General features: G+C 64.8%; 197 protein-coding genes, 6 tRNA genes and 24 pseudogenes (1 of these 227 cut by a window edge). 143 read left to right on the forward strand and 84 right to left on the reverse strand.

Features of this window, described 5'->3' with window-relative positions; translation table 11 throughout:
- Together ALC15_RS04980 and ALC15_RS04985 are read left to right on the forward strand one after the other, a co-directional pair.
- The coding region (locus ALC15_RS04980; RefSeq protein WP_162240472.1) for an ADP-dependent NAD(P)H-hydrate dehydratase at positions 1-700 on the forward strand (700 nt) is incomplete at its 5' end.
- Positions 675-1190, forward strand: coding sequence for a GNAT family N-acetyltransferase (locus tag ALC15_RS04985; RefSeq protein ID WP_063781789.1), 516 nt, complete (start codon positions 675-677; stop codon positions 1188-1190). The genes ALC15_RS04980 and ALC15_RS04985, both read left to right, overlap by 26 nt.
- A 6-nt stretch (positions 1191-1196) precedes the next feature.
- Here the strand turns inward: ALC15_RS04985 and ALC15_RS04990 are convergent, their stop codons facing one another.
- On the reverse strand, positions 1197-2024 hold the full coding sequence (locus ALC15_RS04990) for an oxidoreductase (protein WP_050626336.1): 828 nt from the start codon (positions 2022-2024) through the stop codon (positions 1197-1199).
- Between the two features lie 113 nt (positions 2025-2137).
- On the opposite strand from ALC15_RS04990, the gene ALC15_RS04995 reads away from it, so the two are divergent.
- Positions 2138-3103: a LysR family transcriptional regulator gene (locus ALC15_RS04995; RefSeq protein WP_050626337.1), complete on the forward strand. Its 966-nt coding sequence runs from the start codon at positions 2138-2140 to the stop codon at positions 3101-3103.
- A gap of 42 nt (positions 3104-3145) precedes the next feature.
- Here ALC15_RS04995 and ALC15_RS05000 read toward each other — a convergent pair whose 3' ends face one another.
- Complete coding sequence (locus ALC15_RS05000) at positions 3146-3487, reverse strand: hypothetical protein (RefSeq protein WP_050626338.1); 342 nt, start codon at positions 3485-3487, stop codon at positions 3146-3148.
- A 279-nt stretch (positions 3488-3766) separates the two neighbouring features.
- Here ALC15_RS05000 and ALC15_RS05005 point away from each other — a divergent pair, with 279 nt between their 5' ends.
- Positions 3767-4549: a tetratricopeptide repeat protein gene (locus tag ALC15_RS05005; protein ID WP_050626339.1), complete on the forward strand. Its 783-nt coding sequence runs from the start codon at positions 3767-3769 to the stop codon at positions 4547-4549.
- 27 nt (positions 4550-4576) lie between these two features.
- On the opposite strand, the gene ALC15_RS05010 is transcribed toward ALC15_RS05005, so the two are convergent.
- From ALC15_RS05010 to ALC15_RS05025, 4 genes are all read right to left on the reverse strand, one after another.
- Entirely contained in the window at positions 4577-5287 is a 711-nt protein-coding gene (locus tag ALC15_RS05010; RefSeq protein WP_050626340.1) for a hypothetical protein, read from the reverse strand.
- 121 nt (positions 5288-5408) lie between these two features.
- Positions 5409-6299 (reverse strand): hypothetical protein, encoded by an 891-nt coding sequence (locus ALC15_RS05015; RefSeq protein ID WP_347336270.1) that lies wholly within the window; start codon positions 6297-6299, stop codon positions 5409-5411.
- A gap of 84 nt (positions 6300-6383) precedes the next feature.
- Positions 6384-7469, reverse strand: a complete 1086-nt coding sequence (locus ALC15_RS05020; RefSeq protein ID WP_050626341.1) for an enolase C-terminal domain-like protein — start codon at positions 7467-7469, stop codon at positions 6384-6386.
- A 41-nt stretch (positions 7470-7510) separates the two neighbouring features.
- Positions 7511-8845: a multicopper oxidase family protein gene (locus tag ALC15_RS05025; RefSeq protein ID WP_094193679.1), complete on the reverse strand. Its 1335-nt coding sequence runs from the start codon at positions 8843-8845 to the stop codon at positions 7511-7513.
- Positions 8846-8980: 135 nt separating this feature from the next.
- Between ALC15_RS05025 and ALC15_RS05030 the strand changes: the two genes are divergently transcribed.
- The 5 genes and pseudogenes from ALC15_RS05030 (at position 8981) to lon (ending at position 15936) form a co-directional block, all read left to right on the forward strand.
- Positions 8981-9065, forward strand: a tRNA-Leu gene (locus ALC15_RS05030).
- Between the two features lie 165 nt (positions 9066-9230).
- Positions 9231-10589 carry a trigger factor gene (gene tig / locus ALC15_RS05035; protein ID WP_050626342.1) on the forward strand — a complete coding sequence of 453 codons (1359 nt, stop codon included), beginning with the start codon at positions 9231-9233 and terminating at the stop codon, positions 10587-10589.
- A gap of 244 nt (positions 10590-10833) precedes the next feature.
- The gene (locus tag ALC15_RS05040; protein WP_021079148.1) at positions 10834-11469 is read left to right on the forward strand and encodes an ATP-dependent Clp protease proteolytic subunit; all 636 of its coding nucleotides are present in this window, start codon (positions 10834-10836) and stop codon (positions 11467-11469) included.
- Between the two features lie 442 nt (positions 11470-11911).
- A pseudogene (gene clpX / locus ALC15_RS05045) lies at positions 11912-13185 on the forward strand (ATP-dependent Clp protease ATP-binding subunit ClpX).
- Between the two features lie 321 nt (positions 13186-13506).
- Complete coding sequence (gene lon / locus ALC15_RS05050) at positions 13507-15936, forward strand: endopeptidase La (protein ID WP_021079149.1); 2430 nt, start codon at positions 13507-13509, stop codon at positions 15934-15936.
- Positions 15937-16015: 79 nt separating this feature from the next.
- Here lon and ALC15_RS05055 read toward each other — a convergent pair.
- Positions 16016-17225 (reverse strand): annotated as a pseudogene (locus ALC15_RS05055) (MFS transporter).
- Position 17226: 1 nt separating this feature from the next.
- Positions 17227-17895 (reverse strand): GntR family transcriptional regulator, encoded by a 669-nt coding sequence (locus ALC15_RS05060; protein WP_050626343.1) that lies wholly within the window; start codon positions 17893-17895, stop codon positions 17227-17229.
- A gap of 204 nt (positions 17896-18099) precedes the next feature.
- Here ALC15_RS05060 and ALC15_RS05065 point away from each other — a divergent pair, with 204 nt between their 5' ends.
- Together ALC15_RS05065 and ALC15_RS05070 are read left to right on the forward strand one after the other, a co-directional pair.
- Positions 18100-18516 (forward strand): GFA family protein, encoded by a 417-nt coding sequence (locus ALC15_RS05065; protein WP_050626344.1) that lies wholly within the window; start codon positions 18100-18102, stop codon positions 18514-18516.
- 63 nt (positions 18517-18579) lie between these two features.
- A tRNA-Val gene (locus ALC15_RS05070) sits at positions 18580-18654 on the forward strand.
- 18 nt (positions 18655-18672) lie between these two features.
- Here ALC15_RS05070 and ALC15_RS05075 read toward each other — a convergent pair.
- Entirely contained in the window at positions 18673-18921 is a 249-nt protein-coding gene (locus ALC15_RS05075) for a hypothetical protein (protein ID WP_050626345.1), read from the reverse strand.
- Between the two features lie 208 nt (positions 18922-19129).
- Between ALC15_RS05075 and ALC15_RS05080 the strand changes: the two genes are divergently transcribed.
- The 3 genes and pseudogenes from ALC15_RS05080 to ALC15_RS05090 form a co-directional block, all read left to right on the forward strand.
- Positions 19130-19414 (forward strand): hypothetical protein, encoded by a 285-nt coding sequence (locus ALC15_RS05080; RefSeq protein ID WP_050626346.1) that lies wholly within the window; start codon positions 19130-19132, stop codon positions 19412-19414.
- Between the two features lie 22 nt (positions 19415-19436).
- Positions 19437-19742: a YciI family protein gene (locus ALC15_RS05085; RefSeq protein WP_050626347.1), complete on the forward strand. Its 306-nt coding sequence runs from the start codon at positions 19437-19439 to the stop codon at positions 19740-19742.
- Positions 19743-19832: 90 nt separating this feature from the next.
- Positions 19833-20680, forward strand: a pseudogene (locus ALC15_RS05090) (class I SAM-dependent methyltransferase); the annotation flags it as partial.
- 122 nt (positions 20681-20802) lie between these two features.
- On the opposite strand, the gene pepT reads toward ALC15_RS05090, so the two are convergent.
- Both pepT and ALC15_RS05100 read right to left on the reverse strand, forming a co-directional pair.
- Positions 20803-22059, reverse strand: coding sequence for a peptidase T (gene pepT / locus ALC15_RS05095; protein WP_050626348.1), 1257 nt, complete (start codon positions 22057-22059; stop codon positions 20803-20805).
- Between the two features lie 268 nt (positions 22060-22327).
- Entirely contained in the window at positions 22328-22651 is a 324-nt protein-coding gene (locus tag ALC15_RS05100; RefSeq protein WP_283806241.1) for an HU family DNA-binding protein, read from the reverse strand.
- Between the two features lie 308 nt (positions 22652-22959).
- Here ALC15_RS05100 and ALC15_RS05105 point away from each other — a divergent pair.
- Positions 22960-23036, forward strand: a tRNA-Asp gene (locus tag ALC15_RS05105).
- A gap of 139 nt (positions 23037-23175) precedes the next feature.
- Here the strand turns inward: ALC15_RS05105 and ALC15_RS05110 are convergent.
- Positions 23176-23361 (reverse strand): hypothetical protein, encoded by a 186-nt coding sequence (locus tag ALC15_RS05110; protein ID WP_095734888.1) that lies wholly within the window; start codon positions 23359-23361, stop codon positions 23176-23178.
- Between the two features lie 416 nt (positions 23362-23777).
- Between ALC15_RS05110 and ALC15_RS05115 the strand changes: the two genes are divergently transcribed.
- Complete coding sequence (locus ALC15_RS05115; protein ID WP_050626351.1) at positions 23778-24668, forward strand: class I SAM-dependent methyltransferase; 891 nt, start codon at positions 23778-23780, stop codon at positions 24666-24668.
- A 62-nt stretch (positions 24669-24730) separates the two neighbouring features.
- On the opposite strand, the gene ALC15_RS05120 is transcribed toward ALC15_RS05115, so the two are convergent.
- The 5 genes from ALC15_RS05120 to ALC15_RS05140 form a co-directional block, all read right to left on the reverse strand.
- The gene (locus ALC15_RS05120; RefSeq protein ID WP_128089434.1) at positions 24731-26029 is read right to left on the reverse strand and encodes a hypothetical protein; all 1299 of its coding nucleotides are present in this window, start codon (positions 26027-26029) and stop codon (positions 24731-24733) included.
- A 170-nt stretch (positions 26030-26199) separates the two neighbouring features.
- On the reverse strand, positions 26200-26367 hold the full coding sequence (locus ALC15_RS05125) for a hypothetical protein (RefSeq protein WP_244485931.1): 168 nt from the start codon (positions 26365-26367) through the stop codon (positions 26200-26202).
- Between the two features lie 37 nt (positions 26368-26404).
- Positions 26405-26605, reverse strand: coding sequence for a hypothetical protein (locus ALC15_RS05130; protein ID WP_050626354.1), 201 nt, complete (start codon positions 26603-26605; stop codon positions 26405-26407).
- 98 nt (positions 26606-26703) lie between these two features.
- The gene (locus ALC15_RS05135; RefSeq protein WP_050626355.1) at positions 26704-27348 is read right to left on the reverse strand and encodes a haloacid dehalogenase-like hydrolase; all 645 of its coding nucleotides are present in this window, start codon (positions 27346-27348) and stop codon (positions 26704-26706) included.
- A gap of 188 nt (positions 27349-27536) precedes the next feature.
- The gene (locus ALC15_RS05140; RefSeq protein WP_016847743.1) at positions 27537-27740 is read right to left on the reverse strand and encodes a hypothetical protein; all 204 of its coding nucleotides are present in this window, start codon (positions 27738-27740) and stop codon (positions 27537-27539) included.
- 256 nt (positions 27741-27996) lie between these two features.
- Between ALC15_RS05140 and ALC15_RS05145 the strand changes: the two genes are divergently transcribed.
- Together ALC15_RS05145 and ALC15_RS05150 are read left to right on the forward strand one after the other, a co-directional pair.
- Positions 27997-28953 carry a TRAP transporter substrate-binding protein gene (locus ALC15_RS05145; protein WP_094193700.1) on the forward strand — a complete coding sequence of 319 codons (957 nt, stop codon included), beginning with the start codon at positions 27997-27999 and terminating at the stop codon, positions 28951-28953.
- Between the two features lie 228 nt (positions 28954-29181).
- The gene (locus ALC15_RS05150) at positions 29182-30090 is read left to right on the forward strand and encodes an alpha/beta fold hydrolase (RefSeq protein WP_244485932.1); all 909 of its coding nucleotides are present in this window, start codon (positions 29182-29184) and stop codon (positions 30088-30090) included.
- A gap of 88 nt (positions 30091-30178) precedes the next feature.
- On the opposite strand, the gene ALC15_RS05155 is transcribed toward ALC15_RS05150, so the two are convergent.
- Genes ALC15_RS05155 through ALC15_RS05170 form a run of 4 tightly spaced genes read right to left on the reverse strand, consistent with a single transcriptional unit; the run spans position 30179 to position 33486 of the window.
- On the reverse strand, positions 30179-31471 hold the full coding sequence (locus ALC15_RS05155; RefSeq protein ID WP_050626357.1) for a spinster family MFS transporter: 1293 nt from the start codon (positions 31469-31471) through the stop codon (positions 30179-30181).
- A 36-nt stretch (positions 31472-31507) separates the two neighbouring features.
- Entirely contained in the window at positions 31508-31828 is a 321-nt protein-coding gene (locus ALC15_RS05160; RefSeq protein WP_050626358.1) for a type 2 periplasmic-binding domain-containing protein, read from the reverse strand.
- A 32-nt stretch (positions 31829-31860) separates the two neighbouring features.
- Positions 31861-32253, reverse strand: coding sequence for a type 2 periplasmic-binding domain-containing protein (locus ALC15_RS05165; RefSeq protein WP_128089435.1), 393 nt, complete (start codon positions 32251-32253; stop codon positions 31861-31863).
- Positions 32254-32295: 42 nt separating this feature from the next.
- Positions 32296-33486 carry an aromatic ring-hydroxylating dioxygenase subunit alpha gene (locus ALC15_RS05170; RefSeq protein WP_050626360.1) on the reverse strand — a complete coding sequence of 397 codons (1191 nt, stop codon included), beginning with the start codon at positions 33484-33486 and terminating at the stop codon, positions 32296-32298.
- Between the two features lie 131 nt (positions 33487-33617).
- Between ALC15_RS05170 and ALC15_RS05175 the strand changes: the two genes are divergently transcribed.
- From ALC15_RS05175 to ALC15_RS05270, 20 genes and pseudogenes are all read left to right on the forward strand, one after another.
- Entirely contained in the window at positions 33618-34133 is a 516-nt protein-coding gene (locus tag ALC15_RS05175; RefSeq protein ID WP_050626361.1) for a MarR family winged helix-turn-helix transcriptional regulator, read from the forward strand.
- A gap of 214 nt (positions 34134-34347) precedes the next feature.
- Entirely contained in the window at positions 34348-34713 is a 366-nt protein-coding gene (locus ALC15_RS05180) for an NADH-quinone oxidoreductase subunit A (protein WP_018271860.1), read from the forward strand.
- Positions 34704-35294, forward strand: coding sequence for a NuoB/complex I 20 kDa subunit family protein (locus tag ALC15_RS05185; protein ID WP_050423879.1), 591 nt, complete (start codon positions 34704-34706; stop codon positions 35292-35294). The genes ALC15_RS05180 and ALC15_RS05185 overlap by 10 nt, the downstream gene beginning before the upstream one ends.
- Before the next feature lie 10 nt (positions 35295-35304).
- Positions 35305-35921 (forward strand): annotated as a pseudogene (locus tag ALC15_RS05190) (NADH-quinone oxidoreductase subunit C).
- A complete protein-coding gene (locus ALC15_RS05195) occupies positions 35918-37114 on the forward strand; it encodes an NADH-quinone oxidoreductase subunit D (protein WP_050626362.1) in 1197 nt (398 codons plus the stop codon). Before ALC15_RS05190 ends, ALC15_RS05195 begins: the two are co-directional and overlap by 4 nt.
- A 43-nt stretch (positions 37115-37157) precedes the next feature.
- Complete coding sequence (gene nuoE, locus ALC15_RS05200; protein WP_016847752.1) at positions 37158-37769, forward strand: NADH-quinone oxidoreductase subunit NuoE; 612 nt, start codon at positions 37158-37160, stop codon at positions 37767-37769.
- 47 nt (positions 37770-37816) lie between these two features.
- Positions 37817-37981 (forward strand): hypothetical protein, encoded by a 165-nt coding sequence (locus ALC15_RS44705; protein ID WP_094193681.1) that lies wholly within the window; start codon positions 37817-37819, stop codon positions 37979-37981.
- Between the two features lie 19 nt (positions 37982-38000).
- Positions 38001-39323 (forward strand): annotated as a pseudogene (gene nuoF, locus ALC15_RS05210) (NADH-quinone oxidoreductase subunit NuoF).
- Positions 39324-39332: 9 nt separating this feature from the next.
- The gene (gene nuoG, locus ALC15_RS05215) at positions 39333-41408 is read left to right on the forward strand and encodes an NADH-quinone oxidoreductase subunit NuoG (RefSeq protein WP_050626364.1); all 2076 of its coding nucleotides are present in this window, start codon (positions 39333-39335) and stop codon (positions 41406-41408) included.
- Positions 41409-41418: 10 nt separating this feature from the next.
- Positions 41419-42489, forward strand: a complete 1071-nt coding sequence (nuoH, locus tag ALC15_RS05220; RefSeq protein WP_050423875.1) for an NADH-quinone oxidoreductase subunit NuoH — start codon at positions 41419-41421, stop codon at positions 42487-42489.
- 7 nt (positions 42490-42496) lie between these two features.
- Entirely contained in the window at positions 42497-42991 is a 495-nt protein-coding gene (gene nuoI / locus ALC15_RS05225) for an NADH-quinone oxidoreductase subunit NuoI (protein WP_018271854.1), read from the forward strand.
- Positions 42992-43000: 9 nt separating this feature from the next.
- Positions 43001-43639 carry an NADH-quinone oxidoreductase subunit J gene (locus tag ALC15_RS05230; protein ID WP_021079176.1) on the forward strand — a complete coding sequence of 213 codons (639 nt, stop codon included), beginning with the start codon at positions 43001-43003 and terminating at the stop codon, positions 43637-43639.
- Complete coding sequence (gene nuoK, locus ALC15_RS05235) at positions 43636-43944, forward strand: NADH-quinone oxidoreductase subunit NuoK (RefSeq protein ID WP_016841823.1); 309 nt, start codon at positions 43636-43638, stop codon at positions 43942-43944. The genes ALC15_RS05230 and nuoK overlap by 4 nt, the downstream gene beginning before the upstream one ends.
- Positions 43945-43952: 8 nt before the next feature.
- Positions 43953-46039, forward strand: a pseudogene (gene nuoL, locus ALC15_RS05240) (NADH-quinone oxidoreductase subunit L).
- Positions 46040-47554 carry an NADH-quinone oxidoreductase subunit M gene (locus ALC15_RS05245; protein ID WP_050626365.1) on the forward strand — a complete coding sequence of 505 codons (1515 nt, stop codon included), beginning with the start codon at positions 46040-46042 and terminating at the stop codon, positions 47552-47554.
- A gap of 11 nt (positions 47555-47565) precedes the next feature.
- Entirely contained in the window at positions 47566-49002 is a 1437-nt protein-coding gene (nuoN, locus tag ALC15_RS05250) for an NADH-quinone oxidoreductase subunit NuoN (RefSeq protein ID WP_050626366.1), read from the forward strand.
- A gap of 60 nt (positions 49003-49062) precedes the next feature.
- Entirely contained in the window at positions 49063-49869 is an 807-nt protein-coding gene (locus ALC15_RS05255; protein WP_050626367.1) for a biotin--[acetyl-CoA-carboxylase] ligase, read from the forward strand.
- Complete coding sequence (locus tag ALC15_RS05260; protein ID WP_050626368.1) at positions 49869-51539, forward strand: ribonuclease J; 1671 nt, start codon at positions 49869-49871, stop codon at positions 51537-51539. The genes ALC15_RS05255 and ALC15_RS05260 overlap by 1 nt, the downstream gene beginning before the upstream one ends.
- 41 nt (positions 51540-51580) lie before the next feature.
- Positions 51581-51985 carry a methylmalonyl-CoA epimerase gene (mce, locus tag ALC15_RS05265; RefSeq protein WP_016841811.1) on the forward strand — a complete coding sequence of 135 codons (405 nt, stop codon included), beginning with the start codon at positions 51581-51583 and terminating at the stop codon, positions 51983-51985.
- Positions 51986-51991: 6 nt separating this feature from the next.
- Positions 51992-52276 carry a DUF1467 family protein gene (locus ALC15_RS05270; RefSeq protein WP_050626369.1) on the forward strand — a complete coding sequence of 95 codons (285 nt, stop codon included), beginning with the start codon at positions 51992-51994 and terminating at the stop codon, positions 52274-52276.
- 150 nt (positions 52277-52426) lie between these two features.
- Here ALC15_RS05270 and ALC15_RS05275 read toward each other — a convergent pair whose 3' ends face one another.
- Positions 52427-52666 (reverse strand): PilZ domain-containing protein, encoded by a 240-nt coding sequence (locus tag ALC15_RS05275; RefSeq protein ID WP_050626525.1) that lies wholly within the window; start codon positions 52664-52666, stop codon positions 52427-52429.
- Positions 52667-53331: 665 nt separating this feature from the next.
- Between ALC15_RS05275 and mtnK the strand changes: the two genes are divergently transcribed.
- On the forward strand, positions 53332-54639 hold the full coding sequence (mtnK, locus tag ALC15_RS05280) for an S-methyl-5-thioribose kinase (RefSeq protein WP_050626370.1): 1308 nt from the start codon (positions 53332-53334) through the stop codon (positions 54637-54639).
- 41 nt (positions 54640-54680) lie between these two features.
- On the opposite strand, the gene ALC15_RS45405 is transcribed toward mtnK, so the two are convergent.
- From ALC15_RS45405 to ALC15_RS05300, 5 genes are all read right to left on the reverse strand, one after another.
- Positions 54681-55151: a hypothetical protein gene (locus ALC15_RS45405; RefSeq protein WP_244485933.1), complete on the reverse strand. Its 471-nt coding sequence runs from the start codon at positions 55149-55151 to the stop codon at positions 54681-54683.
- 132 nt (positions 55152-55283) lie between these two features.
- Positions 55284-56318 carry an ABC transporter permease gene (locus ALC15_RS05285; RefSeq protein WP_050626526.1) on the reverse strand — a complete coding sequence of 345 codons (1035 nt, stop codon included), beginning with the start codon at positions 56316-56318 and terminating at the stop codon, positions 55284-55286.
- 12 nt (positions 56319-56330) lie between these two features.
- A complete protein-coding gene (locus tag ALC15_RS05290; RefSeq protein ID WP_050626371.1) occupies positions 56331-57833 on the reverse strand; it encodes a sugar ABC transporter ATP-binding protein in 1503 nt (500 codons plus the stop codon).
- Positions 57834-57842: 9 nt separating this feature from the next.
- On the reverse strand, positions 57843-58880 hold the full coding sequence (locus ALC15_RS05295; RefSeq protein ID WP_050626372.1) for a sugar ABC transporter substrate-binding protein: 1038 nt from the start codon (positions 58878-58880) through the stop codon (positions 57843-57845).
- 89 nt (positions 58881-58969) lie between these two features.
- Positions 58970-59395 carry a globin gene (locus tag ALC15_RS05300; RefSeq protein ID WP_050626373.1) on the reverse strand — a complete coding sequence of 142 codons (426 nt, stop codon included), beginning with the start codon at positions 59393-59395 and terminating at the stop codon, positions 58970-58972.
- A gap of 457 nt (positions 59396-59852) precedes the next feature.
- Between ALC15_RS05300 and ALC15_RS05305 the strand changes: the two genes are divergently transcribed.
- The 8 genes and pseudogenes from ALC15_RS05305 (at position 59853) to ALC15_RS05340 (ending at position 69041) form a co-directional block, all read left to right on the forward strand.
- Positions 59853-60224: a DUF2946 family protein gene (locus ALC15_RS05305; RefSeq protein WP_050626527.1), complete on the forward strand. Its 372-nt coding sequence runs from the start codon at positions 59853-59855 to the stop codon at positions 60222-60224.
- Positions 60225-60543: 319 nt separating this feature from the next.
- Positions 60544-62793 (forward strand): TonB-dependent receptor, encoded by a 2250-nt coding sequence (locus tag ALC15_RS05310; protein ID WP_244485934.1) that lies wholly within the window; start codon positions 60544-60546, stop codon positions 62791-62793.
- Between the two features lie 38 nt (positions 62794-62831).
- Entirely contained in the window at positions 62832-63353 is a 522-nt protein-coding gene (locus tag ALC15_RS05315; protein WP_050626375.1) for a copper chaperone PCu(A)C, read from the forward strand.
- A gap of 7 nt (positions 63354-63360) precedes the next feature.
- Positions 63361-63891, forward strand: a complete 531-nt coding sequence (locus ALC15_RS05320; RefSeq protein WP_050626376.1) for a YcnI family copper-binding membrane protein — start codon at positions 63361-63363, stop codon at positions 63889-63891.
- Positions 63892-63894: 3 nt separating this feature from the next.
- Positions 63895-65496, forward strand: a complete 1602-nt coding sequence (locus ALC15_RS05325; RefSeq protein WP_347336272.1) for a copper resistance CopC/CopD family protein — start codon at positions 63895-63897, stop codon at positions 65494-65496.
- Between the two features lie 166 nt (positions 65497-65662).
- Positions 65663-66981: pseudogene (proS, locus tag ALC15_RS05330) on the forward strand (proline--tRNA ligase).
- Between the two features lie 71 nt (positions 66982-67052).
- Complete coding sequence (locus ALC15_RS05335) at positions 67053-68333, forward strand: lipoprotein-releasing ABC transporter permease subunit (RefSeq protein WP_021079195.1); 1281 nt, start codon at positions 67053-67055, stop codon at positions 68331-68333.
- Between the two features lie 9 nt (positions 68334-68342).
- Positions 68343-69041, forward strand: a complete 699-nt coding sequence (locus tag ALC15_RS05340) for an ABC transporter ATP-binding protein (protein ID WP_050423854.1) — start codon at positions 68343-68345, stop codon at positions 69039-69041.
- A 108-nt stretch (positions 69042-69149) separates the two neighbouring features.
- Here the strand turns inward: ALC15_RS05340 and ALC15_RS05345 are convergent, their stop codons facing one another.
- Both ALC15_RS05345 and ALC15_RS05350 read right to left on the reverse strand, forming a co-directional pair.
- Positions 69150-69431 (reverse strand): DUF3551 domain-containing protein, encoded by a 282-nt coding sequence (locus ALC15_RS05345; RefSeq protein WP_050626377.1) that lies wholly within the window; start codon positions 69429-69431, stop codon positions 69150-69152.
- A gap of 109 nt (positions 69432-69540) precedes the next feature.
- Positions 69541-69843 (reverse strand): DUF3551 domain-containing protein, encoded by a 303-nt coding sequence (locus ALC15_RS05350; RefSeq protein ID WP_244485935.1) that lies wholly within the window; start codon positions 69841-69843, stop codon positions 69541-69543.
- Positions 69844-70136: 293 nt separating this feature from the next.
- On the opposite strand from ALC15_RS05350, the pseudogene ALC15_RS05355 reads away from it, so the two are divergent.
- The 15 genes and pseudogenes from ALC15_RS05355 to fabZ all read left to right on the forward strand — a co-directional run bounded on the left by ALC15_RS05355 (position 70137) and on the right by fabZ (position 88271).
- Positions 70137-70869: pseudogene (locus ALC15_RS05355) on the forward strand (outer membrane protein).
- 314 nt (positions 70870-71183) lie between these two features.
- Positions 71184-71565 (forward strand): annotated as a pseudogene (locus ALC15_RS41470) (hypothetical protein); the annotation flags it as partial.
- A gap of 479 nt (positions 71566-72044) precedes the next feature.
- Positions 72045-75569, forward strand: a complete 3525-nt coding sequence (gene dnaE / locus ALC15_RS05365; protein WP_050626380.1) for a DNA polymerase III subunit alpha — start codon at positions 72045-72047, stop codon at positions 75567-75569.
- A 126-nt stretch (positions 75570-75695) separates the two neighbouring features.
- Complete coding sequence (locus ALC15_RS05370; RefSeq protein ID WP_244485936.1) at positions 75696-76202, forward strand: DUF2846 domain-containing protein; 507 nt, start codon at positions 75696-75698, stop codon at positions 76200-76202.
- A gap of 256 nt (positions 76203-76458) precedes the next feature.
- Positions 76459-77451, forward strand: coding sequence for a 30S ribosomal protein S2 (locus ALC15_RS05375; RefSeq protein WP_021079203.1), 993 nt, complete (start codon positions 76459-76461; stop codon positions 77449-77451).
- Between the two features lie 127 nt (positions 77452-77578).
- The gene (gene tsf / locus ALC15_RS05380) at positions 77579-78502 is read left to right on the forward strand and encodes a translation elongation factor Ts (protein ID WP_050626382.1); all 924 of its coding nucleotides are present in this window, start codon (positions 77579-77581) and stop codon (positions 78500-78502) included.
- 70 nt (positions 78503-78572) lie between these two features.
- Complete coding sequence (pyrH, locus tag ALC15_RS05385; RefSeq protein WP_021079205.1) at positions 78573-79289, forward strand: UMP kinase; 717 nt, start codon at positions 78573-78575, stop codon at positions 79287-79289.
- Positions 79290-79362: 73 nt separating this feature from the next.
- The gene (gene frr, locus ALC15_RS05390) at positions 79363-79926 is read left to right on the forward strand and encodes a ribosome recycling factor (protein ID WP_024583513.1); all 564 of its coding nucleotides are present in this window, start codon (positions 79363-79365) and stop codon (positions 79924-79926) included.
- 19 nt (positions 79927-79945) lie between these two features.
- Positions 79946-80704 carry an isoprenyl transferase gene (locus tag ALC15_RS05395; RefSeq protein ID WP_050626383.1) on the forward strand — a complete coding sequence of 253 codons (759 nt, stop codon included), beginning with the start codon at positions 79946-79948 and terminating at the stop codon, positions 80702-80704.
- Positions 80701-81573 carry a phosphatidate cytidylyltransferase gene (locus ALC15_RS05400; protein WP_050626384.1) on the forward strand — a complete coding sequence of 291 codons (873 nt, stop codon included), beginning with the start codon at positions 80701-80703 and terminating at the stop codon, positions 81571-81573. The genes ALC15_RS05395 and ALC15_RS05400 overlap by 4 nt, the downstream gene beginning before the upstream one ends.
- A gap of 4 nt (positions 81574-81577) precedes the next feature.
- On the forward strand, positions 81578-82804 hold the full coding sequence (gene dxr / locus ALC15_RS05405) for a 1-deoxy-D-xylulose-5-phosphate reductoisomerase (protein ID WP_050626385.1): 1227 nt from the start codon (positions 81578-81580) through the stop codon (positions 82802-82804).
- Positions 82805-82849: 45 nt separating this feature from the next.
- Positions 82850-84001, forward strand: coding sequence for an RIP metalloprotease RseP (rseP, locus tag ALC15_RS05410; RefSeq protein WP_050626386.1), 1152 nt, complete (start codon positions 82850-82852; stop codon positions 83999-84001).
- A 176-nt stretch (positions 84002-84177) separates the two neighbouring features.
- Positions 84178-86719: pseudogene (gene bamA / locus ALC15_RS05415) on the forward strand (outer membrane protein assembly factor BamA).
- Positions 86720-86751: 32 nt separating this feature from the next.
- Positions 86752-87813, forward strand: a complete 1062-nt coding sequence (gene lpxD, locus ALC15_RS05420) for a UDP-3-O-(3-hydroxymyristoyl)glucosamine N-acyltransferase (protein WP_050626387.1) — start codon at positions 86752-86754, stop codon at positions 87811-87813.
- Complete coding sequence (fabZ, locus tag ALC15_RS05425) at positions 87813-88271, forward strand: 3-hydroxyacyl-ACP dehydratase FabZ (protein WP_050626388.1); 459 nt, start codon at positions 87813-87815, stop codon at positions 88269-88271. The genes lpxD and fabZ overlap by 1 nt, the downstream gene beginning before the upstream one ends.
- A 17-nt stretch (positions 88272-88288) precedes the next feature.
- Here fabZ and ALC15_RS05430 read toward each other — a convergent pair whose 3' ends face one another.
- Entirely contained in the window at positions 88289-88612 is a 324-nt protein-coding gene (locus ALC15_RS05430) for a KTSC domain-containing protein (protein ID WP_050626389.1), read from the reverse strand.
- Positions 88613-88750: 138 nt separating this feature from the next.
- Here ALC15_RS05430 and lpxA point away from each other — a divergent pair, with 138 nt between their 5' ends.
- The 5 genes from lpxA to ALC15_RS05455 all read left to right on the forward strand — a co-directional run bounded on the left by lpxA (position 88751) and on the right by ALC15_RS05455 (position 92710).
- Positions 88751-89545 carry an acyl-ACP--UDP-N-acetylglucosamine O-acyltransferase gene (gene lpxA / locus ALC15_RS05435; protein ID WP_050626390.1) on the forward strand — a complete coding sequence of 265 codons (795 nt, stop codon included), beginning with the start codon at positions 88751-88753 and terminating at the stop codon, positions 89543-89545.
- Between the two features lie 19 nt (positions 89546-89564).
- Positions 89565-90422: an LpxI family protein gene (locus ALC15_RS05440; RefSeq protein ID WP_050626529.1), complete on the forward strand. Its 858-nt coding sequence runs from the start codon at positions 89565-89567 to the stop codon at positions 90420-90422.
- Positions 90422-91600, forward strand: a complete 1179-nt coding sequence (gene lpxB / locus ALC15_RS05445) for a lipid-A-disaccharide synthase (RefSeq protein WP_050626391.1) — start codon at positions 90422-90424, stop codon at positions 91598-91600. The genes ALC15_RS05440 and lpxB overlap by 1 nt, the downstream gene beginning before the upstream one ends.
- A 112-nt stretch (positions 91601-91712) precedes the next feature.
- Positions 91713-92369: an SRPBCC family protein gene (locus ALC15_RS05450; RefSeq protein WP_050626392.1), complete on the forward strand. Its 657-nt coding sequence runs from the start codon at positions 91713-91715 to the stop codon at positions 92367-92369.
- 5 nt (positions 92370-92374) lie between these two features.
- A complete protein-coding gene (locus ALC15_RS05455; RefSeq protein ID WP_050626393.1) occupies positions 92375-92710 on the forward strand; it encodes an ArsR/SmtB family transcription factor in 336 nt (111 codons plus the stop codon).
- 33 nt (positions 92711-92743) lie between these two features.
- Here ALC15_RS05455 and gltA read toward each other — a convergent pair whose 3' ends face one another.
- Positions 92744-94045: a citrate synthase gene (gene gltA, locus ALC15_RS05460; protein ID WP_050626394.1), complete on the reverse strand. Its 1302-nt coding sequence runs from the start codon at positions 94043-94045 to the stop codon at positions 92744-92746.
- A gap of 160 nt (positions 94046-94205) precedes the next feature.
- The gene (gltX, locus tag ALC15_RS05465; RefSeq protein ID WP_050626530.1) at positions 94206-95627 is read right to left on the reverse strand and encodes a glutamate--tRNA ligase; all 1422 of its coding nucleotides are present in this window, start codon (positions 95625-95627) and stop codon (positions 94206-94208) included.
- A 178-nt stretch (positions 95628-95805) separates the two neighbouring features.
- Here gltX and ALC15_RS05470 point away from each other — a divergent pair, with 178 nt between their 5' ends.
- The 3 genes and pseudogenes from ALC15_RS05470 (at position 95806) to ALC15_RS05480 (ending at position 100313) form a co-directional block, all read left to right on the forward strand.
- On the forward strand, positions 95806-97491 hold the full coding sequence (locus tag ALC15_RS05470) for a glutamine--tRNA ligase/YqeY domain fusion protein (RefSeq protein ID WP_050626395.1): 1686 nt from the start codon (positions 95806-95808) through the stop codon (positions 97489-97491).
- Positions 97492-97517: 26 nt separating this feature from the next.
- Complete coding sequence (locus ALC15_RS05475; protein WP_050626396.1) at positions 97518-97904, forward strand: YybH family protein; 387 nt, start codon at positions 97518-97520, stop codon at positions 97902-97904.
- A gap of 124 nt (positions 97905-98028) precedes the next feature.
- A pseudogene (locus ALC15_RS05480) lies at positions 98029-100313 on the forward strand (ComEC/Rec2 family competence protein).
- Here ALC15_RS05480 and ALC15_RS05485 read toward each other — a convergent pair.
- The 7 genes and pseudogenes from ALC15_RS05485 to ALC15_RS05515 all read right to left on the reverse strand — a co-directional run bounded on the left by ALC15_RS05485 (position 100310) and on the right by ALC15_RS05515 (position 107277).
- Positions 100310-100537: a hypothetical protein gene (locus tag ALC15_RS05485; RefSeq protein ID WP_094193703.1), complete on the reverse strand. Its 228-nt coding sequence runs from the start codon at positions 100535-100537 to the stop codon at positions 100310-100312. The pseudogene ALC15_RS05480 and the gene ALC15_RS05485 overlap by 4 nt on opposite strands.
- Before the next feature lie 161 nt (positions 100538-100698).
- Complete coding sequence (locus tag ALC15_RS05490; RefSeq protein WP_050626398.1) at positions 100699-101127, reverse strand: hypothetical protein; 429 nt, start codon at positions 101125-101127, stop codon at positions 100699-100701.
- A gap of 254 nt (positions 101128-101381) precedes the next feature.
- Complete coding sequence (lexA, locus tag ALC15_RS05495; protein WP_050626399.1) at positions 101382-102086, reverse strand: transcriptional repressor LexA; 705 nt, start codon at positions 102084-102086, stop codon at positions 101382-101384.
- 242 nt (positions 102087-102328) lie between these two features.
- Positions 102329-103539 (reverse strand): annotated as a pseudogene (locus ALC15_RS05500) (molybdopterin molybdotransferase MoeA).
- Positions 103540-103577: 38 nt separating this feature from the next.
- Positions 103578-104216, reverse strand: coding sequence for an HAD family hydrolase (locus ALC15_RS05505; RefSeq protein WP_050626400.1), 639 nt, complete (start codon positions 104214-104216; stop codon positions 103578-103580).
- A 983-nt stretch (positions 104217-105199) separates the two neighbouring features.
- Complete coding sequence (locus ALC15_RS05510) at positions 105200-105862, reverse strand: response regulator (protein WP_050626401.1); 663 nt, start codon at positions 105860-105862, stop codon at positions 105200-105202.
- The gene (locus ALC15_RS05515) at positions 105859-107277 is read right to left on the reverse strand and encodes a sensor histidine kinase (RefSeq protein ID WP_050626402.1); all 1419 of its coding nucleotides are present in this window, start codon (positions 107275-107277) and stop codon (positions 105859-105861) included. Before ALC15_RS05515 ends, ALC15_RS05510 begins: the two co-directional genes overlap by 4 nt.
- Positions 107278-107503: 226 nt before the next feature.
- On the opposite strand from ALC15_RS05515, the gene ALC15_RS05520 reads away from it, so the two are divergent.
- On the forward strand, positions 107504-108436 hold the full coding sequence (locus ALC15_RS05520) for a DUF3280 domain-containing protein (RefSeq protein ID WP_050626403.1): 933 nt from the start codon (positions 107504-107506) through the stop codon (positions 108434-108436).
- 135 nt (positions 108437-108571) lie between these two features.
- The gene (locus ALC15_RS05525; protein WP_050626531.1) at positions 108572-109483 is read left to right on the forward strand and encodes an amino acid ABC transporter substrate-binding protein; all 912 of its coding nucleotides are present in this window, start codon (positions 108572-108574) and stop codon (positions 109481-109483) included.
- 36 nt (positions 109484-109519) lie between these two features.
- On the opposite strand, the gene ALC15_RS05530 is transcribed toward ALC15_RS05525, so the two are convergent.
- Positions 109520-110776 carry a hypothetical protein gene (locus ALC15_RS05530; RefSeq protein WP_050626404.1) on the reverse strand — a complete coding sequence of 419 codons (1257 nt, stop codon included), beginning with the start codon at positions 110774-110776 and terminating at the stop codon, positions 109520-109522.
- Positions 110777-111109: 333 nt separating this feature from the next.
- Between ALC15_RS05530 and ALC15_RS45905 the strand changes: the two genes are divergently transcribed.
- The 3 genes from ALC15_RS45905 to ALC15_RS44025 all read left to right on the forward strand — a co-directional run bounded on the left by ALC15_RS45905 (position 111110) and on the right by ALC15_RS44025 (position 112695).
- The gene (locus ALC15_RS45905) at positions 111110-111625 is read left to right on the forward strand and encodes a type 2 periplasmic-binding domain-containing protein (protein WP_244485937.1); all 516 of its coding nucleotides are present in this window, start codon (positions 111110-111112) and stop codon (positions 111623-111625) included.
- Positions 111538-112125 (forward strand): type 2 periplasmic-binding domain-containing protein, encoded by a 588-nt coding sequence (locus tag ALC15_RS45910; protein ID WP_244485938.1) that lies wholly within the window; start codon positions 111538-111540, stop codon positions 112123-112125. The genes ALC15_RS45905 and ALC15_RS45910 overlap by 88 nt, the downstream gene beginning before the upstream one ends.
- A gap of 420 nt (positions 112126-112545) precedes the next feature.
- Positions 112546-112695 carry a hypothetical protein gene (locus ALC15_RS44025; RefSeq protein WP_157860863.1) on the forward strand — a complete coding sequence of 50 codons (150 nt, stop codon included), beginning with the start codon at positions 112546-112548 and terminating at the stop codon, positions 112693-112695.
- A gap of 83 nt (positions 112696-112778) precedes the next feature.
- Here the strand turns inward: ALC15_RS44025 and ALC15_RS05540 are convergent, their stop codons facing one another.
- Positions 112779-113876: a rhomboid family intramembrane serine protease gene (locus tag ALC15_RS05540; RefSeq protein ID WP_050626405.1), complete on the reverse strand. Its 1098-nt coding sequence runs from the start codon at positions 113874-113876 to the stop codon at positions 112779-112781.
- Between the two features lie 173 nt (positions 113877-114049).
- Here ALC15_RS05540 and ALC15_RS05545 point away from each other — a divergent pair, with 173 nt between their 5' ends.
- From ALC15_RS05545 to ALC15_RS05550, 3 genes are all read left to right on the forward strand, one after another.
- Positions 114050-114973, forward strand: coding sequence for an oxidoreductase (locus ALC15_RS05545; RefSeq protein WP_244485939.1), 924 nt, complete (start codon positions 114050-114052; stop codon positions 114971-114973).
- 50 nt (positions 114974-115023) lie between these two features.
- The gene (locus tag ALC15_RS45915) at positions 115024-115242 is read left to right on the forward strand and encodes a hypothetical protein (RefSeq protein WP_244485940.1); all 219 of its coding nucleotides are present in this window, start codon (positions 115024-115026) and stop codon (positions 115240-115242) included.
- Between the two features lie 180 nt (positions 115243-115422).
- Positions 115423-116775, forward strand: coding sequence for a S41 family peptidase (locus ALC15_RS05550; RefSeq protein ID WP_050626406.1), 1353 nt, complete (start codon positions 115423-115425; stop codon positions 116773-116775).
- A 41-nt stretch (positions 116776-116816) separates the two neighbouring features.
- On the opposite strand, the gene ALC15_RS05555 is transcribed toward ALC15_RS05550, so the two are convergent.
- Together ALC15_RS05555 and ALC15_RS05560 are read right to left on the reverse strand one after the other, a co-directional pair.
- Positions 116817-119549: a bifunctional diguanylate cyclase/phosphodiesterase gene (locus tag ALC15_RS05555; RefSeq protein WP_050626407.1), complete on the reverse strand. Its 2733-nt coding sequence runs from the start codon at positions 119547-119549 to the stop codon at positions 116817-116819.
- Between the two features lie 168 nt (positions 119550-119717).
- On the reverse strand, positions 119718-120539 hold the full coding sequence (locus ALC15_RS05560) for an N-acyl homoserine lactonase family protein (RefSeq protein WP_050626408.1): 822 nt from the start codon (positions 120537-120539) through the stop codon (positions 119718-119720).
- 95 nt (positions 120540-120634) lie between these two features.
- On the opposite strand from ALC15_RS05560, the gene ALC15_RS05565 reads away from it, so the two are divergent.
- Positions 120635-121528, forward strand: a complete 894-nt coding sequence (locus tag ALC15_RS05565) for a LysR family transcriptional regulator (protein WP_050626409.1) — start codon at positions 120635-120637, stop codon at positions 121526-121528.
- A gap of 66 nt (positions 121529-121594) precedes the next feature.
- On the opposite strand, the gene moaC is transcribed toward ALC15_RS05565, so the two are convergent.
- The 4 genes and pseudogenes from moaC to ALC15_RS05585 form a co-directional block, all read right to left on the reverse strand.
- Positions 121595-122119, reverse strand: coding sequence for a cyclic pyranopterin monophosphate synthase MoaC (gene moaC / locus ALC15_RS05570; RefSeq protein ID WP_050626410.1), 525 nt, complete (start codon positions 122117-122119; stop codon positions 121595-121597).
- A gap of 4 nt (positions 122120-122123) precedes the next feature.
- Positions 122124-122945 (reverse strand): indole-3-glycerol phosphate synthase TrpC, encoded by an 822-nt coding sequence (gene trpC / locus ALC15_RS05575; RefSeq protein ID WP_050626411.1) that lies wholly within the window; start codon positions 122943-122945, stop codon positions 122124-122126.
- Positions 122946-122956: 11 nt separating this feature from the next.
- Positions 122957-123969: pseudogene (gene trpD, locus ALC15_RS05580) on the reverse strand (anthranilate phosphoribosyltransferase).
- Positions 123970-124035: 66 nt separating this feature from the next.
- Positions 124036-125937, reverse strand: coding sequence for a peptidylprolyl isomerase (locus tag ALC15_RS05585; protein WP_050626412.1), 1902 nt, complete (start codon positions 125935-125937; stop codon positions 124036-124038).
- Between the two features lie 240 nt (positions 125938-126177).
- Here ALC15_RS05585 and tpiA point away from each other — a divergent pair, with 240 nt between their 5' ends.
- Positions 126178-126930, forward strand: coding sequence for a triose-phosphate isomerase (tpiA, locus tag ALC15_RS05590; RefSeq protein ID WP_050626413.1), 753 nt, complete (start codon positions 126178-126180; stop codon positions 126928-126930).
- Between the two features lie 114 nt (positions 126931-127044).
- On the opposite strand, the pseudogene ALC15_RS05595 reads toward tpiA, so the two are convergent.
- Both ALC15_RS05595 and ALC15_RS05600 read right to left on the reverse strand, forming a co-directional pair.
- Positions 127045-127577 (reverse strand): annotated as a pseudogene (locus tag ALC15_RS05595) (GNAT family N-acetyltransferase).
- A 3-nt stretch (positions 127578-127580) separates the two neighbouring features.
- Entirely contained in the window at positions 127581-128147 is a 567-nt protein-coding gene (locus tag ALC15_RS05600) for a helix-turn-helix domain-containing protein (protein ID WP_050626532.1), read from the reverse strand.
- A gap of 203 nt (positions 128148-128350) precedes the next feature.
- Here ALC15_RS05600 and secG point away from each other — a divergent pair, with 203 nt between their 5' ends.
- Both secG and pyrG read left to right on the forward strand, forming a co-directional pair.
- A complete protein-coding gene (gene secG, locus ALC15_RS05605; RefSeq protein ID WP_050626414.1) occupies positions 128351-128740 on the forward strand; it encodes a preprotein translocase subunit SecG in 390 nt (129 codons plus the stop codon).
- A gap of 167 nt (positions 128741-128907) precedes the next feature.
- Entirely contained in the window at positions 128908-130539 is a 1632-nt protein-coding gene (pyrG, locus tag ALC15_RS05610; protein WP_050626415.1) for a CTP synthase, read from the forward strand.
- 18 nt (positions 130540-130557) lie between these two features.
- On the opposite strand, the gene ALC15_RS05615 is transcribed toward pyrG, so the two are convergent.
- The 3 genes and pseudogenes from ALC15_RS05615 to ALC15_RS05625 all read right to left on the reverse strand — a co-directional run bounded on the left by ALC15_RS05615 (position 130558) and on the right by ALC15_RS05625 (position 133388).
- A complete protein-coding gene (locus tag ALC15_RS05615) occupies positions 130558-131223 on the reverse strand; it encodes a class I SAM-dependent methyltransferase (RefSeq protein WP_050626416.1) in 666 nt (221 codons plus the stop codon).
- Between the two features lie 115 nt (positions 131224-131338).
- A complete protein-coding gene (locus ALC15_RS05620) occupies positions 131339-132718 on the reverse strand; it encodes a sensor histidine kinase (RefSeq protein WP_050626417.1) in 1380 nt (459 codons plus the stop codon).
- Positions 132715-133388, reverse strand: a pseudogene (locus ALC15_RS05625) (response regulator transcription factor). The gene ALC15_RS05620 and the pseudogene ALC15_RS05625 overlap by 4 nt, the downstream one beginning before the upstream one ends.
- 171 nt (positions 133389-133559) lie before the next feature.
- Between ALC15_RS05625 and ALC15_RS05630 the strand changes: the two are divergent.
- Complete coding sequence (locus ALC15_RS05630) at positions 133560-133886, forward strand: NIPSNAP family protein (protein ID WP_050626418.1); 327 nt, start codon at positions 133560-133562, stop codon at positions 133884-133886.
- Positions 133887-134167: 281 nt separating this feature from the next.
- Here ALC15_RS05630 and ALC15_RS05635 read toward each other — a convergent pair whose 3' ends face one another.
- Entirely contained in the window at positions 134168-134506 is a 339-nt protein-coding gene (locus ALC15_RS05635) for a PAAR domain-containing protein (protein ID WP_050626419.1), read from the reverse strand.
- 169 nt (positions 134507-134675) lie between these two features.
- Here ALC15_RS05635 and kdsA point away from each other — a divergent pair, with 169 nt between their 5' ends.
- Both kdsA and ALC15_RS05645 read left to right on the forward strand, forming a co-directional pair.
- A complete protein-coding gene (gene kdsA, locus ALC15_RS05640) occupies positions 134676-135533 on the forward strand; it encodes a 3-deoxy-8-phosphooctulonate synthase (RefSeq protein ID WP_050626420.1) in 858 nt (285 codons plus the stop codon).
- 15 nt (positions 135534-135548) lie between these two features.
- Positions 135549-136757 (forward strand): MFS transporter, encoded by a 1209-nt coding sequence (locus tag ALC15_RS05645; protein ID WP_050626421.1) that lies wholly within the window; start codon positions 135549-135551, stop codon positions 136755-136757.
- A gap of 9 nt (positions 136758-136766) precedes the next feature.
- On the opposite strand, the gene queF is transcribed toward ALC15_RS05645, so the two are convergent.
- Positions 136767-137243: a preQ(1) synthase gene (gene queF, locus ALC15_RS05650; protein ID WP_050626422.1), complete on the reverse strand. Its 477-nt coding sequence runs from the start codon at positions 137241-137243 to the stop codon at positions 136767-136769.
- A gap of 123 nt (positions 137244-137366) precedes the next feature.
- Between queF and eno the strand changes: the two genes are divergently transcribed.
- Both eno and ALC15_RS05660 read left to right on the forward strand, forming a co-directional pair.
- On the forward strand, positions 137367-138650 hold the full coding sequence (eno, locus tag ALC15_RS05655; RefSeq protein WP_050626423.1) for a phosphopyruvate hydratase: 1284 nt from the start codon (positions 137367-137369) through the stop codon (positions 138648-138650).
- A gap of 48 nt (positions 138651-138698) precedes the next feature.
- The gene (locus ALC15_RS05660; protein ID WP_050626424.1) at positions 138699-139838 is read left to right on the forward strand and encodes a zinc-binding dehydrogenase; all 1140 of its coding nucleotides are present in this window, start codon (positions 138699-138701) and stop codon (positions 139836-139838) included.
- 110 nt (positions 139839-139948) lie between these two features.
- Here ALC15_RS05660 and ALC15_RS05665 read toward each other — a convergent pair whose 3' ends face one another.
- Positions 139949-141064, reverse strand: a complete 1116-nt coding sequence (locus ALC15_RS05665; RefSeq protein ID WP_050626425.1) for a D-alanine--D-alanine ligase family protein — start codon at positions 141062-141064, stop codon at positions 139949-139951.
- A gap of 243 nt (positions 141065-141307) precedes the next feature.
- On the opposite strand from ALC15_RS05665, the gene ALC15_RS05670 reads away from it, so the two are divergent.
- The 12 genes and pseudogenes from ALC15_RS05670 to ALC15_RS05720 all read left to right on the forward strand — a co-directional run bounded on the left by ALC15_RS05670 (position 141308) and on the right by ALC15_RS05720 (position 151372).
- The gene (locus ALC15_RS05670; protein ID WP_050626426.1) at positions 141308-141859 is read left to right on the forward strand and encodes an NADPH-dependent FMN reductase; all 552 of its coding nucleotides are present in this window, start codon (positions 141308-141310) and stop codon (positions 141857-141859) included.
- A gap of 89 nt (positions 141860-141948) precedes the next feature.
- A complete protein-coding gene (locus ALC15_RS05675) occupies positions 141949-142266 on the forward strand; it encodes an FtsB family cell division protein (protein ID WP_021079258.1) in 318 nt (105 codons plus the stop codon).
- A 159-nt stretch (positions 142267-142425) separates the two neighbouring features.
- Positions 142426-143445: a pyruvate dehydrogenase (acetyl-transferring) E1 component subunit alpha gene (gene pdhA, locus ALC15_RS05680; protein WP_050626427.1), complete on the forward strand. Its 1020-nt coding sequence runs from the start codon at positions 142426-142428 to the stop codon at positions 143443-143445.
- A 45-nt stretch (positions 143446-143490) separates the two neighbouring features.
- The gene (locus ALC15_RS05685) at positions 143491-144891 is read left to right on the forward strand and encodes a pyruvate dehydrogenase complex E1 component subunit beta (RefSeq protein WP_050626428.1); all 1401 of its coding nucleotides are present in this window, start codon (positions 143491-143493) and stop codon (positions 144889-144891) included.
- 5 nt (positions 144892-144896) lie between these two features.
- Complete coding sequence (locus tag ALC15_RS05690; protein WP_021079261.1) at positions 144897-145202, forward strand: DUF5076 domain-containing protein; 306 nt, start codon at positions 144897-144899, stop codon at positions 145200-145202.
- A gap of 2 nt (positions 145203-145204) precedes the next feature.
- Positions 145205-146574, forward strand: a pseudogene (locus tag ALC15_RS05695) (pyruvate dehydrogenase complex dihydrolipoamide acetyltransferase).
- A 12-nt stretch (positions 146575-146586) separates the two neighbouring features.
- On the forward strand, positions 146587-146763 hold the full coding sequence (locus tag ALC15_RS44715) for a hypothetical protein (RefSeq protein WP_167350128.1): 177 nt from the start codon (positions 146587-146589) through the stop codon (positions 146761-146763).
- A complete protein-coding gene (locus ALC15_RS05700) occupies positions 146764-147006 on the forward strand; it encodes a hypothetical protein (RefSeq protein WP_050626429.1) in 243 nt (80 codons plus the stop codon).
- A gap of 17 nt (positions 147007-147023) precedes the next feature.
- On the forward strand, positions 147024-148445 hold the full coding sequence (gene lpdA / locus ALC15_RS05705; RefSeq protein ID WP_050626430.1) for a dihydrolipoyl dehydrogenase: 1422 nt from the start codon (positions 147024-147026) through the stop codon (positions 148443-148445).
- Between the two features lie 221 nt (positions 148446-148666).
- Entirely contained in the window at positions 148667-149908 is a 1242-nt protein-coding gene (locus tag ALC15_RS05710; RefSeq protein WP_050626431.1) for a threonine synthase, read from the forward strand.
- Between the two features lie 78 nt (positions 149909-149986).
- A pseudogene (locus ALC15_RS05715) lies at positions 149987-150954 on the forward strand (tripartite tricarboxylate transporter substrate binding protein BugD).
- A 22-nt stretch (positions 150955-150976) separates the two neighbouring features.
- A complete protein-coding gene (locus tag ALC15_RS05720) occupies positions 150977-151372 on the forward strand; it encodes a hypothetical protein (protein WP_050626432.1) in 396 nt (131 codons plus the stop codon).
- Positions 151373-151433: 61 nt separating this feature from the next.
- On the opposite strand, the gene ALC15_RS05725 is transcribed toward ALC15_RS05720, so the two are convergent.
- Entirely contained in the window at positions 151434-153656 is a 2223-nt protein-coding gene (locus tag ALC15_RS05725) for a lytic transglycosylase domain-containing protein (RefSeq protein ID WP_050626433.1), read from the reverse strand.
- A gap of 292 nt (positions 153657-153948) precedes the next feature.
- Here ALC15_RS05725 and ALC15_RS05730 point away from each other — a divergent pair, with 292 nt between their 5' ends.
- Positions 153949-154797, forward strand: a complete 849-nt coding sequence (locus ALC15_RS05730; RefSeq protein WP_050626434.1) for an SMP-30/gluconolactonase/LRE family protein — start codon at positions 153949-153951, stop codon at positions 154795-154797.
- Between the two features lie 78 nt (positions 154798-154875).
- Positions 154876-155013: a hypothetical protein gene (locus ALC15_RS44030; RefSeq protein WP_157860864.1), complete on the forward strand. Its 138-nt coding sequence runs from the start codon at positions 154876-154878 to the stop codon at positions 155011-155013.
- Between the two features lie 21 nt (positions 155014-155034).
- Here the strand turns inward: ALC15_RS44030 and ALC15_RS05740 are convergent, their stop codons facing one another.
- The 3 genes from ALC15_RS05740 to ALC15_RS05750 are packed head-to-tail and all read right to left on the reverse strand — an operon-like array spanning position 155035 to position 157963.
- Positions 155035-156393 carry a TRAP transporter large permease gene (locus tag ALC15_RS05740; protein WP_050626436.1) on the reverse strand — a complete coding sequence of 453 codons (1359 nt, stop codon included), beginning with the start codon at positions 156391-156393 and terminating at the stop codon, positions 155035-155037.
- Complete coding sequence (locus ALC15_RS05745; protein ID WP_050626437.1) at positions 156390-156944, reverse strand: TRAP transporter small permease; 555 nt, start codon at positions 156942-156944, stop codon at positions 156390-156392. Before ALC15_RS05745 ends, ALC15_RS05740 begins: the two co-directional genes overlap by 4 nt.
- Positions 156941-157963: a TRAP transporter substrate-binding protein gene (locus ALC15_RS05750; RefSeq protein ID WP_050626438.1), complete on the reverse strand. Its 1023-nt coding sequence runs from the start codon at positions 157961-157963 to the stop codon at positions 156941-156943. The genes ALC15_RS05745 and ALC15_RS05750 overlap by 4 nt, the downstream gene beginning before the upstream one ends.
- A gap of 321 nt (positions 157964-158284) precedes the next feature.
- Here ALC15_RS05750 and ALC15_RS05755 point away from each other — a divergent pair, with 321 nt between their 5' ends.
- Entirely contained in the window at positions 158285-158518 is a 234-nt protein-coding gene (locus tag ALC15_RS05755) for a pentapeptide MXKDX repeat protein (protein ID WP_050626439.1), read from the forward strand.
- 56 nt (positions 158519-158574) lie between these two features.
- Here the strand turns inward: ALC15_RS05755 and ALC15_RS45920 are convergent.
- Together ALC15_RS45920 and ALC15_RS05760 are read right to left on the reverse strand one after the other, a co-directional pair.
- Positions 158575-158930 (reverse strand): annotated as a pseudogene (locus tag ALC15_RS45920) (DUF6481 family protein).
- Between the two features lie 223 nt (positions 158931-159153).
- Complete coding sequence (locus ALC15_RS05760) at positions 159154-159396, reverse strand: hypothetical protein (RefSeq protein ID WP_050626533.1); 243 nt, start codon at positions 159394-159396, stop codon at positions 159154-159156.
- A gap of 187 nt (positions 159397-159583) precedes the next feature.
- Here ALC15_RS05760 and ALC15_RS44720 point away from each other — a divergent pair, with 187 nt between their 5' ends.
- Positions 159584-159760, forward strand: a complete 177-nt coding sequence (locus ALC15_RS44720; protein ID WP_167350129.1) for a hypothetical protein — start codon at positions 159584-159586, stop codon at positions 159758-159760.
- A gap of 501 nt (positions 159761-160261) precedes the next feature.
- On the opposite strand, the gene ALC15_RS05770 is transcribed toward ALC15_RS44720, so the two are convergent.
- Complete coding sequence (locus tag ALC15_RS05770; protein ID WP_021079279.1) at positions 160262-160438, reverse strand: hypothetical protein; 177 nt, start codon at positions 160436-160438, stop codon at positions 160262-160264.
- 196 nt (positions 160439-160634) lie between these two features.
- On the opposite strand from ALC15_RS05770, the gene ALC15_RS05775 reads away from it, so the two are divergent.
- The 3 genes from ALC15_RS05775 to ALC15_RS05785 all read left to right on the forward strand — a co-directional run bounded on the left by ALC15_RS05775 (position 160635) and on the right by ALC15_RS05785 (position 162557).
- A complete protein-coding gene (locus ALC15_RS05775) occupies positions 160635-160850 on the forward strand; it encodes a hypothetical protein (protein WP_050626442.1) in 216 nt (71 codons plus the stop codon).
- Between the two features lie 145 nt (positions 160851-160995).
- Positions 160996-161910, forward strand: coding sequence for a 2-dehydro-3-deoxygalactonokinase (locus ALC15_RS05780; protein ID WP_050626534.1), 915 nt, complete (start codon positions 160996-160998; stop codon positions 161908-161910).
- Between the two features lie 11 nt (positions 161911-161921).
- Complete coding sequence (locus ALC15_RS05785; protein WP_050626443.1) at positions 161922-162557, forward strand: 2-dehydro-3-deoxy-6-phosphogalactonate aldolase; 636 nt, start codon at positions 161922-161924, stop codon at positions 162555-162557.
- A gap of 14 nt (positions 162558-162571) precedes the next feature.
- Here ALC15_RS05785 and ALC15_RS05790 read toward each other — a convergent pair whose 3' ends face one another.
- Positions 162572-162877, reverse strand: coding sequence for a hypothetical protein (locus ALC15_RS05790; protein WP_050626444.1), 306 nt, complete (start codon positions 162875-162877; stop codon positions 162572-162574).
- Positions 162878-163133: 256 nt separating this feature from the next.
- Here ALC15_RS05790 and ALC15_RS05795 point away from each other — a divergent pair, with 256 nt between their 5' ends.
- Positions 163134-163547, forward strand: coding sequence for an SRPBCC family protein (locus tag ALC15_RS05795; RefSeq protein ID WP_050626445.1), 414 nt, complete (start codon positions 163134-163136; stop codon positions 163545-163547).
- Between the two features lie 1102 nt (positions 163548-164649).
- Here the strand turns inward: ALC15_RS05795 and ALC15_RS05810 are convergent.
- The 4 genes from ALC15_RS05810 to ALC15_RS05820 all read right to left on the reverse strand — a co-directional run bounded on the left by ALC15_RS05810 (position 164650) and on the right by ALC15_RS05820 (position 167480).
- A complete protein-coding gene (locus ALC15_RS05810) occupies positions 164650-165117 on the reverse strand; it encodes a DUF992 domain-containing protein (RefSeq protein WP_244485941.1) in 468 nt (155 codons plus the stop codon).
- 336 nt (positions 165118-165453) lie between these two features.
- Entirely contained in the window at positions 165454-165588 is a 135-nt protein-coding gene (locus ALC15_RS47110; protein ID WP_283806238.1) for a hypothetical protein, read from the reverse strand.
- A 272-nt stretch (positions 165589-165860) separates the two neighbouring features.
- Positions 165861-167162 (reverse strand): glycosyltransferase family 87 protein, encoded by a 1302-nt coding sequence (locus ALC15_RS05815; RefSeq protein WP_244485942.1) that lies wholly within the window; start codon positions 167160-167162, stop codon positions 165861-165863.
- 241 nt (positions 167163-167403) lie between these two features.
- Positions 167404-167480: transfer RNA gene (locus ALC15_RS05820), tRNA-Arg, on the reverse strand.
- 287 nt (positions 167481-167767) lie between these two features.
- Between ALC15_RS05820 and ALC15_RS05825 the strand changes: the two genes are divergently transcribed.
- The 7 genes from ALC15_RS05825 (at position 167768) to ALC15_RS05855 (ending at position 180926) form a co-directional block, all read left to right on the forward strand.
- Positions 167768-172975 (forward strand): alpha-2-macroglobulin family protein, encoded by a 5208-nt coding sequence (locus tag ALC15_RS05825; RefSeq protein WP_050626450.1) that lies wholly within the window; start codon positions 167768-167770, stop codon positions 172973-172975.
- Complete coding sequence (pbpC, locus tag ALC15_RS05830) at positions 172972-175086, forward strand: penicillin-binding protein 1C (RefSeq protein WP_050626451.1); 2115 nt, start codon at positions 172972-172974, stop codon at positions 175084-175086. The genes ALC15_RS05825 and pbpC overlap by 4 nt, the downstream gene beginning before the upstream one ends.
- Before the next feature lie 82 nt (positions 175087-175168).
- A complete protein-coding gene (locus ALC15_RS05835) occupies positions 175169-176914 on the forward strand; it encodes an ArnT family glycosyltransferase (RefSeq protein WP_050626452.1) in 1746 nt (581 codons plus the stop codon).
- A gap of 1 nt (position 176915) precedes the next feature.
- The gene (locus ALC15_RS05840) at positions 176916-177761 is read left to right on the forward strand and encodes a phosphatase PAP2 family protein (protein ID WP_050626453.1); all 846 of its coding nucleotides are present in this window, start codon (positions 176916-176918) and stop codon (positions 177759-177761) included.
- Positions 177762-177830: 69 nt separating this feature from the next.
- On the forward strand, positions 177831-178592 hold the full coding sequence (locus ALC15_RS05845) for a glycosyltransferase family 2 protein (protein WP_050626454.1): 762 nt from the start codon (positions 177831-177833) through the stop codon (positions 178590-178592).
- Positions 178592-178930, forward strand: coding sequence for a lipid-A-disaccharide synthase N-terminal domain-containing protein (locus ALC15_RS05850; RefSeq protein WP_050626455.1), 339 nt, complete (start codon positions 178592-178594; stop codon positions 178928-178930). The genes ALC15_RS05845 and ALC15_RS05850 overlap by 1 nt, the downstream gene beginning before the upstream one ends.
- A gap of 262 nt (positions 178931-179192) precedes the next feature.
- Positions 179193-180926 (forward strand): M23 family metallopeptidase, encoded by a 1734-nt coding sequence (locus ALC15_RS05855; protein ID WP_050626456.1) that lies wholly within the window; start codon positions 179193-179195, stop codon positions 180924-180926.
- An 18-nt stretch (positions 180927-180944) separates the two neighbouring features.
- Here the strand turns inward: ALC15_RS05855 and ALC15_RS05860 are convergent.
- Positions 180945-182626: pseudogene (locus ALC15_RS05860) on the reverse strand (Na/Pi cotransporter family protein).
- 336 nt (positions 182627-182962) lie between these two features.
- Here ALC15_RS05860 and ALC15_RS43095 point away from each other — a divergent pair.
- Both ALC15_RS43095 and ALC15_RS05870 read left to right on the forward strand, forming a co-directional pair.
- Positions 182963-183208 (forward strand): PilZ domain-containing protein, encoded by a 246-nt coding sequence (locus tag ALC15_RS43095; RefSeq protein WP_021079298.1) that lies wholly within the window; start codon positions 182963-182965, stop codon positions 183206-183208.
- Positions 183209-183348: 140 nt separating this feature from the next.
- The gene (locus ALC15_RS05870; protein ID WP_050626457.1) at positions 183349-184173 is read left to right on the forward strand and encodes a tetratricopeptide repeat protein; all 825 of its coding nucleotides are present in this window, start codon (positions 183349-183351) and stop codon (positions 184171-184173) included.
- 24 nt (positions 184174-184197) lie between these two features.
- Here ALC15_RS05870 and ALC15_RS05875 read toward each other — a convergent pair whose 3' ends face one another.
- The 5 genes and pseudogenes from ALC15_RS05875 to metC all read right to left on the reverse strand — a co-directional run bounded on the left by ALC15_RS05875 (position 184198) and on the right by metC (position 190005).
- Positions 184198-185466 carry a CpaE/TadZ family protein gene (locus tag ALC15_RS05875; protein WP_050626458.1) on the reverse strand — a complete coding sequence of 423 codons (1269 nt, stop codon included), beginning with the start codon at positions 185464-185466 and terminating at the stop codon, positions 184198-184200.
- Positions 185463-186200, reverse strand: coding sequence for a CpaD family pilus assembly protein (locus tag ALC15_RS05880; protein WP_050626535.1), 738 nt, complete (start codon positions 186198-186200; stop codon positions 185463-185465). Before ALC15_RS05880 ends, ALC15_RS05875 begins: the two co-directional genes overlap by 4 nt.
- A gap of 33 nt (positions 186201-186233) precedes the next feature.
- Positions 186234-187672 (reverse strand): annotated as a pseudogene (locus ALC15_RS05885) (type II and III secretion system protein family protein).
- A 40-nt stretch (positions 187673-187712) separates the two neighbouring features.
- Complete coding sequence (cpaB, locus tag ALC15_RS05890; protein WP_050626459.1) at positions 187713-188519, reverse strand: Flp pilus assembly protein CpaB; 807 nt, start codon at positions 188517-188519, stop codon at positions 187713-187715.
- Positions 188520-188808: 289 nt separating this feature from the next.
- On the reverse strand, positions 188809-190005 hold the full coding sequence (gene metC, locus ALC15_RS05895) for a cystathionine beta-lyase (protein WP_050626460.1): 1197 nt from the start codon (positions 190003-190005) through the stop codon (positions 188809-188811).
- Positions 190006-190333: 328 nt separating this feature from the next.
- Between metC and ALC15_RS05900 the strand changes: the two are divergent.
- The 4 genes and pseudogenes from ALC15_RS05900 (at position 190334) to ALC15_RS05915 (ending at position 194849) form a co-directional block, all read left to right on the forward strand.
- Positions 190334-191349 (forward strand): annotated as a pseudogene (locus tag ALC15_RS05900) (amino acid ABC transporter substrate-binding protein).
- Positions 191350-191374: 25 nt separating this feature from the next.
- On the forward strand, positions 191375-192580 hold the full coding sequence (locus tag ALC15_RS05905; RefSeq protein WP_050626461.1) for an amino acid ABC transporter permease: 1206 nt from the start codon (positions 191375-191377) through the stop codon (positions 192578-192580).
- Positions 192577-194097: an amino acid ABC transporter permease gene (locus tag ALC15_RS05910; RefSeq protein WP_050626462.1), complete on the forward strand. Its 1521-nt coding sequence runs from the start codon at positions 192577-192579 to the stop codon at positions 194095-194097. Before ALC15_RS05905 ends, ALC15_RS05910 begins: the two co-directional genes overlap by 4 nt.
- 11 nt (positions 194098-194108) lie before the next feature.
- Complete coding sequence (locus ALC15_RS05915; RefSeq protein WP_050626463.1) at positions 194109-194849, forward strand: amino acid ABC transporter ATP-binding protein; 741 nt, start codon at positions 194109-194111, stop codon at positions 194847-194849.
- 49 nt (positions 194850-194898) lie between these two features.
- On the opposite strand, the gene ALC15_RS05920 is transcribed toward ALC15_RS05915, so the two are convergent.
- The 4 genes from ALC15_RS05920 to ALC15_RS05935 form a co-directional block, all read right to left on the reverse strand.
- Positions 194899-195933 (reverse strand): cysteine synthase A, encoded by a 1035-nt coding sequence (locus ALC15_RS05920; protein WP_050626464.1) that lies wholly within the window; start codon positions 195931-195933, stop codon positions 194899-194901.
- Between the two features lie 233 nt (positions 195934-196166).
- The gene (locus ALC15_RS05925; protein WP_244485944.1) at positions 196167-197405 is read right to left on the reverse strand and encodes an SAM-dependent methyltransferase; all 1239 of its coding nucleotides are present in this window, start codon (positions 197403-197405) and stop codon (positions 196167-196169) included.
- On the reverse strand, positions 197395-198198 hold the full coding sequence (locus ALC15_RS05930; protein ID WP_050626465.1) for a DUF1365 domain-containing protein: 804 nt from the start codon (positions 198196-198198) through the stop codon (positions 197395-197397). Before ALC15_RS05930 ends, ALC15_RS05925 begins: the two co-directional genes overlap by 11 nt.
- Positions 198195-199547 carry an NAD(P)/FAD-dependent oxidoreductase gene (locus ALC15_RS05935; RefSeq protein WP_050626466.1) on the reverse strand — a complete coding sequence of 451 codons (1353 nt, stop codon included), beginning with the start codon at positions 199545-199547 and terminating at the stop codon, positions 198195-198197. The genes ALC15_RS05930 and ALC15_RS05935 overlap by 4 nt, the downstream gene beginning before the upstream one ends.
- 238 nt (positions 199548-199785) lie before the next feature.
- Here ALC15_RS05935 and ALC15_RS05940 point away from each other — a divergent pair, with 238 nt between their 5' ends.
- Genes ALC15_RS05940 through ALC15_RS47515 form a run of 4 tightly spaced genes read left to right on the forward strand, consistent with a single transcriptional unit; the run spans position 199786 to position 201858 of the window.
- A complete protein-coding gene (locus tag ALC15_RS05940) occupies positions 199786-200373 on the forward strand; it encodes a sigma-70 family RNA polymerase sigma factor (RefSeq protein WP_050626537.1) in 588 nt (195 codons plus the stop codon).
- Positions 200370-201020 (forward strand): ChrR family anti-sigma-E factor, encoded by a 651-nt coding sequence (locus tag ALC15_RS05945; protein ID WP_050626467.1) that lies wholly within the window; start codon positions 200370-200372, stop codon positions 201018-201020. Before ALC15_RS05940 ends, ALC15_RS05945 begins: the two co-directional genes overlap by 4 nt.
- A complete protein-coding gene (locus ALC15_RS47510; RefSeq protein ID WP_347336273.1) occupies positions 201017-201484 on the forward strand; it encodes a DUF1295 domain-containing protein in 468 nt (155 codons plus the stop codon). The genes ALC15_RS05945 and ALC15_RS47510 overlap by 4 nt, the downstream gene beginning before the upstream one ends.
- Positions 201415-201858 carry a DUF1295 domain-containing protein gene (locus ALC15_RS47515; RefSeq protein WP_347336274.1) on the forward strand — a complete coding sequence of 148 codons (444 nt, stop codon included), beginning with the start codon at positions 201415-201417 and terminating at the stop codon, positions 201856-201858. The genes ALC15_RS47510 and ALC15_RS47515 overlap by 70 nt, the downstream gene beginning before the upstream one ends.
- On the opposite strand, the gene ALC15_RS05955 is transcribed toward ALC15_RS47515, so the two are convergent.
- Positions 201847-202248 (reverse strand): DUF2177 family protein, encoded by a 402-nt coding sequence (locus ALC15_RS05955; protein ID WP_050626468.1) that lies wholly within the window; start codon positions 202246-202248, stop codon positions 201847-201849. The two genes, ALC15_RS47515 and ALC15_RS05955, sit on opposite strands and share 12 nt — an antisense overlap.
- A gap of 439 nt (positions 202249-202687) precedes the next feature.
- Here ALC15_RS05955 and ALC15_RS05960 point away from each other — a divergent pair, with 439 nt between their 5' ends.
- The 6 genes from ALC15_RS05960 to ALC15_RS05985 all read left to right on the forward strand — a co-directional run bounded on the left by ALC15_RS05960 (position 202688) and on the right by ALC15_RS05985 (position 212748).
- Complete coding sequence (locus ALC15_RS05960) at positions 202688-204157, forward strand: efflux transporter outer membrane subunit (RefSeq protein WP_050626469.1); 1470 nt, start codon at positions 202688-202690, stop codon at positions 204155-204157.
- Entirely contained in the window at positions 204147-205580 is a 1434-nt protein-coding gene (locus ALC15_RS05965) for an efflux RND transporter periplasmic adaptor subunit (RefSeq protein ID WP_050626470.1), read from the forward strand. The genes ALC15_RS05960 and ALC15_RS05965 overlap by 11 nt, the downstream gene beginning before the upstream one ends.
- A 48-nt stretch (positions 205581-205628) precedes the next feature.
- Positions 205629-208757 (forward strand): efflux RND transporter permease subunit, encoded by a 3129-nt coding sequence (locus tag ALC15_RS05970; protein ID WP_050626471.1) that lies wholly within the window; start codon positions 205629-205631, stop codon positions 208755-208757.
- Positions 208754-211858: an efflux RND transporter permease subunit gene (locus ALC15_RS05975; protein WP_050626472.1), complete on the forward strand. Its 3105-nt coding sequence runs from the start codon at positions 208754-208756 to the stop codon at positions 211856-211858. The genes ALC15_RS05970 and ALC15_RS05975 overlap by 4 nt, the downstream gene beginning before the upstream one ends.
- Positions 211859-211893: 35 nt before the next feature.
- Positions 211894-212619, forward strand: a complete 726-nt coding sequence (locus ALC15_RS05980) for a tRNA-uridine aminocarboxypropyltransferase (RefSeq protein ID WP_050626473.1) — start codon at positions 211894-211896, stop codon at positions 212617-212619.
- A 55-nt stretch (positions 212620-212674) separates the two neighbouring features.
- Positions 212675-212748 (forward strand) — tRNA-Cys (locus ALC15_RS05985).
- A gap of 43 nt (positions 212749-212791) precedes the next feature.
- Here the strand turns inward: ALC15_RS05985 and ALC15_RS05990 are convergent.
- Both ALC15_RS05990 and ALC15_RS05995 read right to left on the reverse strand, forming a co-directional pair.
- A complete protein-coding gene (locus tag ALC15_RS05990) occupies positions 212792-212974 on the reverse strand; it encodes a hypothetical protein (protein WP_024584196.1) in 183 nt (60 codons plus the stop codon).
- Positions 212975-213316: 342 nt separating this feature from the next.
- Positions 213317-213937 (reverse strand): TetR/AcrR family transcriptional regulator, encoded by a 621-nt coding sequence (locus ALC15_RS05995; protein ID WP_244485945.1) that lies wholly within the window; start codon positions 213935-213937, stop codon positions 213317-213319.
- A gap of 121 nt (positions 213938-214058) precedes the next feature.
- Here ALC15_RS05995 and ALC15_RS06000 point away from each other — a divergent pair, with 121 nt between their 5' ends.
- The 7 genes from ALC15_RS06000 (at position 214059) to ALC15_RS06030 (ending at position 221665) form a co-directional block, all read left to right on the forward strand.
- Positions 214059-214544: an anthrone oxygenase family protein gene (locus ALC15_RS06000; protein ID WP_050626475.1), complete on the forward strand. Its 486-nt coding sequence runs from the start codon at positions 214059-214061 to the stop codon at positions 214542-214544.
- Between the two features lie 269 nt (positions 214545-214813).
- Positions 214814-214888, forward strand: a tRNA-Asn gene (locus tag ALC15_RS06005).
- A 135-nt stretch (positions 214889-215023) separates the two neighbouring features.
- A complete protein-coding gene (locus tag ALC15_RS06010) occupies positions 215024-215203 on the forward strand; it encodes a hypothetical protein (RefSeq protein WP_050404540.1) in 180 nt (59 codons plus the stop codon).
- A gap of 121 nt (positions 215204-215324) precedes the next feature.
- Complete coding sequence (locus tag ALC15_RS06015; RefSeq protein ID WP_050626476.1) at positions 215325-215990, forward strand: protein-L-isoaspartate O-methyltransferase family protein; 666 nt, start codon at positions 215325-215327, stop codon at positions 215988-215990.
- 214 nt (positions 215991-216204) lie between these two features.
- The gene (locus tag ALC15_RS06020; RefSeq protein ID WP_050626477.1) at positions 216205-217587 is read left to right on the forward strand and encodes a TolC family outer membrane protein; all 1383 of its coding nucleotides are present in this window, start codon (positions 216205-216207) and stop codon (positions 217585-217587) included.
- 336 nt (positions 217588-217923) lie between these two features.
- Complete coding sequence (locus ALC15_RS06025; RefSeq protein WP_050626538.1) at positions 217924-218664, forward strand: PopZ family protein; 741 nt, start codon at positions 217924-217926, stop codon at positions 218662-218664.
- 133 nt (positions 218665-218797) lie between these two features.
- Entirely contained in the window at positions 218798-221665 is a 2868-nt protein-coding gene (locus tag ALC15_RS06030) for a valine--tRNA ligase (RefSeq protein ID WP_050626478.1), read from the forward strand.
- Between the two features lie 18 nt (positions 221666-221683).
- Here the strand turns inward: ALC15_RS06030 and ALC15_RS06035 are convergent, their stop codons facing one another.
- Entirely contained in the window at positions 221684-222289 is a 606-nt protein-coding gene (locus ALC15_RS06035; protein WP_050626479.1) for a DNA-3-methyladenine glycosylase, read from the reverse strand.
- A 132-nt stretch (positions 222290-222421) separates the two neighbouring features.
- Here ALC15_RS06035 and lipA point away from each other — a divergent pair, with 132 nt between their 5' ends.
- The 3 genes from lipA (at position 222422) to ALC15_RS06050 (ending at position 224464) form a co-directional block, all read left to right on the forward strand.
- A complete protein-coding gene (gene lipA, locus ALC15_RS06040; protein WP_050626480.1) occupies positions 222422-223381 on the forward strand; it encodes a lipoyl synthase in 960 nt (319 codons plus the stop codon).
- Positions 223382-223460: 79 nt separating this feature from the next.
- Positions 223461-224000, forward strand: a complete 540-nt coding sequence (locus ALC15_RS06045) for a P-loop NTPase family protein (protein ID WP_050626481.1) — start codon at positions 223461-223463, stop codon at positions 223998-224000.
- On the forward strand, positions 224000-224464 hold the full coding sequence (locus ALC15_RS06050) for a type II toxin-antitoxin system RatA family toxin (protein WP_050626482.1): 465 nt from the start codon (positions 224000-224002) through the stop codon (positions 224462-224464). Before ALC15_RS06045 ends, ALC15_RS06050 begins: the two co-directional genes overlap by 1 nt.
- A gap of 146 nt (positions 224465-224610) precedes the next feature.
- Here the strand turns inward: ALC15_RS06050 and ALC15_RS06055 are convergent, their stop codons facing one another.
- The 3 genes and pseudogenes from ALC15_RS06055 to ALC15_RS06060 form a co-directional block, all read right to left on the reverse strand.
- Positions 224611-225012, reverse strand: coding sequence for a BA14K family protein (locus tag ALC15_RS06055; RefSeq protein WP_050626483.1), 402 nt, complete (start codon positions 225010-225012; stop codon positions 224611-224613).
- Positions 225013-225184: 172 nt separating this feature from the next.
- Positions 225185-225785, reverse strand: a pseudogene (locus tag ALC15_RS41480) (CinA family protein).
- Between the two features lies 1 nt (position 225786).
- A pseudogene (locus ALC15_RS06060) lies at positions 225787-226982 on the reverse strand (bifunctional 2-C-methyl-D-erythritol 4-phosphate cytidylyltransferase/2-C-methyl-D-erythritol 2,4-cyclodiphosphate synthase).
- Positions 226983-227270: 288 nt separating this feature from the next.
- On the opposite strand from ALC15_RS06060, the gene dusB reads away from it, so the two are divergent.
- The 3 genes and pseudogenes from dusB to ntrC form a co-directional block, all read left to right on the forward strand.
- Positions 227271-228272 carry a tRNA dihydrouridine synthase DusB gene (gene dusB, locus ALC15_RS06065; protein ID WP_200914645.1) on the forward strand — a complete coding sequence of 334 codons (1002 nt, stop codon included), beginning with the start codon at positions 227271-227273 and terminating at the stop codon, positions 228270-228272.
- Positions 228269-229443, forward strand: a pseudogene (locus tag ALC15_RS06070) (two-component system sensor histidine kinase NtrB). The gene dusB and the pseudogene ALC15_RS06070 overlap by 4 nt, the downstream one beginning before the upstream one ends.
- Positions 229444-229452: 9 nt before the next feature.
- Positions 229453-229516, forward strand: partial view of a nitrogen regulation protein NR(I) gene (gene ntrC / locus ALC15_RS06075; protein WP_021079341.1) — the 5' end (the start) only. The gene runs 1379 nt beyond the window's last position; 64 of the gene's 1443 nt are visible here — the first part of the coding sequence; its start codon is at positions 229453-229455; its stop codon lies beyond the right edge, outside the window.

A 229516-nucleotide genomic window follows, 5' to 3' on the forward strand; every position in this document is an offset into this window, starting at 1 on the left:
GACGCTGGCCTCGCCGCGCGATGCGCTTGCGGTCAACGCTGCGGCGCTGACCGCGGTGATGGTGCGCGCGGTCGATAACCCGATCCAGTTCGCCGAACTGCTCGGCGACAAGCGCCTCAACGCCTGTGTAATCGGTCCCGGTGCCGGGGTCAGCGCGCGCACCCGCGACTTCGTTCACACCGCACTCTCGGCGCAGCGGCACCTCGTGCTCGACGCCGATGCGCTGACCAGTTTTGCCGGTTCGCCGGACCGGCTGTTCGAGGCGATCAAGGCCTCCGACGGTCTCGGGGTGGTGCTGACCCCTCATGAGGGCGAGTTTCCGCGGCTGTTCAGCGATATCTCCAACAAGCATCCGGGCCGCTCCAAGCTCGAACGCGTGCGCGCGGCGGCCGAGCGCTCCGGCGCGGTGGTGCTGCTGAAGGGCGCCGACACCGTGATCGCATCTCCGGATGGCCGCGCCACCATCGCCGCCAACGCGCCGCCGTGGCTTGCCACCGCCGGCGCCGGCGATGTGCTCGCAGGCATCATCGCGGGCTTCCTCGCGCAGGGCGTCGCGGCTTTCGAGGCGGCCAGCATTGGTGTGTGGCTGCACGGCGAAGGGGCCAGCGAGGCAGGGCCCGGCCTGATCGCCGAGGACCTGACCGAGGTGCTGCCGGCCGTGTTCCGCCGCCTCTATGACGAGTTCGGCATTGAATACTAGGCGGCTCGCGCTTGCCGACATGGACGCCGCGGCGCGCGTGCATCGCGCGGCGTTCGATCACGCGCTGCCCTGGCTCGCCGGCCTGCATACGCCCGACGAAGACCGCTGGTTCTATCGCGAGCGGATGTTTTCGGTCTGCACACTGTGGGGCGCGTTCGACGGCGAGGCCATGAGCGGCGTCATCGCGTTCCACGACGACTTGATCGAGCAACTCTACGTGCTGCCGGCCGCGCAGGGGTGCGGCATCGGCAGCGCGCTGCTCGATATCGCGAAGCAGGGCGCCGACCGGCTGCAACTCTGGACCTTCCAGCGCAACGCACGGACGCGAAGCTTCTATGAGGCCCGCGGCTTTGTCGCGGTGGAGCAGACCGATGGCAGCCGCAACGAGGAGAAGGAGCCGGACGTGCGCTATCTCTGGACGCAAGTGCCCGCGCGCGAGTGTCGAGACGCGGCGGTCCGTCCTGCAATGACGGACCGCCGCGGCGACTGATGCTGCTCAGGCAACGTCGGTGGAGAGCGAAACGTCCTTCCACGCAGCGAATTCAGCCTGCAGCAGTTTCATCTTGTCCTCGACGAGCCGAACGGCATCGCTGCCGAGCAGCAGGTGCGCCGGCGGATCGGCCGACAGTGCGAGTTTCAGCATGGCCTGCGCGGCCTTCTGGGGATCGCCAACCTGCCGGCCACTCATTTCCATGCGGCGTTTGCGGATCGGGTCGATGAGAACGTCATAGTCGGGGATCGATCGTTCTGCCCGTACCATCGATCGTCCGGCCCAGTCGGTGCGGAAGCTGCCGGGTTCGACCGCCGTGACCTTGATGCCGAGGTCATTGACTTCCTTGCCGAGCGTTTCGGAGATTCCTTCCAGTGCGAACTTGCTGCCGTGATAGTAGCTGAGACCGGGCATCGTGATGAACCCGCCCATCGACGTCACGTTGAGGATATGCCCGGCGCGGCGCTTGCGCATGAAGGGCAGCACCGCCTGGATCATCGCCACCGCACCGAAGACGTTGACCTCGAACTGGCGTCGCAGGTCGTCGATCGATGATTCCTCCAGAATGCCCTCGTGACCATAGCCGGCATTGTTCACCAGAACGTCGATCGCGCCGATCCTGCGCTCGACCTCGGCGACGGCGGGCGCGATCGCCTCGAAGTTGGTGACATCAAGAAGTACCGCGTGCACGCCTTCGCCGAGTGCTTCGAACTTCTGCTTGTCGTTCTCGTTGCGCACGGTGCCGACGACGGCATGGCCGTCACCCAATGCAGCCTCGGCCAACGCGCGGCCGAAGCCGGATGAAACGCCCGTGATCAGGAAAGTCTTTGCCATAGGGGATGTCCTTTAGATCAGGTTGCCGATCCAGATTGCGGGCTCGATATAGCCGACTTGATTAGTGCAATAATCGGCATAAAGTGGCATGACCTGATGCAGGTAATCGTACAATGCAGCATGCTGGTCTTTTCGAGCTGAACGCGGTCGTCGCGATCTCGACACATCGCAGCTTTCGCGCCGCCGCGACCGAGCTCGGCATTTCGCCATCGGCGCTCAGTCATGCGATCGCCGGGCTGGAGAAGAAGCTGGGCGTGCGTCTCATCAACCGGACGACGCGCAGCGTCGCGCTGTCGGAGGCGGGCGAGCGCTTTCTCGCGAGGGTCAGTCCCGCGCTGCGCGAGATTGCCGGCGCGATGGAGGACGTGAACGAGTTCCGCGACACTCCAGCAGGCACGCTGCGCATCAATCTGAAGGAGCGCGCCGCACACCAGATCCTACGCCCCGTCGTCGTAAAGTTTCTGCGGCTCTATCCCGACATGAACGTCGAATTGACGCTGGAGGGCCGGCCCATCGATATCGTCGCGGAGGGCTTCGATGCCGGCATCCGGCTGGCCGAAGCCGTGCCGCAGGACATGGTCGCGATTCCCTGCGGCCCGGACACGCGTTTCATCGTCGTTGGCGCGCCCGGCTATTTCGCGCGCGCGTCGGTGCCGCGGTCTCCGCTTGATCTGCTCACCCATGAATGCATTCGCAGGCGGATGCCCAGCGGCAAGATCTATCACTGGGAGTTCGAAAAGCGCGGCGGCGAGCAGATGGCGGTGGATGTCCCGGGCAGACTGACCCTCGACGGCGACACCTTGATGGTCGAAGCCGCTCTCGAAGGGCTGGGACTGGCGTTCGTCAGTGATTTCTGGGTCGCCGGACATCTCGCGGCCGGAACGTTGCGGGCCGTGCTGGACGACTGGACGCCGCCATTCCCCGGCCTGCGTCTCTACTATCCGCGGCATCGGCACATGACGGCCGGGCTGCGGGCTTTCGTCGACATGATACGAGCAGAGACCAAGTCGGCCGCTAAAGGGGGCAGGGCCCTCCCACCCCCAGGCAAGCGATCGGGCGGTCATCGCAAGCGCGCTTGAGCTGCAGGGTGCTGCGGGCGATCGGTGACAACGCCGGCCGATTCACTCCGCGGCTGAAATCAGCGTGGTTTGGTTCACGCGCGTCTCGCCCTTCAGATTGTCGACGGTGACGTGCGTGTCGTACCAGGTCAGCCGCGGCCGGACCCCGAACCGCTCGGTGAGCTCCGCGACCTTGGCCTCGGTGAACCAAGCCTCGGCCTCTTGCCGGCTCTCCCACAAGTAGACGCCGCCGGTGCCGGCTTCTCCGTTGAGGTAGTCTTTGCGGATCAGCCCCTTTGTCGCGAGGTTTCGATAGATGGGGGCCGTGCTCATGCCGCCATTGATGGCCTGTTCCTCAGTCCGTTTCGGAAGGTCGAATTGAACGACGACGATGCACTGTGCCATCCCGGTTCTCCGATTTGAGTTCATATGGTGTCAGGCTTGCACGGCGGCTTGCCGATCAGGTCGCACGATACAGGATATTTCCAGCGCCGTCGCTTCGAGCGGCGTGGCCTCACTTCGGGGACGGCTTTGCGGGTCCCGGTCTCGTTTCACGAGACTTTTGATGGACAGGCGAAGAGGCGCGGGCTAAGTCGGCGGAGCATTCTCTCTCTCATTTTCCAGAAACCTCCCGTGACTGGCAGGCAGAACAATTTCCTCGCGCAAGCACTGCAGCAAGGCGCAATGGCGCTTCGAACCCAGCAGTTTGCGCAGGCCGAGCAGATCGCGGCCGGCATCCTGAAGTCAAACCGCGCGGACCGGAATGCAACGCTTCTCCTTGCGCATGCCCTGATGGGGCAGCGGCGGGGAGACGAGGCGATCGCGCCACTCGAACGGGTTGTGCGCCGCAGCGACGATGGCGAGGCCGAGACCCTGCTCGGTGCGTTGCTGTGCGGCGCGGGGCGCGTCCCGGACGGCATCGCGCAGCTTCGGCGCGCGGCGGCACGCCGCCCGGCATATCTGCCATCGTTTCAGGAACTCGCCGGGCAGCTCGCCAAGGCCGGTCAACACGACGAGGCGATCAGCACGATTGAGGCCGGCCTTGCGCTGCGGCCCGACAGCGTCGATCTGAAGCTCGACCTCGCGCGCCTGTTGCATGATGCCAATGAGATCGCGCGGGCTGCGAGCCTCCTGACCGCCGCGCGCGATGCCGCGCCGGGACGCCCCGATGTTCTCAACCGGCTCGGGCGGGTCCTGATCCTTCATGGTGATTATGCCGAAGCTGCGGATGCCTTCCGTCGCGTGCTCGCGCAGTACCCCGACGACCGCTCGACCCGCGCCTACCTCGCCACATCGCTTTTCGAGCTGGGTGAGTGCGAGGCCGCCGAGGCGACGCTCCGCTCCGTCATTCGCGGCCAGCCCCAACTGTTGGGACGCGCGGCATTCGTGATGGCCGCAGGCTCGCGCGGCCGCTTCTTCTTCTCGCAGAGCGACGCTGCGAAATTCCTCGGCGGTGAATCGGCTTGAGCGCGTCCAACCCGATCCCGTAGCGCTTCAAACCCTGAAGTTTCGCCGATAAAGATTGGGCTGCCGCCTGAGCTCGGTGCGAAATTCGCCGACGCGTTTGGCTTCTTCCGCTGTGAAGGACGAGGCCTGTGCAGTCCAGTCGTCGCGCTTGACCGGAATGCATTGTGCAATCGGCGTCCCCTTGGGGAGGATGCCTCTGAAATCCCTGTTGTGCCAGTACGCCGGAAAGTGCACCCAGTTGTCGCGATAGAGGTCGGAATTGACCAAGCCGCTAAGCGTCGTGAATGGCAGGTCGAAGCGGTTGACGGGATGCGTGAAGTAAACGGAATAGCCTTCGGGAGCTTCGACAGTCCACAAATTGTGGAATTTGAGAAAGAAGCGGCCCTGTTCGAACAGCGGCGTGCCGCTGACCTGACCCGGATCGTGGAAGCCGATCGGCGAACGGGGAAATTCGGGCGTGCCTCCCGGCGGCAGGTCGTGGTCCCAGGTGATTTCGCCGTCCTCGATCTTGAGGTCGCAAACCAGCGGCAGCAGGAATCCGCAGGTCATCGCGTCGACGAATGGCGGGCAGCGCTTGATGGTGTCTTCGTCGTGCAGGTTGATCGAAGAGAAGGCGGTCGCCGGCATTGCTTTGAGCCAGTCGGGAACGCCCTGCGCAGCTGGAATGGGCTGCGGGATCAGTCCCTCAAGTTCCGTCGGGCAACGGAATTTCAGCGTCAGCTTGTTGTTGGTGGACATTGAGCGCGCTCCGATGTCTTGATGGCCTACATCACTGCGCCGCAAAGGTGAAGCTTGCGATTGACGGTTTGCAGCCGGCACGCGCCGTCCGATTCACAATTGCCGCAGCGGGTCGGCTGCATCAGTTGCGCACGAAATAAAGTGGCGTTCTCAGCGTCAGCTGATAGGACGGCTTCGGCACCCACATGATCTGAGCCGTGACCCCGAACAGACGATTGTCGTTGTCGTCCATCCGATCGAGATCGAGCCGGACGACGGGCTCGGTGAAGGACGGAACCGGCGTGAAGTTCAGGAGCTGCGCGCCGCCGAAATGCTGCACTCCGACGCGGCCGGTGAATTTCCAGTTGCTGGGCCACTGATAATAGCCGCCGACATAACCGATGATATTGGGGTGAATCCGGGCGAGCGCGGTCGCCACTTCGACGCGGGTGTCCTGGATGCCGGCCAACACCCCGTACGTTTCGTCTTTGTCGAAGGCGTAGCCGAGCTCGAAAATGTTGTTGAATGTCGTCGTCCCGGTCGGCCCGTTCGGGATCGACTGGGTGATTGTGGATTGCCAGGTGATGGTCGGAATTGAACCGCCATTCTGGCTATAGACATCTGCCTGGAATCCGACGTTCCAACTGGTGATATCGAAGGATGACCAACCCTGTGTCTGGGCGTAGGTCGTCGTGCCGGAAACCCCGGCGTAGAGCGAGACCTTGTCGGTGACATCCACGGTCATCGGAAGATCGACGGCGACGGATTGCCGGGAGGGCAGCGATACGCTCGTCGGAAGCGTGGTGTTGTTCGCGAGCGCCAGCGATTGCAGCGCGGTGGAGAGAGCCGAGTTGCCGAAGCCGATCGGTAAAGCGCCGGCCGGCACCGTAGCGTAGCTGGTTCGCAAGTCGAGATAGATATTCGGCGTCGCGCCTATCGCTTTCGCGGCGCCGCTGTCATCGTCACCATCCTTGCCGAACGCTGGTCCGGTGAAGCATGCGCCGATCAGGCAGGCCAGGACGAGCTTCGGCAACACCAGGGCTCGTAGAACGAGATGGTCGAAACGCGAGGGGAGACTAGCAGGACCTTCGGGCTCTACGTCCATTTCGTCCTCGCGCTAGCTCACGAGATACTTCGCCACCGCCGGCTCGTTCCATTCGATGCCGAGCCCGGGACCGCGTGCGGTTACCGCGCCGTCGACGATCTCGGCGGGCGTTGCCAGGATCGCGCCGGCGAAGTCGAGGAATTCGAGCCAGTGCGCGGTCGGCGTCACCGCGAGCAGGTGCGCGCTGACTTCCGCGAACAGATGGCTCGACATCGGGATCGATGCCGCGTCGGCTTGCCCTGCGACCTGCATCCAGCCGGTGACGCCGCCGACCTTCATCACGTCGGGCATGATGAAGTCGGATGCGCCGGCTGCGATCGCCTCGGCGAAGCCGCGCGGAAACCACCAGTTCTCGCCGGCCTGGATCGGCGTCGGCGAGGTCTCTCGGACTTTTGCGTGGCCGGACAGGCTCTCCTGCGGCACCGGCTCCTCGATCCAGTGCAGGTCGTAGGGCGCGAGGCGCGCGATGCGACGGGTTGCTTCGGCCGGATCGAGCGACTGGTTGAAGTCGAGCATCAGCGCAATGTCGGGGCCGAGCAGGGCGCGCACACCTTTCACAACGCGTTCGTCATTGGCGGCATCACCGTCGCCACCCTTGATCTTGATGCCGCGAAAACCCTGGTCGAGCGAACGGCGCAGCGCGCGCTCGTCTGCGACAGGATCGACCGCGCCATAGCTGTCATAGGCCTTGATCGGCCTCGCCGAGCCACCGAGCAGTTCGACGAGTGGCCGGCCGGCAAGCTGGCCGAGCACATCCCAATAGGCCATGTCGAGACCTGAGACGGCCATGCCGACCAGGCCCTGCCAGCCGAGCAGCCGAAACTTGGCATCCATCGCCTTCATCAGGTCGAACGGCGCCACTGGCCTGCCGGCCAGTTCGCGACCGATCTCCTCGATCAGATAACAAAGCGGGTGAAGTGTGAGCTTGCTGTAGGCGAAGATGTAGGTACGGCCGGTAACGCCTTGATCGGTCTCGACATCGATCAGGACCAGCGGACCGGAATCGATCACGCCGAAGGCGGTCCTCACAGGACGCTTGAGGGGCACCACGACACCTCGCGCCTTAACTCCGCGGATCGCTGCAACTGTCTGGCTCATGGATGTCCCCTGCGCGTTTCCCCAGATGCTTCCTCTTCTTATTATTGGACATTGTACCATCGGACGAGCCGCGGCGCCGCCCAATCGGCCGCAACCTGTTCGATCAGATAGCGGCCGGGATATTCGGCGAGGAAGGCGATGCGCTGCGTCTCGCCCGGTTCGACCGCCAACGTGTCGAGCCAGAACGGCTTCCAGCCGTCGTCAAGCTTGTCCAGCAGGCGGAAATGATGGCCGTGCAGATGAAAGACGTTGGTGATCGTGCCGCGATTGGTCAGGGCCAGCACGACCGGACGGCCTGACTTGGCCTGAAAGGCGGGGGTGGCTGACGGCTTGAAATCCGCCGGCCGGAACCATTCGGTCGGCATGCCCAGTGCCAACTCGAATCTGGCGGCGCTTCTGAGATCGAGTTGGGCCGGCAGGTCGTTGCCCGGGAGCGGTGGAGCGGGAGGGAACGGCGCGGCCCGGATCGGCGCGTCGTCCGAGACGATAAGCTTGCCGGCTGGGCGGGCCTGCTTGCCGTCGTGCAGCAGGATCGGGAAGCTCGTTCCGGCCGGACCAGCGATATCGACAAAGACATCGGTTCGACTTCCGGGTGCCAGCACCAGCGCACCGTTGCGGGCCGGGAACGGTTCGGCCGGCTGGCCGTCGATCGCCATCACCCTGACGTCGAGGTTCTCCAGCTTGACCGCCAGCACGCTGCGTGGGCTGCCATTGATGAAGCGGAGTCTGAGCCGGGCATTGGCCGGAGCCGAGACCTCGTATGAGGTCTTGCTGTTAACCGTATGAATTGGCGTCGAATCTTTCGAAACTGTTCCGGGCGGAATCGCGGTTCCGTCGGGTTGCAGGCGCCACTCCTCGATCAGCAGGGTCTCGTCACGATCCACCGCGACGGGCGAGGTGCCGGTCACGATCAACGGACGCGGGCGCGTCGGCATGGTCGTGCCATCGCCGAGCAGCGGCTCGCACAGGAAGGTACCAGCATGCCGGAGCGGGAGCTGGAAGCTATCCTTGGCCCCTGTGGCAAGCGGTGCCCGGGAGGCCAACGGCTCCGCGGCCGGGACACCGTCGAGCCCGCGGCAATCGAGCACGGCCGCGACCGGCAGCTCGTTGCCAAACGTCACGTCGAGTACCTCGCCGCGCCTGAAACGGAGGTCGCCGCCGCCCAGCGACCAGACGGGCGTGTCCGGCCCGTCAGGGCGAAGCACGATGCGATCGATCCTGGCCTGCAGCGCGACTGCCGTCCGGCCCTGCGCCGAGCTGGTGCCCGGCCAGGCCGGGCAAAGCGCCGCGGCGCCGAGCGCGGCCATCAGGTCGCGTCGGCTGAGCCAAGATTCGGGACTTGCTACGGGGCTTGCCATCCGACCGATGCGGACCATTTTCAAGTGTACCTGTCCAGTCGCGATCGGTCGCAGGACGGGCTCTCCAGCGGCCATTTTTTTGCTGCGAACCGGTGGGCGCATGTTATAAGCCCGGCCGCCCGCGGCATCGCGGCCGGACTGGATGCTTTTCGCGCGGGCGTGGCGGAACTGGTAGACGCGCTGGATTTAGGTTCCAGTGACGAAAGTCGTGGGGGTTCGAGTCCCTCCGCCCGCACCAAGCGCTTACAGCGTTTGCATGACGAATTCTTGGAGAACCTTGGCCCCGCAGGGGACGAGGGTTCGCCGAACCCACAGACGTCAAGGCCGCAAGGCTCAGCGTCGATTTGATTGAACACTGCCACGGCCGCTCGGGCCGCGGCAAAAGCGGAAGAAGATTGATACCATGCAGGTCACCGAGACCCTCAACGAGGGACTGAAGCACGAATTCAAGATCAGCGTTCCGGCATCCGATCTCGATGCCAAGGCGGGCGCCAAGCTGGTCGACCTCAAGGACAAGGTCCGTCTCAACGGCTTCCGTCCCGGCAAGGTGCCGGTCGCGCATCTGAAGAAGATCTACGGCCGCTCGGTCATGGCCGAGACCATCGACCAGACCATCAGCGACACCAACCGGCAGCTGTTCGAAGATCGCGGCTTCCGCCTCGCCGGTGAGCCGAAGATTACGATGCCGACCGAGAAGGACCAGGTCGAGGAATTGCTGTCGGGCAAGACCGACCTGACCTACACGGTCGCGATCGAGGTCGTGCCGCCGATCCAGCTCGCCGATTTCAAGTCGTTCTCGGTCGAGAAGCCGGTGGTCGAGGTCTCCGACGCCGACGTCGACGATGCCATCAAGCGGATCGCCGAAGGCAGCCGCCCGTACAGCGCCAAGACCGAAGGTGCGGCGGAGAAGGGCGACCGCGTCACCATCAGCTTCAAGGGCACCATCAACGGTGAAGCCTTCGAGGGCGGCACGGGCGAGGGTATCCAGGTCGTGATCGGCGCCGGCCAGTTCATCCCGGGCTTCGAGGAGCAGCTGATCGGCATCGGCACGGGCGAGACCCGCACGCTGAAGGTTGGTTTCCCGAAGAACTACCTCAACGACAAGCTCGCCGGCCAGCCGGCCGAGTTCGAGACCACCGCGACGCTGATCGAGGCGCCTGGTGAGGCCACGATCGACGACGAGTTCGCCAAGACGCTCGGCCTCGAGTCGCTCGACAAGCTGAAGGAAGCCGCGCGCGAGCGCCTGACCGCCGAATTCGCCGGCGCGACCCGCCAGAAGGTCAAGCGCGCGCTGCTCGACCGTCTCGACGAGAGCCACAAATTCGAGGCGCCGCCGTCGCTTGTCGCCGAAGAGTTCAACCTGATGTGGAACTCGATCAAGGCCGAGATGGACTCGACCGGCAAGACCTTCGCCGACGAGAACACCACCGAGGATGCGGCCAAGGAAGAGTACCAGAAGATCGCCGACCGCCGCGTCCGCCTCGGCCTCGTGCTGTCGGAGATCGGCGAGAAGAACAAGATCACCGTGACCGACGACGAGGTCTCGCGCGCCGTGATCGAGCGCGCGCGCCAGATGCCGGGCCGCGAGAAGGAAGTCTGGGATTACTACCGCAGCAACGCCCAGGCGCTGGCCCAGCTCCGCGCCCCGATCTACGAGGACAAGGTCGTCGACTTCGTGCTGGAGCTCGCCAATGTGACCGAGAAGAAGGTCACCAAGGATGAGCTGTTCAAGGATGAAGACGCCGAGAAAACTGCCGCCTAATTCCGGCACCTCGCGTTAATGATGAACCGCGAAAGCGCGCCTGGCGAGGATCCCTCGCTAGGCGTGCCGCCGCGAATCGGCTTGAACGTCTGCGACCTGCCCAGTTGGCTAGTGGCGGCCTTGTCGGCCGGAAATTGGCCCATATCTGGTTTAAGCCTTGAGCCGGCCAGCTTTGAGCCAGTAGTCTTGAGCGAAGCTAGTTCTGGGCAGAGTTCTGCATCACCCCTAACCCCTGGGTTCTTTCATGCGCGATCCCGTTGAAACCTACATGAATCTCGTGCCGATGGTCGTCGAGCAGACCAATCGCGGCGAACGCGCCTACGACATTTTCTCGCGCCTTTTGAAAGAGCGCATCATCTTCGTCACCGGTCCGGTGGAAGACGGCATGTCGACCTTGATCGTTGCGCAGCTGCTGTTCCTCGAGGCCGAGAATCCGAAGAAGGAAATCTCGATGTACATCAACTCGCCGGGTGGCGTGGTGACGTCGGGCCTTGCGATTTACGACACGATGCAGTTCATCCGCCCGCCGGTGTCGACGCTGTGCACGGGCCAGGCGGCCTCGATGGGCTCGCTGCTGCTGGCGGCTGGCGAGAAGGACATGCGCTTCACGCTGCCGAACTCCCGCATCATGGTGCACCAGCCCTCCGGCGGCTTCCAGGGCCAGGCCACCGACATCATGCTGCACGCGCAGGAGATCCTGAATCTCAAGAAGCGCCTCAACGAGATCTACGTGAAGCACACCGGCCAGACCTACAAGGCGATCGAGGACGCGCTCGAGCGCGACAAGTTCCTGACCGCCGAAGACGCCAAGGCGTTCGGCCTCGTCGACAAGGTCATCGACAAGCGTCCGGAAGATCCGTCGGCCGCCAAAGCCGCCTGATCTGGACAAGCTCCCGGGGCGCCGGTGTGATCTCCACATTGGCGCCTCACATAATCGGCAAAAGCAGGACGGGCGGAGTACCCCGCAAGTGCCTGTGCGCGGGCGAAAGGTTCCGCTTTCGTGCTCATTGGCCGGCGTGGTAATCCCGCAACGTTCCGTGGATTTCGACGCGTATTCCGCGTGCGATCGTTGAAAATCACGGTATTGTCACGGTCTTGAGCCGGCCATCCGATTAGCGAATTCTTGATAGTCGGGTGCCAGCATGGTTGGCTGTAATGCATCGGCTATGATCGCGGAGATTCGAATAAACCGTGATTCGTACGGTCAGTATTGCGTAGGGTCTTTTTTGGTACGGAATTTGCTCTATCTACCCAAGACGCCGGTTATGTGCCGGATTGGGTCGATCTGGCAAACGAGATCGAACGGCGGACGGAGATAATGAATGAGTAAGGTCGGCACGAGCGACGCCAAGAACACGCTATACTGCTCGTTCTGCGGCAAGAGCCAGCATGAAGTTCGCAAGCTGATTGCCGGACCGACTGTCTTCATTTGCGACGAGTGTGTCGAACTCTGCATGGACATCATTCGCGAGGAGAACAAGTCCTCGCTGGTGAAGTCGCGCGACGGCATCCCGACGCCGAAGGAAATCTGCAAGGTCCTGGACGACTACGTGATCGGCCAGAGCCATGCCAAGAAGGTGCTGTCGGTCGCCGTCCACAACCACTACAAGCGGCTCAACCATCAGACCAAGCACAACGACGTCGAACTGGCGAAGTCGAACATCCTGCTGATCGGTCCGACCGGTTCGGGCAAGACGCTGCTCGCGCAGACGTTGGCCCGCATCCTCGACGTGCCGTTCACCATGCTGATGCGACGACGCTGACCGAAGCCGGCTATGTCGGCGAGGACGTCGAGAACATCATCCTGAAGCTGCTGCAGGCGGCCGACTACAACGTCGAGCGCGCGCAGCGCGGCATCGTGTATATCGACGAAATCGACAAGATCAGCCGCAAGTCGGACAATCCCTCGATCACCCGCGACGTGTCGGGTGAGGGCGTCCAGCAGGCGCTGCTGAAGATCATGGAAGGCACGGTGGCCTCGGTCCCGCCGCAGGGCGGCCGCAAGCATCCGCAGCAGGAGTTCCTGCAGGTGGATACCACCAACATCCTGTTCATCTGCGGCGGTGCGTTCTCGGGCCTCGAGAAGATCATCTCCGCGCGCGGCCGTTCGACCTCGATCGGCTTCGCGGCGCAGGTGCTCGCGCCGGAGGATCGCCGTACCGGCGAGATCTTCCGTCACGTCGAGCCGGAAGATCTGCTGAAGTACGGCCTGATCCCGGAATTCGTCGGCCGTCTGCCCGTCGTGGCGACGCTGGAGGACCTCGACGAGACCTCGCTGAAGAAGATCCTGACCGATCCGAAGAACGCGCTGGTGAAGCAGTACCAGCGGCTGTTCGAGATGGAGAACATCGAGTTGACCTTCGCCGACGAGGCGCTTGGCGCGGTCGCCCGCAAGGCGATCGAGCGCAAGACCGGTGCGCGCGGCCTGCGGTCGATCCTGGAGAGCATCCTGCTCGAGACCATGTTCGACCTCCCGGGCCTGGAAGGCGTCGAGGAAGTCGTGATCTCGCGCGAGGTCGTCGAGGGCACGGCGCGTCCGCTCTACATCTACGCGGATCGTTCCGACCGCGCCGTCGAGAGCAGCGCGAGCGCCTAACCGCACGCGTCTCGAACCGCTAAAATTGCACGGCTGCCGGGCGATCCGGCGGCCGTTGCGGCGCAACAGCAGCGCCGTTGTGGCATCGCAGTAAATGCCTGTTTAGCCTGAATTTCCGGGCACTTCTCAGACTTGACACCCCCCCGCCTGATAGCCACCTAATGCTATCGGTGACGGATCTCATGTGTTGAGATTCGTCGCTTTTCGATGCGGAATAAGCGGCTGCCGACGGCAATCTCGTTCCGGATCACCAAGGCACCTTGTGGCGGTTGCGCAAGCAGGCGGACTGCGTCCAAGGGGGCAAAACAAAAGGATAAGGCCATGACGACCTCAAAACCCCGGCCAACGATCGTCCACGGCGAAAGCCATTCCTATCCGGTGCTGCCGCTTCGCGACATCGTCGTCTTCCCGCACATGATCGTGCCTCTCTTCGTCGGCCGCGAGAAATCGATCCGCGCGCTCGAAGAGGTGATGAAGAACGACGCGTTGATCATGCTCGCGACGCAGAAGAACGCGTCCGATGATGATCCGGCGCCCGATTCAATTTACGAGACCGGTACGCTCGCCAGCGTCCTGCAGCTGCTGAAGCTGCCCGACGGCACCGTGAAGGTGCTGGTCGAGGGCCTCGAGCGCGCGCGCGTCGAGAAGTATTCCGACCGCAGCGAATACTACGAAGCGACAGCGGTCGCACTCGCCGACACGGACGCCAACTCGGTCGAGGCCGAGGCGCTGGCGCGGTCGGTCGTGTCCGACTTCGAAAGCTATGTGAAGCTGAACAAGAAGATCTCCGCCGAAGTCGTCGGCGTGGTCCAGGCGATCACCGATTTCGCCAAGCTCGGCGACACGGTTGCCTCACATCTCGCGGTCAAGATTGCCGATCGACAAGCGATCCTGGAGACGTTGTCCGTCACCCAGCGCCTGGAGAAGGTGCTGGGCCTGATGGAGAGCGAGATCTCGGTGTTGCAGGTCGAGAAGCGCATCCGCTCGCGCGTCAAGCGCCAGATGGAGAAGACCCAGCGCGAGTATTACCTGAACGAGCAGATGAAGGCGATCCAGAAGGAGCTCGGCGACGACGAAGGTCGCGACGAACTGGCCGATCTGGAGGAGAAGATCTCCAAGACCAAGCTCTCCAAGGAAGCGCGCGAGAAGGCGCAGCACGAGCTGAAGAAGCTGCGCCAGATGTCGCCGATGTCTGCGGAAGCGACCGTCGTGCGCAACTACCTGGATTGGCTGCTGTCGATTCCGTGGGGCAAGAAGTCCAAGGTCAAGAAGGACCTCGAGGCCGCGCAGGCGGTGCTGGACTCCGACCACTACGGGCTCGAGAAGGTCAAGGACCGTATCGTCGAGTATCTCGCGGTGCAGTCGCGCGCCAACAAGCTGACCGGACCGATCCTGTGCCTCGTCGGGCCTCCCGGCGTCGGCAAGACTTCGCTCGGCAAGTCGATCGCGAAGGCGACCGGCCGCGAGTTCGTGCGCGTGTCGCTCGGCGGCGTGCGTGACGAGGCCGAGATCCGCGGTCACCGCCGCACCTATATCGGCTCGATGCCCGGCAAGATCATCCAGTCGATGCGGAAGGCGAAGACCTCGAATCCGCTGTTCCTGCTGGACGAGATCGACAAGATGGGCGCCGATTTCCGCGGCGATCCGTCGTCGGCGCTGCTTGAGGTCCTGGACCCCGAGCAGAACTCGACCTTCAACGACCACTACCTGGAAGTCGATTACGACCTGTCCAACGTGATGTTTATCACGACCGCGAATACGCTGAATATTCCCGGCCCGCTGATGGACCGCATGGAGATCATCCGGATCGCCGGTTACACGGAGAACGAGAAGGTCGAGATCGCGCGCAAGCATCTGATCCCGAGCGCGCTCTCCAAGCACGGTCTGGACTCCAAGGAATGGTCGATCGACGACGCGGCCCTGCTGCTGATGATCCGCCGCTACACCCGCGAAGCGGGCGTGCGTAACCTGGAGCGTGAGCTCTCCACACTCGCCCGCAAGGCGGTGAAGGAGCTGATGATCTCCAAGAAGAAATCGGTGAAGGTCACCGAGGCGAACATCGAAGAGTTCCTCGGCGTGCCGAAGTATCGCTTCGGCGAGATCGACGACGAGGATCAGGTCGGTATCGTCACGGGTCTGGCCTGGACCGATGTCGGCGGCGAGCTGCTCACCATTGAAGGCGTCATGATGCCCGGCAAGGGCAAGATGACCGTCACCGGCAATCTGCGCGACGTGATGAAGGAATCGATCTCGGCGGCGGCGTCCTACGTCCGCTCGCGCGCGATCACCTACGGCATCGAACCGCCGATGTTCGACCGCCGCGACATCCACGTTCACGTGCCGGAGGGCGCAACCCCGAAGGACGGTCCGTCCGCCGGTGTTGCGATGGCCACCGCGATCATCTCGGTCATGACCGGCATTCCGGTCCGCCACGATGTCGCGATGACCGGCGAGATCACGCTGCGCGGTCGCGTGCTGCCGATCGGCGGTCTGAAGGAGAAGCTGCTGGCTGCCGCGCGCGGCGGCATCAAGACGGTGCTGATCCCGGAGGACAACGCCAAGGATCTCACGGAGATTTCCGATGCGATCAAGGGCGGCATGGAGATCATCCCGGTGTCGCGGCTGGATGAGGTGATCGCCAAGGCGTTGGTTCGTGTGCCGGCGCCGATCGTCTGGGAAGAGGAGGCCAGCAAGGTCGACGTCAAGCCCGACGCTTCGGACGAAGCATCCGGCGGCCTGACGGCGCACTGAAGCGAGCTACGATTGAAATAGAAAACGGCGCCCTCGGGCGCCGTTTTTGTTTTGTCGTCACGAGGAGGCGGGCAGGCGACTACTCCTTTTTCTCGACGATGAAATTGCCGAGCGCTCCGAGCGCCATCAGCACGCTGGTACCGAGGAACACGGCGCGCATGCCGATATGGCCGCCGATGAAGCCGCCGGCGAGCGGGCCGATCACCTGGCCGGCATATTGCGCCGAGATCGAGTAGCCGAGCATGCTGCCGGTGACCGCATCGGGCGCGTTGTGCCGGATCACGCTGGCGATGCACGGCAGCAGGCCGCCGAGCGCGAGACCCATCAGGAAGCGCAGCAGGATCAGCTGCCAGCCGCTGACCACGAAGGCCTGCGGGATCAGCAGCACCGCCGAGGCGGCAAGACAGATGATGATGATCCGCCAATGGCCGACACGATCGGCGAGCTTGCGAGATGCGATGATGACAACAGGCTGCCGAAGGCGCCGCCGACATCACGAGGCCGGCCACGAACGTCACCTGCGGCGCCTCGACCAGTTGCGCGACATAGACCGTGATGATCGGCTCGATCGACATGTTGGCGATCATCAGCAGCAGGCCGGTGCCCCACATTGCGATGACCGGCCGCTTGTCCGGAACGAGCGACCAGCCGCCACACGCCTTGCTCCCTTTCGCCGCCTTCGGGCGCGCCTCCTCGCGGATCAGGAAGGTGGTGCCGAGGAAGGTGATGAAGATGACGCCGCCGATCAGGAAGAAGGTCTTGCGAATGCCGATCAGGCCCGGCAGCACGCCGCCGATCAACGGGCCGACCAGGCTGCCGGCCATGATCCCGGCGGACAGCACGCCGATCGCCCAGCCGGACCGCGCCTTCGGCGTCTGCGCTGCGACCAGCACCGTCGAGCCCGAGGCGTAACCGCCGAGCAGGCCGGTCAACAGTCGCAAGCCGACCAGCTCGTAGACATTGTGCGCCATGCCGATTAGCGACATCGCGATCGCCATCCCGAGGCTCGCGCGGATCAGCATCAGCTTGCGGCCATAGCGATCCGCCAGCCGTCCCCACAACGGCGCCGTCAGTGCCGCGCTGAAGAAGGTTGCGCCATAGGCGATGCCCGACCATTGCACGATCGCGGCGTGATCGGTCACGCCGAGCTGCTCGACATAAAGCGGCAGGAACGGCAGCAGCAGCGTCATGCCGACGATGGTCGTGAAGGAGCCGAGCACGCAGACGATCAGGTTGCGTCTCCAGGGCCCCGCATCGAGGGCTGCTTCGCGATCGATTTCCATGTTCATGTCAGCGCAGACCGATCACGGCGAAGCCACGCGCCCGCAGGCCGCGGCGGTCCTCGTTCAGCGAGTGCAGCAAACGGTCGCGGGTCTCCGTGATGTGGGCGGCGGCCTCGCGCGCGGCAGAATCCGGATCGTTGGCCTTGATGAAGCCGAGGATGCGCCGATGCTCGCGCCAGGCCTGCTCGCGCGACGGTTCGGTCCACACTTCGAGCCAGCGCGCCCGCGACAGCCGGGTCATGGCGCCGGCGATCGCCTTGACGATGAACGGATTGCCGGAAAGGCGCGCGATCTCGACATGGAAATCGGTGCCGACGCGATGCCATTCCTCGCGCGGCGCGCCCGATTGGCAGGCATCCAGCATCTCTTCGACGCCGGCGATATCGGCCGCGCTTGCGCGCGCGCAGGCGAGGCGGACCGCGGTCGTCTCCAGCGGGATCCTGAACTCCGCGAGCGCTTCCAACTCACCGAGGTCGATCGGCGCGACGATCCAGTTGCGACCATCGCGCCGCACCAGCTCTTCGCCTTCGAGCCGCACCAACGCAGCGCGGATCGGGGTGCGCGATCCCTCGAACCGGCTCTCGAGCCAGCGCTCGGTCAGCCGCTCGCCGGGGCCGAGATCCAGAGAGAGGATCATCTCCCGGAGTTGGTCGTGGATCTGAAGCATCTGCGACATGGGCTGTCCGCCGGTGTGGGAATAGTTTGGTTGGCGTATCCCGAATTGGTATCCCAAACAATCCCATTTTGGGATACCAGGATTGTGCCCGTGGCGTGGTCCGATCTGGGGGGCCAAGCCGAGCGGGAAAGCCCCTCCGACGATCGCGAGGGAACGACAGCGCCGGAACTGCCTTGTTGCACGACGCTGAGTTGGAAAACGCCGATGCGGATCGATGGACAATGCCATTGCGGGGCCGTGACCTTCCAGGCCGAGATCGATCCCGAACGGGTGTCGATCTGCCATTGCACCGATTGCCAGGCGCTGACCGGCTCGCCCTATCGCGTCACGGTGATTTGCGCCGCCGAGCAGGTCGGACTGACGCAAGGCGCGCCGAAAGTGTACGGCAAACGCGGCGATAACGGCCGGATCCGCTTCCAGCATTTTTGCGGCGATTGCGGCTCCCCGCTGTTCACCAGCGGCGAGGATGGAGGTCCCGATGATTGGGGCATCCGCTGGGGCAGCATTCGCCAGCGCGGCGAATTGACCCCGCGACGCCAGGTCTGGTGCCGTTCCGCTGCCTCCTGGATCAATGACCTCCAGGGATTGCCCGCGCGGCCCGAGGATTGGAGCTCAAGCTGACGGATTGAGGCTTTGCGGCCTTGCACCTCGGGGCCGGGCGAGGCTAAAGAGGCGCGCAGGTCAGGGCGGTTAGCTCAGCGGTAGAGCACTGGTTTTACACACCATTGGTCGGGAGTTCGATCCTCTCACCGCCCACCAGCCTTCGCGACTTACGGGTTACGGTTGAAGCATCCTGATTGTCGAGATCGGCCACTTGCCGATGTGCCCCGTGATCGAGATGCGCAACCCGTGCGACTCGTCCAGAAACACGCCTTCGACGGTCCCCGCAGTTCCGTCGGTGAGAACAGCGGCCCTTCCGACCAGTTCGGCTTCCGCTTGCACGTGCTCGCGCAGGATGATGGTGGCGCGATGTTTCACGAGCTGCAAAGCGGCCTCTGGTTGAAGAGCCCTACGTAGCAAGGCCATTGCGCGGCCCTCTGTGAGCGCGTGGAGAGGGCGCGATCCCGACCGTGGGGTAGCATGTGGGGTGGCCGGGACCGCGCTTGCTCCGCGCTGGCCTGTGCAATGTCGTTCGGTGGCCGATGGCGCGAAAGGTGCCGAAAGTCACGTGTGCGGGTTTGATGCCGGCCTTGCTGCGATGCTATTCTCTTCGCCTAACCCGGGAACTTGATGCATGCGCAAAATCGCCGCGATTTTACTCCTCACCATGATTGGCGGACCCGCACTGGCGCAGTCGGACCATGTTCAGCGCTATCGCGAAGAGGTCGAGAAATCGCCGGCCGATGCGGCCAATGAGGCGCGGCAGCAGCGCGCCTATCAGCGCGCGCTGAGCGGTGTGCCGGACCAGAAGCCGACTGACCCCTGGGGTATTGCGCGCCCCAATGACGGCCAGGGCGCTGCCAAGGCAAATGCCGCCAAGACAAAGCCGGCCAAGCCCACGAGCGCAGCCGCCAAATAGTCAACGAACGCGGACCAGGTCGATGAAATACTACGTCTGCAAATTGACCGGACCGCGCCCGACCTTCCCGCAAGACATGACGCCGCAGGAAGCCGCCATCATGCAGGCGCACGTCGCCTATTGCGGCGAATTGCTGCAGGCCGGCAAGGCGCTGATCTTCGGGCCGGTCGCCGATCCCGCCGGCGTCTGGGGATTGGGCGTGCTGCAGCTATCCGACGACGCCGATCCGCAGGAGATCGTCGCCAACGATCCCGTCACCAAGGCCAATGCCGGATTCACCTATCAGGTCATGCCGATGTTGCGCGCAGCGACGCGCGAGACTTGCTAAGGCATGATGGGGAAAAGTGCGAAGCGGTTTTCCGACAAAGATCATGCCCAAACATGAGACACGAGACGTCTTCCCAACGAGGTTGATCGCATGAACGCAGGCCATCCGCAGAACGCCGATCAGATTGCATATTGGAACGGGCCGGGTGGTCAGCGTTGGGCCTCGAGACAGGCCGCGCAGGACATCGTGCTGCAGCCGGTGCTCGACCTGCTGATCGATCGCGCCGCGCCGAAGGCTGGCGAACGCGTCGTCGATGTCGGCTGCGGCAGCGGCGCATCGAGCTTTGCGCTGGCGGCAAAGGTCGCGGCCGCGGGCCGCGTGCTTGGCGTCGACGTTTCGGAGCCGATGCTGACGCGGGCGCGGCAGAGCGCGCCGCAGGGATTGCCGGTCGAATTCACGCTTGCCGACGCCACCGTTTATCCGTTCGCGCCTAAGAGCTTTGATCTGTTGGCTCGCGCTTCGGCGTGATGTTCTTTGCCGATCCCGCGACATCCTTTGCCAATCTGCACAAGGCGATGAAGCCGACCGGCCGTCTTGCCTTTGCCTGCTGGCAGGAGCCGCGTGAAAATCCGTTCTTCATGGCGCCGTTGCAGGCGGTCTACAAGCACGTGCCGAAACTGCCGCAGCTTGGCCCCGAGGATCCCGGCCCGTTTTCATTTGCCTCCGAAGCCCGGGTGAAGCGGATTCTCGGCGAAGCCGGTTTCTCCGCCATCGCCATGGAGCCGTGCAAGGTCGAGCTCGATGTCGCAACCGGCCGCGGCGTCGACGCGGCGATCCAGGGAGCGCTCGAGATCGGGCCGGCGAGTCGCGCGCTGGAAGGCCACCCGGATGAGGTGCGCTCCGCCGCGATCGCATCGATACGCGAGGCACTGACGCCGTTCGTCAAGGGCGATTCCGTGCCGCTGCCGGGCGCGATCTGGATCGTGACGGCGCGGGCGAGGAGAACGAGTTGGTTGTGCCGTCATTGCGAGGAGCGTAGTGACGAAGCAATCCATCTATCCGCGTTGAGATATGGATTGCTTCGCTTCGCTCGCAATGACGGGGAGAGAGAGCGACGAGCCTACGCTCGCTCTTCCCAGATCATCGCCAGATGCACGATGGTCTGCACCGCCTTTTCCATGTCCTGCCGGCTGACCCATTCGAGCCGTGAGTGGAACGCGTGCTCGCCGGCGAAGATGTTCGGGCAGGGCAATCCCATGAAGGACAGCCGCGAACCGTCGGTGCCGCCGCGGATCGAGGTCTTCACCGGCGTCAGTCCCGCGCGCTCGATCGCCTCGATCGCGTAGGCGACGATCTGCGGGTGGCGGTCGATCACCTCTTTCATGTTGCGGTACTGCTGCTTGACCTCCATGCGGTAGGTCGACCGCGGATACCCCTTCATGACATCCTTGGCGATCGTATCGAGCAGCGCTTCCTTCTGCTTCAGGCCGGCTTCGGTGAAGTCGCGCACGATGAAGTCGATCCGCGCATGCTCCAGCGCGCCCGAGATCGCGACCGGATGCAGGAAGCCTTCCTTGCCTTCGGTGGTCTCGGGCGAGCAGGTGTCCTTCGGCAGCCGATCGACGATCGCGGCCGCGATCTTGATCGCGTGCTCCATCTTGCCCTTGGCGAAGCCGGGATGGGTTGCGACCCCTTCGATTATGATACTGGCGCCGTCGGCGGAGAAGGTCTCGTCCTCGATATGGCCCGCGGTCTCGCCGTCCATGGTGTAGCCGAAATCGGCCCCGAGTTTCTTGATGTCGACCTTGTCGACGCCGCGGCCGATCTCCTCGTCCGGCGTGAACAGGATCTTGATGGTGCCGTGCTTCACCTGCGGATTGGTGATCAGGAAATGCGCGGCATCCATGATCTCGGCGAGGCCGGCCTTGTTGTCGGCGCCGAGCAGGGTGGTGCCGTCGGTCGTGATGATGTCGTTACCGATCTGGTCGGCGAGCGCTTCATGCTCGGCGGCGCGGATCACCTGCGTGGAGTCGGCGGGCAGCACGATATCGCCGCCGCGATAGTTCTTGACGACCTGCGGCTTGACGTTCTTGCCGGTGCAATCGGGTGAGGTGTCCATGTGCGAGCAGAAGCAGATCACGGGCACCGTCTTGTCGGTGTTGGCGGGGATCGTCGCATAGACGTAGCCATGCGGATCGAGATGCGCGTCGGCGATGCCCATCGCCTGCAGCTCGGTAACCAGCAGGCGGCCGAGATTCTTCTGCTTCTCGGTGGACGGGCAGGTCGGCGAATCCGGGTCGGACTGGGTGTCGATCACGACATAGCGCAGGAAGCGTTCGGTGACGGTGTGCTTGAAGTCGAGAACCGGTGCCAGCATGGAGACCGCGCAAGGTAGGGACGGGGACAACGCGCCTTGGCGAAGTTGGTTCGCGCAAGCAAACCGCATCGAGGCGAGCCAGTAGACAACTCTATAACAGAAAAGCGCCACTCCGGGGCCGCGTCGCGGGCCGGAATGGCGCTTTGTCTTAACGGGGAGAGAGAGCCCTATAGCGTTTTCAAGCGAAGCGGGTACCGGTTCGCGTGAAGAAAACGCGCAAAACAAGAATCTAGAGCCTCATTCCGATTCAATCGGAATGGATCAGGCTCTAGACGGCTTCCTTCAGCTCCTTGGCGGCGCGGAAGGCGACCTTCTTGCTCGCCTTGATTTGGATCTGCTCGCCGGTCGCCGGGTTGCGGCCCATGCGGGCGGCGCGCTTGCGGACCTGGAGGATGCCGAGGCCGACGATGCGAATCCGCTCGCCCTTCTTGAGGTGCTTGGTGATGCGGGTGACCATGTCGGTCAGGATCGCCTCGGCCTGCTTCTTGGACAGCTCCTGCTCTTCGGCGATGGCCGCCGCCAGGTGCTTCAGCGTGATCGTCGCCGGGGTCGCTGCTTTCTTCGCCATGTGTGGCCCTCCTCGTTGCTGAATGGCTCGATTGCTGCATTTCAAGCGAATGGCGCGCCGTTCGCGTCGGGAAAATGCGTCCGGAAAACTCCTGAAACCGCCGGTTCTGGGAACGGGCAGCGCCGGGCCCGGCCACAGGAAACCCAGACGTATCAGGCCTTATTTGATTCGGAGCCTTGCTGACACCACCGTTTCCCTTGAAAATAGCCGACAACTCGCGTCCACAGCGCAAAAACGGCCGTACCGCGCTGGGATCCGCAACGCGCTTGACTATCGGGATGCGGGCCTTTATGCCCTCGGTCCTGCGCGGATCAATCCGACGATCGGCATCCGCGGGAGTAGCTCAGTTGGTTAGAGCGCCGCCCTGTCACGGCGGAGGCCGCGGGTTCGAGTCCCGTCTCTCGCGCCAGTCTTATCAAACACTTAGCCCCATGTTCCAGATTTGAGACGTGCCACGCTACGCGCGTTATGACGCGTTGGACGCCACCCTGTCCGGGCTTGTCGGCACGCATCTTCGAGATCCGAGAACCGCGCCGAGCTTACATCTTTCAGACGATCTCAATCGCCGGTTCGCCCCCGGCGATCGCATGATCGTCGTTCACGCGCGCAATCCGGCATTCCGCCACGCCTGACACGATCAGCCAGGTTTCCGGCTGTGCTCCTTCTCCGATGACGACCGTTGCGTCCTGATCAGGGAGTGCCTGGAGTGCTTGGATGAGCTCGCGGACTTTCATCGACACGGTTCCTGGAGGCCGCACGGCTGGAGCGCCCTCACGCGAGCATCAGACAGGCGAACGCGGTAGTGACTATCGCCACCCGGGGTGCTGGAGAAATGGAAGCAGCGCAGGTCGCGGTTCACATGTACAGCGTAACGCGCCAGCCTGACGTCAACCTTACTTTGCTCGGCTGAAGTCGAGCCGATGCCGTCGCTGCTGTATCCGGGCGGGATCAACTACTTAAAGTTGTTGTGGTTACGAACCACACTTGACGAAAGCGGTCGCAAGGCTTGCAGCAAGAGCCGCGCGTTCGCGGTTCCACCGCGTTCCGGAACTCACGCATGTGATGCGTCTTAAAGGTGCCGAAGAAATCATCGACAGTTTCGCAAATGCTGGCGCGGCAAGGACCGTCAAACAGAATAGGAGACCTGCGGATGGATTGGAGCCTGTGGCTGAACGAATACTACAAAGACGAGCTGGCGAGGACGGAGGCCGCATGCGGAAGGGGAGAGTCTGCGTACGAAGCGTTCAAGTGGATCGACGATCCCTATCTTTGGAGCGTGCTGCTCTGGAAGGAGTATGATGGCTTCGACGCCATCAAGGCGACGATTCCCGATCCGCCCGATGCAGGCACTCAGAAGAGCTGGAGCGGTCGTTCCGGGATGGAGCTCGGCGCCGCGGTGATCGAAACCTATCGGCTGATGCACGACAAACTCAGGCTGCATCTGGACAAGCCGTTCGAAGAGTGTTCGGTGCTGGATTACGGTTGCGGCTGGGGCAGCGTGCTCAGATATTTCATGAAGGACGTGCCGCTGCGCAATTTGCATGGGTGCGATCCCCACAAGGGCATCATCCAGGTCGCGCAACGCTCCAACCCTCGCGCCGATATCGTGGTGTCGGACAGTCTGCCGAAGCGTCTTCCATTCAACCAGAAATTCGATGTCGCCTACGCACTGTCGATCTGGACGCATCTCTCCGCGGTCGCGAGCGACGTATGCCTCGACGCGGTCCATGCCGCGCTGGAGGATCGCGGTCTCTTCCTTCTGACGGTGCGACCGCCGGCATATGCATTCTATGAGCCGATCTCGAAATTGCCCGGGTGGGATCAGCAAAAGATCACCGAAACGGTGCGGCGAGACGGCTTCTACTTCTATCCCCTAAGCTATCCGGTCGATGGCGAGATGACATACGGTGAGACCATCATCACCAAGCAGTACATCGAGGAGCACTGGACCGACCGGTTCGATATCGTCGACGTCGGCATGAACGGGATCTCGCCCTATCAGAGCATTATCGTTCTGCGAAAGAAGGTAAGGCCACATTGATCGGGTCGCCCGCGTGTCGGCACTGTGCCTTGCGCGCCCGCCATGTCGCCGGGCGTGCAAGATCAGGACACCGCGAGGCCGACGACGCCGACCTGCCGCGCGGCGTGCTCGGGATTGCGGGATAATTCCGCGCGCTGTTCCGGCGTCAGCCACCACAGCAGGAACAGCAGCGCGATCCCGTTCGAGACCAGGCCCGTGGTCAGCGGCACGTTCATGATGGCCTGAACGGCGATGCCGGATGACACCGCGATGAAGCGCGGCGACAAATGCCGCGAGACCGTCGACCCGACCGACAGGATCAAGCCACACACCAGCGCCGAAACCGGGGCCAGCGCGAGACCGACCGACGCGATGCCTTCGGTCGCGAGGAAGGACGCGTTGAAATTGCCGTCGCGATAGATCGCTCCGAGCGTCGGGCCGAGTTCGCCATACGGGCAGGCGGTCACCTGTCGCAGGATCGTTATCTGGCAGAACCGGGTCAGCTCGCGGTGCGCAAAGAAGTCGGCGTATTGATCGAGCGCCAGTGACGGGATCGCGAGGAAGCGCAGGTTGATGGCGCTGAACACGACATAGTCCTTGTCGGCGGCCAGAACGGCGAACGCCGTCAGCCCGATGGACGCCGGCAGCACGAATGCGAGCACCGTGGCCAGCCGCGGATTGAAGTGGCCGTAGAGCCAGAACAGGAATGGCAGCCAGATCGGCAACAACAGGACGGTCTTGTTGTTGACGACCGGATAGAAGCACAGCGCGAACAGCAACATGCACGCCGCCTGCAACCATTGCCGGCGCGATGCGAAATGCGCAAATAGATAAGGCAGCACCGCTCCGATCATGATCCCGGTGAGGTAATTCAACAGGGCCGGGCGGGCGATGGCGTTGCGGGCAGCGCCATAGGGATTGCCGAGGTTGACGCCGTAGGAGATGTCGAAGATCAGCACGGCGACGGACGCCGCCAGCAGCAGCAGCGCAACGCGCTTGATCGTGGCCTCCGACAGGCGGGGCCGCCAGACCGGCATGTTCTGGAACATCAGCGGGAACATCGCGGCGGCCAGCGCGGCGATCATGGCCCAACGGGCGATCGCGTGCGGATAGTCGAACGCGCTGAAGAAGCTGAGCCAGACGAAGCCGAACACGGCTGACAGCAGCGAGAAGCTCACCAGATAACCGAAGCTGAACCGTCCCGCGGCGAATGCCGGGATGAAGATGGCCATGATGGCGGTGCCGAGGATGGCCTCGGCGGTGATGCCGGATCGCCAGACGTGCATCGCCGGGAACGCGTGCCCGCAGGCGATCAGCGACGCGGTGCTGACGGCGAAGAACCCGAGGATCGTGCCCCCGACAACCAGGTCATCGCGCGTCATTGCATCGGCCCGTTCGAATTGAGAGCTGTGCAGCAACTAGCCAGCCGGCTTCGATCGAATCAAGTCAGGCAACGTTGAGCGACGTTGCGGTCTGTATAATAATGTTTCTGTTGTGCGATCGGTCACCGCGGCGCCGCATTGAACGCGCAATCGGCAAGAGGTTGCCCTGATCAGGCAAAGAATGCGGCAACCGCGTTCAGGTCGGATTGTCCCGGCGCATCGCCGCGCAAATTCGCGTCGATGATGCGGCGGCAGGCGTCAACCGTGTTTGTATCGCCCAATTCGTTGGCGGCTTCGAGGATCGACCAGACCGTATCCAGGGGAATGTCGTTCTGCATGGTCGCGCTCGGATCTGACAGCATCGGCGGAGCCGGGTTAGAATTCGAACAGGTCGCGGCCCCGCCGCGCCAGGGTGTGCAGGTCCGCCACCGTGCCGCGCACGGCGTTGCAACGGCGGCATTCGATGATGGTGTCGCCGGAGGCGTGCGCCGGATCGGCGACCTTGATCGCCAGGCTGCCGCAATTGGTACAGATGATCTTGAAGCCGGTGGAAATTACTTGCTGCTGCAAATTCATTGTGGGCCCGCGCCTCTGTTGACACTCACCTTACGGAACAATTTTTAAGACGGGGGTCGTGGAGCGGATCGCAATCGAATGACCGCGTTAGGATGCGGTTAAGATTTCGCGGCGGCCGCGCGATCTGGCAGATGCAACGTCGGCTTGCCGAGCGCCGCGACGGCGGCGCGCAAGGCTTCGCGCGCATTGACGGTGATGATTCCGGCAGCGTGCGCCCAGACCAAAAGGTCGGATGTGCAGTCGCCGGCATAGATGAAGCCCCCCGGAAACCTCTTCACCAGCAGGCCCGCCTTGTTGGCGCCCTTGAGGTTGTGCTTGCCGTCCGAGGCGAGCACGTCGTCGAGCCAGGGCAGAAGCGATGCAAGCTGGTTCGCGAGCAGCGCGTCGGCCGCGGTCGCCAGCACGACGCGGCGGCCGGCGGCCTTTTCGCGCTCGGCCAATGCGACGATGTCCTGGTGCAGTTCGAGCCGGCTCCAGTCGATGCGCTGGCGCAGTGCGAGCTGGCGTTTCAACGCCGCGCGTCCGCGCGTCAGCCAAATGGCGCATGCGAGAACGATCAGCGGATTGCGGCGCAGGATCGAGAAGAAGCTGAGATGGAGCAGGTCGCCCCTGATCAGCGTGCCGTCGAGGTCGAGCACCAAGGGCAGTGACGTCGGCAGCCCGAGCAGGGTGGACATCCCGCCGGCGCGGGGAGTGTCCTGCGGCTCTGCAAGTAGGTCGCCCGCGAGGCGAGGCTCAGTCATTCGCGACGCTCTGCCGGCTTGCGACCTTGCACGCATCGATCTCGCGCGCTGGTCTCGTTGGTCCTGCAACCGCCGTAGCCGAACCCGGCGGCAAAGGCCATCCCGTCCTGGCCGGCGCTCGATACGATCAGGCCCAACAAAAAGGCCGCCCGAAGGCGGCCGTTTTGTCTGCCGAAGCTTGATAAATGCTAGCGGACCGTCGAGGTCCCCGAGGACGTGATCGCGACCGGCTTGCCGGCCTTGATGACTTGGGTGGTCTGGGCGGTCTGGGTGAAATCCGCGTTGTTCCGCGCCGAGATGCCGAGAGCCGCAATCCCGATGGCCGCAACGAGGGCAACCACCACGATCTTGAGGTGGGTCGCGCGATCAGCTGAATGGATCGAGTGGTTCATGGTCGCCTCCGGGCGTCTATGCGCCGTCTATGGCAGCTACTGGTAAGCCCGATCTGTTTCCGGATCGTTTCGTGAGTTCCTTGAAATGGTTTCGTGCCACGGCCGGATTGGTTTCACCGTGCCTTGCGTCACAAAGGCGGAGGGCCGAAACTCACCCCAGGCGCGGGATGCGCCCGGGAGAAAAACAATAATGAAAACAACGAATATGACCCGCCGCCGGGTGCTGGGCGCCGGCTCTGCGGCAATGGCCGCCACGATGTTTGGTAAGCCGGTTCTTGCCGCGGCCGAGTTCGACTTCAAGCTCGGCGTCAACACTCCGGAAACCCACCCGCTAACAATCCGTCTGGCCGAGGCGGCCAGAGCTGCCGGCGCGCAGTCGGGCGGCCGGCTCAACATCACGGTGTTTGCCAACAGCCAACTCGGCGGCGATCCGGAGATGCTGTCGCAGGTCCGCGCCGGCGGTATCGAGCTATTGGCCGCACCCAGCATGACGCTGTCGACGCTGGTGCCGCTGTCCGGTCTGCCCAGCATCGGTTTCGCCTTCCAGTCCTATGACCAGGTCTGGGCGGCGATGGACGGCGGCGTCGGCGACCTCGTCCGCGAGGCGATCGCCAAAACCGGCGTGGTGCCGCTGAAGAAGGTCTGGGACAACGGCTTTCGCCAGATCACCTCGTCGTCGAGCCGTCAGCTCAACAGCGTCGACGATCTCAAGGGCTTCAAGATCCGCGTGCCGGTGACGGCATTGCTGACCTCGCTGTTCTCGGGGCTCGGCGCACTGCCGTCGAGCATCTCCTACAGCGAGCTCTATTCGGCGCTGCAGACCCACATCGTCGAAGGGCAGGAGAATCCGCTGGCGCAGGTCTCGACCGGAAAGCTCTACGAGGTACAGAAATACTGTGCGCTTTCGAACCATTGCTGGAGCGGCTACTGGATCCTCGGCAACGGCCGCGCGATGGCGGGCCTGCCGCCCGATCTGCTCGAGATCATCAACACCGCGTTCGACGCGGCGGCGTTGAAGGAGCGGTCGGACCTTGTCGAGATGGACCGCTCGTTGCAGGCCGAGCTGACCGAGAAGGGCATGACCTTCAACAAGCCCGATCCCGTGCAGTTCAGGGCTGCGCTGGTCAAAGCCGGCTTCTACACCCAGTGGCAGAAGACCTACGGCGCGGACGCCTGGGCGGCGCTGGAGAAATACACCGGCAAGCTGACGTAACGGCACAAAGGCGCGAGCAGCAACGCAGCGGCCGATCGCGCGCAATGCGATGCGCGATCGGCATGCTTGCGCAAGTATCCCGGCAAGCTCTCACACCAACGTGGTGCGGTATCAGTGGTGAGGCCCGCACGATTACCTGAGGCGTAATCGCGCGCGCGACGTCTCCTTGCGATGATCGATGTATCGGCAGCGACGCTGTTGCCGATCGATCCGCAAGGGAGATGTGAGATGAATCGTCGAACCGTCCTCGAAGCCACATTGATCGGCAGCGCGTTGGCCGCGGCTCCGCCCGCCGACGCACAGACTGTCCCGCCGCGGCCGGCTGCGCGCTCGCCGCGCGTGACCGCGAAGGACGGCACGTCGCTGTTCGTCCAGGATTGGGGCACGGGCAAGCCGGTGCTGCTGCTGGCCGCCTGGACGTTCAACTCCAGCGTCTGGGGCAGCCAGATCGTGGCCTTGAACGCCAGGGGTTATCGCTGTGTCGCGCCGGACCGGCGCGGCCATGGTCGCTCCGATATGCCGATGACGGGATACGATCTCGACACGCTGACCGATGACGTCGCTGCCGTGGTCGAGCAGCACGATCTGCGTGATGTCACGATCGTCGCGCATTCGATGGGATCGATCGAGGCGGTGAACTATCTGGCGCGGCACGGCGCCGAGCGCATCGCGCGGCTGGTGCTGGTGGCGCCGACCACGCCCTTCATTGTCCAGACCGAGGACAATCCGGACGCGGTGCCGAGATCGATGGTCGATGCGCAAAATGCGGCGATTGCGCAGGACTTTTCGAAATGGATGGGCGAGAACGAGGCACCGTTCTTCATGCCCGACACGCCTGAGGTCACCAGGGCCTGGATCAGGGAGATGATGCTGAGCGTGCCGCTGCCGGTGGCGCTGGCCTGCCGCAAGACCATCTCCTTTGCCGATCTGCGCGCCGCGGCGAAAGGGATCGATCGCCCGACGCTGATCGTACATGGCGACAAGGATGCCAGCGCGCCGCTTCAGCTCACCGGCGCGAAGACTGCGGGGCTGATCAAGGGAAGCAAGCTCGCCGTCTACGAAGGCGCGCCGCACGCGCTGCCGCTGACGCACAGCGCGCGCCTGATGTCCGACCTGCTGGCCTTCATGGCTGGCTAGATCATGATGCGATGCGCATCATGATCTCTTCTCTTCGTTCGAGCATGATCTCTCCGGAAAACCGGTTCCCACTTTTCCGGATTATGCTCTAGCTCGCCCGCGCGATATCCGACCGGATCCATCGCGCCGCCCAGACGAACAGCAGCGCGCCGAGCGTCGTCGTCACCGCCGCAGACAGCAGCGAGTAGCGAACCGCATCGACGCCGTAGCTGCCCTTCAGCGCGTCGTTGATCATGCCGACGGCGAGGGGGCCGACACCTTGGCCGAAACAGGTGGCGGTGAGCAGCACGAGCGCGGAAGCCAGCGCACGCATGCTGGGTTTTGCCACCGTCTGAGCGATCGCGAAGATCGGGCCGAGATGGAAGCCGACCATGAACGAGGTCAGCGCCAAGGTTGCGACCATCAGCGTGAAGCTTTGCGTCAGCATGCACAGCGCGAACACCGGGCCGGCGAGGCCGGACATGATCGCAGGCGCCCACAGCTTCCAGCGATCGTCGCGGCGGCCGATCCGCGCCACAACTAAGCCGCCGATCAGCGTACCCGCCATGCCGGCAAGACCCTTGAAGGTGCCGGCATAGGTGCCGATCTCGGCGCTGCTGAGATGATGGATGCGCGCCAGGAACGGCGGGATCCACACAGCTGTGGCGTAGTTGGTGTAGGTCGTGAGACAAAAGCCGATCAGCACGATGACGAAGCTCGGCTGTGAAATCAGAAAGTCCAACGTCGGCCCGATCGGCTCGGCCTTGAAGGTCTCGGCCATCGCACCGCGCTTCGGCTCGGAGATGGTCAGCCACAGCACGGCGGCGAGCGCGATGCCGGGCAGGCCGGCGGTGAAGAAGGCCATCCGCCAGCCGTAGTGCTGGTTGACATAGCCGCCGATGAAATAGCCGAGGAAGACGCCGAGATAGGTGCCGATGGCATAGATGCCGAGCGCGCGCGGCCGCTCGTTCTTGTCAAAGAGATCGGCGATCATCGATTGCGAGGCCGGTGTGCCCGCAGACTCGCCGATGCCGACACCGACCCGCGCCAGTGCCAGCGTCGTGACGCTGGAGGCCATACCGCAGAAATAGGTCATCGCGCTCCAGAACGCGAAGGCGAGAGCCACTATGTTGCGGCGATTGAGGCGGTCGGCCATCCGCGCGATGGGAATGCCGAGCAGCGAGTAGAACAGCACGAAGCCGAACCCGGCGAGCAGGCCCATCGTGGTATCGCTGAGCAAGAATTCCTTCTTGATCGGCTCGATCAGCACATTGAAGATCGTGCGGTCGAGGAAGTTGAGGGCGTAGATGATCGTGAGCAGGCCGAGCACGTAGTAGCGGCGGGTCGATGGTCTAGCCGTGGTGCTGGCCTGCTCCGGCGCTCCCCGTGCGAGATCGACCATGGCTCCCTCTCCCATTATTGTCTCGTTGAGGCGAGATCAGTTTGCCGCTCGAACGCCGCTCTTCGGTCCCGCCCGATCGATGGCTTGCTGGATCACACCGGCCCGTTTCGCCTCGTCAAGGATTTCAATGAGCCTGGCCATCGCAGCGGGGGAGCGTCCCTTGGGCAGCGCAGCCGCGGCGCGCACGGTGTTGAAGGCGCCCGGGACGATCGTCCCACCAGGATAGCCGGCAGAGATCGATGCGATCAGGCCGGCGTCGGCACCAAACACGTCGGCCTTTCCGGCGCGCAGCAACTCGATGGCATCCGACGGGAAATTTGCGGTGAGAGGAATGCGCACCAGTTCGGCCGACTTCAAGGTGCGGCTCAGGAAGCGGTCGGAAGGGCTGTTCAGGATCGTACCAACTTGGCCCCTGCGCGGTCGACCTGATCGGACGACGCAAAGGCTTTCCCGGGCGCCGCGAAATACTGCAGGTCGATCAGCCAGAGGTCGCCGGTGACATCGGCCTTGTCGGCCGGCGCCAGCACACGCGGCCCGAGAGCGATGTCCCAGTCGGCCTTGGCGAAGCTTTGTTCATAGGCTTGCGGATTGGGATAGACCACGGGCTCGAACGATGCGCCGAGTCTTGCGGCGATGTACTTGCCGATGGGCTGTCCGATACCGCCCAACACCGGGATTCCGATAACCGCACAGCGCAATCGCCCGCCCGGTGAGAGTTCAGCGTCCACCGGTGGCTGTTGTGCGAATGCGATCGTCGCGAACTGAATCGCGAACAATGCCACCGCTAACGACTGCCAATGTTTCCGTCTCATGGCTCCTCCGCTTCATCCCTCGCGGATGTAATTCCCGGCTTCGAATTCGACCGGCCCGGCATCGGCGTCGAACGATACGCCGATCGGGTCGCGGCCGGCGGCCATGGCCTCGAGCTGGTCAGAGAGCATCCGGCGCACCATCAGGACGCCGCGGTCGCTCTGGCCGAAATGCTCCTCCGAATGAACAGTGACCGGACCCTGGCCGACCTGCGCCTCGTAGTCGCCGGGGAATTTCTGGTGCTCTTGCTCCGTCATGTCCCACCAGAACTTGCCGTTGAACTTAGAGCGCATCCGGCCGATGTCGCCTGCGTTCTTGACCCGGCCGGCGACATAGATGCGGAACGAGGTGTCGTCGATCGGCAAGGTCCAGCCGATCGATTCGACACGGGCGAATTGCGCAACGCGTGGATTGGGTACGACGCGGAGCGAGGGGAGGGCGGCCTCGGTGACGCGGTAGAACACCTTGCCATCGTCCTGCCGGCGGATCGAGCGCACCGCGACGCCGCGCGGCGACATCTCGAACTTCACCTCGGGCATCGAGGCCATCATGTTGGTGAATTGCGGCCCCGAGAATGAACCGTGCAGCACCGGCACGTGATAGGGGTCGGCGACGTTCTCGAAATGCTGCAGCCAGTTGCAGGGGATCACGGCCGGGCCGCCACCGCCGATCGAGGAATCGTCGGCCTCGACGAATTCGCCGTCGTCCATCTTCTCCAGGCACTCGTAGCGCGACAGCGCCGGCTTCTTATCGGCCGGGCCCATATAGGCGAAGATCAGGCCGTAGCGCTCCTGCACCGGGTACCAGGGCTGGCGCACCTTGTCCTTGAACAGGCCACCCTCGGGCTCGCAGGGCTGTTCGAGGCAGCGGCCCTCGGTGTCGAACTTCCAGCCGTGATAGCAGCAGCGGATGCCGTCTTCCTCGACCTTGCCGTAATAGAGTGTGGTGCCGCGATGGCAGCAGCGCGCGTGCAGCAGGCCGACCCGGCCATGCTTGTCGCGAAAGAGGATCAGGTCCTCGCCGAGCGCGCGGACTTTTCTGGGGATATCGGTGGCATCGCCGGTGAGGCCGACCGGATGCCAGTAGCGGCGCAACAGCTCGCCCATCGGCGTGCCACGCACCACCGAGGTGAGCTCGGTCCGGGTGGTGGAGGGCTTCATCGCGTAGGCCGTGCCGAGGTCGCGGTCCCGCTGGGTGATGGTCATCTGTGTCTCCTCCCGCCGCCGGTCTGACGCCCGCGGCCGCTCATCGTTGATGAAGTCAATGATAGATCGATGACATTGTCAACGATCAGGTCTAACTTGGCAGCGACCGGCTTTGTTGGCAGAGGTTGGCGATGACCGAGAAGCTCAGGACTGAGAGGAACTTGCCGCCGGAGGCGATCACCGACGCGGAGCTCGCGCCGGTCACCGCGATGATGTCGTCTCGGTTGATGGTGCTGGCGAACCTGCTCAGGCGCGGTGCGATGCTGCGCTACAAGCGGCTGACCGGCCTGTCCTCGGTCGAGTTCGGCCTGGTGGTCTCGCTCGGACGCCGGCCGCCGATGAGTGTGGTGCGGCTGGCGGAGGCCGTCGGCATGGACAAGGGGCAGATCAGCCGCGCGCTCGCCGTGCTCGTGTCGCGCAAGCTGGTGTCCAAGGCGGCCAATCCGCGCGACAACCGGGAGACCCTGATCTCCCTGACCAAGGCGGGTCTTGCCGCCCATGACGCCATCGTGGCCGGGGCGCAGGAGCGAAACCGGCGCCTGCTGGAACAGCTTGATCCACAGGAACTTGCATTGCTGCTCGGACACATCGACCGGCTGACCGCCACGGCTGCCGAGATGCTCGCTGCCGAACGGGAGCTGGGCTGATATGGCGAGCGCGCAGGGCACCGCAGCGCCGCCGCGGCGTTGCCCGTTGAGGCAAGCGCACCCGCCTGATGCGGCCAATAGCCCGCGGGATCGACGGTAAAAGCGTCAAAATAGCTTGTCTTGCGCCCCCTGTTGCGCTGCGCTAAAGCCTCAAGAACAATTCCAATCAACGAATCTGCGGTGCGTCCGAAACCGCAGCAAGAAGGCCTCGCCGATGACCGGCATCCTGCAGAATTATCTCCCACTTGTGGTCTTTATCGGAGTTGCGAGCCTGATCGGCCTCGCGCTCCTGATCGCGCCGTTCCTGGTCGCGTTCCAATCGCCGGACCCGGAAAAGCTGTCCGCCTATGAATGCGGATTCAACGCTTTTGACGATGCCCGCATGAAGTTCGACGTCCGCTTCTATCTGGTGGCGATCCTTTTCATCATCTTCGATCTCGAAGTGGCGTTCCTGTTCCCGTGGGCCGTGGCGTTCGGAAAACTCGGCGCGACCGGCTTCTGGTCGATGATGGTTTTCCTGGCCGTGCTGACGGTCGGGTTCGCTTACGAATGGAAGAAAGGCGCGCTCGAATGGGATTGAGCCCCACCGCCGCATCCTCGCAGCCGGCCATTGCGCAGGCGCCGAAGGGCATCCTCGATCCGTCGACCGGCAAGCCGGTTGGCGCCAATGATCCTTTTTTCCTCGAGGTCAATCACGAACTGTCCGACAAGGGCTTCTTCGTCGCCGCGGCCGATGACCTGATCACCTGGGCGCGTACCGGTTCGTTGATGTGGATGACCTTCGGTCTCGCCTGCTGCGCGGTCGAGATGATGCAGGTTTCGATGCCGCGCTACGACGTCGAGCGCTTCGGCTTCGCGCCGCGTGCCTCGCCGCGGCAGTCTGACGTGATGATCGTCGCCGGCACGCTGACCAACAAGATGGCGCCGGCGCTGCGCAAGGTCTACGACCAGATGCCGGAGCCGCGCTACGTCATCTCGATGGGCTCGTGCGCCAATGGCGGCGGCTACTACCACTACTCCTACTCGGTGGTGCGTGGCTGCGACCGCATCGTGCCGATCGACATCTACGTGCCGGGCTGCCCGCCCACGGCAGAGGCGCTGCTCTACGGCGTGCTGCTGCTGCAGAAGAAGATCCGCCGTATCGGCACCATCGAACGCTAAGGTTTTAGGCATGGACGACGGCAAGCTCGACGCCCTTGGGCAGACGATCGTGAGCGCGCTTCCGGGCGCCGTCACGGCGCACTCGGTCGCGTTCAATCAACTCACTATCGACGTCGAGATTGGCAGAATCGTGGACGTCGTGACGTTTTGCGTGACGACGCCGGCTGCCGCTTCGTCAACATCACCGACGTCACCGCGGTCGATCATCCGAGCCGCGAGAAGCGCTTCGATGTCGTCTACCATCTGCTGTCACCGACGCTGAACACACGCATTCGTGTGCGCGGTCAGGCCGACGAGACCACGCAGGTGCCGTCGATCATCGGCGTGTTCCCGGGCGCCGACTGGTTCGAGCGCGAGACCTACGACCTCTACGGCGTGATTTTCACCGGTCATCCGGACATGCGCCGCCTGCTGACGGATTACGGCTTCGACGGCCATCCGCTGCGCAAGGATTTCCCGCTCACCGGTTTCGTCGAGGTTCGCTACGACGACCAGGAGAAGCGGGTGCTGTACGAGCCGGTCCGGCTCAACCAGGAATTCCGCAAGTTCGATTTCCTATCGCCCTGGGAGGGCGCCGACTATCCGCTTCCCGGTGACGAGAAGGCCAAGGCGGAGCCGAAGCCATGAACGAGCAACCGCAAAATCTTCGTAACTTCACCATTAATTTCGGTCCGCAGCATCCGGCGGCGCACGGCGTGCTCCGTCTCGTGCTGGAACTCGACGGCGAAGTCGTCGAGCGCGTCGATCCGCATATCGGCCTGCTTCACCGCGGCACCGAGAAGCTGATCGAGCACAAGACCTATCTGCAGGCGATTCCGTATTTCGACCGGCTCGACTACGTCGCGCCGATGAACCAGGAGCACGCGTTCTGCCTCGCCGCGGAAAAGCTGCTCGGCATCACGGTGCCGCGCCGCGGCCAGTTGATCCGCGTGCTGTATTGCGAGATCGGCCGCATCCTCTCTCATTTGCTCAACGTCACCACGCAGGCGATGGACGTCGGCGCGCTGACCCCGCCGCTGTGGGGCTTCGAAGAGCGCGAGAAGCTGATGGTGTTCTACGAGCGCGCCTCGGGCTCGCGCATGCACGCGGCGTTCTTCCGCGTCGGCGGCGTGCACCAGGACCTGCCGCCGAAGCTGATCGACGACATCGACGCATGGTGCGATCCGTTCCTCAAGGTGGTCGACGACCTCGATCGGCTGCTGACCGGCAACCGTATCTTCAAGCAGCGCAACGTCGACATCGGCATCGTGCCGCTCAAGGAGGCCTGGGAGTGGGGATTCTCGGGTGTGATGGTGCGCGGCTCGGGCGCGGCCTGGGATCTGCGCAAGTCGCAGCCCTATGAGTGCTACGCCGAGATGGATTTCGACATTCCGATCGGCAAGAACGGCGACTGCTACGACCGCTACCTGATCCGCATGGAAGAGATGCGCCAGTCGGTGCGCATCATGAAGCAATGCGTGCAGAAGCTGAAGGCGCCGGACGGGCAGGGCCCGGTCGTGGTCGAGGACAACAAGATCGCGCCGCCGCGCCGCGGCGAGATGAAGCGCTCGATGGAAGCGTTGATCCATCACTTCAAGCTCTACACCGAAGGCGTCCACGTGCCGGCCGGCGAGGTCTACGCCGCGGTCGAGGCGCCGAAGGGCGAGTTTGGCGTCTATCTCGTCGCCGACGGCACCAACAAGCCCTACAAGTGCAAGATCCGCGCGCCGGGCTTCGCCCATCTGCAGGCGATGGATCACATCTGCAAGGGCCATCTCCTGGCCGACGTTTCCGCCATCCTTGGCTCGCTGGACATCGTGTTCGGCGAAGTCGACCGGTGATGATGTCCGCATCCGCACCGCGCGCTAATTGAGAGTTTGATCGATGTCCGTCCGCCGCCTTGCCCCGAAGGAATTGCAGCCCGCGAGCTTCACGTTCACGGACGAGAATCTTGCCTGGGCCAAGAAGCAGATCGAGAAGTACCCGCCGGGCCGCCAGGCTTCGGCCGCGATCGCGATCCTGTGGCGCGTGCAGGAGCAGCATGACGGCTGGGTGTCGGAAGCGGCGATCCGCGCCGTCGCCGACCTGCTCGAGATGCCGCATATCCGGATGCTGGAGATCGCGACCTTCTACACCATGTTCCAGCTCTCGCCGGTCGGCAAGAAGGCGCATGTCCAGGTCTGCGGCACGACGCCGTGCCGGCTGCGCGGCGCCGCCGACCTGATCGAGGTCTGCCAGCATCGCATCCATCACGATCCCTTCCAGCTGTCGAAGGACGGCAACTTCTCCTGGGAAGAGGTCGAGTGCCTCGGGGCCTGCGTGAACGCGCCGATGGTGCTGATCTGGAAGGACACCTATGAGGACCTGACCAAGGAAAGCTTCGGCAAGGTGCTCGACGGCTTTGCCGCCGGCAATCCGCCGAAGCCGGGCCCGCAGATCGACCGTCAGTTCTCGGCGCCCGCAGGCGGGCCGACGACGCTGAAGGAAACCACCTGATGGGGGGCTCTCAGGTGCAGGCAGTGGGGATGGGGAGGGCGGCTTCGATGATGGCTTGGCGCAAGATCGCGCTACACACCGCCGTCGCGGCCGGCTTCATGTTCCTGCTGCAACGTTACGGCCTCAGCGCCACGCTGGAATCCAGCCTGCTGTGGGCCATCGTGTTCGGCGGCTGCGCCGCCGGGCTCGCTTACTCCCAAGCCAATCGGTGATGTTCGGAAAGTTTTGAGCATGCTCGACGACAAGGACCGCATCTTCAAGAACCTCTACGGTCTCCATGATTGGGGCCTCGAGGGCGCGCGCCGCCGAGGCGCCTGGGATGGCACCAAGGGGATTATCGACAAGGGCCGCGACTGGATCATCAACGAGATGAAGGCGTCGGGCCTGCGCGGCCGCGGCGGTGCGGGCTTCCGACCGGCATGAAGTGGTCCTTCATGCCGAAGGAGTCCAAGGACGGTCGTCCGAGCTATCTCGTCGTCAACGCCGACGAGTCCGAGCCCGGCACCTGCAAGGACCGCGAGATCATGCGGCACGATCCGCACCTCCTGGTCGAGGGCTGTCTGCTCGCGAGCTTCGCGATGGGCGCGCATGCCTGTTACGTTTATATCCGCGGCGAGTTCATCCGCGAGCGCGAGCGGCTGCAGGCGGCGATCGACCAGGCCTATGAGGCCAAGCTGGTCGGCAAGGACAACATCAACGGCTGGCCGTTCGACATCTACGTCGCGCACGGCGCCGGCGCCTATATCTGCGGCGAGGAAACCGCGCTGCTGGAGAGCCTCGAGGGCAAGAAGGGCCAGCCGCGGCTGAAGCCGCCGTTCCCGGCCAATGTCGGTCTCTATGGCTGCCCGACCACCGTCAACAATGTCGAGTCGATCGCGGTCGCACCCGACATCCTGCGCCGCGGCGCCGCCTGGTTCGCCGGTATCGGCGGCCGAACAATGTCGGCACCAAGCTGTTCTGCATCTCCGGTCACGTCGAGCGGCCCTGCAACGTCGAAGAGGCGATGGGCATCCCGTTCCGTGAGCTGATCGAGAAGCACTGCGGCGGCATCCGCGGCGGCTGGGACAATCTGAGGCCGTGATCCCCGGCGGCTCGTCGGTGCGCATGGTGCCGGCCGAGCAGATCATCGACACGCCGATGGATTTCGACAGCTTGAGCAAGCTGCGCTCGGGCCTCGGCACCGCGGCCGTCATCGTGATGGACAAGTCGACCGACCTGATCCGGGCGATCGCGCGCATCTCCTATTTCTACAAGCACGAGAGCTGCGGCCAGTGCACGCCGTGCCGCGAGGGCACGGGGTGGATGTGGCGCGTGCTGACCCGCATGGCCGACGGCCGCGCCCACAAGCGCGAGATCGACATGCTGCTCGAGGTCACCAAGCAGGTCGAGGGTCACACGATCTGCGCGCTCGGCGACGCTGCGGCGTGGCCGATCCAGGGTCTGATTGCGCATTTCCGTCACGAGATCGAAGAGCGCATCGATCAGTATTCGCACAAGGCCGATCTCGACGATCAGGGCGTTCGTGATCCCGTCCACATGGTCGCGGCGGAGTAGAGAAGAGACATGAGCAAGATCATCGTCGATGGCAAAGAGATCGATGTGCCGCCGGAGTACACGCTGTTGCAGGCGTGCGAGGCGGCCGGCGCCGAGATTCCGCGCTTCTGCTATCACGAGCGGCTGTCGATCGCCGGGAATTGCCGGATGTGCCTGGTCGAGGTGAAAGGCGGCCCGAAGCCGGTCGCAAGCTGCGCCTGGGCCGTGCGCGACTGCCGTCCGGGCCCGAAGGGCGAGCCGCCGGAGATCTCGACCCGTTCGCCGATGGTCAAGAAGGCGCGCGAAGGCGTGATGGAGTTCCTGCTGATCAACCATCCGCTGGACTGCCCGATCTGCGATCAGGGCGGCGAGTGCGATCTGCAGGACCAGGCGATGGGCTACGGCGTCGACACCAGCCGCTTCGCCGAGAACAAGCGCGCGGTCGAGGACAAGTATCTCGGCGCGCTGGTCAAGACCTCGATGAACCGCTGCATCCAGTGCACGCGCTGTGTCCGCTTCTCCGCCGAAGTCTGCGGCGCCCCGGAAATGGGCGCGACCGGTCGCGGCGAGGACATGGAGATCACCACCTATCTGGAGCATGCGCTGAGCTCGGAGCTGCAGGGCAATCTCGTCGATATCTGCCCGGTCGGCGCGCTGACCTCGAAGCCCTATGCATTCGCGGCGCGGCCCTGGGAGCTCGGCAAGACGCAGTCGGTCGACGTCATGGACGGCGTCGGCTCGGCCATCCGCGTCGACACCCGCGGCCGCGAGGTGATGCGCATCCTGCCGCGTATCAACGAGGCCGTGAACGAGGAGTGGATCTCCGACAAGACCCGCCACGTCGTCGACGGCCTGCGCACGCAGCGCCTCGACCGGCCCTATGTGCGTGAGAACGGCCAGCTCAGGCCTGCGACCTGGCAGGAAGCCTTTGCCACCATCGCCGCCAAGGCCGGCCGCACCGACGGCAAGCGGATCGGCGCCATCGCGGGCGATCTCGCCGCGGTCGATGAAATGTATGCGCTGAAGGAGCTATTGGCGAAGTTCGGCTCGGTCAATCTGGCGGTGCAGGGCGGCGACGCGTTCGACGCCAAGGCCGGCCGCGGCTCCTACATTTTCAACCCGACCATCGCCGGCATCGACCAGGCCGACGCGATCCTGATCATCGGCTCGCATCCGCGCAAGGAAGCCGCGGTGCTGAATGCGCGGATCCGCAAGCGCTGGCGCACCGGCGGCCTCAAGGTCGGCATGATCGGCGCCAAGTCCGATTTCACCTACGACCATGAATACCTCGGCGCGGGCACCGACACGCTGGCCGATCTTGCGGCCGGCAAGCACTCGTTTGCCGACGTGCTCAAGAACGCGCAGCACCCGATCATCCTGGTCGGCCCTGGCGCTTACACCAGGCATGACGGCGCAGCGGTGCTGGCGCAAGCCGCCAAGCTCGCGGTCGATGTCGGCGCGCTGAAGGACGGCTGGAACGGCTTTGCCGTGTTGCAGGACACCGCCTCGCGTGCCGGTGCGCTCGACATCGGCTTCTCGCCTGCGGCCGGCGGCCTGACCACCGCGCAGATGACGACCTTCGGCACGCTCGACGTGCTGTTCCTGCTCGGCGCCGACGAGATCAAGGCGCCGGACGGCACCTTCGTGGTCTATATCGGCACCCATGGCGATCAGGGCGCGCACCGCGCCGACGTCATCCTGCCGGGCGCCGCCTATACCGAGAAGTCCGGCATCTACGTCAACACCGAGGGGCGGGCGCAGATCGCGAACCGTGCCGCGTTCCCGCCGGGTGAGGCCCGCGAGGACTGGGCGATCATCCGCGCGCTGTCCGACGTGCTCGGCAAGAGGCTGCCGTTCGACTCGCTGCAGGCGTTGCGCCAGGCGATGTTCAAGACCTCGCCGCATTTGATGCGGCTCGACCAGATCGAGGCCGGCAAGGCTGATGACGTCAAGGCGTTGGCCGGCAAGGGCGGCAGCGTCGACAAGGCGGCCTTCAAGCCGACCGTCGAGGACTTCTATCTGACCAACCCGATCGCGCGGGCCTCTGCCGTGATGGCGGAATGCTCGCGGCTGGCGTCGGGCCGAATGCTGACGGCAGCGGAGTGAGCGTGACCTGATGGCTGAATTCTTCGCAAGCTCGTTCTGGACCGGCTTCCTCTGGCCGCTGATCATCATGGTCGCGGAGAGCCTGTTGCTGCTGGTCGTGCTGCTGATCGCGATCGCCTACATCCTGCTTGCCGACCGCAAGATCTGGGCGGCGGTGCAGATCCGCCGCGGCCCCAACGTGGTCGGCCCGTTCGGATTGCTGCAATCCTTCGCCGACCTGCTGAAATTCGTGTTGAAGGAGCCGGTGATTCCGTCCGGCTCCAACAAGGGCGTGTTCCTGCTCGCACCGCTGGTGTCGTGCATCCTGGCGCTGGCCGCCTGGGCCGTGATCCCGTTCGATCTCGGCTGGGTGATTTCCGACATCAATGTCGGCATTCTCTACATCTTCGCGATCTCGTCGCTGTCGATCTACGGCATCATCATGGCCGGCTGGTCGTCGAACTCGAAGTACCCGTTCCTCGCCGCGCTGCGCTCGGCGGCGCAGATGGTGTCCTATGAAGTCTCGATCGGCTTCGTGATCATCACCGTGCTGCTCTGCGTCGGTTCACTGAATCTCTCGGCGGTGGTCGAAGCGCAGAACACCCGCGGTCTGGCGCACCTGATCGGCCTGCCGCAGCTCACCATCCTGAACTGGTATGTGTGGCCGCTGTTCCCGATGTTCGTGGTGTTCTACGTCTCGGCGCTCGCCGAAACCAACCGCCCGCCGTTCGACCTGGTCGAAGCCGAATCCGAGCTGGTTGCCGGCTTCATGACCGAGTACGGCTCGACGCCGTATCTGCTGTTCATGCTCGGCGAGTACGTCGCGATCACCACGATGTGCGCGCTGGCGTCGATCCTGTTCCTGGGCGGCTGGCTGCCGCCGGTCAACCTGCCGCCGTTCACCTGGATCCCGGGCATCGTCTGGTTCGCCCTGAAGGTGTTCTTCATGTTCTTCATGTTCGCGATGGCGAAGGCGATCGTGCCGCGCTACCGCTACGATCAACTGATGCGGCTCGGCTGGAAGGTGTTCCTGCCGCTGTCGCTGGCGATGGTGGTGATCGTGGCCGGCGTGCTGCAGTTCGCCGGCATCGCGCCGAAGTGAGGCCGTCATGAGTGTCAATGTCAACGCAACAGCCCGCTCGCTCCTGCTCTCGGAATTCGTCTCGGCGTTCTTCCTGGCGATGCGCTATTTCTTCCAGCCGAAGCCGACGCTGAACTATCCGTTCGAGAAGGGGCCGATCTCGCCGCGCTTCCGCGGCGAGCACGCGCTGCGCCGCTATCCGAATGGTGAAGAGCGCTGCATCGCCTGCAAGCTGTGCGAGGCGATCTGCCCGGCGCAGGCGATCACGATCGAGGCCGGTCCGCGCCGCAACGACGGCACCCGCCGCACGGTGCGCTACGACATCGACATGGTGAAGTGCATCTATTGCGGCCTGTGCCAGGAGGCATGCCCGGTCGACGCCATCGTCGAGGGACCGAATTTCGAATTCGCGACCGAGACCCGCGAGGAACTCTACTATGACAAGGCGAAGCTGCTCGCCAATGGCGACCGCTGGGAGCGCGAGATCGCGAAGTCGATCGCGCTCGACGCGCCGTACCGGTGAGGTGAGGGCATGATCCTTCCGGCGCTGTTCTTCTATCTGTTTGCCGCGGTCTGCGTGGCCTCGGCGGTCATGGTGATTGTCTCGCGCAATCCCGTGCACTCCGTGCTGTTCTTGATCCTGGCCTTCGTTAACGCGGCCGGGCTTTTCATCCTGATGGGCGCCGAGTTCCTCGGGATGATGCTGATCGTGGTCTATGTCGGCGCGGTCGCGGTGCTGTTCCTGTTCGTGATCATGATGCTCGACGTCGATTTCGTCGAGCTGCGCGAAGGCTTCATCCAGTATCTGCCGATCGGCATCGTGATCGGCGGCATCTTCCTGTTCGAGCTGCTGCTCGTGGTCGGCGCCTGGGTAATCAACCCGCAGGTGACCAAGACGATCACGGCCGCGATCCCGACCAATGTCAGCAACACCGAGGCGCTCGGCCTCGTGCTCTATACGAAGTACATCCATTACTTCCAGCTCGCCGGCATGGTGCTGCTGGTCGCGATGATCGGCGCCATCGTGCTGACGCTGCGCCACAAGGCCAACGTCAAGCGGCAGAACATCAACGTTCAGAACGCGCGCACGCCCGAGATGGCGATGGCGATGCGCAAGGTGGCGTCGGGGCAGGGCCTGCAGGATGCCGATGCGGCGGAGTGGGTGAAATGACGATCGGGCTCGGGCATTACCTCGCGGTCGCCGCGATCCTGTTCACGCTCGGGATCCTCGGCATCTTTCTCAACCGCAAGAACATCATCGTCATCCTGATGTCGATCGAGCTGATCCTGCTCTCGGTCAACATCAATCTGGTGGCGTTCTCGACCTTCCTCGGCGACATCGTCGGCCAGGTGTTCGCGCTCTTGGTGCTGACGGTGGCGGCGGCCGAGGCCGCGATCGGTCTCGCCGTGCTGGTGGTGTATTTCCGAAACCGCGGTTCGATCGCGGTTGAAGACGTCAATCTGATGAAGGGCTAGGCGCAGTCATGGTTCAGGCAATTGTCTTCCTGCCTCTGCTGGGCGCCATCCTCGCAGGCATTATCGCTCTGACCGGCGCGCACGCGCGCTGCCCGAGCGGCGACACCGTCGATCACCACGACGACGCGCATGGCGATGCCCATGCTTCCGACGCTCATGCGTCGGCGGCGCACGACGATCACGGCCATGACGATCATGGCCACGACGACCATCACGTCTCCGAGCCGCCGGCGGCGGGGTCCCGGTTGGCCGAGCTGATCACGACGGGCTTGCTGTTCGTCTCGGCGGCGCTGTCCTGGTTCACGCTGGTCGATGTCGGCTTCATGCACCATGCGCTCGCGTCGTGCTGCTGCCCTGGATCACCTCGGGCGACCTCCAAGTGGCCTGGACGCTTCGCGTCGACACCCTGACCGCCGTGATGCTGGTCGTGGTCAACACCGTGTCCGCGCTCGTCCACCTCTACTCCATCGGCTATATGGACGAGGACCCGAACCGGCCGCGCTTCTTCGGCTATCTCTCGCTGTTCACCTTCGCGATGCTGATGCTGGTGACCTCCGACAATCTCGTGCAGCTGTTCTTTGGCTGGGAGGGCGTCGGTCTCGCGAGCTACCTGCTGATCGGCTTCTGGTACCAGAAGCCATCGGCCAACGCGGCCGCGATCAAGGCCTTCGTGGTCAACCGCGTCGGCGACTTCGGCTTCGCGCTCGGCATCTTCTCGATCTATGCGCTGGTCGGCTCGACCGATTTCGAGACCATCTTCCATGCCGCGCCGGGATTGACCGGCAAGACCATCGACTTCTTCGGATGGCACCCTGACGCGCTCACCTTGACCTGCCTGTTCCTGTTCATGGGCGCGATGGGCAAGTCGGCGCAGTTCCTGCTGCACACCTGGTTGCCGGACGCGATGGAAGGCCCGACCCCGGTGTCGGCGCTGATCCACGCCGCGACCATGGTCACCGCCGGCGTCTTCATGGTGGCGCGGCTGTCGCCGCTGTTCGAGCTGTCGCCGACCGCGCAGGCGGTCGTGATGTTCTTCGGTGCGACCACGGCGTTCTTCGCCGCCACGATCGGCCTCGTGCAGAACGACATCAAGCGGATCGTCGCATACTCGACGTGTTCGCAGCTCGGCTACATGTTCGTGGCGATGGGAGCAGGGGCCTATTCGGTCGGCATGTTTCATCTGTTCACGCACGCCTTCTTCAAGGCGCTGCTGTTCCTGGGCTCCGGCTCGGTGATCTACGCGATGCACCACGAGCAGGACATCCGCAACATGGGTGGTCTGTGGCGCAAGATTCCGTACACCTTCGCGGTGATGTGCATCGGCACCTTGGCGTTGACCGGCTTCCCGCTGTTCGCCGGTTATTTCTCCAAGGACGCGATCATCGAATCGGCCTATGCCGCGCACAATCCGTTCGCGACCTACGCCTATCTCTTGACGATCGTGGCCGCCGGCCTGACCTCGTTCTACTCCTGGCGTCTGATCTTCAAGACGTTCTTCGGCGAGCCGCACGACCAGAAGCACTACGAGGCGGCGCATGAGAGCCCGGTCTGGATGCTGGTGCCGATCGGCGTGCTTGCCGCCGGCTCGATCCTGGCCGGCCTGCCGTTCAAGGAAGTGTTCGCCAGCCCGCATGGCGTCGAGGAGTTCTTCCGCGAGTCCATTAAGATGAACCCGCACATCCTCGAGGACATGGAGCACATGCCGAGCTGGCTCGCGCCGCTGCCCACCGTGATGATGGCGCTCGGCCTGTTCGTCTCGTATCTGTTCTACATCCGCAGGCCGTATCTGCCGGTCGAGCTCGCGAACCAGCAGCCGATGCTGTACCAGTTCCTGCTCAACAAATGGTACTTCGACGAGCTGTACGACTGGATCTTCGTGCGTCCGGCGAAGTGGCTTGGCTACACGCTGTGGAAGAAGGGCGACGGCTTCATCATCGACGGCTTCGGTCCCGATGGCGTCTCGGCCCGCGTACTCGACATCACCCGCAATGTCGTGAAATTGCAGACCGGCTACCTCTATCACTACGCCTTCGCGATGCTGATCGGAGCCGCCGGATTGATCACCTGGTTCATGTTCGGCTTGGGAGGCCAGTAAATGACAACCTGGCCCATCCTTTCGGTCACGACCTTCCTGCCGGCGGTCGGCGCGATCCTGGTCTATCTCCTGGCGCGGGGCGGCGACGAGAGCGCCAACCGCACGGCGCGCTGGATCGCGCTGTGGACCACGCTGATCACCTTCGCGGTGTCGCTGATCCTGGTCGCGCGCTTCGACCCGGCCTCGACCGATTTCCAGTTCGTCGAGAAGGCGTCCTGGCTCGCCACCGGCATCACCTACCACATGGGCGTCGACGGCATCTCGCTGCCACTGATCATCCTGACCACCGCGATCATGCCGCTCTGCATCATCGCGAGCTGGAAGTCGGTGACGCAGCGCGTCGGCGAATACATGATGGCGTTCCTGATCCTGGAAACGCTGATGGTCGGCACCTTCTCGGCGCTCGACCTCGTGCTGTTCTATCTGTTCTTCGAGGGCGGCCTGATCCCGATGTTCCTGATCATCGGCGTCTGGGGCGGCCCGCGCCGGGTCTACGCGTCGTTCAAGTTCTTCCTCTACACGTTCCTCGGCTCGGTCCTGATGCTGCTCGCCATCATGGCGCTGTACTGGAACGCCGGCACCACCGACATCCCGACCCTGATGCACACCGCGGTGCCGCGGTCGATGCAGACCTGGGCGTGGCTCGCCTTCTTCGCCTCGTTCGCGGTGAAGATGCCGATGTGGCCGGTACACACCTGGCTGCCTGACGCGCACGTCGAGGCACCGACGGCCGGCTCGGTGATCCTGGCCGCGATCCTCCTGAAGATGGGTGGCTACGGCTTCCTGCGCTTCTCGCTGCCGATGTTCCCGTTGGCCAGCCACGACTTCGCGCCGTTCGTGTTCACGCTGTCTGTCATCGCCATCATCTACACCTCGCTGGTGGCGATGATGCAGGAGGACATGAAGAAGCTGATCGCGTACTCCTCGGTCGCGCATATGGGCTTCGTCACCATGGGCATCTTCGCGGTGACCACCCAGGGCGTCGCCGGCGGCATGTTCCAGATGGTCTCGCACGGCATCGTCTCCGGCGCGCTGTTCCTCTGCGTCGGCGTCGTCTACGACCGCATGCACACCCGCGAGATCGCGGCCTATGGCGGGCTCGTCAACCGGATGCCGCTCTATGCGATGACCTTCATGGTCTTCACCATGGCCAATGTCGGTCTGCCGGGCACGAGCGGCTTCGTCGGCGAGTTCATGACGCTGCTCGGCACCTTCAAGATCTCGCTGCCGACGGCATTCTTCGCCACCACGGGCGTGATCCTGTCGGCCTGTTACGCGCTCTGGCTCTACCGCAAGGTGGTGTTCGGCGCGTTGGTCAAGCCGTCGCTGATGTCGATCAAGGATCTCACCTTCCGCGAATGCGTGACGCTGTTCCCGCTGATCGCGCTGACTATCCTGTTCGGCGTCTATCCGAAGCCGGTGCTCGATATGTCGGCCGCCTCGGTGCAGCAACTCGTCAACAATTACCAAACCGCCGTGACTGCCGTGAAGGCAGCCGCGCTGGTTACGCAGTAAGGCCGTAGCCCATGAGCTTTTCCAGTGCAGGTTATCAGTTGCAGCCGGTGCTGCCGGAGCTGGTGCTCGCGGTCGGCGCCATGGTGCTGTTGATGATCGGAGCCTATCGCGGGCAGGGGACGACGCGCCTCGTCACCACGCTCGCGGTGCTGCTGCTGGTCGTGACCGGCGCGCTGGAGCTCTGGCTGCCGGCCGGCAAGCTCGTGACCTTCGGCGGCAGCTTCATCGTCGACGACTTCGCCCGCTTCCTGAAGGTCCTCGCTCTGATCGCGTCGGCGGCTACGCTGATCCTGTCGACCGAATACCTCTCCCAGCCGTCGAGCCGCACCTTCGAGTTCTCGATCCTGGTGCTGCTGTCGACGCTCGGCATGATGGTGCTGATCTCGGCCGGCGACCTGATCGCGCTCTATCTCGGCCTCGAGCTGATGAGCCTTGCGCTCTATGTCGTCGCCGCCAGCCAGCGCGACAACGCCAAGTCGAGCGAGGCGGGCCTGAAGTATTTCGTGCTCGGCGCGCTGTCGTCGGGGATGCTGCTGTACGGCGCCTCACTGATCTACGGCTTCACCGGCACGGTTTCGTTCGCCGGCATCGCGGCGGCCGCCACAACCGGCAGCATCGGCATCGTGTTCGGCCTGGTGTTCCTGCTCGCGGGCCTCTGCTTCAAGGTCTCGGCGGTGCCGTTCCACATGTGGACGCCCGACGTCTATGAGGGCGCGCCGACCCCGGTGACGGCGTTCTTCGCGTCCGCGCCGAAGGTCGCGGCGCTCGCGGTGTTTACCCGGGCGACGCTGACCGCGTTCCCCGGCATCGTCAGCCAGTGGCAGCAGATCCTGGTATTCGTGGCGATCGCCTCGATGGCGCTGGGCTCGTTCGCCGCAATCGGCCAGACCAACATCAAGCGCCTGATGGCCTATTCATCGATCGGCCATATGGGCTTTGCGCTGGTCGGACTTGCCTCCGGCACGGTCGAGGGCGCGCAGGGCGTGCTGATCTACATCGCGATCTATGTCGCGATGACGCTCGGCTCCTTCAGCATCATCCTGGCGATGAAGCGCAACGGCCAGGCGCTGGAGCAGATCAGCGATTTCGCCGGCCTGTCCCGCACCAACCCGCTGATCGCCTTCATCTTCGCGATGCTGCTGTTCTCGTTGGCCGGCGTTCCGCCGCTCGCCGGTTTCTTCGGCAAGTGGTACGTGTTCGTCGCCGCGATCAAGGCTAACCTGTTCACGCTGGCGGTGATCGGCGTGCTGACCAGCGTGGTGGGCGCGTTCTACTATCTGTCGATCGTCAAGGTGATGTATTTCGACCAGCCGCTCGGCAAGCTCGACCCGGTCCGTGTCGAGCTGCGCACCGTGCTGGCGGTCGCAGGCATCTTCAACATCTTCTTCTTCGCCTATCCGGGCCCGCTGGTCAGCGTGGCCACTGCGGCGGCGAAGTCGCTGTTCTGATGCGTATGGTTCCGAAACGGGATGCTGGCTTTCGGAACGGATCATGCGCATAACTCCGATATGACCTTCAAGCTCGGACCCCGGGCCATTGCGGCGGGCACCAAACTCGCCGCCTTCGATCAGATCGGCTCGACCAATGCCGAGGCGATGCTGCGCGCCCGCGACGGCGAGCAGGGGCCGATGTGGTTCGTGACGACCGAGCAGACCGCGGGCCGCGGGCGGCGCCAGCGGGTCTGGATCGCGCCACGCGGCAACCTTGCCAGCAGCATTCTCGAATCGATGGACGTGCCGCCGGCCGTTGCTGCGACGCTCGGTTTTGTCGCCGGGCTGTCGGAGGCGGCCGCCCTGGAGCAGGTCAGCGTCGAGGCGGCGCTTCGTCTCGGTTCTGACCGGCCGAGATATGCGTTGAAGTGGCCCAACGACGTGCTCGCAGGCGGTGCGAAGCTGGTCGGCATCAATATGGAAGCCGAAGCCGTCGGTAACCGCCTCGTGGTCGTTGTCGGCATCGGCACCAATGTCGTCGCGGCACCCGAGGGCACGCCGACACCCGCGGTGTCGCTGGCCGATCTCGGGGTCCAGATCAGTGCTGAGGAGCTGTTCATGGCGTTGTCCGATGCCTGGGTCGAGTTCCGCGGCATCTGGGACGACGGCCGCGGCTTTGCCGAAATCCGCCGGCGCTGGCTCGAGCGCGCGGCCGGGCTCGGCGGTGAGGTCGCGGTCAATACCGGCTCGGCCACCATCGAGGGCATTTTTGAGACCATCGACGAGACCGGCTGTCTGATCGTGGCCACGGCCGAGGGCAAGCGCGTTCCGGTCGCCGCCGGCGAGGTCTATTTCGGCACCGCGGCCTCGGTGAGGGCGAACTGATGGCGCGACCCGACGAGCTCACCTTTGCACCACTCGGCGGCGTCGGCGAGATCGGCATGAACTTGTCGATCTACGGCCTCGGCAACCGCCACCAGCGCTCGTTCCTCGCGGTCGATCTCGGCGTCTCCTTCGGCGACGAGGAGCATCTGCCGGGCATCGACCTGATCATGCCGGACGTCCGCTTCCTGGAGAAGGAGCGCAACAACCTGATGGGCCTCGTGCTGACGCACGCCCATGAGGATCATTTCGGCGCGATCATCGATCTCTGGCCGAAGCTCGGCTGCAAGATCTACGCAACCCAGTTCAGCGCGGCGCTGTTCGAGGCCAAATGCGCCGCCGAGCGCAACCCGCCGAAAATCCCGGTCACGGTAATTCCGTCGGGCGGGCGGGTCGACATCGGCCCGTTCAATGTCGAATTCATCCCGGTCGCACATTCGATTCCGGAATCGCACGCGCTGGCGATCAAGACCGATGTCGGCACCGTGCTGCACACCGGCGACTGGAAGATCGATCCGACCCCGATCATCGGCCAACCGACCGACGAGCGGCGGCTGCGCGAGCTCGGCGACGAAGGCGTGCTGGCGCTGGTCGGCGATTCCACCAACGCGGTGCGCGACGGGCGCTCGCCCTCGGAGACCGAGGTTGCGGCCACGATCAAGAAGCTGGTCAAGGCGGCCAAGGGCCGGGTTGCGGTCACGACCTTCGCCTCCAACGTCGCCCGGGTGAGGGCGGTGGCGGATGCTGCGAACGCCGCCGATCGCGAGGTCGTGGTGGTCGGTCGCGCCATGGAGCGCGTGGTGCAGGTCGCGCGTGAATGCGGCTATCTCGACGCCTCGCACAAGTTCCGCGGCACCGACTATTACGGCCATTTCCCGCCCGACAAGGTGCTGGCGCTGTGCACCGGCAGCCAGGGCGAACCCCGCGCCGCGCTGGCCCGGATCGCCAACAACGACCATCCCCAGGTGACGTTGAACAAGGGCGACACCGTGATCTTCTCCTCGCGCACCATTCCCGGCAACGAGAAGGCGGTCGGCGGCATCATCAACGGGCTGGTGACGCAGGGCGTCGAAATCATCACCGACCGCGAGCACCTCGTGCACGTCTCCGGCCATCCGCGTCGCGACGAGCTGCGCGACATGATCTCCTGGGTGCGGCCGCAGCTCCTGATCCCGGTGCATGGCGAGGCGCTGCATCTTGCCGAGCACGCCAAGCTGGCGCGCGCGGCCGGCGTGCCGAAAGTCTTGACCTGCCGCAATGGCGACTTGATCAAACTCGGGCCCGGCGAGCCCGGCATCATCGGCGAAGTGCCGGCGGGCCGGCTCTACAAGGATGGCACCATCCTGGAGGATTCCAAGTCACGAGCCGTGGTCGAGCGGCGGCGGATGGGCTTCGCCGGCTGCGCCTTCGTCGCCATCGCGATGACCCAGCAGGGCGAAATGGCCGACGATCCCGAGGTTGATCTGGTCGGCATGCCGGAGAACAATGCCGCCGGCGAATTGCTCGACGACATCGTGTTCGACGTGGTGGTCTCGACGATCGAGGGCCTGCCGAAGCCAAGGCGCCGCGATCCCGATGCGCTGGGAGAATCGGTGCGCCGGGCGGTGCGGGCCGCGCTGAGCGAGCAGTGGGGCAAGAAGCCGATCTGCATCGTGCACGTTCTGACGGTTTGACAAGCGGCTTCGAACCGCGCGCTTGGACAAGGGAGAAAGAGATGCTGGGACGGCTCAATCACGTCGCGATCGCGGTCAAGGACGCCAAGCAGGCCGCGAAGATCTACGGCACCGCCTTCAACGCCGAGATTTCCGATGCCGTGCCGCTGCCGGAGCATGGTGTCATCACCGTGTTCGTGACGCTACCGAACACCAAGATCGAATTCATCGAGCCGCTCGGCGAGGCCTCGCCGATCGCGAAGTTCGTGGAACGCAATGCCGACGGCGGCATCCACCACGTCTGTTACGACGTGCCCGATATCATCGCGGCGCGCGACCGCATGATCGCCGAGGGCGCCCGGGTGCTCGGCGACGGCCAGCCGAAGATCGGCGCGCACGGCAAGCCGGTGCTGTTCTTCCACCCCAAGGACTTTTCCGGCGCTTTGGTCGAGATCGAACAGGCCTGAGGCCACATGGCGTACCAGATCTCCACCAGCCTTGCGGTCTACTTCGTGCTGTGGTGGCTCGTGCTGTTCCTGACGCTGCCGTTCGGCATACGCAGCCAGCACGAGGATGGCGTCGGCGCGCCCGGCACCGACCCCGGCGCGCCGATCCTGGCGCGGATGGGCCGCAAGCTGTTGTTGACCACGCTGATCTCGGCGGTGATTTTCGCGATCGCGATGTGGGCGTATTATTCCGGCTATCTCTCGGTCGAGCGGCTGTCGCGTCTGATGGGGATGCCCGAGTTTCACAACTGACGCAGTAATGTCGCTTGCATGAGCCACCGGGTCGCGCGCCCGATGACCGGATCCGCAACACGCGGGAACACTTTCTCGAGGTATCGCCTGGCCCACCCGGGCTATGCCCCTGGGGCGGAGCCGGAACGAAACCTGCGACGGTCCTGAGGACTATGTGAACCTGACCCCGATGCGGCGCTCCCTGCGCCAGGCGACCCGGCATGGACGGTTGGTGTGATCGCCGGGAAGCACAAGGTTGAAGGTTTCGGGGATTCCGACCGGGCTGGTGACTTCGAGCGCGGCGCCGGTCTCAGAGATGTTCCGGATCACGCAGTCGATGGCGCCGCCGTTGAATTCGATGGTGCCGGGCTTGAGCACGCGATGGCGGAGCGCCCCGCGGCTGTTTTGCATGACCAGGTCTGGTTTAGCCGCCACTGCTTGGCCGCCCGCCTGCTTCTGCAGTCCTTCCGCATGGCGTGTCGCCACAGCGATCTGCTCGTCGGTCAGGGTCGGCCTCAGCCGGCCCCAGGCAAGCTTGAAGCGGACCTGACCATCCTTGAAATCGATCGCAGGACCTCTGTCGCCGTTCGTGGGCGGCCGGCCATAGACGTTGCAGCCCCACCACCATTGCCGGCTGTCCTGCTGCCGCATGATCCTGCCGACCGGGAGGCCGCGCCAGATCACTTCATAGTCGTCGTCCTGCTGGACGCCATCGACCATGGTGGGACGCAGCGAAATGGTCTCAGTGTCGTCGGTCATCGTGCGACTTGCTTGCGGTCGATGCCTGTGCCGCGGTTCGACAAGTTTCGACGCCCGCAGGTTACATCCGGCGTGACGGGACGCAAATCCCGTCCCGCACGGACATTCCGCCACGGGATACGACTGGAAACATTGACATGAACTTTCAGGAATGAGGGGGACTGTTTGGGTTGAAATGGAACATCGCAGGCTATGCGCTGGCCGCCGGCATCATTTGCTGTAACTATGATCCTTCCAGGTGGAAGCCGGCACCGGCGTGATCCCGGAACGGGAGCAAGGATCAACCTCGCCCCGAGGCAATCGAAGGAGGGGCCACCATGAACCTGCAGGCGCAACCGGGCTCTTCCGGGGCCAGTCAGTATCGAATCCTGCGCGAGGCCGACCTGCGGGGCTATCTCGCTGGGCTTCCGGCCATCGTGACCCAGCTCGGCGGTGCGCCGGCCGACTGGTCGATCAGCGAGGTCGGTGACGGCAATCTCAACCTCGTCTTCATCGTCAAGGGCACGGGCGGGGGCCTCGCCGTCAAGCAGGCGCTACCCTATGTGCGGCTGGTCGGCGAGAGCTGGCCGCTGCCGCTGTCGCGGGCGCACTACGAACATCTGGCGCTGGTGCATCAGGCGCGGCTGGCGCCAAGCCTCGTGCCGGCGGTGCTGCATCACGACGCGCCGCTCGCGCTCACCGCGATGGAGCTGCTCGAGCCGCACATCATCATGCGCAAGGGCCTGATCGGAGCGACGCGCTACCCGCGCTTCGTCGAGGATATCTCGACCTTTCTGGCGCAGACGCTGTTCTTCTCGTCCGATCTGGCACTGTCGGCGGCAGACAAGAAGGAAGGGATCGCGGCATTTGCGGGCAACCATGCGCTCTGCAAGATCACCGAGGACCTGATCTTCACCGATCCGTACCGCATCGCTGAGCAGAACCGCTGGACCGCGCCGTATCTCGAAGCGACCGCGGCGGCGTTCCGCCAGGATCTCGACCTCCACGTCGCGATCTCCAGGCTGAAGCTGAAGTTCATGGCAAGCCCGGAGGCACTGCTCCATGGCGACCTGCACACCGGCTCGATCATGGTCACCGAAGGTGAGACGAAGGTGATCGATCCCGAGTTCGCGTTCTATGGCCCGATGGGGTTCGACATCGGCGCCGTCATCGGCAATCTGCTGATGGCCTACCTGGCCTCAGCCGGCCATGAGCGCTCGCCGGGCGAGCGCGCATCGTTCGAAGCCTGGCTGCTGGAAACCATCGAGGGCGTCTGGACGGAATTTTCCCGCAAGTTTCTCGCGCTGTGGCGCAGCGAGGCGAAGGGCGACGGCTATCCGGTGTCGCTGTTCGCGGGTGAGGCGGGCGCCGCGCGGCTGGAGGCGGAACGGCAGGCCTACATGGCGCGGCTGTTCCACGACACCGTCGGCTTCGCCGCGGCCAAGACCATACGCCGTATCCTCGGCCTCGCGCATAACATCGATTTCGAATGGATCGCCGACGAGAAGCAGCGCGCGATCTGCGAGGCGCGGGCCCTCAAGCTCGCCCGCAACATGATGCTGGAGACAGCATCCTTTACGACGATCGGCAGCGTCACTTACGCCGCGCGCGAGCTGCGCCACTGGCAGCCGGATTTTGCCAGATGAACCGGAAGTAGCGATAGTCGTGTAACCCGCAGCGGCATCGACTAACTTTCGGCCGGACGCACGAAACAGAGAATGCCGGCCTCAGGCGTGAAGCAAACCACGGCGCGGTTCGTCGGGTTGTCGGTTCTGTTGATGATCCTGTTCGGTGGGACTCGTAGCCAGAATGGCGACGACAGCTTCCAGCGGCTATCGATCAGTACCTCGTAGCCGTCCCGATCCTGCCGGAACTCAACCGTTCGGCAGTCTGCAATCGAGCAGCACGACGCACCGGTGTCCGGTTGCTTCAGGCCCTCAAACCATGGGGCAAGCGCGGGATTCGGGTTGTCGGGCGGCGCTGCTGTTGCGGCCTGACTGAGGGCAACTCCGACTGCAACGGCGATTGTCCTGCCGAACCTCCCGTATATCTGCCGATGTGCCGCTGATGCTGACAAAGGGTAACCCTCCGCTGCCCCCCAGATTAGCGTCGGCTCGGCGGGCTTGTTCGGAAATCTTCGACGCAATTGCTGCAGCATCCCTCAGCTGTCAGGTGATGACACCGACTAGTGTCGCGAGCACGCCACATATTCCGTGGTCGTCCCGGCCTTCGCCGGGACGACGCCGTGATTGGGGCCGCGCGCGAGCAAGTTGCCAGAATACTAACGTACCTAGTCCGCCGCTTGCTCCCGCAGCCGCTGCGCGTAGACATTGATGATCAGCGCCGCGAGCAGGATCAGGCCGCGGATCAGGATCTTAAGGAAGCTGTCGATATTAACGTGGTCGAGGCCGTTGTTGAGCACGCCGAGCACGAACAGGCCGACGATCGTGTTGCCGATGCCGCCGCGGCCGCCGAACAGGCTGGTGCCACCGACCACCACGGCCGCGATCGAGTCCAGCAGATAGGTGTCGAACTCGTTCTGCTGCGCGCTGCCGAAATGGGCGACGCCGAGCATGCCGCCGATCCCCGAGCAAACCGCCGAGATCACCATCACGCTGCCGAGGATGAGCTTGACATTGAGACCGGCAAATTCGGCGGCCTCGCGGTTGCCGCCGACCATGTAGACATAGCGGCCGAACCGCGTGTAGGTCAGCACCAGATGGCCGCCGAGCAGCATCACCGCCGCGACGATCACGATCCAGGGGATGCCGCCGATCGAGCCTGAGCCGAGCGTCGTGATCAGGTCCGGCACCTTGTAGGCGATCTGTCCGCGCACCAAAAGCGCCGAGACGCCGGCCGCGATCTGCATCATGGCGAGCGTCATGATGAAGGAGGGGATGCCGATCAAGGTCAGCCCCAGCGCGTTGACCAGGCCGAGCAGCGCGCACAGCGCCAGCGCCAGCAGGATCGCGACGATCCCCGGCATCGGGACGTTGGCGATGTTGACGTAGGATTCCTGCAGCGTGAAGTACGCCACCGCGATGCCGGTGACGTTGGCGATGCTGGCGATCGACAGGTCGATCTCCGCGCACAGGATCACGAAGGTGAGGCCGACCGCGATGATCCCGGTGACCGACACCTGGGTCAGGATGTTGCCGACATTATCGATGGTCGCAAACGACGGGCTCGCGATCGCGAAGAAGGCGCTGAGGAAGATCAACGTCAGGAACGGCGCGATGTTGCGCATCTGCGAGCGCAGGAAGGAAGCCAGCCCGCGCGGCCGCTTGTGATCCGCAGGTGCCGTCGCGCTGTCACTGCTTGCCATCATTCCACTCCATCAGGCCGCTTCCAGCAGCCGATCCTTGCTCACGGCCTCGCCGGCGAATTCGCGCACCACCGCGCCGCGCTTCAGCACCAGGATCCGGTCGGCCAGCGACAGCACCGTCTCCGGCTCGGTCGACAGCACGATGATAGCGAGTCCCTTGGCGCGGAGATCGCGTACGATATTGATCACGTCATTCTTGGCGCCGACATCCATGCCGCGGGTCGGCTCGCACAGCACCAGCAGGCGCGGCGGGTAGGTCAGCCATTTCGCCAGCGCCACCTTTTGCTGGTTGCCGCCGGAGAGCATGCCGAGATCGAGGCCGACCATTGGCGGCCTGATCTGCAATTGCTCGACTTGGCGCTGGGCGATGGCGCGCTCGCGCACCGGCTTGAGCAGCAGCGCCGAGATCCGGTCCAGGATGCTGATCGAGATGTTCTTATAGACCGGCTCCTGATGGAACAGCATCGCGCGCCGGCTCTCCGGCACCAATGCGACGCCGGCCCGCCGCGCTGCCGCGGTGCTGCGGAAGGTTTTCGCGGCGCCGTCGACCGCAAGCGTACCGCCGTCCGGCTTGAGCTTGCCGAACAGGATGCGGGAGAGCTCCAACTGCCCGCAGCCCATGAAGCCATAGATGCCGAGCACTTCGCCGGCGCGGGCCTCGAACGAGACGTCCTGGAGGGTGCGGCCGAGCGAAAGCTGGTCCACCTTCAGGACGGCCGAGCCGGCGCCTGCTTGGGGGAGCATGAGGTCATCGGTGTAGCTGTGCTCCAGCGCCTCGCCGCCGCGGCCGATCATGGCCTCGATCAGCGCGCCCTTGGTGGTGTCGGCGGATGCGGTCTCGGCGATCTTGCGGCCGTTGCGGAACACGGTCACCACGTCGGAGACCCGCAGGATGTCCTCGATGAAATGCGAAATGAAGACGATGCTGGTGCCTTCGTTGCGGAGCTTGTGCAGCGTCGCGAAAAGGCGTTCGACCTCGGGTGGGGAGAGCGCGGAGGTCGGCTCATCCAGGATGATGATGCGCGCGCCGGAGAACAGCACGCGGGCGATCTCGATCAGCTGCTGCAACCCGATCGGCAGGTCGCCGAGCCGCGTCATCGGATCGACGTCGATGCCGAAGCGGGCGAGTTGCTCGCCGGCCTCGCGCGCCATCCGTCGCCACTGCACGAAGCCGAGGCGGTTGGTCGGCTGGTTGCCGAGGAAGACGTTCTCGGCGACGGTGAGATCCGGGGCGACGCTGAGCTCCTGATGCACCATGCCGATGCCGGCGGCATGCGCGTCGCGGGTGGAGCGGAACCGGGTCTCCTTGCCATCGAGCATGAAGCGGCCGGAGAACTCCGGGTGCACGCCGGCGATGATCTTCATCAGCGTGCTTTTGCCGGCGCCGTTCTCGCCGACGAGACCGTGGATCTCGCCGGCGTGCAGCGCGAAGTCGACCCCACGAAGGGCTTCGACACCGCCGAAGGCCTTCGTGATCTGGTTCAACTCGAGGATCGGGGAGCGTCCCTGCGACATGAGGCCCGCTCAGATCAGGAAGTGATCCTCCATCCATTGCATGCCGGCGGCGTTGGCCTTGGTCACGACGGGACCGTCGGTCACGACGTTCTTCGGAATGCCCTGGCCGCTCTTCTCGCCGCCGACCACGGCGGCGACGCCTGCCACGATCGCACCACCATGAATGCGGCAGGACGGATTGCGCACGGTCGCGAACATGCGGCCCTCGCTGACCGCCTGGATCGCCGGCGGCATGGCGTCGACGCCGCCGATCAGGATGTTGGTGCGGTTGCGCGCCTTCATGATGTTGTAGGCCGCGAGCGCCATGTCGTCGTTATGGAAGAACGCCGCGTCGATCTGCGAATACTTCGTCAGATAGGTTTCCCAGAGCCGGGCGGTCTTGGAGACGTCCCAGTCGGCGGGCTGGGTATCCAGCACTTCGATGTTCGGGAACTGCTTCACGACCGAGTTGAAGCCCTTGGCACGGCCCTGCGCGCCGGTGTGGCCGAGCGCGCCCTGGGTCATGATGACCTTGCCCTTGCCGCCGATCGCGTTGCACAGCGCCTGCGTCACCGATGCGCCCATGAATTCGTTATCGGGCGCGAGGAACGAATGGACGTTGATCTGATCGAGCGGAGCAATCAGCGTGTCCATGTCGATCACGGGGGTCCCGGCGTCGATCATCTTCTGCACCGGCTGGGTCAGCGTGCCGATGCCGAACGCTTGGATCGCGACGAAGTCCCATTTCTGCGAGGCCATGTTGTCGATCGCGGCGCGCTGCTTGACGGCGTCGAGCTGGCCGTCGAACCAGGTGACCTCGACGTTGAACAACTTGCCCCAGAACTCGGCGGCCTGCTTGCCCTGGGCGCACCACGTCGCCTGCAGGCCGGCATTGGAGAACGCGGCCTTCAGCGGCTTTTCCGATCGTCCCATTTCAGCTGCGAGCGCGGACGTGGTCACGCCCATTCCGCCGAACAGGCCGGCCGCCGCTCCACCTGCCGCCGCCATCTGCAGAAGGTCGCGCCGCGTCGTCGACGCCTTGTCCATCCCCTTGTCGGTGCCTGGCATTATTTGCTCCCTCTTTCATTTTTCTGACCGTCGGCGTCAGTTGCACGCGCCGCGGATAAAGGGAGTGTGTCACAATCGGAACGGAGACGCTACGCCCCGTCGTCCACGAGATGTTTCTGCTGCAGCACGATGGCCTCGATGTCGCGGAGCAGCTTGTGCCACGCAACATCGATCTCTTGCGACCATTGCTCGCCGAGAATGTCACGCAGGCAGTCGGCAATCACCGCGAAGAATACAACGAACAGATCGCGTGGCGTCCCGTAGGCGTCGTGCGAGCACACCTCCGATTCGATCAGGCGAAAATGCCCGCGACGTTCGCCTGCGAAATCGAGGATGGCTTCGATCGTCAACGCCAGCATCGAGCCTTTCACCGGCTCGCTGCCTTCAGCGCGAAACATCGCCTGCGCCTCGGGATGCTCGCGAAACAAGCGTCGATACACATGCGGCGTCAGATCGTCGCAAACCGCAGCGGCAAGTTCGAAACTATGTTCGATCGGATTCGATGATGAGGTCATTGCTCGATGCGATCATCACATAAAAAAGAGCAGGGCGCCAAGCCCTGCTCCAAAAATTGTGTCGACCCTATTTGCCCCAAAAATTCGATTTGATCTTGATTGATGGGGTGACGCTGCTTGTGCGCGTCGGGCTCCTCCCGAGACTTGGACCACCAGGACACACCTTGCGGCTGACCTGCGCGGGAATTGGTAGACTATCTTTCCAGCCTTGTCATCATTTTCGGCAACGATTGTTCAAATTTCGAGCAGTTTGCGAAATGATTGGGATGGCGCCACGGCCGGTTATGACATTCGTGTGAAAACCCGTGACGGGGTAAGGAGATACGACCGCTTGTGAGGCGGCCGCGACATTAACGTCACGTCCGGCAAATTCCGTGAGCTGGAAGAAGCGAGGCATTTCGGCGATCTCGACTTTCGACGCCCTTGGTGGTTAGTTCCGTTCCGGATGGGTTTTGCGATGCGCCGGCGGCTGAAGAATTTTCTGCCAATAGTCCTGGTTGCCCTGTTGGTGCAGATTTTTGCACCGATCGGGGCCTGCTGGGCGACAAGCCTTGCCGCGTCGGATCCGCTCGCGGCGGCGACCATCTGCCACGGCGATGTCGGCTCAGGCGGCGGGCAGGGTGACCAGACCGGTCATGACGCCCATGATGGCTGCTGCTCGGCCTGCAGCGTGCTGCAGACCGGTGCACCGGTTGATCACCCGCAGGTTGCGGCTAGCGCCGTCGAACGGATGCCGAGCCGGATCGCTTGGCTTGATTTCGCCTCAGACCTTGATCGTTCGCCGGCCGGCTTCACGGCACAAGCCCGCGCTCCGCCGCTGTTTTCCTGACGACGTTCTCGCTGCCGGTCGCGCGTGTCGCGCCGGCGAGTGCCCTTGAGCAAGCCGGCCAGAGAGCCGGTGTCAGGATTCATCCATGTTTCGGTTTCATGCCATCGGTGGCGTGAGCGTCGCTGCCATTCAGGCCGCGTTGCTGGCGTCTGCTGACATGGCTCATGCACAAAACGGCGAACCGGGGATATTGCCACCCGTCACCGTCGAGGCGCCGCCCCCGGCCAGGCCGGCTGCGCGCAAGCCGGCCAATCGCCCTGCCGTCGCCGTCCGGCATCGGACTGCGCCGGCGGCTGCGGCCGCAGTGAACCGACCGGTCGTGGCCAGCACCGCCGGGGCGGGCGCCAATGCCTCGCTCGGGACGCCGCCCGCCGTGGCCCGATTCCAGCTGCCGCAGAGGTCGTTCAGCATCACCTCCGGGCAGATCGACGAGACCGTCAACCTCAAGGACCCCGAGGACGCGGTCAAATACATGCCGAGCCTGTTCGTGCGGAAGCGCAACGACGGCGACAACATGGCGGTGCTGGCGACCAGGAGCTGGGGCGTCAATTCGAGCGCGCGCTCGCTGATCTATTACGACGACCTGTTGGTGTCGGCGCTGATCGGCAACAACAACACCAGCGCCTCGCCGAAGTGGAACCTGATCTCGCCGGAGGCGATCGGCCGGATCGACTATCTGAACGGCCCGTTCGCGGCGGCCTATCCCGGCAACTCGATCGGCGGCGTGTTGCTGATCTCGTCGAAAATGCCCGACAGGCCGTTTGCGGTGGCCAAGGAGACGGTCTCGGTGATGCCGTGGAGCCAGTACGGCACCAAGGACACTTATGTCACCAGTCAGACCAGCGCGGCCGCGGGCAATCGCGACGGCAAGCTGTCGTGGCTGGTGAGCGCCAACTATCTCGACAGCTTTCAGCAGCCGCTGACCTACACGACGAGCGCGACGATCCCGGCGGGAACAGCCGGCGCGTTTCCGGCGCTCAACAAGCAGGGCGTGCCGGCCAATGTCATCGGCACCGGCGTCCTGGCGCATTCGCAACAGACGTCGGCCAACCTGCGCCTTGCCTACGATGTGTCTCCGCTGGTGCAGGCGACCTATTCGCTCGGCATCTGGAACAACCATCAGGTCTCCGATCCCCAGACCTATCTGCGATCCATCGCGACGGGCGCGCCGACCTTCGCCAACAATTCGGGCTTCGCCACCGGCAAGTACGTCTGGGACCAGACGCATCTGAGCAACGCGGTCGCGCTGAAGAGCGACACCAAGGGCGTCTACGACTTCGATCTGTCGGCCTCGAGCTACAACTACCTGCAGGACACCCAGCTCAATCCGTTCACCGTCGCGCCAACAGGCGTCGGCTTCTCGCCGAACGGCAAGATCACGAGGATGGACGGCACCAACTGGCAGAATGCGGATGCCAAGGGAATCTGGCGGCCGTTCGGCTATGACGGGCCGCATGAGATCAGCTTCGGCATTCACGGCGATCGCTACCGGCTGGAAAATCCGGTCTACGCCTCGTCGATCTGGAGCGCGACATCGTCGACCGGCACCGGCGCGCTCTATTCGACGGGCGTCGGCGAAACCCGGACCGGTGCGCTGTGGCTGCAGGATGCCTGGAAGATCAACCCGAGCCTGAAGCTGACGCTGGGCGGGCGGCTGGAGAGCTGGCAGGCGCTCGACGGGTTCAACCTCAACACCACGACGAATGCCGCCGGCGGGATCACGTCGACCGCGGCGGTCAACCAGCCCGGGCTGAGCTCGACCAACTTCTCTCCGAAGGCTTCGCTTTCGTTCGACCCGAACAAGGATTGGAACATCACGGCGAATTTCGGCGAGGCCTATCGCTATCCGACGGTGACCGAGCTCTATCAGAACATCACGATCGGCGGCGTAGCGACTTTCGCCAATCCGTTCCTCAAGCCGGAGCAGGACTTCACCGGCGAATTGAACATCGAGCGCAAGTGGACCGACGGGCGGGTCCGCCTGACGCTGTTTTCCGAGCGAGCCAACAATGCGATCATCTCGCAGACCAATCTCGTGACCAATCCGGTCTCGGGGGCGCAGACGCCGACCACCGTCGTCAGCAATGTCGACGCAATCCGGATGCAGGGCGTCGAGCTGTCGGCCGAAAAGGACAACGTCTTCGTGACCGGCCTGCAACTGTTCGGCAGCGTCACCTATGTCGATTCCAAGATCCTCGCCGACGCGAGCTGGGCCGGCGTCAATCCGCTGACCAACCTGCCGACCACCGTGGTGGGCAAGCGCGTTCCCTATGTGCCGGATTGGCGCGCCAAGATCGGCATGACCTACCGGCCGAACGAAAGCTGGGCCTACACCGTTGCAGCGCGCTACAGCGGCAAGCAGTATTCGACCCTCGACAACACCGACATCGTCTCCCACGTCTATGGCGCGTTCGACAATTTCTTCGTCGTCGACATGAAGATCCATTACAACGCGACGGCAAACTTCGCGTTCGATTTCGGCATCGATAACATCTTCAACGAGCAGTACTTCCTGTTCCATCCCTTCCCGGGCAGGACGTTCATCCTGGCCGGCAAATACACCTTCTGAGCTGGCGGGCCGTCGGCAACAACACAAGGAGATTCAACATGAGAAAAACACTGGCTGGGCTTGCTGCAATCTTCGCATTCACCCTGATCGCGCCTGCCGCGGCCGAGGACGTCAAGGCCGGCGACCTCGTGATCACGCAGGCGTGGACGCGCGCGACGCCGAACGGTGCCAAGATCGGCGGCGGCTATCTCACGATCGAGAACAAGGGGACGACGCCTGACCGGCTGATCTCCGGCTCGGGCGACGTCGCGGGCAAGCTCGAAGTGCACGAGATGTCGATGGACAATGGCGTGATGAAGATGCGTGCGCTCGACAAGGGACTGACCATCGAGCCCGGCAAGACGGTGAAGCTCGCACCCGGCGGATATCACCTGATGATGTTCGACCTGAAGCACCCGTTGAAGCAGGGCGACAAGGTTCCGGTCACGCTCGAATTCGAGAAGGCCGGCAAGGTCTCGGTCTCGCTTGACGTGCAGGCCGTCGGTGCCCAGGCGCCGACCGCCGGCGATCACTCCGGCCATGGCGACCATTCCGGTCACATGGACATGAAGAAGATGTGAGGGCGTCATGCGATCACACACGCTCCTCATTGCAACGGTGGCGCTGCTCGCAGCGTCGCCGGCGATCGCGCATATCACGCTTGAAGGAAAGCAGGCGCCGGTCGGCTCGTACTATAAGGCGGTATTCGCCGTGCCGCACGGCTGCGCAGGATCGGCGACGATCAAGATCCGCGTGCAGATTCCGGAAGGCGTGATCGGGGTGAAGCCGATGCCGAAGCCCGGTTGGACGCTCGATACGGTCACCGGCAAATACGCCGCCGAATACGACTATCACGGCGCAAAACTTTCCGAGGGCGTCAAGGAAGTTGCCTGGAGCGGTGGTAAGCTCGCCGACAAGAACTACGACGAGTTCGTGATGCAGACGTTTCTCACCGATACGCTGAAGCCGAACACCGTGCTCTACTTCCCGGTCGTGCAGGAATGCGAGCAGGGTGTCAGTCGCTGGATCGACATCCCGGCAGAGGGGCAGGGCGGCGGCGGGCACGACCATGGCAGCAAGACGCCGGCGCCCGGCGTCAAGCTGCTGCCGAAGCCGTAAGCCGTGCGGCTGCTCGCAGGGCATGTTGTCGCGAGCCTCGCTGCGCAGCTCCCGGCGCTGTTCTTGGCGCTTTTCCTGGCGCTGTGTCTTGCGACCACGGCCCATGCCCATGCCGTCCTGATCGGCGCCGAGCCGGCGGACGGCAGTGTGGTGACGGAAGCACCAAAGACGGTGGTGCTCCGCTTCAACGAAGCGGTGGCGCCGACGGCGGTCAGCCTGCTCGACGCTACGGGCAAGCCGCGCGATGTCGCGATCCGCGCTGTCGATGAATCGGTGGTGGTGACGCTGCCGGCCGGCCTGCCGCAGGGCACGCAGGTGGTCAGCTATCGCGTGGTGTCGCAGGACGGCCACCCGGTCGCGGGCTCGCTCTTGTTCTCGATCGGCGTCGTCACCGGCTCGGCGGCGCCGTCTGGCGACGGCCTGCTCCATGCGCTGATCTGGCTGGCGCGGCTCGCGCTCTATCTCGGGCTGTTTGCCGGCGTCGGCGGCGTGTTCTTTGCCGCCTGGATCGGGCACGGCCCGGCCGGCGAACGGCTGATCATGTGGTCGCTGAGGATCGGCCTCGTTGGCGCGATCGCCTCACTCGGCTTGCAGGGCGTCGACCTGCTGAACCTGCCGATCACGGGCCTCCTGACATGGGCGGCGTGGGCCAGCGCCGCCGGCACCAGCCTGTTTCCGGCCCTGCTGCTCGCGATCGCCGCAATGCTGATCGCGGCGATTGCCTGGCGAAGCCCTTCGTTCGGCGCGGCCTTTATCCGCACCGCGGTCGCAATGATCTGCGTCGGGCTGTCGTTTGCGGTCAGTGGCCATGCCGCCACCGCGTCTCCGCAATGGCTGACGCGAACCGCGCTGTTCATCCATGGCGTCGGCCTGGCATTCTGGATGGGCGCACTCGCGCCGCTGGCGGTGCTTGCCTGGCAGCGCAAGGACTCGCTGCTGCGGGTGCTCCGGCGCTTTTCCATGCTGGCGGTGCCGGTCGTCGCGTTGATCGCGCTGTCGGGCCTCGCGCTTGCCGTCATCCAGCTCGAAAGTCTTGGCGCGTTGATCGACACTGAGTACGGCAACGTGCTGGTCGCAAAGCTGGTGCTTGTCGCGGTCCTGCTGGGGCTCGCTGCGCTGAATCGGTTGGTGTTCACGCCGGCGATCGAGCGGGAGTTTCATCGGACACGGCCGCTGCAACGCTCGATCGCGCTCGAGTTCGTGCTCATGATCGCCATTCTCGGCCTCGTCGCGCTGTGGCGCTTCACGCCGCCGCCCCGCGTGCTGGCAATGTCGGACGATGTTCCGCTCGCCGTCCACATCCACACCGATGCAGCGATGTTCCAGGTGCTGATCGCGCCGGGCAAGATCGGGCAGAACGATTTCGTGCTGCAGTTGATGAATGGCGACGCCAGCCCGTTTGCGGCCAAGGAGGCGACGCTGACGCTGAGTTTGCCGGATCGCGGCATCGAGCCGTTGGAACGCAGCGCCGCACTCGGCCCAGACGGCTATTGGCACGTGAAGAAGGTGCCGTTGCCGGTCCCGGGCCGCTGGCACATGCAGATCGACGCCCTGGTGACCGATTTCAAGAAAGTGACGCTGGAAGACGATTTCGAGGTCAGGTAAACGCTCGATCCGTGCGCCGGACACCTCGGCGGGACGCAATTCGCTGCAAGGGCCGAAATTCGCCTGATTTGAAGGGTTCTTGACCTGAAGCGGCCTTGTGTTTTCACATCCGATCCGGTTTCACTGCAGCTCTCTTCCGAAGCATCACTGATTCCCGAGTAACGCCATGCGATTGTCGCGGTTTTTCCTGCCCATCCTCAAAGAAAACCCGAAAGAGGCGGAGATCGTCTCGCACCGGCTGATGCTGCGCGCGGGCATGATGCGGCAGGAGGCCGCCGGCATCTATGCCTGGCTGCCGCTCGGCTTCCGGGTGCTGAAGAAGATCGAGCAGATCGTTCGCGAGGAGCAGGACCGCGCCGGTGCGCTCGAACTGCTGATGCCGACGCTGCAGCTTGCCGATCTGTGGCGTGAGAGCGGCCGCTACGACGCCTATGGCCCGGAGATGCTGCGCATCCTCGATCGCCACAAGCGCGAGCTGCTGTACGGACCGACCAACGAGGAAATGATCACGGAGATCTTCCGCTCCTACGTCAAGTCCTACAAGAGCCTGCCGCTCAACCTCTATCACATCCAGTGGAAGTTCCGCGACGAGCAGCGTCCGCGCTTCGGCGTGATGCGCGGCCGCGAATTCCTGATGAAGGACGCCTATTCGTTCGACCTCGACGAGGCCGGCGCACGGCGCTCCTACAACAAGATGTTCGTGGCTTACTTGCGCACCTTTGCACGGATGGGCCTGAAGGCGATCCCGATGCGGGCCGAGACCGGCCCGATCGGCGGCGACCTCAGCCACGAGTTCATCGTGCTGGCGGAGACCGGCGAGTCCGGCGTCTTCATCAACCGCGATGTGCTGGACCTGCCGGTGCCCGGTGAGGACGTCGATTATGACGGCGATCTCACGCCGATCATCAAGCAGTGGACCTCGGTCTATGCCGCGACCGAAGACGTTCACGAGGCTGCGCGCTTCGAACAGGAAGTGCCCGAGGCAAAGCGGCTCAACACCCGCGGCATCGAGGTCGGCCAGATCTTCTATTTCGGCACCAAATATTCCGACACCATGAAGGCGATGGTGGCCGGTCCCGATGGCGTCGACGTGCCGATCCATGGCGGCTCTTACGGTGTCGGCGTGTCGCGTCTGGTCGGCGCGATCATCGAGGCCTGCCACGACGACGCCGGTATCAAATGGCCCGAGGCGGTCGCGCCGTTCCGCGCCGCGATCCTCAACCTCAAGCAGGGCGATGCCGCGGTCGATGGCGCCTGCGAGCAGCTCTATCGCGAACTCGCGGCAAAGGGCGTCGACGTGCTCTACGACGACACCGATCAGCGCGCCGGTGCCAAGTTCGCCGCGGCGATCTGATCGGCATCCCCTGGCAGATTCTCGTCGGGCCGAAGGGGCTTGCGGAGGGCAAGGTCGAGGTGAAGCGCCGCAGCGACGGTTCACGCGAGAACTTGAGCCCGGCCGACGTGGTCGCGAAGCTCGCGGGTTAAAGTTTATTCACGCCGCGTGTTCGGCGGGGTAATCCGGCCACATTTGGCCCGAATCATGGGATTATCGAGAGATGGATGAGACCATGAGCGAGCCAGTCCGTACCCCGCCTTTTGCGCCATTCGAATGGCTGCTGTCCGGACGCTATCTGCGCGCGCGCCGCAAGGAAGGGTTCATTTCGGTCATTGCCGGCTTTTCGTTCCTCGGCATCATGCTCGGCGTTGCCACGCTGATCGTGGTGATGGCCGTCATGAACGGCTTCCGCAAGGAATTGCTCGACAAGATCCTTGGCCTCAACGGCCACCTTCTGGTGCAGCCGCTGGAATCGCCGCTGACCGACTGGAAAGACGTCGCCGACCGTATCAGCCAGGTTCAGGGCATCCGGCTGGCCGCGCCGGTCGTGGATGGGCAGGGGCTCGGATCGTCGCCGTTCAACGCCGCCGGCGTCTTCATCCGCGGCATCCGCGCCGACGATCTCAACAACCTCACCTCGATCGCCAAGAACATCAAGCAGGGCACGCTCGAGGGTTTTGACGAGGGGCAGGGGGTCGCGATCGGCCGCCGGCTCGCCGACCAGCTCTCGCTGCATGCCGGCGACATGATCACGCTGGTCTCGCCGAAGGGCGCGGTGACGCCGATGGGCACCACGCCGCGCATCAAGCCGTACAAGATCACCGCGGTATTCGAGATCGGCATGTCGGAATACGACTCGACCTTCGTGTTCATGCCGCTCGCCGAAGCGCAGGCCTATTTCAACCGCAACAACGACGTGTCCTCGATCGAGGTGTTCACCACCAATCCGGACAAGATCGACACCTACCGCAAGCTGGTGACGGAGGCGGCCGGTCGGCCGGTCTTCCTGGTCGACTGGCGGCAGCGCAATTCGACGTTCTTCAACGCGCTGCAGGTCGAACGCAACGTGATGTTCCTGATCTTGACCATGATCGTGCTGGTCGCGGCGCTCAACATCGTCTCCGGATTGATCATGCTGGTGAAGGACAAGGGCCAGGACATCGCGATCCTGCGCACCATGGGCGCCTCGCAAGGCTCGATCATGCGGATATTCCTGATCACCGGCGCCTCGATCGGCGTGGTCGGCACGCTGACCGGCTTTGCGGTCGGCATGCTGATCTGCCTGAACATCGAATCGATCAGGCAGTTCCTTTCATGGCTCACCAACACCGAGCTGTTCTCGCCCGAACTGTACTTCCTCTCAAAGCTTCCGGCTGAGGTCGATTTCGGCGAGACGCTCGCCGTCGTGATCATGGCGTTGACGCTATCTTTCCTTGCGACGCTCTACCCGTCGTGGCGCGCCGCGCGCCTCGACCCGGTCGAAGCGCTCCGGTACGAATAAGGAGCCCACATGGCGGAGGGGGCGGAAGACGTACCGGTCGTCTATCTTCATGATATCAAGCGGGAATACAGGCAGGGCGAGGCGACGCTGACGGTTCTGAACGGCGCCAAGCTGGCGCTGTGGCCTGGTCAGTCGGTGGCGCTGGTGGCGCCGTCGGGATCCGGCAAGTCGACGCTGCTGCACATTGCGGGCCTGCTCGAGAGCCCCGATGACGGCGAGGTCTATGTCGCGGGTACGCCGACCTCGCAGATGTCCGACGTCGACCGCACGCAGATTCGCCGCTCCGATATCGGCTTCGTCTATCAGTCGCACCGGCTGCTGCCGGAGTTCTCGGCGCTCGAGAACGTGATGCTGCCGCAGATGATTCGTGGCCTGAAGCGCTCCGAAACCGTGAAGCGGGCGACCGAGATCCTCGCTTATCTCGGGCTTGGCGACCGCATCACGCATCGTCCGGCCGAGCTCTCGGGCGGCGAACAGCAGCGCGTGGCGATCGCGCGCGCGGTCGCCAACGCACCGCGGGTGCTGTTTGCGGACGAGCCGACCGGGAATCTGGATCCGGCAACCGCCGATCACGTCTTCAACGCGCTGATGCAATTGGTGAAGGCGACCCGGGTCGCGATGCTGATCGCGACCCACAACATGGAGCTCGCCGCGCGGATGGATCGCCGGGTCTCGCTGTCGAACGGACAGGTCGTCGAGCTCGAATAAGCCGTCTTCACGTGAGGTGGCTAGCGACTTGCGTGAAGAATTCGCGTCAAGGCAATGAATTCAAAGATTTTTTCGTCCCGTTTAATCGAGGCGGGAAGGCTCTCGTCCTCAATATCCGGAGCGCCGCGCGCGGCCAGGTTCGCGCGGGCGGCTGCCGCTCGGCGGCCCGGCATAATAGGGGTTGTTGATGCACATCGCGGCAAGGCCGGACGCCGATGCCTGGCACTGCGCCAGCGAGGTGTAGCCGCAGTCGGTATCCTCACCGCCCCATCGGTAGTTGGTTTTGCAGACCGGCGAGGTCGTGTCGTACTTCTGGGCGTTAGCTGGTGCGCTGGCGACGGTACCCAAAGCCAAAAGTGCCGGGAATAGCGCCGGAATCAGGCTGCGCATCGGAATCTCCAATCAATCAGGCGTCAGCGACGCTCACCGCGCACATGCACGAATAGGCACCGGCATTGTTGATGCATCAACTCACATTGCCGCGCTGATCTCGGCCGCATCAGCGGTCAGTGAAGAACAGATCGAAGAAATTGCCCTCGCGACGATCGCGTGGCGGGATGTGCAGATAGGAGCGCGGGTCGCTGTCGCCGGCATAATAGGGATTCGCGATACAGTTCTGCCCGATGCCCGAGGCCGTGGCCAGGCACGCTTCATAGGACGGGTAGGAGCAGTTGCTCAGGCCGGGATAGCGGTCGCCTTGGATACAGAACGGGTAGCGCACACCGACCGCATGCGCAGGCGCGGTGCCGAGGGTTGCGAATGCGACCACAGACGCCGCAGCAGCCAGAATCATCGTCCGCATGTGCATTTCCTTCGCTGCGCAGATTCGATTTCGGCGACGATCCAAATCGGACAAGCCGGTTCCGGTCAACACGATCTTGCGCGCTGCTGCGCATGCAGATTTGAATTGTGAAATTTCTGCGGCGGCTATGTGGCAAAAGTTCCAAGAAGTGCCTGTAATATAGTATTAACTTCAAATTTGAGCGAAGTCGTTTGACCCTGCCTGTTGCAGCGAAGTTACAGCAATTCCGTCGTGGGCTGCTATGACGGTGTCTCGCGGCCTTGGGGGCCTGTAGAAAAGTTGGAACGGGAAAAATGAAGAAGATTTTGCTTGTCACCGCCAGCATGATTGCGCTCAGCGCGACGGCTGCTTCCGCGGCTGACCTCGCGGCTCGCCCTTACACCAAGGCTCCGCCGCCCATGGTTGCCGCTGTTTATGATTGGACCGGCTTCTACATCGGTATCAACGGTGGTTGGGGCCAGAGCCACGACAACCGTTCGGTCGATGGTGTCGGCGGCGTCGGCAGCTACGATGCCAACGGCGGCACCGTCGGTGGCCAGATCGGCTACCGCTGGCAGACCGGCGGCTGGGTCTGGGGTCTGGAAGCTCAGGGCAACTGGGCTGACTTCTCCGGCAGCACCGGCAACCTGCTCGTCCCGGGCGGCACCGTTCGCTCGAAGACGGACGCGTTCGGCCTGTTCACCGGTCAGATCGCTACGCCTGGAACAACGTCCTGCTGTACGCCAAGGGCGGTGCTGCGGTCACCGATCGCAACTACGAGTTCCTGGCACCGGGCGGCGCCCTGGCGTCCTCGACCGGCTACGACACCCGTTGGAGCCCGACGGTCGGCGTTGGCCTCGAATTCGCCTTCTCGCAGGCTGGTCGCTCGGCGTGGAATACAACCACATCTTCGAAGACACCCACGGCGCGACCTTCGTCACCCCGGCTGGTGTTGCCGTTGCTGGCTTCCACACCGGTGGCGACACCGACATGGTCCTCGGCCGTCTGAACTACAAGTTCGGTGGCCCGATCATCGCCAAGTACTGATACTGATCGCTCGCTTGATCCAAGCGGCATCGAAAACCCCGGGCTTCGGCCCGGGGTTTTTTGTTGGCTGGGTGGAATCGCCAGGATAACCGCAGGCTGTGCGGATGAGTGACCTCACCGGAAGTGCATCTGCGCCAACCCGACGCGGCAGATTGGGACAAACGAAAAAAGCCTCACCCGCTGCTTCCAACGGATGAGGCTCCCAAGCAAAGGCATGCTTTTCGCTGAGTTGAGAACTCAGCGCGTTGCGACGCTTAACTGCGCTGACTTACACGGACCTGACGCGGGGAGCTTTTTGTTTCTGAATTTGTCGGAGACAAGCGAACGCCTTCTCAAAGAAGGTCGAGAACCACGCCGCAGCGATTGCGCTGCACACGATGTACTACAATTTCATGCGCATCCATCAGACGCTCAAGGTTACGCCCGCGATGGCCGCTGGCGTGACTGACAAACTGTGGGAGATGGAAGACCTGGTTGTGATGCTTGAGCAATGGGACTGGCGAACTTCACTCCCGAGTACCAGTTCGTTGTCCGTCAATATGCCATCCGGCAAGGGACACTCCGTCAGTGTCTTGTGGCGCGGCGGCGAAGTGGACAGCATCTCTGGCTTCGACAGCGAGCATGACGCGCTGGAGTGGATCAAAGAGATTCACAGGGTGGTTGCTGGAAAATAAGAACAGAATGGCCGCCAACTGAGGCGGGTTCTAAGAGAACCCGTGGAGTGGGTGACAGCTCCCGCCATGATTAACCAAGCGAATCGTTTCGGGGGCCGTCTTCAAACTGACCCAGTGCACCTTGCTTGACTCCGGGAACAAAAAAGGAACAATGTTCTGCATACGTTCCAGTTCAGGGAGAGCGGCCATGTTGAAGATTTTCGTACAGGAAGCTGCAGCGCTGGCATCGATCACGCTGTTCGTCGGGATGATCGCGGTTTGGGCCCAGCTGATCACCCAGTTCTAAAGATGTGCCCGCAGGGTCAGGGACATAGCTCGCCCCTGGTCACCCCGCTCATGCCCGCCTGGGGAAAAGCGGGAGGAGCTGCCACCACGCCGCGTTCGGCGTGGACTTGGCAGGGGGAAGGCTCCACGATGGGGACTGCGAGTCGGGTCTGACGCTTCCGAGTTCCGGCCCTGGCGCTCGCTCCATCCCTGTCGCAAGAGATTCCCCGAGCAGCCATGCCGAATGCCGGATTCGTTCATCTTCACGTTCATTCCGCCTATTCGCTGCTGAAGGGCTCGATCAAGATCGCCAAGCTCGGCGAACTCGCGAAGGCCGACCGCCAGCCGGCGCTGGCGCTCACCGATACCGACAACATGTTCGGGGCGCTGGAATTCTCCGACAAGATGGCCGGCTACGGCATCCAGCCGATCGTCGGCTGTGAGGTTGCGGTGGATTTCGGCGACGTCGATCCGAACACGCGGAGCATCCTGGCAACGACGGGTCCTACGCGAATCGTGCTGCTGGCGGCACGCGATCGCGGCTACCAGAACCTGATGCGGTTGAACTCGCGGGCGTTCCTTGAAACCCCCGTCAACCAGACCCCGCACGTCAAGTTCGACTGGCTCACCGACAACGCAGAAGACCTGATCGCGCTGACCGGCGGCCCCGACGGGCCGATCGCGCTGGCGCTGCGTGCCGAGCAGGCGGCGCTCGCGACCACCCGCTGCGAGCGCCTGGCCAGCCTGTTCGGCGACCGCCTCTACATCGAATTGCAACGCCACGGCATCGACAAGGAGCGTCGCACCGAGGGTGGCCTGATCGATCTCGCCTATGCGAAGGGCCTGCCGCTGGTCGCGACCAACGAGCCGTATTTCGCCAGCAGTGACGACTACGAATCGCATGACGCGCTGCTGTGCATCGCCGGCGGCCATCTGATCGCCGAGACCAACCGCGAGCAATTGACCCCGGATCACCGCTTCAAGACCCGCGCCGAAATGGCGGTGCTGTTCGCCGATATTCCGGAGGCGCTGGCCTCGACGGTGGAGATCGCCGAGCGCTGCTCGTTCCGGCCGAAGACCCGCAAGCCGATCCTGCCGTTCTTCACCGTCGGTGGTGCGGCGAGCGCCGATGCCGCCGCCGACGAAGCCGCCGAGCTGAAGCGGCAGGCCGAGGAGGGGCTCGCCAACCGCCTGCGGGTGCACGGTCTCTCGCCGGGCATGACGGAGGAGGACTACAGCAAGCGATTGGCGTTCGAGCTCGACGTCATCACCCGCATGAAATACGCGGGCTACTTCCTGATCGTGTCCGACTTCATCAAATGGGCGAAGGCGCAGGGCATTCCGGTCGGACCGGGCCGCGGCTCCGGCGCGGGCTCGCTGGTCGCCTGGGTGCTGACCATCACCGACCTCGATCCGATGCGCTTCGCGCTGCTGTTCGAGCGCTTCCTCAATCCGGAACGCGTCTCGATGCCGGACTTCGACATCGACTTCTGCCAGGACCGCCGCGGCGAGGTGATCCAGTACGTCCAGGAGCGCTACGGCCGCGACCAGGTGGCGCAGATCATCACCTTCGGTACGTTGCAGGCGCGCGGCGTGCTGCGCGACGTCGGGCGCGTGCTGCAGATGCCGTACGGGCAGGTCGACAAGCTGACCAAGCTGGTGCCGCAGAATCCCGCAGCTCCCGTGACGCTGGCGCAGGCGATCGAGGGCGAGCCCAAGCTGCAGGCGTTCCGCGACGAGGATCCGGTGGTGGCGCGCGCCTTCGACATCGCGCAGCGCCTCGAAGGTCTGACGCGTCACGCCTCGACCCACGCCGCGGGTATCGTGATCGGCGACCGGCCGCTGAGCGAGCTGGTGCCGATGTATCGCGATCCGAAATCCGACATGCCGGTCACCCAGTTCAACATGAAATGGGTCGAGCCGGCGGGCCTTGTGAAGTTCGACTTCCTCGGCCTGAAGACGCTGACGGTGCTCGACGTCGCGGTCAAGCTGCTGAAGCAGCGCGACGTCCATGTCGACCTCGCGACGCTGCCGATCGACGATGCGGCGAGCTACCAGATGCTGGCGCGGGGCGATGTGGTCGGCGTGTTCCAGGTGGAAAGCCAGGGCATGCGGCGCGCGCTGATCGACATGCGGCCGGACCGTTTCGAGGACATCATCGCGCTGGTGGCGCTGTATCGCCCGGGCCCGATGGCGAACATCCCGACCTATTGCGCGCGCAAGCACGGCGACGAGGAATCGGAATATCTGCATCCGATCCTGGAGCCGATCCTGAAGGAGACCTTCGGCGTCATCATCTACCAGGAACAGGTGATGCAGATCGCGCAGCAGATGGCCGGCTATTCGCTAGGTCAGGCCGACCTGCTGCGCCGCGCGATGGGCAAGAAGATCCGCGCCGAGATGGACAAGCAGCGCGACATCTTCGTCGCCGGCGCGATGAAGAACGGCGTGGGCAAGGGCCAGGCCGAGACGATCTTCGAGCTGCTCGCCAAATTCGCCGACTACGGCTTCAACAAGAGCCACGCGGCGGCCTATGCGCTGGTGTCGTACCACACCGCCTACATGAAGGCGCATTACGCGGTCGAGTTCATTGCGGCGTCGATGACGCTCGAACTCAACAACACCGACAAGCTCTCGGAATTTCGTTCCGAGGCGCAGCGGCTCGGCATCAAGGTCGAGGCGCCCAACATCAACCGCTCTGGTGCGACCTTCGAGGTCAGCGGCAACACGATCTATTACGCACTCGCCGCGCTGAAGGGCGTCGGCATCCAGGCCGTCGAGCAGATCATCGAGGAGCGCAACAAGAAGGGCGCCTTCACCTCGCTCGCCGATTTCGCGGCGCGGGTCAGCCCGCGCGCGGTCAACAAGAGGATCATCGAAAGCCTCGCGGCGGCCGGTGCCTTCGACACGCTCGACCCGAACCGGGCTCGCGTCTTTGCCGGCGCCGATTCAATCCTCGCCGCCTGCCAGCGCAGCCACGAGGCGGCCACGTCGGGCCAGAACGATATGTTCGGCAGCGCGCCGGACGCGCCCAGCATCATGCTGCCGCAGGTCGAGCCGTGGCTGCCGGCGGACCGGCTGCGGCGCGAATATGATGCGATCGGCTTCTTCCTGTCCGGTCATCCGCTCGACGACTACGCGACCGCGCTGAAGCGGCTGCGCGTGCAGTCCTGGGCGGAATTCTCGCGTGCGGTGAAGACCGGCGCCACCGCGGGCAAGGTCGCGGCAACCGTGGTGTCGCGCATGGAGCGGCGCACCAAGACCGGCAACAAGATGGGTATCATGGGCCTGTCGGATCCGACCGGCCATTTCGAGGCGGTGCTGTTCTCCGAGGGCCTCGCGCAGTACCGCGATGTGCTGGAGCCGGGCGCGGCTGTGCTGCTGCAACTCGGCGCCGAGCTGCAGGGCGAGGACGTGCGGGCGCGGGTGCTGCACGCCGAGCCGCTGGACCATGCCGCGGCCAAGACGCAAAAGGGCCTGCGCATCTTCGTGCGTGACACCAAGCCGTTGGAGTCGATCGCGCGCCGGCTCAACATGCCGGAGGCCGCGCCGGGTAGCGCTGCAAAGCCGACGCCGGCGGTCAAGCCCGCGCCGGCAGCTGCGCCGCCGGCGGGTGCAGCCGACGGTGACGTCTCGCTGGTGATGATGCTGGACCTCGAAACCGAGGTGGAGATGAAGCTGCCCGGCCGCTACAAGGTTTCGCCGCAGATTGCCGGCGCGATCAAGGCCGTCGCCGGCGTCGTCGACGTGCAGACGCTGTAGCGGCGATCTGCAGCCGTGGAAAGCGGCCAGCGCGATCCGGCGCGGCCTTGCAACCACACCGTGTTTTTCCTTATGGTCGCCCCGCTGGGAATCGTTGGGGGCGGGATGATTGGGCGTGGAGCGGCCGTGCTGGCCGGTGCTTTGTTGTTGTCGGGCTGCGTGAGTGATGGCGTTGGGGCCGATTATGCGGCGGTCTCGCAGAGGTTCGGGCCGCCGAAGCCGGGGCATTCCCGCATCGTCGTTCTGCAGGAGAAGCGCAAGGGACTGAGCATGGCGATTTGCGCCTGCGACGTGAAGCTCGACGGCGAGCCGATCGGCAAGGTGATCGTCGGCAGCTATGCGTTCGCCGACCGGCCCGCTGGCCGGCATCAGCTGATCGCAAGCGAGCTGATGTTTCCGGGCGATACCACGCACAGCTTCGCGACCGAGGCCGGCCGCACCTACTTCTTCCTGATCCGGTCGAGCGAACGGCACGATTCGGTGGCCGGGGTGTCCATGGTGGGGGGATTGGTCGGTGGGTTTGTCGCATCCGCCGCGACCGCGAACGCCGCGAATCCGGGGCCGGCCGATTTTTTCGCATTGGACGAGGCGGCCGCGCGCACGACGCTGGCCGACCTACAGTTGGTCCAGTAGGCGATCCCGCGGCGGTCGCAGGCGAGGGAATACCGGTCAGATCGGGGTATTCTGGGCCAAAATGGGCCAATTGCGCGCTCGGAGCGGCCAAAGCGGCGGCGAAAAGGGCCGTATTTCCTTGCTTCTGGCGCAAATCAGGCTATATAGCGCGCCATCTCACACGGAAACATGGCTCAAAAGGCCGTCCGGTGGCAGCCGGGCCATAAGGCTCGTCTGCTCACACGTTTCCGGAGGAACCAACCGGAGAATTATCACTATGTCGCTACCCGATTTTTCTATGCGTCAGTTGCTTGAAGCTGGTGTTCACTTTGGCCACCAGGCCCACCGCTGGAATCCGAAGATGCAGGATTACATCTTCGGCGCCCGCAACAACATCCACATCATCGACCTCGCGCAGACCGTGCCGATGCTGCACCGTGCCCTGCAGGCGGTCAGCGATACCGTCGCCAAGGGCGGCCGCATCCTGTTCGTCGGCACCAAGCGCTCGGCGCAGGACGGCGTTGCCGATGCGGCCAAGCGTTCGGCCCAGTACTTCGTCAACTCGCGCTGGCTCGGCGGCACGCTGACCAACTGGAAGACGATCTCGGCCTCGATCAAGCGCCTGCGCCATCTCGACGACGTGCTGTCGTCGGGCGAAGCCAACTCCTACACCAAGAAGGAGCGGCTGACGCTGCAGCGCGAGCGCGACAAGCTCGACCGTTCGCTCGGCGGCATCAAGGACATGGGCGGTCTTCCCGACATGATCTTCGTGATCGACACCAACAAGGAAGACATCGCGATCCAGGAAGCCCAGCGGCTCAACATCCCGGTCGCCGCGATCGTCGACACCAATTCGGACCCGAAGGGCATCACCTATGTGGTGCCGGGCAATGACGACGCCGGCCGCGCGATCTCGCTGTATTGCGATCTCGTGGCGCGCGCCGCCATCGACGGCATCTCGCGCGCCCAGGGCGATTCCGGAATCGACATCGGTGCGTCGGCCGCTCCGATCCAGGAAGACCTTCCGGCGGCGGCGCCGTCCGGCTTCCAGGGCCTCGCTGGTCCGCGCGGCACCGCCGACAACCTCAAGAAGCTCACCGGCGTGTCCGGTGCGATCGAGAAGAAGCTCAACGACCTCGGCATCTTCCACTACTGGCAGCTCGCCGAGCTCGATCACGACACCGCGCACAAGATCGGCGAAGAAGTCGGTCTGCCGAGCCGTGCCGACGCCTGGGTTGCCCAGGCCAAGACGCTCGCCGAAGCGGAATAACAGTTACGCGGCGTGGCCGGGGTCTGCCCGGCCGCCGCTTCTATTCCACGAACAACGATTTTCCTGTCGCTGACAGCGGCGCCATCGGGCGCCGCGGTTTCTGTACAGGCAAGAAGGACATGGAACGATGGCAACGATCTCTGCAGCGATGGTCAAGGAACTCCGCGAGTCGACCGGCGCGGGCATGATGGATTGCAAGGCGGCGCTGACCGAGACCGACGGCGACATGACGGCGGCGCAGGATTGGCTGCGCAAGAAGGGCCTCTCCAAGGCCGCGAAGAAGGCCGGCCGCGTCGCAGCCGAGGGCCTGATCGGCGCGCTGACCGCCGGCACCAAGGGCGTGCTGGTCGAGGTCAATTCGGAGACCGACTTCGTCGCGCGCAATGAGCAGTTCCAGGGCCTGGTCAAGATGATCGCCCAGGTCGCGCTGAAGCACGGCTCCGACGTCGAGGCCATCAAGGCCGCCAAGGTTGGCGAGTTCACCGTGGAGCGGGCGATCTCGGACGCGATCGCGACCATCGGCGAGAACATGTCGCTGCGCCGCGCGGCTTCGCTCGAGGTGAGCAAGGGCGTGGTGTCGAGCTATGTCCACAACGCCGTCATCGAGGGCGCCGGCAAGATCGGCGTGATCGTGGCGCTGGAGTCCACGGGCAAGACCGACGAGCTCGCGGTGCTCGGCCGTCAGCTCGCCATGCATGTCGCTGCGGCCAAGCCGCTGGCGCTCGATCCGGCCGGGCTCGATCCGGAGACCGTCAAGCGCGAGAAGGACGTACTGGCCGACAAGTACCGCCAGCAGGGCAAGCCGGAGAACGTCATCGAGAAGATCGTCGATTCCGGCCTGAAGACCTACTACAAGGAGGTCTGCCTGCTCGATCAGGCCTTCATCCACGACAGCGGCAAGTCGGTTGCCCAGGCGGTGAAGGAAGCTGAGGGTAAGGTCGGCGGGCCGATCAAAATCGCTGGCTTTGTGAACTATGCTCTCGGTGAGGGAATCGAGAAGCAGGAAAGCGACTTCGCCGCCGAAGTCGCGGCCGCCAGCGGCAAGAAGTAACCGCTGACACCAGGCGTCCGGCGCTTTGCGCCGGAGGCCGGCCTGCGCGGGATAAGAAAGCGATCGCATCATGGCTGAGCCGATCTATCGTCGCGTGGTGATCAAGCTGTCCGGCGAATATCTGGCCGGCTCCCACGGGTTCGGTATCGACCAACCGACGGTCGATCGCGTCGCCGACGACCTGATCGCGGCCCGCAAGCTCGGCATCGAGGTCGCCGTCGTGATCGGCGGCGGCAACATCGTCCGCGGCGTCGAGGTGTCCTCGCGCGGCGTGTCGCGGCCGACCGGCGACACCATGGGCATGCTTGCGACCATGATGAACTGCCTCGCCCTGGAGGCGGCGATCGAGCGCAAGGGGACTCCGGCGCGCACCTTGTCGGCCTTCGTGATGCCGGAGATTTCCGAGCTGTTCACCCGTAGTGCGACGCACAAATATCTCGCCGAGGGACGCATCGTCCTGCTCGGCGGTGGAACCGGCAATCCGTTCTTCACCACCGATACCACCGCCGTGCTGCGCGCGGCCGAGATCGGCGCGCAAGCGGTGCTGAAAGCCACCAATGTCGACGGCGTCTACAACGCCGATCCGAAGAAGGACCCAAAAGCCAAGCGGTTCGACCGCCTGACCCATTCGCAGGCGATCGAGGGCGGCTACAAGGTCATGGACGCGACTGCTTTCGCGCTTGCCCGCGAGACGTCGCTGCCTATCATCGTGTTCTCGATCGCGGAGCCCGGTTCGATCGGTGCGATTCTGCGCGGGTCCGGACACGGCACGGTCGTCGCCGGCTGATTGCCACGCCTCCGGGTCCAGATTTTGGACCCGAGGGCGTCGACAGCCGGTTTCTAGTGAAAGGGAGAACGTCATGGCCGCACCAGGTTTTGACATCAACGACGTGAAGCGCCGCATGCAGGGCGCCACACAATCGCTCAAGCACGAGCTCGGCGGTCTGCGTACCGGCCGCGCTGCGGCCTCCATGCTGGAGCCGGTCCAGGTCGAGGCTTACGGCTCGCATATGCCGCTCAACCAGGTTGCGACCATCAGCGTGCCCGAGCCGCGCCTGCTCTCGGTGCAGGTCTGGGACAAGACGATGGTGAAGGCGGTCGAAAAGGCGATCGTCGATTCCAACCTCGGCCTGTCGCCGGCGACCGAAGGTCAGGTGTTGCGGCTGCGGATTCCGGAACTCAACGAGGAGCGCCGCAAGGAGCTCGTCAAGGTCGCGCACAAATACGCCGAAGCAGCCAAGGTCGCCGTGCGCCATGTGCGCCGCGACGGCCTCGACGTGATCAAGAAGCTCGAGAAGAATCACGAGATCTCCGAGGACGATCAGGAGCGCCTGTCGAACGAGGTGCAGAAGGCGACGGACGGCATGATCGTCGAAATCGACCAGCTGCTTGCCGCCAAGGAAAAGGAAATCCTGACGGTCTGAGACGGTACAGGAACAGCCGATGTCGAACGCCGCCGCCCCAGCAACTGACGGACCGGATCGCTCCGGCAGTCCGTTGCATGTGGCGATCATCATGGACGGCAACGGGCGCTGGGCCGCATCGCGCGGCCTGCCGCGCGTCGAGGGCCATCGCCGCGGCGTCGAGGCGCTGCGCCGCGTGGTGCGTGCGGCCCATGAGCTCGGCATCGTCTATCTCACGATCTTCTCGTTCAGCTCGGAAAACTGGTCGCGGCCGGCCAGCGAGATCGGTGATCTGTTCGGCCTGCTGCGCCGCTTCATCCGCAACGACCTGGCGACGCTGCATCGCGACGGGGTGCGGGTGCGCGTGATCGGCGAGCGCGACGGGCTCGATCCCGAAATCTGCGCGCTGCTCAACGAGGCCGAGGAGCTGACGAGGAACAACAACAAGCTCAACCTCGTTGTCGCATTCAACTACGGCTCGCGCGCGGAGATCGCCGCCGCGGCACGGCGCCTTGCGCGCGAGGTCGCCGACGGCAAGCGCGACGCCGACTCGATCGATGCCGACACGCTCGGGCAATATCTCGATGCGCCCGATATTCCGGACCCTGATCTGATCATCCGCACCAGCGGCGAGCAGCGTCTGTCGAACTTCCTGATGTGGCAGGCCGCCTATAGCGAGCTCGTGTTCGTGCCGATCCACTGGCCGGATTTTGACAAGGCGGCGCTCGAAGGCGCGATTGCGGAATATGGCAAGCGCGAGCGCCGGTTCGGCGGCCTCGCTGCGAAAACCGGCTCGTGACCGAGGGTGAAGCCGCGTCGGCGGCAGCAAGCGAGCAGCCGTCCACGGCAGCAAACGAGCAGGGGTCGCGCAACCTCGTGATGCGCGTGGTTGCGGCGCTGGTGCTGGCGCCGGTTGCGATCGCACTGGCCTATCTCGGCGGCGTCGCCTGGTCGCTGCTGGTGACGCTGGCGGCGATCGGATTGTTTGCGGAATGGCTTCTCGTCACCGGGTTCGGACGCGAGCTCCGCGTCGTGATGCCGGGCGCCGTCGCGCTGCTGCTTATCGGACTTTGCCTGATGGCCGGCCGCATCGATGCGGCCCTGGACATGCTCGCGGTCGGTGTGGTCGCCGTCGCGCTGACCTCGGGCGCGCGGCGCAGCTGGGCCATTGCGGGTTTGCTTTACGCAGCAGCGGCCGAGATCGCCTCGGTCGTGCTGCGGCTCGATCCGGTGAAGGGTTTCGCCGCGCTGATGTTCGTGTTGCTGGTGGTGTGGGTCACCGATATCGGCGGCTATTTCGCCGGCCGCAGCATCGGCGGGCCGAAGCTCTGGGTGCGGGTCAGCCCGAAGAAGACGTGGGCCGGCGCGGCCGGCGGCTTCGTTGCGAGCCTGCTGGTTGCGGCCTGCTTTGCCGCCTTCGAGATCGGCACGGCCGGGTCGCTGCTGATCCTCGGAGCCGTGTTGTCGGTGGTCTCGCAACTCGGCGATCTCTTCGAATCCGCGGTGAAGCGGCGGTTCGGGGTGAAGGATTCGAGCCACATCATCCCCGGCCATGGCGGCCTTCTGGACCGCCTGGACGGATTTGTCGCGGCCGTCATTGTGGCGGCGATTTTCGGCTTTCTCCGTGGTGGCGCCGATGGCGTCGGACGCGGTCTTATGGTTTGGTGATGAGATGAGCGCAGTTCCGTTGCGTAACAACAAGGCCGCGGCGGCATCGGCCGCACGGACCGTGACCGTCCTCGGTGCCACCGGCTCGATCGGCGACAGCACGATGGATCTGCTGCGTGGCGCGCGCGACCGTTACCAGGTCGAGGCGTTGACCGCGAACAGCAATGTCGAGGGTCTGGCCAAGCTCGCCAAGGAATTCGGTGCGCGGTTCGCCGCCATCGCCGATCCGGCGAAGCTTTCCGAGCTCAAGGCCGCGTTGGCTGGAACCCGGACCGAATGCGGGGCCGGGGAGAGCGCCATCATCGAGGCTGCTGCGCGGCCCGCGGATTGGGTGATGGCGGCGGTCAGCGGCGCTGCCGGGCTGAAGCCAGCGCTTGCCGCGGTCGATCGCGGCGCAACCGTCGCACTCGCCAACAAGGAATGCCTGGTCTGCGCCGGCGACATCTTCATGGAGCGGGCCAAGAAGGCCGGCGCCTGCATCCTGCCGGCGGACTCCGAGCACAATGCGCTGTTCCAGGCACTGGCTTCCGGTAACCGCGAGGAACTGACGCGGGTAATCATCACCGCATCCGGCGGGCCGTTCCGCACCTGGGCTCCTGCCGACATCGAGCAGGCGACGCTGGAACAGGCGCTGAAGCATCCGAACTGGAGCATGGGGCAGAAGATCACGATCGATTCCGCCTCGATGATGAACAAGGGCCTCGAGGTGATCGAGGCGTCGTATTTGTTCGCCCTGGCGCCTGACGAGATCGACGTGTTGGTGCACCCGCAGTCGATCATCCACGGCATGGTCGAATTCTCGGATCGCTCGGTGGTGGCCCAGCTCGGCACGCCCGACATGCGGATCCCGATCGCGCATTGCCTCGGCTGGCCTGACCGTGTCGTCGGCCCGTCAGCCAAGCTGGATCTCGCCAAGATCGGACAGCTCACGTTCGAGGCGCCGGATTTCGAGCGCTTCCCGGGACTGCGGCTGGCCTACGAGGCGCTGCGGATGGGGCGCGGCGCGACGACGGTCTACAATGCCGCGAACGAGATTGCGGTCGCCGCGTTTATCGCTGGCAAGATCAAGTTCGGTGCCATCGCCAGGCTGGTCGAGGCGACGATGAATGATTGGATCAGGTCGGGGAATCAGCCACCACTGCACTCGGCGGATGATGCGATTTCCGTTGACCATATCGCGCGAAATAAAGCTGCCGCCCTATTGCCTCAAATTGCCTTAAAGGCAACCTAGAGGGTTGGGGACGGAGCCTAATCGCTCTTGTCGAGGGGATTTCGGATGCCCGAGTATTTTCTTCATAGTATCAATGCGTTGAGCCATGGGCTGCTCGGCTACATCGTTCCGTTTCTCTTCGTCCTGACCATCGTCGTTTTCTTCCACGAGCTCGGCCATTTCCTGGTCGCGCGCTGGGCCGGCGTGAAGGTGCTGACCTTCTCGCTGGGCTTTGGGCCGGAGCTTGCCGGGTTCAACGACCGGCACGGCACGCGCTGGAAGATCTCGGCGATTCCGCTCGGCGGCTACGTCAAGTTCTTCGGTGACGACAGCGAGGCATCGACGCCGTCGACGGAGACGCTCAACGCCATGACGGCGGAAGAGCGCGAGGGCAGCTTCCACCATAAGTCCGTCGGCAAGCGCACTGCCATCGTCGCGGCCGGACCGGTCGCAAACTTCATTCTTGGCGCCCTGATTTTCGCGGGCATGGCGCTCTACTACGGCAAGCCGAGCACGATTGCCCGTGTTGACGGCCTGGTCGCCGAGAGCGTTGCCGCGAATGCTGGCTTCAAGGTCGGCGACGTCGTCGTGGATATCGACGGCAGCGCCATTCAGAGCTTCGCGGACATGCAGCGGATCGTAGCATCGAGCGCCGGTTCAGAGCTTGGATTCAAGGTGAAGCGGGATGGCGCGGTCGTCTCGCTCAAGGCGACGCCAGCGCTGAAGGAGGTCAAGGATCCCTTCGGCAATGCACACAAGATCGGCGTGCTCGGGATCGAGCACAAGGCTCAGGTCGGCGAAGCATCCAGCACGCCCGTCGGCGTCTTTGAGGCCATGAAGATCGGCGTCGAGCAGGTCTGGTACATTATCGCCAGCACGTTCAAGTTCCTGGGGTCGCTGTTCGTCGGAACCGGCAATCCGGCCGAGGTGAGCGGAGTCATTGGAATCGCGAAGCTTTCAGGTCAGGCCGCGAGCGCCGGGTTCCAGTTCGTGGTCAATCTTTGCGCCATCCTGTCGGTCTCGATCGGTCTGCTGAACCTGTTTCCGATCCCGCTTCTGGATGGCGGACACCTGCTTTTCTACAGCGCGGAGGCGCTCCGTGGACGGCCGCTTTCGGAGCGGACGCAGGAGGTGGGTTTCCGAATCGGTCTGGGTTTGGTTCTGATGTTGATGGTGTTTGCGACCTATAACGACATCCTCAGGATCGCTGGGTCCTGAAACGGGGCTTTTCTGTGACGTTGCCAATGGGCAACGTCTTGGAACGAAAATGGAAATGTTCAGCTCTAGTAAGTTTGCCCCCTTGGCAAATTTGGCTACAAGCTGAGCGGCAGGTTGGGAATCTGTCGGGTCGTTGGGGAACGATCTGGCAAAGCTAAGATAAGGGCGCGTTGCGCATGATGTTTGGAATGCGAGTGAGGGGGGGGCTGTTCGCCGCCTTGGTCATGTTCGCCGCGCCGGTGGCGGCCACTCTGTCGGCCGTAGCTGTGTCTGCGCCTGCGTATGCGCAGACGGTTGATTCGATCACGGTGGAGGGGAACCGCCGCGTCGAGCTCGAAACCATCCGCTCCTATTTCCATCCCGGGCCGGGCGGTCGGCTGGGTCAGGCCCAGATCGACGACGGTCTGAAGGCGCTGATCGAGACCGGCCTGTTTCAGGATGTCCATATCGATCAGCGGGGCGGGCGCCTCGTCGTGGTCGTGGTCGAGAACCCGGTGATTGGCCGCGTTGCCTTCGAAGCAACAAGAAGGTCAAGGACGAGCAGCTCACCGCCGAAGTCCAGTCCAAGCCGCGCGGCACCTTCTCGCGTCCATGGTGCAGTCGGATGCCCTGCGCATTGCCGAAATCTACCGTCGCTCCGGCCGCTACGACGTGCGGGTCAATCCGCAGATCATCGAGCAGCCGAACAACCGCGTCGACCTGATCTTCGAGGTCAATGAAGGCGTGAAGACCGGTGTGCGGTCGATCGAGTTCATCGGCAACAATGCCTATTCGGCGTCCCGCCTGCGCGACGTCATCAAGACCCGCGAATCGAACCTGCTGAGCTTCCTCGGCGGCAACGACGTCTACGACCCCGACCGGGTCGAGGCCGACCGTGACCTGCTGCGCCGCTTCTACCTCAAGAACGGCTATGCCGACGTCCAGGTCGTGGCCGCGCTGACCGAATACGATCCCGACAAGAAGGGCTTCCTGGTCACCTTCAAGATCGAGGAGGGCCAGCAGTACCGCGTCGCATCCGTCAACTTCACCTCGTCGATCAGCACGCTCGATCCGAACGCGCTGCGCTCCTATTCGCGCGTCAATGTCGGCTCGCTCTACAACGCCGAGGCGCTGGAGAAGTCGGTTGAGGAAATGCAGATCGAGGCGTCCCGCCGCGGCTACGCGTTCGCGGTGGTCCGGCCGCGCGGCGATCGCAATTTCGACAATCACACGGTGTCGATCACCTTCGCGATCGATGAAGGTCCGCGCACCTATATCGAGCGCATCAACATCCGCGGCAACAGCCGCACCCGCGACTACGTGATCCGCCGCGAGTTCGATATCTCGGAAGGCGACGCCTACAACCGTGCGCTGGTCGACCGTGCCGAGCGCCGGCTGAAGAACCTCGACTTCTTCAAGACCGTGAAGATCACCACCGAGCCCGGATCCTCCAGCGATCGCGTCATCCTGATCGTCGATCTCGAGGAGAAGTCGACCGGCGACTTCTCGGTGTCGGGCGGCTACTCGACCACCGACGGCGCGCTGGCCGAAGTCAGCGTCTCCGAGCGAAACCTGCTCGGCCGCGGCCTGTTCGCGAAGGCCTCGGTGACCTACGGCCAGTACGCCCGCGGCTACTCGCTGTCGTTCGTGGAGCCCTATCTGCTCGACTACCGCGTCGCGCTCGGCCTCGATTTCTACCAGCGCCAGCAGCTGTCCAACAGCTACATCGCCTACGGCACCAAGACGCTGGGCTTCAGCCCGCGGCTCGGCTTCAGCCTTCGGGAAGATCTGTCGTTGCAGTTGCGCTACTCGGTCTATCAGCAGGAAATCACCCTGCCGTCGACGCTGAACAACTGTAACAACAATCCGTTCCTCTCTGACGGTGTAACGCCCAATCCGGCGTTCAATCCGAGCCCGGCCTACGCGAACCTGAACGGGATCAGCCTTGTTTCGACCAATGGTCTCGGCTGCTTCTCCGATGGCGAAGCCTCGTTGCCGGTCCGCAAGGAGCTGGCGGGTGGCAAGACGCTGACGTCGGCGCTGGGCTACACGCTCAACTACAACACGCTCGACAACAACAAGAACCCGACCGATGGTCTGATCGTCGACTTCAAGCAGGACTTCGCCGGCGTCGGTGGCGACGTCAGCTACATCAAGTCCGCGATCGATGCGAAGTACTACACCCCGCTGGTCTCCGACATCGTCGGCGTGATCCACGCGCAGGGCGGCATTCTGAACAAGCTCGGCAGCGACGAACTCCGTATGCTGGATCACTTCCAGATGGGCCCGAACCTGGTCCGCGGCTTCGCGCCGAACGGTATCGGTCCGCGTGACATCAACCCGTACGGCACCATGGACGCCATCGGCGGCACCAAGTACTGGGGCGTGTCGGCGGAACTGCAGATGCCGTTCTGGTTCCTGCCGAAGGAAGTCGGGCTCAAGGGCGCGGTCTATGCCGACGCCGGCGGGCTGTACGATTACAAGGGCCCGACCTCGTGGGCGGCGACGGGCGAAGTCAACCAGCCCGGCTGTATCAAGCCGACCAACAACCCGCCGTCTCCGGGCACCTGCCTTGGTCTGAGCTATGACGACAGCAAAGTGGTCCGTACGTCGGTCGGTGTTGGCCTGATCTGGCAGTCGCCGTTTGGTCCGCTGCGCTTCGACTACGCGATCCCGCTGACCAAGGGTGCGTATGACCGCGTGCAAGAATTCCGGTTTGGTGGCGGTACGACTTTCTAACCCCGCCACTCGACCGGACTGCGACGGATGGAATGGCGCGGCCGAATTTCTTCAAGAGTCCTCCTTCGTCATCGCTGGCTGAGATTGCCGCGCTGACGAAGGCGCAACTGGTCGACCCCGAAAGGGGAGCGCATCAGATCAGGGGGCTGGCCTCGCTCGACGAGGCCGGTCCGATGCATCTCGCGTTCTTCGACAATCTCAAATACGCCGACCAGCTTGCAGCGACCAAGGCCGGTGCCTGCCTGGTCAGCCCGCGCTTCGAGGCGCAGGTGCCGAAGGGCACCGCCGTGCTGCGTGCCGCGAAGCCGTTCCAGGTGTTCGTCGAGCTTGCCCGCGAATGGCACGCCGATGCGCTGCGGCCGCAATCCTGGTTCGATACCGAGGGCATCGCCCCGTCGGCGATCATCGATCCCACCGCGCGCCTCGAGGACGGTGTCATCGTCGATCCGCTGGTCGTGATCGGGCCGCGGGTCGAGATCGGCTCGGGCACCATCATCGGTGCCGGCGCGGTGATCGGCGCTGACGTCAAGATCGGCCGCGACTGCAATGTCGGGGCCAAGACCACCATTCAGTTCGCCCTGATCGGCAACAACGTGCTGATCCATCCCGGCTGCAACATCGGCCAGGACGGCTACGGCTTCATCTTCTTCGGCCCGGCAGGGCACGTGAAGGTGCCGCAGACCGGCCGCGTGGTGATCCAGAACAATGTCGAGGTCGGCGCCGCCTCGACCATCGACCGCGGTTCCCTGCGCGACACCGTGATCGGCGAGGGCACCAAAATCGACAATCAGGTCCAGATCGGCCACAATGTCACCATCGGCCGGCACTGCCTGCTCGCGGCCCAGATCGGGCTCGCCGGCAGTCTGACGATCGGCGACAATGTCGCGCTCGGCGCCAAGGTGGGCATCAACAACCACCTCAAGATCGGCGACGGCGCCCAGGTGACGGCGATGAGTGCGGTCAAGGATGACATCCCGGCCAACGGCCGCTGGGGCGGGCATTTCGCCAAGCCGACCAAGCAGTGGTTCAGGGAAATTATCGCAGTGGAGCGCCTGGTGCGCGACAACGAGGCCAAAGGCAAGGAACAGGAGTGATGGAGGAGGCACCGGTCAAATTCGAGCTGGTGGATATCAACGATATCCTGAAGACGCTCCCGCATCGCTTTCCGATGTTGCTGATCGACCGCGTGATCAAGATCCGCACCGACTACAGCGGCATCGGCATCAAGAACGTCACCTTCAACGAGCCGCCGTTCCAGGGGCATTTCCCGGAGCGGCCGGTGTATCCCGGCGTCATGATGATCGAGGCAATGGCCCAGACCGCCGGCGTGATCGGCATCAAGTCGGTCGAGGGCACCGAGAAGCCGCGCGCGGTGTATTTCCTCACCATCGACAAGTGCAAGTTCAGGAAGCCGGTGATGCCGGGCGACACCATCGAGTACCACATGCGCTCGCTCGGCCGCCGCAAGACGATGTGGTGGTTTCACGGTGACGCCATGGTCAACGGTCAGGTGGTCGCCGAGGCCGATGTCGGCGCGATGCTGACGGACTAAGCTTCAAGTCGCCGCCGTCACGACGTCCTGCAGGCATACCGGCCGTCCGCGCCGGCGATCCGCAGGACGCGGTTGAGGAAGACGCCCATCGATGGTGCGATCATCAGCGCGTCGTAGGTTTCAGCAGGCACGCCGCAATAGTGCTGGTACTTGCCCCTGACGGCGACCAGCACTGTCCGCTCGCCGGCGCTGTAGCAGACCCGCTGGACGATCGTGCTGCGATTGATGTCGCGGCAGTCGAAGCGCGAGAGATCGACGGTCGTGCTGTTGCCGAGGTCGACGGTCTCCGGGCCGATCGGCGCAGACAACAGGCTGAGGATCAGCGCGGCGGCCCGGACCATGGCTCGATTGCGACCTTCTCGTTTGCAACAGGCCGTCATGATACGTCACTGGACAGGGCGGTCAAAGTCGCGCTAACGACCGCCCAAATCGACACCATAGCGCCTTGGCGCCATTAACGAATTCCGGATCGAAACTTCATGAGCATGATCGACCCCACTGCGCGGATTGCGGATGGCGCTGTGATCGGGGCCGGCACCGAGATCGGTCCGTACTGCATCATCGGTCCCAATGTCGTGCTCGGTGAGAACTGCAAGCTGATCGCGCATGTCACCGTGAGTGGGCACACGAAGATTGGCGCCGGCTGCGTCATCTCGCCGTTTGCCGCGCTCGGCGGGCCGCCGCAGGATCTCAGCTATCGCGGCGAGCCGACCCGTCTCGAAGTCGGCGAAGCCTGCACGATCCGCGAGGGCGTGACGATGAACGTCGGCACGATCAAGGGCGGCGGGCTCACCCGCGTCGGCGATCGCGGCTTCTTCATGAACAACAGCCATGTCGGCCATGACTGCATGGTCGGCAACGGTGTGATCTTCGCGACGTCGGCGACGCTCGGCGGCCACTGCGAAATCGGCGATTTCGTCTATATCGGCGGCCTCTCGGCGGTGCACCAGTTCACCCGCGTCGGCTCGCAGGTGATGATCGGCGGCGTCTGCGGCGTGCGCGGCGACATCATCCCGTTCGGACTCGCCAACGGCCAGTACGCGGTTCTCGAAGGCCTCAACATCATCGGCATGCGGCGACGCCAGTTCACCAAGGCGCGGCTTGCGACCGTGCGCGCGTTCTATCAGAAGCTGTTCCACGGCCCCGGCATCTTCGCCGAGCGGCTGGCGTCGGTGCAGCCGCTGGCGAGCGAGGATCCCGCGATCGCGGAGATCCTCACCTTCATCGAGGGCGGCAAGCTGCGGCCGCTCTGTCTTCCCGCCGACACCAATTGAGCAGGGGATGGCCGCCAGCATGACGTCAGCGGCTCCCTCGCTTTCCTCGCCGGTCGGCGTGATCGCCGGCGGCGGTGCCATGCCGTTCGCGGTCGCCGATCAGCTCGTCGCGCGCGGCATCACGCCAGTGCTGTTCGCGCTGCGCGGCGCCTGCGACCCGGCGCGCTTGCAGAAGTTTCGCCACCGCTGGATCTCGGTCGGCCAGCTCGGGCGGGCGACCCGGTTGTTTCGCGATGAAGGCTGCCGCGACCTGATCTTCATCGGCACCCTGGTGCGTCCGGCGCTGTCGGAGATCCGGCTCGACTGGGGCACGCTGCGCCTGCTTGGCCACGTCGTGCGCGCGTTTCGCGGCGGCGACGATCATCTGCTGTCGAGTGTCGGCCGCATCCTCGAGCAGCAGGGCTTTCGCATGGTCGGGATCAAGGATGTCGCGCCGGATCTCCTGATGCCGGAGGGCGCCGTGACGCGCGCGACGCCGGACAGCGCAGCGCTCGCCGATATCGCGCGCGGCCGCGGCGTGCTCGATGCGCTCGGACCGTTCGACATCGGCCAGGCGGCCGTGGTGATCGACGGCCACGTGGTTGCGGTGGAGGACATCGAGGGCACCGACGGGCTGCTCGCGCGCGTGGCGCGGCTGCGCGCCGAGGGACGGATCCGCGCCAAGGCCGGCCGCGGCGTGCTGGTGAAGGCGCCGAAGAGCAAGCAGGATCTGCGTTTCGATCTGCCGACCATCGGTCCGCGAACGGTCGAGGGCGCGGCGGCGGCGGGGATCGCCGGGATTGCCGTGATCGCCGGCAATACGCTCGCCGCCGAGCCGCAGGCCCTGATCGAGGCCGCCGACGCCAAAGGGTTGTTCGTCATCGGGTTGGCGGGCTGATGCAGGCGCGCAATCCCAGCACCGGCCGCAGGATCTTCCTTATCGCGACCGAGGAGTCCGGTGACCGCCTCGGCGCGGCGCTGATGCAGGTGCTGCGCCAGCGCCTCGGCGATACCGTGCAATTTGCCGGCGTCGGCGGCCGGCAGATGACGAGTGAGGGTATCGCGCCGCTGTTTCCGATCGAGGAGCTCTCGATCATGGGCTTTGCCGCCGTCGTCAAGCAATTGCCGAAGATCCTGCAATTGATCCGCCGCACCGCCGATGCAGTGCTTGCCGATGCACCGGACATGCTGGTCATCATCGACAGCCCCGACTTCACCCATCGCGTCGCCCGCCGGGTCCGTGCACGCAATCCGGACATTCCGATCGTCGATTACGTGTCGCCGTCGGTCTGGGCCTGGCGGCCGGGCAGGGCGCGCGCGATGCGAAGCTATGTCGATCACGTGTTGGCGCTGCTGCCGTTCGAGCCCGAGGAGTATCGCAAGCTGCAGGGACCGCCATGCAGCTATGTCGGCCATCCCCTGACCGAGCAACTCGCCTCGCTGCGGCCGAACGAGGAGGAGCAGAAGCGGCGCGACGCGCAGCCGCCGGTCCTGCTGGTTCTGCCCGGAAGCCGGCGCAGCGAGATCAGGCATCACCTGGCGCTGTTCGGCGCCGCGCTCGGCCAGCTCAGCCAGCAAATCCAGTTCGAGCTCGTGCTTCCCACCATGCCGCATCTCGAGGCGATGGTGCGCGAAGGCGTCGCCTCGTGGCCGGTGGCGCCGCGGCTCGCGATCGGCGAGGCCGAGAAGCGCGCCGCATTCCGCGTCGCCCGCGCCGCGCTCGCGAAGTCGGGCACGGTGACGCTGGAGCTCGCGCTATCTGGGATTCCGATGGTGACGGCCTATCGCGTCGGCGCCGCCGAGGCGTTCATCCTGCGTCGCGCAATCCGGGTGTCGTCGGTGATCCTCGCCAATCTCGTGATCGGCAGCGATATCATCCCCGAGTTCCTGCAGGAGAACTGCACGCCGGACAAGCTCGCGCATGCGCTGGTCGACGTGATCAAGGATTCGCCCGAGCGCCTGCGGCAGCTCGTCGCGTTCGCGACGATGGACGGGAAGATGTCGACCGGCGACCAGCCGCCGAGCGTCCGCGCCGCCGACATCGTGCTGGCGGAACTGGGCCGGCGTTCCAGCTAGCAATCGATCAAGTCTTGGTTCGGCGGCGACATCCGGCCGCAACGGTTCCGCTTGCCTCGGATATTTAGACTACGCTAATATTAGTTTAGTCTAATATTTATGCGGAGCCCCCATGAAGATCGATCCTGTCGCCTATGTCGGAGCCGTGGTTCGCGAAGTCGCCGTCCGGGAGCGCGATGGCAAGCCGGCGCGGGCGGTGATTGCCACGCGCAGCTACGATACCGACATCGCCGATCTCTGGGACGCACTGACCAATCCCGAGCGCATTCCGCGCTGGTTTCTGCCGATCTCGGGCGATCTGAAGCTCGGTGGCCGCTATCAGTTCCAGGGCCAGGCCGGCGGCGAAATCACGACGTGTGAGCCGCCGTGCCGGCTTGCCGTGACCTGGGAGGCCATGGGCACCGTCAGCTGGGTCACCGTCACCCTGGCTGACGATAGCGCCGGCGGCACGCGCCTGGAACTCGAACATCTCTCGCTGATCGAGGGCGACTTCTGGGATCGCTACGGACCGGGTGCGGTCGGCGTCGGCTGGGACCTCGCCTTGATCGGGCTCGCGCTCTACATCGCCGCGGGTCCCGGTGCGCAGTTCGATCGTGCCGCCGCGGAGGCGTGGCCCGGCTCCGAGGACGGCAGGGAGTTCATCCGCCGCAGCAGCGCCGACTGGTGCAGGGCCTCGATCAAGGCGGGCACGGACGAGGCCGCCGCGCGCCGGGCCGAGGCCAACACGGCGGCGTTCTATTGCGGCGAGCCCGAGCCGGGTGGAGGCTAGCAACCGTGCACGCCTTCGACGTCCTCGGCGATCCCGTCCGCCGGCGCATCCTGGAGCTGCTGGCGACCGGCGAGCACAGTTCGGGCGACGTCGTCGCCGTCGTGCAGCGTGAATTCGGCATCACCCAGTCGGCGGTCTCGCAGCAGCTGCGGATCCTGCGCGATGCCGGTTTCGCATCGGTGCGCGCCGACGGGACCCGCCGCATCTATGCCGTGGAGCCGCGGCGGCTGCGCGAGGTCGACGACTGGCTCGACCGCTTCAGGGCGTTCTGGCTGCCGCGCCTCGATGCACTCGCGACCGAAGTCGCGCGCGGCAAACGAAAACGGCGCCATCGGGAATGATGGCGCCGTCTCGGACAGTCTTTAGGACGAAGCTTACTTGCGCTTGTCGATCGTCACATAGTCGCGGCGCGCCACGCCGGTGTAGAGCTGGCGCGGACGGCCGATCTTCTGCTGCGGATCCTCGATCATCTCGCTCCACTGGCTGATCCAGCCGACGGTGCGTGCGACCGCGAACAGCACGGTGAACATCGAGGTCGGGAAGCCCATCGCCTTCAGCGTGATGCCCGAATAGAAGTCGACGTTCGGGTAGAGCTTGCGGTCGATGAAGTAGGGATCGCTGAGCGCGATCTTCTCGAGCTCGAGCGCAACCTTCAGCATCGGGTCATCGCCATGCCCAGTCTCGGCCAGCACCGCGTGACACATCTTCTGCATGATCTTGGCGCGCGGATCATAGTTCTTGTAGACGCGATGACCGAAGCCCATCAGGCGGACTTCGCTGTTCTTGTCCTTCACCTTGGCGATGAATTCGGGAATCTTGTCGACTGTTCCGATCGACGACAGCATGGCGAGCGCCGCTTCGTTGGCGCCGCCGTGGGCCGGGCCCCACAGGCAGGCGATGCCGGCCGCGATGCAGGCGAACGGGTTGGCGCCGGAGGAGCCGGCGATACGGACCGTCGAGGTCGACGCATTCTGCTCGTGATCGGCATGCAGGATGAAGATCTTGTCGAGCGCGTCGGCGAGCACCGGATTGATCTTGTAGTCCTCGCATGGCACCGCGAAGCACATCTGCAGGAAGTTCTCGGCGAAGGAGAGCGAGTTCTTCGGATACACGAAGGGCTGGCCGATGGTGTATTTGTAGGCCATCGCCGCCAGCGTCGGCACTTTCGCGATCATCCGCATGGAGGCGATCATGCGCTGCTTCGGATCGTTGATGTCGGTGGAGTCGTGGTAGAACGCGGCGAGCGCGCCGACGGCCGCCACCATGATCGCCATCGGATGCGCGTCGCGGCGGAAGCCCTGGAAGAAGCGGGCCATCTGCTCATGCACCATCGTGTGATGGATCACGCGGTGGTCGAAGTCCTTCTTCTGAGCCGGGGTCGGAAGCTCCCCGTAGAGCAGCAGGTAGCAGGTCTCGAGGAAGTCGCCATGCTCGGCGAGTTGCTCGATCGGGTAGCCGCGGTATTCGAGGATACCGGCGTCGCCGTCGATGTAGGTGATCTTCGACTGGCAGCTGCCGGTCGAGGTGAAGCCGGGGTCGTAGGTGAACACCCCGGCCTGGCCGTAGAGCTTGCCGATGTCGATGACATCAGGCCCAACCGTGCCGCTCAGGATCGGGAAATCGTAGTTCTTGTTGCCAATGGTGAGTGTGGCTGTCTTGCTGGATTTTGCGTCCATCGTGATATCCCCGATGAATTCGTTGCGAAAACCGACCTTGCCCAGTCGCTAAATTGCGGCCCATGGCGGGGCGGAACGGCTTGTGGAGAAAGCGTCCGGGGATGGGTAGCTCATTGCAATGTGCGCTGCAAGATGGACCCTGGAGGGGGTCCATGCAGGATCACACCGCCTGATCGGCGAGGCGGGCCAGACACTCCTGGCGTCCCAGGACAGCCAGCACGTCGAAGATGCCCGGCGACGTCGTGCGTCCGGTCAGTGCCACCCGCAGCGGCTGGGCCACGGCGCCGAGCTTCAGATTGTTCTGCTCGGCGAAATTCCGCATCGCGGTTTCCGTGGTCTCCGCCGTCCAGTCGTTCACCGCTTCCAGCGCGGTGCGAAGGCGGCCGATCAATGCGCGCGTTTCCGGCGTCAGTAGCGCTACGGCTTTCGGATCGAGCTCAAGCGGCCGATCGGCGAAAATGAAGTAGGCGCCCGCGATCAGTTCGAGCAGTGTCTTGGCGCGCTCCTTCAGGCTCGGCATCGCCCGCAGCAATTGCGCGCGGGTGGTGTCGTTGAGCTTGGCCTTCAGCGCGGCGCCATCGGGAACATAGTCCAGCACGCTCTCGAACTGGGTCACGAGGGATTGATCGTCGCTCTGCCGGATATAGTGACCGTTGAGGTTCTCCAGCTTGGCGAAATCGAACCGCGCCGCCGAGCGGCCGATACCCGGGAGATCGAACGCGTCGATCATCTCTTGGGTCGAGAAGATCTCCTGGTCGCCATGGCTCCAGCCGAGCCGGACCAGGTAGTTGCGCAGCGCAGCCGGCAGATAGCCGAGCGCGCGATAGGCATCGACGCCGAGCGCGCCATGACGCTTCGACAGTTTCGAGCCGTCGGGACCATGGATCAGCGGAATGTGGGACATGCTCGGCAGCTCCCACTCCAGCGCGTCGTAGATCTGCTTCTGGCGCGCCGCGTTGATCAAATGGTCGTCGCCGCGGATGATATGGGTGACGCCCATGTCGTGGTCGTCGACCACGACCGCGAGCATGTAGGTCGGGGTGCCGTCGCCGCGCAGCAGGACGAGGTCGTCGAGGTTTTCGTTCTGCCAGACCACGCGGCCCTGGACCTGGTCCTCGATCACGGTCTCGCCGGTCTGCGGCGCTTTCAGGCGGATGGTCGGCTTGACGTCCGAGGGTGCAGTGGCCGGATCGCGGTCGCGCCACATGCCGTCATAGAGGCGGGTGCGGCCCTCGGCACGCGCCTTCTCGCGCATCGCGGTCAGCTCCTCGGGCGTGGCGTAGCAGTAGTACGCCCGGCCGGCGGCGAGCAGGCCCTCGGCGACCTCGCGATGGCGGGCGGCGCGGCTGAACTGGTAGATGACGTCGCCGTCCCAATCGAGCTCCAGCCATTTCAGGCCGTCCAGGATGGCGTCGATCGCCTCCTTGGTGGAGCGTTCACGGTCGGTGTCCTCGATCCGAAGCAGCATCTTGCCGCCGAGCTTCCTGGCATAGAGCCAGTTGAACAGCGCGGTGCGGGCGCCTCCGATATGGAGGAAGCCGGTCGGTGAGGGGGCGAAGCGGGTAACGACGGGATTGGTCATGATCAAGCGAGGCGTATGCTGGAACGGGCGGTGGTGTATAGCAGGAACCGGACATAACTAAAGCCTCGGTTGACCTTTTGCCCGCCTAACCAGACCTGAAACCTGGCCCGAAACCAGGCTTGGCCAGACGGCACGAATTTGGCAGAAGGTTGGGCTTGATCCTCCAGGGAACCCTTTGATGACGACTGACACGACGGCAGAGGCAGGGCGCGACTTCATCCGCGACATCGTCCGGGCCGATCTCACCTCCCACAAGCACAACCGGATCGTGACCCGCTTCCCGCCGGAGCCGAACGGCTACCTGCATATCGGTCACGCCAAGTCGATCGCGCTGAATTTCGGCATCGCGCAGGAGTTCGGCGGCCAGTGCAATTTGCGCTTCGACGACACCAATCCGACCAAGGAGGAGCAGGAGTACATCGACTCGATCCAGGCCGACGTCCATTGGCTCGGCTACGATTGGGGCAAGAATCTCTTCTACGCGTCCGACTATTTCGAGCGCCTGTACGATTGGGCCGAGGGCCTGATCAAGGCGGGCTATGCCTATGTCGACGACCAGTCGCAGGAGGAGATCCGGACGTCACGCGGCACGCTGACCGAGCCCGGCAAGAACTCGCCGTTCCGCGATCGTTCGGTCGAGGAGAATCTCGACCTGTTCCGCCGCATGAAGGCCGGCGAGTTTCCGAACGGCGCCCGCGTGCTGCGCGCCAAGATCGACATGGCGGCCGGCAACATCAATTTGCGCGACCCCGTGCTGTACCGCATCCTGCACGCTCACCATCCGCGCACCGGCGACAAGTGGTCGATCTATCCGAGCTACGACTACGCGCACGGCCAGTCGGACGCGATCGAGGGCATCACCCATTCGATCTGCACGCTGGAGTTCGAGGATCACCGCCCGCTCTATGAGTGGCTGCTCGACAAGCTGCCGGTGCCGTCGAAGCCGCGCCAGTACGAAATGGCGCGGCTGAACCTGACCTACACGCTGCTGTCCAAGCGCGTGCTGACGCAGCTCGTCCGTGATGGGCATGTCTCGGGCTGGGACGATCCGCGCATGCCGACCGTCGCCGGCCTGAAGCGGCGCGGGGTGCCGCCGGCCGCGGTTCGCGAGTTCATCAAGCGCATCGGCGTCGCCAAGGCCAACAGCGTGGTCGATGTCGGCATGCTGGAATTCTGCATCCGTGAGGAGCTGAATCGCACATCGCTGCGCCGCATGGCGGTGCTGCGGCCGCTCAAGGTCGTGATCGAGAATTATCCGGAAGGCCAGGTCGAGGAGATCGAGGCGATCAACCACCCCGACAATCCGGAGGCCGGCACCCGCAAAATCGCTTTCGGCCGCGAGCTCTACATCGAGCGCGACGACTTCATGGAGAACCCGCCGAAGAAATTCTTCCGCCTCTCGCCCGGCAACGAGGTGCGGCTGCGCTATGCCTATTTCATCAAGTGCACGGGCGTGATCAAGAACGACGCCGGCGAGATCACGGAGCTGCGCGCGACCTACGATCCCCTGACCAAGGGCGGCAACGCGCCCGACGGCCGCAAGGTGAAGGCGACGATGCACTGGCTGCCCGCAGCGCAGTCGAAGCCGGCAGAGATCCGGATCTACAATCAGCTGTTCGCCAACCCGAGCCCGAACGCCGCCGATTTTGCCGCCGACCTCAACCCGCAGTCGCTGGAAGTGCTCAGCGATGCGCGGGTCGAGCCTGCAATCGCCGAGAGCAATTCGCCCGATCCGATGCAGTTCGAACGGCAGGGGTATTTCGTCCGCGATGCGGATTCGACGTCCGACAAGCTGGTGTTCAACCGCACTATCGGTCTGCGCGACACCTTCGCCAAGGAAGTCGGCGGCAAAGGCCAGAGCTGAGACGGACGCCAGGAGGGAGGCGATCGATGCCTGAGGAAGCCGACGATATCGTCTCCGCGATCATTGCAAAATGGTCGGCGGGTTTCAGCAGGCTCGATGCCGATGCGCTCTCCTCGCTCTACTCGAAGAGCGCGTTCTTCTTCGGCTCGAACCCGACGCTGTATCGCGGCCGCGACGGCGTCAAAGCTTACGCCGAAGGCCTGCCGCGCTGGCACGCGCCGCGCGTTCAGTTCAGTGAAATCAGGACCGCGCGGGTGAATGCCGATCTCGTCAACATGGCGGGCATTGCGTCCTTTTTTCTCGACGGCGATGCGCCCGCGCTCGTCGTCAAGATCACCTGGGTGATCGCGCGCGAGGACGGCGACTGGAAGATTGCCTGTCACCACGTTTCGTCGCTGACGCCGCTGATCTAGGCGCTCGCCGGCGTCTGGTGACCCCCGGAGGTCACAGCCTTCGGTTGCGTGTTTCGGTTCCGTTCCGCTAGTCGGGTGGCTGCGGCATCCGCTAGCCTGCTTTCCGGCAGGGATCGCAAGCGGAATGGCGGAGCAGGGTACGACGCCGGGCGGCAAACGCGGCTACGCGGGGACGTGGCCGCCGCGTGCCGCCGTTCCTGCCGGCGGCTTTCTCCCGGTGCGCGCCGGCCTCTGGCGGCCTTTCGTCGAGACACTGCAGGAATGGGTTCGCGCGGAGGCGGGCGCCGGTCGGCTGTTGCCGTGGGTGCCGGTGGCGTTCGGCATCGGCATCGCATTCTATTTCGCGGCCGAGCACGAGCCGGTGCTGTCGGTTGCGGCGGCAGCCGCCATCGTGCTCTGCCTGCTGGCACTGCTGCTGCGGCGGCACAGAGTATTTCCCGCCATCGTGATGCTGGCTGCGGTTGCCGCGGGCTTTGCGACCGCGACCTGGAAGACGGCGCGGATCGCCCATGGCGTGCTGGCGCGCCCGATGTTCTCGGTGGCGCTGACCGGCTTCGTCGAGACGCGCGACATCAGAGAGAAGACCGATCGCTTCGTATTGCGGGTGGTCTCGATGGAGAGCCCGCGTGACAATACGAAGCTCGAGCGCGTGCGGCTCTCGGTGAAGAAGGGCACCGCGCCAGAAGTCGGCAGCTTCGTCGAACTAAAGGCGCGGCTTATGCCTCCGCTCGGTCCGCAACGTCCGGGCTCCTACGATTTCGGCCGCGACCTGTATTTCCAGGGCATCGGCGCCTCCGGCTTCGTGATGGGCGCGGTCAAGACCAGGGAGCCGCCGGCGGCCGGCGGCCTCGCGCTACGCTACGCCGCCCTCATGCAGGGCCTGCGCGATGCCATCGACGCCCGCATCCGGACCACGCTTGACGGCGATCAGCGCGCGATCGCAACGGCGCTGCTCACCGGCCGGCGCGATGCGATCACGACGCCGGTCAACGATGCGATGTTCATCTCGGGGCTCGGCCATGTGCTGTCGATCTCCGGCTACCACATGGCCGTGGTGGCGGGCGTGGTGTTCTTCACGATCCGCGCGCTGCTGGCGCTGTTTCCGGCACTGACTGCCGGGTATCCGATCAAGAAATGGGCGGCAGCAGCCGCACTGGTTGCCGCGGCGTTCTATCTCCTGCTGTCGGGCGCCGAGGTCGCGACGCAGCGATCGTTCTTCATGACGGCCGTGGTGCTGATCGCGGTGATGGTCGACCGCCGCGCTGTCACCTTCCGCACGCTGGCGGTGGCGGCGCTGATCGTGCTCGCGATTGCGCCGGAAGCGCTGGTACATCCGAGCTTCCAGATGTCGTTTGCCGCAACGCTCGGGCTGGTGGCGATGGTGCAGATCGGGCTGCCGAACCTGCTGGCGTCGCCCGATCATTCGGTGACCGCGCGCCTTGCGCTGTGGGGCGGACGGGAGCTCATGGTGCTGATGCTGGCTTCGCTGGTCGCTGGGCTCGCGACGACGCCCTACGCCGCGTTCCATTTCCATCGCGTGACGCCCTATGGGCTGCTCGCGAACCTTGCGGCGATGCCGGTGGTGTCGGCCGTGGTGATGCCGGCGGGCCTGCTCGGATTGCTTGCGATGCCGTTCGGCTTCGACGGCGTGTTCTGGGCGATCATGGGGTTCGGCATCGACTGGATGATCCTGGTGACGCAATGGGTCGCAGCGCTGCCCGGCGCGGTCGGCCGGATGGCGGCGTTCGGCGTCGGGCCGATGATCCTGGCGAGCGCCGGTCTGATCCTGCTCGGCTTGTTGCGTTCGCCGCTGCGCTGGTCGGGGGCCGCGCTACTGGTGATCGCCTCGGTCTGGGCGGTGCGGGTGCCGCAGCCGGACGTCTGGTCTCGGCCGATGGCCGCAATGTTGCCGTGCGCGGCGGCGACGGGCAACTGCATCTGATGCACAGCGCCAAGGACGCCTTCCTCGTGAAGGAATGGCTGGCTGCGGATGCCGATGCGCGGGCGCCGAGCGATGCCTCGCTCGGCGAGGGCGTCTCCTGCGATCCGAGCGGCTGCGTGACGCAAGGGCCCGGCGGCGCCTTCGTCGCGCTGGCGACCCGGCCGGAGGCCCTGGCCGACGATTGCGAGCGCGCGGCGCTGATCGTGACCGCGCGGCCGGCACCGCGGGGCTGCGCTGCCTCCGTGATCGACGCCGAACGGCTGCGGCGTCACGGCGCCCTGATGCTGCGGCGGATCCGGGACGGCTACGCCATCGATGCAGTCAAGCCGGGCGGGGTCGACCGGCCATGGTCGCCGGCAGTTCCCGGCGACGGCGAGGCCGAAACCACGCTGCGCCCGCCCGCCACAGCGCCACGGCCCGCCGTCGACGCGACGCCGTCCGAGGCAGATCTGCAAGGCGAGGATTAGCCGGGATCGAGCGAGGTGCCGGAGGGCAGCTCGAACAGGCCGAGATGGTATTCGTCGGAGTCGGGGCCGCCGTCGGGCTTCTTGACGAGGGTGAACACCGCCTCGGGAAACCGCTCCCAGACCCTCAGGTCGTCAGCCGTGACCGTCAGCCAGCCGAACCGGAACATGTAGCGGCCCGGTTCCGTGACGCGTCCAGCCTTTTGCCATGTGACCTTATCGACCACTGCGCCGGTTTCCGTGAGTGCACGTCCTCCGTGCACGATCATGCGGCAAGCCGCCCGCCGACGCAAATCTCCTTGTGCGCCCCGGAACCCGGCGTCCGGGGTCGCTCGAAATCGCTTAGGTCATCCGCCGCCGGATGGTTCATTCCGCGGCGACGATGCGTTCAACCCAAAAACAGCGACGCGAATGCGGAGGGCCGCCGCTCCACAACCTTCGGCTTCTGCTCGACCTGCGGATGCAGCGCCGGCAGTTGCAGCACGCTGACGCGCTGCCCCTCGACGAGCTGGGTCACCAGCACATGGCTGCCGTCGGGGAATTCGACCGCGTCGTGATGGCGATCGGGAACGTCGGGCTCGACTTCGTTGAACACGCCGACGCGGAAGTTCATCGTCTTGGTCCAGATCCAGCGGCTGTCGTAGCGAACGTTCTCGGCGAAAGCGAGCTCGGTGCCCGCCAGCATGCAAACCGCGACGGTCGGATCGTTCTCCGAAGCAAAGCCGCGGGTCGACGTGCCGCGGAAGGTCGTCGTGATCAGCGTCTCTCCGACAATGGCGGGGCGCGATGCCACGGCGTGCAGACTATAGTCACACATCGGATGGCTCCTCATTTCGAGGTAGCGACCCGTGCCTCTCCTTGAGGCATAGGGCCTCTACCAGAGTGGACGATAGCGAACGAGTCTCTGCTCGTTTCTGGGCGATTGTACGACTGGTCCGCGAACGCTCCGATCACAAACACGCGACGCTGCGCGAGAGGTATCGGAGCGCATCGGGCAGGCCGCACGTTACGCTATCCTTCAAGGAACGATCCGATGTGTTGCTCGTTCCTCGCCGCCGCAAGTATTTGCACTCAGTACTTGCGGTAGAGGCCGATCAGCTTGCCCTGGATGCGAACCCGGTTCGGCGGCAGGATGCGCACTTCATAGGCAGTGTTGGCCGGCTCCAGCGCGATCGACGCGCCGCGGCGGCGGAAGCGCTTTAGAGTGGCTTCCTCCTCGTCGATCAGCGCCACCACGATGTCGCCGGTGTTGGCGACGTCGTTGCGCTGGATCAGCGCCATGTCGCCGTCGAGGATGCCGGCGTCGACCATCGAGTCGCCGCGCACTTCCAGCGCATAGTGCTCGCCGGCGCCGAGCATGTCGGGCGGCACGCTGATGGTGTGGCTACGGGTCTGCAGCGCCTCGATCGGCGTACCGGCGGCGATCCGGCCCATCACGGGGACGGCGACCGGACGGTTGCCGTCGTCCTCGGCGACCGGGGGCGTGCTGGTGCGCTTGCCGAGGGTGCCTTCGATGACGCTTGGCGTGAAGCCGCGGCGACCGTTACCGCCGCCGGCGGAGAGCTCGGGCAGCTTGATGACTTCGATGGCGCGGGCGCGGTTGGGCAGGCGGCGGATGAAGCCGCGCTCCTCCAGGGCGGTGATCAGGCGGTGGATACCGGACTTCGAGCGCAGGTCGAGTGCGTCCTTCATTTCATCGAAGGACGGCGGCACGCCGGCCTCTTTCAGACGTTCATTGATGAAACGCAGAAGTTCGTACTGTTTGCGCGTGAGCATCTCGAGTATTCCCCCGGTTGATAGCGTCGTTCGATTCCGAGACTCTTCAGTGGGGCCTGCAGGCCGGGCCTGACCTCAGGAGCATGCTGCTTGTTGCAAGCGCTCCCCGGCGGCTTCCCGTTTGTAGACACCAGTACTCGAAACAAATCATGAACGGACACTATATGTTCGATATGTGTTCCGCAACCACTTAATTTCAGGTGAACGTATCAAGCAACGCACCATGAGCGGGCCGCGCAGGCTCACTCCGGCAGCGTCAGGATCTCGCATTCGCTGCCTTTGGGCGCAGCGGGCGCAAACGGCGGACGCACGAGAAGTGCCCGTGCCGCAGCGAGATTCCCGAGCAGCGACGAGTCCTGCTGCATCACGGGCGTTGCGATCAGCGCGCCGTCTTCGCGCTCTTCGAGACGCGCGCGCAGATAGTCCTCGCGCTGGTCGTTGGCGGCGAGGTCGCGGCCGAGCAGGGCGCTCGCGCGGACATGATGAATCACTTTTCGGCCGCTCAGCGCCCGAATCAACGGCACCAGAAACAGGAAGGCGCAGACGTAGGAGGACACCGGATTGCCGGGCAGGCCGATCACCCGCATCGCTCCCAACCGGCCGTGCATCATCGGCTTGCCGGGCCGCATCGCGATCCGCCAGAACGCCATCTTGACGCCCTCGGCCTCCAGCGACTGCTTGACCAGATCATGGTCGCCGACCGAGGCGCCGCCTGTCGTGATCAGGATGTCGGCACCGCTCTCGCGCGCCCGGCGGATGCCGGCCGTGGTCGCCTCCACGGTGTCGGCGGCAACCCCGAGATCGACGGTCTCGGCGCCTTCCGCCCGCGCCAGCGCCCGCAGCGCGTAGCCGTTGGAATAGACGATCTGGCCGGGACCGGGCCTTGAGCCGGGCATCACCAGCTCGTCGCCGGTCGCCAGCACCGCGACCTTCGGCCGGCGGCGCACCGCGAGCTCCGGATAGTTCATGGCCGCGGCGAGCGACAGGGCACGATCCGACAGCCGGCTGCCGGCGGTGAGCAGCACGTCGCCCTCGCGGAAGTCGACGCCCGCGGCGCGGATGTGCCGTCCGGCGGCAGCCGCCTCGGTTATCGCAATGTGGTCGCCGTCGACCCTGGTGTCCTCCTGGATGATGACGGCGTCGGCGCGTCGGGGATCACGCCGCCGGTGAAGATCCGCACCGCCTCGCCGGTCCCGACCGTCCGCTCGAACGGCCGGCCGGCGGCGACTTCGCCGATCACCTTGAGCCGGGCCTTCAGATCGGCCGCGTCGGCGGCCCGCACCGCATAGCCGTCCATCGCCGACATCGGCTGCGGCGGCTGGGAGCGGAGTGCTGCGAGGTCACCCGCCAGTGTGCGATGGTAGGCGGCATCGAGCGCGACCATCTCCTGCGGCAGCGGCTCGGCGCCGGCGAGAACGGCGGACAGGGCATCGGCAACCGGCATCAGGGCCACGCTCAGAGCTCCTCAATTCCAGGGTTCGATCCCAGGGTTCATTCCAAGGATTCAATTCCAAGTGCAGTCAACGCCCTTGCCACGTCATCCGTCGATGTCACGTGGATGGCATGGAGGCCGCGCGCCCGCGCACCCTCGATATTTGCAGCCAGGTCGTCGAAGAACAGGATCCGCGACGCCGGCACGCCGATGGCTTTTACCACATGATCGTAAGCCTCGGCGTCGGGTTTGCGAAAGCCGATCGTCGGGGACAGGAACACCTTGCGGAAATGGCCGAGCAGCTCGGCATGGGCGATCGAGAAATGCGCGATGTGGGCCGGATTGGTGTTGGAGAACGCGTAGAGCGGCATCCGCTTCGCGGCGGCCGCGAGCAGCGGCGCGATGCCCGGCATCTCGCCGGCGAAGATCGAATTCCAGCCCTCGAGGAATTGCGCGTCGCTGAGGCCGATGCCGAGCGACTGGCGCAGATTTTCGAAGAACGCCGCGTCGTCGATCCGGCCGATCTCGTGATGCTTGAAGCTGTCGTCGACGACGAAGCGGCTGGCGAGGTCGGCCGGCGCGCAGCCGGCATGCTGCGCCCAGTGCGCCATCACCTTGTCGAGGTCGATGTCGAGCACGACGCGGCCGATATCGAACAGCAGCACGTCCACGGAATCGGGGGAGAGTTGCGAGGTCATTGCATGAAACCGTGTACGAGAATTACGGGCAGGCGGCAATGTCCCCGATTTGTGCGGCAGGCATGCGACGCGGTTAGGCGCGCTGTCGTCCCTGCGCCGCGCACGGTGTCACCACCCGCTAAAGCGGTTGATCCAGCATATCAGAGGCGGGTGTGCTTGAGCCGAGGTGTAGTCAGGGACAAGATTGTTTCCACGCGTCGTCCCTGCGAAAGCAGGGACCCATACTCCCGCGGCCGACGTTGTCGGAGCAGAATCGTCTTCCGACATCCCGCAACACTCATCATTCGTGGTTATGGGTCCCTGCTTTCGCAAGGACGACGCCGGATATGTTGCGACATCGAGATAGATATCCACATTCTCCGCAATAGATGAATTTCTGATAAATCGAAATATTTTGCTGCGGGGGGCTTGCGCCGTCAGGCAACTCAGTGGCGGGCGTTACCAGCTTTCGGCGCACGCGAGTGTAGACCTCTCAAATCCTGGATAGCGCCAGACCGAGATAAGCGATGAGTGCGCCGGTGCTGAGAATGATGACGACGAGCGCCTGCTCAGAACGTGCCTGCAAGGTTTTCCGGGTCACGGCGACGACGCTCCTTCCTCGAAAATCATTCTGTCCAACTCACATCGATGAGGGTCCGTTCCGGTTCCTGCCCGGGAACTTCGATGAAACTGGCCGCCAGTTCAGTCCGGAAACGAGCAACGCCGCCCGCATTGAAATGCGGCGGGCGGCGTTGGTTCTAGCCCCAGGAGGAATGGCAAAATCCTGACCTGTACGGATACGGACGAAAGCGGACCAGGGTTCACGGTTTTGGCCCCGTACGACTCCGGTCATCCGAAGGAGCGGGGCTATGCGCTGCGAAAGGGTCTAGGATGATGTGACTGAGTTGCTCTGGCCCCGGCGACCCCCTCGCTGGGGTCCTTTCTTTGGAGCGCCGATCTCGATGAGCGCCGGACTGCATCGCCAAGTGGCGCCCGATGCGGTCTCATTGTTCGCGCAGATCGAGTTGCGTCAGGATGCCCTGCCGCAGCGCGAGGCGGACCAGTTCGATGTCCGTGCCAACGCCGAGCTTGTCCTTGATCAGGGAGTGCAGGTTCGCCACCGTCTTGGGGCTGAGATGAAGTGCCTCGGCGATTTCGTCGGTGGTCTTTTCCGCGAGCAGCATGCGTAGCACTTCGAATTCCCGCGCGGTCAGGAGGTCGGCGGCGGCACGTTCGCCGGCGAGGCGGCTGAGCGCAAGCTCGTGGTCTATGTCCGGACTGATCGCGATCTTGCCCGACAGCGCATCCATCACGGCATGCACCAGCGCCTCCGGCGGGCTGGTCTTGGTGACGTAGCCGCTCGCGCCGGCGCGGATCGCCTGCACCGCAAAGGCCGCGTTCTGGTGCATGGTGAACACCAGGATCTTTGCGCGCTTGTCCCGCTGCTTGAGGCGGCGGATGGCCTCGATGCCGCCGATGCCGGGCATCGACAGGTCCATGATCACGAGGTCGGGCCCAGTCTCCTTGTAGAGGCGGTAGGCCTCGACGCCGTCGGAAGCCTCGGCGACGACACGGAGGCCCGGCTGCTTCTGCAGCATCGCCCGGTAGCCCTCCCGAACCACGGCGTGGTCGTCGACCAGCATGATGGTTCGCGCCGCGTTGCTCATGCCGCGCGTTCCACCGCCGCTGCCGCTGCGCCGGCAGCGAGGGGAACGACAACGCGGAGCGATGCGCCATGGGGCTGCGCGGCCTCGAAGCTCAGCCGCCCGCCCAGCGCCGCGACCCGCTCGCGCATGCCGAGCAGGCCCATGCCGGACTTGGCCTGCAGATCGGCTTGGGGATCGCCGGGCCGGCCATCATCGTCGATAGCGAGCGCGATTTCGCCGTCGCTGCCGGAAGCCGCCTCGCGCATCTCGAGCCGCAGCACCACGCGCGTGGCGCCGGCGTGCTTGGCAGCATTGGTGAGCGCCTCCTGCACGATGCGGTAGAGATTGGCGCTGATGGAAGCGGGAAGGCGCGCGAACGATCCCGATAGGGCGATCTCGAACCGTGGCTGCCCGCGGCTGCGGCCGTTCCAGCCGGCGATCAGGCCCTCCAGGCTAGCGGCGAGACCGAGTTCGTCGACATCGGGCGGGCGTAATCTGAACAGGGCGCCGCGCAACGTCTCCATCATGCCGGCTGCGGTCCGCGCGATGCCGTCGCATTCGGCGAGCAGAGGCGGGCAATCCTGGATCGCGGTCAGGCGCGCGGAAGCGGCAAGCGCGCGGATCGCAGCCAGCGACTGCCCGAACTCGTCATGCAGTTCGCGCGCGAGATGCCGGCGCTCGTCGTCCTGCACCAGGATCAGCTTTTGCGTCAGCGCGTTGCGGTCGGACAGCGCAGCGGCGAGGCGTTCGGCGAGCTGGTTGAAGACGTCGCCGATCGCCGACAATTCGGCGAGATCGAACGGCGGCAGGCGCGCGGCGAGGTCGCCTGCGGCGATCCGCGCCAGCCCGTTGCGGATCAAAAGCGTCGGACGCAGCGCACGCGCCAGCGCCGCATAAACGAGCGCGCAGAGCAGCGGCAGCGCGATCATGAGCACCGCCATCTGCCGGCCGGCATCGTGCCAGGCCTCGGCGGTCAGCACGGCCGGATCGACCCAGACCACGGCCTCGCCGATCGTATGGCCGCGCGCAACCACCGGGCGCACGGCCTCCCGGCCGGGATCGAACAGACGGCGATAGAGAGCCGCGAAGGCAAGCGGCGGCGCGGCCGTATCGGTTTGCGCGCCGCCGCAGAAGCGCTGGCTGATCTCGCCGCCCTTGCTGCGAAATGCGAGGCACAGGCCGGGCGCCATGACCGAGGCGGCCACGCTGTCGAGATCGGGGAATTCGGCGTGCGGATTGTTCAGCCACTGGATCTTGTTCTGCTGCAGCTCCAGCGTCCTTGCGGCGACCTCGGCAACGGCCGCGATCCTGGCGCGCACTGCGCGGTCGGAGTCGAACAGGAAGTAGCCGGAGATCACGGCAAAGCAGAGTGTGGCAACAGCGGCCACACGCAAGGTCAGCCGCAGCTTCAGATCGCTTCCGGACCAATTCCGCATCGGCGTATCCTCGCAGTCGCAGGCGGCCTTCGTCGCCCGTTGCGGGGCAGGGCCGTGATGCGCATTAAACGGCAGAATGAACGTGTCGAGAAGCGCCGCGGTGGGTGCGGACCGCGGTCGTGAAATTTTCCCGGCACCGGCCGGGAGACGCTCCGCTGCGGTGCCGAGGCGGTTGCCCTAGATCTGCGGTCGACCAGCCCGCACCAGCACCCGAAAGGCCCAGTTCATGCGCCAGTCCCGCCTTGTTTTGCACGCCCTCGCGTTGATCGGCCTCCTGGTCGGACCTTGTCCGGTTCGCGCCGAAGCCGCCGCGCAGGCATCCCCGCTCGGCGTCAGCATCGACGACTTCAGCTATGTCGACACCTCGGGCGAGGTGGTCGATCAGACCGCCGCGCATCAGAAGCGGCTCGATGCATTCATGACCGCGCTGCGCGCCGATGTGGCCGCGGAGCCGCGCTATCGACTGGTCTCGTCGGCGGCGCCGGCAGGCGAGGCGCAGATCAAGGTGGTCGGCGGCGTGCAGAAGATGAGTACGCTGATCCAATGGGCCAAGGTCGCGGTCATCGATGTCGGCGCGAGCCGTGTCCTGTACGAAAAGCTCTACACGTTTCGCGGCGACAATGACGAGGCGTGGGACCACGCGCGGATGTTCGTGTCGCGCGAGGTGCGCGCTGCCCTCGCGGCCGCGCTACCCCCGGCGCAGGCAACGGCCGCGGCGCCGCTCGGGCTTGCGGTATTCGCGTTCGAGCTCGAGGATAACTCCGCGGCGTCAGCGGCCGGTCTTGCCGACTCCGATTCCGCTTATCTCGCCGACGTAACGAAGGGCGTGCGTGACCGGCTCGCGCAGTCGGGCCGCTATCGCCTGGTCGACACCGCCGGCGTGACGGCCGAGCCCGTCAAGGCGCGCGCACTGCGCGACTGCAACGGCTGCGAGGCCGCGATTGCGAAGGAACTCGGTGCCGATCAATCGCTGATCGGCGTGATCAGGCGGGTCAGCCGGACCGAATACACGGTCGGCTTCCAGGTGCGCGACGCCCGCAGCGGCACGGTCGTCTCCCGTGGCGACAGCGGCCTGCGGATGGGCGCCGATTATTCCTGGACCCGCGGCGCGGTCCATCTGGTCGGCGATCGCCTGCTCGAGGGCGGGGCGCAGCGCTAGCCCTGCCGGCGACAGCATTCGGCGAACGGCCGGCGGACTATAGCAAAGCGCGATAGCTGTTAGACACGGCGTCGTCTATCGCAGGGCCTGTGCGTGGGTTATCAACGCCGCCTGATCACCGCACAGGAGCCGCCGATGCGTTTGCCCGCCGTCCTCTTCGCTCTCACGCTCGCCGCGAGCCCCGTGGCGGCCGAGGAGTTGTCGGGCACGCTGCTGAAGATCAAGGAGACCAGGAAGGTCACGCTCGGCTTTCAGGAGGCGTCCGTTCCCTTCAGCTATCTCGACGACAGCCAGCGCCCGATCGGCTTTGCGCTCGATATCTGCATCAGGATCGTCGATGCCGTGAAGAAGGACCTCGGCATGCCCGACATCGCGGTCGACTACCTTCCCGTCACCTCGTCGAACCGTATCCCGCTGATGGTCAACGGCACGATCGACCTGCACTGCTCGGCGACCACCAACAGCGCGGATCGCCAGAAGCAGGTGACCTTCACCAACACGCACTTCCTGAGCGCAACGCGCTTTGCTGCCAAGAAATCGGCCGGCATCAATTCGATCGATGACCTCAAGGGCAAGTCGGTCACCGCCGTTGCCGGCTCGGTGAACCTCACGCAGTTGATCAAGGTCAATACCGACCGCAAGCTCGGCATCAACGTGCTCCCGGCCAAGGACCAGGCCGAGGCGTTCCTGATGCTGGAGACCGATCGCGCCCAAGCCTATGCGCTCGATGACGTCCAGCTGGCGGTCGCGATTGCGCGGTCGAAGGAGCCCGCGCTCTACATGATCAGCGATGAGGCCTTCTCGAAGGCGGAGCCGTTTGGCATCATGCTGCGCCGGGAAGACGCGCCGTTCAAGGCGCTCGCCGACCGCGCCACCGCGGAGCTCTACAAGAGCCCCGAGATCGAGGTGATGTACAAGAAGTGGCTGGAGCAGCCGACCCCGCCAAAGGGCATCAACTACAACGTCCCGATGTCGCCGGCGCTGCGGATTGCGTTCAAGAATCCGAGCTCGAGCTACGATCCTGATGTGTATGAAGTTGGAAAGTAGCCACGTAGGGCGCGGCGAAGGCTTCGACCGTAGCAGTCACGGGTTGCCGAGTAGATCAAGTCTAGCAAGGAAGACAAGGTAGGCGAGCGCAACAATGGACAGCGCCACGGCGATCTGATTGGTCCAATCGATGAAGGTCGCTTCGAACCTCGATTGGGGAACGGGCATCCGGATCACATACGTCTTTTGAGCTAGATCCGGGAGGAGGTCATGAGCCTCGGCAGCATCGTTCCTGTGTCTCCAGTAGGTGATGCGTTCCGCCAGAAATCTCTTTCCGGCAGGCGTCCACCTTGCCAGTGTCCCGGTGACTGGCTCCATCAGCCCGTACTGCGTCAGAGCAAGAGCTGCCTGTTCGTTGGCGGACATCGCCAAAGTGTCCACGGTATCCGCGTCCGTCGACACGCCTTGGCCGCCAGCTGGTAAGCAATGGCGCGTCATCTCGACGAGAGCGCCCAGACAGGTCGCTTCTCCGGGGGGGACGTCGTCGGACATCAGCTCGTCCACATCGTCCTGATAGGGCGCATATTCGGCGGCCATCCGCTCTACCGAATCGACGAGGAGCCTCCTTCGGTCGGTCACGAAGCTCAACGCGTCAAGCCCGGGCCGTTCCGCAATAACTGTGTCTCGCCATTCGTCAAACGTAAGAGCGGCCGGATCGTCACGCCGCGCGTGCCACAATCGCTCCGACAGCTCCTTGTTCTCAGGCTTCATCATCTCAAACTGATAGAGCCGGTTGGCTTCGGCGACGACGGCGCGCCAAGCATTGAAGAAGTAGTCGATGTCTTCCGGCACCGGGAATCTGGCTGCAACCTGATTCCGCAATTCGAGACTCATGCGGGAGTCTGAGAAGCCGAGCTTGTCGTAGACGTCGCGCATGTTGGTCCAGAACTGCGGCTGCTTCTCCTGAAGATGGACGATCAGCTGGGCGATCTGTTCAGCGGACCAATCGACCGACCCGTTGGACCGTACACCACCGAGCTGTGGTGCGACCTCTCGAACGTAGGCCCAGTAATCGTGGAACCGCCGAGACCGGTTCTCCGGTTGCCACATCGAAAAATGCAGCGCGCGCTCGCTGGCAAAACGGAACGCGACCGCGCCGTCGCGGTAGTCTCTTCGCTGAAGTCCCGGCAACAGCTCTTCAAGGTGCGAGATGATGTGGTCGTGCATGGAGTTGGAGATAAAGCCGCGCTCGCTTTCGGACTGAACATAGGCGCGCCATTCCGCCGGGTGACGTTCCTGATAGCTCGAAATAGCTTGAGCGAGTGTCAGATCGGACCAGTCGGTAGTTGCCATTGCCGCGAACCCGTTTCGTAGCGTCCGGACTTAGCTTGTGGCTGCCGAACATCCTGCCAAGGAATTGCCTAAAATTGCATACGCTCGTCACGGAAGCGCGCATGAGCGAAGCGACGTGCTGGTGCCGGCTGTGGCGAGCCAGGAATTCGTCCCGGATAGCTTTCGCTCATCCGGGCGACGTTTGCGTCGTCGGAAATTGATCACCGCGCCAAGCCTTCGATCTTTGGAACGGCATTTCGCGCGTAGGCCCAAAAACGAAATAGCGTCTCATATACATCGGCGGCTTTTCTCCTAAGCTTGCAGCGTTGTGATTGCTGATCAGGAGCTGCGCCGTTGACCGCGCCATTGTCCCTCTCTCGACGTTCTGCGCTCGGTGTGCTCGCCGGGAGCCTGGTCGCTGGCGGCGCCCGCGCCCAAACAGCGGCAGGCGCGGGCGCCGATCTCGGTGGCGTCACGCTGCGCATCGCGTATTACAAGGGCGGCTGGCGGCCGCTGCTGCAGGCCGCCGGCGAGGACAAGACGCCGTACCGGATCGAATGGAAGGAGCTCAACAATGGTGTGCTCCACATCGAGGCGCTGAACGGCGATGCGCTCGACATCGGGTCGGGCAGCGAGATTCCGGCGATGTTCGCCGCGCGCCAGAATGCCAAGGTGCGCTTCATCGCCGTCACCCATGAGGATCTCAACATCCAGGTCACCGTGCGGCGAAGGATGCGCCGATCCGTTCGATCGCCGATCTCAAGGGAAAGCGCGTCGGCTATGTGCGCGCGACGACGGCGCATTACTTTCTTGCCAAGCAACTCGAGGAAGCAGGTCTTGGGTTTGGCGATATCGAGGCCATCAACCTGACGCCGTCGGACGGTTACACGGCGTTCGCCTCCGGCAAGCTCGATGCCTGGGCGATCTATGGCTACAATGGGCAACTCGCCATCGCCAGGCAGGGCGCGCGCCTGCTCAAGACCGGCGTCGGCTATCTCTCGGGCAATTTCCCGATCTACGCCAATCCCAGGGCGGTCGACGAGCCGCTGCGCCATGCGGCGGTGAGCGACCTGTTGCTGCGGATCCAGCGCGCCTATGCGTTCGCCAACAAGAATTTTCCGGTCTATGCCGAGGCGCAGGTGGCCGAAACTCATCTGCCATTGCAGGACATTCTCGACCAGTTCGCCCGTCGCAGCGACGACTTCTCGCTCGCCGGCGTGACGCCTGACGTGCCGGAGACACACCAGAAGGTCGCCGACACCTTCCTCAAGCTCGGTGTGCTCGATCAGCGCACCGAGGTCGGAAAATTCTGGGACACGAGTTTCAACGATGCGATCGTCGCGGGCGCGGCCAGCCTCGCGCGGATCTGACGTAGGTCATGCGCGCGTAGCCCATTTGGGCTAGGGACCGGCGCCCACATTGATGCGCGGTTCCCGCACGATCGGTGCACAACTCCGTCCATCATGTTCCCAAATGCGTGGAACTCGAACATTTACGGCCCCAGCATGACGACTGGGGCCGCAGGAGGTGTTGTGTGCCTCTGGGGCAATGATTCAGAGCACGGCCACTGAACGGCACACAGCGGCGAAGGTTCCAGCCGGCCACGGCGGTGCCGTGCTGCCATGCGGACCGGAAAGGTTGCATGCGGCGCCTCGCGCCGTATCATGATGACGTCGATTGACCCGAATGGCATGCGGGCTTGGTAGACGATCCCGGCACCGGTCTCTCGGCGCCACATTCTGCTTGCAGCTGATTTCCCAGGCTGTGCCGATTGCTGTTCGGAGCTGACATTGAATCACGACACATTGGCCAAGCTCACTGTCACCATCATTGTCCTGGTCGCGCTGCTGATGTGGCGCATCGGCGACCAGAAGAAGGCGATTGCCTGCGGAACGAGTTGCCCGACGGACGTGTCGGCGAACCGGAAACCCGCGCAGTAGGATCGGAGCGGCGCGAATCAGCGACGCTTTCAGGCCCGCGCGGCATCCGGCGGCGGCCGGTTCGGGCAGCGCGGTCGCGCCATTCAGAGCCCGTGACGGCGGTTGCGCTCGGCGCGCAGCGAGCTGCCGACGAAGCCGACGTCCTCGATCCCGCGGTGGATTTCCTTTGAGCAGAGTAGCAACGTCAGCGCGGCGGCGCCGATGGCGACCAGTGCGGTGACCAGCACGGGATTGCCGCAGAATGCGTCGAGCAGGTTGTCGAGCGGCGCGGGACCGCCTGGTCGGCGCGCAACGCAGACCGACATTGCCGCCAGCGCCCGGCCGCCGAGCGCCACAGAGCCCGCGTTGGCGCAGGCCAGCGCGATGATGACGGCAGCGAGGCCCTTCCTGATCGACAGCGCGAGATCGACCAGCTTGATCACGGCGCAACATGCGACGACAAAGCCTGCGGCGACGATCCATCTCGGTAAGCTCGGCGCCAGGTTCTGCGCCCAGGCGGCCCACACAAAGAACGCCGCCACGCCGGCGAGCAGGGCGAGATTGACCTTCACGGCCTCCGGAAACCGGCAGCGCAGCAGATGCGCGTTGAGCTTCTCGACGAGGTCGAGCAGCGCGCAAACAATCAGGCCCGCGGCGAAGCCGCCGAGATGCACGCCCCAGTCGATTCGCGAATTGCTGATCGCGAGCGCAATGTTCAGCCCGATGTTGATGGCGAAGAAGTCGAAGCGGACATCGAGCTTGCCGAGGATCCACAGGCAGAGCAAAGCGCCGAGAATGCCCGAGGTAGCGCCGGAGGCGCCGACCGTGAGATAGGGCGTGGCGTGGGTCGCATTGCCGACGATGGCGCCGAACACCATCGCGCAGAAATAGATGATGACGAAGTAGGCCGGCCCGACCCGACGCTCGAGATGCCCGCCCCACAGCACGAGACACAGCATGTTGGTGGCGAGATGAATAAAGCTGACGTGCAGGAAGCCGTAGGCGAACAGCCGCCAATATTCGTGCCGTGCCAATGCGGCCGTGTACATTCCGCCATAGCGGAACAGCAGCACCGCCGGCGCCGATGCGCCGCCGGCCTGGATGAAGCAGAACCCCGATGCCAGAACGGTCAGCGTCATCAGCGTGTAGACCGCCGCATGGGGTATCTCGAAGAGGCGGGGATTTGTGCGGTTTGTGGCCATTGTCACAGCCGGGAGGGAAGGTTCCGCAGCGTAGCGAACCGGTTTGAGGAATGCCACTCCCGCGTGCAAGGTCCCGGCCGTGCCTCTATCGGCCATCGCGCGGCGCGTATATCGTCGCTGGGAAAGCCAAGATCGGTCCGGCGCGCCGGGTAACGACGTTCTGCGAGGAAGCGATGTCCGACATGCTGCTGTTTTCGCCGATGACCATCCGCGGCGTTACGCTGAAGAACCGCATCGTGGTGCCGCCGATGCATCAGTATTCGGCCGAGAAGGGCTTTCCGACCGACTGGCATCTGATGAATGCCGGCAAGTTCGCCGCCGGCGGTGCCGGTCTCGTGATCGTCGAATCGACCAAGGTCGAGCGCCGCGGCTGCGGAACGATCGGCGATCTCGGCATCTGGGACGACAAGTTCATAGCGCCGCTCAGCCGTGTCGCGGGCTTCATCAAGCAGCAGAACGCGGTCGCCGGCATCCAGCTCGGCCATTCCGGCCGCAAGGCGCGTGCAAGCCGCCCCTGGGAGGGCGATCGTCCACTCGAACGGAGCGCCGAGATCGAGGATTGGGATGCCTGGACACCGGTGGCGCCGAGCGCGATCGCCCACAGCGAGCGCTGGCCCGTGCCTCGGGCGCTTGAGACGCAGGAGGTGAAGGACCTCGTCGCGGCCTGGGGGCAGGCGGCACGGCGCGCGCACGAGGCCGGCTTCGACGTGCTCGAACTGCACGGTGCCCATGGCTATCTCGTGCACGAATTCCTCTCCGAGCGCTCCAACCAGCGCAGCGACCAGTATGGCGGCTCGGAAGCCAACCGGATGCGCTTCCTGATCGAGGTGACCGAGGCCGTGCGCGCGCACTGGCCGGATCACAAGCCGCTGTTCGTGCGGCTGTCGGTCGAGGACAATGCCGGCTGGGGTCCGGAGCAGAGCGCCCGGCTGGCGAGCATCCTGAAGGCCAAGGGGGTCGACGTGATCGACTGCTCGTCGGGCGGAATCAGCGAGATGGCGCCGATTCTCGGCAAGGAGATCAAATACAACTATCAGGTGCCGCTGGCGGAATATGTCCGCGCCCATGCCGATATCATGACCATGGCGGTCGCCTGATCATCCATGGTGACCAGGCCGAGCAGATCCTGCGCGACAAACAAGCAGATTTGATCGCGATCGGCCGGGAAATCCTCAATAACCCCAACTGGCCGATGGATGCGGCATTGAAACTCGGGGTTGAAGGGCCATTTCGCAATGTTCCTCCGCAGTTTGGCTATTGGCTGGGCACCCGGGCCAAGCGCGGATTCGGGACCCGGCCGTCGACCTGGCAGAACGGGTTGCGGGAGCCTGGGCCAGAGGCCGACCGGGAGCTGACATCAGACTGATTTGGTGCTGACTAAGTTGTTGATTTGGCACTGACCAGGGCATCGTGACAGGACCGTAATGGTCCGGTGGCAAGGCGGCCTTGATCCGACCAAAAATCCGTTGTGTGGTGCCCCGCGTCGGGGTGAGGTGGGCCGTATGTTGCGAAACGTTGCCGGCCGCTAGCGAAGGGATCACGGACAATGCGCAAACATGTTGGCTTCTTCCTCGGGACGGTTGCGGGTGCGTGTCTCACCCTGCTCGTGGCCTCGCCGCAGGGGGCGCATCTGTTCGCCGTCGCCAATGCCGCCGCGCATTCCGACAACACCTATTCGCAGCTCAACCTGTTCGGCGAGGTGTTCGAGAAGGTCAAGACCGACTACGTCGAGAAGCCCGAGGACTCCAAGCTGGTCGAGGGCGCGATCAACGGCATGATCTCCTCGCTCGATCCGCACTCCCGCTACATGAACGAGAAGGGCTGGGCGGAGATGCAGGAGACCACGCATGGCGAGTTCGGCGGGCTCGGCATCGAGGTCACCATGGAGGACGGCTTCGTCAAGGTAGTGGCCCCGATCGACGACACGCCGGCCTCGCGTGCCGGCATCATGTCGGGCGACGTGATCACCTCGATCGACGATGAGCAGATCCAGGGCCTGACGCTCGACCAGGCCGTCAACAAGATGAAGGGCGCGCCCAACAGCTCGATCCGGCTGAAGATCGTCCGCAAGGACGCCGACAAGCCGATCGAGCTCTCGATCACCCGCGAGATCATCCGCGTCCGCCCGGTGAAGTATCACGTCGAGGGCGGCGACATCGGCTATATCCGCATCACCTCGTTCAACGAGCAGACCACCGAGGGCCTGCGCAAGGCGATCGGCGAGATCCAGAAGGAAGTCCCGCAGGACAAGCTCGCCGGCTATGTCGTCGATCTCCGCAACAATCCGGGCGGCCTGCTCGACCAGGCGGTGTCGGTGACCTCGACGCTGATGCAGCGGGGCGAGGTGGTCTCGACCCGCGGCCGCAATCCGGAAGAGACCCAGCGCTTCACCGCCCATGGCGGCGACATGACCAAGGGCAAGCCGCTCGTGGTGCTGATCAACGGCGGTTCGGCTTCGGCCTCGGAGATCGTGGCCGGTGCGCTGCACGACCACAAGCGCGCGACCCTGATCGGCACCCGTTCGTTCGGCAAGGGCTCGGTGCAGACCATCATTCCGCTCGGCGCCGGCAACGGCGCGCTGGCGCTGACCACGGCGCGCTACTTCACGCCATCAGGCCATTCGATCCAGGCGCTCGGCATCAAGCCCGACATCGAGGTGCTGCAGGACGTGCCGGACGAGTTCAAGACCCGCTCCGAACTCAAGGGCGAGGCCTCGATGCGCGGCCATCTCGCCGCCGAGGGCGCCGAGCAGACCGGCTCGCAGTCCTACGTGCCGCCGGACGAGAAGAACGACAAGGCGCTGGCGGCGGCCTTCAAGCAGCTGCGCGGCGTCACTGTCAACGCCGACGCCAAGAACGCCGACACCAAGGCCGCGCAGAAGCGGCCGGTGCCGAACTAGGCGCTGGTGCGGGTAGCCCGGGTTGAGCTAAATCCGGGCTATCAGGCCATGCGAGCGACCGGCTTGCGCCTGCCAGGCTGGCTGGACCCCGCGGCGGGGCCGCGGCGATGCCCGGCCAGCAGCTCGCGGATCTGGGCGGCCGGCTTCGGTGCGCTGAACAGATAGCCCTGCATCTCCGAACAGCCGAGCTCGCGCAGCAATTGCTGCTGCTGCGTGGTCTCGACGCCTTCCGCCGTCGTGGTCATGCTGCGCTCGGCCGCGATGTTGACGACGGCCTCGACGATCCCAGCCGAGCCTTGCGGGTCGGCGATGTCGGTGACGAAGCAGCGGTCGATCTTGATCTTGTCGAACGGGAAGCGCTTGAGATAGCTCAGCGACGAATAGCCGGTGCCGAAATCGTCGAGTGCGATCCGGATGCCGATGGCACGGAGCTGGTGCAGCGCGGCGAGCGCGGTCTCGTCGTCGCGGATCAGCACGGCTTCGGTGATCTCGAGCTCGAGCCGGCCGGCTGACAGGCCGGACGCTGCGAGCGCTGCGATCACCTTGAGCGCCAGCGTGCCGCTGCGGAACTGGACCGGCGAAACGTTGACCGCGAGCCTGATGTGATCGGGCCAGTTCACGGCCTCCTTGCAGGCCGTCATCAGCACCCATTCGCCGAGCTGGTTGATCAGGCCGGTCTCCTCGGCGATCGGCACGAAGTCGGCCGGCGAGATCATGCCGCGCACCGGATGGCGCCAGCGCACCAGCGCCTCGCAGCCGGTGATCTCGTTGCTGCGCAGGTCGACGCAGGGCTGGTAATGCACTTCGAGCCCGTGGCCCGCGGCGATGGTCCGCCGCAGCTCCATCTCGAGCTCGCGGCGGGCACGGGCGTCGGCATCCATCGCCGGCTCGAAGAAGCGCGCGACGCGCCGGCCGGCCGATTTCGCCGCATACATTGCGAGGTCGGCGTTCTTCATGATCTGGTCGAGATCGGCGCCATCCCTCGGCGCCAGCGCGATGCCGATGCTGGCGTCGGTCGTGACCTGATGGCCGAGGCATTGATAGGGCGAGCGGATCACCTCGTAGATGCGCGCGACGAGGTCGGTAACCTCCAGCTCGCTCTTCACGTCGGTCTGCACGATCGCGAATTCGTCGCCGCCGAGCCGGGCCACGAAATCGCCGTCGCCGATTACGCCGCTCAGCGTCCGCGCGACGGATTTGAGCAGTTCATCGCCGACCATGTGGCCGAGCGAGTCGTTGACGCCCTTGAATTCGTCGATGTCGATATAGAGCACCGCGAGCTGGCTGTCGGGCGTGACGTGCGTCAGCTCGCGCTTGATCTCCTCGTGGAACAGCGCGCGGTTCGGCAGGTCGGTCAGCGCGTCGTAGTGGGCAAGATGCGTGATGCGCTCCTCGGCGCGGCGGCGCTCGGTGACATCCTCATGGGTCGCAAGCCAGCCGCCATCGGCCAGCGGCTCGTTGACGACCTGGATCGAGCGCCCGTCCGGCGTCGCGATCACCATCGTGTTGCGGACGCCGACGTCGCGCAGCACGAGGTTTACGTAGCGTTCGACGTCGCCCTGGAACGAGCCGGTCAAATAGCGATGTACGATGACGTCGCGGAAGCTGCAGCCGGGCTTGATGACGTCGGCCGACAGGCCGTACATCTCGATATACCGCTTGTTGCAGATCACGAGGCGCTGCGCGGCATCGAACAGCAGCAGCCCCTGCGTCATGTTGTTGACGGCGGTATCGAGCCGCAGCTTCTCCAGCGTCAGGCGCTGCTGCTGGGCGCGATGCTGCTGGATCAGCTTGCGCACCACCAGCGTTAGCAGGATCGCGATCGCCAGCACGGATGCGGCGGTCACCGCGATCAGGATGCCGATCTGCTCGCGCCAATTGGCCAGCGCCGCTTCGGTGGTGGTCGTGGCGACCACCACGATCGGGAACTTGGTCAGCGCCCGCGATGACACCAGGCGGTCCTTGCCGTCGACCGGGCTGGCCATCCGCGCGGTGGTCGCAGGCAGCTCGAACACCTGCTGCTGGCTGGCGGGGCCAGTGCGGAAATTCTTCCCGATCATCTCCTCGACATGGGGATAGCGCGCCAGCAGCGTGCCGTCGCGATGGTGCATCGAGATCGCGGCGCCTTCGCCGAGCGCGACGGTAGAGAAGAATTTCTCGAACGTCGCCGGCTCGATGCCGCGGCCGACCACGCCGAGGAATTCGCCGTGCGGGCCGGTGACCTTGCGGACGATGACGGTGGTCCAGCCGCCGTTGACGCGGCTGATCACCGGCGCGACCTGCATGTCGGGCGAGTAGGGGCTCGACTTGAAGATCTGGAAATAGTTGCGGTCGGCGATGCTGACCTGCGGGAGCGGCCAGGCGCCCGAGCTGTTGATCAGCGCGCCGTCGGCGTCGAACACGTTGAGGCTGCCGACATTGGACAGCGCGTCCATCTTGGACTTCAACATCGCATGGATGTCGGCGGACGACATCCGGCGCTTGTAGTTTTCAACGGTCGCGATCCCGTTGTCGCGCATGAACGCGATCAGGTCGCGCTGCACCACTTCGAGATCGTCGAGCTGCTGGTCGAAATGCCGCGCCAGCAGCAGCACGGTGTTCTCGAGCTCGCGCTCGCTGTTGTGCAGGGCGCGCTCGCGGAAATTCCCGGCCATCAAGGTGGCGCCGATCGCGATCGCAGCCATCAGCACGGCGCCGCCGAGGATCAGCCAGCGGATCGGACCGCTGCCGATCACCGAGGTGATGTTGAACGAGGCGCTGCCGTTTGGATTCATGTGTCGCTATCGCTTCCAGGCGTTTCACCCGGAAGTAGCTTTCGCGCACCTCCGGCCCGCGAAAGTCGTATCCAAACGAGATGGAGCGCCGGTTAGCGAGATTGGTTAACGAATGGTTGCCTGGATGGATGGATGGATGGGCGCTGGCGCTTCTCGCTCGCCGTTCGACTAGCCGGCCGATATGGCGAGCTGCCGGTTGACGAGGCGGAGACCCGATTCCGGATCATGCGTCGGCAGATAGATTGTGGGCCGGCTTTGCGCAAAGGCCTTGATGGCATCAAGTGTGGCTTTTGCGATGTCGGCACCGGCGCTCACCCCGTCGACCGTGCCTGAAAGCATCAGGGCCTGATTGTAGGAGGTGTCGCCGGCGAGGAAAATTGCGGTGTCGCCATCCTGAACAACGACGGACATGTGGTTCGGTGTGTGTCCAGGCGTTGCCACCGCAACGATGTCGCCCGCCATTGTCAGCGGCCGGCTGCGCTTGAACGAGCCGAATTGTTCCGCTGGCAGCTCGATCGGCGTTGGGTCGAACCAGGCGGGCCAACGATGGGGAAGATACCCTCGCACGCGCCCCAGCAATCCGCGCGCCTGCGCGAGTTCACCGGCTGGGACGATGATTTCGCTATCGGGGAAGTGCGCCAGGCCTCCGTCGTGATCCATATGAAGATGAGTGAGCACGACTTTTTTGACATCGCGAGGACCGATCCCCAAGGCCCGGAGCTGCGGTCCGATCTCTTGCTCGCGCTCGATCTGGAAACCGACTTCCCACCTCACATAGGGATTGAGCTCGCGCGAATGCGCCAGCAGATGCGTCCCCTGGCCGCTGTCGACGACAATGACGCCTTCCGGATGCTCGATCGCCCATGCGAATGTCGGCACCCAGTCGGTCCAGTTCGGATCGAGGAATATGTCGATGAGGCCGTGGCCTCGGCCTTTGACCTGGGCGGTTTTGATTTTGACCGTTCCTGTCTGGATAGCATGGATATGCATCTGGGCTCTCGTTGAGGCGTTGGGTGGACCCCAGATACGCGCTCATCCTGATGAACGGAATTGTCGAAGGTTCTTGAGTAGGTATACAAAGATGCATGGAGAAGAATCCAAGCTGGGAACTGTACAGGTCATTTCTGGCGGTCTTGCGCGAGGGGAGCCTCTCGGGCGCGGCGCGCTCCCTCAATCTCACCCAGCCGACCGTCGGCCGGCACATCCGTGAGCTGGAGGCCACTCTCGGCATGCCGCTCTTCACGCGCGCCCAGGATGGCCTGAAGCCGACCGCGGCGTCCATCGTTGCGCAGCCGCACGCCTTGGCCATGGCCACCGCCTCCGAAACACTGTTGAGAGCGATTTCGAGCAAAGCGAGCCAGCCCCGCGCAGTGGTCCGCCTCGCGGCCTCCGAGATCGTTGCGACGGAGATTCTTCCGGCAATTCTCACTGAGTTGGAGCGGAGCCAGCCGGGATTGGCCGTCGAGATCTCCGCTTCGGACCGTTTGGAAGACCTGTTGCGACGGGACTGCGATATCGCCATTCGCATGATGCGGCCGACACAGGCCGATCTCGTCGCGCGCAAGGTGGGCCAGGCTCGGCTGGGATTCCATGCTCACGTGAATTACCTGGAAAAGCACGGCAAGCCCGCCGATTTACGCGAGCTGAAACGGCATTGCCTGGTGGGCTTTGATCACGAGACCCCTGCTGTGCGAGCCCTGTATCGTCTCGGCCTGCAATTGAAGCGGGAGGACTTTACGCTGCGGGCCGACAACACCCTGCTTCAGTTGGCGGCCATCAGGGCGGGATTCGGAATTGGAATCTGCCAGCGGGCGGTTGTGCGAGAGGACACCCAACTCGTGCATCTGCTACCCAAGGAGTTTTCGCCGAGCCTCGACGTTTGGGTCACGATGCATCGGGACTTGCGCAAGAGCCCGCCCATGAGATCAATGTTCGACCATTTGGTCGAAGCGCTGAAACGTGTCTACGGGGCGGGGTGAACCAGGTCCCTTCCGGGCCCGTTCAATTCGATCGGCGGCTCGCCAAATCGTCGAGCGCACGGCCGATCACGCGCCGGCGCGATAGTGCCCGGACTTGCCGCCGATCTTCTCGATCAGATGAATGCCTTCGATGCGCACGCCGCGCTCGACTGCCTTGATCATGTCGTAGATCGTCAGGCAGGCGACCGAAACCGCGGTCAGCGCCTCCATCTCGACGCCGGTCGGCCCGGTCACCTTGACGCTGGCGCGGACGATGCAGCCGGGCAGCTTGGCGTCGGTTGCGATATCGATCGTGACCTTGGTCAGCGCCAGCGGATGGCAGAGCGGGATCAACTCGGAGGTCCGCTTGGCCGCCATGATCCCGGCGATCCGCGCGGTCGCCAGCACGTCGCCCTTCTTGGCTTGCCCCGACTCGATCAGCGCCAGCGTTGCCTTGCTCATCAGAACGCGGCCTTCGGCGACCGCGGTCCGTTCGGTCGCCGGCTTGGCCGAGACATCGACCATGCGCGCGTCACCCTTGGCATCGATATGGGTGAGGGCCGCGGCGCCCGACGGCTCGGCTTGGGTCTTTGCTTTGGACTTCCGCGCCATCGCGTCAGCGCGTTGCGGTGGCGCGCGGGGTGGCTTGCCGCGTCAGCAAGGCGCGGGTCGCCGCAGTGACATCCTGCTGGCGCATCAGGCTCTCGCCGACCAGGAAGGTCGACATCCCGACCCGCTCGAGGCGGGCGAGATCGTCGGGCGTGAAGATGCCGCTCTCGCCGACCATCAGGCGGTCGCGCGGGATCAGCGGCGCCAACGCCTCGCTGGTCGCGAGCGTGGTCTCGAAGGTGCGCAGATTGCGGTTGTTGACGCCGATCATCGGCGAGCGAAGTTTCAGCGCACGGTCGAGCTCGGCGCGGTCGTGGATCTCGATCAGCACGTCCATGCCGTAGCCGAGGGCGGCATCCTCGATCTCCTTGGCCGCCGCGTCGTCGAGCGCGGCCATGATGATCAGAATGCAGTCGGCGCCGTGGGCGCGCGCTTCCGCCACCTGGTAGGTGTCGAACATGAAGTCCTTGCGCAGCACCGGCAGGTCGGTCGCCGCGCGGGCCGCGACCATGAAGTCGAGATGGCCCTGGAACGAGGGCGCATCCGTCAGCACCGACAGGCAGGCCGCGCCGCCGGCCTCGTAGGCCTTTGCGAGCACGGGCGGGTCGAAATCGGCCCGGATCAGCCCCTTGGAGGGCGAGGCCTTCTTCACCTCCGCGATCAGCGCATAGTCGCCGCGTGCGTGCTTGTCCGTGAGGGCGCGGACGAAGCCGCGCGGCGCCGAGGCCGATTTCGCCTGCGCCTCGACGTCGGCGAGCGGGCGCGCACGCTTGGCGGCGGCGATCTCCTCGCGCTTGTAGGCCTCGATCTTGGTCAGGATGTCGGACATGACTTTCGTTCTCAGCCGTTGGACACCGCGATCAGATGCTTGAGCCGCGCCGCGGCCGCGCCGCTGTCGAGCGACTGGACGCCGATCGCAACCCCTTCCTTCAGGTCCTTGGCGCGGCCGGCCACGATCAGCGCGGCGGCGGCGTGAGCAGGGCAACGTCGCGATAGGCGCTCGGCTTGCCCTGGAGCACGCTGGAGAGCGCGATCGCATTGGCGTCGGCATCGCCGCCCTTCAGTGCCTCGCCGTCGACGCGGCCGAGGCCGGCGTCTTCCGGCGTCACCTCTGACGTCCTGATCTCGCCGTTCTCGAGCGTCGCCACGAAGGTCGGGCCGGTGAGGGTGATCTCGTCGAGGCCATCGGAGCCGTGCACGACCCAGACCTTGTCCGAGCCGAGATTCTTCAGCACCTGCGCCAACGGCTGCACCCACTGCCGCGAGAACACGCCGACCATCTGCCGCTTGACGCCGGCCGGGTTCGACAGCGGTCCGAGCAGGTTGAAGATGGTGCGGGTGGCGAGCTCGACCCGGGTCGGGCCGACATTCTTCATCGCCGGATGATGCGCGGGCGCGAACATGAAGCCGATGCCGGCCTCCGCGACGCAGCGTCCGACCTGCGCCGGCGTCAGATCGAGCTTGACCCCGAGCGAGGCCAGCACGTCCGCAGCACCCGAACGCGACGACAGCGCGCGGTTGCCGTGCTTGGCGACGGGCACGCCGGCGCCGGCCACGATGAAGGCCGCGCAGGTCGAGACGTTGACCGATCCGGAGCCGTCGCCGCCGGTGCCGACGATGTCGACGGCTTCGGCCGGCGCCTTCACCGCCAGCATCTTGCCGCGCATCGCGCTCACCGCGCCGGTGATCTCCTCGACGGTCTCGCCGCGCACCCGCAGCGCCATCAATAGCCCGCCCATCTGCGAGGGCGTCGCATCGCCCGACATCATGCTGTCGAAGGCGGACGCTGCTTCTTCACGCGTCAGCGTGGCGCCGGTGGCGACTTTTCCGATGATCGATTTCAGGTCGTCCATTCGCGGGCTCAGGGTCTGTTGTTGGAGATCTGCGGCCAGCGCGTCGCCGCGCTGTCCCGATCATGCTCAATTATTTGCGCCTGTCACCTGTGCGAAGGCCGCCTGGTTGACGCTCACGCCGATGTCGGTCTCGATCTTGCTGACATATTGCGCGACCTGCTCGTCGCTCATCGAGCGCCGCAGCGCTTCGGTCAGCTGCTTGGCCGCGTCGGAGGCGAAGTCGACCGGCGGCACCGTCACATTGGTGACGCGGAAGACGACCCACTGGCTGCCGCCGGCGGCGGACGTCTGCCCGTCGCCATCCTTGGCGGTGCGGAACGCGGCCGCGACCACGCCGGCGGGCACGCCGGGCAGGGAGGCCTCGCGGTTGAAGTTCGCGGCGGTCTCGACCTTGACGCCGGCAGCGGCCGCCTCGTCGGCGAGCTTGGCGCCGCTGTCGAGCTTCTGGACCATCTCGGTCGCCTTGGCGCGCAGCTTGGCGGAAATCTGGTCTTCGCGCCATTTCGCCTCGACCTGGTCGCGGACCTCGTCGAGAGGACGCTCGCGCGAGGGCGTGATGCCGAGCACGTCGTACCAGACATAACCGTTGTTGAACGAGATCGGGTCGTTGTCGACGCCGACGTCGCTGTTGAAGGCCTGCGACACCACGTCGAGGCCGCGCGGGATGTTCGACGCGACCTGGCCGTTCGGCAGGCGCCCCGAGCGGTCGACCGCATCGATCGTGACGGCGTTCAGCTTAAGCTTCTGCGCCGCGTCGATCACGCTGGAGCCGCCGCCGCGCTCGTCTTCCATCTTGTCGCGCAGCTCGGCGACCTTGGTGCGGGCGCGCTCGGAGGCGATTTCGTTCTTCACCTGCTGCGCCATGCTTTCATAGGTCGGGGTCACGCCGGGCTCGATCTTGCCGACCTTGACCAGCGCGATGCCGAAGCGGCCCTGGACCGGCTGGCTGACTTCACCGGAGGGAAGAGAGAAGGCGGCATCGCCGACGGCCGGATCGAGGATCGCCGACTTCGCGACCAGGCCGAGATTGACATCGGCCGGGCTGAGCTTGCGCTCCTTGGCGATGTCGTCGAATGAGGTGCCTGACGTGATGCGCGCGCGGGCAGCCTGGGCCTCGCCGGCGTCCGGAAACACGATCTGCGAGACCTCGCGCTTCTCGGGTGTGCTGAGCCGGTCCTTGCGCTCCTCGAACAGCTTCTTGGCATCCTCGTCGGACACGGTTTCCCACTTGCCGATTTCCTCCGGCGTGATCGCGACGAAGGAGATCTTGCGGTATTCGGGCGCGCGGAACTGGACCTTGTGGTCCTCGAAATAGGCGGCGAGCGCCTCGGGCGAAGGCGGATCGATGGTGCCGGCCTGCGCGGCGCCAAGCGTGACGTAGTCGATCGAGCGCTGCTCGTTCTGGAAACGGGTCAGCGCCTCGACCATCGATTTGGTCGGCTCGATCCCGGATGAGATGGTGCCCGCGATCTGCCGGCGCAGGCCGACGCGGCGCTGCTCGGCGATATAGCGCCCCTCGGTGTAGCCGAAGTTGCGGATCACGGACTGGAAGCGCTGCGGATCGAACTGGCCGTTGAGGCCCTTGAAGTTCGGATCGTTGTAGATCGTGCGCAGTACCTCGGCATCGGACTGGTTGAGGCCGGTGCGGCGCGCTTCTTCATCGAGCGCGGCCTCTGCCAGCGTCTGTTGCAGCACCTGGCGGTCGATCCCGAAGGCACGGGCCTGCTCCGGCGTCAGCGGCCGGCCGAACTGGCGGCCAAGCTGCTGCAGGCGGTCAGTATAGATCTGGCGGAACTGCTCGGCCGAAATCTCGGTCCCGCCCACCTTGGCGAAGGTCGACTGGCCAAACCCCTTGAAGATGTCGGCAATGCCCCAAATTCCGAAACTGACGATCAAAACGCCCATCACCACGGCCATTATCGTCTTGCCGAGCCAGTTTGATGAGGCTTTCCGCATTCCTCGAAGCATGGGTCCAACTTGTTTTGTAGGAGGGGAACCGGATCGTGCCCAAATGGGACCAAAAGTCGGGACTTTTTGTCCGGCAGCAGGGCGTCACCGAATTGAAAACGCTTATAAAGTGGCTCGTGTCCCCCCGCAACCTCGGGCGCGCGGGCGGAAGCGTCGCACGGTGGACGCGAAGCCGCGCTCTGGAAGTCGCCGCCCGGCTCTGGTAGCGCATGACGACGCTTGATCGATGGGAAATCCGACATGACCGATGCCATCCGGCCGCTGATCGCCGGCAACTGGAAAATGAACGGCCTGAAATCCTCTTTTGCCGAGTTCGACGCGATGCTCGCCGGCGCCGGTGACGTCGCCGGGAAGGCCGATCTGCTGGTCTGTCCGCCCGCGACATTGGTCGGGGCGTTCGCCGACAAGGCGCGCGGCTCGAAGGTCGCCGTCGGCGCCCAGGATTGCCATCCGAAGGCGTCGGGGGCCCACACCGGCGACCTCTCGGCGGAAATGTTCAAGGATCTCGGCGCGGTCGCCATCATCGTCGGGCACTCGGAGCGTCGCGCCGACCATGGCGAGACCGACGCCTTGATTCGGCAGAAGGCGGAGGCGGTCTGGCGCGCCGGACTGACCGCGATCGTCTGCATCGGCGAGACGCGCGAGCAGCGCGACGCCGGCAAGACGCTCGACGTCTGCGGCAGCCAGCTGGCGGGCTCGCTGCCCGACGGCTCGACCGCGGCCAACCTGGTGGTCGCCTATGAGCCGGTCTGGGCGATCGGCACGGGCCTGACCCCGACCGCCGGAGATGTCGAGGAAGTTCACAGGTTTATCCGGGGTCAGCTCACCGATCGCTTCAAGGGCGAGGGAAACAAGATCAGGATCCTGTATGGCGGCTCGGTCAAGCCGTCGAACGCCGCCGAGCTGATGGCCGTCGCCAACGTCAACGGCGCGCTGGTCGGCGGCGCCAGCCTGAAGGCCTCGGACTTCCTCGCGATCGCCGCGGGCTGTTAGGCGGCCGACACTCCATCCACATCATTGCGAGCGTAGCGAAGCAATCCACGTCACCGCGTACGCGGATCGATGGATTGCTTGGTCGCTTCGCACCTCGCAATGACGGCTCGTGGACTAGGCGGCCAGGGCGGCGCCGATCCGCTTCCAATAGATCATCGTCCCGGTGAGGCCGCCATGCGGCTTCAGCGCGTAATCCGGGATGATGCCGCTGAGCTGGAAACCCTGCTTTTCGTAGAGCGGCGCGGCGCGTCGTCGACGGCGGTGTCGAGCACCAGCAGTGTGCGTCCGTGCTCGATCGCAAGCGTTTCGGCGGCGCGCAGCAATGCGGTGGCGACGCCGCGACCGCGGTGGGCGACGCGCGTCATCATCTTGGCGATCTCGGCGCGGTGCGGCTGGTTCGGCGGCAGCTTGAGCAGCAGCGTTACCGTGGCGATCAGATCATTGCCGGCGAACGCGCCGAGTACGAATCGCTCGCCGCGCGCCGCAGCGCCCAGCGAATCCTGCCAGAAGGCGTCGGCGTCTTCGGACGATAGCGGATGCATGAAGCTCACGGAGCCGCCGCTGGCCACGGTCTCGATCAACAATTCGGTGAGCGCCCCGCGAATCCCGGGTTCATCGGCGAGCGGCTTGATGGCGATGTGCGGCATGCATCAGCTCCGGGCAAGGGCGACCACATAGATGCAGCCGGTGTTGGTCTCATTGGCGAAGGTGGTTTCCGCCGGCGAGCCGAAGCCGAGGCAATCGCCGGGTCCGAGCGCATGGCGCGCGCCGCCTTCGGTGATGACGAGGCTGCCATTCAGCACCCAGACCAGCTGGCGGATATGGGCATAGGACGAAGCGGGCAGGGTCACCGATTGTTTCGGCGGCAGTTCGACCCGCACCAGTTCGACCGGATGATCGGGGCGGCTGAACACCTGGCGGCGCAGATAGCCGGTTTCGGAATCGCGCCAGACCGGCTGCGTGGCAGCGCGCGACAGCCGCTCGCCCTCGCCCTCGGCGCGCAGCATCAGGCCGGCCAGCGTGAGGTCGAAGGCCGAAGCGAGGCGCACCAGCACGACCGCGGTCGGGCTGACCTCGGCGCGCTCGATCTTGCTGATGGTCGCCTTCGAGACGCCGGCGCGTTCGGCAAGCTCGGCCAGCGACCAGCCCCGGCCGTCGCGTTCGAGCCTGATCCGCTGCGCCAGGCGTTGGCTCAGATCGTCTACCAAAGTATCCATATGTCTATTATAATAGAATTGGCTGGTTCCGATCAAGATGCGGCGGAGTGCGATCAGCATCGCTTGTGATGTCAGCCGATGCGACTATCTCGGGGGTGACAATGCCCGGTGCAATCGTGTAACAGGGCGCGACTTCACGAAAACCGCAAAGCCGATAGCGCCGTTTGTCTGGCCGCTTGGCGGCTTGTGACGGAAGGCTTGCGATGCAGACTGTCGTTATCATTATTCATCTCATGATCGTCGCCGTCATGATCGGCGCCGTGCTGCTGCAGAAATCCGAAGGCGGCGGCCTTGGCATGGGCGGCGGCGCCGGCTTCATGTCGAGCCGCGGCACCGCGAATTTGCTGACGCGGACCACGGCGATCCTCGCGGTCGGCTTTTTCCTGACCAGCCTGTTCCTGTCCTGGTACGCGGGCTATGACCGCAAGCCGAGCTCGATCATCGGCACCGGCGCACCCGCGCAGACCCAGCCGGCCAGCGGCACGCCGCTGACGCCCCCGACCTCCGGCGGCATCCTCGATTCGCTGAAGAAGACCGACGAGCAGCAGGGCCAGCAGGCTCCGAGCGGCCCGCAGGCGCCACGGTCGCAATAAAGCGGGGTGGCCATGCAGGATGCACCGCTGGCATCCTGCATCCAAAATCCCCATTAATGCTCTGAAATCGCTGTCAGTTTAACGTAACCCACAGCCCGGTGATTTGTTTGCCGGGAACAGCTGATTCGTTTTGCGAATCGCAGGAAGCGGCTTAAAGGTAAAGTCCCATGGCGCGGTACATATTCATCACCGGCGGCGTGGTCTCCTCGCTCGGCAAGGGTCTGGCTTCAGCGGCGCTCGGCGCTTTGCTGCAGGCTAGGGGCTACAAGGTCCGCCTTCGCAAACTCGATCCCTATCTCAACCTCGATCCCGGAACGATGTCGCCGTATCAGCACGGCGAAGTGTTCGTGACCGACGACGGCGCCGAGACCGATCTCGATCTCGGCCATTACGAGCGTTTCACCGGTCGTCCGGCCACCAAGGCCGACAACATCACGACCGGGCGGATCTATCAGGACATTATCACCAAGGAGCGCCGCGGCGACTATCTCGGCGCCACCATCCAGGTGGTGCCGCACGTCACCAACGCGATCAAGGAATTCGTGCTGTCGGGCAACGACGAGTACGATTTCGTGCTGGTGGAGATCGGCGGCACCGTCGGCGACATCGAAGGCCTGCCGTTCTTCGAGGCGATCCGCCAGCTCAAGAACGAGCTGCCACGCGATCACGCCGTCTACATTCACCTGACACTTCTGCCGTACATTCCAAGTGCCGGCGAACTCAAGACAAAGCCGACGCAGCACTCGGTGAAGGAGCTGCGTTCGATCGGCATCCAGCCGGACATCCTGCTGTGCCGCACCGACCGCGAAATCCCCAAGGAAGAGCGGCGCAAGCTCGGCCTGTTCTGTAACGTGCGCGAGAGCGCCGTGATCGAGGCGCGCGACGTCGACAACATCTATGCGGTGCCGGAGGCCTATCACGCCGCCGGCCTCGACGACGAGGTGCTGGCCGCGTTCGGCATCACGGCGAAGATTCCGCCGGCGCTGCAGAGTTGGCACGTGATCAATGAGCGCGTCCGCAATCCGGAAGGCGCGGTGACCATTGCCATCGTCGGCAAGTACACCGGCATGAAGGACGCCTACAAATCGCTGATCGAGGCGCTCTCGCATGGCGGCATCGCCAACAAGGTGAAGGTCAATCTCGACTGGATCGAGAGCGAGGTGTTCGAAAACGAGGACCCGGCGCCGTTCCTCGAGCACGTCAACGGCATCCTGGTGCCCGGCGGCTTCGGCCAGCGCGGCGCCGAGGGCAAGATCCGCGCGGCGCAGTTCGCGCGCGAGCGCGACGTGCCGTATTTCGGCATCTGCTTCGGCATGCAGATGGCGGTGATCGAGGCGGCGCGCAATCTGGTCGGCATCGAGAACGCCAACTCGACCGAGTTCGGCCCGACCGACGAGCCGCTGGTCGGCCTGATGACCGAGTGGCTGCGCGGCAACGAGCTCGAGAAGCGCTCGCAGAGCGGCGACCTCGGCGGCACGATGCGGCTCGGCGCCTATCCCGCGGCGCTCAATCGTGGCAGCCGCGTCTCGCAGGTCTATGGCGGCGCGACCGAGATATCGGAGCGGCACCGCCATCGCTACGAGGTCAACACGGCTTACAAGGACCGCCTCGAGCAGCACGGCCTGCGCTTCTCCGGCATGTCGCCCGACGGCGTATTACCCGAGATCGTCGAGTACGAGGACCATCCGTGGTTCATCGGCGTCCAGTTCCATCCCGAACTGAAGTCGCGGCCGTTTGAACCGCATCCGCTATTCGCCTCCTTCATTGAGGCCGCGGCGAAGCAGAGCCGGCTGATGTAACAGCGGTCAGCTGCGCCGTCACACGGCGGCGCAGTCCTCGCTCGCCCGGCGTTCCTGCTTGATCGGCGAAACGCCGGCATCGGCCGCAGGCGCTGGTTCACGCGTCAACAGCTTGTATTGCGGACGGCGCGTCAGCCGGTAGACCGCGGCGGGCGGCACGTTGAGGATGGCGCGATCAACCAGCGTGGCGCGCAGGCCGAGCCGGTCGAGGATCGGCCGCCGTATCGGGCAGCGCATCCCATAGGTGAATTGGTAGAACGCGCCGCCGGGACGCATGTAGCTGAATGCGCCGCCGACGATCGAGATGACCTTGCGCGGCGACATGTTGAGCAGCGGCAGTCCGCTGACCACGGCGCCGACCGGCGCGCCGTCATACAGTCGTTCCGACGCCAGCCTTGCTGCGTCCATCCACAGCACGCGCGCGCCGGGAAAGCGGAGCTGCAACAGCCGCATGAAATCCGAGCCGTATTCGATCAGCGTGAGATCCTGCTGGCGCACGCCGTGCTTCAGCAACTGATAGGTGAAGGCGCCCGTTCCTGGACCGAGCTCGAGCACCGGGCCGGTGTTGGCGTTGATGTCGCGCGTGATCAGTTCGGCGAGCGCGGCGCCCGAGGGCGCGATGGCGCCGACGCGGCCGGGGGCTGCCATCCACGCCGTGAAGAAAGAGAGGAGATCATGTGCCATTGGAATTCCCAGCAAAGTGTCGCAGCGCCGCGACTCGACTGCGTGGCGCGATCGCTTGTTTGCGGGACCTGCATTGCGACAACATTGCGCGATGTTGCTGGAAAGCGCTCTGATATCACGATGCGAAGGGCGCTGGCGGTAATGTGAGACGGAAGCACGCGCCGCCCTTCGGTCCGTCGAGCACGGAGACGTGACCGCCATGCAGCCTTGCGATCTCGCGCACCATGTTCAGACCCAGGCCAGCGCCGCGGTCGAGCGGCGCGAGGCGATAGAACGGATCGAAGATCCGCGTGCGCTCATCCTTCGGGATGCCGTCGCCTTCGTCGGTCACGTCGATCGTCGCGGCGCTGCCGACATGGATGGTGATGGTGCCGCGGCGGCCGCCATGCTGGATGGCGTTCTGCACGAGATTGGTCAGCGCGCGCTCCAGCGCGGCACGGTCGCCCAGCGTCTCGACCCGATCGGCTGCGCTATCGAGCGACAATTCGTAACCGGCCGCGATCGCGAGCGGCGCGAGATCGGCGGCAACGCTGCGCGCGACCGCGACGAGGTCGACACGCCCGAACGGATTGCGGCACTGGTCGAAGCGCTGGATGTCGAGCAGCTGCTCGGCGAGCGTTGCAAGCCGTGCTGAGTCCTCGAGCAGGCGGGTTTTCTCGGGCCCCGGCGGCAGCGACTCCAGCCGCGTGTTGAGGATCGCAATCGGGGTGCGCAATTCGTGCGCGGCATCCGCGACGAAGCGCTGGTGGCGCGAATAACCGTCGTCGAGCCGCGTCAGCGCGTCGTTGACGGCGGTCACCAGCGGCGCGACCTCGAGCGGCAGGTGATCGGCCGACAGCCTGCTGCCGCGCTGGCGGAAATCGATCCGGCGCGCCTGATCGGCCGCAGTGTCGAGGCCGGCGAAGGCGCGCCGCACCACCATCGGCGTTGCGATGAAGGTGGCGCATGCCATCAGGAGCAGGCCGGGCAGGGCAACGGCAAGGAACGCCAGCGTCGTGGCGAGTGCCGTCTTGACGCTCGACGTCGGCCCTTGCGTGGCCGTAAGCACCTGCACCGGGCCGGCATCGGAATTGACGCGCTTCAGCCGCGCCGGCTGTTTGCGCGGATCGTCCTCGAACATCTGCCAGCCGAGCCTGGCCTGGCTGATCTGGTCGAGTGCACCGCCGATCCCAGCGAATTCGGGCGGCACTGTGCCTTCCGATAGCGAATGGCCCTGCCGGTCGCGCACCAGGAACCAGAGGTCGGGCGTGTTTTCGCGCAGTTGCTTGAGCTCGGCGGTCGAGCGCAACACCAGATTGCCCTGCCCATCGCGTGCGATCGCGCTCTGCACGATGGAAATGACGTGATCCTCATCGCGCGGCACGATCAGGAAACCGGTGACGCACAATGCGCTGATCAGGCAAACGATCAGCATCGCAAGCAGCAGCGCCTGCAGCGCGACCAGCCGCCAGCTCAGTTGCGAGCGCAGGCAATAGTGATCGGCGGGTTCGCTCATGACACCTGTTTGAGCAGGTAGCCGACGCCGCGAATGCTGTGGATCTCGACGCCGGCATCGGTATCGGCGAGCTTGCGCCGCAGCCGCGAGACATGGGCATCGAGCGCGTTCGACTGAATCTCGTCCTCGAAATTGTAGACGGCTTCCTCGAGCGTCGCGCGCAGCACCGTGCGGCCGAGGCGGCGCAGCAATGTCTCCAGCACCAGCAGCTCGCGCCGCGGCAGGTCGAGCGGGCGGCCATTGACGCTGGCTTCGCGATGGCTGCAATCGAACGCCATGCGGCCGGCCTTGATGATCTCGAGCTGCAACCCGGCGGGACGGCGCAGCACGGCGCGCAGCCGCGCGAGCAGCTCCTCGACCGCGAACGGCTTGGCCAGATAGTCGTCGGCGCCGCTGTCGAGCCCGGTGATGCGGTCGGCGAGATCGCCGCGCGCGGTCAGCACGATGATCGGAACGCCGTCAGCCTTGGCGCGCAGCTTCGGGATCAGCGTGAGGCCGTCGCCGTCGGGAAGCTGGCGGTCGAGCAGCACCGCGCCATGCACGTCGGCGGAAATCGCTTCCTCGGCCTCGGCAAGGGTCGGCACATGGTCGACGACCATGTCGTAGCCCTTCAGCGCCTGCGCCAGCGCTGCCGCCATCTCGGCTCATCTTCAACCAGCAATATCCGCATGTGCTCTTGTATCCAGATCCCGAACGACCGGTATTAGGGCAAGTAACATTGCAACAACATTGCGGAAACGGTCGCCCCGTGCGAGCAGGGGTGCCATGTTGTCGCCCCCTCAAGACAGTCCGGAAGGTGCTGGCTATAACCGCCCGCACCGCAAATCTGGGAGGACCGCAAATGATCTACGAGACCCGCGTCTATCGTTGCCTACCGGGCCGGCTGCCGGCGCTGCTGAAGCGCTTCGAGACCATCACGCTGAAGCTCTGGGACAAGCACGGCATCAGGCAGGCCGGCTTCTTCACGACGCTGGTCGGCGAATCCAACCAGGACCTGACCTATCTGCTGGCCTGGGAATCGCTCGCTGAGCGCGAGAAGAAATGGACCGCGTTCGCGACCGATCCGGAATGGATCGCCGCGCGCGCCAAGACCGAGGAGGACGGCCAGATCGTTCTCACCATCGAAAACCAGCTTCTGGTGCCGACTGCGTTTTCAGCGGTGAAGTAGTGCCGGCTGCCGTCGTTGCGCGCCCGATGACAGGCTTCGCGTAGCAATCCATCGGCACCGCATATGCGCGCGTTGGATTGCTTCGTCGCTTCAGGGCAAACGTGATCGCGCACGCCATATGCGGCAGCCTGGTGGGCGAGGGGGTGCACGATTTCGGAATATTGGAAATGTATCCCTGATTTGCCCGACGGGTCAAGCTGCCTTCTCGGACGCCGGCAGACGCCAGCTCCTTTGCATGGGGTTGTTTTCGATATTTTGGCCGCTGGCGAAACGCCGCAGCGCTATTGTTGCGGGCAGCCTGAGGTCTGATCGCCTTGGGTCACCATCGGCTTGCCGTTGATGAAGACGCCGTGGCTGCCCGAGGTCGTCTTGCCGCCGCAATGCGTGCGGTCGCCCATCACCACCGCCGGCTTGCCGTTGATCAGGACATTGGGCACGCCTTCGACGAGCGGGCCGCCGTTGCTGGTGGTGTCGCCGCTGCGCGCGGCCGGCTTGCCGTTGACGGTGACGCCGGTGGCGCCGCCGGTGACGACCCCGGGCTGGCTGCTGGCCTGGCCATAGGCCACACCCGACATCGCCGACAGGGCTGCCGCGGCTACGATCACAGGCGAAAAGCGCATGTCGTTCCTCACACTGGGAATCTGTTCCGCCGCACTCTATAGGGGCGGTTGGGGCAGGATTGTGATAGCACGGCGCACCCACGGCGTCAGCGCAACCCCCTCATCGTGCCGGATGGCTTGATCCCTCCGGCGCGGGATTGCATGGTCGCCGGCGAAAGGATGCAGCATTTTGACTAATCAGGTTTCCGCGCAAGCCGCCGCGCCGATCGTTGCCGTCGGATCGGCCAAGTTCGGCAATGCCTTGCCCATCTCGATCATCGCAGGTCCCTGCCAGCTCGAGAGCCGCGCGCATGCGCTTGAAGTGGCTTCCGCGCTGAAGGAGATCGCGGCGCGGCTCAAGATCGGCCTGGTGTACAAGACCTCGTTCGACAAGGCGAACCGCACCAGCGCCTCGGCCGCGCGCGGCATCGGGCTGAAGCAGGCACTGCCGATCTTTTCCGAGATCCGCTCCTCGCTCGGCTTGCCGGTGCTGACCGACGTGCATGAACCGGATCAATGCGCGGAAGCGGCGCAGGCGGTGGACGTGCTGCAGATCCCGGCCTTCCTGTGCCGGCAGACCGATCTCTTGCTGGCCGCGGCTGCGACCGGCAAGGTCGTCAACGTCAAGAAGGGCCAGTTCCTGGCGCCGTGGGACATGGCGAATGTGGTCAACAAGATCACCGGCGCCGGCAACGCCAATGTGCTGGTCACCGAGCGCGGTGCATCGTTCGGCTACAACACGCTGGTGTCAGACATGCGTGCGCTGCCGATCCTTGCGCGCACTACCGGTGCGCCCGTGATCTTCGACGCCACCCATTCGGTGCAGCAGCCGGGTGGCAAGGGCACCTCGTCGGGCGGCGAACGCGAATTCGTGCCGGTGCTGGCGCGCGCGGCGGTCGCGGTCGGCGTCGCCGGCGTGTTCATCGAGACCCACCCCGATCCGGATCACGCGCCGTCCGACGGCCCCAACATGGTGCCGCTGCGCGACTTCGAAGCCCTCGTCAGGCGGCTGATGCAGTTCGACGCGCTGGCCAAGACCGCGGCCTGACGGGGTGACGACGACATGACCGCAACCAGCGGCATGCCGCCGGCCCTCAACGTCATCACGCTGGCGACCTTCGCGGCGAGCCTGTCGGTGCGTGCACTCGATCCGGTGCTGCCGCATGTTGCGGAGGATTTTGGTATCAGCATCGCGACCGCGGCGAGCTTTGCCGCGGTGTTTGCCTTCACCTTCGCTGCGGTCCAACCGGCGATCGGCGCCGCCGCCGATTTGTTCGGCAAGGCGCGGCTGATGACGATCTGTCTCGGACTGCTCGGCGTGGCCAATATCCTCGGCGCGCTCTCGACCTCGTTCCCGATGCTGTTCGTGACCCGCATCCTGGCGGGCATCGGCTCGGGCGGCGTGTTTCCGGTGGCGCTGTCGCTGACCAGCGATCTCGTTGGGCCGGACAAGCGGCAGCTTGCGATCGGACGGACGCTGGCAGGCTCGATGACCGGCAATCTGCTCGGCGCGACTGCTTCGGGGCTGATCGGCGATCTGCTCGGCTGGCGCGGCGTGCTCGCGGTGCTCGGCGGCCTCGTGATCATTGTAGCCCTCGCGGTCGCGGCCGGCTTCCGCGGCGCCGCGCTGAACCGTCCGCCGCGCACCAGCCTGAAGGCGCTGCGTCACGGTTATCGCACCATCTTCACCAATCCGAACGCGCGGATCTGCTACTCGGCGGTCTTCGTCGAAGGTTGCTGCGTGCTCGGGCTGTTTCCCTTCATCGCCTCGTTCCTGTTCGAGCTCGGCGAGACCTCGTTGTCGATCGCCGGCATCGTGATCGCGGGCTTTGCGATCGGCGGATTGCTGTACACGCTGACGGTGTCGCGGATGCTGCCGCTGATCGGGGTGAGGGGGATGATGATCGTAGGTGCGACGCTGGTTGCGATCCAACTCGTCGGCGTCGCCTTCGGTCCGCACTGGAAATTGCAGATGGCGAGCCTCCTGGTGATGGGCCTCGGCTTCTACATGATCCACGGCTGCCTGCAGGTGTTCGCCAGCGAGCTCTCAGTGGAAGCGCGCGCCACCGCACTGTCGCTGCACTCGTTCTTCTTTTTCATGGGCCAGACCGTCGGCCCGATCGCTTACGGTTTTGGGCTTCAGCACGCAGGTAAGACGACAACGCTGGTCTCGGCCGCCGCCGTGATGGTCGTGCTCGGCTTCATCTGCGCGAGATTTTTGCAGCAGACCCGGCCGGCTGATGCCGCCGCGCGACCGGATGTCGAGGCGTAGGCCGCTACTCTAGCCCCGCCCGCGATACGTCGCGACGCCCTGGTCAGGAACCCAGATGCCCTTCGGCAATCGGCCGGTCTGGAAGAACACGTCGATCGGGATGCCGCCGCGCGGATACCAGTAGCCGCCGATGCGCAGCCATTTCGGCTTGATCTCGTCGGCGATCCGCTTGCCGATCATGACCGTGCAGTCCTCGTGGAAGGCGCCGTGGTTGCGGAAGCTCGCGGCGAACAGCTTCAGCGATTTGGATTCCAGCAGCCAGCGGCCCGGCACATAGTCGATCACCAGATGGGCGAAATCCGGTTGGCCCGTCACCGGGCAGATCGAGGTGAATTCCGGCACCGTGAAGCGTACCAGATAATCGGTACCAGCCTGTGGGTTGGGCACGCGGTCGAGCTGCGCCTTTTCCGGTGCGTCGGGCCATTCCACCGCGCGGCCGAGTTGCAGGCCGGGGGAGGTGGTTGATTTGGTGGATTTCTTTGCCATCAGGGGGTCTCCGTGGCGTCCTCTTATCCAATGCGGGGGCGCCCGTCACCCGGCCTTTTCCCCCTCGATGCATTGCGGTAGAAGCACCGCCATCTGCCCCCCGCACTGCCAAAAGAGGTTCTCATGACTGACATCGTCGACATCATCGGCCGCGAAATCCTGGATAGCCGCGGCAACCCCACGGTCGAGGTCGATGTCGTGCTGGAGGATGGGTCGATCGGTCGCGCGGCGGTGCCGTCGGGGGCCTCGACCGGCGCCCATGAGGCGGTCGAACTGCGCGATGGCGACAAGTCGCGCTATCTCGGCAAGGGTGTCGAGAAGGCGGTTGCCGCCATCAACGGCGAGATCTTCGAGGCGCTCAGCGACCAGGCCGTCGAGGAGCAGGTCGCGATCGACCAGATCATGATCGAGCTCGACGGCACCCCGAACAAGAGCCGGCTCGGCGCCAACGCCATCCTCGGTGTCTCGCTGGCCTGCGCCAAGGCTGCCGCGGAATCCTTCGACATGCCGCTGTATCGCTATGTCGGCGGCACCTCGGCGCGGACGCTGCCGGTGCCGATGATGAACATCATCAATGGCGGCGTGCATGCCGACAACCCTATCGACTTCCAGGAATTCATGATCCTGCCGGTCGGCGCCAGCAGCTTCGCCGAAGCGCTGCGCTGCGGCTCGGAAATCTTCCACACGCTGCGCGGCGAACTGAAGAAGGCCGGCCACAACACCAATGTCGGCGACGAGGGCGGTTTTGCGCCGAACCTGCCGTCGGCCGACGCCGCGCTCGAGTTCGTCATGAACGCGATCGGCAAGGCCGGCTACAAGGCGGGCGACGACGTCGTGCTCGGCCTCGACTGCGCCTCCACCGAGTTCTTCAAGGACGGCGCCTACGTCTATGGCGGCGAGAACAAGACCCGCTCGCGCTCGGAGCAGGTGAAGTATCTCGCCGATCTGGTCGGCCGCTATCCGATCGTCACCATCGAGGACGGCATGTCGGAAGACGACATGGACGGCTGGAAGGAGCTGACCGACGCGATCGGCAGCAAGTGCCAGTTGGTCGGCGACGATCTGTTCGTTACCAACGTCACCCGGCTTGCCGACGGCATCAAGCACGGCCGCGCCAACTCGATCCTGGTCAAGGTCAACCAGATCGGCACCCTGACCGAGACGCTGGCGGCGATCGAGATGGCTTACAAGGCCGGCTACACCGCCGTGATGTCGCATCGCTCCGGCGAAACCGAGGACTCCACGATCGCCGACCTCGCGGTCGCCACCAATTGCGGGCAGATCAAGACCGGCTCGCTGGCGCGCTCCGACCGTACTGCCAAGTACAACCAGCTGCTGCGCATCGAGCAGCAACTCGGTACCCAGGCGAAATACGCCGGCCGGGCGGCCTTGAAGGCGCTGGCCTAGCGCCCCAACTGATCGGGACTGAACAAAACGCAAAAAGGGGAGGTCGGGATGAGTGACGGCAAGAGCGGTCTGCAACTGCGTTCGCTGCTCAAGAAGGATGGCGAACTGGAATTGTCGTTGGTCAATGTCCCGACCCCCGAGCCCGGCCCCGACGAGGTCGTGGTCCGGGTCGAGGCGACCCCGATCAATCCGTCCGACCTCGGGCTCTTGATCGGCCCGGCCGACATGGCCGCCGCCAAGGTCTCCGGCAGCAAGGAATTGCCCGTGGTGACCGCGCGCGTGCCGGAAGCGGCATTGGTCGGTCTTGCCGCCCGGCTCGACGAGTCGATGCCGGTCGGCAATGAAGGCGCCGGCGTCGTAATCAAGACCGGCTCGTCGGACGCGGCGAAAGCGTTGATGGGCCGGACGGTCGCGATGATCGGCGGTGCAATGTATGCGCAATACCGCACGCTGCGCGTCACCGAATGCCTGCCGCTTCCCGAGGGCACCACGCCGGCGGAAGGCGCATCCTGCTTCGTCAATCCGCTGACCGCGCTCGGCATGACCGAGACGATGCGGCGCGAGGGTCACAAGGCGCTGGTGCACACGGCGGCGGCGTCGAACCTCGGCCAGATGCTGAACAGGATCTGCCTCAAGGACGGCATTGGCCTCGTCAACATCGTGCGCAACAAGGAGCAGGCCGACATCCTGCACAAGATCGGCGCCAAGCACATCGTCGATTCCAGCGCGCCTGATTTCATGGACAAGCTCACTGCCGCGCTGGTCGAGACCGGTGCGACCATCGCCTTCGATGCGATCGGCGGCGGCAAGCTCGCGGGCCAGATCCTGGTCGCGATGGAGACCGCGATCAACAAGACCGCCAAGGCCTACAGCCGCTACGGCTCGAATGTGCACAAGCAGGTCTACGTTTATGGCAGCCTGGACAACCGTTCGATCGAGCTGCCGCGCGGCTTCGGCATGGCCTGGGGCGTCGGCGGCTGGCTCTTGTTCCCGTTCCTGATGAAAATCGGTCCGGAGGCGGGCAACAAGCTGCGTCAGCGCGTGGTCGCCGAGTTGAAGACCACCTTCGCCAGTCACTACACCAAGGTGGTGTCGTTGCAGGAAACCCTGCAGCTCGACAACATCGCCGTCTACGGCAAGCGCGCGACCGGCGAGAAATTCCTGATCAATCCGAACAAGGGCGCGTAACCGATCGGAGACTAAAGCGCGATGAGATTAGGTTGAATCGTCATCGCGCTTTGGATTCTTGTTTGAGCATGATCTTTCCGGAAAACCGCTTCGCACTTCCGGATCATGCTCTACTCGCGCTCGAATGCCAGGCTCCTGGAGCGCTTGTGACGCTCCAGGGCATGGCCGATCAGGACATCCATCAGCTCGGTTTGCGGCAGGCCGCTGGCCTCCCACAGCCGCGGATACATGCTGATGTTGGTGAAGCCGGGCAGGGTGTTCGCCTCGTTCACGAAGGCCTGCTCGCCGTGCAGGAAGAAGTCGATGCGCGCCATGCCTTCGCAACCCAGCACCCCGAATGTCCTGATCGCGAGCTCCCTGATGCGATCGGCCGCGGCAGGCGGGACGTCGGCGGGCACCTGCAGCAGGGCGCCCTCCGCATCGAGATACTTCGCGTCGTAGGAGTAGAAGCCGTGCTTGTCGGACGGCACGATCTCGCCGAGCTGCGAGGCGCGCACGCGGCCCTCGGCATCCTCGAGCACGGAGCACTCGACCTCCCGGATCGGCGCGATGCAGCGCTCGATCAGGATCTTGGTATCGAAGCGGAACGCGAGTCTGCAGGCCGCCTCGAACTCCGCCGCGTTGCGCGCCTTCGACACGCCGACCGATGATCCCATGTTGGCAGGCTTGACGAAGACCTCGTGCGAGCCGAGAGCGCTGGCCGCGTCGTCATAGCCGACGGGGGCCGCGGCCGACATCACGGCAAAGGGAACGATCGGCAATCCAGCCTCGCGCAACAGGCGTTTGGCGATATCCTTGTCCATTCCGGCCGCCGAGCCCATCACGCGCGAGCCGACATAGGCCACGTCGGACAATTCCAGCGCGCCCTGCACGGTGCCATCCTCGCCATTGGGGCCATGCAGGACCGGGAAGACGACATCGAATGCGGGTAGTTCCTGAACGGCTGTGGCGCCGCCGCCCAGCGCAAGCGTGCGGCCCTGGCCGCCCGGCAGCAGCGCGAGTTGCGGCCCGTCGAGGGGAATGGTCAACGCGTTGCCGCCGGTGCCGATGCAGTTGCCTGCGTCCACCGCGATCCAGCGACCTTCGCGCGTGATGCCGATCGCCGTGGCCTCATAGCGATCCGGGTCGAGCGAGCGAAGCACGTTGGCCGCCGATGCCCGTGAGACGTCATGCTCGGCCGATCGCCCGCCGAACAAGATTGCAACCCGTATCCTCCGCTCTGCCATTGCCTGCCCTTCGGTCGACCGCACGCTGTGTGGAATCTGCGCACATTATGTTTAGAGGAACGTGTCGAGATTTGGCCTCCGGCCGCGCCCGCCACGGCGTGCGGCCGGTTGGCGCCCGGCCGTTCGGTCCAATTTCGTGAACGATGCGTTTCCGGAATTGCACAATCCATGCACTTGCATCTTTTTCAGGGCGCCGGTAGGTGAGGTCGGCGAGTTTCACGCGAACCCGAGGGAATTTTTGCTATGGCCTATAACATCGTCACCATCGTCGGCAGCATCCGCAAGGAGAGCTTCTCGCTCAAGATCGCCAATGCGCTGGCCAAGCTCGCGCCCGCTTCGCTGAAGCTCGACGTCACGACGCTTCAGGGCATTTCCTTCTTCAACCAGGACCTCGAGGCGGTGCCGCCGGCAGACTGGCTCGCCTTCCGCGAGAAGCTGCAGAAGTCGAACGGCGTGCTGTTCGTGACCCCGGAGTACAACCGCTCGATCCCCGGTGTGCTGAAGAACGCGATCGACGTCGCCTCGCGGCCCTACGGCAAGAGCTCGTTCATCGGCAAGCCGATCGGCATCATCGGCAATTCGCCGGGCCCGCTCGGCGGCGTCAGCGCGGTGAAGCATCTGCAGAACATCCTGCCGGGCATTTCCGGTCCGATCCTCGGCCAGCCGGAAACCTATCTCAACGGCGTCGGCGATGCCTTCGACGACAAGGGCGAGCTGACCAAGGAGTCGCTGAAGGGCGTGCTGCAGCAGTATCTCGACGCCTTCGCGGCCTTCATCGAAAAGCAGAACCGCTGAGCGCATGATCCGGAAAGTGCGCAGCGCTTTGCCGGTCAAATGGTCGCGCCTTAGCACTCCGTTAACCCCATGGCCGCATCTTCGCGGCCATGGTCTCCCGCACGCGCCTCAAATCGATTCTGACCGGACTAGCGCTCTACACGCTGGCGGCGCTGATGGTCGGCTATTTCGGCGTCAACGCCTACACCGGCAAATACGGCCTGAACGCGCGGCAGGAACTCGATCAGGAAATCATCGCGCTGACCTCGGAGCTGGCGCGCCTGAAGAAGGAGCGGGCCGAGGGCGAGCAGCGGGTGTCGCTGCTGCGGTCGGACCGGGTCGATCCCGACATGCTGGACGAGCGTGCGCGCTTCCAGCTCGACTACGCCAACCCGCGTGATCTGGTTCGGATCAACAAGTCGAACTGACGCGTTCTCAAATTTCAAAAACAATCGCGTGCTATCACAAAAGTGTCGCGCCGCGCTGCAGTGCGGCATAGCAAAATTCCATCGGGCGAACGCAATCCTTCCAAGGTGATTTGAGTTGGGTTAGAGAGGGTTCTTCGACTTCTCTCACCCGGAATTGCCATGGCCGCACCCAAGAAAAGCGTCGCGAAGGAATCAGGTCAGGAGAAGGCTGGTTCTCCCCCGGAATTCACCAGGGAGCAGGAGCTCAAGGCACTGCGGGACATGCTCCTGATCCGGCGCTTCGAGGAGAAGGCCGGTCAGCTCTACGGCATGGGTGCGATCGGCGGCTTCTGCCATCTCTATATCGGCCAGGAAGCGGTCGTGGTCGGCATGCAGATGGCGCTGAAGCAGGGCGACGAGGTCATAACGGGCTACCGCGACCACGGCCACATGCTGGCCTGCGACATGGAAGCCAGGGGCGTGATGGCCGAACTGACCGGACGCCGCGGCGGCTATTCCCGCGGCAAGGGCGGCTCCATGCACATGTTCAGCAAGGAGAAGCATTTCTACGGCGGTCACGGAATCGTGGGCGCGCAGGTGTCGCTCGGCACCGGCCTTGCGTTCGCCAATCGCTATCGCGGCAACGATAACGTCAGCGTGACCTATTTCGGCGACGGCGCAGCCAACCAGGGCCAGGTCTACGAAAGCTTCAACATGGCGGAGCTGTGGAAGCTGCCGGTGATCTACGTGATCGAGAACAATCGCTATGCGATGGGCACCGCGGTGTCGCGCGCCTCGGCCCAGCAGGACTTCTCGAAGCGCGGCGTGTCCTTCAACATCCCCGGCAAGCAGGTCGACGGCATGGACGTGCGCGCGGTCAAGGCCGCCGCCGATGAGGCCACGGCATGGTGCCGCGGCGGCAACGGTCCGATCATCCTGGAGATGCAGACCTACCGTTACCGCGGCCACTCGATGTCCGATCCCGCGAAGTACCGCACGCGTGAGGAGGTCGAAAAGGTTCGTCACGACCAGGACCCGATCGAGCAGGTGCGCAACCGCTTGCTGGCGTCGGGCGTGAGCGAGCAGGATCTCAAGGCGATCGACGCCGAGGTGCGCGAGATCGTCAACGAGGCCGCCGACTTCGCGCAGCACGATCCGGAGCCGGATGCATCCGAGCTCTACACCGACATCTACCGCTGACCCCACCCGCGCAGAAGAATTTCAAGACCGATTTCGGGAGCCGATATGCCCATTCAAGTGCTGATGCCTGCGCTGTCGCCCACCATGGAGAAGGGCAACCTCGCCAAATGGCTGAAAAAAGAAGGCGAGACCATCAAGTCCGGTGACGTCATCGCCGAGATCGAGACCGACAAGGCGACGATGGAGGTCGAGGCAACCGACGAGGGCACGCTCGGCAAGATCCTGATTCCGGAAGGCACCGCCGATGTCGCGGTGAACACGCCGATCGCGACCATCCTGGCTGACGGCGAAAGCGCCGCCGACCTCGCCAAGGTGTCCGCAGCTCCTGCGCCGAAGGCCGCGGAGGCGCCTGCTGCTGAAGCCAAGGGAGATGCAAAGGCGGAAGCGCCGCAGCCCGCGGCAAAGGCGCCGGCAGCGCCGGTCAACGAGGCGCTGCCCGATCCGGAAATTCCGGCCGGCACCGAGATGGTCACGCAGACCATCCGCGAGGCGCTGCGCGATGCGATGGCCGAGGAGATGCGCCGCGACGGCGACGTCTTCATCATGGGCGAGGAGGTCGCCGAATATCAGGGCGCCTACAAGGTGACGCAGGGCCTGTTGCAGGAGTTCGGCGCGCGGCGCGTGATCGACACGCCGATCACCGAGCACGGCTTTGCCGGCGTCGGCGTCGGCGCGGCGATGGCCGGGCTGAAGCCGATCGTCGAGTTCATGACCTGGAATTTCGCCATGCAGGCGATCGACCAGATCATCAACTCCGCCGCCAAGACGCTGTACATGTCCGGCGGCCAGATGGGCTGCTCGATCGTGTTCCGCGGACCGAACGGCGCCGCCGCGCGCGTCGCGGCCCAGCACAGCCAGGACTACGCCGCCTGGTACTCGCAGATCCCGGGCCTCAAGGTGATCGCGCCGTATTCGGCCGCCGACTACAAGGGCCTGCTCAAGGCCGCGATCCGCGATCCCAACCCGGTGGTCTTCCTCGAGAACGAAATGCTGTACGGCCACACCGGCGAGGTGCCGAAGCTGCCCGACTTCGTGGTGCCGATCGGCAAGGCGCGCATTGCGCGCGCCGGCAAGGACGTCACCATCGTCTCCTGGGCGATGGGCATGTCCTATGCGCTGAAGGCCGCGGACGAGCTCGCCAAGGAAGGCATCGAGGCCGAAGTCATCGATCTGCGCACCATCCGTCCGATGGACACCGAGACCGTCATCAACTCGGTGAAGAAGACCGGCCGCGCGGTCACGGTGGAAGAGGGCTGGCAGCAGAGCGGCGTCGGCTCCGAGGTCGCCGCGCGCATCATGGAGCATGCTTTCGACTATCTCGATGCGCCGGTCGCGCGCGTCTCCGGCAAGGACGTGCCGATGCCTTACGCGGCGAACCTCGAAAAGCTTGCTCTGCCCTCCGTCGCCGAGGTGGTCGCGGCCGCCAAGGCCGTGTCCTACCGGTAACGCCGATGGCCGGTCCCAAGGAGCAGCCGCTGCCGCCTGACGTGATGGGCCGCGACGACGCCGTCGAGGTGCTGCGCGCCTTTGTCGTCGACGGCGGCCTGTCGATCGCGTTCCAGCGCGCCTTCGAGGAGCCGGATATGTGGGGGCTGATGCTCGTCGACATCGCCCGTCACGCCGCACGCGCCTATTCGCGCGAGAGCGAATACACCGAGGACGAAGCGCTCGCGCGCATCGTCGAGATGTTCGAAGCCGAAATCGCCCGGCCGACCGACATGGGCCAAACCAAACCGCGGTCGCAACAAGGTCACTGACAATGCCGATCAATATTCTCATGCCCGCGCTGTCGCCGACGATGGAAAAGGGCAATCTCGCCAAGTGGCTCAAGAAAGAGGGCGACAAGGTCAAGTCCGGCGACGTGATCGCGGAGATCGAGACCGACAAGCGACGATGGAAGTCGAGGCGGTCGATGAAGGCACGATCGCCAAGATCCTGGTGCCCGAGGGCACGCAGGACGTGCCGGTCAACGACGTCATCGCGGTCATGGCCGGCGACGGCGAGGACGTGAAGGCGGCAGCCAGCGCCGGAGCCGGCGCCGCACCGGCGGCCAAGCCCGCCGAAGCCCCGAAGCCGGCTGCGCAGGCTGCGCCTGCCGCGGCTCCCGCACCGTCAGCAGCGCCCGCGCCGCAGCCGGCCGCTGCACCGGCACCAGCGCCTCAGCTTGCTGCGGCGCCCGCCGCGCAAGCCAACGGCCACGCCCGCGTGTTCTCGTCGCCGCTGGCGCGCCGATTGGCAAAGGAAGCCGGCATCGATCTCTCCCGCATCACCGGCACCGGCCCGCACGGCCGCGTCATCGCGCGCGACGTCGACGACGCCAAGTCCGGCAAGGGCCTGAAGGCGCCGGCGGCTGCACCTGCCGCGGCGGGGCCGAGCATCGCGCCGTCGATGTCGGACAAGCAGATCCTGGCGCTGTTCGAGCCGGGCTCCTACGAAATCGTGCCGCATGACGGCATGCGCCGCACCATCGCGCAGCGTCTCACCGCTTCGGTGCAGAACGTCCCGCACTTCTATCTCACCATCGACTGCGACATCGGCAAGCTGCTCGCCGCGCGCGAGGAGATCAACGCCGCCGCGCCGAAGGACAAGGAGAAGAAGCCGCTCTACAAGATCTCGGTCAACGATTTCGTCATCAAGGCGATGGCGGTGGCGCTGCAGAAGATCCCGAACTGCAACGTCAGCTGGACCGAAGGCGGCATGCTCAAGCACAAGCATTCCGACGTCGGCGTCGCGGTGGCGATGCCGGGCGGCCTGATCACGCCGATCATCCGCAAGGCCGAGACCAAGACGCTCTCGACCATCTCGAACGAGATGAAGGATTTTGCCGCCCGCGCCCGCGCCCGAAAGCTGAAGCCGGAAGAATACCAGGGCGGCACCACCGCGGTCTCCAACCTCGGCATGTACGGCATCAACCACTTCACCGCCGTGATCAACCCGCCGCACGCCTCGATCCTCGCGGTCGGCACCTCGGAGGAGCGCCCGGTCGTGCGCGGCGGCAAGATCGAGATCGCGAACATCATGAGCGTCACCTTGTCGTGCGATCACCGCGCGATCGACGGCGCGCTCGGTGCCGAGTTGATCGGCGCCTTCAAACAGCTGATCGAAAACCCCGTGATGATGATGGTGTGACGGGCATCAGCCATGTACGCGATCTACGGTCCGTACGTTCTGCTCGCCGCCATCGCCGTTGCGCTGCTCGTCGCGGTCAACCGCGACCTGATATCGACGTTCCAGTTCCGGATGATGATGGTCGGCGCCGGTGTGCTGGCGCTGGTGTGGACCATATTTCTCGGTGCGGTATGGCAGGAGTACCGATGAATGGCCGGCTTGGCCCGTACGCGCTGGCCCTGGATCTCGCTGCTGGTGTCGGCCGTGCTGGTGCTCAACCCGGTCGGGCTGGATTTCCTGCACTCCGCGTTCTTCGCCGGCGAACAGTTGGCGCGGAACATTGCCCAGCCGATCGTGCTGACGGCCCAGGCCATCATGGCCGTGGTGATCGGGCTCGAATGGCTGGTCAGGTCATTGATCGCAAGAAGCCGCGCCCGCGGCGTCACAAATTGAATTGAACGGGAGCCGCCATGGCCGACACATCCTTTGACGTCATCATCATCGGCTCCGGCCCCGGCGGCTACGTGACCGCGATCCGCGCCGCGCAGCTCGGCTTCAAGACCGCGATCGTCGAAAAATCCTATCTCGGCGGTATCTGCCTGAACTGGGGTTGCATCCCGACCAAGGCGCTGCTGCGCTCGGCGGAGATCTATCACTACATGCAGCACGCCAAGGATTACGGACTGTCGGCCGACAATGTCAGTTTCGATCCGAAGGCTGTGGTGCAGCGTTCGCGCGGCGTCTCGAAGCGCCTCAATGACGGCGTCGGCTTCCTGATGAAGAAGAACAAGGTCACGGTGATCTGGGGCGATGCCACGATCGACGCGCCCGGCAAGATCACCGTGAAGAAGTCCACGGTCGAGGCGCCGAAGGGTGCCAGCGGCGAGGGCAGCTATCAGGCCAAGCACATCATCGTCGCGACCGGCGCGCGGCCGCGCGTGCTGCCCGGGCTCGAGCCCGACAAGAAGCTGATCTGGACCTATTTCGAGGCGATGGTGCCGGAGCGGATGCCGAAATCGCTGCTGGTGGTCGGCTCCGGCGCGATCGGCATCGAGTTTGCCTCGTTCTTCCACACCATGGGCGCCGACGTCACCGTGGTCGAGGTGCTGCCGCAAATCCTTCCCGTGGAGGACGCCGAGATCGCAGGGCTGGCACGCAAGCGGTTCGAGAAGATGGGCATCAAGATCATGTCCTCGACCAAGGTGACCAAGCTGGAGAAGAAGGCCGACAGCGTGGTCGCGACCATCGACGACGGCAAGGGCTCGCCGCAGACCAAGGAATTCGAGCGCGTGATCTCGGCGGTCGGCGTGGTCGGCAACATCGAGAATCTCGGGCTGGAGAAGCTCGGCGTCAAAACCGACCGCGGCTGCATCGTGATCGACGGCCTCGGCAAGACCAACATCCCCGGCATCTACGCGATCGGCGACGTCGCAGGTCCCCCCATGCTCGCACACAAGGCCGAGCACGAGGGCGTGATCTGCATCGAGGCGATCAAGGGCCTGCATCCGCATCCGATGGACAAGCTGATGATCCCGGGCTGCACCTATTGCAATCCGCAGGTCGCTTCCGTCGGCCTCACCGAAGCCAAGGCCAAGGAAGGCGGCCGCGAGATCCGCGTCGGCCGCTTCCCGTTCGTCGGCAACGGCAAGGCGATCGCGCTCGGCGAGGACCAGGGCCTCGTCAAGGTGGTGTTCGACAAGAAGACCGGGCAGCTGCTCGGCGCGCACATGATCGGCGCCGAGGTCACCGAACTGATCCAGGGCTATGTGGTGGCGATGAATCTGGAGACCACCGAAGAGGAGTTGATGCACACCGTGTTCCCGCATCCGACCTTGTCGGAAATGATGAAGGAGGCGGTGCTGGACGCCTACGGGCGCGTGCTGAATATCTGAGAGACCGGGCGGGAGGAGCTGCAAAGCATTGGCAAATCCTGTCATCCTGAGGTGCGAGCGGAGCGAGCCTCGACGGATGCACGGCCCGGATCGAACAGTGGGGCCTGTCGCCCTTCGAGGGCCGCTGAAGAAGCGGCCACCTCCAGCGACAAAGGCGGAGCCTCTGCGCGGGGGTGACGGGTCTCAGATTCGCAAAACCTAAGAAAAAGAAAGAGCACCTCGTGAAAGACAACGACAACCTTACCATCGAACGCCCGACCTTCGTGACCCATCTCGAATGCGCGATGGAGGGCGATCATTATGCAGCGGACCAGGTGCACAATCTGTCCAAGGCCGGCAAGCCGCTCCTGGTGCGCTACGATCTGGCCGGAGTGAAGAAGGCCCTTACGAAGGACGCGCTGGCCGAGCGTCCGGCCGATTTGTGGCGCTACCGCGAGCTGCTGCCGGTGCGCAAATGCAAAGACATCGTCAGCCTCGGCGAAGTCACGACGCCGCTGATCCGGCTGCCGAAGCTTTCGGCGCGACTTGGCGGCGGCGAGATCATCGTCAAGGACGAGGGGCGGCTGCCGACCGGCTCGTTCAAGGCGCGGGGCCTCGTGATGGCGGTGTCGATGGGCAAGGCGCTCGGCATCAAGCACATGGCGATGCCGACCAACGGCAATGCCGGCGCGGCGCTCGCCGCCTACGCGACCTCCTGCGGCATCAAGACCACGATCTTCTGCCCGGCGGATACGCCGGAGGTGAATGTCAGCGAGATCGAGTTGCAGGGCGCCACCGTCTATCGCGTCAACGGCTATATCGACGATTGCGGCAAGATCGTCGGCGAGGGCAAGGCAAAGGTCGGCTGGTTCGATACATCGACCCTGAAGGAGCCGTACCGGATCGAGGGCAAGAAGACGATGGGCCTCGAGCTCGCCGAGCAGCTCGGCTGGGACGTGCCCGACGTGATCTTCTATCCGACCGGTGGCGGCACCGGCCTGATCGGCATGTGGAAGGCGTTCGACGAGCTCGAGAAGATCGGCTTTATCGGCTCCAAGCGTCCGCGGATGGTCGCGGTGCAGGCCTCCGGCTGCGCGCCGATGGTGCGCGCCTACGAGGCCGGCACCGAGCACGCGGCGCGCTGGGAGGATGCCCACACCATCGCCTCGGGCATCCGCGTGCCGCAGGCGATCGGCGACTTCCTCATCCTGCGTGCGGTGCGCGAGAGCAAGGGGTTTGCAATCGCCGTCGATGACGACAAGATCAGCGCTGCGCTCAATGAGGTCGCGCGCGAGGAGGGCCTCTTGCTGTGCCCCGAGGGCGCTGCGACCTATGCTGCCTACAAGCAGAGCCTTGCCGACGGCCGGGTCAGCAGGACTGACCGCGTGATGCTGTTCAATTGCGCCAGCGGCCTGAAATACCCGCTGCCGCCGGTGACCCGCGCGCTCGACCGGCACAAGCCGATCGACTTCTCGCAGTTCTGAAGCCTCATCCGAAGGGCCATCTTGTCGAAAGGTGGCCCTTCAAAAATGATGCGACAAGAAAGATTGAGGGAGAGCGTGATGCGGAAGCTCGTTTTGGCCGTGCTGGCGATGTTGGCGTTCACAGGAAGCGCTACGGCGGAAACCTGGCCCGCGCACCCGATCACCATCGTCGTGCCGTTCGCTGCCGGCGGTCCGTCGGATGCCATGGCGCGCATCCTCGCCGAGCGGATGAAGCAGTCGCTCGGCGAGGTGGTCTGATCGAGAACGTGACCGGGGCGGGCGGTTCGATCGGCGTCGGCCGCGCGGTGCGCGCGGCGCCTGACGGCTACACCGTCTCGTTCGGCCATCTCGGCACCCACGTCGCAAACGGCGCGATCTACAAGCTCGGCTACGACCTCGTCGAGGATCTCGAGCCGGTTGTGCTGCTGCCGAGCAATCCGATGATCATCGTCAGCAAGAACGCCGTGCCGGCGAAATCGCTGAAGGAACTCTTGGAGTGGTTGAAGTCGCGGCCTCAGCCGCCGACTGCAGGCACCGCCGGCGCCGGCAGCGGCAGCCATATCGCAGGGCTCTATTTCGAGAACGTCTCCGGCATCAAGCTGCAATACGTGCCGTATCGCGGAACCGGGCCGGCGCTGAACGACCTCGTCGCCGGCCAGATCGACATCATCGTCGACCAGACCTCGAATTCGATCAACCAGGTCCGCGCCGGCAACATCCGCGCCTATGCCGTCACCGATTCCAAGCGCGTCGCGAATGCACCTGAAGTTCCGACGGTCGACGAGGCCGGCTTGCCCGGCTTCTACATGACGCTGTGGTCCGGCCTCTGGGTGCCGAAGGGCACGCCGAAGGAGATCGTGGCCAAGCTCAACATGGCTGCGATCCAGGCGCTGCGCGATCCCGCGGTGAAGAAGCAGCTCGAAAATCTCGGCTTGCAGATGCCGCCGCAAGACCAGTTGAAGCCGGAGGCACTCGGCGCCTGGCAGAAGGCGGAAATCGCAAAGTGGTGGCCGATGATCAAGGCCGCCAATGTGAAGGTGGAGTGAGAAGCAGCGAGGCAAGCTTCTCATGAGGAACCTTGTTCTTGCGTGGCTTGCGTCCAGCGCCGCGTTTGCGGTCGCCTTTGTCGGCTGGATGGTGCCCTGGACGACCCCGGAAGGCGTGCACATCTTGTACTGGAGCGATTATCTTCGCTTGTTCCTCATGATGCTGGGCGCGGCACTAGCGTTCCAGTTGGTTTACGGCGGCCTCGTCTACGTCATTCTGGGCCGCTCTGGGCTCTGGAGCATCTGGACTGTCGCGTTCGCGTATCTGTTGCCCGTTTTCGTCATCGATCGCTACGGAATCGACACGCCCCGCGAAGCTCGCACGATGATCGCCTGGCTCGGATTTGCCTGTCTGATCGCAGGTGTCTCATGGTTCTTCGCGCGGAGAGAGGTTCGCAGGACGGCGGATATCCCCTAGCGCGATCCGAACGAAGCAGCTGTCCGAAAAGATCAACCTGATCTGATCACGCCGGCGAGGCTCACTGCGCCGGCGCGGCGTTGGTCTCCTGCGTCACGACGCGCTCGCCGCTCTTTGCCGCCATCGCCGTGCCGGCGTCCTCGAAACGCGCCCGATAGACCGCGAAATTCTCCATCACGCGCTGCACGTAGTTGCGCGTCTCCGAGATCGGGATCCGCTCCACCCAATCGACCGGATCGACCTTGGGATCGCGCGGGTCGCCATAGGCCTTGATCCAGTCGCGGACGCGGCCGCGGCCGGCGTTATAGCCGGCAAATGTCATGATGTGGCAGCCGCGATACTCCGCCAGCAGCGCGCTCAATTCGGCCGCGCCCATCTGGGTGTTGTAGACCGGATCGGACACCATCCTGCTCCAGTCATAGCTGACGCCGAAACGCTTCGCGGTGTCGCGGCCGGCTTCGGGCGTCACCTGCATCAGGCCGACGGCGTTGGCCGCCGACTTGTCGCGCTGATCGAACGCGCTTTCAGTACGCGCGATCGAGTAGGTCATGCTGCGTCCGATGTCGGGCGCGATCGGTGTGTGCTTGGGAATGCCGATGACCGGGAAGGCGTAATGGTCGAAGGCAAAGCCGCGCGCGAGCGCGATCTTGCCGATCTGCAGCATGGCGCGGGCATCGTTGTGGCGGCCGGTGAGCTCGCCGAGTGCCTCGAGCATCCCGACGTCAGTGCTCTCCTCGGCAAGGTCGGCTGCGAAATAGAGCACGATATCGGGCTCGCCGATCGCGTAGAGCATGTCGGCGGCACGAACCCGCTCGTCCGCGGCCATGCTGTCGGCGCTTGCAGCGGGCGAGGGTGCATGCAGCTCGACGCCGTCACGGCCGAGCTTGGTCAGCGCGAGTTGGCCATAATACGCAGTCGGGTAGCGCGCGGCGGCCTGGTAGTCGGCGCGCATCGCCGCGGAATTGCCGAGTGCCTCGGCGGCGCGGCCGCGCCAATAGGTGGCGCGCGCCAGCACTGTCGGGTTGGTCTGGCCCTCGTCGATGTGGGCGAAATGCGCCGCCGCGGTCTTGGCATCGTCGAGATAGCGCAGCGCGATCCAGCCGCGCATGAAGTGCATGTCGGAGCGATAGTACGGATTGTCCGGCGCCGCCGCGCCCCGGATCACGTCATAGGCCGCCTGGTACTCACCCTGATCCAGCAGCTTGCGGGAGAGGATGCGGCGCTCGCGCCACCATTGGTCGGTGTCCTGCTGCGCCATCGTCTCGGGCGCCGCCGCGATCGTCACGCGCGCCGCATCGTCGATCCTGTTCTTCGCGAGCAGCCATTGGATGCGGCACAGCGTGTAGCCGAGGTCGCCGCGGGCATCAGCCGGCACGTCGTTGAGCGTGTCCTCGGCCTTGCTGGATTGGCCGCGGACCGCGCCGCAAGCCTTCACGATGGCCAACGCGTCGCTGCCGAGGTGCTGTGCCGCGCGCCTCGCGCCGGCGAGATCCTTGGCGCCGATCCGCTTGTCCATGCGCGCGCGATGATCGTCGGATGTCAGCAGGTCCTTGAATGCGTCGTAGGCGTCGCTCTCGGTCCGTTCGAGCAATTCTTCCGAACGCCAGGCCTCGCGCACCAGCCGCGCGGCGCCGTCGCGGTCGCCCTCAGTGAGCAGCGTGCGGGCGAGCGCGAACTTGCCCTTGGCGCTGATCGGTTGATCGAGCGTGAAGCCGTGCACCGTGGCCGGATCGCTGCGCTCCTGCCACATCCGCGCTTCAGCCCGTTTGCGGAGCAGCGTGACGCTTGGCCAATCCGGGTTCGCCGCGACGAATGCCGCATAGCGGCTGAACGGCGCATTCGACTCCGAATGGCGCAGCAGGTACCACTCGACGAGCTTGCGCCCGACCGGGTCGGTGATCTTGGCCTGGATATCGGTCGCGTCGTTGGTCTTGCCCCGGCGCGCGGCGAGGATCGCGTCCCTGACGTTGGCGAGATCGCCCGACAGTTGCGGCCCGGCAGGCTTCTCCGGCTCCGCCGCCTTGGTGGTCTCAGTCGATTTGGAGGGGACCGATTTGGCCTTCGCCGATTTGCGTTTGTCGGAGCCGTGCCTGGCATGCCGGCGCTTGCCGGAGCCGCTCTCGTGTGCGGTCTTGCCGCTCGACTTGGCGCCGTGCGCCTTCTTGTCGCCGTGGCCGCTTTTGGCCTGATGCTGGTGATGCGGCTTGGCGGTCGCCTGGACTGGAAGCAGCGCGAGCGCGGCGGCTGTGGCGAAACACGCCAGCGGACGTAGGCACCGGTTCATTCCCTGGTCCCCCCTGAGAAACCACGAGGCACAAACAGAACGCTTCATACGGCGGCACAACCGCCGCAGATTATCACTACCCTCGATTCTCGAGTGTTAATGCTGCCGCAACTCAACAGGGAAAACGCGGCGAAATATGGAACATGGTGTGTGGAACCCGCGAGAACCGGGGTTTTGCGGGTAAAATGTGGCATAAGGGCCGCCCCTTTGACCGGTTTCCGCCGAGATGTACCCTGATCGCCACGTCGCGCCGTTGGGGGCTGACAGATCAGATTTCACCGAGCGGGACGCCATGGCAGTGCACCTCAGAACCATCCTCGACGGCGGCCGCTATTTCGAGGGCCCGCGCTGGCACGATGGACGATTGTGGTTCGTCGACTGCATGGCGCGCACATTGCTCAGCATCAGTCCGTCGGGCGAACGGCAGGAGCACGCTGCGGTGGCGGACGACACGCCCTGCGGTCTCGGCGTGCTGCCTGATGGCGACATCGTCGTGCTGACGATGTTCAGGAAGCGGCTGCTGCGGTTCTCGGGTGGGGCACTGTCGCTGTATGCCGACCTCTCCGAGGTTGCCACCGGCACGATCGACGACATGATCATTGACGGGCTGGGGCGCGCCTATGTCGGCGATCTCGGCTTCAATCTGCCGCCGCCGGAGGGGCGCGGCGCCGTCGGCCGGATCATCCTGGTCACGCCCGACGGCAGCGCCCGCGTCGTCGCCGACGGCTTGCGGTTTCCGAACGGCATCGCCGTTTCCTCCGATCAGCGCCGGCTCGTCGTCGCGGAAATGGATGGCGCTGCTCTCGCGGACTACGATATCGCGGCGGACGGCGGGTTGAGCCTCCGCGGGCGGTTCGGCCGGGTCAACGATCCCGATGGCATCTGCCTCGATCGCGATGGGGCGGTCTGGGTCGCCTCGTTCACGGAAGACGCCTTTGTCCGCATCGATCGCAATGGCGTGGAGCTTGAGCGCATCGAGGTCCCGGGCCGCCGCGCACTCGCCTGTGCGCTGGGCGGTGCCGATCGCAGGACATTGCTCTGCTTGAGCGCGGAGACCTCCTACGAGGAACTCCGGAGGGGCAAATCGGCGTCGCGGATTGACGTGGTCGAGGTCGCAACGCCGGGCGACGGCTATCCCTAGCGGCTGTCGGCGAGGGACGTCCGGGGCTTGCAGTTTGTTCTTGTTTCGTTCATATTGGGCATTCGGGAGAGTGCCGCCATGGACGCCGAGCGAGAACGCGAAATCATCAGGCTCTGGAACGAGCTCCGCCGGCTGCAACGCGAGGGTCGCCCGACCGCGTCGATGGTGCGCCGGATCGAGCAGGCGCTCGCCGCACGGGAGCAGGAGGCGGCCTGAAGCGCGGCTTGACGCGCGTGCTTAGCGCCCGCCGTCCGGCCCCATCACCAGATTCGGCAGCCAGGTTGAGATCTCCGGGAAGAAGCAGAGCATCAGCACCGCGAACATCATCAGCAGCACGAACGGCAGCGTGCCCCAGATCACCTCGCTTAAGGGGATGTCGGGCGCGACGTTGCGGATGACGAAGATGTTGAGGCCGACCGGCGGGTGAATCAGGCCCATCTCCATCACGATGGTCATGACGACGCCGAACCAGATGATGTCGAACTCGGCCGCGCGCAGCGGCGGCAGGATGATCGGCGCGGTCATCAGGATGATCGAGACCGGCGGCAGGAAGAAGCCGAGCACGATCACCATCACGAGGATCGCGAACAGCAACTCCCAACGCGGCAGGTGCATCGCGACGATCGCCTCCGCCGCCGACTGCGAGATGTGCAGATAGCTCATCACGTAGGAATAGAGCAGCGACATGCCGATGATCAGCATCAGCATGGTGGATTCGCGGATGGTCGATTTCAGGATCGGCGACAGGTCGCTGGGTTTCCAGACGCTGTAGATCACGGCGATCAGCCCGAGCGCCAACAGGCCGCCGAGGCCGGCGGTTTCCGACGGCGTGGCATAGCCGCCGTACAGCGCGATCATCACACCGGTCAGCAGCAGCACGAACGGGATCACCCGCGGCAGCGCGCTGAAGCGTTCGGCCATGGTGAATTCGTCGCGCCGCAGGATCGCGGCGTCCTTGCCGGTCGCATCATAGGCGGCCTTGGCCATGGCGTATTCCTTGCGGAAGCGGAACACGGCGTAGAGGCCGAACAACGACACCAGCAGCAGTCCCGGGCCGATGCCGGCGAGGAACAGCCGGCCGAGCGATTTCTCGGCGGCGACCGCGAACAGGATCATCGTGATCGAGGGCGGCAGCAGGATGCCGAGCGTGCCGCCGGCGGCGATGATCCCCGCGGCAAAGCCGCCGGAATAGCCGCGCTTTCGCATCTCCGGAATGCCGGCCGAGCCGATCGCCGAGCAGGTCGCGGGCGAGGAGCCGGCCATCGCCGCGAACAGCGCGCATGCGAACACGTTGGCGACGCCGAGGCCGCCGGGTACGCGATGCAGCCAGGCGTGCAGGGCCGAGTAGAGATCCTGGCCGGCGCGCGATTTGCCGATCGCCGCGCCCTTCAGGATGAACAGCGGGATCGACAGCAGCGTGATCGAGGCCATCTCCTCATAGACGTTCTGCGTCACCGTATCGAGCGAGGCCGCCGGCATGTAGATCGCCATGAACACGACCGCGACGGCGCCGAGCGCGAACGCGATCGGCATGCCGGAGAACATCGCAAACAGGGTGGCAAGCCCGTAGGAGATGCCAATACCGAACACGGTCATCGGCGCGCGCCACCCGTCAGCGGAATCAGGATTTGCAGGAGGAGCTGCACGCACAGCAGCGTCATGCCGAGCGCCATCAGTCCATAGGGGATCGCGAGCGGCGGCGACCACATCGAGTTGGAGACCTGGCCGTCGACATAGGCCTCGTGCGCCAGCGTCCAGGATTTCCAGGCGAAGAACGTGCAGAACGCGAAGCTCGCGACATCGACCAGCCAAAGCCTGATGCTGTTGGCGCGCGGCGAAAGCAGGCCGACGAACGCCTCAATGCTGACGTGGCCGCGCTGGCTCTGCACATAAGCCGACGTCATGAAGGTGGCGCCGACCAAAAGGAACACGGCGGCCTCGTCCTGCCAGTAGTTCGGGCTGTGGAACAAGGCGCGGCCGAGCACGCTGTAGCTCAGGATCGCGCAGGCCGCGATCAAGGCGAGCGCGGCGAACACCACGATGATGTTGTTGCACATGGACAGCGCGCGCCCGAGCAGAGCCACAGGCGAATTGCCCGTGGCCAGGCTCGAGGCTTCGGCCTGATCCGCGACCGGACCATGCATCATGCGGCGACGTCGCTTGCGAGCTTCAGCAGGTTGGCTGCCATCGCGGTCTTGGCGCCGTAGTCCTTCCAGGCCGTGTCGCGCGCGATGTCGCGCCACTTGCCGACGGTGGCGGCATCGAGGGCGCTGACCTTGGCGCCGGCCTTCTCATAGACCTTGGCCACCTCGGCATCGTCGTCCTGCGCGCCTTTGCGGCCGAACGCTTCGAGCTCGGCGCCGACGGCGAGGATGATGTCCTGCTGGTTCTTCGGCAGCTTGTCGAAGATCGCCTTCGACATCATCAGTGGCTCCAGCATGAACCAGTAGGACGCGCCGGCGCCCGAGGTCAGCGACTTCGCGACCTCCTCGAGGCGGAACGAGATCAGGCTGGTGGAGGAGGTGATGCCGGCATCGCAGGCGCCGGTCTGCATCGCGGCGTAAATCTCGTTCGAGGGGACCGACAGCACCGCGGCGCCGGCGGTCTGCAGCACCATGTCCATCTCGCGTGAGCCGCCGCGCACCTTGAGGCCCTTGGCGTCCTCGGGCGCCACGATCGCCTTGGAGCGGCTGGCGACACCGCCGGCTTGCCAGACCCAGGAGATCAGGAGAATGCCCTTGTCGGCGAGGAAGTCGGAGAGCGCCTTGCCGACCGGCTCCTTCTTCCAGCGCAGGCCCTGGTCGTAGGTGGTGACGAGGCCCGGCATCAGGCCGATATTGGTTTCCGGCAGCTCGCCGCCAGCATAGGGCATCGGGTAAAGGCTGAGGTCGAGCGCGCCCTTGCGCATCGCCGAGAACTGCGCGTTGGTCTTGATCAGCGAGGAGTTCGGATAGACCTCGGCGGTGAGGTCGCCGCCCGAGCGCTTGGCGACCTCGGCCGCGAACATCCGGCACAGCCTGTCGCGGAAGTCGCCCTTGTCGATCGTGCCGCCGGGGAATTGGTGCGAGATCTTCAGCGTGGTCGCGGCATGCGCGGTCCCGATGCCCAACCGCAGGATCGCGGGTGCGGCGAGGGCGGAAGCGAGGACGTGGCGGCGTGTGAGCATGGTTCTTCCCCTGAAGAGCTTCTTGAGTGGCTGTTAGGCCGGCGCGGAGTTTTAGCTTAGCCGGTCTTCGCGTGAAACTTCTCTAGTCTGATAGTTCGAGGCGCCCTGATAGTGCGAGCGGACACGTGGCGACAAGTCCTGGCGGTGAGGAGTTCGCCGATGTTGCGGCGCACACCGCGCGCCAGCCACGCAACCCTCGCGGGTACGCGCCGCGGCAGCTCAAGAATTTGTTATTGGAGGTAACAACGGGCGGCGCAAGCGCGTCGAGTAGAGAGCGGCAAGTCGTCGCGCTCACATTCGACCACACAAGGGATCATCATCATGACCACCAAGACCCGCCTCGGCCTTTCCGCCGCGCTGCTCTCGTTCAGCCTCGCGCTCGCGCCCGCCGCCTTCGCTCAGGACAAGATGGGCAAGGACGACGCGATGAAGAAGGAAGACACGATGTCCAAGGATGCCATGAAGAAGGACGGTGGCATGATGAAGAAGGACGACGGCATGAAGAAGGACGGCGGAGCGATGATGAAGAAAGACGACGGCATGAAGAAGAACTGATCGCCGGCATCGCTCATCCTTCACAGGCCCGCCGTGGTGGCGGGCCTGGTTAGGCTTTAGCGCTTCTTCTTGCCGCGCTCCTTGCGCGCCGCATAGCGGGCGTCGCGCTTTGCCTTCTGCTCGGCGAGCAGCGCCTCCTCGCGGGCGGCTTCCTCTTCCTTCTCGCGCGCGATGCGGGCGGCCTCGGCTGCGGCAGCTTCTTCCGCCAGTCGCTTCTGCTCGGCCTTCTCGGCCTCACGGACCTCCTTGGCTTGGTGCGTCGTTCGGCGATCGCCGCGCGCTCGTCGGCACGTGCCTTCACAGCGGGATCGTCAGCGCCGGGCTGGGCGCGAAACTTGTTGAGGAGGTTTTGCCGCGCCTGCAGGGCCGCCTTTTGGCGGTCGGCAAAACCCGGTTCCTTGAAGCCACTCATAGAGGAAGCCTTGCTGCTTTCTGTTCGGGTGATGGATGGGTTTGGGTTCGGCGCTTCAATAAGTGAACGGCGCAGAAATTGCCAGTGGCGAACGGAGGGCTGTGGAGCAAGGGAGATATGAGCGGATGGCAAACGGCCGATGGCACCCGCTTTGCCACCGACTTGGTGAGTGGTTGGTCACCGAGCCCGCTTGCTCTCAGAAGGTGCCGAAACCCCAGCCGCGCTAAAACTGCTCGCGCCGCCCGCCGCCCAAGGCTTTGGTACCCAAACCCTTGGTACCCAGCACCTTGGCGACCGTCTCGGCAGTCATCGCGTCCCGATCCGAGGCGCGCTGGGCCTCCAGCCGGTCGCGCGCTTTTTCTGCGATCAAAAGGCTGATCAGCTGCAGCCTGCTGGCCTCGTCGACAGCCTCCGAGAGGAGCTGCCTGTAACGCTGAAAATCGTAGTTCGTTTCCTGTTCGCTCACCGGCACGCCCCGCACACGCGCTCCACTTCAACGAGCAGTTTTTCGTGAGTCGCGCGCGCTCGCAATGGAATTGCAGGGCCGACGGCTGCCCGCGCGCATTTCGTGGTGCGACTGTTGCAGAATTGATCGCACGCAACCGTGCAAACGGTCATGATGCGGGCGATGGCAATTGGGAACCCGAGCCGGCATGAGCGAATCCGAAGACGGAGGCAACCGCCGCGGCGCGTTGATCGGATTGCTGGTCGCGGCGGTCATGCTCGCGGTCGGTCTCTGGCTTGCGCACAACCTGACGGCGGCGAGCAAGATGCAGGACTGCGTGATGTCGGGCCGATCCAACTGTAATGTGATCGAGCCGGCGCGCTGACCGCCTTGCGGCAGTGCAATATCGCTCCCACATCGATCCAAAGACTCGGGCTGAACTGCTTGGTTTCGGTTGTGATTCCGATCACACGCGGACAGGCGGGCTGCTCATCTAGTCCCAGAGATTGGTGGGAACCAAGGCCATGATATCCAAGCTGTGGTCCGGAAAGGGCGCGGCGCTGGCTGCCGCAGGCGCGGCGGGTGCCGTTTTGATAGCGTATGGGTCCCTCACGCTGGCATCGCCCGAACAGGTGTCCAGCGCGGGGCTGGGCCCTGGATGGCAATGCAGCAGGGTGGCGTTCGTGCTGACCACGTGTACCAGGGCGGACGAGCCGGAGCGCGAGGCAAGGGTTGACGGGGAGATCAGGGCGATCCCGGTGCGGGCGAAGGACGATTGTCCGCCGGAACCCTAGTCTTCGTGTCTGACGCGTCGGTGCACACGAAGCGGCGCAGATTGGATCCGGAGGGGCTCGCGTCCGAGACGGCGCGGGAGCGGTATTTCAAATCATTTCTTGGTGGCGCCACGCGGCTTGATGGAGAGGCCGAGGCGCATCGCCATCTTCTTGATTCGCTCCGGCGAACGGCCGGTCGCCTTCACGACCTCCTCCAGCGTCTTGGAGGAGCGCGCCAATTCCATCAGTCGTCGGTCCTCCTTGAACGACCACCGCGGCTTTCTGGCCATCTTGTTGGTATCCTTGTGCATTGCTGGGCAACAAAGCCGCCAGGCGGGGTCGCCTGACGGCCTTGCCGGTGTGGGCCCGGACCTTGGGGAAATGTCCGGTGGATAAGCAATACTGCTTCCGGGTAAGGTCGCAATTGAAACCGGATTTTAACCTAACCTATCAAGGTTACTTGGATGGAGCGTGGCAGGAGGCCTTATGCGCAAGGTCGCCATTTTGAGTGCCGCAGCATTTTTACTGTCCGGTTGCTGGAACGACCCGGAGGTCACGGGCTCGACCAACAGCTGTGCGGCCAATCTTTATAGTCAGTACAATCCCAAGGTCATGGATCAGTGCGTCAACGCCTGCATCAAGTGTGACCGTGGCAACGTCACCACCTGCACGACCTCCTGTACGCTGAAGGGCGCGCGGTAACCGAGCCGCGCGTGCATCCGACGCGAACGGAGCCTCGTGACATCACGCCATCGGGCCGCCTTGCGCCGCGCGAGGAAGGGCTTTATCGCGTCTCAGTCGCGGCGCCGTTGCCGTGCCGGAAACTGAAAGCGTGGAACAGAGCGCGGTGAGCGGGCCTTCCTACGTCGCGGTCGATTGGGGCACCAGCAGCTTCCGGCTCTGGTTGATGAACGCCGACGGCCAGGTGTTCGGCGAACGCCGCAGCGGCGAGGGCATGACGGTGGCCGCCAGGACCGGCTTTGCCTCCGTGCTGCAATCGCATCTGGACGCGCTGGGCGCGGCGGCCAATTTGCCTGTCGTAATTTGCGGCATGGCGGGTGCACGGCAGGGCTGGGTCGAAGCCGGCTATGTCGACACGCCGGCACATCTCTCTGCCATCCTCAAGGGCGCCGTTATGGTGAGCGGGCAGTCGCATGACATTCGCATCCTGCCGGGGATTGCGCAGCGCAACGCCGCGGCCCCCGACGTGATGCGTGGCGAGGAAACCCAATTGCTCGGCGCACTCGGTCTGGACGCGCCGGGCGGGGCTCTCGTTTGCCTGCCGGGCACCCATTCCAAATGGGTGCAAATGCGCGCTGGAACGGTCGAGCGTTTTGCGACCTTCATGACCGGTGAGTTGTTCAGCGCGATCGCGCGTGACACCATCCTGTCACACGCCATCGCGGGCGCGGACGAGGATGTGGATACCGATGCGTTTGGCTCGGCCGTCATGGAGGCGTTCGCTGCGCCCGCGTTGTCCGCCAACCTGCTGTTTCGCGTGCGATCGCGGCAACTGCTGTTCGGCGGCAGCGCGCAGGCCGCGCGCGAGACGATCTCGGGCACGTTGATCGGTGCCGAGCTCGCGGCCGGCCTCGCGGAGCGGGAGCGGGCAACGCCGGTGACGCTGATCGCATCGGGCCGCCTGCAACGTCTCTACCAGATCGCGCTGCAACGCCTTTCGATTCCGCTCAACGTCATGGATGCGGAGGAGGCGGTTCGCCGCGGCCTCGCCGGCGCAGCGGCGGCGATCTGGAAGAACTGAGGGATCAAGGCATGAGCATTCCGTTTCCGCCGATGAAGCGTCCGCTGGTCGCGATCCTGCGCGGCGTCAAGCCGGACGAAGCTCTGGGCATCGTGAGCGCGCTGATCGAGGCTGACATGACCGCGATCGAGATTCCGCTGAACTCGCCCGAGCCGTTCCGCTCGATCGAGATCGCGGCGAAGCGCGCGCCCGCCGATGTCCTGATCGGCGCCGGCACGGTGCTGTCAGCCTCGGACGTCGATCGTCTCCATGACGCCGGCGGGCGCCTCATGGTGTCGCCGAACGTCGATGTCGACGTGCTGAGGCGGGCCCACGATTACGCGATGGTCACGATGCCCGGTGTGTTCTCGCCGACCGAAGCGCTGCTCGCCGCGCGCGCCGGCGCTTCGGGCTTGAAATTCTTCCCGGCGAGCGTGCTCGGCGCCTCCGGCATCTCGGCGATCCGCGCCGTGCTGCCGGCGGATGCGATGATCGCCGCCGTCGGTGGCGTCTCGGACCAGAATTTCGCGGAGTATGTGAAGGCCGGCATTCGCGCGTTCGGTCTGGGCGGCAGCCTCTACAAGCCGGGCATGACGGCTGCCGACGTTGCCGCCAGAGCAAGGCTGACGATCGAGGCGTATGACAGGGCCGTGCAGGGCGCGAACTAGCTCTCGATGGCGGGCTATTCGTCGCGCTTGCCGCCATCGATCACCCTGAACAGCGGCGCCGCCTCGCGCGGATTTTCGAGCAACTCTTCAACCATCGCGATCGCGGCCGCGACGTATTTCTCGGTCGCGGCGTCCAGTGGCCGCTCGGCTTCGTCCGACAGCGCGAGCTTGGCGCCCTCGAGCAGTTTGCGGGTGCGGACGGCGGATTCGTCGCCGGCGGTGAGGGCGGCGCGCGCGATCGATCGCAGCACGAACAGCTCACCCTCCAGCCGCAGCAGGCGGTCGTTCAGCTTGCTCAGCACGGTATTCAGGTTCCGCATGACGTCCTCTCCGGGCGTTGGACCCGTCCTCCATACACGGTCATTCCTGACGAAATTCTTGTGCCGGCCACAAACCGTCCGGTTCGCTGAACGGTATCCGCGCCGCATCCTGCTCCCGGCGGCCCGGGCCGGCGCTATCCAGTGGCGGAGCATTTGTGGAACATCGCGGATGGCCCTAGTAAAGTGGCCGCAATCGGCCGTCCCGGCCGGGCGCCAGGGGCGCATCCACTTCATGCAATGACGACGAGGAACGCTTATGAGGATTGCCGTTGAAACAATCGTCGCCGCGCCGATCGGCGATGTCTGGCGTGCCTACACGACGCCCGACGACATCAAGCAGTGGAACGCGGCTTCCGACGATTGGCACACCACTGCTGCGACCGTGGACCTGCGCGCCGGTGGCGCGTTCTCGTCGCGGATGGAAGCCAAGGACGGCAGCATGGGGTTCGATTTCGCCGGCACCTACACCAGGGTCGAGGCGCCGCAGCTGCTCGAATATTCGTTCGGCGATCGCACTGCGCAGGTTGCATTCACGCCCGAGGCCGGCAGCGTCAAGGTGCAGGTCAGCTTCGATAGCGAGGATACCCATTCGGTCGAACAGCAGCGCGGCGGCTGGCAGGCGATCCTGGATAATTTCAAGCGCTACGTCGAGGCAAAGCGGCGGTCCTGATCCGACCACTGGAGGGTAGCCGTCTCGGCGCGATCGGGACGATGATCAGGAGCAAATGCGATGCGCCTTGTTTTGCCACTTGGTCTGTTGGTCATGCTGACCGCGTCCGCGGACGCGGCGCCACGGCGTCACGCTCATCCACGGCTACCCGCAACCGTTCGCGCGCCTGCGGATGTGACGCCGTCGGCGCGCTTCGCGGTTCCTGGCTGGAGCGACGAGGCGACCCGCCAATGGCTCGACCGTGCCTCGGAGAATGCCGGCCGCGGCGGAGGATAGTTCGATAGCCCGCCGCGCAGATTCAATCGTCGCTGTCGTCTTCAATTCCCCGCGAGTTCGATGCCGAGCGCCCGCTGTATTGTCGGGGAACGCCCGCCGCCCTTCTCGTGCTCACGCCTTCGCTTTCACGCAGTTCCTTGCGTGCGCGGCGCGCGGTTCGCATCGCTCGCTTGATGTTTGCATCGTGTGAGTCCTCGTCGAAGAACAGGACGATCTCGCAGCTCGGACATTGACGCGAGTAACCGTTCTGCAGCCGCTTGGCGCGATCGCGGAAGACATTCTTGCAGCGGGTGCAACGGATCTGGACGGAATCTTCCATAGCGGTCCTGAAGTATCGGCGATCGGCGCACGCTTACAATACTTTGCAGAAGGCAATTCCGGATCAGGAAATCACGAGACGAAGCGCGCCGCAAATCATCGCGGAATGTCACGAACCGAATGCGTCGGGTCGCGCAAGCGCTGCCGGAACTTTGTTCACGCACGGAGAACTACGGAAGCACTCGTGCGCTGAATGATAAAGAACAGGACGCGACTTCAGAGCAGACCGTGAACATCAAAAGAAAAGGCCTCAGCGCGTGGGCCACGCCGAGGCCAAGTTGACACTTTGGTCGTGAGGCACCGTCACCAGCGCCTCGACACTTACCCTACCTTCGTTTCTCTGCAGCTAAATAGCCCATATGGGCCATGATGCCTGGCACAGAACGTGCAGACTTAGGGCGTCAGGATTTTGCATCACCTTCCTGGGGCTAGGAGCAGCGCCGTCCGCGTATATTTCAAGCGGACGGCGTTGTGCATTTTGGCCGCCGGCACGCGGCTCGAGCCACGATCAGTGATCCGTCGGACGGATCTCCAGGTTCTCGATTTTCAGCGGAAGGGTAGCGGGATCCTTGTCATCCAGCGGATGCAACGCGAGCGTGGCGTTCGTGCCGCCGGCAAGAACATTGTCGCCGGCGCCGCTGGCATGCGTATAGCTGCCGGCGAGATCATCGGGGCCGAGCCACGGCACCGGCGCCATCACCTTCCAGGTCAGCGTGACCTCCTGATCGCCGATGAAAACACCGAGGTCGCGAATGGCCGCGACATAGCGGCGGTCCGGCGCGCTGTCGACGTGCAGTACACAGTCGAGATTGGTCACAGGGCCCAGGATGAAACCGGTATCGGGGCCGCCGCGGCACGCGAGCGTTCCGGCCTGCACCTGTTGTGCCTCGGCGGATGCGATGGACGCGGCGAGAGCTGCCGCACCACAGATCGCAAGCACGACCCAATGACGCGTTGTACGCATGGTGCTGTACAACGTCGATCGATGCGCAATCGGTCCACGATTGCGCCCGCGGTCCTCGCTTGTGGTTAAGAGAGTTTTAGAAGCGGGGCTTGCTTGGCGCCGGCGCGACGGGCCCTCACGCGCGATCCAGCGGAGCTGCGGACTACATCCCGCGCACAAGCGCAGCCAACCACCCGGCCGCAGAGTGCTGCGCGCGCAACGAGGTTTGCCCTGTCTGAAAAACTACGCCGCCGGGCTCGAAATATCGTGTCCCGACGGCGCCCTGTTCCAATCTGGGCCCGCAATCCCAGTGATGGTCTGTCTGCACGACCAGCGCCAAGGTTCGAATGCCCCGGAGTCTTACGGGGACTAGCGTCTGGCGACCGTCTGGGGCTGGCCATTGACCTTCTTGTGCGCGGGCGGAGGTCCGATAGTGGCCCAGACCACCGCCGCGATCACCATCGCCGTGACGATGGCTCCGGCCAACGGCCGATCGTTGTCCATGTTCTGCGCCCGCTCAGATGTGATGCTCGAGCTTCCGCATCTCCTGCAGGCGAGCCAGGCAAAAATCCCGATACAATTCGTTGATGAAATCCCACATGACCGAATCCCCTTTTGTCCAATATTGGGACGCTACGCCGGGTTTGTTTCCGGCCGGCTTCGTGGCTTCCGGAAAACGGCTTCATCGAGGGGCGGCGGCGCTACGGGCAGGACCCGAATCGATTCAGGGCGTCATCGCGCGACATGGCACTTTCTGCGCGGCGCGGAGGCGCGCCTCAAACGCTCGCCGGCTTTCGAAGCGGTGCGGCTGGGCTGGCCGCGCTCGCCGCGCGATACCGGTATCTCATCAGGATGATTGCGATCACGCTCGCGCACATGAACGGGCCAACCGGCCACAACACCAGCGGGAATGCGTATCCCAAGATGAATACAATGCCGACGCCGATCCGGAACACACCACGATTGGAGCCTGGCGCGATCCCCTCGTCCATGTTGGCGTTCATGAGAAAGACCAACGCGATCGCCAGGATCGGCATGTCGTAGATCGCGAAATAAGGAGAAATGAGCGGCGTTGCGGCAAGCAGGCTTGCGGCCTGCACCGCGAAGCTGACGCGGCGGCGCCACATGATCAGCACCCAGATCGCACAGGCCGACGCGATGGCGATGTGCAACGACATCGCCGGTCCGTAACCGAGGCCCGCAGACCGAAACAGGCCGTAGTTGCTTTGCAATTTATACCAGGGCAGCGCTCCGCTGAGGTGAAACTGCGTTGCCGCGAAGGTTGCTGCCTCATGAAATCCCTTGAAAGTATCCCAGCCGAAGATGACGCCCGTGACCAGGATGAGGGCCGGCGCCACGAGGCTGGCTGTGAAGAAAACGCTCCACCGCTTCGTTGCGATCAGCACGAAAGGAAGCAGAACGCCGTATTGCGGCTTGAAGATGAGCAGCGCGAGCAGGAAGCCGCTCAGGAGCGGGCGCCTGTCCAATGTCAGCAGGATGCCACCCAGCAGCGAGGCCGCGAGCAGCGCACTTTGGCCGGCAATGAAATCAAAGAAGACCGGCGGCGCGGCGAGCGCAAGCAGCATTGCGGCGGAACGCGGCCGGATTGCATGAACAACAAGCAGCCAGCACAGCAGCTTTGCCGCGCTCCAAACCCCGAACGCGATCCAGAATGGCAGCAGCGCGAGGGGCGCCAGAACCAGGAAGAAGACCGGCGGATAGAAAAACGGCACCGGCGTCTGATCGTAAGAATAGGGGGCGTGAGTGATCGGCTGTAGCTGGATGAGCAGCTGACGCAGTTGCTGCCAATCGTAGGCGGTCGCCGCGTGGCCCTCTAGCGCCATCTTGCCCGCGCCCCAGAAACACGAAAAGTCAATTCCGGGACGGCTGCTGCCACTGACAAACAGTGCTGCGGCAAGGAGTGTGAGGGCCAACAGGATAGCGCAGGCAACTGCCAGCGCCGGGTCGTCCCCCGCTGAAACATCCCAGTTCAGCATCTTTTTCGACGAACCGGTCATGACCAAGGCTGTTTCTGAAAAATAGTTCGCGCGACTGGAATCGGTGTCGCCATCAGGCAATGTTCAAAAATATGCAAACGCCACGCTAGGGTTTATCCTGGCAATCGGCGATGCAGCAACGATGTTCTGTTCTTAACCTAACCGGCTAAGGCCGGCTGCCTCCGTCCTGTCCGGTCGTGATTTTACGGGACTACGGTGTTGATGGCGCGAAGCCCGTTTCGGGAACAGCCACTGGCTCACGTGGCCCGGTGAGCCAAAACCAATCGCAACCTGCTGGGAAGTTTGGAGTGGGAAAATGAACTGGCGATCCCGGCAGGATTCGAACCTGCAACCCGCGGAGTAGAAATCCGCTACTCTATCCAGTTGAGCTACGGGACCGTGGCCGCCTTGTAGCACCGCCATTATGAAAAATCCGCCTTTCCGCCAAGTCCGTCCGAACCGATTTCTGGGGGCGGACGACAAAGGCGAGCAGGGGTCTCGCCCTGCGTTGGCCCGTCCAGCCCCCGAGCCGGCATGATGTTGCCGCCGGGACTGGTCAAAGGATGTCGGCAATGCGATCTGCGACGTTTTCGTCCGTTCATGTCCGCGCCTTCACTCCGTCACCTTTTCGCGCATTTTTTGGCCCCAACGCGGCGATCGACCGCGGGGCGTTCAGGAGCTCCATCATGATCGGATTGGTTCGTGCCGCCGCACTTTGCGCCGCGCTGGCGCTCGGCCTAGTCAGCGCCCAGGCTGCGGACAAGGCCTTCAAACGCGACGATCTCGCCGATTCCGCGATCAAGCTGGAAGCTCAGATCAAGACCGAGGCGGGTGCGGTCAACAAGTCGGCGGCGACCTTGCGCAGCGATGCCGATGCCGCCTTCAGGCGCAACGATTTCCGCGGCGGGCTCACGATCCTCGGCCAGATCGCGGCGACCGCGCCCGAGGACGGCGCCAACTGGCTGCGGCTGGCCAAGACCGTCTTCCAGATCCGCTCGGCCAGCACCAGCGAACAGACCTTCCTGATGGAGCGTGCATCGACCGCCGCCTACATCGCCTATCAGCGCGCCGGGAACGCGGGGGAGGAGGCCGACTCGCTGGCCGTGCTCGGCAAGGCGTTCGCCGAGCGCAAGCTGTGGCGTCCGGCGCTCGATAGCTTGCGACTGTCGCTCGACCTGCGCGAGGTCGCCGAGGTCAGGGGCCAATACGAGAAGATGCGCGACGAGCACGGCTTCCGGCTGCTCGATTATACCGTCGATTCCGATGCGGCCTCGCCGCGGGCCTGCTTCCAGTTCTCCGAGGAACTGGCCAAGCGCGTCGATTTCGCGCCGTACCTGGCGCTGGCCGGCACCGACAAGCCGGCCCTGTCGGCAGAGGGCCAGCAGCTCTGCGTCGACGGGCTGAAGCATGGCGAGCGCTACAACATCAATCTGCGCGCCGGCCTGCCGTCGACCGTCAAGGAGACGCTGCCGAAATCGGCCGAGTTCAACATCTATGTCCGTGACCGCAAGCCGTTCGTACGGTTTACGGGGCGGGCCTATGTGCTGCCTCGAACAGGCCAGCGCGGTATCCCGGTGGTCAGCGTCAACACGCCGGCAGTCACGGTCGATGTGTTCCGGATCGGCGACCGCAACCTGATCAACACCGTGATCGACAGCGACTTCCAGAGCACGCTGAGCCGTTACCAGCTCTCCGATCTCGGCGGCCAGCGCGGCGTCAAGGTGTGGTCCGGCGAGCTTGCGACCGCGACCACGCTGAACCAGGACGTGGTCACGGCGTTTCCGGTCGACCAGGCGCTCGGCGACCTGCAACCGGGCGTCTATGTCATGACCGCCGCGGCCAAGGGGCCGGGCACCGACGACGACGGCACCCTGGCGACGCAATGGTTCATCGTCTCGGACATGGGCTTGTCGGCCTTCTCCGGCAATGACGGTATCCACGTCTTCGTCAACTCGCTGGCCTCGACCGAACCGGTCGCCAATGCCGAGGTCAAGCTGGTCGCCCGAAACAACGAGATCCTGGCCACTCGGAAGACCGACACCGCCGGCCACGTGCTGTTCGAGCAGGGCTTGGCGCGCGGCGAGGGCGGGCTGTCGCCGGCATTGCTCACGGTGATGGGTGAGAAGTCGGACTACGCGTTCCTAAGCCTGAAGACCAACGCCTTCGATCTGACCGACCGCGGCGTCGCGGGCCGGGCGATCCCGGCCGGCGCGGACGCCTTCGTCTACGCTGAGCGCGGCGTCTACCGTTCCAACGAGACCGTCTATTTGACCGCGCTGCTGCGCGACGGCCAGGGCAACGCGCTGACCGGAACGCCGCTGACCATGGTGATCGAGCGGCCCGACGGCGTGGAATTCCGCCGCGCTGTGCTGCCCGACCAGGGGGCCGGCGGCCGGATGCTGGCAGTGGCGCTGAACTCCGCGGTGCCGACCGGCACCTGGCGGGCCCGTGTCTTCACCGATCCCAAGGGCTCGTCGGTCGGCGAGACCACCTTTATGGTCGAGGATTACATCCCCGAGCGGATCGAATTCGATCTGACGAGCAAGGACAAAGTGATCAAAGCTGAAGTTCCAGTGGAACTTCAGGTCTCCGGCCATTTCCTCTATGGCGCGCCTGCCTCGGGCCTGCAGCTCGAAGGCGACATGCTGGTCGCACCCGCCGCGAACGGCCGGCCCGGTTATGCCGGCTACCAGTTCGGTGTCGACGACGAACAGACAGCGAGCAACGAGCGGACCCCGATCGAGGACCTGCCGGAGGCCGATGCCAATGGCGCCGCCAGCTTCCCGGTGAAGCTCGATAAGGTGCCGGCCTCGACCCGGCCGCAGGAGGCCCAGATATTCATCCGCATGGCGGAGAGCGGCGGCCGCTCGGTCGAGCGCAAGATCGTGCTGCCGGTGGCCCCCAGCGCCTCGCTGATCGGCGTCAAGCCGCTGTTCGGCGACAAGAGCGTCGCCGAGGGCGACAAGGCCGAGTTCGATGTTGTGTTCGTCGCGCCCGACGGCAAGCAGCTGCCGCGCAACGGACTGCGCTACGAGCTGCTGAAGCTGGAGTCGCGCTACCAGTGGTACCGGCAGAACTCGTCCTGGCAGTATGAGCCGGTCAAGTCGACCCGCCGCGTGGCCGATGGCGACGCCAACCTCGCGGCCGATAAGCCGCTGCGTCTGACCTTCCAGCCGCAGCCCGGCCGCTACCGGCTCGATGTGAAATCGACCGACGCCGACGGGCCTGTCACCTCGGTGCAGTTCGATGTCGGCTGGTATTCGGACGGCAGCGCCGACACGCCCGATTTGCTCGAGACCTCGATCGACAAGCCGGAATATGCCTCGGGCGACACCATGACGGTGTCGGTCAATGCGCGGACCGCGGGCAAGCTCACGGTCTATGTGCTCGGCGACCGCCTGCTGACGACCCAGAGCGTCGACGTCAAGGAAGGCACCCAGCAGGTCAAGCTGCAGGTTGGCAAGGACTGGGGCACCGGCGCCTATGTGATGACGACGCTGCGCCGTCCGCTCGATGCCGCCGCCGGGCGCATGCCCGGCCGCGCGATCGGGTTGAAATGGTTCGGCATCGATAAGAAGACACGCACGCTCGCGGTCGAGCTGTCGCCGCCCGCATTGGTTCGGCCGGGCTCGACGCTGAAGATTCCGGTCAAGCTCGGCGGGCTCAACCCTGGCGAGGACGCCAAGGTGGTGCTGGCGGCGGTCGACGTCGGCATCCTCAATCTCACGAACTACAAGCCGCCGGCGCCGGATGATTACTATCTCGGCCAGCGCCGCCTGACCGCCGAGATCCGCGACCTCTACGGCCAGCTGATCGACGGCATGCAGGGCACAACCGGCCAGATCCGCAGCGGCGGCGACGCTGCTGGTGCCGAGTTGCAGGGCTCGCCGCCGACGCAGAAGCCGCTCGCGCTCTATTCCGGCATCGTCACGGTCGGCCCCGACGGCACAGCCGAAGTGAGCTTTGACATTCCGGAATTCGCGGGCACCGCGCGGGTGATGGCGGTGGCGTGGAGCGCCACCAAGCTCGGCCGCGCCAATGTCGACGTGACGGTGCGCGATCCCGTGGTGGTGACCGCGACCTTGCCGCGCTTCCTGCTGACCGGTGACAAGGGCACCATCAGCATGGATGTCGACAATGTCGAAGGCGCCGCCGGCGACTACGCAGTGAGCGTCAAGGCGAGTGGCCCGATCAAGGCCTCGGGCAACCCGACCACGACGGTGAAGCTCGCCGCCAAGCAGCGCACCTCGCTGTCGCTCGGGCTTGAGGCCGGCGGCGCGGGGCGCGCGGATTTCGACGTCAATATTTCCGGGCCGAACGGGCTGACGCTGGCGCGGCACTATGCGCTCGACGTTAAGCCGGCGACCCAAGTGCTGGCGCGCCGCTCGATCCGCACGCTGGCGAAGGGCGAGAGCCTGACGCTGACGTCCGACATGTTCTCCGACCTCGTGCCGGGTACCGGCAGCGTCTCGGTCTCGGCGAGCCTGTCGACCGCGCTCGATGCTGCGAGCATCCTGAAGGCGCTCGACCGCTATCCCTATGGCTGCTCCGAGCAGATCACGAGCCGCGCACTGCCGCTGCTCTATGTCAACGATCTTGCCGCCGGCGCCCATCTGGCGATGGACACCGCGGTCGACCAGCGCATCCGCGACGCGATCGAGCGGCTCCTCGCTCGACAAGGGTCCAACGGATCGTTCGGCCTGTGGTCGGCGGGCGGCGACGACGCCTGGCTCGATGCGTACGTCACGGACTTCCTGACTCGGGCCCGCGAAAAGGGTTTCGCCGTACCGGACGTGCTGTTCAAGAGCGCGCTCGACCGCGTCAGGAACTCGGTGGTCAATGCCAACGAGCCGGAGAAGGACGGCGGCCGCGATCTGGCCTACGGCCTCTATGTGCTGGCGCGCAATGGCGCCGCGCCGATCGGCGACCTGCGCTATCTCGCCGACACCAAGCTGAACAATCTGGCGACGCCGATCTCCAAGGCGCAGCTTGCCGCTGCACTGGCGCTGGTCGGCGACAAGGCGAGGGCCGAGCGGGTCTATGGTGCCGCGCTCGACGCGCTGAACCCGAAACCCGTGCTCGAATTCGGCCGCGTCGACTACGGTTCGGCGCTGCGCGATGCGGCGGCGCTGGTCTCGCTTGCCGGCGAGGGCAATGCGCCGCGTACCACGCTGACGCAGGCCGTGCTGCGGGTGGAAGCGGCGCGGGGGCTGTCGCCCTACACCTCGACGCAGGAGAATGCGTGGATGGTGCTGGCGGCGCGCGCGCTCGCCAAGGAGACGCTGGCGCTCGATATCAACGGCCAGCCGGTCAAGACCGCGGTCTATCGCAGCTACAAGGCCGAGGAGATGACGGGCCAGCCGCTGAAGATCACCAATACTGGCGATGCGCCGGTGCAGGCAGTGGTCTCGGTGTCGGGCTCGCCGGTCACGCCGGAACCCGCCGCTTCCAACGGCTTCAAGATCGAGCGCAGCTACTTCACGCTCGACGGCAAGCCGGCCGATGTCACCAAGGCGAAACAGAACGACCGCTTCGCGGTTGTCCTGAAGGTGACGGAAGCCAAACCGGAATTCGGCCACATCATGGTTGCGGATTATCTGCCGGCCGGGCTCGAGATCGACAATCCGAACCTGGTGTCGTCAGGCGATTCCGGCACGCTCGAATGGATCGAGGATGGTGTCGAGCCGAAGAACACCGAGTTCCGCGATGACCGATTCATCGCGGCGATCGACCGCGGCGCCAACGACAAGTCGGTGTTCACGGTTGCCTATGTCGTGCGCGCGGTGTCGCCGGGCAAGTACGTGCTGCCGCAGGCCTATGTCGAGGACATGTACAATCCCTCGCGCTACGGCCGCAGCGGCACCGGTGCGGTTGAGGTGAAGCCGGCGAAATGAGTGCAACGTTGAGGACAGCACCGGAACGCGGATCGGGCTGGCGACGGATCAAGACCGTCCTCGCGATCTGCGCCGTCGCGACGCTGGTCGCGGCCGGCGGCTTCGCCGGCTGGGTCGTCTCGCTCGGTCCGCTACCGCTCACGCAGGCGCAGCAGGTCTCCACCACCGTCGTCGATCGCAACGGAAAACTGTTGCGCGCCTATGCGATGGCGGACGGGCGCTGGCGGCTGCCGGTCGATGCCAGGACATCAGTCGATCCCGGTTACCTGAAGCTGCTGTTCGCCTATGAGGACAAGCGCTTCTACGAGCATCACGGCATCGATCCGCTGGCGTTGTCGCGCGCCGCATTCCAGCTGCTCACAAGCGGCCATATCGTCTCGGGCGGCTCGACGATCACGATGCAGCTGGCGCGGTTGATCGAGCCGCGGCACCAGCGTTCGGTCTACGCCAAGTTGCGCCAGATGGTGCGGGCGGTCGAACTGGAGCGCCAACTCTCGAAGGACCAGATCCTAGATCTCTACCTCGCGCTGGCGCCGTTCGGCGGCAATCTCGAGGGTGTGCGCGCCGCCTCGATCGCCTATTTCGGCAAGGAGCCGAAGCGGCTCTCGCTCGCCGAGGCCGCGCTGCTGGTGGCGCTGCCGCAATCGCCGGAGCGGCGGCGGCTCGACCGCTTCCCCGCGGCCGCGCATGCGGCGCGCGACCGCGTGCTCGACCGCATGGTCGAGGACGGCGTGGTGTCGAAACAGGACGCCGCGCAGGCCACCGCAACGGCAGTGCCGAAGCTGCGCAAGCAGATTCCGATCCTGGCGCCGCATTCGTCCGATCAGGCGATCGCGACGATGAAGGATACGCCTGTCATCAAGCTGACACTGGACGCGACGCTACAACGGAACCTGGAGGCGCTGGCACGCGACCGCGCCATTGCGCAGGGACCTGACGTCTCGGTCGCGATCGTCGTGGTCGACAACGAGAGCGGCGACGTGCTCGCGCGCGTCGGCTCGGCGGATTATTTCGACGAGCGACGGGCCGGGCAGGTCGACATGACCCGCGCGGTGCGCTCGCCGGGCTCGACGTTGAAGCCGTTCATCTACGGCCTCGCTTTCGAGGATGGCTTTGTGCATCCCGACAGTCTGATCGAGGACCGGCCGATCCGCTTCGGCAGCTACGCCCCGGAAAATTTCGACATGACGTTCCAGGGCACGGTGCCGATCCGCAAGGCGCTGCAATTGTCGCTCAACGTGCCGGCGATCGCGCTGCTCGACCGGGTCGGCGCCAGCCGGCTGTCGTCGCGGCTGAAGCAGGCCGGCACCAGTCTGGTGCTGCCGAAGGACGAAGCACCGGGCCTTGCGATGGGTCTCGGCGGCGTCGGCATCACGCTGCAGGATCTCGCCCAGCTCTATTCCGGCCTGGCGCGGCTCGGCGCCACCAAGCCGCTGCGCGAGATCATGCAGGAGACTGATCGCCGCGACACGATGCGGCTGATGGATCAGGCCGCGGCCTGGCAGGTCGGCCATGTCCTGCTCGGCACGCCCCCGCCGGAGAACGGTGTGCACAACCGGATCGCCTTCAAGACCGGCACCAGCTACGGCTATCGCGATGCCTGGTCGGTCGGCTTCGATGGCCGCATCACGATCGGGGTCTGGGTCGGCCGCCCGGACGGCGCGCCGGTGCCGGGTCTGGTCGGCCGTACGGCGGCGGCGCCGATCCTGTTCGACGCCTTCGCGCGCACCGGCAAGATCCCGGCGGCGTTGCCGAAACCGCCGCGGGGCGTGCTGGTCGCCTCCAACGCGAAATTGCCGCCGCCGCTGCGCCGGTTCCGGCCGCTGGGCGAACTGGTCCGCAGCGGCAATGATCAGGCCCCGCACATCCAGTTTCCGCTGAACGGCTCGCGCATCGACGTCGATCAATCCGATGGCGGCCGCAATGCGCCGCTGCCGGTCAAGGTTGCTGGCGGCGTGCTGCCGCTGACGGTCCTCATCAATGGTGTCTCAGCCGGGGACATCGACAGCCGGCGGCAGCGCCTGATCGAGCCACCCGGGCCGGGCTTCGCGCGGCTCACCGTGATCGACGCCACGGGTGCCGCAGATACCGTTGTGATCCGCGTGCAATGATCGCGCGGGAAAGCGGATCGGCATCGTTGGAAAGCGGAACAGCACGGTTGTTTGCGCTGCGGTTTCATCGTATGCGAAACCCATGGTGGATAGCCTCCAACCCCGGCGCTTTGGAGCAGGGCAACAGTCTGTAAAACCTGCGCATTCGAGCCGCAGGCTGTTCATGGCGTTCGAGTTCGCAACGGCCAGCCAATGGCGTTCGGTCCTGTTCCTGACGCTGACCTGCCTGGTGCTGTTCCTGCCGGGTTTCTTCACCATCCCGCCGGTTGACCGCGACGAGGTACGCTTTGCCCAAGCGACCAAGCAAATGGTCGAGAGCGGCGATTTCGTCGACATCCGTTTCCAGGACGACGTCCGCTACAAGAAGCCGGTCGGCATCTACTGGATGCAGGCGGCGGCACTGAAAAGCATCTCCGCGCTCGGGGTGCCGCGCGCCCAGGTCCGTATCTGGGTCTACCGCCTGCCGTCCCTGATCGGCGCCATCGGCGCCGTTTTGCTGACCTATTGGACGGCGCTTGCGTTCGTGACACGGCAGGGGGCGGTGCTGGCCGCCCTGATGATGGCAAGCTGCGTGTTGCTTGGGGTCGAAGCGCGGCTCGCCAAGACCGACGCCATGTTGCTGCTCACGGTCACCGCAGCGATGGGCGCGATGGCGCGCGTGTATCTGTCCTGGCAACGCGGCGAGGATCCGGCCCATCCATCATGGGGCCCGCCCGCTATCTTCTGGACCGCGCTGGCGGTCGGCATCCTGCTCAAGGGTCCGTTGATCCTGATGTTCGTCGGCCTTGCGATGGCCGGGCTTGCGATACTCGATCGCTCGGCGGCGTGGTTCTGGCGGATGCGTCCGGTGTGGGGCCTGATGTGGACCCTGGTGCTGGTGCTGCCCTGGTTCGTGCTGATCTTCTTGCGCGCCGGCGAGACCTTCTTTGCCGACTCGGTCGGCGGCGACATGCTGAGCAAGCTTGGCGCACAGGAATCGCACGGCGCGCCGCCCGGGCTCTATCTGCTGCTGTTCTGGATCACGTTCTGGCCCGGCGCACCGCTCGCCGGCATGGCGGCACCGGCGATCTGGCGCGCGCGCCGCGAGCCCGGCGCGCAGTTCCTGCTGGCCTGGCTGATCCCGTCCTGGATCGTGTTCGAGGCGGTGCTGACCAAGCTGCCGCATTATGTGCTGCCGCTCTATCCCGCGATCGCGATCCTGACCGTCGGCGCGCTGGAGCGGCGCGTGCTGTCGCGTTCGCCCTGGTTGCTGCGCGGCGCAGCCTGGTGGTTCGCGATCCCCGCGTTCGGCGCGGTGCTGGTGATTGTCGGCGCCATCAAGGCGATTCATCAGCCGGTGTTTCCGGCGTGGCCGTTGTTCGCTGTTGCGATGGTGTTCGGCCTGGTCGCGTGGTGGATGTTCGAGGACAGCCGTGCCGAACGCTCGCTGCTCAATGCGGTGATTGCGGCGGCGCTGATGGCCGGTGCGACCTACGGCGTGGTGCTGCCGCGGCTTACCACCGTGTTTCCGAGTCAGGAAGTCGCGCGCGCCTTGCGCAACGTGACCTGCGTTGGCCCCAAAGCGGCGGCGGCCGGCTTCCACGAGCCGAGCCTCGTCTTCATGACCGATACCTCGACGCTGCTCACCGACGGATCCGGCGCCGCTGACTTCCTCGGGCAGGGCTCCTGTCGCTTCGCGCTGGTCGAGCAGCGCTCGGAGCGCGCCTTCGTGCAGCGCGCCGAGGCGATCGGCCTGCGCTACAACGCGCCGGTGCGCATCGAGGGCTACAACATCTCGCAGGGCAAGGCGGTCTCGATCGCGATCTTCCGTTCCGAAGGGACGGAGTGACATGCCGGCGCCGCCCGCCAACCTGGAATCCGCCAACTATTTCGGACGATTGCTGACGCTGGTCTGGCTGTCCCTTGCTCAGCTCGTGCGGGCACCGTCGCATTCGCGTCGGGCCGAGGCGGCGCGACGCTCTGCGCGCCACGTACTCCTGCTCGTCGTGATCGTCGGCGCCGTGATCGTCACGCTGATGTATGCGGTCGATGTCACCGAGATCAGCCTGATGCCGCCACGCGGTACGCCTGGTCTCTGGTGGGTCAAGATACTCACCGATTTCGGCAAGGACGAGTACGTGCTGAGCGCGCTGGGCGTGCTGCTGGTTGTTCTCGCATTGACGGCGCCTGCGCTGCGCGGTGTGCCGCGCGCGACTTTGCTCGGCTTGGGGACGAGGCTGCAATACCTGTTCCTGTCGATCGCGCTGTCGGTCGCTGTGGGTGAAGTGATCAAGTGGGCCGTCGGCCGCGGACGGCCGTTCGTCGGCGGCAAGGCCAACGCCTTCAACTTCCAGCATTTCGCGGGCACGGAAGCTTATTCGAGCTTTCCGTCGGGACATGCGATCACGGCTTTCGCGCTGGCGTTCGCCGTTTCGGCAGTCTGGCCGCGTGCGCGGGTCGCGATGCTGGTCTATGCGCTGATCATCATCGCGACGCGGCTGGTGCTGTTGGCCCATCATCCGAGCGACGTGGTGGCCGGCGCGGCCGTCGGCGTGATCGGCGCAATGGCGGTGCGCTACTGGTTCGCCGCCCGCCGCCTTGGTTTCGCCATCGATCGTGACGGCACGGTCGTGGCCCTGCCGGGACCGTCGGATGAACGCCTCAAAAGGGTTGCGAGGAGCGCCTTCGCCCCATAAAAGCGGTCGCCCGGCGGCCGGATCGGGCGGGTTCCAGCCGCGAACCCCACATCAACCACGAGTACCGAATTGCCTGTTTCCGACCAGACGCCGGTCGCCGTTTCCATCGTCGTGCCCGTGCGCAACGAGGCGGACAATATCGCGCCGCTAATCGCCGAGATCGCGGCGGCGCTCGACGGACGCTGGGTCTACGAAATCGTCTACGTCAATGACGGTTCGACCGACGACACCGGTGATCGGTTGAGCGCGATCATGGCGCAGCGCCCCAATCTCCGGCAACTCCGCCACGCCGTTTCCTCGGGCCAATCGGCGGCCGTTCGCAGCGGCGTGCGCGCGGCGCGCGGTGCGATCGTGGCAACGCTGGACGGGGACGGCCAGAACGATCCTGCCTTCCTGCCGAACCTGATCAGGGCGATCGAGGGCGGCAATGGCCGGGTCGGCCTTGCCGCAGGCCAGCGCGTCGGCCGCAGGGACACTGGCTTCAAGAAGCTGCAATCGCGCATCGCCAATGCGGTGCGTGGCATCATCCTGCGCGATGGTACCCGCGACACAGGCTGCGGCCTGAAGGCGTTTCCGCGCGAGGTGTTCCTGGCGATGCCCTATTTCGACGGGCTGCATCGTTTCCTTCCGGCGCTGGTCCGCCGCGAGGGCTTCGCGATCGCCTATGTCGATGTTGTCGATCGCCCGCGCCATTCCGGCGTGTCGAATTATGGATTCTTCGACCGGCTATGGATCGGGATCATGGATCTCGGCGGCGTGTGGTGGCTGATCCGCCGCAAGAAGCCGACGCCGCTCGTCACAGAAGTGCCGGTCGTCACCGAGGTGAAGTGATGCTGATTCAGTACGGTCAGGCGTTGAGCGCCTACCTCTACGATGTGTTCATCGCCAAGTTCGACTTCTGGCTGGCGTTCGGCCTCATCGCGCAATTGTTCTTCACCGCACGCTTTCTCGTGCAGTGGATTTCCAGCGAGCGCGCGGGCCAGAGCGTGGTGCCGATGGCGTTCTGGTTCTTCTCGATGGGCGGCGGTCTGATGACGCTGGTCTACGGGTTCGCCAAGCGCGAGCCGATCATCATCCTCGGGCAGGGCCTTGCGACGCTGATCTACATCCGCAACATCATGCTGATCGTGAAGAACCGCGGGCGCGCCTCGAAGACGCTCGACAACTGACCCTCGCGGCTGTCCGTACGGCGAGCGGTATGCCGGGCCTCCTCGTCAATCTCGAGAGATTCCAGCTTCGCGCTCGGCGCGACAGCAATGCGTCCGAATTCAGACGACGGTCAAACAATCGCCCCAAGGCGTATGGCATCTACGTTTCGTGGTGGGCGTGGCGGCATCCCTGAGTCCATGCGCCAAGGGATGAGGGCCGTCGATGACCAGCCGTGGCGAACCGGGGAAAGCGGCTGGTGATCGATCGAGCGTCCGCGATGTCATGTTGCTTGACGAGCCGCCGCTGACCGGCGAGCGCGGTCTGCCGGACCGGCGGGCCGTCAGCATCCGCTGGATGGCTGGAACGATTCTGATCGGGACCGCCGCCGTCGCGCTGCTTGGTGGCGCGCTTCGCGGAACATTTGGCTATCGCGCGCGATTCGCAGCATCGCCGGTCGTCTCACTTGCCCGCTTCACGGGGCAGGTGGTCGACGAGGCGCGGCGCGGCGATCGTCTGGATCGCAGGCCCGGCCTACAAGGTGATTCCTCGGCGCTCAAGATCGAGCAGCTGAGCGATGCAGGGGCGGTCCGCCCATATACCCGCGTGTCAGCGCGGCTCGCGGAGATCGACCCCGAACCACAACCGGACCATCGTCGCGACGTACCGGGAGAGGGTAAGGACGACCAGCGGGTGGGTGCGCTGCCGGAACTGCCAGCCATCATTCGGACAGGTCCATCACGTCGCGGACTGCCGGGCGGGACCACCGCTTATGCCGCCGATGAAGAGGTGCCGCGCGTGCCTTCGCCGATTGGTGAGGCCGTCAATGTCACTAGCCTTCCGAAGTCTACTTCATCGTCTCGTCACCATCGGCACGTCGTCATTGCGAGAGCCGGTGACACGCTGTCCGCCATCCTGCGGGCGTTGACCGCAGCGGCGCAGGATGCGCCGGCGATCCTTGCCGCTTTCCCGTCGCAGGGCGAGACGCTGTCGGGTGGCGAGAAGATCACGATCGTTGAACAGAACGGAGACGCCGGTTCGCCACGCAGCCACATCGCCAAAGTGTCGATCGAGCGGGCAGACGCCCGTGTTGCCGCCGTCGGTCGCGCGGATAGCGGGCAATACCAGGCGATCGTGCCGGAGCAGCCCGACGCCGCCGTGGGGAATGAGGGTGTGCTGCGCCAGTCGGTCGGCACGCACGCCGTGCCTGGCGAAACGCTGCGTGACGGCCTCAACGCGCTTGCGCGCTCCAATCACGTCGACGAGGGAATCGTTGCCGAACTGATGCGGCTGTGTGGCCGCGATTTCGACCTCGACGGGCCGCTCGGCGACAGCGATGTGGCCGAGATCATCTACGCGCCCAACGATATCGGCCAACCGGAGCTGGTCTTCATCGACTTGACGGCGGGTGGCCAGACGCGCCGCTACTATCGCTTCACGGCGCCGGATGACGGCAGCTCCGATTTCTATGATGCGGATGGCCAATCCATCACCAAGTTTCTGTTGCGCAAGCCGGTCGTCAGCGGGCGCCTCGGTGACGGCTTCGGCTGGCGCATTCATCCGATCCTTGGCGACCGCCGCTTCCATGAGGGCGTCGATTTTGCGGCTCCCTATGGGTCGCCGATCGCGGCCGCGGGCGCCGGCGTCGTCGAGACCGAAGGCTATGAACGAGGCTACGGGAAATATGTCCGAGTGCGTCACGATCGCGGCTACGAGACCACTTATGCCCACATCGCGAGCGTTCCGGCCGGGCTGAAGATCGGAGACCGCGTTCGTCAGGGCGAGACGATTGCGTATGTCGGATCGACCGGGCTTTCGACCGGACCGCATCTCTATTACGAGGTCCGGATCAATGGCCGCAATGTCGATCCGCTGCGGATGAAATTGTCAGGCGGCCGGGTGCTGCAAGGGGATCTCCTTGGCGTCTTCGATCGCCAGCGCGACAGCATCGACGAGCTCGCCGCCGCCTCGGCGTTTCCACAGCACCAGCCTGGCCCCGAACATCGGCCGCCGACCTAGTCGGGAAGGCATGTCGGATCAGAGTCGCCCGGGCGCCGGGAGTTCGGCTGCTTCCGCCGCATTCTCGCGATCGACCGCGGTCTCGCCGGCGGCATCGAGCACTGGATAGCGACCGAGCAGATATGCGAATGGACGCGGCGTAGGTCGCGCAGCACGTCGAGATGCAGCGACGTGGTCTCGATGGTCTCGGGCCGGCCCTCGCGCAGCCGCTCCAGATGGCGTTCGACGGCGGCGAGTTCCGCAGCGCGCAGCGCCGCCTTCTCGGTGAGCAGCTTGCGCGCCTCGTTCGCATCGCCCGACATGAACACGCCGAACGCGATCCGCAGCGAATCGATCGTGCGCTTGTGGAATGCCGACAATTCCTCGGCGCCCTCGGCCGAGAACTGCAGGCGATGCTTGATCTTCTTGGTCGCGAGCTCGCTCAGGTTCTTGTCGACGATGTCGCCGATGTGCTCGAGGTTGATCGCGAACGCGACGATCTCCATGGCGCGGTGACCTTCGCGCTCATCCAGGCTGCCGCGGGTGAGCTTCGTGACGTAGAGCTTGATCGCCTCGTTGAGCCGGTCGACGGTGTTGTCCATCTTCGACACCTGGTCGACCAGGGCGCGATCGTTGGTCAGCATCGCCGCCATCACCTTGCGCAACATCGCCTCGGTGTGGTCACCCATGTGCAGCACCTCGCGCGCGGCATCGGCCAGCGCGAGCGAGGGCGTCTCCAGTGCGCTCTCGTCGAGATAGCGCGGCCGAGACGGATCGGTCTCCTGTGCCCGCTTCGGCAGCAGCCGCTCGAGCAGCCGCGCCATGTGGTCGAGCACGCCGATGAACAGAAGCGCGGTCGCAACGTTGAAGGCAATGTGGAACAGCGCGGTCGCCTTGGCGAGATCGGGCTGCCAGGCGCTGATGGTCTCGGTGATCGGGCGCAGGAACGGCGCCACCAGCAGGATGCCGACGACACGATTGACGAGGTTGCCGACCGGCAGCCGGTAGCTCGCCGGATTGTCACGCCGTGCGCCTTCCATCAACGGGTTGATGGCGCTGCCGAGGTTGGCGCCGAGCACGAGCGCGAACGCGGCATAGGGAGAGATGAATTGGGAATAGGCCAGCGACATCACCAGCAGCACGCTGGCGACGCTGGAATGGACCAGCCAGGTCACACCAGCGCCGATCACGATGCAAAGCACGGGATCGCCGGTGATCGCGTTCAGGAATACGCGCACGCCCGGGGCATTCTCGGCCGGCGCCATCGTATCGAGCAGGATATGCAGCGCCAGCAGCATCAGGCCAAGGCCGATCGAGACCCGGCCGAGGTCCTTGATCCGGGAGCGCGGCCCGCTGCGGAATGCGACGAGGCCGACGATGAACAGCACCGGCGCCACCGCTGCGACGTTGAACGACAGCACCTGCACGATCAGCGTGGTGCCGATATTGGCGCCGAGCATGATCGCAAGCGCCGGCACCAGGCTGACGATCTCCTCGGCGGCGAAGGAACTGGTGATCAGGGCGGTCGCGGTCGAGCTCTGGAGCAGGGCGGTCAGGCCGAGGCCGGCGCCGAGGGCGGTGAACCGGTTGCGCAGCGCTCTCGCCAGCAACAGCCGCAAATCGGGCCCGAAGGCCCGCAGGATCCCGCTATGGACCATGTGCAGGCCCCACAGCAGGAGAGCGACGCCCCCCATCAGATCAAGCAGAACAAGACTTCCCATACGTCCTGGATATCCCGGCAAATTCGAGTCGAAGGGGTCACGCTATAGGGCCAATTGACCCGCGATCAACCCCTTTGTTCCCGCTGGAACCGAAGAGCGAAGCAAGAGGTTGCAACGAAGAAGCCTGCCAATTGTGGCGGCTTGCTTCCGGGGCCGGGACTGGCCCAACCCGCGGACGGGTCCCCTGGCCCCAGATCGGACGGCGACCGGTCGAGCCCGGTAAACGAATCCTAGAGATGACCGTTCAATTGCGATGGGATCCGCTAGGCAGTTCCCAATCTTTCCCCGTTATGACGGTAGAAACGAGAAGCTGTCCAGCAAGGCTTGGGGATCAGGATGTTTGTCAATCGCCGCAAGAGCGAACGCCGTGAGTGCCGGAGCGTCGCGAAAATTCAATTGGGCACAGGGTCGTTGCCGCGCGACTGCATGATCACCGACATCTCGGCCGGCGGCGTCAAGGTGATCGCTGAATATCTGGAGATACCGCCGGAATTCACCATCATCCTTTCGAGCGGCAGCCCGCGCCAGTGCCGTCTGGCCTGGCGGATCGGGCACGAATTCGGCGCCCAGTTCGTGGACTGACTCCGCCACCAGGGCTGATGCCCGCCAAGGCGGGCAGTCGCGCTTCTGGGCCGGATGACGGCGAGATGATGGCATCCTTAACCGGAACTTAGGGTTAAGCTGTGAGCATCCCGGAACCTTCGCTGTTCCGAGTCTCGTTGATGTCTGAGAAACTAACCCGACCTTCCGGCCGCATGCATCGTCTTGCCGGCTCGGTATCCGCCGTGATCCTGCTGATCGGCCTGTCCGCCTGTCAGACCTCGGGTCCGTCCGACATCACTGGGTCACTGGGCGATACCGCTGAGGCCACGCCGGCTCCCGCGGACCCCCGGCGCGACATCGTGACCTATCACGAGCGCGTCCGTGCCAATCCCAAGGACACTGACGCCGCGCTGAAATATGCCCGGGCGCTCCGCGCCACCGGCCAGCGCGCGCAGGCCGTCGCCGTCATGGAGCAGGCGGTGCTGGCGCAGCCCAGCAACAAGGCGCTGCTCGCCGGCTACGGACGGGCGCTCGCCGACAACGGCAACTTCCAACAGGCATTCGACGTGCTCGGGCGCGCCCACACGCCGGAAGACCCGGACTGGCGCATCCTGTCGGCGCAGGGCGCCGTGCTCGACCAGCTCGAGCGCCACGAGGAGGCCCGCCAATATTATGCGAGCGCCCTCAAGATCGTGCCCGAGGATGCCTCGGTGCTCTCCAATCTCGGCCTGTCCTACCTGCTGTCGAAGGACCTGCCGAAGGCCGAGGAGACGCTGCGCCGTGCCCGGGAGCGCGCCCCCGACGACATGCGGGTACGCACCAATCTCGCTGTCGTGGTCGGTCTGGAAGGCCGCCAGTCCGAGGCGGAAACCATCATGAAGGCCGATCTGCCGCCGGAGCAGGGCTCAGCCAATGTCGCGGTGTTGAAGCGGCTCCTGGCGCGCAGGGACGCGAGCCGCAGCGAGCCGGACAAGATCCCGGTCGCGGCCAGCCGTCGCGACTAGGCCGTTCAGCGCCCTGGATTGAAGCTAGCCCGCAGCGCGGCGTCCATCGCCGCGGCGCGACTGCAGCTTCTTGAGGATCGGCGACAGGAACGATTCGCGGGTCTCGGCGAGATCGGGGCGGCCGGTCAGGCGCTGCGCGATCTGCAGGAAGGTCCTGGTGGTGCGGTGACGCGCGGAGACTTCCGCGATCATCTGGCCGTTGTTGGCGGCTTCACCGAACAGCCTGCAATCGAACGGGATGGTCGCGATCGGCTGGCTCTCGATCGTCTTGGCGAAGTCCTTGACCTCGATCTCGGGCCGCTTCGACATGCCGACCTGGTTCAGGCAGTAGAGCGGCGGCCGGTCGTTCGGACGCGCGGCCTTGAGCAGGTTCATCATGTTCTTGGTATTGCGCATGTTGGCGAGGTCGGGCTCGGCGACGATCAGGATGTCGTCGGCGCCGACCAGCACGCGCTTGGTCCATGCGGTCCATTGATGCGGGACGTCGAGCACGATGCAGGATGTGGTCATGCGCATCGTATCGAAGATCGCGTCGAAGGCTTCCGCGCCGAAATCGTAGACCTGATCGAGGGTGGCCGGGGCCGCCAGCAGGCTGAGATGGTCGCCGCATTTTGCAAGCAGGCGTTCCATGAAGGCGCTGTCCGGACGTTCCGGCGCGAACACCGCGTTGGCGATGCCCTGTGTCGGATCCTGGTTGTAGTCGAGCCCGGCGGTGCCGAAGGCGAGGTCGAGATCGACGACGACCGAATCCAGACCGAGATCGCGCGCGATGGTCCAGGCGACATTATGGGCAATGGTCGAGGCGCCGACGCCGCCCTTGGCGCCCGCGACCGCGATCAGGCGGCCGACCGATACCGCTTCGGAGGACGAGAACAGGCCGCAGATCGAGCGCACGATGTCGAGCACCTTGACCGGCCCGATCACGTAGTCGTTGACGCCGCGCCGGACCAGCTCGCGATACGGCGCGGTCTCGCCGGGCGCGCCGAGCACGACGACGCGGGTGCCGGGATCGCAGACCGTCGCGAGCTCGTCGAGCGCGGCGAGCAAATCGGTGTCAGGCTCGGTCTCCAGCATGATGACATTGGGCGTCGGCGCCTTGTGATAGGCATCGATGGCAGCGGCGATGCCGCCCATGTGGACGGAGAGGTGAGCCTTGGCAAGCCGGCGGTCGTCAGCGGCAGCGCGCGCCGTGGCGGCGGTCGCGACGCTGGCGCAGAACGCCTGCACGGAAATCCGCGGTGCCGGCGCGATGTGGTCGTTGGAGTGCTGTGGCTCGTCCTGTTGTTCGGTCATTTCGCGGCGTCGCTCAGCTTGGCTCTATCGGCTTCTGGATAGGTGGTCGCGGTCGTCTCACCTTTGCTGTATTTCTGGAACGCGATCGACCGGCGCGGGGTGTAGGATGCGGTCTCGGTCCGCGGCTGTTCGAGGTCGGACGGATTGGCAACCATCGCGGCGAGGTTGCGCTGGGTGGCACAGCCGAAATTGTCCCACTGCTTGTTCTCGTTGTAAGCCGGATTGTAGATCGAGGGACCAAGGTCGGCCGGCCACGTGCCGCAGGGCCCGGCGACCGCGGCCATCTTCGGATAGCTGAGGCGGATGGTCGGCAGCGCGCGCGGATCGTCGAGGCGATAGGAGCGCCTGGTGATGGCATGGGCGGGCACGCCCATCGACGCCAGGACGCCGTGGATTTCCTGGTACACCGCCTGGGCGGAGCGCGCGTTCGCGGTGTCGGCGGGCACGTCGACCGCGATCGCGCCGGTGCCTTCGCGGCGCCAGCTGCGGGCGAGCCCCATGACGTCATCGCGCTGGGTCTCGGTGAGATTGCCGCGGGCGCGGCCCACGAACACGACGATCGATTGTTCGCCTTCGGTGATCGCGATCGGATGCCGCTGCCGGTAGTCGTCGGGCACGGTGCCGGTAACGACATCGCCCGTCAGATTGCAGCCGCCGAGCGCGATCGCCGTGGTGACGAGCGCGCCGAACAGCGACAACGTTCTCGCGTGACCTGCTTGTGTGTTGCGTGTCATCATAGGATCCCCCAACCCCTTCAGGTCCGCGCCTCAGTCGATGATGAAGCCGAAATTGACCGGCGTGGCGCCGATCGGCTCGGCACGGGCGGCAACGCCGTAGATGCGATTGACGCGCGCCAGCAGCGCGACTGCGCGTCGGAGGCCGGGGCGAAGCCGTCATCGGGTCGTGACAATTCCTTCTGCGCAACGGCGCGCACCACATAGGGCGTCACGATGACCATGAGCTCGGTCTCGTTGTTAACGAAGTCCTGGCTCCTGAACAGCTGTCCGAGGACCGGGATCTGATCGACGCCGGGCATGCCGTTGATGGCCTGCTTGGTCTGCTCCTGGATCAGGCCGGCCATCGCGACCGAGCCGCCGGAGGGCACTTCCAGCGTGGTGTCGGCGCGGCGGGTCTTGATCGAGGGAATGGTCGTGCCGCCCTGGCCGCCGGTGAGCGCGTTGTCCATCGAGACTTCGGACACCTCGGTCATCACCTTCAGGCTGATGCGTCCCTCGGACAACACCACCGGGGTGAAGTTGAGCGAGATGCCGAACTTCTTGAAGCTGACGGTCTGGACGCAATTGCCGATCGTACCCGTGCTCGAGGTCTGGCAGGTCACGCCGGTCGGAATTGGAAACTCGCCGCCCGAGACGAAGGTCGCGGACTCGCCGGAGATCGCCGTGAGGTTCGGCTCGGCCAGCGTCTTGACCACGCCCGCGCTCTCCATCGCCCGCAGCGTCGCGGTGACGGTCGGCACACCGAGCTTGTTCAGCGCCGCGCCGGTCAGCACGTTGCTGGTGAGCGGCCCGTTGTTGGCGGTGAAGGGGTTGGCGTTGTTGAAGACCACCGCGGCGGTGCCGTAGTTCATGTTGGCGGTGAGGTCGACGCCGAGCTGCTTGACGACGTCCCGGCGCACCTCGGCGACGGTGACCTTCAGCATCACCTGGTCGCGGCCGCGCACCACGATGGAGTTGACGACCTTGTCGGGGCCGCCGACGAGCTTGGCGGCGATATCGCCGGCCTGCTGGGCCTCGACCGGGCTTGCTACCGTGCCGGTCAGCACCACGCTCTCGCCGACGCCCTCGATCTGCACGCCCGGCAGCATCTGTTTCAGCGCGGCGCGCATGCCGTTGAGGTCGCGCTTGATCGCGATGTCGTAGGAGGCGACCTGGTTGCCGTCGGCGTCGAAGAACACCACGTTGGTCTGGCCGACCGCCGAGCCGATGATGTAAGCCCGCTGGGCCGAGCGGATCACGGCGTTGGCGATCTTGGGATCGGCGACCAGAACGTCCTTGGCCTCGCGCGGCAGGTCGACCACCACCGACTTGCCGACGCCGAGCGAAACGAACCGCGTCTTGGCGGCAATGCTGCTCGTCACCGCGACATCCGCATTCTTGTCCGGATCGGTCGCGCTGGCGAGGGCAGGGATCAGCATCACGGCGGTGACCGCCGAGATCGACAGCGAACGGACCAGCGTGGTCCGCATCGCCAGTTGTTTTGCAGCCGTTGTCATATCGAAGCCCCCATCACTTCTGTGTCGTCTGAGAGCTCGGGATGCCGAAGCGCACCACCCTGATGCTCTCGCCCCGCTTCGGGGCGTGATCGCTGGTCTCGTCGGTCTTCTCGTTGACGTCGGCGATGCTGCGCAACGCCAGCGCCAGCGTGCCGCTCTGCCGCGCGCGCGCGAGCGTCTCGGCCTGTTCAGGCTTGAGCTCGAGGGTCACGGTCTTGCCGACGAGGGAGTTGTTGCCGTCCTTTTCCTTCGGCGCCTGGTCGATCGCCAGCACGCGGACGTTGGACAGCAGGATTTCGGTGGTGATGATGTCGCGACCGCCGCCCTGCACCTGATCGGGATTCTTGTCGCGCCGCGACAGGATCACATCGACGCGGTCGTTCGGCAGGATGAAGCCGCCGGCGGCGGTCTCCGGCGAGATTTCCGTGGAGATCGCGCGCATGCCGGAGGGCAGGATCGCAGCCATGAAGCCGCTTCCGTTGGCTTTGACCAGTTTCTGCTCGCGGATCGGCTCGCCGACGATGAAGGGGGCGCGTGCGATCGAGCCGATGACGTCATTCATCGCGTTGGCATTGGCGTCCTGGCGGATGAATGCGCTGCTGGCGGTCTCCGCCGGCCAGCGCTGCCATTGCACGTCTTCAGCCTTGACCGACTGACCAAGTCCGATGTCGGACTTCGCCACCAGCACCTCGACGGTCGGCAGTTGTACCACTGGCGGCGCGACCGGCGCCGGTTTGCGATCGCCTGTGCTCGCCAGATACATGGCCGCGAGGCCTGCGACGCCGGCGATGCCGAGGACCACGATGCGTGCCGTCTTCATGCGATTGTCTGAATGCCCTTAACGCGGGGCAGTCACGTCCTTGCGGCACTGACAGCCCTTCCCGGGAGCATCACTACGGCCGCAAAAGTATAAGGGAACTTGATGGAAGGTCCGGACAATTAAGGGATTGGTGGGGATGGTGAACGGCGGGTTATCGGCGTTCGTCGCATCTCCGCAGAATCCCGGAGATCGTGTGTCTGCAACGCGCGCGGACGTCGGCCGCAACGCGGGCATCACGGCCGGTCGGCCGTGGTTAATGTCGTCCGACGCGCGAGCCTGCGCGACAGGCTCAGAGCGCTGCCTTCAACGCGGCAAAGCCACGGTCGAGATCGGCCTTGAGGTCGTCGAGATTTTCGAGCCCGATATGCAGCCGCAGCGTCGGCCCGCCCGGCGACCATTTGGTCGCGGTGCGATAGTCGCTGCAGTCGAACGGGATGGCGAGGCTCTCGAAGCCGCCCCAGGAAAAGCCCATGCCGAACAGCTGGAGCGCATCGAGCATCGCATCCACGGCGGCCTGCGGTGCCGGCTTCAGTACGATGCTGAACAGGCCGGAGGCGCCGGTGAAGTCGCGCTTCCAGATCGCATGGCCCGGATCGGTTTCCAGGGCAGGGTGCAGCACGCGCGCGACCTCGGGCCGCGCGCCAAGCCAGCGCGCGATCTCGAGCCCGGAGCGGTGGTGCTGTGCAAGCCGCACCGACAGCGTGCGGACCCCGCGCAGCGCGAGATAGACGTCGTCGGGACCGGCGCAAACGCCGAGCAGGCGGATCGCCTCCTGAACCAGCGGCCAGGCCTTGGCATTGGCCGCGATGGTGCCGAACATGATGTCGGAGTGGCCGCCGATATATTTTGTGCCGGCCTGCATGCTGATGTCGACGCCCTGTTCGAGCGAGCGGTGATAGAGCGCCGTCGCCCAGGTGTTGTCGTCGATCACCAGTGCGCCGCGAGCATGCGCCACCGCCGCTATCGCACGGACATCGGGCATCTCGAAGGATTGCGAACCGGGCGCCTCGACCAGCACCGCGCGGGTGTTCGGCTTGAACAGCGTCTCGATGCCGGCGCCGACCAGCGGATCGAAATAGCTGGTCTCGATGCCGTAGCGCTTCAGCATGTTGTCGCAGAAATTGCGGGTCGGCCGATAGGCGTTGTCGCACACCAGCAGGTGGTCGCCGGCCTTCAGGACGGCGAGCAGCGTGGTGCTGATCGCCGCCAGTCCCGAAGGGGCGAGGCCGACGCCCGCGCATTGCGGGCCTTCCAGCGCCATCAGCACGTCCTGCAGCGCCCGCGTGGTCGGGCTGCCGTGGCGGCCATAGGTGAATTCGGCGCGGTGGGCGTGCAGCGCCTCGGCGGTCGGATAGAGCACGGTCGAGCCGTGGAAGACCGGCGGGTTGACGAAGCCCTTCTGGGCCTTGGTGTCGCGGCCGGCCGTGACCAGGCGGGTCGCGGCGTCTTGTGGGCGGGAGGGCGTGGAGCCGTCGGAGGAGGTCATGGTTCGCTGCCGTTGGACTTTAGACTTTTTGCCGCAGCCGTACCGCGTCGGGAAGACGGGGCCGCGCCGGGAGTTGCTACTAACAAGAGGTAGAAGACATGCGTCAACCCCTTGACCCGGCTCGCCAGTCGCTATGTGATGCGGCGCAACTACCCGTCGCCGCACGTTGAGGGGCCTGCCGCGACCTAGGATCCGTTGCCTGACCGGTTGCACGCCAAACTGCCGGTTTGATCAGCACTATTTGCTGCAGGGGATCATTGGGATGGCCCGTGAACGCGAGGCGATCACAAAGCAAACGTCCAACGGACGACCCTGAAAGGCCCCGCCCATGAAACGCGTATCCCTGGCTGTCACACTTGCCGCTGCCGCCGTCCTGTCGGTCCAGGCGCCTCGGCGCAAACCCTCAAGACGGTCAAGGATCGGGGCCAGCTGTCCTGCGGCGTCAGCCAGGGCCTGCCCGGATTTTCGGCACCCGACGACAAGGGGAACTGGACCGGAATCGACGTCGACGTGTGCCGGGCCATCGCCGCCGTGGTGCTCGACGACCCGACCAAGGTCAAGTTCGTGCCGCTATCGGCCAAGGATCGCTTCACCGCGCTGCAATCCGGCGAGATCGACGTGTTGTCGCGCAATACCACCTGGACGGTGTCGCGGGACACCTCGCTCGGCGCCAATTTCACCGGCGTGACCTATTATGACGGGCAGGGCTTCATGGTGAAGAAGTCGCTCAAGGTCAACTCGGCGCTCGAACTGAACAGCGCTTCGGTCTGCGTGCAGACCGGAACCACCACGGAGCAGAACCTCGCCGACTTCTTCAAGGGCAACAACATGAAGTACGAGGTGATCGCGTTCGGCAGCATCGACGAAGCGGTCAAGGCCTATGAATCCGGTCGCTGCGACGTCTTCACCGACGATGCCTCCGGACTTTATGCCAGCCGTCTGAAGCTCGCGAACCCTGCCGATCACATCGTGCTTCCGGAAATCATCTCCAAGGAGCCGCTGGGGCCGATGGTGCGCCACGGCGACGACCAGTGGTTCGACATCGTGAAGTGGACGCTGTTTGCGATGATCAATGCCGAGGAACTCGGCATCACCCAGAAGAACGTCGACACGATGCTCAAATCCGACAAGCCGGAGATGAAGCGGGTGCTCGGCACCGACGGCAATCTGGGCGAACAGCTGGGCCTCACCAAGGACTGGGTGGTGCGGATCGTGAAGGCGGTCGGCAATTACGGCGAGACCTTCGAGCGCAATGTCGGCACCGGCTCTCCGCTCGGTATCGCTCGCGGCGTCAATAATCTCTGGAACAAGGGCGGTATCCAGTACGCGCCGCCGATCCGCTGATCGATCCCGGCCGACGACTGCCGCGATGAGCATCGCGCCCCGCAAACCACCGCTGCAATTTGCCCTCAGGCTGAAGCGTGCGCTTGGCGGCAAGGCCGGCTGGAACGGGTTGGCCGCCCAGATTGCCTTCGCCGCGATCCTGGCCTGGATCGCCTACGAGATCGTGGCGAATGCACGCACGAACCTGGAGACCCAGCACATCGCGTCGGGCTTCGGCTTCCTCAATTACAATGCGGGCTTTGATGTCAATCAGAGCCTGATCGCCTACAACAATTCCGACACCTACTGGCGGGTGTTCTTCGTCGGCCTGTTGAACACGATTCTGGTCTCGGTGATCGGAATCGTACTTGCCACCGTGATCGGCTTCATCGTGGCGTTGTGCCGCTTGTCGCCCAATTTGCTGCTGTCGCGGATCGGCGGCATCTATGTCGAGATCGTCAGGAATTTGCCGGTCTTGTTCCAGATTTTGTTCTGGTATCTCGCGGTGCTCGCGGCGCTGCCGGCGCCGCGGCAGAGCATCTCGATCTTCAATACGTTCTTCCTCAACAATCGCGGCCTGGTCGTGCCGCAGCCGGTCACCGAGCCGGGGCTCTATCCGTTCGTCGCCGCGCTCGCGGTCGGGATCATCTTGGCGCTGGGATTGCGACATTACGCGCGGCGTGCCCTGTTCCAGCGCGGACAGATGATCCGGATCTGGCCCTACGTGCTGGGTTGTCTCGTCGGTCTGCCGCTGGTCTCTATGCTGGTCTTCGGCGAGCCGTTGAAGTTCGAGCTGCCTCAGCTGAAAGGCTTCAACTTCGCCGGCGGCGCGCGGATCATTCCCGAATTCGTTGCGCTGACGGTCGCGTTGTCGACCTACACGGGGGCTTTCATCGCCGAGATCGTCCGCGCCGGCGTCATGTCGGTCCACAGGGGCCAGATGGAGGCAGGCTCGTCGCTCGGCCTCAGCCGCGCCGCGACGCTGCGGCTGATCGTGGTGCCGCAGGCGATGCGCGTCATCGTCCCGCCGCTGACCAGCCAGTACCTCAATCTCACCAAGAATTCGTCGCTGGCGGTGGCGATCGGCTATCCGGATCTGGTCTCGGTCTTCGCCGGCACCGCGGTGAGCCAGACCGGCCAGGCGATCGAGATCATCGCGATGACGATGGGCGTCTACCTGCTGCTCTCGCTGACGACGAGCGCGCTGATGAGCGTCTATGGCTGGCGCATCAACCGGAGCATGGCGGCATGACGGATATCTCCGCCTCGTCGTTTGTCCGCCAGGACCTGGTCGCCGAGCGCGCGGCGCCGGCAAAGACCACCGGCTTCATCGGTTTCCTGCGCACGCGATTGCTGAATTCGCCGGGCAACATCTTGCTCACGATCCTCGGGCTCCTGCTGGCCTGGTACATCGTGATCCCGGCAATCAAGTTCCTGCTGGTCGACGCGATCTGGACCGGTAAGGATCGCACCGCCTGCCTCGCCGAAAAGGCGGGGCACGAAGTCGGCGCCTGCTGGCCCTATATTCAAGCCAAGCTGACGCAGCTGATCTATGGCTTCTATCCGGAAGCCCATCGCTGGCGCGTTAATCTGACTTACGGGCTCGGCGCCGCGCTGCTGTTGCCGCTGCTGATGCCACGCCTGCCGGCGAAGGCCCTGAACTCCGGCCTGTTCTTCTTCGCGTTTCCTGTGGTGGCGTTCTTCCTGCTGCACGGCGGTGGCATCGCCGGCTTCGGCATGAGCTGGACTGCCGGCCTGTTCGAGCTGTTCGAGCAGAGCATCGGCGGCGCCGGCGATCTGCTGGTCAATCTCAGCAAGAGTTCGGCGATCGCCCCGCTGCTGTGGGTCCTGGGCAAGCTGCTCGTCTTGGTCGGTTTGCTGATCCATTGGCTGATCTTTCCGCTGACCTGGCTGCGCGATCAGTTACAGGCTTCCTCGGCGCCGGTCTGGGGTGATTTCCTCCTCACCGCCGTGATCGTCTCCGCCGTGTTGTTCGTGCTCGGAGGCGGCATGCGCACCGGCCACAGGGCACTGATCGGCAGCCTGCTGACGTTCGCCGGGATCGCTGCCGGCATCAAGCTGATGGGGCTCGATCGCGGCGGCTTTCCCATCGTCGACACCCGGCTGTGGGGCGGTCTGCTGGTGACGCTGGTGATCGCGATCACCGGCATCGTCGCCTCGATGCCGATCGGGATCGCGCTCGCGCTGGGCCGACGCTCGACCATCCCGCTGATCCGGATCTTCTCGATCGCCTTCATCGAGTTCTGGCGCGGCGTGCCGTTGATCACGGTGCTGTTCTTCGCGACCTACATGCTGCCGCTGTTCGTGCCGGGCAATTTCGCCGTCGACGGCCTGTTGCGCGCCTTGATCGGTGTCGCGATCTTTACCGGCGCCTACATGGCCGAGGTGATCAGGGGCGGGCTCGCTGCGGTGGCGCGCGGGCAGGCGGAAGCCGCATCGGCGCTCGGCCTGTCCTGGTGGAAGACGACGTCGCTGATCGTGCTGCCGCAGGCGCTGCGCTACGTCATTCCCGGCATCGTCAACAGCTTCATCTCGCTGTTCAAGGACACCTCGCTGGTGTCGATCGTGGCGCTGTTCGACCTGTTGGGTTCGCTGCGGGCGTCGTTCTCGGACCCGAACTGGTCGACGCCGACCACGGCCTTTACCGGCTTTGCGTTTGCCGGGATGATCTATTTCGTGTTCTGCTTTGGAATGTCGCGCTACTCGCTGTTCGTCGAAAACCGGCTCAACGCTCACCGCCGCCACTGAACAAGGTCACCATGTCCACAACCCCGATCGTCAACATTTCCACGCTCAACAAATGGTACGGCGACTTCCATGTGTTGCGGGACATCAACCTCGAGGTCGGCAAGGGCGAGCGGATCGTGATCTGCGGTCCGTCCGGTTCGGGCAAGTCGACCCTGATCCGCTGCATCAACGCGCTGGAGGAATTCCAGGAGGGCGAGATCGTTGTCGACGGCATCGAGCTCGGCCCGAACCTGCGCCGGGTTGACGAGGTGCGGCGCGAGGTCGGCATGGTGTTCCAGAGCTTCAACCTGTTCCCGCATCTCACCGTGCTCGACAATTGCACGCTGGCGCCGATCTGGGTGCGCAACATCCCGAAGAAGGATGCCGAGGCGATGGCGATGAAGTTCCTCGAGCGGGTCAAGATTCCGCATCAGGCCAACAAGTTTCCCGGCCAGATGTCGGGCGGTCAGCAGCAGCGCGTCGCGATCGCCCGCGCGCTGACCATGAACCCGAAGGTGATGCTGTTCGACGAGCCGACTTCGGCGCTCGATCCGGAAATGGTCAAGGAGGTGCTCGACACCATGGTCGATCTCGCCAGGGAGGGCATGACGATGCTGGTCGTGACCCACGAGATGGGCTTCGCCCGCGAGGTCGCCAACCGCGTCGTGTTCATGGACGCCGGCCAGATCATCGAGTCGAACACGCCGCAGGAATTCTTCGCCAACCCGCAGCACGCACGGTCGAAGCTGTTCCTGAGTCAGATCTTGAGATGAGCGAATTGGGAGTGGCGAACAGGGATTCGCTCTGTTCGCCATTCACCACTCAGACGAACGGCAGCTCGATCTTGCTGCGCTTTTCCAGCCATTCCGGCACCGGCAGATTCTTCGAACGCATGAAGGCCGGGTTGAACAGCTTGGACTGATAGCGGTTGCCGGAGTCGCAGAGGATGGTGACGATGGTCTTGCCGGGGCCGAGCTGTCTGGCAAGCTGGATCGCGCCCGCGATGTTGACGCCGGTCGAGCCGCCGAGGCACAAGCCTTCGTGCTCCAGCAGCTCATAGATAATGGTCACGGCGTCCTCGTCGGAGACCAGGAACGCATCGTCGACATTCGCGGTCTCGATAACAGGCGTCTTGCGTCCGAGGCCGATGCCTTCGGTGATCGAGTCGCCGGGCGTCGATTTGACCTGACCGTTCTTGAACAGTTCGTACATCGCAAAGCCGTGCGGATCGGCGCAGGCAGTGACGATGTCCTTGTTCTTTTCCTTCAGATAGCGGCTGATGCCGGCGAGCGTGCCGCCGGTGCCGACCGAGCAGATGAAGCCGTCGAGCTTGCCGTTGGTCTGCTGCCAGATCTCCGGCCCGGTCGAGTCATAATGCGCCTTGGGATTGTCGAGGTTGTTCCACTGGTCGGCGAACAGCACGCCGTTCGGCTCGGTCTTGCGCAGCTGATCGGCGAGACGCCTGCCGAGATGCTGGTAGTTGTTCGGATTGGAGTAGGGCAGCGCCGGCGCCTCGACCAGTTCGGCGCCGCACAGCCGCAGCATGTCCTTCTTTTCCTGGCTCTGCGTCTCCGGAATCACGATCAGGGTGCGGTAGCCGCGCGCGCTCGCCACGACGGCGAGCCCGATGCCGGTATTGCCTGCGGTCGATTCGACCACGAGGCCGCCCGGCTTCAGATCGCCGCGCTTTTCGGCCTCCAGGATCATCCCCTTGCCGGCGCGATCCTTGACCGACTGGCCGGGATTCATGAATTCGGCCTTGCCGAGAATGGTGCAGCCGGTCAGTTCGGATGCGCGTTTCAGCTTGATGAGCGGGGTGTTGCCGATCGCTTCGATGACGTCTTTGTTGAATGCCATGTCGGGGGTAATCTTTTGCCGGTCAGTGTTTTGCTCTGGCCGGAAACTAGTGTGCCGACGGCAAAAGGGGAAGGCTTTTGCAGTGCGGCGAATTTCGTGTGGCGATCTGCGTTAACGGGTTGTCGGGACCGATCAAGACCCGCCGGAACGCTCGTTTGGCGATTGCCCCGTGATCCGGGCAAATCTTGCTGCAATTCGAGCGCGCGACGTCAGATTTGCTGTACGAGCCCAATTCAAGATGATCGCTCGATCTTGTACAGCCCCACATTGAGGGCGCCAATTTCGAAGCCTAGTCTGCAATAGGCCAGATAGTACTCCCACATCCGCTTGAACCTGATATCGAAGCCGAGGGGTTCGATCGAGGCCCAGGCGTCGAGGAAACGGTCGTGCCAGTCGGCCAGCGTGCGCGCGTAGCTGTCGGCGAAGAACTCGGTTGAAACCAGCCGCAATCCGGAACTGCTCACCAACCGCTTGACGATGTCGATGGTGGGCAGCATTCCGCCCGGAAAGATATAGCGCTGGATGAATTCCGGCCGCCTGCGATAGCCTTCGAAGCGACGCTCATCGATCGTGATCACTTGCAGCACCGCGACGCCGCCGGCACCGAGGCGTTGCCGCAGCTTGTCGAAAAACAGCGGCCAATAGGCTTCCCCGACCGCCTCCAGCATCTCGATCGAGACGACTCGGTCGTAGCGGCCGTCGGTGTCCCGATAATCCGCGAGCCGCAGGTCTGATTTGTCGGCAAGGCCTTGCGCGGCCAGCTTCTGACGCGCGTAGCCAAGCTGCTCGGTCGACAACGTCAGTCCGGTGACGTGACAGTGGTGTCGTTCGATCAAATGCCGTGCCAACGCGCCCCAACCGCAACCGATCTCGAGGATATTCTCGCCGCCGTTGAGTTCGAGCAACTCAGTGACTCGATCGAGCTTGACCTGCTGAGCTTGCGCGAGGGTCTGGTAGGGCGAGGTGTAGATCCCCGATGAATAGGTCATGCTCGGGTCGAGCCAGAGGCGGTAGAAATCGTTGCCGAGATCGTAATGGGCACGAATGTTGCGCCGGCTGCCGCGCCTGGTATTGCGATTGAGCAGGGCATGGCGAAGCCAGGTGAGAGGTTGAGGAGGTCTCAACCGCTCGAACGAGGCCTCGTGGGTCGAACGCGGTGCGGCGGCACTCAGGAATGCGTGAATGTTGGGCGTCGACCACTCGTCGGCAAGGTAGCCTTCGGCAAAGCCCAGATCGCCGCCGGCAAGCAGCCGCAGCAAGCACTTCCAACTGTGAATTCTGATATGCACCTGCTCTCCGCCGCGCGAGCCGGAGATCGCAACGCCGCGTCCGCCTGGCAATTGCACGAGTATTTCGCCGCAATCGATCCGGCCGAGCATCCGCCGCAGCAGCACGCCAATCGTCGCGCGCAGCACCGGCGGCCATTCGACCGGCATCCAGGCGGGTGCGGTCTGCCGATGGTCAGTGCGCATGCAAATCTGTCCGTTGCTTCGATGATCTGGTCGCGAGCGTCATGCCGTTCGCGGATCGCTTCGGGCGCTCGCGAATGCGCATGCCCTTCAGCCAAAGCCTTGCCGCCTCCCAATGGATCGCGAGGACGACTTTGGCCGTCACCAGCGGAATCGCAAGGAAATTCCCCAGCAAGGTCCGGTCGCTCAGTGACTGGCGTGACGCGGCTAGGCACGCGCTGAGCATCGTTTCGCCGGCTTCGCTCGCGCTGATGCCGAGCGCAAAATGCTCATCGGGCCGGTTCAAGCGGAAATGATAGCTCTGGTTCATGGCCATGAACGGCGACACATAAAAGGTCTTGTTGCAGTCGTGCCGAATGCCCGCGTCGTGAGCGTCGACCGCAGCCACATAGGCGTGGCGTTCGCCGAACGTGTTGTGAACCTGATAGACGATCGCCGCCAGTTGATTCGAGTCTCGGTAACAGAAATACAGGCTGAGGGGATTGAAGTTGTAGCCGAGTGTCCGTGGCATGCAGAACAATCGGATCGGTCCGCCTGCCAGGTCGATACCCGCTTGCCCGAGCTGCCGCTCGATTTGAGCGCGAAGTGGCGTTGCACTGCCGTCACCGTGATCGCTGTCGTACAGCGCGAAAAGGTTGAACCGGTTGTGCGACAATAGCCGCAGCCGCGCAGGGAGCGCCGGTATCTCGTCGAGATCGAGCAGCAGCCAGAACGCACGGTAGCGGAAGCGATGAGGTGTCGGACGCAGCCGCCGATGCATCACGCTACCGCGATAGAGGCAGGAGCGCAGCGTCATGGCTGCAGCTCCGGTTCAGGCAAGGATCTGGCATCGGTCGCGAGCGTGATGCGTCCGGATTCGTTCGGTACAATCCACGGCCGGCGCACGCTGCCGAGTTGCTCAGCGACCGCAAGCCCGGATTGCAGCCCGTCTTCGTGGAAGCCGGCGCCGAAATGCGCGCCGCAAAACCAGATGCCTCCGTCGCCTTGCAGCGACCACAGCCGGCGCTGCGCAGCAATCGCGGCTGAATCGAAGATCGGGTGCTCGTAGACCTCCGTCTGATGCAGCGTGTCCGCGCGCGGTGGACGAGCAGGATTGAGCGTGACGAACAGCGGCAAATGCTCGGGGATGCCCTGCAGCCGGTTCATCCAGTAGGTGACACCGACCGGCGCGCTGCACTCGCCGCGGGATCCGACATAGTTCCAGCTCGACCATGCGAGACGCCGCCGCGGCATGAACGTTGGATCGGAATGGAGGACGGCAAGGTTGCGGCTGTAGCGGAACGCACCGAGCAATCTGGATTGATCCGGCGTCGGCGCTTCAATCACCGACAGCGCTTCATTCGCGTGTGTTGCCAGGATGACGTGATCGTATGATCGCGTTTCACCGTGAACGTCGGTCACCGTTATGCCGCGCGTCGATCGTCGTATCCTGACCACGCCGCAGTCGAGCTTGATCCGGTCTGCGAATGGCTGGACCAGCCGTTGTACATAGACTTGGCTGCCGCCGGTCACGGTTTCCCATGGCGGCCGCCGGGTCAGCTGAAGCAGTCCGTGATTATGGTGAAAACGAATGAAGGTCGCCGCGGGAAAGGCGAGAATGTCCGCCGGGGGCGCCGACCAGATGGCGCTCGCCATCGGCAGCAGATGGTCGTCGCGGAACGCCGCACCATAACCACTTTGCGCGAGATAGTCGCCGAGGCTGATCGTCTCGTCATGCAACAGCGCCGCATCACGTGTCGCCCGATCGTAGAACCGGACAAGGTCGCGCAGCATCGACCAAAAGCGCGGGCGCAACAGATTGGCAGGTTGGGCCAGCAGGCCCGATAGGCCGCTCCCGGAATATTCCAGATCGCCCTGGTCAAGAGAAACCGAGAGCGACATTTCCGAAGCTCGCGTGGGAACGCCGAGATGCCGGAACAGCGCGGTAAGATTACGGTAGGTTTTCCGGTTGAACACGATGAAGCCGGTATCCACGGCGACGCGCTGGCCGCCAAGGGACGCCGTCACGGTGTTGGAATGCCCGCCGATCCGATCGGATTTCTCGTAGACGGTCACATCGTGCCGCTGGCTCAGCAGCCAGGCGGCCGAGAGGCCGGAAATGCCGGTTCCGACTATGGCGACGTTCAATTTGCCGTCGGTCCTCAACGATTATCCCTTTTCGATCCACCAGCGCGCCGGCCCGTTGCGCAGGCCGGCGTCATGGATAGGAACGACTGGTCTTGAGGGTTGGATCACCGGCGGTGATCCAACTGCAGACGGACGGCGTTCCTGTTGCATGCAAACCGCCGTACGACATATCTCCGGGGTTGCCGGTCTGGTCAGGCCGGGTGCGATCCGGTACTGCGGTCGCATAGCCCGTAACGACAGGGAGTGCCCGCGCGGCATGCTGAATGAAACTCCCGACAATGAGACGTCGGATGCGGCCCGTTGGGCCCGGCTGATCGAAGCCGTTGCGATTCGAAGGGATCGCGAGGCTTTCGCTGCGCTGTTTCGGCATTTTGCGCCGCGTATAAAGACGCTCATGCAGCGCTCGGGTGCGAGCGAGCAGCTTGCCGACGAACTGGCGCAGGAGGCCCTGTTCCTGGTGTGGTCGAAGGCCAGTCTGTTCGATCCCAAAAGCGCTGGTGCCGCAGCCTGGATATTCACGATCGCACGCAACCTGCGCATCGACGCGCTCCGTCGTCAGAAGCGAATTCCAGCCAGCGATACGTCCGAGACGGAGCTTGAGTTTCAGCGTGATGAAGGGCCCTTGCCTGATGCGGGAGTTGCGACGTCTCAGATCGAGGCGCGGGTCCGGGACGCACTGTCGTTGTTGCCGGACGAGCAGATGCGGGTGGTTGAGCTATCTTTCTTCCACGAAACGGCCCATGCGGAGATCGCAAGGGCGCTGGATATTCCGCTCGGCACCGTCAAATCGCGCCTGCGGCTCGCGATGGCACGGCTGCGCAACTTGCTGGATGACTTCTCATGACCGTCCATCATCACCCCCCGGACGAGCTGTTGGGCGCGTTCGCAGCCGGTACGATCGATCTTGGCCAGCATGTTGCGATTGCTACCCATTTGGTCGGCTGTGCCAAGTGCCGCGGAGCGGTGCGGGCGATGGAGCATGTTGGCGGCGCGGTGCTGGCTGCACTGCCTCCGTCCGCGATGTCTGACGGATCGTTTGAGGCATTGCAGCGCAGATTGGACGAGGCATCGGAGACTTCCGCCCCTGTGCAGCGCCGGGGGCGGGCATTCAGCGATGTGCCGGGCTTGCCGGAGTTTCTGGGCAGCTATCCCGACAGCTCGTGGCGATGGATTGCGCCAAAGGTGCATTTGCGGCCGATCCGGTTACCCGAGCCGAGCGCGACGCGCGTCTTTCTGCTGAAGTCCAGCCCGGGAACGAGAATGATCGAGCACACGCACACCGGCTTTGAGATGACCTGCGTGCTGTCGGGAAGCTTCGTTCACGCCGGCGGCCAGTTCGGCCCCGGAGATTTCGACTTGGGGGACGGGTCGGTCGACCACGATATCAGGATCGACTCCGTGGACGACTGTATTTGCCTGGTCGCAATGCAGGGCGATTTGAAGCTCAATGGAGTGCTCGGCCGCCTGTTGCAGCCGTTGATCCGGATGTGACGCTGCTCGCGGAAGACTGCGCCATGAGCCTGCTCCCGCTGATCCTCCAATTCGTCGTCATGGCACTCGCGGTGTCTGCGGTTATGGCGATTGCCTGGTTCATTCAGCGCCGGACCGGGGCCACGGGATGGATCGATGTCTGCTGGACGTTCGGGACCGGCCTGATCGCTTGCCTTGCCAGCCTTGTCCCGGTTCCGCCGGACGGCACGGCCAGCGCGCGGCAGATTGTGGTCGCGATCCTGGTCGCCATCTGGTCGCTCCGGCTCGGCGGTCATCTGCTGCTGCGAACCTGTAAGGCCGGTGATGATCCGCGCTATCGCGACCTGATTGATCAATGGGGCGCCACGGCCAGCCGGCGGATGTTCCTGCAGCTGCAGCGCAGGCGGCAGTTGGTTTGCTCCTGGCAGTCTCGGTCGCGCTCGCCGCACATAATCCGCGCCCCGAACTTGGGTTTGCGGATTTGATCGGTGCACTGATGCTTCTGGCCGGCCTGATCGGGGAGGCGTTATCCGACGCGCAACTGCGCAAATTCCGCTCCGATCCCGCCAATCGACTGCGGGTCTGTGAGACCGGGCTCTGGAAGTGGTCGCGCCATCCGAACTATTTCTTCGAATGGCTGTGCTGGCTGGCCTATCCGCTGATCGCGATCGACGCCTCATATCCAGCGGGCTGGATCACGCTCCTGGCACCGGCCTGCATGTACTGGGTTCTGGTCCACGTGTCTGGCGTGCCGCCGCTCGAACAGCACATGCTGCGTTCGCGCGGCCAGCAGTTCCGCGACGTGCAGGCGCGGACCCGAGCATTCCTTCCATTTCCGAAGCTGACGTCAGGCCGCTAGCCTCGCCGTCACCAGATATGCCGCCGTCGCGGAAATCGCACCCAGCAAAGTCCCCCAAGTGACGTCGAGCAAAGTGAGCTGGACGGTCCAGTTTCGCAATGTCGCCTGGTTGGTCAAATCATAGGTCATGTAGCTGAAGAAACCGAGCAGCGCGCCGCTCAGCGCGGCCGAGCCAAGGCTTCCCGACTTCAGGGCCGGAAGTACGGCGAACACCACCAGCCCGACCGGGTAGACTAGATAGAACACGATCGCCGGAGGCAGGTTGACCTCGGCCGACAGGATGTCGCCGAGGGTCGGGCGATACAGTCGGCTCGCCATCGTTCCAAGCCATGCCATGTCGCAGAGCAGAAAAACTGTCAGTGTCGACAGATAGGCGTAAAGGTAGGTCATGTCGGATCCGAAGGTTGAACGCCGCTATCGGCCGCAAGCAGCGAATCTCTAGAGGTAACGACGGATCGCGGGGTCTGGATCATCGGGGTGCCGGGCAGGGCGCCGGACGCTGCGGATTCGGCGCAACAGGGCCGAGAAATCCCCATGAAATCTTTGTTAGAATCGTGACTTCCGGCACGGCTCCGAAACGCGCGGAAATGCCTTAAAAATAGGGAAAAGCCAGCAATCAGGGTGGCGTCGAATCGCTTGCGATGCAACGTCGCGCATTCGTGACAGGGCTGTCCGCCCTATCGTCCCAAGGGTAGGATGGGACAGGCAGGTTCCATTGAAAGCATTACCCCGTGTACGTCACCCAGACCACCGCTGAACGCGTCGCTCGTGCGCCACGGGCGAAGGCTGGCTCCGGCGGAGAACGGGTGTGACCCAGCAAGCATCCGTGATGGTGCCTGGAGGCCGGTTCGGCCTCGCCGTCCGCGTGCGACGGCTGGCGGGACGCGCGCTCGTCGCGCTCGGGCTGGTCGCGGGCTCAGCCGGCTGCATTCTGACTCAGGACATCCCTGATCCGGCGCTCGACGTGCCGCAGGGCTACAAGGCCGCACGGCTTGGCCGGCCGGGCGACGCGCTTCCGACGCTCGACTGGTGGCGTGGCTTTCGCTCCACGGAGCTGACGCAGCTGATGGAGGAGGCGCAGACCGTCAACCTCGACATCGCCGCGGCGGTGGCGCGTTTCCGTCAGGCCGATGCGCTGGCGCGGCAGGCCGGTGCGGCGCTGCTGCCGACCGTCAATCTCAATGGATCGGAGACCTATTCCCGCACCTCCGGCTCCAGCGCCAGCGGTCTCACCAATGGCGGGCGCGAGGTGGTGAACTACAACGCCTCGCTCAGCGCCAGCTATCAGCTCGACTTCTGGGGCCAGAACCGCGATGCCGCGCAGGCTGCGGAGGAGACCGCCGTCGCCAACCGGTTCGACCGCGAGGTGGTGGCGTTGACCACGCTCGCGAGCGTTGCCAACGCCTATTTCACTGTTCTCGCCACCCAGGACCGGCTGCGCACGGCACAGCGCAACATCGCCAGCGCCGAGCGCATCCTCAATGCGATCAACGAGCGCTTCAAGGCCGGCACCGGCTCCGACCTCGACGTCGCGCAGCAGGAGAGCGTGCTCGCCAACCAGCGCGCGCTGGTGCCGCCGCTGCGGCAGACGCTCGACCAGAACATCAACGCGCTCGCGGTGCTGGTATCGCGGCCGCCGGAGGCTGTGCGCGTGGCCGGCGGCTCGCTCAACTCGGTTGCGATCCCGCGGGTCACGCCGGGCCTGCCGTCCGAATTGCTGACCCAGCGTCCCGACATCCGACGCCAGGAGGCGCAGCTTGCATCCGCCACCGCCAATGTCGGCAGCGCGCGGGCGCAGTTCTTTCCGAGCATTCAGCTGACCGGGACAGGCGGCTATCAGAGTCAGGCGCTGGTCTCGCTGTTCCAGCCGCATGCGGCCTTCTTCAACCTGGTCGGCGGCATGACCCAGCCGATCTTCGACGGCGGCCGGATCCTCGGCAATTTCGAGAACGCGAAGGCGAAGCAGGACGAGCTGCTGCAGACCTATCGCAAGACGGTCATCCAATCCTTCACCGACGTCGACAACGCGCTGGTTGCGATCCGCGAGACGACGCGGCGGCTGCAGCTGCAGCGCGACGTGCTGTCGTCGTCACGGCGCGCCTTCGACCTGGCCGAGAAGCAGCTCAGGGCCGGCACCGCCGACATCGTAACTGTGCTAAACACGCAGCTGACGCTGTTCCAGGCGGAAGACGCTTATTCGCAGGCCCAACTGGCCCGGCTATTGGCGATCGTGAGCCTGTATCAGGCCTTAGGGGGCGGCTGGGAACCGAAGATGGAAAGACCGGTCGATGCTCTTTAAGCCCGACTCGGCGGATGACGAGAAAAGCACCGCGCCGCGCAAGCGGAGCCTGATCTCGCGCCTGCTTGGGCGCATGGTGTCGCTGCTCATCACGCTCGTGATCCTGGCCGGGCTCGGCTATCTCGGCTGGCTTGCCTTCCAGCCCAAGCCAAATGGGGGCGGCGGGCGCGGCGCGGGCGCGCGGCCTGATCTGCCGGTGCCGGTGCTCGCGGCCACCCCGCGCGTGCAGGACGTGCCGGTCTATCTTGACGGCGTCGGCTCGGTGAAGGCGCTGAATACGGTGACCGTGCGCTCGCAGGTCGACGGCAAGTTGATCAAGGTGAATTTCGTCGAGGGCCAGGACGTCAAGAAGGACGACGTGCTGGGCGAGATCGATCCCGCGATCTATCAGGCGCAGTACGATCAGGCGGTGGCTACGAAGGCCAAGGACGAGGCGCTGCTTGCCAACCAGAAGATCGATCTCGTCCGCTATGAGCAACTCGCCGCCAGCAATGCCGGCTCCAAGCAGCAGGCCGACACGCAGCGCGCGCTGGTCGCGCAGCAGGAGGCCGTCATCAAGGCCGATCAAGCTCAGATCGACAATGCGCGCACCACGCTTGGCTACACCAAGATCGTCGCGCCGATCTCCGGCCGCGCCGGCCTGCGCCAGGTCGACCAGGGCAATATTATCCACGCCTCCGACACCACGGGCCTCGTGATCCTGACCCAACTGCAGCCGATCGCGGTGTGGTTCAGCCTGCCGCAGCAGCAGATCATGCGGGTCAACGCTGCCGCGGCCAAGGGCCAGCTGGCGGTTGATGTGTTCGGCAATGACGGCGTCACCGTCATCGACACCGGCAAGCTGACCGGCATCGACAACCAGGTCGATCCGACCACCGGCACGCTGAAGCTCAAGGCCGAGCTCCCGAATGCCAGCTATCAGCTCTGGCCCGGGCAGTTCGTCAATGTGCGGCTCAAGGTCGAGACCTTGCCGCAGGCCATCGTGGTGCCGACCTCGGCGGTTCAGCGCGGTCCGGCCGGGACGTTCAGCTATGTAATCGGCGCCGACAACGTCGTGACCGCGAAGCCGGTCACGGTCACGCAGCAGAACGAGCACGAAGCCGTCATCGCCAGCGGCCTGACCACGTCCGATCGCGTCGTGACGACCGGCTTTGCCAATCTCGCCGACGGCTCCAAGGTCATCGTCGGCAAGGACGACGGGCCGCCGGCCGCCGACCTCGCGCCGCGCAAGCGCAGCCGCAGTCCCGACGGAAAGACCGGAAGCCAGAGCAAGGACGGCAAGCAGGACGGGCAGGGCAAGACCGGCGAGCACCGTGGTCGGCGCGAGCACAGTGAAGGTGACCAGAACGGACAGACCGGACCGGCACCCGCGCCGGCGGCAGGGGGTGAACGGTCGGGCGGCGCGCCGAAGGCACAGCCATGACCGGCGTCCCGACCTCGTAATGTCCGACGTTAAAGCGAGAACGCAACCATGAGCGTCTCCGAACCGTTCATCCGCCGGCCGATCGCCACCTCGCTGCTCGGCATTGCGCTGATGATCGGCGGTGCGCTCGGCTACTGGGCGCTGCCGGTCTCAGCACTGCCGCAGGTCGATTTTCCGACCGTGCAGGTGTCGACGCAGTTGCCCGGCGCGAGCCCCGATGTGGTGGCCTCGCTGATCACGGCGCCGCTGGAGCGGCAGCTTGGCCAGATCCCGTCGCTGTCGTCGATGAACTCGACGAGCTCGTTCGGCGTCAGTCAGATCTCGCTGCAGTTCGACCTCAACCGCGACATCGACGGGGCCACGCAGGACGTGCAGGCCGCGATCAATGCCGCCGCCGGCATCCTGCCGAAGACGCTGCCGTACCCGCCGGTCTACGCCAAGGTGAACCCGGCGGACGCGCCGGTCATGACCCTGGCGCTGACCTCGGACACGATCTCGCTGCGGGCGATGAGCGATCTCGCCGACACCATCCTCGGCCAACGGCTGAGCCAGATTTCCGGCGTCGGGCGGGTCTCGATCCTCGGCGGTTTGAAGCCGGCGGTTCGCGTGCAGGCCGATCTCGCGCGGCTTGCGGCCTACGGCATCGCGATGGAGGACCTGCGCAGCGCGATCGCCGGCGCCAACGTGTCGGGGCCGAAGGGCTCGCTGGACGGTGCCCAGCAATCCTACACCATCGCCGCCAACGACCAGATCGCCGCGGCCGACGCCTACCGGCCGATCATCATCGCCTACCGCAACGGCTCGCCGGTCACGATCGGCGACGTCGCGCAGATCGTCGACGGGCTCGAGAACGATCGCACCGGCGGCTGGTACCAGGGCACGCCGGCGGTCATCATCGACATCCAGCGCCAGCCCGGCGCCAATGTCATCGACGTCGTCAAGCAGATCCGCGGCGAAATCCCGCGGCTGCAGCGCGCGGTCCCGGCCGGCGTCAAGCTGACGGTCGTCTCCGACCGCACGGTGACGATCCGCGCCTCGGTCCGCGACGTGCAGTTCACGCTGATCCTGAGCGTGGTGCTGGTGACGCTGGTGGTGCTGTTGTTCCTGCGGTCGCTGCGCGCGACCCTGATCGCCGGCGTCGCGCTGCCGCTGTCGCTGATCACGAGCTTCGGCGTCATGTATTTCGCCGGCTTCAGCCTCGACAATCTGTCGCTGATGGCTTTGACCATCGGCACCGGCTTCGTGGTCGACGACGCCATCGTCATGATCGAAAACATCGTCCGCCACATGGAAGACGGCGAGACGGTCATGGAGGCCTCGCTCAAGGGTGCCAGCGAAATCGGCTTCACCGTGATCTCGCTGACGGTGTCGCTGATCGCGGTGTTCATCCCATTGCTGTTCATGTCCGGCTTGGTCGGCCGCATGTTCCGCGAATTCGCGCTGACCTTGACGATCGCGGTCGTGACTTCGGCGATCGTCTCGCTGACGCTGACGCCGATGATGTGCTCGCGGCTGCTCAAGAACATCCACGAGGAAATGGCGGTCCCGGGCCTCGCCGCGGTCAGCCGCTTCATCGACCGCATGGTGGAGTTCTATCATCGGACGCTGCTCTGGGTCTTGCAGCGCCAGCGCGCGACGCTGCTGGTGACGTTCGCGACCATAGCGCTGACGCTGATCATGTATGTGCTGGCGCCGAAGGGCTTTCTGCCGCTGCAGGACACGTCCTCGATCACGGCAGTGACCGAAGCCGGTCCCGATGTTTCGTTCGACGAGATGCGGCGGCGCCAGAGCGCCGTCTCCGACATCATCAAGGCTGATCCCGACGTGGTCGGCGTGGTCTCCGTGATCGGCTCGGGTTCGGTCAATCCGACCACCAATGTCGGCCGCCTGGTGATGACGCTGAAGCCGCTCGACCAGCGGCGCGACGGCGTCGTCAACGTGATCGAGCGGCTGAAACAGAAGATATCGACGGTCCCCGGCATGACGGTCTACTTCCAGCCGGTGCAGGACGTGCAGATCTCGACCCAGTCGAGCCGCTCGCAATACCAGTACACGCTGACCGCGACCGATGCCGCCGAAGTCTCGCAATGGGCCCAGAAGCTGGTCGCCGAGATGCGGCGCGACCCGATCTTCCGCGACGTCTCGTCGGAGGCTCAGGAGGGCGGTCTGCGCGCGGCGCTCGATATCAACCGCCAGCGCGCCGGCCAACTCGGCGTCAACCTGCAGGGCGTCACCGACACGCTGAACGACGCCTTCGCGCAGCGCCAGATTTCGACGATCTACGGCCAGGCCAACCAGTACCGCGTGGTGCTCGAGGCGCTGCCGATGTATCAGCGCGACCCGTCGATCCTCGACAAGCTCTATCTGCCCGGCGCCAGCGGCGCGCAGGTGCCGCTGTCGGCGGTGGCGACGCTGGTCCGCACCACGGCGCCGCTCGCGATCTCGCACCAGGCCCAGTTCCCGTCGGTTTCGCTCAGCTTCAACCTGGCGCCCGGAGAGGCGCTCGGCGATGCGGTCGTCGCGGTCAAAGCGATCGAGGGCAGGGTCGGGATGCCCGGCAGCATCGTCGGCATCTATTCCGGCGACGCCGCCGAGTTCGCGCGATCGCTTGCCGGACAGCCCTGGCTGATCCTGGCCGCGATCATCACGATCTACATCGTGCTCGGCGTGCTCTATGAGAGCTACATCCACCCGATCACCATCCTGTCGACGCTACCGTCGGCCGGCGTCGGCGCCATTCTGGCGCTGATGTTGTGCGGGCAGGACCTCTCGGTGATCGGCCTGATCGGCATCATCCTGTTGATGGGCATCGTCAAGAAGAACGCCATCATGATGATCGACTTCGCGCTCGAGGCCGAGCGCCATCAGGGCATGTCGTCCTATGACGCGATCGTGCAGGCCTGCCTGCTGCGCTTCCGGCCGATCATGATGACGACGCTGGCGGCGCTGTTCGGCGCGCTGCCGCTCGCGATCGAAAGCGGCACCGGCGCCGAGCTGCGCTTTCCGCTCGGCATCTCGATCATCGGCGGCCTGCTGCTGAGCCAGCTCCTGACGCTCTACACCACGCCGGTGATCTATCTCGCGCTCGACCGGCTCAACCGGCGGATCGAGCGGGCCGTGCCGGAGCCTGGTCCGAGCGGCCCGCCGATCGCGGGCGCCACCGAGGGCATGCAGTGATCTCGATCTCGGAGCCCTTCATCCGCCGGCCCGTGGGCACCACGCTGCTGGCGATCGGGCTGTTCCTGGTCGGGATCGTCGCCTACGAGTTCCTGCCGGTGTCGTCGGTGCCGAATGTCGACTTCCCGACCATCCGGGTATCGGCATCGCGGCCGGGCGCCGATCCCTCCGTCATGGCCGCGACCGTCGCGGCGCCGCTGGAGCGCAAGCTCGGCACCATTTCGGGTGTCGACCAGATCACCTCGACGAGCTCGCTCGGCACCACCAGCATCCAGGTGCAATTCTCGATCGGCCGCGACATCGACCGTGCCGCGCGCGACGTGCAGGCCGCGATCAATGCATCGCTCGCCGATCTGCCGAGCGATCTGCCGTCGCTGCCCAAGTTCCGCAAGGCCAATCCGGCCGCGGCACCGGTGTTCGTGCTGGCGCTGACCTCGAAGACGATCTCGACCAGCGCGATGTACGACGTCGCCGACACCGTGCTGGCGCAGCGCATCTCGCAGGTGCCTGGCGTCGGGGAGGTGACCGTCAGCGGCGCCGATCAGCCGGCGGTGCGCATCGCGCTCAATCCGGTGTCGCTGGCGAACGCCGGGATCGCGACCGACGACGTCCGGCTCGCGATCATCAATGCCAATCCGCTGGGGCCCGTCGGCATCTTCAACGGCGACCGGCTGAGCGAGACGCTCTCGATCAACAAGCAGATGCGCACCGCGGCCGAGTTCCGCGATATCATCATCAGGAGCTCGAACGGCAATTTCGTCCGCCTCTCCGACGTCGCCGAGGTCGAGGATTCCGTCCGCAACTCGCGCTCGATCGCCTGGTTCAACAAGCAGCCGGCGGTGCTGATCCAGATCACCAGACAGAGCGACGCCAACGTCATCGACACCGTCGACAACGTTCGCAGGCTGCTGCCGGAACTTAGGAAGTGGATCCCTGCCGGCGTCGAGATCTCGACCCTGGTCGATCGCACCGGAACCATCCGCGCCAGCGTCCAGGACATGCAGTTCACGCTGCTGGCGACCGCCATTCTTGTCATGGTCGTGGTGTTCGTGTTCCTGCGCCGGGTGGTGCCGACGATCGCGGCCGGCGTCTCGGTGCCGCTGGCGCTGGCCGGCACCTGCGCCGGGATGTGGCTCGCCGGCTTCTCGATCGACAATCTGTCGCTGATGGCGCTCGCGATCTCGGTCGGCTTCGTGGTCGACGACGCCATCGTGATGATCGAGAACATGTACCGCAATCTCGAGCAGGGCATGGCGCCATATCCGGCGGCGGTCGAAGGCGCCAAGCAGATCGGCTTCACGGTGCTGTCGATCTCGCTGTCGCTGATCGCGGCCTTCACGCCGCTGATCTTCATGGACGGGATCGTCGGCCGGCTGCTGCGGGAGTTCTCGCTGACGCTGACGTTTGCCATCATCGTGTCGACGCTGGTGTCGGTGACGATCACGCCGATGATCTGCGCGCACTACATCAAGGAGGCGACCTCGGAGCACGCCACCTGGTACGACCGCGCCATCGAGGGCACGCTGTCCCGGGTCGTGGCGTTCTATACGTCGACGCTGCGCATCGTGCTCGGCTATCCCTTCCTGACGCTGGTGGTGTTCTTCGCCACCGTCGCGCTGACGGTGACGCTCTACATCAAGACGCCGAAGGGCTATTTCCCGACCGACGACAGCGGCTTTGTCATCGGCTCGACGCGGGCGTCGGCGGACATCTCGTTCCAGGCGATGCTCCAGTTGCAGCAGCGGCTCGCCGACATCGTGATGGCCGACCCCGCGGTCGCCGGCATCGGCTCGTCGGTCGGTTCCGGCGGCGGCCCGGGAGGCGCTACCTCGAACCGCGGCATCATGTACATCAGCCTGAAGCCGCCGGAGGAGCGGGCAGGCCTGTCGACCGCCCAGGTGATCGACCGGCTGCGCCGCAATCTGTTCATGGTGCCGGGCATCCGCCTGTTCATGTTCGCCGCGCAGGACATCCGCACCGGCGGCCGGCAGAGCGATTCCGACTATCAATACACGCTTGCCTCGACCGATCTCGACCTGCTGCAGAAATGGGCGCCGCTCGTCGCCAAGCGCATGGAGACGGTGGAGGGCATCACCGACGTCTCGTCCGACCGCGATCCCGGCGGCCTGCAGCTCAACCTCGTGATCGACCGCAAGATCGCCTCCAGCCTCGGCGTCCGGGTGCAGGACATCGACAACGCGCTCAACAACGCCTTCTCGCAGCGGCAGATCTCGTACATCTACACTCAGCGCAACCAGTACGTCGTAGTGCTCGAGATCGATCCGAAATTCCAGAGTGACCCGTCGAACCTCGAGCGCATCTATGTCGCCGGCGCCAATGACGTGCAGGTGCCGCTGTCGGCGCTCGTGCACTACCAGCGCGGATTGTCGGCGCTTGCGGTCTATCACTCCGGCGGCTTCCCCTCGACCACGGTGTCGTTCAACCTGCTGCCGGACGTGCCGCTGGAGGTCGCGACCACCAACATCCAGCAGGCGGTCAACGAGCTGCACATGCCCGAGGGCATTCGCGGCAGCTTCGACGGCAATGCCGGCGACTTCAACAAGACCAGCGGGCGGCAGCCGCTGTTGATCCTCGGCGCGCTGGTTGCGATGTATATCGTGCTCGGCGTGCTCTATGAGAGCCTCGCGCATCCGATCACGATCATCTCGACCCTGCCGTCGGCCGGCCTCGGCGCCTTGCTGGCGCTGCAGGTGACCAACACGCCGCTTACGGTGATCGCCTTCGTCGGGATCATCCTCCTGATCGGCATCGTCAAGAAGAACGGCATCATGATGGTCGACTTCGCGCTCGAGGCCGAACGGCATCAGGGCCTGTCGTCGCGGGATGCGATCTTCGAGGCCTGCCGGGCGCGCTTCCGTCCGATCCTGATGACGACGATGGCGGCGCTGTTCGCCGGCATTCCGCTGGTCATTGCGACCGGCCCGGGCACCGAGCTGCGGCGGCCGCTCGGCATCACCATCATCGGCGGCCTGTTCGTGTCGCAGATCCTGACACTGTACACCACGCCGGTGATCTACCTGTTGATCGACCGGCTGCGTCAGCGCCGCGAGCCGTCGGGCGTCCATGCGCCGGCGGAATAGTTTGAATTGCGCCGTCGTGAGCGTATAGCGAAGCGATGTCCGAACCGACCGAAGTCAAACCCGAAGTCATCGCCGAGATCGAGGATTGCCAGCATTGCGGCAAGCCGCTGCCGTTGTGCATCTGCGACAGCGTTACGCCGATCGAAAGCCGCATCCAGTTGCTGATCCTGATCCATCCGCAGGAGCAGGACAGGGCGCTCGGCACCGCGCGGCTGTTGGCGCGGCATTTCGAGAACGCCGTGGTGCGGATCGGGCTGTCGTGGCCGAGCCTTGCCAAGGCGCTCGGCCGGCCGGTGCCCGATCCGTCGCGCTGGGCGGTGCTCTATCTCGGCTCGGCCAAGGTCGAGGATCTCGATACCGATGCCGAGATCGTCGCCATCAACCGCAAGGGCGAGCTCGAGCCGCATCAGCGTGCGATCCTGTCCGACATCGAGGGCATCGTCCTGCTCGACGGCACCTGGAGCCAGGCCAAGGCACTGTGGTGGCGCAACGCCTGGATGCTGAAGTGCCAGCGGGTGATTCTCGGCCCGAAACGCCCTTCGCTCTACGGCAAGCTGCGCCGGGAACCGCGCCGCGACGGCCTGTCCACCATCGAGGCGGCCGCGATCCTGCTGGCGGGCCTGGAGAAGCGGCCGGATATTGCCGCAACGTTAACTGACAGTTTCGAGCGGATGCTGGCGAGATTCCGCGAAGTCCAGGCCAAAATGCCGGAATTGGCGCCAAAACCGAAGAAACGGGACTACCGAAGGCGCCGGCGTTAGCTGCTGGGGTTGGTTGCCTATCGCGGAGAGGGCGTATATGAAGTGCGCCGCAAGGGGCCACGTGGCGGAGTGGTTACGCAACGGTCTGCAAAACCGTGTACACCAGTTCAATTCTGGTCGTGGCCTCCACTCACCTCATCAATGGCTTGCAGCCAACAAATGAGAAGCCGCATTAGCTGGCGGCGTACCAACCCTCAGGAAACGGAATCAGCGGCCACGGCGCCTGATTGTCGTTGGCAGCGCGCGGCGGCGGCTGAATGCGGGGCGAGGGTTGAGCCACAAAATCCTCCTGAGCAATAGGCGCGATCGCCGTTCGCACGGCGTCCAGCAGCAGATCAAATTCGACTTCGCTCATCGCGCTCTCCGAGGTTCGTGAGCGCTATGGTCGCAAAACTGTCTTCGGTCCGGATTGAGCGATTTGTTCGAATTTTATGAAAAGGACGATGGTGCCCGCTTTGGTTAACGAATCGCTGATGACCCCTTCGGGAACCTAGGTCGGCATGGCCTGCCTTTCGTGTGAGACAATTCACATGTTGCGAAAAACTCTTCCCGGAATTCCCGGCAGTATTCATAGCGGTCAAATATCGCAGGAATTTTAGGGAGACGTGACAATGCGGAGCCGAAACGCGCCGCACCATGCCCCGATGTTGATCGTCTTAGCGCCGGGAAATTCCCGACATCCATGCGACCGTCGTGGTCAGGCCAGCCCGTCAAGGTCGTGCGGCAGCATGGCTTTGAATTGCGTCAGCGCCTGCCGCGCTTTCTTTGGCGGCAGTGTGATCGCGTGACGCACGGCGGCCGCGATCAGCGTCATCGTCAGTGCTGAGAAGGTGGCGAGGGTGGCGGCCGGCACGTCCGGCGCAACCCGCCGGATCGCGTCGGACAACAGGCCGGCGAGCACCGCCATGTCGTCCGCATCGAGCTTTTGCAGGGCGCGGTCGGCCTGCGTCGCCTGCCAAATGTCGCGCGTGACAGGTTCGCGCATGAACATCTCGTAGTAGCTGTCGACAATCCGGCAGAGCGCCGGATGCAGGTCGCGTGTCGTCGCGACAGCGGCGAGGTCGCGCCTGACGCAATCGCGCCCGACGGCGTTGTGCCGTTCCGCTAGCGTGCCGATGATTGCGGCCTTGTCCGGGAAATATTGATAGAGCGAGCCGAACGCGACGCCGCTGCGTTCGACGATGTCGCTCATGCGGAACGCCTCGCTGCCCTTTTCCGCCATGATTTCGGTCGCGCAGGCGAGAATGCGCTCGAAGCGCTCGCGGCTGCGCTGTTGCGTCGGGGCCAGCCGCGCCAGCCCGGGCAGGGGGGCGTCCACCGCTGGCGCAGCCTTCCGTCTCGCCACCATCGCTCTCCTCGACATCAGGGTTGACGTTTCCAATACGAGAGTTTATCGCATTTGACAAACACGAGTATCTCTCGCATTTGGAGATGAAGCGATGCGCAATATCCTGACCTCGGGCCTGCTTTGGTTTTCCGCGCTCGGCTGCGGCCTGCTCGCCGGGCTCTATTTCGCGTTCTCGGCGTTCGTGATGACTGCGCTCGGCCGTATCGATCAGGCCGCCGGTATCTCGGCGATGAACGCGATCAGCGTCGATATCGTGCGCTCGCTGTTCATGCCGGTCTTTCTCGGCACCACGCTGTCCTGCGCCGTGCTGGTCGTGCTCGGGGGGCTGCGATGGCAGGAGCCGGGCGCCATTGCGATGATTTGCGGCGGCACGCTCTATGTCCTCGGGATGTTCGTCGTCACGATCGTCTTCAACGTGCCGCTGAATGACCAGCTTGCGGCCACTGACCCCGCGAGCGCCGCGGCTGCTCCGGTCTGGGCGCGCTACCTGACCGACTGGACCTTCTGGAACCATGTGCGGACCATCACCTCGTTTGCGGCGACAGCGCTGTTCATCGCCGCCATCGCTGCGCGCTGACCGGAATGCGGAATGACGTCAAGCGGGTGGGGAGCCCGGCCGGGAATCACGGCGCGGCCGTCACGCCGCGCCAATGGTCCGTCCCGGAGGTCCCGGGCCGGAAGCGGGACAGCCGGGACAGGCCTGCATTGCCCTGGGACGCCGGCAAGCCCTTGCATTGCAGCGGTTTACCGTGCTGCGCTAAAGTTTCGCCGAAGGCCGATTTGGTTCTTTGCAAGCCCGAAAGGCTTTGTTATACGCTGCCCGCTCGCGAACACTTGTTCGCCTATTCCTCGGTAGCTCAGCGGTAGAGCATTCGACTGTTAATCGAATGGTCGCTGGTTCGAATCCAGCCCGGGGAGCCAGCTTTGCTGGCCCCATCAGCAATTGCCATCGACACTCACAAGCGCGTGGTCCGCAACATGCAGACCAAAATCGTCGTCAAATCGACTCAATAGCCGTCGACACTTTGTCGTGCCGGGTCTTGAGAGGTGATTTTGATGGCCATTAATCTGATCGACCTGTCGATGCCGCAGCCGACGCTTGTTCCGAGTGATGCTCCTGACATCAGCGATGACGAGTGTGTCCGCCGGCTCGCGAGGGCCGTCGAGGAGCACGATTCCGAGCATCTCGATGAAGTGGCCCGCCTGATCGGCCGGCTTGCAGTCACGATCGAATAGAGCGCGCCCCGGAGCATCCCGCGCGCCAACGGCGTGTTGCGTTTTGGCGGAGCTTGTTCCAAAAGATGGCCCTGTTCTAGCTTCTCCAGCGGCAACGCCGCGCCTTGCAGGGTCCCCGCCAATGACCGGTTTTTCGACCGCACGCCAGTATATGGTCGATGGTCAGGTGCGTCCGAGCGACGTGACCGATGATCGTATTCTCGAAGCCATGCTGACGGTGCCGCGCGAAGTCTTCGTGCCGGCCAGCAAGCAGGCGCTCGCCTATCTGGACCTCGATCTCGATGTCGCCGAGGGCGGCGCGGCCAGGCGCTGCCTGATCACGCCGGCGCTGCTCGCGAGGATGCTGCAGGCCGCCGAGATCAAGGCCACCGACCGCGTCCTGGTCGTCGGCTGTGCAACCGGCTACGCCGCCGCGGTCGTGGCGCGCTTTGCCGCGCAGGTTAGCGCGACCGAGAGCGATCCGGCGCTTGCCGCGAAAGCAACTGCAGCATTCGCCCAGCTCGGGATCCCAAATCTGACCGTGAAGACCGCGGCTTCCGCCGACGGCGATGCTGCGGGCGCGCCATATGATGTCATCGTCCTCAATGGTGCGACCGAAATCGTCCCGACCGGGCTGTTTGGCCAGCTCAAGGAGGGGGGCCGGCTGGTCGGGGTGTTCGGCCTGACGCCGCCGCCGCGCGCCACCCTCGTGACGCACTCCCACGGGGATTTCGGGCATCGCGAGCTGTTCGACGCCACCGCCCCGGTGCTGCCTGGACTGGAACGGCTCCCTGCCTTCGTCTTCTGACCCTACCGCGCTGCGCCGCCTGATAGAATCCCGTTCTGAATCAGAAGTGTGGCCCGTTTGCCCCATGTGAAGAGTTTCGACCATGTTCCGTTGCGGGGTAGTTCCGTTGCCCTTAGCTGCGGACTAAGGTGAGGCGGGACTCACTTCGTCCGAAGCGACCGCCGGAACTGACTTACGTGTGGAGACGGCGACTACAATGATTGGATTACCGGGGATGCGTGGGGTGAAGGTTATCACCGCGGCTGCGACTGCCGTCCTTCTGCTGGCGGAACTGGGCCCCGTGCCCGCGCTCGCCGAAACTATCGAGTCCGCGCTGGTGCGGTCTTACCAGAACAATCCCCAGCTGAATGCACAACGTGCACAGGTGAGGTCGATCGACGAAAACGTTCCGCAGGCGCTCTCGGGTTACCGTCCGAAGGTCTCGCTGACTGCGACGGCGGGTGGACAATACACCGATGAGCAGTTGGGGCAGGGAACCGCGGCTGTGTCCGGCGTGAGCCGGCAGCGCACCGTTGCCCTTACCGCCAACCAGTCGCTGTTCAATGCGCAGAATGCGCCGAGGGTGCGCCAGGCTGAAAGCCAGGTGTCGTCGGCACGCGAAGGTTTGCGTGTGCTCGAGCAGACCGTGCTGTTGAGCGCGGCGACGATCTATATGGATTATCTACGCGACTCGGCGATCGTCGAGGTTCAGCGCAGCAACACGCGCGTGCTTGAGCAGACGCTGAAGCAGACGCAGGACCGCTTCAACGTCGGCGAGGTGACGCGCACGGACGTCGCCCAATCCGAGGCCCAACTCGCGGCCGGCAAAACCCAGCAGCTCACCGCGGAATCGAACCTGACGACGACGCGGTCGAATTATCGCCGCATCATCGGCATCGAGCCGCAGAATCTCGCGCCGGGTTCGCCGGTCGACCGATTCCTGCCGGCGACGCTCGCGGCCGCCGTCGAGCTCGGCCTGACCCAGAATCCGAACGTCACCGCTGCGATGTACGGCGTCGACGTCAACTTCCTGCAGACCAAGGTTGCCGAAGGCGCTCTGCTGCCGACCGTGGGGCTGCAGCTGTCGGTCAGCCAGGGCTACGAGACGCAGTTGACCGTGTATCGCCTGTTCAATGCGTCGGCGGGGGTTCAGTTGTCGCTGCCGATCTATCAGGGTGGCGCTGAATACTCGTTGATCCGCCAGTCCAAGGAATCGCTGGCGCAACAGCGCCTGGTTCTGGAACAGACCAGGGATCAGGCGCGCGCGAACGTCGTGACCGCCTGGGGCCAGCTGGTCGCCGGCAAATCGCAGGTGGCGTCGGCGCAGGCGCAGGTCGCCGCATCCGAGATCGCGCTCAATGGTGTGCGTGAAGAAGCCAAGGCCGGCCAGCGCACCACGCTCGACGTGCTCAATGCGCAGCAGGCGCTCGTCAACGCGCGCAATGCGCTCGTCACCGCACAGCACGACCGCGTCGTCGCGTCCTACAATGTGCTGAATTACATTGGCCGTCTGTCGCCGCAGGTGATGGGGCTTGCGACCAACGTCTATGATGCGAGCGTGCACTACCAGCAAGTTCGCGACAACTGGGCCGGCGTTCGTACGCCCGACGGCCGCTAAAACACCTTCACTTCATCATCGCTTGTCGCGCCACGTTTGTGGTTCTGAGTTAATCAGGACCACAAACGGGCGCGTTTGCTTGCAATCGATAATTGGCCTGACATACCGTTTTGTCGGGCAGCAAGGCGATTCGCGGCGAGCCGGCGTGGCGTGATGACAGGTGCGACGCCACCTGTGATCACGCTGCATTGGACGACACGAAGCTTGCAGAATGGCCTCGGGCGGGCGTGATCTGGGGACAAGTCGGGCGGGAGCAATGAAAATCTCCGCCCGCATCATCGGAACCGGCGAATCCTCTCGGGCTTGATGTAAAATAGTTTCGATGTGGAGTCGGAGATGACGCAACCTGCGAAGGTCCAAGAGCCCTCGATGGAGGAGATCCTGGCGTCGATCCGTCGCATCATTGCCGACGACGAGGCGAAGCCGGGTGCGGCCGAGAAGCCGGCGGCCGCCGCTCCACCGCCGCCTCCGAAGGCCGAGCCCACGCCACCACCGGCAGCCAAGCCCGCGATGAAGAGCCCGCCTCCTGCCGCGAAGGCCGCAGCACCCGCGCCGAAATCACCGCCGCCGGCGGCTCCGGCCAGCAACAGCCAGGACGATATCGATTCGCTTCTGGCCAGCCTCGACGAGGCGACGCCCGCGGCCGAGATCAGGCCGTCGCCGCAGCCCGAAGCCCAGCCCGAAGCCGATGTGTTCGAGCTCACCGACGACATGGCACTGCCGGAGCCGGCTCCCGCGCCATCGTTCCGCAAGGTCGAGCCGCAGGATGACGTCGAGTTCACTGAGGCCCGCACCCGGGCGCCTGTCCAGGAATCCGTTCGCGAGCCTGTTCGAGAGCCGCCGGCGATCGAAGCCGCGCCGATGCAGCAGATCATCTCGGGAACCACGATGCGGGCGGTCGAATCCGCCTTCAACTCGCTGGCCAACACCGTGCTGAGCAACAATGCACGGACGCTGGAGGATCTGGTCAAGGAGATGCTGCGGCCGATGCTGAAGTCCTGGCTGGACGACAATCTGCCGGGCCTGGTCGAGCGGATCGTCAAGGCCGAGATCGAGCGGGTATCCCGCGGTCGATAGCCCGCCCCGCAGGGGCTTGGCAGCCCTCATTCCGTCCCCAAATGCCCAAAACGCCGTTTTGACGTGCCAGTCCGGTTGACTTGGTGCGCTCCGGCGGCTTTCTAACCTTTCCCGTGGTCCACAGCGCATTGTCATGATCGAGAAAAACTACCAGCCCGCCGATATCGAGCACCGCATGGCCCGGATCTGGGAGGAGAGCGGTGCGTTCAAGGCCGGCCGGCCCGAGCGCAAGGACGCCGCGCCCTTCACCATCGTGATCCCGCCGCCGAACGTGACCGGCTCGCTGCACATGGGTCACGCGCTCAACAACACGCTGCAGGACATCCTGTGCCGGTTCGAGCGGATGCGCGGCCGCGACGTGCTGTGGCAGCCCGGCACCGACCATGCCGGCATCGCGACCCAGATGGTGGTCGAGCGTCAGCTGATGGAACGGCAGGAGCCGGGCCGGCGCGACATGGGCCGTGCCAAGTTCCTCGAGCGCGTCTGGCAATGGAAGGCCGAGAGCGGCGGCACCATCGTCAACCAGCTCAAGCGCCTCGGCGCGTCCTGCGACTGGTCGCGCGAGCGGTTCACGATGGACGAGGGCCTGTCGCGCGCCGTCGTCAAGGTGTTCGTCGAGCTGCACCGCGATGGGCTGATCTACAAGGACAAGCGGCTGGTCAACTGGGACCCGAAGCTGCTGACCGCGATCTCAGATCTCGAGGTGCAGCAGGTCGAGGTCAAGGGTCATCTCTGGTACCTGCGCTATCCGATCGAGGGCCGCAGCTTCAGCCCGGACGATCCGAAGTCGTTCATCGTGGTCGCGACGACGCGTCCCGAGACAATGCTGGGCGACACCGCGGTCGCGGTGCATCCGGACGACGAGCGCTACACCGATTTGGTCGGCCAGCACGTCATCCTGCCATTGGTCGGCCGCAAGATTCCGATCGTCGCCGACGATTATTCCGATCCGGAGAAGGGCTCCGGCGCGGTCAAGGTGACGCCGGCGCACGACTTCAACGACTTCGAGATCGGCAAACGCCATGGCCTGCGGCAGATCAGCGTGCTCGATCAGGAAGGCTGCCTCAGCCTCACCGGCAACGAGGACTACCTGCGCGGCTTGCCGATGGGCGCCGACGAGTTTGCCGCCGAGTTCGACAAGATCGAACGCTTCGCGGCGCGCAAGAAGATCGTGGCGCGGCTGGAGGAGTTCGGCTTCCTCGAGCGAATCGAGCCCAACACCCACATGGTGCCGCATGGCGACCGCTCCGGCGTCGTGATCGAGCCGTATCTGACCGACCAATGGTACGTCGACGCCCATACGCTGGCGCAGCCGGCAATGGCGGCGGTGCACTCGGGCGAAACCACCTTCGTGCCGAAGAACTGGGAAAAGACCTATTTCGAGTGGATGGAGAACATCCAGCCTTGGTGCATCTCGCGCCAGCTGTGGTGGGGCCATCAGATCCCGGCCTGGTACGGCCCCGACGGCAAGGTGTTCGTCGCCGAGACCGAGGAAGAGGCGGTCGGCAACGCGCTCGGCTATTACGTCGAGCAGGAAGTCATCACGCCGGAGCAGGGGCACGACATGGCGGTCGATCCCGCCAAGCGCGAGGGCTTCATCACGCGCGACGAGGACGTGCTCGACACCTGGTTCTCGTCGGCGCTGTGGCCGTTCTCGACGCTGGGCTGGCCGGACGATACGCCGGAGGTCGCGCGCTACTACCCGACCAATACGCTGGTCACGGGCTTCGACATCATCTTCTTCTGGGTCGCCCGGATGATGATGATGGGTCTGCATTTCATGAAGCAGGCGCCGTTCTCGACCGTCTACATCCACCGTCTCGTCCGCGACGAGAAGGGCGCGAAGATGTCGAAGTCGAAGGGCAACGTCATCGACCCGCTCGGCGTGATCGACGAATACGGCGCCGACGCACTGCGCTTCGCGCTGACCCGCGAAGCGGCGCAGGGCCATGACATCCGCCTGTCGCCGCATCTGGTTGAGACCAACCGCAATTTCGCGACCAAGTTCTGGAACGCCTGCCGCTTCGCCGAGATGAACGAGTGCGTGAAGCCGGATGGTTTCGATCCGAAGGACGCCAAGGAAACGCTCAACCGCTGGATCGCGCACGAGACCTCGCGCGTCACCCGCGAGGTGACCGAGACGATCGAGGATCATCGCTTTAACGATGCGGCGGGTGCGATCTACCGCTTCGTCTGGAACGTGTTCTGCGACTGGTATCTCGAGCTCGCCAAGCCGGTGCTGATGGGCGAGGACGGCGCGGCCAAGGCCGAGACCCGTGCCATGATCGCCTGGACGCGCGACGAGATCCTCAAGCTGCTGCATCCGTTCATGCCCTTCATCACCGAGGAGCTGTGGGCGGTGACCGCGAAGCGCGATGGCCTCCTGGTGTTGGCATCCTGGCCGCGCAAGTCGGGCGTCACCGGTGAACAGCTCGCGGCGATCGCGACTGCCGGTCCAGTGGTCGATCCGATCATTCCGCCGGTCATTGCCGCGCTCGACGCGGACGAGTTCAGCGATCCCGCGGCCGAAGCCGAGATCGGCTGGGTGGTCGATCTCGTCACCGCCATGCGCTCCGTAAAGGCGGAGATGAACATCCCGCCGTCGACGCTGACGCCGCTGGTGATCGTGACGACTTCGGATGAGACGCGCGATCGCGCACAGCGCTGGAACGACACCATCAAGCGTCTCGCGCGCTTGTCGGACATCTCGTTTGCGGACGCCGCGCCGGAAGGCGCCATGCAGCTTCTGGTGCGCGGCGAAGTCGTCGCATTGCCGCTGAAGGGCGTGATTGATCTCGCCGCGGAACGGGCCCGGCTCGAGAAGGAGCTCGGCAAGGCCGACGCCGACATCAAGCGGGTCGACGCCAAACTGTCCAACGAGAAGTTCGTCGCCAACGCGCCGGAAGAGCTCGTCGAGGAAGAGAAGGAAAAGCGCTCGGCCGCTCAGGAGCGTCGGGCGAAGATCCTCGAGGCGATCGAGCGGCTGAAGAAGGCGTCGTAGCCGGTCACGCCGTGGCGCTCAGAACCGTTTGCTGAGGAACTTCGATCCCTTCAGCCCGTAGCGCCAGGGCAGCTCGACGGCCTTGGTGATGCCGATCCGGATCCCGGTGACGATGTCGGGCGTCTCCAACCGCGCGTGGAGTGCGATCGGCGGACGGTCGAGCGGCAGTTCGCTATGGGCAATGGTGATGCCCATCGCTTCGCAGAGCTTGCCTGGTCCCGAGCACAACGCGCGCTCGTCCTCCAGCCCGCGCCGCCGGCGCATCGCGGCAAGCCCATGGGTCGGCTCGATCGCGCGGATCAGGACGGCGCTGGCCGAACCCGCTTCCTCGCACACGAAATTGACGCACCAATGGATGCCGTAGGAGCGGTAGACATAGGAGAAGCCCGGCGGGCCGAACATCACCTGATTGCGGGGGGTGGGGCCATTGAACGAGTGGGCCGCCGGCTCGGTGTGATGGTAGGCCTCGACCTCGGTGATGATGCCGCCGACGCCGCCGACCAGGAAGGTCGCGCCGATCAGGTCGGGCGCGACCTCGTGGACGCTGCGATCGAAGAAGGCGCGTTTCAGCGCCTTGCCGAGGCGTGGCGCAGTCGCACGGGTGAAGCGGGGATTTTGAGCCATTTTGAGGTGGGAATCGGCGTGGAACGGACCACAACAGTGCCAATATCTGGGCTGATCTGCTAGGGTCGCGGCGCGGGTTGCGAGCCGCGCCAACACCGATTAGCTATGGTTTCTCGCGACTTGCAGGCACCTATGGTCACTATCGTCGACACCATCTCCACCACCCAGCTCCGCCCGCGTCACCCCGAAAAGGTGAACCGTCCGGATTCCGTGTCGCCGCCGAAGCCGGACTGGATCCGGGTTCGCGCGCCGAACACGCGCGGCTATGCGGATACGCGCCGCATCGTGAAGGAGAACGGCCTCGTCACGGTGTGCGAGGAGGCGGGCTGCCCCAACATCGGTGAGTGCTGGGACAAGAAGCACGCCACCTTCATGATCATGGGCGACACCTGCACCCGCGCTTGCGCGTTCTGCAACGTCAAGACCGGCATGCCCGGCGCGCTCGATGCCAATGAGCCCGAACACGTTGCCGAGGCAGTGTCCAAGCTGGGACTGGCCCACGTCGTCATCACCTCGGTCGATCGCGACGATCTCGCTGACGGCGGCGCCGAGCATTTCGCGCAAGTGATCCGCGCCATCCGTGCGCGCTGCCCGACCACCACCATCGAGATCCTGACGCCGGACTTCCTGCGCAAGGACGGCGCGCTCGAGCGCGTGGTCGCGGCCAAGCCCGACGTCTTCAACCACAACCTGGAAACCGTGCCGTCGCGCTATCTGACGGTCCGCCCGGGCGCGCGCTATTTCCATTCGATCCGGCTGCTGCAGCGGGTCAAGGAAATGGACCCGACCATCTTCACCAAATCGGGCATCATGGTCGGCCTCGGCGAGGAGCGGCACGAGGTGCTGCAGGTGATGGACGATCTGCGCTCGGCCGAGGTCGACTTCCTGACCATCGGCCAGTATTTGCAGCCGACGCGCAAGCATCACGCGGTGATGCGCTACGTGACGCCGGACGAGTTCGCCGGCTACGAGCGCGTTGCCTATACCAAGGGTTTCCTGATGGTGTCGGCGAGTCCGCTGACACGCTCGTCGCATCATGCCGGCGAGGATTTTGCCAAACTGCAGGCGGCCCGCACGGCCCGCGGCCGCTAGATTTTGTAAACGGCGGTGAGCCGGCGCCATCACGCGCCGTTGCTCGATCGAGCCTTGATTGAGCCTTTGGACGGGACCAATGCAGCGCGTTCTGGTGATGGGATCGTCGGGATCCGGCAAGTCGACCTTTGCGCGGCGGCTGTCCGCGCTGACCGGTATCCCGACCGTGTCGATCGACGCGCTGTTCTGGAAGCCGGGCTGGGTCGAGTCGGACAAGGACGAATTCAATCTTCGCATGACCGCGGCGGCGCGAGAGCCGCGCTGGATCATGGACGGGAACTACACCAAGAGCGGTGCAGGTGAATTGCGCAAAGAGCTCTCCGATACGATCATCTGGTTCGACCTGCCGCGATCGACCTGCATGCTCGGAATCCTCGGGCGCATTGCCGCGAGCTATGGCCGCGTGCGCCCGGAGATGGCGGAGGGCTGTCCGGAGAAGATCGACCTGGAATTCTTCCGCTATGTCTGGACCTATCGCCGGCAGCAGCGGCCGAAGCTGATCGAATATTTCGAGGGCTTGCGTGCCGATCAATCGCTGGTCTGCTTTACCGACCGGGCGCAGGCCGACGACTATCTGAACAACCTCGCACTCCAGCGAAACCGTGCGAGTATCCACTGATGCCACGATTCTCCAGCAAGCGGCGGGTCCGCCACACTGCGCCCCAGATGTTCGACCTGGTCGCTGATGTCGAGCGCTATCCGGAATTCGTGCCGCTGTGCCAGGCGCTCAAGATCCGCCAGCGGACGCCCAAGGACGACGGCACCGAGGTCGTGGTCGCCGACATGACCGTCTCCTTCAAGCTGGTCAAGGAGACCTTCACTAGCAAGGTGACGCTCGACCGGCCCAATTTGAAGATTCTGGTCGAGTATCTGCGCGGCCCGTTCAGCAATCTGGAGAATCGCTGGAGCTTCGAGCCGAAGTCGGAGACCGAATGCGATGTCGGCTTCTTCCTGAATTACGAATTCAAGAGCCGGATGCTGGCAATGCTGATGGGCTCGATGTTCGACGCCGCCTTCGGGCGGTTTGCCCACGCGTTCGAGAAGCGCGCGGACCAGGTCTACGGCAAGCCGGCCGTTTCGTAACTCGATCCGTCATTGCGAGCGCAGCGAAGCAAGCCATCTCACCACGCCGGCGGTGGCATGGATTGCTTCGTCGCTATCGCTCCTCGCAATGACGTGGAATGAGAAAGGGCATCGCAGCGGTCTGTGCGCGATGCCCAGATGCTAAATCACGGGCAGGAACGCCGCACGCCGCCGGACGCGATGTAGGTGCCGGAAGCCGGGTCGTAGGAGCGGAAGCGCTGGGAGCAATAGGCGTCGTTGTTGGCCTTGGCCTGGCTCGCCGCGATGGCACCGCCGATGATCGCGCCGGCTGCAAGGCCGCCGATGATTGCAGCGCCGTTTCCGCCACCGTGGTGATGGTGGTATCCGCCGCGGTAGCCGTACCCGCCCCGATAGCCGTAACGGGGACCACCATGCCAGTGGCGATACTGCACATGCTCGACGGAGGTAGGCTGGTCCTGCAAGCGGGCGGCGGGTGCGAGCGGGGCGGCGAACGAAGGGACAACAGTCGACAGCGTCATGGCACCAGCGGTGATCGCGGCCACGACCAAAGTTCCCAACTTCATCATTTTCTCCTTGTTGTGGGATTTTGCCGTTCGAGGAACGACTGAAACGGCAGAGTTGGATCAAGAGAAAACGGCGAGGCGACGTCGACGTTCCACCTGAGGTGGGCGGCACTGGGTCGCAGTTGACTGGAAGCTATCGCCGGGCTGTCGCTCGTGCGACTCGGCGTCGGTAGGCCTAGCCTCGCGGCGGCCGCCGGCGTTTCGCGGCGTGGCTGCGCGGCGAACGGGCCACCCGCGGTCGCAACCGGCTGGCAGTCTCACGGCGGGGTTTTGCGGCCTGTGGCGGGCGCGCGAGCTCCATCAACATGCGCAGCGCTTCGACGACGGAGCGTTGCCGCACCGTACTGCGCCCGATCGCGCCGAACCGCTGTTCGCGATGAAGGATGCGGCCATCGCGCGCGGCGACGGCGAAATGCACCAGGCCCACCGGCTTGCCCGGCGTCGCGCCGCCAGGGCCCGCGATGCCGGTGATCGACACCGCAAGGTCGACGCCGGCCTTTTCCAGCGCGCCGATCGCCATCGCGGTCGCGGTTTCCTTGCTCACCGCACCGAACGTCTCCAGCGTCGCCGCCTTGACGCCGAGCATCACCCGCTTGGCCTCGTTCGAATAGGTGACGAAGCCGCGATCGATCACGTCGGAGGAGCCGGGGGATGTCGGTGAGCGCACCCGCAACCAGGCCGCCGGTGCAGGATTCGGCGGTCGCGATGGTCAGCTTGCGCATCCGGCACAGGTCGAGCAGCGAGCGGGACAAGGCACGAGCGTCGCTGCCGCCCATGTCAGGCCCCCCAGCCCTTATCGTCCCAGGGGAGGCGGACCGTGCGCTCGCGGTCGCGGCAATACCTTCCTCGCGGCCGGTGAAGCCGAGCCGTTCGCTGGTGGTGGCCTTGACCGCGACGCGCGAGATATGGACGCCGGAGATCTCCGCGATCTTCGCCCGCATGGTGTCGCGGAGCGGGCCGATCTTCGGCCGCTCGCAGATCATCGTCACTTCGAGATTGGCGATCCGCCCGCCGCGCGCGGTGACGCGCTCGACGGCATATTTCAGGAATTGGTCGGATGAGGCGCCTTTCCACTTGGCGTCGCTCGGCGGGAAGTGCGAGCCGATGTCGCCGTCGGCCAGTGCGCCGAGGATCGCATCGACCAGCGCATGCAGCCCGACATCGCCGTCGGAATGGGCCAGAAATCCCCTGGTGTGCGGCACGCGCACGCCGCAGATCATGACATGGTCGCCGTCACCAAAGGCGTGCACGTCGTAGCCGGTGCCGGTCCTGATGTCGCCGAGCTGGCTTGCGAGCCGCGCTTCCTCGCGCACGAAGTCTTCGGGTGTGGTGAGTTTCATGTTGGCAGCATCGCCTTCAAACGTCGCAACGGTCAATCCCGCCCATTCAGCAAGCGCAGCATCATCGGTGAAATCGCTGCGGCCCTCGCGCGCGGCACGACGATGCGCCTCCAATATTACGTCGAAACGAAATGCCTGCGGCGTCTGCGCGATCCGCAGGCGCGCGCGCTCCGGCGTCGCCTCGACGTCGCCGGCATCGCTGGTGAGCTTGATCGTGTCGGTGACGGGAATCACGGGGATCGCCGCACCGGTCCGGCCGGCCGCTGATATCGCGCGCGAGATCACGGCCGCGGTCACGAAGGGGCGGGCGGCATCGTGGATCAGCACGACGTCCGGCTTCTCGGCGGCAAGCGCCTCAAGCCCGGCATGAACCGAGGCCTGCCGGGTCGCGCCACCTGGGGTCGGCGGCCGGTGACGAAGGCCCGCGACCGCTTCATCGAACAGCGCAGCGTCGTCGGGATTGACCACCGGCTGCACCGCAAAGACATCGGGATGTCCGGAGAACGCTTCCATGGCGCGGTAGATCACCGTCTGCCCGCCGATCGTCCGATATTGCTTCGGGCCGCCTGCGCCAGCGCGCAGTCCGCGGCCGGCGGCAACAAGGATGGCTGCGGTACGCTCAGGCTTGGGCATTTTGAACCAGTGACAGACGAATCGGGGATGAGGGGGACGGCGAGGATCGCCCGCCGCGCACAGCCCTTAGCATGACCGCTGTGCAAAAACAGAGCGTTTGCCGCTGACTGTGGGAAAAGCAGATTTTGTTGCAGTGCACTTGCGTCGGTGGTAGAAATGTCTAAACCGTAGGCATGAGCCTTGACTGCACAAGAATTGTGCGCAGAATAGACAATGTCAGCTGCAATGGCGTGGCTGCAGAACGATGAGACGGTTGTGACCGGCGTGCAAAGTACTCCTCGTAACCCATTGAAGATAGGCGATATTGCTGTCGCCAACCGGGTTCTCCTCGCGCCCATGTCCGGCATCACTGACGCTCCCTTCCGGCGACTCGCTGCAACTTTGGGCGCCGGCCTGGTGGTGTCCGAGATGACCGCCAGCGACGATCTGGTGAATGGCAAGCCGATGTCGAAGCTGCGTTGTGAGGCAGCCGGGATCGGGCCGCATGTGGTCCAGCTTGCGGGCTGCGAGACCCACTGGATGGCGGAGGGCGCACGGATCGCCGAGGCCGCCGGTGCCGACGCCATCGACATCAACATGGGCTGCCCGGCGCGCCACGTGACCGGCGGCCAGTCCGGCTCGGCCCTGATGCGCGACCTCGACCACGCGGTCGCGTTGATCGATGCGACCATCGCCGCGGTCAAGGTGCCGGTGACGCTGAAGATGCGGCTCGGCTGGGACGATCGCTCGCTCAATTCGCCCGAGCTGGCGCGCCGCGCCGAGGCATCGGGCGTGCAGATGATTACCGTGCATGGCCGCACCCGCTGCCAGTTCTACAAGGGCGAGGCGAACTGGAACGCGGTGCGCGCAGTCAAGGACGCCGTCACGATTCCGGTCGTGGTCAATGGCGACATCACCTCGTTCGACAAGGCCGTCGGCGCGCTTCAGATGTCGGGCGCCGACGCCGTCATGATCGGCCGCGGCGCGCAGGGGCAGCCCTGGCTGCCCGGCCAGATCGGCCGCAGGCTCGAGACCGGGGTCGCCGAGGCCGCGCCGTCGCTGGCCGAGCAGCTCAAGCATGTTCGCGCGCTGTATGACGCGGTGTGCAGCCACTATGGCCTGCGCATCGGGCTCAAGCATGCGCGCAAGCATCTCGGCTGGGCGCTGGAGACTGCGGCCGCCTATAGCTGCGCGCCGGCGGCAACCTTGAAGACCTGGCGGCAGGCGATCCTGACCTCGGAGGAGCCGTCCAGCGTGCATCGCGCGCTCGAGGACGCCTACGACGATTTTGCCTGGAGTGCTGCCGCATGACGTCAGCAATGGAATTTCGCCGGCCCGTGCCCACCGACGGCGAGGCCATCCTCAACGCGCTGCCCAATCCGGTGCTGCTGGTCGCGCCCGACGGCCGGATCGTTGATGCCAACATCGCCGCCGAATCTTTCTTCGAGATCTCGACCCAGTTCCTGCGCCGGCAGTCGCTGAAGGAGCTGGTGCCGTTCGGCAGCCCGCTGCTGGCGCTGATCGAGCAGGTGCGCGCCAGCGGCTCGCCGGTCAACGAATACAAGGTCGATCTCGGCACGCCGCGGATCGGCGGCGATCGCCAGGTCGATCTCCACGTCGCGCCGCTGACCGAGCGGCCCGGGCATATCGTAGTGATGCTGCAGGAGCGCACCATCGCCGACAAGATGGACCGCCAGCTCACCCATCGCAGCGCGGCGCGCTCGGTGATCGCGCTGGCCGCGATGCTCGCCCATGAGATCAAGAACCCGCTGTCCGGCATCCGCGGCGCCGCGCAGCTCCTGGAGCAACAGGCCTCCTCCGAGGACCGGCTGCTGACGCGGCTGATCTGCGACGAGGCGGACCGCATCGTCACGCTGGTCGACCGCATGGAAGTGTTCGGCGACGACCGTCCGGTGGCGCGCGGCCCGGTCAACATCCATTCGGTGCTCGACCATGTGAAGCGGCTGGCGCAGTCCGGCTTTGCCCGCAACGTCCGCTTCATCGAGGACTACGATCCGTCGCTGCCGCCGGTGCTCGCCAACCAGGACCAGCTGATCCAGGTGTTCCTCAATTTGGTGAAGAACGCGGCCGAGGCGGTCGCCGATCTCGGTACCGATGCGGAAATCCATCTCACCACGCGTTCCGGCCGGGCGTGCGGCTGTCGGTGCCCGGCAAGAAATCGCGGGTCTCGCTGCCGCTGGAATTCTGCGTCAAGGACAACGGCTCGGGCGTGCCGGAAGACCTGCTGCCGAACCTGTTCGATCCCTTCGTCACCACCAAGCAGACCGGCAGCGGGCTCGGTCTCGCGCTGGTCGCCAAGATCGTCGGCGATCACGGCGGCATCATCGAATGCGAGTCGCAACCGCGCAAAACCACTTTCCGCGTGCTGATGCCGATGTACAGCGCCGCCAAGCAACACGACCAAAGCAACCGCGATGACGTTCCGGGTACGTCCTCGCCTGCCTCTCAGGATGCACGATGAGGAACACCAATGCCTGCAGGTAGCATACTTGTCGCTGACGACGACACCGCGATCCGGACCGTCCTGAACCAGG

The organism is Bradyrhizobium viridifuturi (genome assembly GCF_001238275.1).
In the GTDB taxonomy this organism is placed as follows: domain Bacteria; phylum Pseudomonadota; class Alphaproteobacteria; order Rhizobiales; family Xanthobacteraceae; genus Bradyrhizobium; species Bradyrhizobium viridifuturi.

Coding starts and splice junctions, on each gene's coding strand:
- ALC15_RS04985 (WP_063781789.1), top strand. CDS start 675: ATGACGAGTTCGGCATTGAATACTAGGCGGCTCGCGCTTGCCGACATG.
- ALC15_RS04990 (WP_050626336.1), bottom strand. CDS start 2,024: ATGGCAAAGACTTTCCTGATCACGGGCGTTTCATCCGGCTTCGGCCGC.
- ALC15_RS04995 (WP_050626337.1), top strand. CDS start 2,138: ATGCAGCATGCTGGTCTTTTCGAGCTGAACGCGGTCGTCGCGATCTCG.
- ALC15_RS05000 (WP_050626338.1), bottom strand. CDS start 3,487: ATGGCACAGTGCATCGTCGTCGTTCAATTCGACCTTCCGAAACGGACT.
- ALC15_RS05005 (WP_050626339.1), top strand. CDS start 3,767: ATGGCGCTTCGAACCCAGCAGTTTGCGCAGGCCGAGCAGATCGCGGCC.
- ALC15_RS05010 (WP_050626340.1), bottom strand. CDS start 5,287: ATGTCCACCAACAACAAGCTGACGCTGAAATTCCGTTGCCCGACGGAA.
- ALC15_RS05020 (WP_050626341.1), bottom strand. CDS start 7,469: ATGAGCCAGACAGTTGCAGCGATCCGCGGAGTTAAGGCGCGAGGTGTC.
- ALC15_RS05025 (WP_094193679.1), bottom strand. CDS start 8,845: ATGGTCCGCATCGGTCGGATGGCAAGCCCCGTAGCAAGTCCCGAATCT.
- tig (WP_050626342.1), top strand. CDS start 9,231: ATGCAGGTCACCGAGACCCTCAACGAGGGACTGAAGCACGAATTCAAG.
- ALC15_RS05040 (WP_021079148.1), top strand. CDS start 10,834: ATGCGCGATCCCGTTGAAACCTACATGAATCTCGTGCCGATGGTCGTC.
- lon (WP_021079149.1), top strand. CDS start 13,507: ATGACGACCTCAAAACCCCGGCCAACGATCGTCCACGGCGAAAGCCAT.
- ALC15_RS05060 (WP_050626343.1), bottom strand. CDS start 17,895: ATGTCGCAGATGCTTCAGATCCACGACCAACTCCGGGAGATGATCCTC.
- ALC15_RS05065 (WP_050626344.1), top strand. CDS start 18,100: ATGCGGATCGATGGACAATGCCATTGCGGGGCCGTGACCTTCCAGGCC.
- ALC15_RS05075 (WP_050626345.1), bottom strand. CDS start 18,921: ATGGCCTTGCTACGTAGGGCTCTTCAACCAGAGGCCGCTTTGCAGCTC.
- ALC15_RS05080 (WP_050626346.1), top strand. CDS start 19,130: ATGCGCAAAATCGCCGCGATTTTACTCCTCACCATGATTGGCGGACCC.
- ALC15_RS05085 (WP_050626347.1), top strand. CDS start 19,437: ATGAAATACTACGTCTGCAAATTGACCGGACCGCGCCCGACCTTCCCG.
- pepT (WP_050626348.1), bottom strand. CDS start 22,059: ATGCTGGCACCGGTTCTCGACTTCAAGCACACCGTCACCGAACGCTTC.
- ALC15_RS05110 (WP_095734888.1), bottom strand. CDS start 23,361: ATGAAAGTCCGCGAGCTCATCCAAGCACTCCAGGCACTCCCTGATCAG.
- ALC15_RS05115 (WP_050626351.1), top strand. CDS start 23,778: ATGGATTGGAGCCTGTGGCTGAACGAATACTACAAAGACGAGCTGGCG.
- ALC15_RS05120 (WP_128089434.1), bottom strand. CDS start 26,029: ATGACGCGCGATGACCTGGTTGTCGGGGGCACGATCCTCGGGTTCTTC.
- ALC15_RS05125 (WP_244485931.1), bottom strand. CDS start 26,367: ATGCAGAACGACATTCCCCTGGATACGGTCTGGTCGATCCTCGAAGCC.
- ALC15_RS05130 (WP_050626354.1), bottom strand. CDS start 26,605: ATGAATTTGCAGCAGCAAGTAATTTCCACCGGCTTCAAGATCATCTGT.
- ALC15_RS05135 (WP_050626355.1), bottom strand. CDS start 27,348: ATGACTGAGCCTCGCCTCGCGGGCGACCTACTTGCAGAGCCGCAGGAC.
- ALC15_RS05140 (WP_016847743.1), bottom strand. CDS start 27,740: ATGAACCACTCGATCCATTCAGCTGATCGCGCGACCCACCTCAAGATC.
- ALC15_RS05145 (WP_094193700.1), top strand. CDS start 27,997: ATGTTTGGTAAGCCGGTTCTTGCCGCGGCCGAGTTCGACTTCAAGCTC.
- ALC15_RS05150 (WP_244485932.1), top strand. CDS start 29,182: ATGAATCGTCGAACCGTCCTCGAAGCCACATTGATCGGCAGCGCGTTG.
- ALC15_RS05155 (WP_050626357.1), bottom strand. CDS start 31,471: ATGGTCGATCTCGCACGGGGAGCGCCGGAGCAGGCCAGCACCACGGCT.
- ALC15_RS05170 (WP_050626360.1), bottom strand. CDS start 33,486: ATGACCATCACCCAGCGGGACCGCGACCTCGGCACGGCCTACGCGATG.
- ALC15_RS05175 (WP_050626361.1), top strand. CDS start 33,618: ATGACCGAGAAGCTCAGGACTGAGAGGAACTTGCCGCCGGAGGCGATC.
- ALC15_RS05180 (WP_018271860.1), top strand. CDS start 34,348: ATGACCGGCATCCTGCAGAATTATCTCCCACTTGTGGTCTTTATCGGA.
- ALC15_RS05185 (WP_050423879.1), top strand. CDS start 34,704: ATGGGATTGAGCCCCACCGCCGCATCCTCGCAGCCGGCCATTGCGCAG.
- ALC15_RS05195 (WP_050626362.1), top strand. CDS start 35,918: ATGAACGAGCAACCGCAAAATCTTCGTAACTTCACCATTAATTTCGGT.
- nuoE (WP_016847752.1), top strand. CDS start 37,158: ATGTCCGTCCGCCGCCTTGCCCCGAAGGAATTGCAGCCCGCGAGCTTC.
- ALC15_RS44705 (WP_094193681.1), top strand. CDS start 37,817: ATGATGGCTTGGCGCAAGATCGCGCTACACACCGCCGTCGCGGCCGGC.
- nuoG (WP_050626364.1), top strand. CDS start 39,333: ATGAGCAAGATCATCGTCGATGGCAAAGAGATCGATGTGCCGCCGGAG.
- nuoH (WP_050423875.1), top strand. CDS start 41,419: ATGGCTGAATTCTTCGCAAGCTCGTTCTGGACCGGCTTCCTCTGGCCG.
- nuoI (WP_018271854.1), top strand. CDS start 42,497: ATGAGTGTCAATGTCAACGCAACAGCCCGCTCGCTCCTGCTCTCGGAA.
- ALC15_RS05230 (WP_021079176.1), top strand. CDS start 43,001: ATGATCCTTCCGGCGCTGTTCTTCTATCTGTTTGCCGCGGTCTGCGTG.
- nuoK (WP_016841823.1), top strand. CDS start 43,636: ATGACGATCGGGCTCGGGCATTACCTCGCGGTCGCCGCGATCCTGTTC.
- ALC15_RS05245 (WP_050626365.1), top strand. CDS start 46,040: ATGACAACCTGGCCCATCCTTTCGGTCACGACCTTCCTGCCGGCGGTC.
- nuoN (WP_050626366.1), top strand. CDS start 47,566: ATGAGCTTTTCCAGTGCAGGTTATCAGTTGCAGCCGGTGCTGCCGGAG.
- ALC15_RS05255 (WP_050626367.1), top strand. CDS start 49,063: ATGACCTTCAAGCTCGGACCCCGGGCCATTGCGGCGGGCACCAAACTC.
- ALC15_RS05260 (WP_050626368.1), top strand. CDS start 49,869: ATGGCGCGACCCGACGAGCTCACCTTTGCACCACTCGGCGGCGTCGGC.
- mce (WP_016841811.1), top strand. CDS start 51,581: ATGCTGGGACGGCTCAATCACGTCGCGATCGCGGTCAAGGACGCCAAG.
- ALC15_RS05270 (WP_050626369.1), top strand. CDS start 51,992: ATGGCGTACCAGATCTCCACCAGCCTTGCGGTCTACTTCGTGCTGTGG.
- ALC15_RS05275 (WP_050626525.1), bottom strand. CDS start 52,666: ATGCAAAACAGCCGCGGGGCGCTCCGCCATCGCGTGCTCAAGCCCGGC.
- mtnK (WP_050626370.1), top strand. CDS start 53,332: ATGAACCTGCAGGCGCAACCGGGCTCTTCCGGGGCCAGTCAGTATCGA.
- ALC15_RS45405 (WP_244485933.1), bottom strand. CDS start 55,151: ATGCTGCAGCAATTGCGTCGAAGATTTCCGAACAAGCCCGCCGAGCCG.
- ALC15_RS05285 (WP_050626526.1), bottom strand. CDS start 56,318: ATGGCAAGCAGTGACAGCGCGACGGCACCTGCGGATCACAAGCGGCCG.
- ALC15_RS05290 (WP_050626371.1), bottom strand. CDS start 57,833: ATGTCGCAGGGACGCTCCCCGATCCTCGAGTTGAACCAGATCACGAAG.
- ALC15_RS05295 (WP_050626372.1), bottom strand. CDS start 58,880: ATGCCAGGCACCGACAAGGGGATGGACAAGGCGTCGACGACGCGGCGC.
- ALC15_RS05300 (WP_050626373.1), bottom strand. CDS start 59,395: ATGACCTCATCATCGAATCCGATCGAACATAGTTTCGAACTTGCCGCT.
- ALC15_RS05305 (WP_050626527.1), top strand. CDS start 59,853: ATGCGCCGGCGGCTGAAGAATTTTCTGCCAATAGTCCTGGTTGCCCTG.
- ALC15_RS05315 (WP_050626375.1), top strand. CDS start 62,832: ATGAGAAAAACACTGGCTGGGCTTGCTGCAATCTTCGCATTCACCCTG.
- ALC15_RS05320 (WP_050626376.1), top strand. CDS start 63,361: ATGCGATCACACACGCTCCTCATTGCAACGGTGGCGCTGCTCGCAGCG.
- ALC15_RS05335 (WP_021079195.1), top strand. CDS start 67,053: ATGGATGAGACCATGAGCGAGCCAGTCCGTACCCCGCCTTTTGCGCCA.
- ALC15_RS05340 (WP_050423854.1), top strand. CDS start 68,343: ATGGCGGAGGGGGCGGAAGACGTACCGGTCGTCTATCTTCATGATATC.
- ALC15_RS05345 (WP_050626377.1), bottom strand. CDS start 69,431: ATGCGCAGCCTGATTCCGGCGCTATTCCCGGCACTTTTGGCTTTGGGT.
- ALC15_RS05350 (WP_244485935.1), bottom strand. CDS start 69,843: ATGCGGACGATGATTCTGGCTGCTGCGGCGTCTGTGGTCGCATTCGCA.
- dnaE (WP_050626380.1), top strand. CDS start 72,045: ATGCCGAATGCCGGATTCGTTCATCTTCACGTTCATTCCGCCTATTCG.
- ALC15_RS05375 (WP_021079203.1), top strand. CDS start 76,459: ATGTCGCTACCCGATTTTTCTATGCGTCAGTTGCTTGAAGCTGGTGTT.
- tsf (WP_050626382.1), top strand. CDS start 77,579: ATGGCAACGATCTCTGCAGCGATGGTCAAGGAACTCCGCGAGTCGACC.
- pyrH (WP_021079205.1), top strand. CDS start 78,573: ATGGCTGAGCCGATCTATCGTCGCGTGGTGATCAAGCTGTCCGGCGAA.
- frr (WP_024583513.1), top strand. CDS start 79,363: ATGGCCGCACCAGGTTTTGACATCAACGACGTGAAGCGCCGCATGCAG.
- ALC15_RS05395 (WP_050626383.1), top strand. CDS start 79,946: ATGTCGAACGCCGCCGCCCCAGCAACTGACGGACCGGATCGCTCCGGC.
- dxr (WP_050626385.1), top strand. CDS start 81,578: ATGAGCGCAGTTCCGTTGCGTAACAACAAGGCCGCGGCGGCATCGGCC.
- rseP (WP_050626386.1), top strand. CDS start 82,850: ATGCCCGAGTATTTTCTTCATAGTATCAATGCGTTGAGCCATGGGCTG.
- lpxD (WP_050626387.1), top strand. CDS start 86,752: ATGGCGCGGCCGAATTTCTTCAAGAGTCCTCCTTCGTCATCGCTGGCT.
- fabZ (WP_050626388.1), top strand. CDS start 87,813: ATGGAGGAGGCACCGGTCAAATTCGAGCTGGTGGATATCAACGATATC.
- ALC15_RS05430 (WP_050626389.1), bottom strand. CDS start 88,612: ATGGTCCGGGCCGCCGCGCTGATCCTCAGCCTGTTGTCTGCGCCGATC.
- lpxA (WP_050626390.1), top strand. CDS start 88,751: ATGAGCATGATCGACCCCACTGCGCGGATTGCGGATGGCGCTGTGATC.
- ALC15_RS05440 (WP_050626529.1), top strand. CDS start 89,565: ATGACGTCAGCGGCTCCCTCGCTTTCCTCGCCGGTCGGCGTGATCGCC.
- lpxB (WP_050626391.1), top strand. CDS start 90,422: ATGCAGGCGCGCAATCCCAGCACCGGCCGCAGGATCTTCCTTATCGCG.
- ALC15_RS05450 (WP_050626392.1), top strand. CDS start 91,713: ATGAAGATCGATCCTGTCGCCTATGTCGGAGCCGTGGTTCGCGAAGTC.
- gltA (WP_050626394.1), bottom strand. CDS start 94,045: ATGGACGCAAAATCCAGCAAGACAGCCACACTCACCATTGGCAACAAG.
- gltX (WP_050626530.1), bottom strand. CDS start 95,627: ATGACCAATCCCGTCGTTACCCGCTTCGCCCCCTCACCGACCGGCTTC.
- ALC15_RS05470 (WP_050626395.1), top strand. CDS start 95,806: ATGACGACTGACACGACGGCAGAGGCAGGGCGCGACTTCATCCGCGAC.
- ALC15_RS05475 (WP_050626396.1), top strand. CDS start 97,518: ATGCCTGAGGAAGCCGACGATATCGTCTCCGCGATCATTGCAAAATGG.
- ALC15_RS05490 (WP_050626398.1), bottom strand. CDS start 101,127: ATGTGTGACTATAGTCTGCACGCCGTGGCATCGCGCCCCGCCATTGTC.
- lexA (WP_050626399.1), bottom strand. CDS start 102,086: ATGCTCACGCGCAAACAGTACGAACTTCTGCGTTTCATCAATGAACGT.
- ALC15_RS05505 (WP_050626400.1), bottom strand. CDS start 104,216: ATGACCTCGCAACTCTCCCCCGATTCCGTGGACGTGCTGCTGTTCGAT.
- ALC15_RS05510 (WP_050626401.1), bottom strand. CDS start 105,862: ATGAGCAACGCGGCGCGAACCATCATGCTGGTCGACGACCACGCCGTG.
- ALC15_RS05515 (WP_050626402.1), bottom strand. CDS start 107,277: ATGCGGAATTGGTCCGGAAGCGATCTGAAGCTGCGGCTGACCTTGCGT.
- ALC15_RS05520 (WP_050626403.1), top strand. CDS start 107,504: ATGCGCCAGTCCCGCCTTGTTTTGCACGCCCTCGCGTTGATCGGCCTC.
- ALC15_RS05525 (WP_050626531.1), top strand. CDS start 108,572: ATGCGTTTGCCCGCCGTCCTCTTCGCTCTCACGCTCGCCGCGAGCCCC.
- ALC15_RS05530 (WP_050626404.1), bottom strand. CDS start 110,776: ATGGCAACTACCGACTGGTCCGATCTGACACTCGCTCAAGCTATTTCG.
- ALC15_RS05540 (WP_050626405.1), bottom strand. CDS start 113,876: ATGGCCACAAACCGCACAAATCCCCGCCTCTTCGAGATACCCCATGCG.
- ALC15_RS05545 (WP_244485939.1), top strand. CDS start 114,050: ATGTCCGACATGCTGCTGTTTTCGCCGATGACCATCCGCGGCGTTACG.
- ALC15_RS05550 (WP_050626406.1), top strand. CDS start 115,423: ATGCGCAAACATGTTGGCTTCTTCCTCGGGACGGTTGCGGGTGCGTGT.
- ALC15_RS05555 (WP_050626407.1), bottom strand. CDS start 119,549: ATGAATCCAAACGGCAGCGCCTCGTTCAACATCACCTCGGTGATCGGC.
- ALC15_RS05560 (WP_050626408.1), bottom strand. CDS start 120,539: ATGCATATCCATGCTATCCAGACAGGAACGGTCAAAATCAAAACCGCC.
- ALC15_RS05565 (WP_050626409.1), top strand. CDS start 120,635: ATGGAGAAGAATCCAAGCTGGGAACTGTACAGGTCATTTCTGGCGGTC.
- moaC (WP_050626410.1), bottom strand. CDS start 122,119: ATGGCGCGGAAGTCCAAAGCAAAGACCCAAGCCGAGCCGTCGGGCGCC.
- trpC (WP_050626411.1), bottom strand. CDS start 122,945: ATGTCCGACATCCTGACCAAGATCGAGGCCTACAAGCGCGAGGAGATC.
- ALC15_RS05585 (WP_050626412.1), bottom strand. CDS start 125,937: ATGCTTCGAGGAATGCGGAAAGCCTCATCAAACTGGCTCGGCAAGACG.
- tpiA (WP_050626413.1), top strand. CDS start 126,178: ATGACCGATGCCATCCGGCCGCTGATCGCCGGCAACTGGAAAATGAAC.
- ALC15_RS05600 (WP_050626532.1), bottom strand. CDS start 128,147: ATGGATACTTTGGTAGACGATCTGAGCCAACGCCTGGCGCAGCGGATC.
- secG (WP_050626414.1), top strand. CDS start 128,351: ATGCAGACTGTCGTTATCATTATTCATCTCATGATCGTCGCCGTCATG.
- pyrG (WP_050626415.1), top strand. CDS start 128,908: ATGGCGCGGTACATATTCATCACCGGCGGCGTGGTCTCCTCGCTCGGC.
- ALC15_RS05615 (WP_050626416.1), bottom strand. CDS start 131,223: ATGGCACATGATCTCCTCTCTTTCTTCACGGCGTGGATGGCAGCCCCC.
- ALC15_RS05620 (WP_050626417.1), bottom strand. CDS start 132,718: ATGAGCGAACCCGCCGATCACTATTGCCTGCGCTCGCAACTGAGCTGG.
- ALC15_RS05630 (WP_050626418.1), top strand. CDS start 133,560: ATGATCTACGAGACCCGCGTCTATCGTTGCCTACCGGGCCGGCTGCCG.
- ALC15_RS05635 (WP_050626419.1), bottom strand. CDS start 134,506: ATGCGCTTTTCGCCTGTGATCGTAGCCGCGGCAGCCCTGTCGGCGATG.
- ALC15_RS05645 (WP_050626421.1), top strand. CDS start 135,549: ATGACCGCAACCAGCGGCATGCCGCCGGCCCTCAACGTCATCACGCTG.
- queF (WP_050626422.1), bottom strand. CDS start 137,243: ATGGCAAAGAAATCCACCAAATCAACCACCTCCCCCGGCCTGCAACTC.
- eno (WP_050626423.1), top strand. CDS start 137,367: ATGACTGACATCGTCGACATCATCGGCCGCGAAATCCTGGATAGCCGC.
- ALC15_RS05660 (WP_050626424.1), top strand. CDS start 138,699: ATGAGTGACGGCAAGAGCGGTCTGCAACTGCGTTCGCTGCTCAAGAAG.
- ALC15_RS05665 (WP_050626425.1), bottom strand. CDS start 141,064: ATGGCAGAGCGGAGGATACGGGTTGCAATCTTGTTCGGCGGGCGATCG.
- ALC15_RS05670 (WP_050626426.1), top strand. CDS start 141,308: ATGGCCTATAACATCGTCACCATCGTCGGCAGCATCCGCAAGGAGAGC.
- ALC15_RS05675 (WP_021079258.1), top strand. CDS start 141,949: ATGGTCTCCCGCACGCGCCTCAAATCGATTCTGACCGGACTAGCGCTC.
- pdhA (WP_050626427.1), top strand. CDS start 142,426: ATGGCCGCACCCAAGAAAAGCGTCGCGAAGGAATCAGGTCAGGAGAAG.
- ALC15_RS05685 (WP_050626428.1), top strand. CDS start 143,491: ATGCCCATTCAAGTGCTGATGCCTGCGCTGTCGCCCACCATGGAGAAG.
- ALC15_RS05690 (WP_021079261.1), top strand. CDS start 144,897: ATGGCCGGTCCCAAGGAGCAGCCGCTGCCGCCTGACGTGATGGGCCGC.
- ALC15_RS44715 (WP_167350128.1), top strand. CDS start 146,587: ATGTACGCGATCTACGGTCCGTACGTTCTGCTCGCCGCCATCGCCGTT.
- ALC15_RS05700 (WP_050626429.1), top strand. CDS start 146,764: ATGGCCGGCTTGGCCCGTACGCGCTGGCCCTGGATCTCGCTGCTGGTG.
- lpdA (WP_050626430.1), top strand. CDS start 147,024: ATGGCCGACACATCCTTTGACGTCATCATCATCGGCTCCGGCCCCGGC.
- ALC15_RS05720 (WP_050626432.1), top strand. CDS start 150,977: ATGAGGAACCTTGTTCTTGCGTGGCTTGCGTCCAGCGCCGCGTTTGCG.
- ALC15_RS05725 (WP_050626433.1), bottom strand. CDS start 153,656: ATGAACCGGTGCCTACGTCCGCTGGCGTGTTTCGCCACAGCCGCCGCG.
- ALC15_RS05730 (WP_050626434.1), top strand. CDS start 153,949: ATGGCAGTGCACCTCAGAACCATCCTCGACGGCGGCCGCTATTTCGAG.
- ALC15_RS44030 (WP_157860864.1), top strand. CDS start 154,876: ATGGACGCCGAGCGAGAACGCGAAATCATCAGGCTCTGGAACGAGCTC.
- ALC15_RS05740 (WP_050626436.1), bottom strand. CDS start 156,393: ATGACCGTGTTCGGTATTGGCATCTCCTACGGGCTTGCCACCCTGTTT.
- ALC15_RS05745 (WP_050626437.1), bottom strand. CDS start 156,944: ATGATGCATGGTCCGGTCGCGGATCAGGCCGAAGCCTCGAGCCTGGCC.
- ALC15_RS05750 (WP_050626438.1), bottom strand. CDS start 157,963: ATGCTCACACGCCGCCACGTCCTCGCTTCCGCCCTCGCCGCACCCGCG.
- ALC15_RS05755 (WP_050626439.1), top strand. CDS start 158,285: ATGACCACCAAGACCCGCCTCGGCCTTTCCGCCGCGCTGCTCTCGTTC.
- ALC15_RS44720 (WP_167350129.1), top strand. CDS start 159,584: ATGAGCGAATCCGAAGACGGAGGCAACCGCCGCGGCGCGTTGATCGGA.
- ALC15_RS05770 (WP_021079279.1), bottom strand. CDS start 160,438: ATGGCCAGAAAGCCGCGGTGGTCGTTCAAGGAGGACCGACGACTGATG.
- ALC15_RS05775 (WP_050626442.1), top strand. CDS start 160,635: ATGCGCAAGGTCGCCATTTTGAGTGCCGCAGCATTTTTACTGTCCGGT.
- ALC15_RS05785 (WP_050626443.1), top strand. CDS start 161,922: ATGAGCATTCCGTTTCCGCCGATGAAGCGTCCGCTGGTCGCGATCCTG.
- ALC15_RS05790 (WP_050626444.1), bottom strand. CDS start 162,877: ATGCGGAACCTGAATACCGTGCTGAGCAAGCTGAACGACCGCCTGCTG.
- ALC15_RS05795 (WP_050626445.1), top strand. CDS start 163,134: ATGAGGATTGCCGTTGAAACAATCGTCGCCGCGCCGATCGGCGATGTC.
- ALC15_RS47110 (WP_283806238.1), bottom strand. CDS start 165,588: ATGGACAACGATCGGCCGTTGGCCGGAGCCATCGTCACGGCGATGGTG.
- ALC15_RS05825 (WP_050626450.1), top strand. CDS start 167,768: ATGATCGGATTGGTTCGTGCCGCCGCACTTTGCGCCGCGCTGGCGCTC.
- pbpC (WP_050626451.1), top strand. CDS start 172,972: ATGAGTGCAACGTTGAGGACAGCACCGGAACGCGGATCGGGCTGGCGA.
- ALC15_RS05835 (WP_050626452.1), top strand. CDS start 175,169: ATGGTGGATAGCCTCCAACCCCGGCGCTTTGGAGCAGGGCAACAGTCT.
- ALC15_RS05840 (WP_050626453.1), top strand. CDS start 176,916: ATGCCGGCGCCGCCCGCCAACCTGGAATCCGCCAACTATTTCGGACGA.
- ALC15_RS05850 (WP_050626455.1), top strand. CDS start 178,592: ATGCTGATTCAGTACGGTCAGGCGTTGAGCGCCTACCTCTACGATGTG.
- ALC15_RS05855 (WP_050626456.1), top strand. CDS start 179,193: ATGTTGCTTGACGAGCCGCCGCTGACCGGCGAGCGCGGTCTGCCGGAC.
- ALC15_RS43095 (WP_021079298.1), top strand. CDS start 182,963: ATGTTTGTCAATCGCCGCAAGAGCGAACGCCGTGAGTGCCGGAGCGTC.
- ALC15_RS05870 (WP_050626457.1), top strand. CDS start 183,349: ATGTCTGAGAAACTAACCCGACCTTCCGGCCGCATGCATCGTCTTGCC.
- ALC15_RS05875 (WP_050626458.1), bottom strand. CDS start 185,466: ATGACCGAACAACAGGACGAGCCACAGCACTCCAACGACCACATCGCG.
- ALC15_RS05880 (WP_050626535.1), bottom strand. CDS start 186,200: ATGACACGCAACACACAAGCAGGTCACGCGAGAACGTTGTCGCTGTTC.
- cpaB (WP_050626459.1), bottom strand. CDS start 188,519: ATGAAGACGGCACGCATCGTGGTCCTCGGCATCGCCGGCGTCGCAGGC.
- metC (WP_050626460.1), bottom strand. CDS start 190,005: ATGACCTCCTCCGACGGCTCCACGCCCTCCCGCCCACAAGACGCCGCG.
- ALC15_RS05905 (WP_050626461.1), top strand. CDS start 191,375: ATGAGCATCGCGCCCCGCAAACCACCGCTGCAATTTGCCCTCAGGCTG.
- ALC15_RS05910 (WP_050626462.1), top strand. CDS start 192,577: ATGACGGATATCTCCGCCTCGTCGTTTGTCCGCCAGGACCTGGTCGCC.
- ALC15_RS05915 (WP_050626463.1), top strand. CDS start 194,109: ATGTCCACAACCCCGATCGTCAACATTTCCACGCTCAACAAATGGTAC.
- ALC15_RS05920 (WP_050626464.1), bottom strand. CDS start 195,933: ATGGCATTCAACAAAGACGTCATCGAAGCGATCGGCAACACCCCGCTC.
- ALC15_RS05925 (WP_244485944.1), bottom strand. CDS start 197,405: ATGCGCACTGACCATCGGCAGACCGCACCCGCCTGGATGCCGGTCGAA.
- ALC15_RS05930 (WP_050626465.1), bottom strand. CDS start 198,198: ATGACGCTGCGCTCCTGCCTCTATCGCGGTAGCGTGATGCATCGGCGG.
- ALC15_RS05940 (WP_050626537.1), top strand. CDS start 199,786: ATGCTGAATGAAACTCCCGACAATGAGACGTCGGATGCGGCCCGTTGG.
- ALC15_RS05945 (WP_050626467.1), top strand. CDS start 200,370: ATGACCGTCCATCATCACCCCCCGGACGAGCTGTTGGGCGCGTTCGCA.
- ALC15_RS05955 (WP_050626468.1), bottom strand. CDS start 202,248: ATGACCTACCTTTACGCCTATCTGTCGACACTGACAGTTTTTCTGCTC.
- ALC15_RS05960 (WP_050626469.1), top strand. CDS start 202,688: ATGGTGCCTGGAGGCCGGTTCGGCCTCGCCGTCCGCGTGCGACGGCTG.
- ALC15_RS05965 (WP_050626470.1), top strand. CDS start 204,147: ATGCTCTTTAAGCCCGACTCGGCGGATGACGAGAAAAGCACCGCGCCG.
- ALC15_RS05970 (WP_050626471.1), top strand. CDS start 205,629: ATGAGCGTCTCCGAACCGTTCATCCGCCGGCCGATCGCCACCTCGCTG.
- ALC15_RS05980 (WP_050626473.1), top strand. CDS start 211,894: ATGTCCGAACCGACCGAAGTCAAACCCGAAGTCATCGCCGAGATCGAG.
- ALC15_RS05990 (WP_024584196.1), bottom strand. CDS start 212,974: ATGAGCGAAGTCGAATTTGATCTGCTGCTGGACGCCGTGCGAACGGCG.
- ALC15_RS06000 (WP_050626475.1), top strand. CDS start 214,059: ATGCGCAATATCCTGACCTCGGGCCTGCTTTGGTTTTCCGCGCTCGGC.
- ALC15_RS06010 (WP_050404540.1), top strand. CDS start 215,024: ATGGCCATTAATCTGATCGACCTGTCGATGCCGCAGCCGACGCTTGTT.
- ALC15_RS06015 (WP_050626476.1), top strand. CDS start 215,325: ATGACCGGTTTTTCGACCGCACGCCAGTATATGGTCGATGGTCAGGTG.
- ALC15_RS06020 (WP_050626477.1), top strand. CDS start 216,205: ATGCGTGGGGTGAAGGTTATCACCGCGGCTGCGACTGCCGTCCTTCTG.
- ALC15_RS06025 (WP_050626538.1), top strand. CDS start 217,924: ATGACGCAACCTGCGAAGGTCCAAGAGCCCTCGATGGAGGAGATCCTG.
- ALC15_RS06030 (WP_050626478.1), top strand. CDS start 218,798: ATGATCGAGAAAAACTACCAGCCCGCCGATATCGAGCACCGCATGGCC.
- ALC15_RS06035 (WP_050626479.1), bottom strand. CDS start 222,289: ATGGCTCAAAATCCCCGCTTCACCCGTGCGACTGCGCCACGCCTCGGC.
- lipA (WP_050626480.1), top strand. CDS start 222,422: ATGGTCACTATCGTCGACACCATCTCCACCACCCAGCTCCGCCCGCGT.
- ALC15_RS06045 (WP_050626481.1), top strand. CDS start 223,461: ATGCAGCGCGTTCTGGTGATGGGATCGTCGGGATCCGGCAAGTCGACC.
- ALC15_RS06050 (WP_050626482.1), top strand. CDS start 224,000: ATGCCACGATTCTCCAGCAAGCGGCGGGTCCGCCACACTGCGCCCCAG.
- ALC15_RS06055 (WP_050626483.1), bottom strand. CDS start 225,012: ATGATGAAGTTGGGAACTTTGGTCGTGGCCGCGATCACCGCTGGTGCC.